Origin of the sequence: Gemella morbillorum (genome assembly GCF_900476045.1) — a bacterium.
GTDB lineage: Bacteria > Bacillota > Bacilli > Staphylococcales > Gemellaceae > Gemella > Gemella morbillorum.
In genome coordinates this window covers 346,028-576,713 of record NZ_LS483440.1, presented here as the reverse complement: position 1 = coordinate 576,713, position 230,686 = coordinate 346,028, and the positions used below count along the sequence as shown (strand labels likewise).

Genomic DNA, 230,686 nt, shown 5'->3' with positions numbered 1-230,686 from the left:
TTCTTTATTAAAGCGCTCTTCTTCATGCTTTTCACGACCAAATACTCGAATAACTGAAATACCTGTTAAAAGTTCGCGAGTTACAAGATTAACCCTATCAACTAATTTTTGCATTATTTTAAATTTTGGCATTACTAAAAATGTAATTATTCCTAGTAGTAGCCCTAACAAACCAACACCTACTGCTATAATCCAAGTCATACCAGTATCAGTTTGAGTAACTTTGTAAATTCCCCAAAGTGCCATCATTGGAGCATAAAATGCGATAAATAAAAACATATTTAAAGCATTTTGTATTTGTTGAATATCATTTGTACTGCGGGTAATTAACGATGCAGTTGAAAATTTATCAATATCTTGTTTAGAAAATGACAACACCTTATTATAAAGTTTTTCTCGTAAATTAAATGCTACTTTAGCAGATATACGGCTTGAAATAAAGTTTGAAATAATACTTCCAAGCCCAGAAATGAACGTCATAAAAATCATCATTAACCCAACTTCTTTTAGATAATTAGTTCTAATTTCATTAGTATCTATTCCTACTTGTTTATATTCTTCTTTTACAAAACTTATTCCACCTTGTTTTGTCATCATATCAGCTGAATTTCCTAATTCACTAATAACTTTTTTCCTTTGATCAGTTAATGTATCTTTTGAAACTACCCCAGCCTGTACACCTTGCGCTATTTGATTTAAATCTGTATTATTTGATTTTGCTCCAAGAACAACAGTCATTGTTTCTTTAAAGATATTATTTAATTTCATACGAGTTTCATCAGAAACATTATTTAAAATATAGGTATTCCCATCTTTTGTATAATTTTCTGTAACTTGTTTTATTTCATCGTCTGACATAAACAGTTCCAGAGTATTTAGTGATTTTTCACTAATTTTGCTAGGTACAGCATCTTCAATACCACTTTGTTGAATACCTGTATCTACTATATTACTAGTATATGTTGGGAGTGCTAATTCTGCAACAACACGCACTCCTAAAACTACTACTAGACTTAGTATTGCAATTTTAAAGCCTTTTAAATACTTTAGTAATTTCACTCTATTCTTCCTCCTTTTCCTCTACTTCTTCTTTTAATACTTGATTCATTTTAATTAGAGTTATATTAAATGCTTCTTTTTCCTTATCATCAAACTTACTCCAAAGTTTCTTTATCCATTCTTCATAGTTTCTATGATGTTCCTCTACATACTCAACACCTTTTGGAGCTAATGTTAGAAATTTTTTACGCTTATCTTTCTTATCTACAGTTTGTTTAATAAAATCATTATTTACTAACTCTGTAACTAAAGCAGTGACTCTAGGTTTGGTTACACATAATTCTTCACCTAGTTCTTGCATAGTTACTTTATTTTTTTCTGAAATCAGCATCATAGCCTGAAAACCTGCTTTTCTAAAAGGAACATCACTTTTTTTATGTACTCTCTTCATTATTAATCTGAGTTCTTCTAGCTTATCAATCGCATCTAAATACGTTATACCTTCAGCATTCATTTTCTCACCTCCAAAAAAAATAGTTCACAACATTAACTTTTTAGTTAACCATGTGAACTATTATAAATGATTTGTTATTAATAGTCAAGCATATTTTTCTCAATAATTTAAAAATATCCCCTTAGAAAAAATAAATAATCAGTATAAATATTTTCTTAATTTATACTGATTATTATCTTCTTATTTACTTATTATCCATGCTTGAGCAAGGTTATTTTTAATATCATTTGATGTAAATCCGTTGTAACTTGCAAGTTTCACATCATTATCATCTGGATCGTTAAGATAAAATTTTTCATCTTCATATCCACGAATTACTTTATAGGTAACTCTCTCACCAAATAATCCTGATTTTAATCTAACTAGAACTGGCTTATTATTTTTTAACGCCTGCTCTATGTTTTCTATAAGTTTATCATTTTCTATTCTTTCTACTTTTACATTATACTTATCTGCAAAACCAGAAACTATAGTTGGTTGTGTTCCTTGATTTTTTATATAGTATTTATTACCAGCCCAACTTGCAATATCTTCTACACTAGCACCATCGATTCCTAAGTAATTTGCTATCATTGCAAGTGAGATAATAGCATCTCCATTATCCTCAATTGTTTTCTTACCATCTAATCCATAAGAAATATTTTTATAAGAATCTTGTTTAGTATAATACATAGGAATTGATAAACCTTTTTGAGGTAGATTTAATAACTGTTCTTTACGTTTAGCATTGTAATTATCAATATTTATAAGATAGTATAAATAACCCTCTACACCTGATTTTAATGCTTCAATATACTGTTTATTAGCAAGATTATTATTTAGTATATCTACATCTACTCTATCACCAATATTAGCAGATACTACTCTTACTTGAGGAAGTTTATCTTTAAGTTGGTCAAAATTCCCCTGTTTCTCTGACGAAGATACTTTTGAAATATAATGCTCTGATAAATTTTTTTCAATACTTCTAGCTATAATAGCAGATTCAGCTGTACCGTAGTATACCTTTACTCCAAAAATGTCTTTTTGATTAGTGTTATTAATATCAAAATCCACTAAAATATCTACTTTATTCTCAGTTGCTAATTTTTTTACATCATCTTTTGTTGGATATACATCATCATTATCTCGTGTTAAAATTACCTTAATACCGTCACTTGAAAGTTGTTTTTGAAGTTCCTTAGCAATTTTCAAATTATATGTTTTTGGCATTATTCCTTTGTAATCAGCTGTCTCATCATTTTTTATAATTGGATTGAGTAGTACTGTATATGCAGCTAGTTTTTCTTTATTTTGATCTTCTGGACTTTTCTGTCCACTTCCTAATATACTCCATCCTGGTATCCAACCAACATAACTATCTTTTGTTTTTACTTCATACCAAGTATCAGTTTTACTAAGCTGCTCAACATTTTCTCCAGCTGTTATTTTTTTCAACACTGGATATGATGAATCTGGACCTGTTCTTAACTCTATTTCTTTTGAAATTGTTATATTGTTTTCAGCATTAGCTGTTGGATTAATCTTTTCAGAAACGTAATACATCATTGCTGCTAAAACAAATAATACTAACATTCCTGATATTAACCATAATATTGTATTATTACTTCTTTTTCTTTTTATTCTCATATTTTAATTTCCTAATGATAATTTTTCATAAATAATAGTTACTGGTCCATCATTAATGATATTAACTTCCATCATCGTCTGAAATATTCCAGTTTCTACTTTTATTCCTTCTTCTCTCAAATATTCATTAAATTTATTATATAATTCATTTGCTTCTTCTGCACTAGCAGCATTGGTAAAACTTGGGCGCTTCCCTTTTTTTGTATCAGCATAAAGAGTAAATTGAGATACTGATAAAATACTTCCGTTAACATCTTTTAATCCAAGATTTAGCTTTTCATTTTCATCTTCAAAAAGTCGTGCTTCTACAATTTTTTTAGCTAAATACTTTGCATCTGCTTCCGTTGATTCTTTGTGAACTCCAACAAGAAGACAATAGCCTTTATCTATTTCTCCGACTATTTTTCCATCTACACTTACACTAGCTTTTTTTACTTTTTGTAATATTACTTTCATATTTCACCTATTTAATTATTCTTTCTACACTATAAACGTCTTGAATCTGGCGAAGTTTTTTAATCATAAAGTCACACTCACTAACATTTTTAACATAAATACTAATCGTAATTACACATGTTTTATCAGATTTTGATTCTGAATTTAGTTTTTTGATTTCAACTCGACTTTCACTTAATGTCAGAAGAACATTTTGTAATAATAAATCCCTATCAAAAGCATGTAATTGAAGAGTGACGCTATAACGACGAGCATTCAAACTTTCCACCCATTCTACGTCTAGTAGTCTTTCCTTGTCTTCCTCACTCAAATTAGGACAACTATGTCTGTGAACAGTAACACCTCGTCCTTTTGTGATAAACCCTACTATTTCATCACCAGGAATTGGTTGACAACATTTCGATAATCTTACCAAAATATTATCTACACCTTTTACATAAACCCCTGTTTCCGTGACAATTTTTTTATTATCTTCTTCTCCACTCACTAATTTTTCAAGTTTTGCCTGTGCTTGTTTTTCTTTTCTTATTTTCTCAGTTAGTCTTGCAAAAACTTTATTAGCAGATATCCCACCATATCCAATAGCAACATACATTTCTTCCAAATTAGTAAATTTGTACTTATTCAAAGCAATTTCAATATTTTCTTCTGTCATAACTTCATCAATATCAAAATTGTTAGCTTTAATTTCATCTTTAAGGAGAATTTCCCCCTTAACAAGATTTTCTCCTCTTTCCGCCTTTTTAAAGAATGATTTTATTTTTGATTTAGTTTGTGAGGCTGTTGCAATCTCTAACCACGAGCGTTTAGGCCCAGTTGAATTTTTACTTGTACGGATATCGCAAATCTCACCAGTTGATAATACATAGTCAAATGGCTCAATCTTATCGTTTACTGTTGCCCCAATCATCTTATTACCAACCTCTGAGTGAATAGCATACGCAAAATCAACTATACAAGAACCCTTAGGTAATTCTATAATATCACTATTTGGTGTAAATACATAAATTTTATCACTAAGTAAATCTACTTTTAATGATTCCATAAAACTCTCAGCTGTTGCTTCTGTTTCATCATTTTCCGCAATTTTTTGGAACCAATTCAATTTCTCATAGAAATTATTATTTTTATTAACTTTTTTACCTTCTTTATAAGCCCAATGAGCAGCAATCCCTTTTTCTGCAATTTCGTGCATTTCATATGTTCTGATTTGCACTTCTAATGTTTGACCATCTGGAGCAATTACCGTTGTATGAAGTGATTGATACATATTAGGTTTTGGCATTGCTATATAATCTTTTATACGTCCTGGAATAGGTACCCAAAGATTATTAACAAGCCCAAGCGTTGCATAACAATCAGCTACGCTATTTACAAGAACACGAACCGCCAAAAGATCATAAATTTGATCAAATGTTTTATTCTGTTTAACCATTTTTTTATAAATACTATAAATATGCTTTGGTCTTCCGGTAACTTGTGCTTTAATATTATTTTCTCCTAATAAGGATGTGATACTATCACAGGCATCCTTTATACTTTCTTCCCTTTCGCTACGTTTTTGTTTCATCATTCCTACAATAGAAAAATATTGAGAAGGATGTAAATATCGCAATGATGTATCTTCCAATTCCCATTTTATAGAACTAATCCCTAATCTGTGAGCTAGTGGCGCATAGATTTCTAATGTTTCGCTAGAAATTTCACGCTGTTTTTCTTCACGCATATACTTCATAGTTCTCATATTATGTAGTCTATCAGCAAGTTTAACAAAAATAACACGTAGATCTTTCGCTATTGAAACAAAAAGTTTTCGGTGATTCTCTGCTTGAGATTGTTTTTTTGAACGGAATTTTACTTTATCTAGTTTAGTAACACCGTCTACAATAACAGCTATGTCTTCACCAAAAGTTTGTTGAATATCCTCAAAAGTATATTTGGTATCTTCTACCACATCATGCAAAAATCCTGCACAAATTGTAGCATAATCAAGTTTTAACTCTGTCAAAATTCCTGCGACTTGAATTGGGTGTAGGATATAAGGTTCCCCTGATTTTCTAAATTGTCCTTCATGTGCATCTTTTGCAAATTCATATGATTTTCTAATTATTTCGATTTGCTCTTCTGATAGGTATTTTCTAGCCATATCTTCTACATTTTTGTAGTCATAAGGGTATTCAAGATTCACAGAAATTCCTCCTTTAATATTTTTTATCTATCCTTTTATAATACCACAAAAAGAAAAAAATTTCTTGTAATTTAATTAGATTTTATCTAGTATTCAAATAAAAATCTTAGTTTAGCATAAGTCCCTGATTTCAAGTATTTCTTCACTTTCTAATTTGGAAAAAAAAGACTTCAAAGCGATAACTTTGAAGTCTTTAACTATATTTAATTAGTGTGCATCTTGTGATAAATCAACTTTATCTAGTGGTATAACTTTTGTTTTATATCTGATTTTGTGATATAGGTAGAAGAATAGGAAAATTGGAACTCCCATGTACGTAGTTAACATACCACTCCAGTTAACAATACCTTTTGTAATAAGTTGAGTATCTTGACCGATAATTACAATAATACAAAGTACTAATGCGATAATTGGTCCAACCGGGAACCATTTTGCACGATATTTAAGATCTTTTAAATCTTTCCCTTGTGCAATATACGCTCTTCTAAATCTATAATGGCTAAGCGCTATACCAAGCCATGCGATAAATCCTGTTAATCCACTAGCTGCTACAATATATGTATAAGCATTTTCACTTGTAAGTTGTACTAAGAAAATTAAGAATACAACTGCTGATGTAGCTAATAATGACATTACTGGTGTTCCATATTTTGTTACACGTCCGAAGATAGGGTATGCAAGTTTTTCTTTACTCATCGCGTAAAGCATTCTTGTAGAAGCATACATACCCGAGTTACCAGCTGATAAAATTGATGTCAAGATAACTGCATTCATTACACTAGCTGCAAATGCAAAACCTGCATTTTTGAATACAATAGTGAATGGTGATTTAGCAATTTCTTCTGCACTTGCTGCTCCTAATAAATCTGGTGAAGTATAAGGAATTAATAATCCAATTACTAAAATTGCAAGAACATAGAAGATTAAAATACGCCAGAAAACTTGTTTAACAGCTTTAGGAATACTTTTTTCTGGATTTTCACTTTCTCCAGCAGTAATACCGATAAGTTCTGTCCCTTGGAAAGAATACCCTGCAATTAGGAATACACCTAATGTTGCAAGAATTTGGCTAGATAATGAACTATCTTCTCCAACGAATGGAGCATCACCAATAGTTAAGTTTTTAAAACCAATATACTCTCCACCTAAAATACCAAAAATAGTCAAACATCCTACTACTAAGAAAATAATAACTACTACTACTTTAATAAGAGCAAACCAATACTCACTTTCACCATAAACTTTAACACTTAGAGCATTTAAAGCAATAATAATGACTAAGAATAATAAACTCCAAGCCCAGTGAGGTAGAACACGCATCGGTTCCCAATAGCTAATTGCAAGAGCAGATAACTCAACGTCTGCTGCTACTGTAATTACCCAGTTAAACCAATAATTCCATCCTAAAGCAAATCCAAGCGATGGATCTACATAACGACCTGCATATGTACTAAAAGAACCCGATGTCGGTAAGTACGTAGCCATTTCACCTAAAGATGTCATTAAAAAATATACCATAAGTCCGATACATAGATATGCGACAATCGCACCTCCAGGCCCCGCACTTTGAATTGCTTGACCACTCGTCATAAACAGTCCACTACCGATACAACCTCCGATAGCAATCATACTAATATGGCGTGATCGCAGATTTCTTTTTACTTCTGTTGCATTGTTGTTACTTTCGTTTGTCATAATAAAAACCTCCTAAATAAAATAAAAAAAGTATAACATCTACTATTATTCTGTATAGCGAGTCATACCCTGACATGCTCATCCAAAATAAGTTATTAGTAGCGCAACATAGCCTCGCGACTATGACAGTCCTATACTTATTCAATATAGTCCCAACAATATTAACGTAGGATTAATATTATTTCGGCGACGTTTCCTTTTGGATAGTTTCTTCAAGCCCTACACTTTCAACCATCTTACTCATAAAAATCGCAACCTCTACCTCACTTATTTTGTGAGGTAATTATTTAAATATGAATAAAGTATAATACACTTTTTATATTATGTCAATAAAAAAATTAAATTTTTTAAAATTTTTTTTATTGTCCTTATAGTTTTAATCTAAGGAGCAATAACTACAACTAACTTTACTAAAATCTATCCATTAATCTAAATTATTTTTTAAACATGGTAAATCAAAAAACAACCAGAACAATTATTTCCTATCTAATTACCATTACATAGGGACCTTGTTTTGATTGTTTTAAATCTAATTTCTATATTTTTAGTATAAAAACATCATAAAATCCTAATTATCCGCATAAACGCTGGAAGTATTCCACCTTATTAAGGATAAAAACAATCAAATCACTACATATTTAGCTCAAATATCTTGTTCCACAAATCAAGACAACACAGATATCACAGTTCAGTTTGATACTTGAAAAGAATAGAGAAATCGTAAAGTAATTTGTTTATAACTATAAAGGTTTATATTTTCTTACAATTAAGATATAAGCCTTTTTTGACACTTTATAATTTATATGATATACTATGACTACAAACACTAAAATAGTCACAGAGTATTTAGGAGGGAATTATGGCTACTGCTTTTACTGATGAAGAAAAAAAAGTAATTAAAAAGAAATTGCATACAGTTGCAAAAGAATGTCTTCAAAGATATGGTGTTAAGAAAACAACAGTTGACCAAATGGTAGTAATGGCAAATATTTCCAAAGGTTCTTTTTACAATTTTTATTCTTCAAAAGAAATGTTATTTTTCACAGTCTTAGAAGAATATCAAATAGACACTATGAATCGTTTGATAGAACAATTAGAACAGGAAAATCTGAGAAATACAAATCAGTTTGTACAATTACTATATGATTTTTATCAGGATTTTCGCTATTCGTTTATGTATACCATATTCAAAAATAATGAAATGGAATTACTTATAAGAAAATTGCCAAAAGAGGTGATAACAACTCATCATCTTTTAGATGATAGAATGGTTGAAAAAATCATGTCTCATATAAATATTCAAGAAAACATAACGGTAGAAATCGTATCTGCATTATTTAGAACTATCGCTATGAGTATATTGCACATTGATGAAATCGGAGAAAAACAATTTGATATCGTATTGAAATTACTAATACAAGGAATCGTTGGACAAATTACTAAGGAGAATGATGATGGAAGAAGCGATCAAAACCGTAAATCTTTATAAAAAATATGGAACAATAAATGTTGTTGATAACTTGAATCTATCAATAAAATATGGTGAGATAGTAGGATTTTTAGGTCTAAATGGTGCAGGGAAAACAACTACTATGCGAATGATGTTAGGGTTGATAAAACCCACATCAGGAGAATGTTATATTCAAGGAGAAAAGTTAGACCTACATAATTTAGAGGTTTGGAATAAAATAGGTTATATTATCGAAACACCTTATTCTTATTCAGACTTAACGGTGAGAGAAAACTTAGAAATTGTTAGTACATTAAGAGGAGTTACAAATAAAAATAATATTGATTGGGTAATTGAAAAATTAAAGCTAAATCAATATGAACATAAACAAGTAAAACACCTTTCTTTAGGAAATACCACTCGTTTAGGAATTGCAAAAGCTGTTATTCATAAACCTAAAATCCTAATTCTTGATGAACCTACAAATGGATTAGACCCTTTGGGAGTTATCGAAGTTAGAGAATTGTTAAAGGAATTAACAAATGATCTCGGCATAACTATTCTTATCTCAAGTCATAAATTGGAAGAAATATCTAAAATCGCCACCAGAATAGTAATTATACATGAAGGCAAGCTAATAAAAGAAGTTGAGAGTAAAGAATTAGATAAGTACTTAGAAAAGAAATTATTAGTAAGTGGCTCTAACAACAGAGCTATGAAGGAAATATTATCAAATAATGGTTATCAAGTAAATTTTAAATTAGACTTAGAAAAAAATATCCCTTTCTTAGAACTGATTGATAAAAAATCTGTAGAATCACCGGAAGAAATTGCTACACTACTGGTTAATGAGGGGTATCCACCTAAATTTCTGGTGGTTGAAAAAGAAGATTTAGAGGATTATTTCTTTAGAATACTTAGTAATTACAAAATAGAAGTATAGGAGGAGTACGGAATGAATAAATTGAGCACCTGTATTCTAATTGAATGGAGAAAGTTGATAAAATCAAAACTTTCCGTGATAACAATCTGTTCTATATGTTTTGTTCCTTTTATTGTCGGGCTGTTTACAGCTATGATGAAATATCCAGAGTATTTCAAAAATCTTGGTTTGATTTCAGCAAAAATAGAAATGATAAGGATAACAGATTGGTCATCATACTTTATATCCTTATCACAAGTAATTTCTGTTGGAGGTTTACTCATCTTCGGATTTATAACATCTTGGATTTTTGGTAGAGAATATTCTGATAAAACAATGATAGATTTATTAATACTTCCAATAAAAAGAGAAACTGTTGTATTATCCAAGTTTATAGTTATTGCTTTATGGAGTTATGTTATATCAATTTTTGCTCTTTTGTTAGGATTATTAGCTGGTAAATTGATTGGACTTGCTGGTTGGGACTCTATAATTGTTTCCAAAGGTATACTCACTTTTAGTTATTGTACTACCCTTACTATCCTACTCTCTACTCCGGTTGCATTTTTTGCTTGCTTAGGTCGTGGATATTTATCACCATTGGCATTTATTGTTTTTACAATTCTTTTTTCTCAGCTTGGTTCAGCTCTTAATCTGGGTGAATATATTCCGTGGTCTATTCCTGCACTTGCAAGTGGTATTACAGGAAAAGTGGCATTTAATTTAGGAAGCATAATTAGCTTATTTGGGGTAAGTGTTTTAGGGCTAATTTCAACAATAGCTTGGTGGAGGTATACTGATTACAACTAAAAGGAAATTATTAAAATGTTCATAACAGAATGGGATTTGTGTCCTGTATATAAGTAAACTCGAATAAAACTACGAAAAGATATTGAATTAAAAAATTTTCCTCTTTATTGTCCTAAGTGTAAATTAGAAACTTTGGTCAATATAAAAGAAATAAAAATAATCATATTTAAAGAACCGGAGCAAAGAAGCAAAGCCGATAATGTAAGATATAAAATCTTATATTGTCGGTTCCTTTTTTATAGAAAAATTGCTATGAAAAAATATATTGTAAGCCCGTTTTTCACAGCGATTATTTACAAGTGTGGCACCTCATATATATGACGCTTCCATGGTTTTTCACCTTTTCCAATAATATAAATTAACACTACAATACATAAACAGAAATCAATCTGTTTATATGCATTTTTTATCCAAAAAGTTTTTGACTAACAATACAACAAATCCCTCTTTTACATCGCGACTAAAAGTAAAAAGAGGAAAAAAAGTAAAACTCACTTCCTTTCAATCCAGAGAAAGGAAGTGAGAACATCATCTTTTTAAACAACGATAGAAAATCAATCTGACTATATCTACAAGCAAGTTATGGAAGAAATGAAACGTTTTGAGAAAGAACAGCAAGCAAAACATTTAGAACTTAGGAGAAATAAATTTACTACCCTTTTACCACTTTTGACAATCAATTCATAACAGATTATACAAAGAAACGTGAAGTATCTTCCTAAAGAAAAACACCAGAAAGCTTATATAACAAAGCTTTACGAGTATTTAAGAATATTCAAAATGATAATGGAAAATTTGTAATATTTTTAACTATAAATATTTAGCAAATATTAAAATCTCTCTACTAATGTACCTTCTCTATATTCTTCTAAAAGGAGCTTCAATACTTCTATCTGTTTTTTAATTTTAACACCATTATCTGTATCAGAAACTCTTTTTCTATCAAGTCTATCTACAACACGTCTTGTTGATACTATGTCAGTTTCATTTTTTAAAGCTTGTTTTTTACTTTGGAAAATATCATGGCTCATTATTTGAAGTCCATAAGAATTATATGTCAATGTATATCCACCGTGACCTGTTGTTTTATGATAAGCTCTTGACATCCCACCATCTATAACTATGGTTCGTCCACCTGCTTTTACCGGATTTTCTCCCTTAGAAGCTTTAACTGGTGTATGTCCATTAATAATATGCCCATCTGATGATAAGCCGAATTCTTTAAGAAGTTTTATGCAAAACTCTTCATTATCTCGTAGTTGATAGTATGCATTTTTTAGTTCTTCGTGCGTAGTTTTATCTTCTATAAAGTATCTTTCAAATGTTGTCATGTCTCTTTTCCCAAACAATGGAGAATATTCTCCTTGCCAAAGATAGAAGAATAATCCATTATCTTGTCGGATATTACTATAGAAAATACTACGTATTTTTTTATCAAAAAAGTCTAGCATGGCTTTTCCTGAATATTTATTTCCTTCATAAATAAACTCTTGGAAATTTCCCATATCATCTACCGGCATACAACCATGTATAAGTAAATTACCATTATAACAAGTATACATTGCACCTTTGTTAATAAATAGCTCTATATGTTTTTTTAATTTATCACTTGTAATAAATAATTCTCGAAGTTTTGTCATAACTTTTTCTTCTTCTTTTGTTAGCTTGTATGGATTTTTTGTGTCAACAGTAGGAAAATCACAAGAAGTCAACAGATAAACCTTCCCTCTTATTGTTACTGTCTTCTTCTCAAAATCTATTTTATCTAGTAATGCGCGACTACTAAGATTAAATTCTGGATATTTATCAATAATTTGTTTTTCTATTTTAAACTGGATTATTGCCATCGCTTTGTGCATACGAGCTATCTGCATAATTTCATGTTCACTATATTTTAATTTATCATCTTTAGATAGTTTTGGTAAAAACTCTTTACATGAATCATCCTTATAAATCGTTTCACTTAAATTTAATAATGAACGTAAAGAAATTCCATACCTATCTTCAACTATATCTAAATTATCGTATCTAGCACAAATACGAATTACATTAGCTAATGAAATCCTATCGCCAAGATAAGCTCCTATCCACAACATATCATGATTTCCCCATTGAATATCAACAGAGTGGTATTCAAGTAATCTATCCATGATTTTATCAGGATATGGTCCTCGATCATAAACATCTCCAACAATATGCAGATGATCGATAATAAGTTTATGAATACTCAATGATAATTCAATTATAAACTTATCTCCTGCCCCAAGTTCAATAATATTCTCCAGTATTTTTTCATAATAATCTTCTTTATCTCGATTTTGCATTTTATATAAAAGTTCTTCAATTATATAATCAAAATTTTTAGGTAATAACTTACGTACTTTTGAACGAGTATATTTTCGTGCTGCAATTTGTGTAACTTCTAATAATCTTAATAGCAGAATTTTTTGATATTCTTTGTATTCTTGATTACCTAGTTCTTTTTTTAGAAGATTTAATTTTTCCTCTGGATAGTAAATAATTGTTGCTAGTAAATTCAGCTCTTTTTTAGGTAATCTATTACCAAATACTTCTTTTAGCTTTTCTTTTATCACTCCAGAGCCATTTCGTAATATATGATCAAAAGCCTCATATTCTCCATGTATATCACTTAAAAAATGTTCTGTCCCCTTAGGTAAAGAAAGTATTGCCTCAAGATTTATAATCTCTTTAGTTGTTTCATCAATATTTCTAAAATTTTGTGATAATAATTCTAAATGTTCCCTAGATATCATCATAATGTCTCCTTGAAATCGTTTTATATTTATTAAATTATAACATATTTATGCAGTAATTTCAAAGTAATAGTATACATTAATACCTGTAAAACATTGTATTAATTCGCAAAATAAAAACCGAGGTTATTATGACCTCGGTTTCTTCTTATTTTAATTTACCTACAAAATCTTCCATTTCACGCATTTCATCTAATGTATCAGCTACAAGAACATACATTACATTCCCCTGAAGTTCTGAAAATGCCTCTGGCATTCTTAAAACTGCTTTTAATTTTTCTTGATATTTATGTCTAATTTCTTCTTCTGTATGTGCATAGTCTTTGTAATCACGACGAGTCGAAGCTAATCCATATTTTGAATCTAAATTCAATTCTACATCCTTACCTACTACAACCTCTGCATAAAGTTTAAAGAAATCTGCTGAGTGCGAATAATTATAAACATCTAGTGCAAATGCACCTGCTGGACGGTTATTGTACTCAATTGCAATATAATCATCCTCTGTTTTGAAAAATTCAATATGGAAAAAACGTTCCTTCATTCCAAATGCTTTTACCGCTGCTTTCCCATATTCAACAAGTTTTGGATCTAAATCTTTATCTATGTAATAAACCCAATCAAGTGTATTATTATTTAATAATTCCAATGGTGTATGATAATATACTATACTAGTTGAAAATACAATATTTCCTTTTGAATCAATTAATCCATCAAATGTTACAATGTCGGAATTATCAACAAACGGTTCTAAGAAATATGCTGTCTTTCTATCCCAATCTTTTTTGAAATTTTCAACATCATTTTTATCCTTTAGTTTAAAAGTTTTAGCTGCTCCTACCCCATTATCTGGTTTAGCTATTAATGGTAACTTTAATTTTTTTACACCTTTTTCTATGTCAGCTTCTTTTTTAACTAAAAATCCTGGAACTACTGGAACACCAGCTTTTTCAAAGTATTTTTTCATCTCTGATTTGTGTTTTGTTTTTTTCAAATCACGTTCCTTAAGTCCGAAAACATTAAATTGCGTACGAAGTGCTGCATCTAACTCCATCCAATACTCATTTTGAGATTCAATACGTTCTATACGCCCATGTTTATGGAATAAAAACGCTACTGCACGTTTTACTTCCTCTATATCCTCAAGACTATTCACGCGAAAATACTCAGTTAAAGCTTCTTTTAATCGATCATCTAATTGATCATAAGGTTCTTCTCCAATACCAAGTACATTAATTCCTTGTTTTTTTAATTCTATCGAAAATTTTTGGAAGTTATGTGGATAATACGGTGATATAACTATGTAATTCATAAATTTTTTCCTCTTTTCTTTTTTATTCTTAATTATAAATTTAATTTTTCTAGGAAGTATGGCATTTGAATTCGCCACCAAGGCCAGTCATGAGCAACATCCTCACCCCAAACATCAAACCATGCTGGAATATTTTTTTCTTCAAACGCTTTTTTCAAATTAAAGAATGATGGCAAGCCATCATGTTCCCATGGTCCAAGTCCAGTACAAACAATTATATCTGCCTTCCTATAATGATCAATAAACCAACCATCATTTTGCGTCCAAATATTGTCACTTGGAGAATTGCGATAAATCAGTTCGTCATTCCCATACTCTCCAACGAAAAATCTTGCGTCATATACTCCACTTAAAGCAATAACTTTGTCAAAGACATCCGGATGTTGTAGGAAAATATTAAATGAATGGTACCCTCCCATACTACAACCAGTTGCCATCATCGGTCCAAACCAACCTGTTTTATGCTTAATAAAAGGAATAGCTTCTTCTATTACGTATTTTTCATATTGAGTATGTGCTAACGCACGATCATGCCCGCTTTTCCAATCACAAAGCCATGACTCACTATCTATACTTGACAATGTGAAAAATTGAACACTTCCCTCGTTTATAAACGCTTCACAAGCATCAATCATACCAAAATCATAATATTCATTGTGCGTTCCTCCTGATGATGGAAAGACAACTATTGGTAATCCTGAATGCCCATAACGATTTAATACCATCTCTCGTCCTAAGTTTCCACTATAATGACTTAAATTTTCTATATTCAACACTCTTTCCTCCTATAACTCTTGTTTACCATTCTTCACTAATAAATCTTAGACAATCTGGCAGGTATTTCGCCCAATATTCTTCACTATGCTCTGCATCGGCGACAACATTTAGTTTAATTTCTTTTGTTGTTAGTCCCGCTTCTATTAATTGGCGATAATAATCTAGGCTTGTACTTATGTATGATTGTTTTATGTTTCCATAAGTAAGTTGTCTATCAGTATCATCCCCTTCATTAGTCCCTACCTGTATATAAACACGTTGATTTTCTAATTTATGTTTAGCTATATATCGATCAAACTCTACTTGATTCAACCAATTTGCTGATGAAAATATTCCTAATGCCCCAATTTTATCTTTGTGTTCCAATCCAATATATTGAGAAATATTAGCACCTAAAGAGCTTCCTATCATTGCTGTATACTCACGCTCTGGTTTTGTACGATATGTACTGTCAACAAACGGTTTTACTACGTTAATAAAAAAATCTGTATATTCACTTCCAAGTCCGCCTAAAGTAAGACCAAATGATAGTAATGGAGTATTAGAAAATCTCCATGGAGCATATTCATTCATACGCCCATCATTATCATTATCAATTCCTACAATAATCATTCTTGGCATATCAGGGTTTCTTTTTATTGCTGGAATAACTTTCCAAGAATGTCCACTATACGATTCTCCACTATAAAAAACATTTTGACCATCATTCATATATACTACTGGATAACTACGATGTTCATCTTCTTTATATCCTTTTGGCAAAAGTACCCTTATTCTTCTATTTTTTCCTGTATAAGGAACTTTTAATTCATGTTCTCTCATTTCTAAATAAAAGTACGCTTCTTTTTTCATTTACAATTTCCTTTTTTACTTATATTTTAATAGTAACTATTTTACAATAATCTAAAATTAAAAGCAATTAATTGAATATCATTTCTTTGGATTTTTCTGAAAATTCATTCAAAATATTTGTTTTATCATTCCAACCTGTTTATAAAAGGAGATCAACTTAAAGTCAATCCCCTTTGTTCTATTTAAAATTCACTATAGACATATTCCTGAATATTAGAAAAGTCTGTCATAAATGAGTAAATAATAATTATCATTATAACTACATAGAAAAATATCACCCATAATATAAGTTTTTGCTTATCACTAATTTTCTTTTGCAAATTTATAAAGATCTCTTTCAAAATCAATCCATCCTCTCCATCCTAAATGCATCACGTCATACATAAAGTATGATTCATATTCTTTATTAGAATAATCCATTACTTCTATATTATATTTTTTAGCAATATCTTTTAGCTTAGTATAAACAACCGATCTTGTCTCTCTCGTTATTCCGCTATAGTCACTCCACTTACCATGAGGAGGAAAAATCGCAATTTTTAAATTTACTCCTAAATCTTTTGCTATTGATAAAAATATATCTAAGTCTTTATATTCTGGTGAGTCATCATAGCGTGTATTCTTTGAAATGTTTTTTAGGCTATCATACTTATTTTTAATATATTTCTCATAATATGCATTATCAATTCCATACTTATTATTATTTGTTTTAGTCTTGGCTTCTTTTGTGAACTGCTCTTTTATATCTTCCCAATTATAATCCGGTGTTTTTTCTCCCTCTAAAGGATAACTTTCCTTTAAATTTTTTTCATAAAAGCTATGTTTATTTTTAAAGGAATAAATATAATTATCAAATTTCAAAAGTTCACCCGTTATAAAACTCCCTTTATTATCTAGAAAATATTTTTTATAGCTTTTAAATTTTTTGTGCATTTCTTTATTAGTTTCTGATAATTCAATAATCCTATTAATAAATTTCTCTTTTGTTTCTTGACTAATTTTTTCATTTACCATCGTCCTGTAAACATGTTCTTCCGATATTCTTGATAAAAACGCATCTTTTAAAATTCCATTTTTATTATCAAACCATTGAATAGATTCTATCATCACAATTTTATTATTCTTTACATCATTGCCAATTGAGCCTAACGTAGCGGCGTGGATTATATTTTGAAAATGACCTCCTCCAATTTGCATAATATTAAAATCATTGTAGTTGAAAATTTTCTTAGGATGATAACCTTCATTAATCGTTGCTGTTAATTCCGATGACCCCAATAGTACTAATGTGTTTGATGTTATATTTTGCGTTAGTATATCATAGCTTTTATATTTTTCATATGATGTATTATAGCGAATACTGTTATCTTTTACTTTGTAATAATCATCTATTTTTTTTATATATGTTTCATTTAATATCAAAAGGGTTATCAACACCAAAACTATCGATATTATAAATGCTTTTAGCTTTACCATATTACCCTAACCTATTTTCTATATATGAAATAACTTTGTTTGGTGTATCTATTTCTTCGTATGTTACTTCAGTTGGTGCAATACTTAGTCCAAAGTTTTCCTCTATTCTAACTAACATTTCTACAAAGGCTAATGAGTCCATTAATCCTTCTTCTTTTAAGTTTATATCTAAATCTTCTCTTACTACTTCATCTTCACAAATTTCTTCTAACATTTCTAGTATTTGTTCTTTTATCATCGTTCGTTCTCCTTAGTTTTTATTATCTTTTTAATATTGTTGTTATTATCTTATATGGTTCCCCTGAAAAAATATATAATCCTATCATTATTAAGTTTATTGTAATAAACCAGCTTACTATTTTATACCATGTTTTATTTTTATTAGTTTTATAAAACTTGCTCTTTTTTTGATAGTATTCAAATCCTGCCATTAATACACCATGATAGAATCCATATATTATATAGCTTATCGTTAATCCATGCCAGAATCCCATAAGCAACATATTTAACATATAAGCATACATCGCGGTTGTTAATCGCTTTTTAAACCTTTTTTTCTTTGTTGCTTCCATGAAAACTCTCGAAAAGACAAAGTCTCTTAACCATGTTGATAAGCTTATGTGCCATCTGTTCCAAAAGTCTTTTATGTCTATACTTAAAAATGGCTTGTTGAAGTTCATCGGGGTACTTATTCCTAATATATTACTACTCCCTACCGCCATTAAACTGTATCCCGCAAAGTCAAAGAATAGATAAAATGTGTATAAGTACATGTATTTTAGTGAGTATGTTATTGTTCCGGTATTTGTCAATAAGCTTAGGTGGTGATATATATAGGTTGATAGTACTAGTTTATATAGCAATCCTAATACTAATCGATAGACACCTACTCCTGCTAACTCTAGATATTGTGCCTTAGTTTGCTGTTCCCTTATATCAGCGATAAAGCGTCTACTTCTATCTATTGGTCCTGAGCTAACCGTAGGGAAGAATAGTAGAAATTGTAGATAGTCTTTTAGACTTATTTTTTCTTTTATTAGTCCGTCTGATATTTCTAGCATTATTTGGATTGTTTTGAAAGACATATATGATATTCCTATAAACGCCAGTAGGTGCCAATGAGTTATGGCGAATATTTTATTTATAATTAGTGGTACAATCGATAGGATTACTAGTAGTTTTGTTTTTTTATTAGTACTCCTCTGGGCTATTAGGACTAATAGATATTGAAATATTATAAAGCCTATAAGATAGCTTAGCATTTTTATATTTTTCCCGTATATTACTGCTGTAAATGCTAGTGATAGTCCTAATATATAGTATTCTATGTTTTTTCCAAGATATTTTAAAATAAAGCCTATAAGTAAAGCAAGAAATAGGAAAAAGAAGAATTGATTTCCTTCATAGTAGTTCATGTTAAACTTGCTCCTTTAGTTTTTTCTTGTCTATTTTTCCGTTGTTGTTTAGCGGCATTTCTTCTAAGAAGATTATTTTTTTCGGTATCATGTATTCTGGGACTAGTTGTTTTAGTTTGTTTTTTATATCTTTTACTTCTGCAAAGCGTTGTTCTACTTCTTTATTATAGACTACAAAGGTTACCAGTGATTTTATTTTCCCATTCTCATAGCTTGGTACGGTCGCTGCTACCCGGATATTTTTGTTTTTTAATAGGTTATTGTCTATGTCTTCTAGTTCTATTCTATGCCCGTGAAGTTTTACCTGAAAGTCTATACGTCCTTCGCAAAATAGCATATCATCTTCGATATATCCTAGGTCCCCTGTTAGATAACTTCGCTCTTCTTTTTCTTCTACTTTTCCCAACCCAAATTTTTCTTGTGTTATTTCTTCATTTTTGTAGTAACCTTTGGCTACTGTATTTCCGATTATTATTATTTCCCCACGGCCTGTTTCATCTTTATCTACTAGATCAACTTTACTTCCCCATTTTACTTTTCCTACTGGTAGGTTATTGGCATATTTTTTATTTACTTCTTCTGTAATTTCTACCCATGTGACCATTACTGTTGATTCTGTTGGTCCATAAGTATTTATCACTTGTGTGTTTGGGAAGTTTTTATGGATTTTTTCTACTGTGCTTGAGAACAGTTTTTCTCCGCAAAAAACAAATTGTTTTACATGTGGTAGTAAATTTTTGTTAAAATTTTTATCTATAAAGCACATCTCTATAAATGATGGTGTCGATATCCATATAGTGGCTTCTGATCTTTGTAGTTCTTCAAACATTAGTGCGAAGTTTTCTTGGTGTTGTTTATCTATTTGAACTAATGTAGCTCCCATATATATACTTGGCCATAATGACATTACTGATAGGTCAAAAGAGAATGGCGGATGTCCTAAAAATACTTGATCTTCTTTGTTTGTGTAATATTCTGTATACCAATGCAGGAAATTATTTATATTATTGTAGGTAATACATACCCCTTTTGGCTTACCTGTACTCCCTGAAGTAAATATTATATAAAATGTATCTTCTCCTTGAACTTGGCATTCCTTATCTATTTGCTTATCTGTTGTTTGGATTATATCATAGGCTGTTTTTACATCTATTGTTTCACAACCTAGTTCTATCTCTTCTGTGATTAGTACGACTTTTGATTTTGTTGTTTCAATTATTTCTTCTACTCTTTCTTTTGGTGTGTTTATATCTACTGGACAAAATGCTCGGCCGCTTTTTACACACGCTAAAAAGTAGATTGGCATTAGCGGATGTTTATGCCCATAAACAACGATAGGACTCTTGTCTTCTTTTAGTTTTTCTTCTAAATGATATGCAAGCTTTTCTGCATATTCTATTAGATTTTTATATGTTAGTTTCCCATCTGGATATTTGTTGTTTATATAAGCTATCTTGGTACTTTTTTTATATTTGTTTATTTTTTCAAAAAAAGTTTCTCTCACTTTACCACTTCCACTCTATTTTTATTTTCATATTACTATTATAATACAAATTTTAGCAAAAGTGATTAAAACATAATTAAAAAAATAAAATTATAAAAAAATCACCTATGTGTATTTTTATAATTACACATAAGCGATTCTTTCCGACTATTCACTCAATATCTTAGCCTTTAAATCTTTTCCTTTTAAGGTTATTTTTTTCTTATATTCTAACCTTGTGTCAATATTAGCAGAATAATTAAATAATGTATCTTTTTCAGCCTCATATTGTCCATTTACTTCGTAGTTTGTTAAAGAATAATTAAAAGAATATATTTCTTCTAATAGTTTTAAGATATTATGAAGATTTTTTTCTACCAATATATCTAATTCCTTACTCGTATATGCTTTGTAATCATCCGCTCCATGAATTCCACCTTTTTTAGTTGTTCGTATATACATAACATCGGCATTGTTATCTACAAAGTCACTTCCAAGTATTAAATCTTTATTCCCCAAACCACGTAAACGATACGCATTAATATCTTTTCCAATACGCGCTATCTCTCTATAAAAAATACCAAGGATATCTTCTGTTTTTTTATTAAAGAGCAGTTCGCAAGCTAAAGAGTAAGTTAGTATTTGTGATATAAACCCTAATTCAAGAGATTCTAATGAAAAATCAGTTTGGCTACTCTTATAATCTATTACAACTATATTTTTCCCAAGTGTATCTACTCTATCAATAAACCCTACAAATTTAATATTAGGTATGTTGTAAGTGGAACCTAATTGTTTTTCTATTACCTTACCACTTTCTAATTCTTTACAAGTGATTTTCTCCTTATTTATTGTAAGTTCAAATGGTTTTTCTAAAAACGTTGGACTATATTTTGTTAATGAGCAATACTTTATTTCCACAGCAATTGCTAATTCTATTCGGCGTAACATCGTTTGAAGTATGTAGTTGTGCGTACTTAATAATTCTATTAACCTCAATGTTTCAACTATATCTTTGTTGCTATTATCAAAAACAACTTTGTGGATTAACTTTCTTACTTCAAACTTATTAACAATGTCATTATCATATTCCTCAGAAACCAATAATTTTTCTCCGCTAGCTTTGATAAATCTAATTGTACGCTCGTCTGCCATAACAGCATGGAAAAATCTTCCTATAACAAGGTTATCAATATCAATAGTTTGTTCTTCTTTTATATCTAGTACCCTTTTTATAAAGAATAAATATGGATTTTTTTCATAATCTGCTATTTTTGAAATACTAAATTTAGAAAAGTAACTTTCTCTTTCTTGAAGAAATTTTTTAATACTTTTATTTGATAATTCAAATCTATAATCGCGTATAATTTTATCCAAATAGTTTTTCACCAGAGTATTTTTATCAAAATATACTCTATCGCTTAATTCACCACGAACTTCATACATTTGATTATCATTTTTTTCGTTATCAAACTTATATCCTTCTAAAAATACCATCAGCAACTCTGCCAATTTTTCTGTTTCTTTTGTAGCATTATCTTTTACTTCCATAAAACGACGATAAGCTTTTGAAAATATATAATTATATTCTTTTTGTGTTAGTAATTTATCTATATTTTCCTTGTAATAATCGTAGAAAGATAAATTGAACTCCAACATTTTTGAAACACCTATTTCTTCTAAATTTGGAAACAAATTTTTTACTACACTTAAATATGGAGAGGAAAAGTTTTCTTTAAAACTTTTATCTAATAAACTATAACTAATATATGTTTTTTCTCTTGCCCTAGTTAAAGCTGTGTAAGCAACAAACTCTTCGTCTATAAGAGCCGCTTCAGTTGTAGGTGATATGAATAAGTTCTTCTCAAAGAAATCTTCTTTATCTTTATCATCTAATAGTCCATGTTTTTTTGATACTGGTAGTACATCTTTGTTAAATCCTATAACAAACACTACCTTTTTATTCTCAACTTTTGCCAAATCCATAGATGACATTATTATTGCTTCGTTAATTTCTGGAATTGATCTGTAGTTTATAGTTTTTAGTCCCATAATTGCCAATTCTACAAATTTTTCATACTCAATTTTTTCATCACCAAATTTGTCCATGATATCATTTAGCAATTCTAAAGTTTTTTTATAGACTTGACGGTCAATACTGTCTATCTTCAATTCCTCTATACTCTCATATTCACCATCTTCTTTATCTAAATACATTTGAATATTACAATAATTAAATAATTCTTCTATTTTTTTAATATAACGCTTAGTTTGAGTATTTTTGAACTTAGAGACCGTTTCTATTTTTTCTAGTAATTCCAATAAAATACCTCTGCAAAGTTCAAAAATAAAACTATCAATATCAGCACTCTTGGAAATAAGCTCTGCCTTTTCCAAACTTTTTTTGCTATATATTAAATTTGTATTTAATATATTTTCTAGTTTATCAATAGAAACCACCTTAACTCCAGCAAACAATGCTTTTAAAGTAATTTTGTTATTTCCAATATTTACTAATTTGGGTGATAGTGATATTACTTCTTCTAATTGCCCATTAGATGTTTGAGAAAAAGTTTCCTTAATTTCTTTAGTTGTTAGATTTACATTATTTCCTGTTAGAAGATAACTTACCACTTTTCTACGATAAATATTTTCAAAATCTGTCAATCTAGTTTTTAAAATATTTAAAAGTCCCGCTTTAAAGTCTAAGTTTTCAAAATTCAATACTAAATCTAAAAATTTTATTAATCTATGATTACTTACATTTAAGTTTTTATCAAGGTACACATCTAAATTATAATCTCTAAAAATAGTCATGTAATTTTCATATGTATTATCTCGATAGAGAATTGCTATATCTGTATTTTCTATGCCTTTTTCTAATCTCAGTTTCAAAATTTGACGTGCAACTTCTTTTACTTCTAACTCTTTGTTTTTTGCACAAATAAGCTTAATACTATCATCTAGCTCAAACTTGTCTTTAAAATTCTTATAGTATTTAGTTGCTAATACTCTATTAGCTTTACCTTCAAAACGAGTTTTATGCTTTTGGTATAGTTCATATGTTGTTACTAATGCTTCTTGTACTTGCATTTTTATTGGAACTACTTGCTCTTTATTTTCAGTAAATGCTATAATATCTAATTCCACATCTTTATTACGGCGTAATATTTCATTTATACTGGCCATCATTTCATGAGATTTTCTGAAAATATCAAGTTTATACTTATCATCTTTATAGACATCAACTAAATAAAATGGTTTATATTTTATTTTATCTAATTCGTAACCAGCAACTAACTGAGCTAAATCTACATTGAAATACCTATTAGCATCAGCAATAACACTAAGAACTACTTTTTGGGATTTTAAAATCAATTTTTCTATGTAATTATATTCTTGAGCTGTAAAATTATAATATGCATCTATATAAAATATATAATCACTAAGGTCTACATATTGCGAATAAAGTAAAAGTTCATTAATATAATCTTGCTTATCATATGTTGAAGTAGCTTTTAATAATTTTGTATACTCTACATAAAACTCTAATATTGCCTCTAATTTTTCACGACGCACTTGTTCTAAGTTAGAATTTTTTTCTAAATACTCTTCTAGACTATTAACACTGATCTGATAATCCTTTAATTCTGTAATAATCTCCTCAACTACTTCTATAAAATTACTGTCATTTAAAATACGTTTTACTAGAAAATTATCACTATTTTTCAAATTTTGTGCTGCTTTGTAAAAGTAAAATGGTTTTATATCTTCCCCCAACTTTTTCAAGTCATCTAAACCTAAAAGTTGACCTAGCTTTTTCGTCAAACTTGAAAAATTCATGACATCTATATTGAAGGTTCCTCTAAACTTTTCACAAAGTATTGTTTCAAAGTTAAAACTGTTTTGTTCCGGGGTAAGAATTATTATCTTATTTTCATGTCTATTTTTTTCAATATCTTCTAGCATAAAGTGCGTTTTCCCAAAACCACTTGGAGCTATTAATAATTCTAAACTCATAACTACCTCCTTCAAAAATTATCTTTATGTTAGCCTGACTCAAGCTACTATACATTCTATACTCCAGAAATCTTTACTTTAGCATAGTTATTTTTTGAGTAGACTTCTAATTTCGGTCTTATTCTTTCTTTTAATTCACTAACATGTGAAATTATACCTATATTTCTACCATAAGATTGTAACTCTATCAATGTTGTTATCGCAGTATCTAAGGTTTCTGCGTCAAGAGAACCAAATCCTTCATCAATAAATATGGTTTCAAGAGAAATCCCACCACTTTCATTTTGAATAACTTCTGCTAATCCTAGTGCTAATGATAGTGATGCAAGGAATATTTCACCACCCGAAAGTGAGCTTACCATACGTGAACTATTTAAATAAACATCATAGATTTCTATGTCTAAGCCCTGAAGTCCGCCACCTTTAGCTCTTTCTATCTTTCTTTCAAATCTATATCGTTCATCTGTCATCTGTAATAATCTCTTAGTTCCTGCTTCTAATATAAGATCTAAGTAATAACCTTGAACATATGTTTCCAGCGACTTTTTACTTTCTGTTTTCCCACTAATTACATTACTTAAGGCGAAAACTTCACGTGCTGTACTTATGTTTTTTTCTAAAATTGTGAATTCTTTTGATAGTTTTTCTAAAAGATTAGTATTAGTTTTAAACTTAGTCTTTAAAATAGCAACTTTTTCAGCACAATCCATCATTTTTTGTTCTTTTGTCGATAATTCTTGTGCATAATCTTCTAAATTTGGTCGTTCTTTATTATGTAATTCTTCTTCTAAACGCTGAATATTATCTAAAATTATTTTTAGTCTATCTTCATAAACTTGAATTTCATTTTTATAGCTCTCAATATCATCTAATTTTTCCAAATCATCTTTAGCTATTTTCAAACTATTATAGTATAATTTTAATTTAGAGTCTTTGAATTTTTCTATTATATTTTCTATAGTTTTTTCAACTTCTAATATATTTTTATTATTATTTTTTAACTCTATTGCCAATTCTTTTTCTTTTAACATCAAGTTAGTTTTTACCTTTTGATAAAGTTCTTGCTTTTCATCATAACTTAATACTATTTGTTTTTGTTTCTCATAATATTGTTCAAACTCGTCTAAAGAAATATCAATATTTGCCATATATTGTTGTTTTTTAGCTTGAGCTATCCCAAGTTTTTCTTTATACTCTGATTCAAATGATATTAGCGAGTTCAATTTTTCTAACTTTTCAGCAAGTTCATTTCTGCAATTTGAGACCTTTTCTATTTTTTCAAAAGTAATTTTTCTCTCATTATCTTCATTCTTTTTCTCCACTACAAATTGTTCAAGTTCCTCTTTTGCGGAAAAATTAATTTCTATTTTTTTACTTGCTAACTCCTCTTGTAGGATACTTAAATCTTCTTTTTCTTTTACGACAAGTGTTTCTAAACGAATTATGTTTTTAATAATATCATCTAATTCATTTTTAGCATCTTCATTTTCTGTTTTTATTACTTGTTTTACATCTGGAAGTTTTTTAATCTTTTGTTGACAAAGCGGACAACAATCACCTTCATGTAGATGAACTAAAAAAGTATTTAATATTTCTTGCTGTTTATTTTTTTCTAATTCTAGAATTTTTTGTTCTAGTTCTTTTTGTCTACTATTGGCTAGACTTAGTTCAGTTTGCTTTTCTTTCAAATCTGCAGCTTTACTTTTTATAGTATTCTCTAAATTTCGAAAATCTTCTAATTTTTCTACTTCTGTCTCTTTTTTCAAAATATCAAGTTTTAATTTGCCTATGCTATTTTCTAAAATATTAAGCTCTTCTTTATATTCTTCTAAATTTACATTATAGTCAGTTACTTCTTTTTCTAATTGTTCTATTGCGCCTTTTGTATCTTCTATATTCTTTAACTTTTCACTATACAATGCGATATCTTTTTCTGCTTGATAGAAAAATTCTATATTTTCATAAAAATAGTTGTAACGAGCTATCTCTTCTCGAATATCGTTGATACTATAATTTTGAGTTAATATTTCTTCGCCTAATTTTTTATTTTCTTGAATTTTTTCACCTAATATATTTTGTTCTTTAGATAAGGTTTCTTTATTTTTAATCAATTGCTCTTTCTTATCTAAGTAGTTATCATAGTCTAGTAATTTATCTTTATTTTTTCCCAGTTCCTCTAACTTTTTAACAATATTTTTTAAATGAGTTATCCTTTGTGCATCTTCTAATAATTTTTTATGTGAATCGTTATTTTCTTCTAAATTACTAAACTTATCATTTAACTTATCTAACTCACTATATTCAATTTTCAATTTTGTTAGCTCATCTTCTAAATATTTTTGATGTTTTTCTAATTCATTAACTTCATTCTTTTGAAAAACTAGCTGTTTTTCTACTTCCTCAAAATCACTTTCTTTTAAAAATTCGATTTTTGGAAAATCTTTTTCAAAATTAAACTGCTCAAATTTTGTAACTAACTCACGTTCTTTTAACTTATAGTTGCTATCTAAAGTTTTAGCATAATTTTGCAACTTATCCACAAATTTTTGATAAAAATGTGTATTAAATAACGAACGTAAAACTTCTTTTTTTTCGTTAGAATTTGATAATAAAAACTCTTTAAACTTACCTTGTGGCAAAATTATAATTTGACAAAATTGTTTATCATCTAATCCAATAATTTGCTCTACTTTTTCTTTTACATCATTTTCCTTTGTTGCAAGAATAGTCTCTACACCCGCATTTATTTCCATTAAAGATACTTTTCCTGATGTAATATTTTTGTTTCCTGTCTTTAAATATGCTAACGTTCTTTCTATTCGATAATGTTTTCCTTGTAATTCAAAATCAAAAATCACAATTGTTCTGTCTTTATCATCTGCTGTTTTGGTTCTAAGAGATGCTATATCTTTACCACTAGTTGTTTTATTATATAATGCATAGACAAAAGCATCAAATAAAGTAGATTTACCAGAGCCTGTCTTACCTGTTATTAAAAACATAGGCTCGTTTACTATTTCATTCCATTGTATGACCTCGTGCTTATACGGTCCAAACTCTCTAAGTTCAAGCCTAATTGGTTTCATCTTGCTCCACCTCTCCTATTATTTGTTCTAATACCTCTCTTTGTGTACTTGTTAAAGTATCTAATACCTGTTCTTCATAAAAACTTTCTATAAGTTCTAATGGATTTTTTTTAAGCATTTCCTTATTTACAGAATTCTTCGAACTATCTAATCTTTTCGCCTTTGATTTAAGCAACAATGTATTTGGATAAAATTCTTTTATGCGTGGCATAGGGTCTGTAACACCCTCTAACTTACCTAATTCCATGCTGAAATAGTCATTCTCTGTATCAAATTTTTCTCGATATTCTTTAGAAAAAATTTCATCATAATCCGCAACAATATTATGCATTTTTCTTTTTTGCTTAATTGGAATAAATCTATCATCAAAGTTTTCTTTTGTTAATTCTATTAGACGCACACCTTTTTGTTGGTTGCTTTCTGAAAATGAGTAAGCAAGCGGGCTACCACTATATTTAATACGTTCTTCATTTAAAGCATTCGGATTATGTAAATGTCCTAGCGCTACATAATCAAACTTTTCAAAGACATTCACCCCAACATTTTCTACAGTCCCTATAGAAATTTCTCGCTCTGAATCTGTCGGGTCAGCTCCAGCCACAAAAGTATGTGCTACCAAAATATTAATTCTGCTTTCATCTATATTCTTATAAATCTCATCAATAACTCTTTTTGTCGCAGTATGATGTGTAGTCAGTTTGTCATCTTCAAAATAAACTTTTGCTTCATAAGGTTCGAAATATGGTAATAGATAGATATCAGCATCTTTATATTGAAACTTATGAAATACATCTTCCAACTGTGTTGCTAGATAAAAGTTATGTTTACTAAACCACGCTTGTCCAACAGCTAAACGTTCACGGCTATCATGATTTCCACTAATTGCAAATATAGGTAAATCACATTCAATATTAATTTTTATCAACAGTTCCTGCAATAATGTTGTAGCTTCTCTACTAGGAACACTTCTATCATATAAATCACCTGCTATTATTATAAAATCCAAATCTTGTTCTTTTATTTCTTCGATTAGATTATTAAGCACAAACTCCTGATCATCTAATAAATCTACTTGCTGTAATTTTCTACCTATGTGCCAATCAGCCGTGTGTATAAATTTCACCCTACTACCTCCAAAATTTCTGTCTACTATATTATATCAAAAATAGTAATATAAAAAAATAAGCCGAGGATATTTTCTCGACTTGTTTTTTGTTATTTTCCAAATAATCTTTGAATATCATTCCATGTTACAGCAAGCATAAGTGCTACCATTAATAATCCAAACGCAATAGTTAAATAATATTGAGCTTTTTTATTAATTGGACGTTTAAAAATTGCTTCATATATTACGAAGATAATTCTACCACCATCTAGCACTGGAATAGGAATTAGGTTCATAAGTCCTAGGTTTACACTTAAAATACCTGTCCAACGAAGCACTGTCACTAATCCACTTTTAGCTGCGTTACTAGACATTTCATAAATTGCAACTGGGCCACCAAGTTGATCTAAGCTAAATCCACCTGTAAATAGCGATGCAAACAGATTTATTATTGCAGTAAAAATCATAGTTCCGTAAAATAATGTTTGTTGCAATCCATACTTAATTGAACCTAGGAAATCTTTCTTAGTTTCTTCAAATTTTCCTATACCTAGCTTATATGTTTTTGTTTCTTTACCTTTTGATTTTACTATTTCTTCTTTTGGAGTAACTTTAACTTCTTTAATTGCCCCATCTCGTTCTACCTTAAGGGTTAGCTCCGCTCCATTTGACTCAGTAACTTTTTGAACTAATCCCGTCCATGTATCTACTGAAGAACCATTTACTTCTGTTATCTTATCACCTTTTTGCAGACCTGCAACTTGTGCTGGTGAGTCTGCTGTTACAAGACCAAGTTTAGCTTCATTATTTTGAACAGGAACTCCTGTATAAATAGCTAATCCAACAAAGATAACTGCAGCTAAAATAAAGTTCATTAAAGGACCTGCAAATAATGTCCAGAACTTTTTCCCCCATGAATGTGATGAAAACATTCTTTCTACTGGTGCTACTTGTTCTTCCATTCCTCCAAAAACAACACAAGCATCTTTTCTTACTTCATAACGTTCTAATTCATCTCCAACAAAACCTTCTATAAACATATCATACGTTAAGTCAAATTCATTTAGTTCTACTGGTAAAAGATCCATATTGTTAGTTTTGTCTAAAACTATTTTTTCTACCTTATCATTTTCATCTAACTTAAGGTTAACTTTCATCCCTTTTTTCAAATCATATACCGATACATCATTATTAAAATCAAAGACATTATCGGGCATTTTTACATATCCACCAACAGGTAATAAACGAATCGTAAAGTTTGTTTCACCTATTTTTTTATGGAAAATCTTTGGTCCCATACCAATAGCAAATTCTTGAGCAAGAATTCCTGATTTTTTCGCAACTATAAAATGACCAAATTCATGAATAGTTACTACTACAAAAAATATTAATATAAATGCTATTATTCCCTGCATCTAATACTCCTCTCTAATTACAATAGGTTTAATAATAAAATTAAACATGGTGCTGATAATATTACAGAATCAAATCTGTCAAAAATCCCTCCATGTCCTGGAAGTAGATTACTACTATCTTTTACTCCATATTCACGTTTATATGCAGATTCAATCAAATCTCCAAATTGACCAATGACACTTACTACTAACGTGATTCCAATAGCTACTGCTAAATTAGTAAAAATACTCGTTGTAAAGTAAAAAACTAAGGCTATTACTATTGATGATAAACTACCTATTACTGATCCTTCAATTGATTTGTTCGGACTAATTTTTGGAGATAATTTATTTTTCCCAAATCTCATGCCACCAATATATGCAAAACTATCAGTAAACCAGATAGTAAGTAGTAAATATCCTATATGTGCTAAACTTAAATCTCTCAGCATATATAATGAATAAAATCCAACAAATATATATACTGTTACGAAAATAATAGAACCTATTTCTACAAGTTTTATTCTATGTCCAGTAACTACAACTACTCCTAACATACCGATTACTAATAAATATACTATACCATACTGTGATAAACCTAAAATTTCTTCACGTAAGTATAATAATGCTCCTGCTAACGATGATAGACCTAAGACAACTATGTTAGTTTCCTTAAAAGTCATTCTGACTATCTCATACATCGCCATTACACCAAGCGCAAATGTTGTGTATTTAAAATAATCTCCACCTACATAAAGCAAAGGTAAAAATACTATTAGTGCAGCTATCGCTGTTATTACTCTAGTTTTCATTTAAACCTCCAAACCTTCTATCTCTACTCTGATATTCTAAAAGAGCTTTGTAAAACTCCTCCTCTACAAAATCCGGCCATGCCACTTTTGTAAATATAAATTCACTATAAGCAATTTGCCAAAGTAAAAAGTTAGAAATTCTTTGCTCTCCTGATGTTCTTATTAAAAGATCTGGATCTGGAGTATCTTTTGTAAACAGATTATCACTAATCAATTGTTCATCTATTTCTTCTACTTTATACTCATTATTAGTGGCTCCCTGCGCGATTCTTTTAACTGCAGTTACTATCTCATCTTTTGAACCATAATTAAGTGCAAAAATCAATTTAAGACCTGTATTATTTTTAGTTTGTTCGATAGCATCCTCTACAGCTTTTCTTGTATTTTCTGGTAGTTTCTTCACTACCCCTATAACTTCTACTTTAACATTATTTTCCATAAGTTCTGGCATAAAACTCGTAAACATTTTCTCAGGTAAATCCATCAAATAGCTTACTTCTTCCTTAGGTCGTGCCCAATTTTCTGTTGAAAAAGCGTATAGTGTTAAATATTGTATTCCTAATTTTGATGCATATTTAGTAATTTTTTTTACTGTTTGCATCCCTTCGTAATGCCCTTTAACTCTTGGCATATTTCTTTTTTTAGCCCAACGTCCATTACCATCCATTATTATCGCAACATGCGTCGGTATTTTTTCTAATTTCTTTTCTTCAATTTTTTCTTCAAGTCTATTTTTCTTAAAAAAGTTAAACATAATACCTCCTAAGCAATACACTTAATTATATCATATTTACTTTATAGTTGTACAATAAATTTTATTTTTATCTATTTAATAGATTTTCTTCATTAAATTAATAGACTGTCTTTAATTACAAAAAATTATTGTATCTCAGAAATTTTTTGAATACCTCTGCAAAGGTCTTGTCGATGCTAAATATCTCTATTTTTTAAAAAAAATCTAAAAAAATTTAATTTTTGTATTGCATTGTCAGAAAATTTATGCTAGAATATAGTCATTCATTAATTGATGCGATGAAAAGTAGAATTTTATAGAAAACTTTTAGAGAGTTCTTGGCTGGTGAAAAAGAACAGTTGGTTATAAAACGAATGGACTTGGAGCATTTAGTATTTTTACTACGGGTCTGCCCGTTATAGCAAAAGTTATGTTAGTAACTTACTGAGGTATAATAAGCAATTATTATATAAATAAAGGTGGTAACACGGTTAGACGTCCTTTAGCGCAAGCTAGAGTACGTCTTTTTTTCATATAAAGAAAGGAGCATATTATGATTAATCTAAATGGTGTGGGAAAAACTTTTCACCAAAAAGGACGAGAAATAGTTGCCTTAAAACCCACAACTCTTCATATTAACCAAGGTGAAATCTTTGGTATCGTTGGATATTCTGGTGCTGGTAAAAGTACCTTATTAAGATGTATCAACTTACTTGAAACACCATCTTGTGGTGAAGTCATCGTTGACGGTCAAATAGTCAATAAGCTTAATAGAACTGATTTACGTCTTTATCGTCAAAAAATAGGAATGATTTTCCAACAATTTAATTTACTTAGTTCTAAAACTGTTGCTGAAAATATTGCCTTTAACCTAAAAGCTGGTGATGTTGATTCAAAGGAAATACCTAAGCGAATTGATGAACTGTTAGAACTTGTAGGCCTTACCGACAAAAAAAATGTCTATCCTAATCAACTATCTGGTGGACAAAAACAACGTGTAGGTATTGCTAAAGCATTGGCTAATAATCCTAAAGTTCTACTTTGCGATGAAGCAACAAGTGCATTAGACCCTATCACTACAAAACAAATTTTAACGTTATTAAAAGAAATAAATAAAAAACTTGGATTGACTATTATCTTAGTTACCCATGAAATGGAAGTTATTAAACAGATTTGTGATAATGTAGCTGTTATGGAAAATGGTCAAATTATCGAACAAAATTCTGCGTATGAAATCTTCTCAAATCCTACAACAAAACTAATGAAAGAATTTATTTCTAATCTTCATAGTGATGATGATTTTGAAGAAAGTTTAATTGTAAGAGGTAAGGAAGAAACAATTATTAAAGTTATCTTCAAAGGAGATGCTGCTAAAGAACCACTTATTCAAACATTAGCTAATAAATATAATGTTACTACTAATATTCTAGCTGGTCGTATCGAGTATATTCAAAATAAGCAACTAGGTAGCTTAACTTTTTCTATCGATGGTGAAGTGGAAAAATGTGCGGATTTCATCAATTATTTAGTTGATAACGTAGAAGATGTGGAGGTGAGAGTCTATGGAAAATAATCTTAGTCTAGCTGAACAATGGAAAGCTCTTCAACCGGAACTTTTAAAAGCATTCGGTGATTCGCTTTATATGATTGGCGTATCTATTGTTATTACTGTTATTGTTGGGTTATTTCTTGGGATTGTTTTATTCTTAACAAGTAACAGATTACTGTTTAAAAATGTTTTTATTTATAAAACTGTTGATTTTATAGTTAATACTATTAGATCTATTCCATTTATCATTTTACTGGTATTCTTAATACCACTTACTTTACTATTAATTGGAAAATCAACCGGGCCTACTGGTGCAATAGTTCCACTTACTGTGGCTGCCATTCCACTATTTACTCGTCTTGTTGATACATCACTTAATGAAATTGACTACGGGGTTATTGAATCTGCGGTTGCTTCTGGCGCATCCCTTCCTCTTATTGTAAAAGAAGTTTTGATACCTGAAGCAATGTTTGGAATTATTCAATCTATTACATTAACACTAATTAACCTTATTGCGTTTTCTGCAATGGCTGGTGTTGTTGGTGGTGGCGGTATAGGAGACCTTGCCATTAGATATGGTTACTACCGCTTTGATAACTTTACAATGTGGATTACAGTTATTTTATTAATTATCTTAGTCCAAATTACTCAATATATAGGAAATTCTATTTCAAAACAATTTAAAAAAAATTAATCTAAAGGAGATTTTATACTATGACTAAACTAAAAAAAATATTAACGATTGCATTTACTACATTATTAGCAATTACACTTACTGCATGTGGAGCCTCTAGCTCAAATTCTAACTCTGGTGAGAAAAAAGAAATTAAAATTGGTGCTACATCTGGACCGTATGCTGATATGGTTAATAAAGGTCTTAAACCTTTACTTGAGAAAAAAGGTTACAAAGTTACTGTTACTGAGTTTTCTGATTACATCCAACCTAACAAAGCTTTAAACAATGGTGAAATAGATGCTAACCTATTCCAACACAAAATTTATATGAAAAAATTTGCTGAAACTAATAAAATGGATTTAACAGCGCTTGTGCAAGTACCTACTGCTCCAATGGGATTATATTCTGATAAAGTTAAAGACTTAAAAGATTTACCAAATGGGGCTGAAGTAACTTTACCAAATGATCCATCTAACGCAGCTCGTGCTTATGCTTTATTGGCTGCTGCTAATGTAATCAAAATTAAACCTGATACAGATGTATTAAAAATAACAAAAAATGATGTTATTGAAAATCCAAAAAATCTTAAATTTACAGAATTAGAAGCTGGACAACTTGCACGTTCATTAAGTAGTACTACATTAGCTGCTGTTCCTGGTAACTTTGCTCTTGCTGCTAAATTTGATTTAACTAAAGCATTAATCTTAGAAAAAATGAATGACAACAATCGTAACAATGTAGTAGTTACAACAGCTAATAAAGATAAACAATTTGCTAAAGATTTAATAGAAATTGTTAATTCAAAAGAGTTTGATGAAATTATTGATAAAGAATTCAAAGGTTTTGATAAACCTTCAAAATAATACTTAGGACGTGATTAAATATGAAAATTGAACTATCTAAAACAATTAAAAATATTCCAGAAAATGTTTTTTACCCGATTTTCAAATTAATCTCTGACGAAAGTTCAAATGGTAATCCATTATTAAATGCGGGTATCGGAGTTCCTGACTCTGATACCCCTGAACTTTTATTAGAAACTTTAGAAAAATCTATAAGAAAACCTGAAAATATGAGATATGGAGCATTTGATGGTAAAAATGAGCTATTAGAAGAAATTTCTCATTGGTTAAAGAAAACATATAATATAGATGCTAATCCTAAAGACGAGATTGCTCTAGTCTTTGGTACTAAAGCTGGTTTATCTAGTCTACCTTCTATAATACTAAATCCGGGTGATACTACTCTTCTACCTGTGCCTAGTTATCCAGACTATATACAAGGAATTGCTCTTGCTGGAGCTAATATAGAAGAAATAATATTAAAAGAAGAAAACAGTTATCTAGTAGATTATTCTTCTATTTCTTCTGAATTGGCTGAAAAAGCTAAATTAATATTTCTAAATTATCCATCTAATCCTATTGGAGCTGTGGCAACTAAAGAATTTTATGAAGAAACGGTTCAATGGGCTGAAAAAAATAATATCATTGTTATTCAAGATCATGCTTACTCAGATTTCTATTATAAAGACGGTGTTTCACCTTGTTTTATGCAAACAGCAGGAGCTAAAGAAGTCGGAGTTGAATTCTTCTCTTTTTCTAAAAATTTCTCAATTTCTGGACTACGTATAGGCTTTGCGGTTGGTAATAAAGAAATTATAAAAGCTCTTCGTGAATATAATACTATATTCCATGCGAATATTTATGGCGCTGTCCAAGATACCGTAATTACAGCTCTTCGAAATCATAGTGAGTTAACGAGACATATCAAAAATACATATAGAACTCGTATAGAAAAAATTACTAGAAAATTAGACAAATTAGGTTATTCTTTTTATAAACCAGAAGGTGGAATTTTTATTTGGCTAAAAGTTAAAGAAGGTTTTAATAGTCAAGATTTCTTTGAATTACTTCTAAAAAAATATCGTATCGTAACTATGCCGGGACATGTATTTGGTAGTGGTGGTAACAACTACATACGTTTAAGTTTAAGTCTTTCTAATAATCAGATTGATACATTAATAAAAAAACTTGAACAACTTAATAAAGATTTATAAAAAAGAACAAGTCATCATTCATTTGAAAGATGACTTGTTTCTTTTATAATTTTGGTATTTGAATTTTCTTACCAGCTGTTATACTATTATTTTCTAAATTATTTGCTTCTTTTATTTTATTAACACCATTTTGTGCATTTGCTTCTCCATAAGCAGCTGAAGCTATACTAAATAGTGAATCTCCAGATTTAACAATATAATCTTGTCCCACTGTCGGATTTTTACTTGTAGCAGTATTAGCATTATTTTGATTATTACTACTATTAGTATTATCATTATTTTGGTTCTGTTCTGAATCTTTTTCATTAGAACTCTTTTCTTCCTTAGCTTTAGGAAGGTTGTCATTTGTTACCTTTGTTTCTTCTGGTACTTTTGCCGCCTGCTCAGTTGTTTGCGTTGTTGCATGTTTAGACTTTCCACCTAGTGCATTACTTAAGCTAGTTATCCCAACAAGAATTAATGGAGCTAAAACCACAAATATAACAACAAGAATTATATTCTTTAAATTATTTTTTTCCATTTTTACCCTCCACAGATTATTTTACTTCTTCAAAATAATCGTGGTAATATCCGCCTACTTTTCCACTATTATCTTTAATAAATATATATTCTTCTGTTTCATTAACTACTTCATATACTTTACCAACTGTTAACATATCGCTAACTTTAAATTTTTCTGCGTCAGTATGTTTAACTATTACTTTTTTAGACATTATATATCCTCCTTCTGCTCTACATTTTTATTTTATTATATTATAACTATTTTTTCAATTATTTAAATACCTAATATATTATTTTCATAACAAAATATAAGCTTTATTTATTATATTTTCTTTCTTTTTATACTTGAAACAAATACAAAAATAATTAATGATAACATCAAAGAAATTACCACAGGTTCAATTACTTTTATTACATAGATATTTTTAAAAACTATATAACTCGTTAACCCTACTAAAATCGATGATATTGCTCCATATTTTTCTGCACCTTTCCAATATAATCCTAATAAGATAGGCCATAAAAATGTTGATTCTAAACCACCAAAAGCAAATAAATTAACATTTACTATTAGACTAGGTGGTCTCATACTAATAAACATTATTAAAATTATTACAAGTATATTGATACTATAGACAAATATTGGAATTTTTCTTCCTACTATTTTCTCTTTTATTACTTTAGTACTAAAAAGTACATCTTTTATCAAAGCTGAAGATATTAATAAAAACTGAGCATTTACAGTAGTTATTATCGCTGCCATTGGTGCAGCTAGGACTAAAGCAGCTAAATACCACGGTAAAACCTTAAGTGTAATAATTGGAATAACAGAATCATAATCTTTAATATCAGGAAATACTCCTCGCGCCATAACTCCAATCAAGTGAACTCCAAACATAACTATGAAGATTACAATACTTCCAATAATTATCGATTGTTTCAAACTTCTTTTGTTTTTATAAAGCATCGAATTAATAGCTATTTGAGGAATACCGATAACTCCAACACCAACTAAAACCCAAAATGATGATACATAGCTCGGTGTTAAGCTTCCATTCGCTCCAAAAGGAGTTAAGATTTTCTCATTTATATTCAATAAATTATTAGTAATATTTTCTATTCCACCACCATAACTAATTACTGAATACAGTAATATAATAGTAGAGAAAATCATAATTAACCCTTGAATCATATCTGTAATTAGAATATTTTTTAATCCACCAAAAACTACACAAAAAATAATTATAATTGAGATTATTACAATTCCTGTTTTATAATTAATTCCCATAAAAGCTGCAAGGAGTTTTGCTCCGCCAACCCACTGAGCTGACATAGCAGCAATTAAAAAGACAATCATTGCCAATGTTGACAAGTAAGCAACCACCTTAGATTTATATCTATTTTTTAAATATTCACTAATAGTTATTGCATTTATTTTTTGAGCTGCGGCTTTAAATTTTTTAGCGAGTACAAGCAAAACAAAATACCCAGTAACAACCTGAATGACTGCAAGAAGAACCCATCCATAACCTAATTTATATGCCACACCAGGACCACCTAAAAATGTAGAAGCAGAGCCATATGTAGACATTAAAGTTATGGCTAATACTATTCCACTAACACTTCTATCAGCTAAATAATATTTTTCAAAAAATCCACCATGATGATTCTTAGCAGCTCTATTTAAAACTAAAGGTAATAGAATTATGCTAAAAAAGATAACTCCAAATAACATAATAATTTTATAATCTACATCATATTTCATTATTTTTTCTCCTCTTTTATCTCTTTATTAAATAATAGATTTGTAAAAATAACTACTAAAATTATTATTAATATACTTACTACTACAGAACTGTAGAAAAACCATTCAGGCAAACCCAGTATATATTTATAATCTTTTACAGCAACATCTTTATATTTAATATAGGCAAAGTAGTACCAAAGTACAAAATGTATAACCGCTAAGCCTACTGCGACAACTCCCTCTTTTTCTTTTAACTTATCCATTTATTTTCCCCTGTAATACTTTTTATTATGTTATATATTTTTTTATAATATACCTTCATAAAATCAACAACTATACTTCCTAACAGTAACCCAGCAATAACATCACTCAAAAAGTGTGCGCCTAGTACTACTCTAGATATCGGTACAGCTATTATTGCAAATGTAGCTAACATCGATAAAATTTCTTTCTTATTGATTATAAACAATAATGACAAGAAAAATACAACGATTATCGTTGAGTGTCCACTCGGAAAACTATAGCCACTAAATACTTCTGGTAATGGTCTTACCCTTTGGACTGTATATTTAATGATAAATAAAATTAATCCACCAAAACCTGCACTAAAAAATATAAATATTGCTTTTTTTACTTCTTTTATCCAGAACAAAAATGCAGACAATAACACCATAATTAAAAGTAATATCTTATCATTAAAAATTGTAGATATAATTTTAGCTGTTTGACCTAATATTTTTATTTGTAGTAAGTTTGATGTTATCACATCAAACTCATTAGTTGGATAGTATACAGCTACAAACATTAGCAATAAGAATAGTATTATTTTCAAGTAAGTAAAAATTTTAATGTTCCTCATTTTACATTTTACCTCCTACTATCTTTAAAATCTTCTTATAAAAGTCATCTACACTATTTATAACTTTCTTTTCTTCTTTATATCTTTTCATCGCATCTTTATATTGAGCTAGATCGTTATAAAAATCATCTATCTCACTTACTTTTAATGATGCAAATTCTTCTTCTGACACTACTTTAGCAAAGCTATTTTTTTCAAAGAAACGAGCATTTTCTATTTGATCTCCTCTACTTTGATTAGTACCTAATGGAACCAATATAGCCGGCTTTTCTAAAGCTAAATATTCATATAAAGCATTTGCTCCAGCACGCGAAATAGTAAAATCTACTATTTGAAATACATCAAATAATTCCTGTGCTAAAAACTCGTACTGACAATATCCTTCTGCTTTTATATCCTTATTTAATAAATTTTTCCCTACTAAATGAACAATTTGATATTTTTTTGTTAGTTCTTCTATATTATTCCATATATAATCATTTAATATCTTAGAACCTAATGAACCTCCCATTACTAAAATAACGGGTTTTTCACTATTAAAATTACAGAACTTATAACCTGCTTCTTTATCACCATTATAAATATCATCTCGTACAATAGCTCCAATTAAGCTTGCTTTGCCTTTCGGTAAATACTTTAAAGTATCTTCAAAAGTCGTAAAAATATGATTACTAAACTTAATATTAATCTTATTGGCAAGTCCTGGAGTTAAATCTGATTCATGAAGTACAACTGGAATTTTTAAAATTCTAGCTGCTAAACAAACAGGTACACTAACAAATCCACCTTTTGAAAAAACAAACTCTGGTTTTTCCTTTTTTAAAATAAAAATGGAATCTATTATCCCTTTTAAAACTTTAAATGGGTCTATAAAGTTTTCCCATGAGAAATATCTTCTTAATTTTCCAGAACTAATTTCATGGTACTCTACACCTGAAATTTTTTCTATCATTTCCTTCTCTATCCCTTTTTTGCTACCAATATATGAGATTTGATAGCCATTCTTTTTAAATTCTGGAATAAGTGCTACATTAACTGACACATGCCCTGCAGAACCTCCTCCAGTAAAAAGGATTTTATTCACTATTACTTTCTCTCTTTCATCTTTTTCTCTAATTTTTCTTCAACATTTTTTGGAACAAATTTTGATAAATCTGCACCAAATCCAGAAACACCTTTTACTATACTAGAACTTATAAATGAATATTGTTTATTAGCCATCATATAAAAAGTTTCTATATCATCATCTAATGCTTTGTTCATAAATGTTAGCTGCATCTCATACTCAAAATCCGAGACTGCCCTAAGCCCTCTTACTATAACACTCGAACCTACTTTTTTTGCATAATTTACTAATAATCCTGAAAAAGAATCCACTCTTACATTATCTAAACCTTTTATCGTTTCATGTATCATGCTTTCTCTTTCTTCTAATGTAAATAAATATTTTTTATCAGGATTAACTAAAATTGCTACAATAACTTCATCAAATAATTGAGCACTTCTAGTTATTATATCAATATGCCCATAAGTTATTGGATCAAAACTTCCTGGTACAATTGCAATTTTTTTCTTCATTACTATTTCTCCACATATTCAAAGATTACTATATCAGTAATCCCATATTCTTTTTCTTTTACTATTTCTAAGTTTACCGATTCAATAGAGATATTTTCATCTTTACTTTTTTCACATACTATTAAACAATGTTTATTACAGACATTATTCTCTAATATAGATTTTAAAGCAAGATTAACTAATCCTTTATCATACGGTGGATCTAAAAAAATCAAATCAAATTTTTCTTCTTTTTTTCCTAAGATTTTTAATGCACGTTTATAGTCGTTTCTATAAACATCATAATTAGTCTTTGGAATACGGCACTTTTCTATATTTGAATGTATCGTTTTTATTGCGCTACTACTGCCGTCAATAAACACTGCATGCTCTGCACCCCTACTCAAGCTTTCTATTCCCAGAGCACCTGTTCCTCCAAAAAGATCAAGGATGCGTCCGTCACAATGTAACATATTGAATAGATTTTCTTTTATTTTATCTGTTGTTGGACGTGTGTTCATCCCATCAACCGAATTTAATTTGATAGATTTATATTTACCAGCTATAACTCTCATTATTCCTCACTCTAATATAATAATTATCAAGTTTTATAGTCATATATGTCTTGTTAAGATATACCCAATAAATAAGGGAGATTTTGCCTTTAGCTTGTCTCCCCTAAATTATATATTTCTAACTCTATGAAATTTCATGTTGTTTGGACATTTTTTCTAGATTTTCGAAACTTAAATGTAAGTTAGACATTTCCGAAATTTCTATTTTCTTTACAAATTTCTTTTTCTTTAAGTCTTCTATTATGCTATCCATTCGATTTTCATCAACATATATACACGCATAACGTCCCCTTTTAGAATAAGAAATAAAATTTCCATACTTTTCTAATTTACTTAAATCTTTAAAACTTTTGAAATAGACATATATTCCTCGACGTTCTTTTTCAAATAATTCCATATTATCTCCTAGAAATGAGCTGTCGCGTCTACACGGCCTTTCTCATCTATTTTTATAACTTTAACTTTTAACGTATCTCCAATTTTAACAACATCTTCTACTTTATTTACACGTTCAGCTGATAGTTTAGAAATATGAACTAATGCATCTACTCCTGGGAATAATTCTACGAAAGCTCCAAATTTTTCAATGCGTTTGACTTCTGCCAAATAAACTTCTCCAACTTCTGCCTCACGAGTTATATTTTCAATAATTTCGATAGCTTTATTAATTCCATCTATTTCAGGAGATGAAATAAATACTTCCCCTGTTTGTTCAATATCAATTTTAACTCCAGTTTTTTCAATAATTTCATTAATAACTTTACCACCAGAACCGATAACATCTTTGATTTTCTCTGGTTTAATTCTAATAATTTTAATCTTAGGTGCGAAAGTAGAAACTTCCTCACGTGGCTCAGAAATAATATTATTCATATGATCTAAGATTTGTAATCTTCCTACACGCGCCTGTTCTAATGATTCTTTTAAAATCTGTTCGCTTAACCCTTCAATTTTTATATCCATTTGAAGTGCTGTTATACCTTCTGATGTACCAGCTACTTTAAAGTCCATATCTCCTAGGTGGTCTTCCATACCTTGTATATCAGTTAAAATAGTATAGTGTTCATCTTTTTTTACAAGACCCATAGCTATTCCTGCTACTTGTGCTTTAATTGGTACACCTGCTGCCATAAGTGCCATAGATCCTGAACAAATAGTTGCTTGAGAACTTGAACCATTTGATTCCAAGATTTCCGATACAATACGAATAGTATATGGGAAATCTTCTTTTGAAGGGATAACTTGCGCTAATGCACGTTCTCCTAATGCACCATGTCCTATCTCACGACGTCCTGGTGCACGACTAAATCCTACTTCACCTACAGAAAATGCTGGAAAGTTATAATGTAGCATAAATCTCTTATTTTCTTCTTGAGTTAAATCATCAATAATTTGCTCATCAGATAAGTTACCTAATGTTACTACACCTAGTGATTGAGTTTGCCCACGAGTGAATAACGCTGACCCATGAGTTCTTGGAAGCACATCAATACGTGATGCTAATGGACGAATTTCTGTTAATGCACGACCATCTGGACGAACTTTATCTTCTGTAATCTCACGACGAACTTCATCTTTCACAATTTTATCCAATGATAATTTTACTTCTTTAACAATATCTAATTCATCTTCATCTGTTACACGTTCATCAAAGACTGCAAGTACTCTTTCCTTAACAACAGATATTGCTTCATCACGCTCTTGTTTATCTTTAATGGCAATTGCAGATTTCATTTCTGTTAATGATAAGTCCAATACTTCATTATAAATATTTTCGTCAATAACTTTTAACTCTACTTCCATTTTTTCTTGACCGATTTCATCAACTATTTGTTGTTGGAAAGCTATTAAACGCTTAATCTCTTCATGACCAAACATAATTGCATTTAGCATTACTTCTTCTGAAACTTCTTCTGCTCCTGCTTCAACCATATTAATCGCATCTTTTGTACCAGCAACTTTAAGGTCTATTTTTGAGTTTTCGAATTGTTCTACATTTGGATTAATTACATATTCTCCATCAACATATCCAACAGTAACACCTGCGATAGGGCCTTTAAATGGAATATTAGAAACAGATAAAGCTAATGAGCTACCTAACATAGCTGCCATAACTGGATCACAATCATATTCTACTGATAATACTGTTGAAATAACTTGAACTTCATTTCTAAAACCATCTTCAAACAATGGTCTTATCGGTCTATCTATTAAACGAGCTGCTAATGTAGCTTCTGTTCCTGGACGCCCTTCACGACGCAAGAATCCTCCAGGTATTTTTCCAACTGCATACATTTTTTCCTCATAATTAACTGTTAATGGAAAGAAATCTACATCTTTTGCTTCTTTTGATGCTACCGCTGTAGTTAAAACAACAGTATCTCCGTATTTTACAACAACTGCCGCATTGGCTTGACGAGCCATTTCTCCTAATTCAACAGTTAATTCTTTTCCAGCCCACTGTGTTGTATATATTTTTTTATCTTGAAACATTTTTATTTCCTTTCAACGCTTTTATTTCTATTTCTTTATATAAATCGACTACTTTATTATATCATGAATACTTTTATTTAGAAAGAAAAAAAGAGAAGTGAGTCACTAAAAATCAATTTTTCTGAATCACTTCTCTTCTTTATTAAGGTTTAATATATTTAACTAACACTATTTAGAATATTAAGTTAGTTGTATCTGATATAACTTGTATAAAATAAGTATTATCAGTATAAAAATAATAAATAATATAAAATATATTTTTTGTTTATTAGACATTCTATATATTTCCTTGAATTTTTTTTTCTAGAATATTTCTTGCGTGTTCACATACTCTCGTAAAGTGCTGAATTAAGTCCATATAGACTACTCCTGCTGAAATTTCACAATCTCCATCTTTCATACGATCGGTATGCTTCTTACGCGCTGTTTTTTCTAACGCATATATATTCTCACAAGCTGCTAATGCTGCTCCTGCTATTGCAATGTTATTTTCCTCTAATGATTTAATCGTTTTTAGAATAATGTCATTACATAATTCATACATCTCTTGAACTTCTGCTTTTGCATCATCAGAGAATTTTAATTTTTTCTTAATTTGATAATTTACCGAAGTAACAATATCACGTGCGTGATCTCCAATTCTTTCAATATCACGTGTTCCATCTAATAAAATTGACGCTGCTTGCCCTTCTTTTGGACTTAATTTTTCTCTAAACAATAGAGTTAAATAATCTGTCATTTGCTCATCAAAGTTATTAATTGCTTCTTCGTATGTCTCACCTTTTTCATTCAAAGATTCGTCTCGAGTCATGAAATACTCTACAGAATTACGTAAACTTTTTTTAGATAAAATAAGCATCTCAATAAATTCTTTTTGTACTTGACCCAGTGCGACCGCTGGTGCACTAGAAATAAGCGATTTGTCTAGGTATTGTGTACTGTATTTGATTTGCTCATCTTCCCCTGGAATCAACCTAGTTACAACAATTACTAATAACCAAATGAATGGGAATTGTAATACTGTATTAAGAATATTAAATGTACCATGTGCTGTTGCAATTGTCATCTTTGGATTTAGACCAAATGTAGTTTCTAAATAAGAAACAAATGCCGTATATGGCACTAGAGCTATTAAACATATAATAGTTCCAATCACATTAAACAATACGTGAGATGCTGCTACACGTTTTGCCGCAATATTACTTCCTACCATCGCTAATGCTGCTGTTGTAATAGCAGTACCGATATTATCTCCAAATAATACTGGCAACGCTCCATTAAGGTTTAAAGCTGCATCAGCATATAAGTTTTGTAAAATCGCAATTGTAGCTGCCGATGATTGGATAAGAACTGTTAATAATGTTCCAACTCCAACTCCGACCCAAGCACTATCATCAATATGCACAAGAATATTTTGGAACCACGTCATATCTCTCATAGGCCCCATGGCTGTTGACATCATTTTTAAAGCATAGAAAATCCCACCAAATCCAAAAATTACACGCCCTATATTGTTTATTAATTTGGCACGAGTAAAGAATAAAAACGCTGCTCCTACAAAAATTAATGGTAGTGAGTATTTTGAAATATTAAAACCAATAATAAATGATGTTAATGTTGTTCCAATATTAGAACCCATAACTATAGCAATTGCTTGTTTAGTTTTTAATAATCCTGCTCCTACTAAACTTATTGTGATAACTATTGTTCCAGTACTCGATTGAATCAGTATTGTAACAATAATTCCGGCTAGAACTGCCATCAGAGGTTTAGATGTATATTTATCTAAAACATATCTCATCTTATCTCCAGCTATTAATTGAAGCCCGTCTCCCATATATTTAATACTAAATAGGAATAACCCCAGACCTCCTAAAAAAGAAAATAAAATTTCTTGCCAAAGTGCTGACACTTTTTTGTCCTCCTAATATATGTTAAGTACATCATTAAATGCACAAATAGATTTTACCACATAAATTTTAAAAGTACAACTAAAATTTTAAAGGCAATAGTTAAAATATTATTATAAAAAATGATTCCAGTTATAATAATTTTAATTATCAAAACTTAATTATTTTAATAAAAAAGATACCTACAATAAATGTAAGTATCTTTTATTATTTTATGCTTGTGGATATACAGAAACTTTTTTACGGCTACGTCCGTATCTTTCGAAACGTACAACACCATCAACTAGTGAAAATAGTGTATCATCTCCACCTTTTCCTACGTTAGTTCCTGGCCAAATTTTAGTTCCACGTTGTCTGTAAAGTATAGAACCTGCAGTTACGTACTGACCATCAGCTCTTTTAGCACCTAAACGTTTTGATTCAGAGTCACGTCCGTTTTTAGTAGAACCTACCCCTTTTTTAGATGCGAAGAATTGTAAATTTAATTTTAACATCATCTCTAGTTCACCTCTCTTATTTCGATAGTTATATAATCTGAATAATTTTCTTCTATAGTTTTTAATGCAACCATCATTGCACTTAACAAAAGTTGTTCCTTCTCAGTAGATTTTAATGATCTATATGTTAAATGGCCTGTTTCATCTTCACTCGCTGAAATATCAAACTGAACATCTTCATCTAACTCATCTACTGCATTTATTAAACCAAAAACTACTGCTGATACTCCTGCACAAACTATATCAGAACCATGTTCTGCATAGTCTGCGTGTCCATCAACTATAACTTGTTTAATAATTTCAACTTCTTTTTTTATTTCAACCTTTATCATAATTAAGCGTTAATTTTTTCAACTACTAATTTAGTAAATGGTTGACGGTGACCTAATTTACGGTGATTGTTTTTCTTAGGTTTGTATTTGAATACTGTGATTTTTTTACCTTTACCTTGAGCAACTACTTTAGCTGTTACTGTCGCACCAGCTACTAAAGGAGCACCAACTTTAGTAGTTTCTCCACCTACTAATACTACTTCGTCAAAAGTAACTGTAGAATCAACTTCAGCTGCTAATTTTTCAACTAAGATTGTTTGTCCTTCTTCAACACGTAGTTGTTTCCCACCTGTTTTAATTACTGCGTACATATCTGCACCTCCTTAAATATTTTTTACTAAGACTCGCCATATAAGGTGGATTGCTCACTTTGTTACCTTACACGTGCGGTTGTAGTAGCTATTTTAGGAGCTACTCAACATTACAATTCTAACATATATAACTATACTCGTCAACTATTTATTTAAACTTTTTATTGATTTTTCTCCTTCCTCTATTCTTAAGTAAAGAAAAGAATCTTGAATTTCTTCAAGATTCCTATACTAATTATTTTCTTTTTTTCTTATTACTAGAAACAAGTGTTACTTTGTTTGGATCAAATGATTGTTTTTTTTGTTTTTCAGGTTTGTACGGTGGATAAATTTTATATCCTAAGTACGTTTGGAATATTAAGAATACTCCCCCTACAATATAATACACGGCTACCGCTCCTGCAACCCAGAATGAGAATACAGCAATCATTACTGGACTCAGCCATTGCATCATTTGCATTTGACCTTGAAGTTGCTCTTGACCTGGTTGTGTAACTTGTGGTGTCATTCTCATTGCTAAACGCGTTTGAATTGCATACACTATAAATGCAATTACAGGTAGTATGTATGATCTAGTCCCTAGACTAAACACTCCTAAGAATGTTGAATCAATGATTCCTGCCGAATATAACGGGTTAGATAATGTGAAGAATAATCCTGTTAAGAATGGCATTTGAATTAGTAATGGTAAACATCCACCAACAGTTAGCGGCATTGCATTATATTTTTTCATAATTGCCATTTGTTCTCTTTGAAGCTCCATAAGTTCAGCTCTTGCCTGCGTTTTTTCTTCATTAGAGATTGCACGAGCTTCTTTCTCACGAGCAGCCTTTTGTTTTGCTTGAACTACTTCTAATTCTGGACGAGCTAGCGCCTGTCCACGACGTGCTTCATTTTGAGATTTATAGTTTTTCAACATAAATGGTAGAATTATAATACGTATAATTAAAGTAATTATAACAATTGACCATCCCCAACTCCCAACATAGTCATGGATTTTACTTAAAGATATATCCATTGGTTTTACAAATGTTTCATAGAATGTTCCACTTCTATCTTGCGCCGAACATCCAGATAAAACAAACATACCTGCAAAACCTAATAAAAGTGCAGATAATTTTTTCAATTTAGTACTCCTTTAAAAATATTTTATAATAAAAAATTAAAAATAAGGTAAGATTCTCACCTTACACAATTTTATTTACCTTGTAAATTATATCAGATTAAAAAGAGGTAGTCAAACCTTTTAGCAACTACCTCTTTAATTATTTTATTATTTTTCTTTTTTAGGTAAGAAAGCATTTAATAGAACACCACTTATTGCTGCTAATGCCATCGCAGGTAATTCAAAATGAATACTTTCAAATTTTAACATTGCTCCACCTACTCCAAGAACAATGATTACTGATGAAATTACTAAGTTTCTATTAATACTTAAATCTACTTTTTCATCTACTAACATTCTAAGTCCGCTCGAAGCTATAATACCAAATAATAATATTGATACTCCTCCCATAACCGGTGATGGAATAGTAGAAATTAAAGCAGAAAATTTACCTACAAAACTTAATATAAGTGCAAATACTGCTGCTCCTCCTAAAACAAACACAGAAAACACACGAGTAATAGCAAGAACTCCAATATTTTCACCATAAGTTGTACTTGGAGGTCCACCTAATAATGATGCAAACATCATTGCCGTTCCATCTGCTAAAATTGAACGATGTAACCCTGGATCTTTCAGAACATTACGTCCTATTACTTCTGATAATACCATTTGGTGTCCAATATGCTCATTGATAGTTACAATAGCAATAGGAACCATTGCAAGGGCAGCTATATTCCATTCTGGTGTGTAAGTTACAAATGGTACTGTAAATTTAGGTAAGCTAAACCATGGAGCATCTATAACAGGTTGGAAATTTACTAGACCTGCTATAACCGCTACTATATATCCAAATACAATTCCTAATAATACTGGTATTTGTTTAGCAAATCCTCTTAAAGCTACCGCACAAATAATTGTAATTAGTAGTGTAATAAGTGCTACTGAAAAGTATTTCAAATCATAGACTTTTGCGCCATCAACAGTTTTGTTCATAGCCATATCAATTGCTGTTGGTGCAAGACCTAATCCAATAACAATAATAATTGGCCCTACTACAACTGGTGGTAAAAGTTTTAATAACCAGTTAACACCGAATTTATAGATAAACATTGCTACTACACCGTAAACTAAGCTGGCTAAGAAAGCACCAAGCATAGCTGTCTCTACATTATGTGTAGTTGATAAAACTATAATTGGGTTAATAAATGCGAATGATGATCCTAAATATGCTGGAATTTTTCCGCGTGTTATTAATAAATACGTTAATGTCCCAATACCTGATGTTGTCAGTGCTGTACTAGCTGGTAATCCTGTTAAAATCGGTACTAGAACTGTTGCCCCAAACATTGCGAATAAATGTTGCAAACTTAGTGTAATCCAAAGCCCGATACTCGGCTTCTCATGAACATCTAAGACTGGTTTTACTCTTGACTCTTGTGTCATCTTTTTTCTCCTTAATATTATATTATTAATTAGATTGATAAAAGTCTATCCTCTTTTATTCAAACTTTCATAATTATACCATAAGGCTAGTTATAATAAAAGTATTTTTTTACAGAATAATAAAAAAGATAAATTAGCATCAAAATATAAATTTGACTGCAAATCTATCTTTAATTATCTTCTATTCTACATCTATTCCAACAATAACAACTTCTTCTACTGGTTTATCTTGAGCTCCAGTTTCCACTGCTGCAATTTTTTCTAAAGTTTCTGCACCTTCTAATAATTGACCAAAAACTGTATGACGATGATCTAAATGAGGTGTTCCACCTACTTCAGCATATCCTTTAATAGCTTCTTCTGGCCAACCACCTTGTTCTAATGCATCCAAAGTTCTTGCATCTAGGTGATTATTTTGAACAATAAAGAATTGGCTACCATTTGTATTTGGACCTGCATTTGCCATACTTAAAGCTCCATAAAAGTGGAAGTAATCCATTGAAAATTCATCTTCAAAACTATTACCCCAGATTGATTCTCCTCCCATACCAGTTCCTGTTGGGTCTCCTCCTTGAATCATAAAATCTTTTATAACACGGTGGAATATTATTCCATTATAATATCCGTTTTTAGCGTGTGTTACAAAATTTTCTACTGCTTTAGGAATATCTTTTTCGAAAAGCTTAAATGCCATATCTCCATGCGTTGTTTTAATAGTTACTTTGATTTCTCCATCAAGTATTTCTTTTGTTAATTGTGGTAACATATATTTCCTCCAAGGCAAGAGGAAGAAGACTCCTCTTCCTCTTTATTTTTCTTTTATTATGCGTTTTTTTCAATTAATCTTTCGTTAATCTCTTTTAAAATATTTTCTTTGAATTCAACAAAGCTTTCTTCTTTTTGATCATGAGAACCAAATGTTCTAACATTAACTCCTTTATTTTCTACTTCTTTATCCCCTATTACTAGAGTATAAGGTATTTTCTTGTTAGCTGCTTCACGAATTTTATATCCAAGTTTTTCATCTCTATCATCGATAGCTACTTTTACACCAGCTTTTTTAAGTTCTTGCATGATTTCTTTAGAATAATCATAGTGGTAATCATTATTTACAGGAATAATTCGCACTTGGTTTGGAGCTAACCATGTCGGAAGGTCTCCTTTGTATTCTTCTAATAAGAAGGCAACCATACGTTCCATTGTTGACACAATACCACGGTGAATTACTACTGGACGATGTGCTTTACCATCTTCTCCAATGTATTCTAATTCGAAACGTTCTGGTAATAAGAAATCTAGTTGAATTGTTGATAATGTTTCTTGTTTTCCTATTGCAGTTTCTACTTGAACATCAAGTTTTGGTCCGTAGAAAGCAGCTTCTCCTTCTGCTTCAACATAATCAAGACCTAACTCATCTGCAGTTTCTTTTAACATTTGCTGTGCATTATTCCACATCACATCATCATCAAAATATTTTTCTGTATTTTCTGGATCTCTATAAGATAAACGATAGCTAAAGTTAGTAATTCCTAAATCTTTGTATGCTTCTTCTATTAATCCTACTGTTAATTTGAACTCATCTTTAAGTTGATCTGGACGAACAAAAATATGTGCATCGTTAAGAGTCATTCCACGAACACGTTGAAGCCCACTTACTGCCCCACTTGATTCATAACGGTGCATCATACCAAGTTCAGCAATACGAATAGGTAATTCACGGTAAGAGTGACGCTCATTTTTGTAAACCATCATATGGTGTGGACAATTCATAGGACGAAGAACCATTGTTTCATGATCCATTTCCATTGGTGGAAACATGTCTTCTTGATAGTGTTCCCAGTGCCCACTAGTAATATATAAATCTTTAGAACCTAAAACTGGTGTATAAACGTGGTCGTATCCAAGTTCTACTTCTTTATCGACGATATATCTTTCGATTGTACGGCGGATAGTAGCACCATTTGGTAACCAAAGTGGTAGACCTGCTCCTACTTTTTGACTTGTTGTAAAGATTCCTAATTCTTTACCTAGTTTTCTATGGTCACGTTCACGAGCTTCTTGCAACCTTACTAAGTGCTGTTCTAAATGTTCTTTAGTGAAATAAGCTGTTCCATAAATACGTTGTAACATTTTATTATCGCTATTTCCACGCCAATAAGCTCCTGCTACTGATAAAAGTTTGAATTCTTTAATTTTAGAAGTAGAAGCTACATGTCCTCCACGACAAAGATCAACAAAATCACCTTGAGTGTAAACAGTAATTACTTCATCTTCTGGAAGGTCATTAATTAATTCAACTTTATATGGGTCTGCTGCGAAAATTTCTAATGCTTCAGTACGACTAACCTCACGTCCTTCAATAGCAACATTTTCACTAATTATTTTTTTCATTTCTTTTTCAATATTTTTAAAGTCTTCTTCACTTATTTTGTATTCTGAATCAAAGTCATAGTAGAATCCACCGTCAATTGCTGGCCCAACACCAAAATGAATATCTTTCCCATATAATCTTCTCAGTGCTTGTGCAAGCAAGTGTGCTGAAGAGTGGCGAAGTACATATAATGAATCTTGGTCTTCATCATCAGCAACAATAAGTTTTAAGTGCCCATCTTTTGTAATTGGTTTGTTCAACTCGATATAGTCTTCATCTAATTTCGCTGAAATAACTTTTTTCTTAAGACTGATACTAATACTCTCTGCAATTTCTAACGCTGTTTTATTATCATATTCTCTAACATTTCCATCAGGAAAAACTAATTTTGCCATTATAAAAATCTCCTTTTATTTACATGAATACTTAGCTTTACATATATTTGTTACACAAAATAAAAAGCCCTTCTCTAGCCTATGCTAAAGAAGGGACGAATAATTTCGTGGTACCACCCAAGTTCGAAGTAAATACTTCCTCATAATGCAATTAAAGCTTGCTAACTTCATACTATAAACAAGGTAGTAACATATAACGCTTATAGGTATTTTCAGCACCATACCCTCTCTAAAATAAGTTAGCCATATATCGTATCCTAAGTACATATGTATTTTTATTCATTAATGTAATTCTAGCACAAAGATACTTCAATTTCAAGAGGAAATTTAGAAATAAATTTTCTTTATTCTAACTATTCAAACTATCTAATATTTTACTTATTCCTTCTCCAATAACTTCTTATACCACTAAAAGTTATTAAGACAATCAGTAACATAAATATATAGTTTTTGATACTAAAGTATTTGGCTGCTTCTGTTTTTACTATCTCTAGATTTTTATCAATATCGTTATCTTTTTTTACAGCCATATTAATTGCTTCAAATTTATCCAAATCACTTTTGCTAATTTTTGTGTTTTTTACTGCAACATAGTAAAGATACTTATGATTATTTAAAGGCGTTATATCTTTTACCCCAGTATCAGAAATATCTAAACTTGCTAAATGATCAACAGTTTTCAAAGCACTAATATCTTTTAAACCTAGATTTTCATTTAGCATCAAACGATATAAATATTTTTTCCCAGCTAATACTGAAATATCCTCAAGATTATTTTTATATAGTAATAATTCTTCAAGATTATCTAAATTTTTCAATGGGCTTATATCACGTATATCATTTCTATCCAAATAAAGTGTACGCAAAGTCTTTAATTCGGCTAATGGGCTTAAATCTTTTATAGCATTTTTTTCAGCAATAAGACTTTCTAGTTTAACTGCACTTTTTAAAAAAGAAATATTGTCAAAGCCAATTCCAGATATATTTAGACTGCGAATATTATCAAGCTTTAAGTTGTTAGGTATATAATCTTTTAATACACCGTTCATCGAAATGTCTAATGATTCAACATTTAGATTATTCATAAAATCTAAGTTATTCATTAAGTTTTTACGAAGAACTAATTGTCTTAACTTCGTAAGCTTTCCTAAACTTTCTGGATTTTTTATTTTATTATTAGTTAAGTTTAAATCTTCCAATTCTGTTAATTTTTCTAATGGCTTTAAGTCCTCTATAAAATTATTAGAAAGATTTAAACTTTTCAGGTTAGTTGCATGTTCTAGCCCTTGAAGCGAGAAAATATTCATCCATGGTAATGACAAACTAGTAAACTGCTTCATCATCCCAACCGTAATGTCTTTTCCTTTATACTTCTTATCTATATGAAATTTATAATACTCTAGCAATGCTTCTTTTAAGTTCAAGTCTTCAAAGTTTATTTTCTCACCACTTTCAGCCTCTGAATAATTCCTTTCACCAAAAGGTACATAAACATCATTCGCCAACACTATTTGTGGTACTGTAAAACTTAAAGTAAGAACCGCTAAAGTGCTATATAGTACTTTTTTCATCTTTTTCCTCTTTTAATTTTTTATACTCTTTTATTTTATTTCTAACAATTACTAAACCATAAGCTGCAAGTGGAATTAGAAATACAAAATATGGGAAAATATATCTACTCTTCGCTTCCCAAATTATATTAAATAATGTTCCACCTATAAAAGCAATAGGTATAATAGCAAAAAATTCATTTTTTCGTTTATACATAACAACCGCAAAAACAAATGTAAATAAATAAACAAATACTTGAAATACTTTCATTATAAATTCTAAAACAGTGTGTGTGTGATTAAAGTAAATCTGCTTAACAAAAAAGTCTCTAATCTTTTCAAGTGTTGTTTCATTACTAAAGTTTCGCTGTGGTGCTGTTACTAATAAACTTTGAAACGTAGGCTCTATAAATTGGTTTTCATATTTCCTTTGATAAAAATCTAAAGCATATTTTGGATTATCACGAAAAACATTTAACCTCTGCTTCATTGAGGTTTTAGAAATTTCAATAATGCGTTTTGTATCATACTCCTCTTCGGGCATAATATCATAATTAAACCTATTCCACCAACCAGCCTCACGTTCACCTTCTTGCATTCCCATAGCTATCCAAGTAATTTTGGGAACTCCTTCAGCGATTTCTTTTTGGCTTTTCACTTCATAATAATTTGTAATAATACTCTTTGACGCACTCATTAAAAATACACAACTTAAGATAAATGCAATTATCTTCCAATCCTTATTACGAATAAAATAAATTACAGCTACTGCAAAAATTGCCAACAAGTGTATTGAATTATTACCAATTAGAAGTATTGCTAAGTTGATACTTAAGGAGCTTATTACAAGCTGATACCAATGTTTTTCTTTTGTATACTTTATAAAATAATAATATGCAACAAGCGTTAAAAACATTCCAGGTAATAAGCCATAAACAAAAGCTACATAAAAAATAAGTGGAAAACATAACGCACCTAATATGACAACAATATAATTGGTATCTTCATCCTCAAAAAGTATATTCGCAATTTTATACAACATAAAAATTATAAAACTTATAGAAAAACTTTGCATTATATAAAGAATAAATGTTGCTCTTCCAAATAAAGATAATATTATTTGAAAAATAAATACCGTTGTAATTTGATGTGAATAGATATATAAATAATTATCTCCTTTATCAAGTCCACTATAATTTTCACGAATAAAGTTATTAGCTTGATCAATTACGTGAAACGGGTCAAACTGAACATAATCCCGGCGTAATATTGCAAACAAAATACTTATAATAAAAGTATATATCATAACAAGAAGTACAAGTCGTTTTACACTTATAATCTTTTTCAAATACTTCACTAATATTAAGATAACTATACTAAATATTATTAAAAAAATAATATTTAGTATAGCATTGTCCTGTTTATAATATAATGTTTCTTGATAATCGCTAGGAAATATTGCAGTTTTTGTAAGTACCAATAAAGTATTTAAACCCATTAGTACAAAAAATATAATAGCTACTATTTTTACTAAAAAATTAGATAACTTAGTAAATATTTCCTTATTCATAGATTATTTCTCACTTTTTTCTTCGTTCAAGAATTTTTCAACAATAAATCTTGGACGTTCTTTAGACTCTAAGTAGATTTTACCTACATATTCTCCAACAATTCCAAGAGAAATCATAATCATTCCTCCAATAAACCACATTGAAATCATCATACTTGACCATCCAGGTCTAGCAAAACCTGCAAAGTAACTATACAATGTATAGAAGAATACTATTGCAGCAATAAAAATCATCAATGCTCCACCAACTGTAATGAATCTAATTAGTTTCACAGATAAAGATGTAATTCCTTCAAAAGCAAAAGCTAACATTTTTGATAGTGGATATTTACTTTCTCCAGCAAATCTCTCTGCTCTTTCATATGTTACGATATCATTTGGATATCCAATCATAGGAACAATTCCACGTAAAAATAGGTTTACTTCTTTAAACTCTGCTAAACCGTCTAAAGCACGTTTACTCATTAAACGATAGTCAGCATGGTTAAAAACAGTATTAGCACCTAGTTTTTCCATAACGCGATAAAATGCTTCTGCAGTGAAGCGTTTAAAGAATGTATCAGTCGTACGAGCTGAACGAACTCCATAAACTATATCGCAACCTGCTAGATATTTTTTCATCATCTCATCCATCGCGTTAATATCATCTTGTAAATCTGCATCCATTGAGATACTTACATCACAATGATCTTTAACAGTCATAAGCCCCGCTAAAAGAGCATTTTGGTGCCCACGGTTTCTACTTAAATTAATACCGCTGAATAATGGATTTTTTTCATGAAGTTCTTCAATCATTTGCCATGTTTTATCTTTAGAACCGTCATTTACTAATACTACACGGCTGTCCTTAGAAATTAAATCTTCATCCATCATATTATTCATTTTAATTTCTAATCTTTTTGCAGTTTCAAACAATACCTCTTCTTCGTTATAACAAGGTATTACTACATATAACTTTTTCATTATAAATCTCCTATTTTTATTTTCTACTTATTGCTTTATTAAGTCTATTCAATAACGCAATATTTTCTTTAGTTTCTTTTATTGGTAGAATATATATTTCTTCTACTTTTTCTTCGTCAAACTCTCTTAGAATATTATATAAATTTTTATTAGATTGTTCAACACTTTTCTCATTATCTGCCAAATATTTTACAGATATATTTAGATTCTCAAACAAATGCTCATTACTTTTATAAGTTATAAAACCTGTTTTTTTATTTTTAGTTTTTAAAAATTCTAAAGCTTTTTCTAAAGAATCTTCATAATATAACAGCTCTGCTTCTGGTGAATAATGACGATATTTCATTCCAGGTGCTATAGGAGTTTGCGTGTCAACCATTACTTCATCATTGTATTTAACACTACCTAGACCTAAGATTCCTTCAATATCCTCTTTAGTTATCTCTCCTGGTCTTGCGATAACCAAAGGCGTTCTCGTACAATCTATTACTGTACTTTCCAAACCAATATCCGATTGTTCATCTTCAATTATAACATCAATCTTGCCATTAAGGTCATGATAAACATGCTCAAATTTTGTCGGAGATGGTTTCCCACTAGTATTCGCACTAGGTGCGGCTAATAAAACTTTAGTCTCCTTTAAAATCTGGCGTGCCGTCTTATTAGATGGCATTCTTACCGCAAGTGTTGATAGTCCTGCACTAACTTTCTTCGAGATACCATTGTTTTCTTTAGCATTCAAAATTAGTGTCATTGGTCCTGGCCAAAAGTTTTCTATTAACTTGTCTACACGTTCATCTTGATAATCAACTATATCATTAAGCTGATTCATTTCATAAAAATGAACTATTAATGGATTGTCGCTTGGTCGACCTTTTGCTTCGTATATTTTACAAACAGCTTCATCACTCATTGCATCTGCGCTTAACCCATAGACTGTTTCTGTTGGAATAGCAATAAGTTTATTATCTTTGTAGTAAGTAATTAATTTATTATATATTTCTTCTTTATTATTACTTTTAGAAATATTTATTATCTCAGTTTCCATATAATCTCCTTATTACATTATCACTATAAATATTGTAGTCAGAATAATTAACATATAACTTAAATAATCTAACTTATTATATTTTAGTTCTTTATATCTGCTTCTTATAGTTGTTGTACTATATCCTCTTACTTCCATTGCAGTCGCAAGTTCATCCGCTCTTTTTAATGTTCCGATAAACAATGGAATCAAAATTGGAATGAATTTCTTAGTTTTTTGAATTAAAGTTCCTTCATTAAAATCTGAACCACGTGATACCTGGGCATTTATTATTCTATTAGTTTCTTCTAAAATAGTAGGAATAAATCTAAGAGAAATAGACAATACAAGTGCAAATGTAGAAATTGGAATTCCTATTTTCCTCAAAAATCCTAGGCTCTTTTCTATAGCGTGAGTAATATCACTCGGTGAAGTAGTCCCCATGAATACAACCATCATCATAACTACAAGTACAAACCGAACTGTGATAAGTGCTATACCATAAAAAGCTCCACTATAGATTTTAAAAGCATAAAATTCTAAAATAATATTCCCACTTTTATTAAAAATAAGATGAACTAATGAAGTAAATATTATTAATAATAGAATAGCTTTAACACTGTCAATTAGAAAGGCGATGTTTGTTTTAGATAATATAATCGCTAATACTAAAAATAAAGATAAGATTAATAACTCACCCACGCTATGCGCAATAAAAACATCAATAAAATAACAAATTACAAAAAATAATTTCACTCGAGGATCTAAATTATGAATAATAGTATTTAACGGTATATACTTACTTATCAACGAACTATTCATTTTCCTTTTTCCTCTTTATCATATTTTTTAAACTATTCGTCAATTCTCTATATTCCCTAGGAAATAATCCTATATCAATATTTTGCTCTTTCAACTGATAATAAAATTTCAAAATTTCGGGAAGTTCTAGTGAATTATCTTTTAATAACTCTTTATTAGAAAACAACTCCTCTGGCAATCCAGAAAATGCTATTTCTCCAGAATTTATGACATGGACAATATCTGCATACTTTAAGACATAATCCATATTGTGAGTCACAAGAACTATAGTCATTTTTTTCTCTTTTTGCAGAGTTTTGACCATATCCATTATTTCCTCACGACTTCTGTAATCAAGAGCTATAGTTGGTTCATCTAAAATCAATACCTTAGGTTCAAGAGCCAGTACGCCACAAAGAGCTACTTTTCTCATTTCCCCACCAGATAATTCAAATGGAGATTTTTCCAAATAACTTTCATCTAATCCAACAAGAGATATTAATTCTTTAGCTCTTTCTATGGCTTTTTCTTCGCTTATTCCATAATTTAATGGAGCAAATATAATATCTTTCAACACAGTCGTTTCAAAAAGTTGCTGTTCTGAAAATTGAAAAAGAACAGATACACTTTTTCGAAGTTCTCTCAACTTCTTCGCTAATACGCGACGTTCTTTTTTATTCTTAGGCGCTACTATTACCATTTCATCTACATTAACCTCTCCACTTGTCGGAATCAATAGACCATTAAAATGCTCTATTAATGTAGACTTCCCGCTCCCTGTTTTTCCTACTATAACAGTATAGCGACCTCTTTCTATGCTTAAATTAATATTATTTAATACTTCTTTTTCATAAGGAGTTTTTTCGTTGTAAATATAGCTAACATCTTTTAAATTAATTTGCATATTTTTTCAACTACACTCCTCTCATCTTCTTCTATTTCAAATGTTTTTATATCTAAATAAGCATTTAATTCATTCTTTATTTTCTCTAAAAAAGGTATCTCTAAATGGTATTTTTTCAGTATATTAATATCATTATATAAAAAATTATAACTTCCATTATAGACGATTATTCCTTTTTCCAAAATTATAATATTATCTGAATAAATACTTTCTTCTGCATCATGAGTTATAGATATAATTGTAAGTTTTTGTTCTCTATTTATTTTTTTTATATATCCTAATATAGATTTTCTAGCAACAGGATCTAGCATACTTGTCGCTTCATCTAAAATTAAAACCTCTGGACGCAAAGCTAGTGCTGATGCAATAGCCACTCGTTGTTTTTGGCCTCCTGAAAGTGAAGTTGGTTCGAATTTTCTATAATCTTTCATATCTACTATATCTAATACTTCACATATAATCTGCTCCATTTTTTCACGAGGGAGATTTTTATTTTCTAATCCAAATGCTATATCTTCTTCAACAGTAGCTCCTACAAACTGATTATCTGGATTTTGAAAAACAACTGCAATCTTCTGACGAATATCATTATATGTTTCTTTTGTATATTCTTTATTCTCAAAAAGAATTTTTCCTTTAGTTGCCAAATTTTGCCCATAAAGCAGTTTCATCAGTGTAGACTTTCCACTACCATTTTCTCCAAGAATTGTTAACCAACTACCTCTTGGTACTTCAAAACTTATATCTGCTAATGTCATATTTTTAGAATTATTATACTTGAAAAATACATTGTCAAACTTTATCATTATCTATACTCATTTCTTTAAAACATCATTTCATTATACCAAATTTCAGTATGTTTCTCAAACTTAAACTTTTATAGTTACTCAAGCAATAACTTAGTGTTCTCCAAGATTGTTATTTCAAAAATCCATACATATATTTTTACTAGTTCTATATATTTTCGTATCTAGCCAATCCTTCTTTTATAAACTTATTGATTTCTTCGTTATTATAAATAACTTCTTTTAAATACAATCCAGCTGCATCTGCTTTTGGCCCAGCATATTTTCGTTCTTTTTTATCTAAAATCTCTTTTACATATTCCGCTTCATATTTCCCAGCTGCTACATCTTGAATAGTACCAATTATAATACGCACCATATTATATAAGAATCCATTTCCACAAACATCAAAGTTAATAACACGTGGGTTGGTTTTATCATAATACATATTAAAATAATAAATTTCTCTAATCTTATCTTCAACACTAGAATTTTTTGAACAAAATGAAGAAAAATCATGTTCTCCTATAAAATAATTCAAAGCCTTTTGAGCTTTTTCAAAGTTAAAATTATATTTATGTTGTCCTACATAATTCAGTAAGAACGGATCTACATTTTGACCTATATATAATTTATAATGGTAAGTCTTTCTTGTACTATTATATCTAACATGAAAATCCTCATTACTTGTTGTAACACCAAAAATTCTAATGTCTGCTGGCAAATTAGCATTTAATACTTTCTTCCACGCTTCATTTGGGATATTCAATTCTGTGTCGAAATGAAGTACTTGTCCATAAGCATGCACCCCACTATCAGTCCGACCACTCATATATACTCTTATATCTTTTTTGTTTATCTTTTTTAATGCTTTCTCTATTTCTTCTTGAACAGTGTTGTTATTTGGCTGGATTTGAAATCCATGATAATCACTTCCATCATATCTACATAGTAAAACTACTCTCACTCTTATCTCCTCAAAATTTATTTTATAAATATAGCTTTTCACAAACAATTAATAAGCTTTAGCCTCATCTTCAGTCATCCAGAAATGAATTCCACCAGTAGAATCATACCAGCGATCTTCATTAAAATTTTCGGCATATACCCATTCACCCAACTTATAGCAAAAATTTTCTGCTACCGTTGACCATGCTTCATCAAAAAACTTTGTCCCCTCAAAATTTTTTATTTCTAAAACCTTAGCCTTGTCGCATCTGCAACAATTCATTGTAGACGACACTCTTCTAGCATCGCTAGGTATCAACAGTTTTATAATTAGGTTGTCTAAACCTTTTTTATATGCGACAAAAGCCCCTTGTTCAGGGCAATGAATACGAAAATTTTCTGTCTTATCATCAAATATTATATTATCTAAAATAGCATTTTCTAAAACTGCTGCATATAATTTAGCACCTCTTATATCTGCATAAGTCAAATTTACTCGTCTCAGAGAAGCACGCTCTAAATTAGCATTTTTTAAGTTGGCATTTTGCAAATTACAATCATCTAAAAGAACATTAACAAGTTGGCTACTATAAAAATTTACATTTGATAAATTAGCATTAATAAAATTAGAATGTGAAAAATTCATGTCACTTAAATCATAATTTTCTAAATTCATATTTTCTAAAATCAAATTTGTAAAATCTTTTTCTCCTTGTTTTAACTTGTTTTTAAATTGTTCAAAAGAAATTTTTTCCATAAAAACACCTCATTTATATTATATCATAGAGAGAAAAAATAAAAAGTAAAGTCCAAAAATTAAACTTTACTTTCAATATTTAATTTAATTCAAAAGAAAAAAGTAGGTTCTTTATACTACTTTTATAAATTTTTTACATAATAATTAATAAACTTCTTTTCCTTTTTTCTCATGAAAATATTTAATCCCTGCTTCGATCTATATTTTCATTCGACTACATAATACAGCCTACTAACATATATAATACTTACTATTATAACTTTCTTGCATCGATAGAGAATTGCCCATAGTCATCAAATTTACGGTTCGATGGTAGAAACTTGCAAGCCATATCCCTGCCTTTATATGTGCTATATTATTTAATTAATATAATACCAGTTATCCTTTAATATTTCAAGTATTTTTTATTATAATTAACAAAAAAATATAGTTATACCATTTTTATTCCTCTCTAAAAGTTATTATATCAATTATAAATCATGATAACAGATATTTCCTTCTATTTTATTTTTATAACTTATTTTTTTATTTTCTTGTAATAACTTTTATAATAAAATGTCACAACAAAGAAACCTAAACATATCGCTGCCATAGTATCAGTAGGATAATGGACCCCTAGATATATTCTTGAAGTTGCAATTATCAATATTCCTAAAATTGATATAAGTAAAATAAGATATTTACTTGTCTTTTGAAATACATTAATAGCTATTAAACCTAACGTTAGGTACATTATTGTTGCAGATGTGCTATGACCACTTGGAAAGCTCAAACCACTAACTTCTGTTAATCGATGAATTTCTGGTCGTTGCCTTTCAAATATATTTTTTATAAAAGACATTATTATTCCACATGTTGACATTGTTAGTATCAAAAACAACGCTTCTCTTTTATACTTTAAAAAATACAAAATTACTGTTATCACAACTACTAGTATTGTACTCTGCCATGTATCGGCTATATCAGTTATAGACTTGTAAAAAATAGTTAATTCGCTACTCTCAAAACCTTGAATAAAATTAATTATTCTCAAATCAAAATTTTTTAAAAAGCTATCATAACCTATTGCGATAATTAAAAATATAAAAATTGATACTAACATTATAAAATTATACTTCTTTTCCTCCATGTCATCTCCTTAAATAAAATTAGGATAACTAGATTTCTTTGTTATTCTATCTAGTTATCCTTTGTTTTAGTCTAAAGTTTTTAATTTCCCTTTAAAATCTTCTATACTTGAGTAACCTTTTCCTCGCATTACTTCTTCTAATTCAGCTGATAAACGCTCGAAAACTCCAACTCCTTCTTGATGAAGAATTGTACCTACTTGTACCAAATCTGCTCCGCACAGTATATGCTCAAAAACATCACGTCCATTAGTAACCCCACCAGTTCCAATAATTTTAATATCTTTATTAAGACGTTGTCTAAAGGCACGCACATTTGCCAATGCAGTTGGTTTAATATATTCTCCACCAATACCACCAAAGCCACCTTTTGGTTTGATAACAACCTCTTCCTTGTCTAAATCAATGTATAATCCATTACCTATACTATTAACACTATTTACATAAGTTAGTGGAAACTTATTTAAAATCTCTGCCATTGCATCAAAATGGGCGATATCAAAATACGGTGGAAGTTTTACTCCTAGTGGTTTCGTAAAGAACGAGAAAACCTCGGCTAACAACTTCTCTGTTAAATCAAAATCATAGGCAATCTGAGGCTTACCAGGAACATTTGGACATGATAGATTAAACTCAGTTACTCCTTCGTAATCGCTTTCTTGGATTTTTTTCAACAGTCCAATATTTTCTTCATAACTCATACCTGTTACTGATAGAAATTGTAGCTTGGCGCCTTGTTTTTGGCGTTCTAATACATAATCTAAATAATAATCAAATCCATTATTAGGAAGCCCCATCGAATTAATACTTCCTAATTTTGTATCATAATAACGCGGTTCAGGATTCCCTGCACGGTAATCTCTTGTTGCAGTCTTTGTAACAAAAGCTCCTGCTGCACTTCCAGCAAGTTCATTAAGTTCCTGAACACTCATACAATGAACACCAGATGCATTCATTAAACAATTTTCTAATTCTATTCCTAAAAATGTTGTTTTTAACATTTTTCTCCCTCCACAAAGCTTTTTATATAGTTTATCATAAATATTCATTAGTTACTATTGATAAGAAGAACCAAACTATAAATCAAATATACCGTTTATTAATATTAATTATTTATTTTTGAATATAAGTCTAATGAGACAAATTCTCCATTAGAAAGTTCATGTTCTACTAATACCCCTTCTTTGAAAAAATTCAGACGTTTCGGCACAGCTGAACTTTTGGCATTTTCTGTTTGAACTAGTATCGTAAGTTTATGCAAATTTAACTCAGTAAATGCGTATTCTGTTAAATATTCTACACTTCTTGTAATTATTCCTAATCCTTCATACTCTCCACTTAACCAGTAGCCAACCTCGGCACGAACATTGATTTTTATTTCATGAAGATCAACCATTCCCGCTACTTCATCATCAACCAAAATCATTAAAACAAACATCTTTTTATCTAACATTTGATGCAAGATATCTTTAATAACTTTTTTCTCTTCTTCTGCACTTTTTAAGTTATGAACCCAGGGTAAGTATTCGCCTAATCGCTCTCGTTCGTTGTCAATTATGTTATACATTTCCTCTGCATACTTTGTTTCTGGAAGAATCAATTTACATTCTCTTCCATCTCCTAACTGGAATTTTTCAAATAAAAACATTACTTCACCCCTATTCTTTAAAATTCTCCTCAATAACTTCTGCTAAAAGTTTGTAAGAATGATATTGAGCCTCTTCATCGTAAATATAAGAATTAACTATAAGTTCTTCAAACTTAACTCTTTTTTGTAAATCTTTAATTTGTTTTACAACCGTCTCTTTACTACCTATAAAAGATACCTTTGTCATTTTCTCCACTATTTCCTTTTCATGACTAATCAAATCATCTATTTCAAAAGCAATCGGTCCAAAATGAGGGACTTTATTTGTGGCGATAAATTCTCTCCACACCGCTTCTTCAGATTGAAGTGGGGGCATAAGTCCTTTCTGATTACTTGTAACAATATTTAAAAATGATTGTATCATTGTCGTTGATAATCTTTTAGCTTCTTCATCTGTGTCAGCTAGTATTGCATTCACTCCTAGTATTACATAAGGCTTGTCAAGGATAGCTGATGGTTGAAAATAACGATTATATATTGCTATAGCATTTTCCATCATCGTTGGCGCAAAATGAGCAGCAAATGAATAAGGTAACCCTAACTTAGCAGCAAGATACGCACTATCGGTGCTTGATCCAAGAATATAAAATGGTAAATACAGACCATGAGCAGGATAGGCTTGAACATAATTCGAACCTTTAAAGTATCCTGATAATTCTGCTAAATCTCGCTCAAAATCAGTTTTCAAATCTTTAGTTCTACGTAAAGCCATCGCTGTTGGTACATCTGTACCTGGAGCACGTCCAAGTCCTAAATCTACTCTATTAGGATACAATGTTTCTAACGTTCCATATTGTTCAGCAATCAAATATGGACTATGATTAGGCAACATTACACCACCAGAACCAACTCTAATTTTTTTAGTATTTGCTAGTGTATGCTGAATTAAAAGTTGGGTTGCACTACTTGCAATACTTCTCATATTATGATGCTCAGCAATCCAATACCGAGTATATCCTAAGTCTTCAACTCTTTTTGCAAGACGTACCATAGCATCCATAGCATCTTTAAAACTTTCTCCATGCCTTAATGGCACAAGATTCAATACAGAAACTTTCATAGTTATCTCCTAATTTATATTTTACATATTATCTTTTATACTCTTGACTATATATACTAACAAAACAATTTACTCATTAAGTTAAAATTCAATTTTCTATAAAATACGTAGTTTTTCTTCTTTAACGCTTAATGTAGTCTCCTAAAATTGTTTCAATATATGTTGGTATTGAATCAATTAATTCATTCCCTCTTATATATTTTCTTATAATAGAACCGTCATTTTTTGATAAATCCAAAACTTCAAAGTTTTCATTAACAAATTTATTAAATTTCATTTTAACAATAAAATCTTCAAAACTTAAAAACTTTTTTAACCAAATAGCTGCTTTATCATTTTGATACGCTTTTAACATAGGAGTCTCTTCTCCCCTATAAAATTGTTTTAAATCATACAATAAACAATCTATTCTATCCTTATATATTTGATATCTATATGTATTTATTGTAGGTAGCTTATGCTTCGGCCAAATAAAATGATAATCTATATTACTACGAATATTTTCATAATCTTTTATCCAAAAATCAAAGTTATAATTTCTTATTTTAGCAAGCTGCTTTCTACCGCAAATAACATCTGCTGATAATAATATTTCTTCTTTTCCAACATAATCTATTAAATAATATTTTTTAGAAACTAATCCAAATTTTTCCGCTAGCTCTTGATATAATTCTATATCACATGCATCTGCATCTAGACATAATTCTGTAAATATTACCTCTATAAATTCTGAATTACATTTCAATAACTCATTATAAAAATCACTTTTATAAAAACTTTCACATCTTTTAATATTCTCTTTATATACCTTCATTACTTTTCCTCCTTACTTTTTAAGTTTTGGAGCTTCTTTTATTGTATTATAAATATTAAATCTCTATTCCCTTCTCTGCTAAGTTATTTATACATTCCATATAATAACTATCATTATGTTCTTTATAAATTGGTGAATTAATTTTTACTTCTTTCAGGTCTGTATAGGGTTTACAAACTTTTCCTCGATAGTTTTTATCAAACCATTCCTCACTCACATTATATCCTCTAGCTATCATTTCATCCATTATTAGTTTATGATATTTATATAACAAAAATGGTTCATAATCAAATACATAATTGACTGTTGCATGTCTTTTTGCCCAACCATTCCCTCTTAATGCACAGCATTCACGATGTTGTCCTAAAAGTTGTTGTCTAGGTAGTTTGCGAATTAAATCTTCATGCCATAATCTCATTAATTTTCTCCTATAATAAAAGTTGATTCCTGTAAATACTTATTAGAATATTTTCCCAATAATACTCTTATTTCTTTTAAAATCTCGTTTTGTGTTGTTTTTCCATCTCTATACTCTTCTAACTTTGCAAAGAACTTATATTTTTCCTCTGATGTTGCATTCTTTTTGAAATATCCCCAAACGTGATGAAAAGCATTTGTCACTTGACCTTTATCTTCTGGTAACTTTATCGCTTGTTCAATATATCTTTCTACTACTCTTGTATTAACATCTTCTTGTTTTAAATATTGTCTAATCTCTAAATATATCTGATTCGATTTACTTAACACCAAATATTTATTTTTCGCCCAAAGTTTCTGACAAAGAATGCGTTCCTTCTTTTTATCCATAATAAATTACATTCCTTACTTAATAATATTATTTTCTACGATCATATCTTAAATCTCTAGCTTTAATGAATTACCATCTACATAAACAGCCTCTGATTCAATGATTTTTATTTTTTCATCTTCAGAGAACCCTATAGTTTCTCCATGTTTTAATGTTACATCATAAGCCAAAACATAATTTAAAATATTTATAAACAAATTATATACTTCTCTATTTGACATAACCGTTTCTAATATTTCTATCTCAGACTTATCAAACTCTTGCATACCGTAAGAATAAACGCTTGTTCTTTCATTATTGTATATAATACCAATATATATCCAAAGCTGTATTGGTAGCATATCACTCAGTAATAACTCTGAAAAAGCAACATAAAGCTCTTTAGGAAGTAATAATGTAGCTGATCCTTGATAAATACCTATAGCATCTTCAGAAGTACGCAATATAGAAGAATTAATTTTTGTTAATAATGAATATTTCTCTACTGGCGGTATATCGCTAGATAAAATTGAAACTATTACATGATTTGTATGTTCTTTTGTTTCATTTTCTACATTCTCCCATAAATATGAATAACTATACATTGATTCAAATTCTGAATTAGGTATTGGAGCTGGCATCATCGACAAGGCAACAAGTTCATCTCCTACTTTGAAGGTAGCTAGTTCATCATCACCCTCGATATCCGTAACATCAAGTTCCCAATATACTCTTAAATCCTCTATTACCTTATCTAAAACATAACTTTTATTATTTTTGAACATCGGCATTGACAAAACAACATTATTTTCATTTAAAGCTTCCATTAGTTTTTCTCCTTTTTTAAAATTATTTCTTACTATATTTTCTTCTCCATATAGTTTTAATTAATTTACTTTTTTACTTTTCTTGTTGGTAATTCTGCTAACATTGTCATAAATAAACCTGTTAAGTATTCTTTATCATCTACCTCAGTAATTAACAGCATTTCCTTTGCTCCTGGATAGGGTAAATCATATTCTATATTTGATACATAATCTAAGGCTGATTTCACTGGTTTTACAAGTAGTCTGTCATCATATATCCCACCGACAATCTTATCATTGTAATATAAAATATATTCTCCCATCATCGCTCTATATTTAATATTTTCTAAATCATCTAGCTGTTCTAATATGAAATTTAAATATTCTTTACTTGATGCCATATAAATCCTCCATTTTTGACTATATCCTATCTCTCACTCATATACTTTCCTATTTCAGCCTCTGTTAATTTTCTTACTTCTGTATTTGGATATTCTTTATATTCTTGAACAGAAAACAATGGCTGTAATGAGTTGCATTTCTTAAATAATTGTAATTCATTATTATCCGCAAATATTTTATAAGACAGTCTTCCATTTGAACTTTCTATCTCATAAATTCCACAACATTTTTTCAATGTAAAGTCTGCTGTACGCAAATAAAGCTTCGCAGTATCTAATGATTTAAACGGAAAATTCCATCTTTGCAATCCCCTAATTGAATCTTTCTCAATACAAATACATCTTCCACAGCTCCCACATATGTATTGTGTATGATTTTTAAGACATTCTACTGGATTTAATAACGGAGTCACTCTACTTTTATCTGAATAACACTCTTCGCACATTTGTTTTTCTCCTTTCTGTACTTTTTTATAAAAATTGATATCAGAATTTCCAAAATACATTATTCATAATAAATTTATTAAATACTTAATAATACCTTAAATCCATTTTACTATATTTTTCTAATCATATAAATATTTACTTTAAATTTTAATCACTTTTATTTCCTTTAGTTTAAAAAATAGCGTCCCTTATTTCATCAAATAAAGGATACTATTTTGTAATTATTGCGTTATATTAAATTTAACTTTATTAGTTTCATTAGATTTCTTAGAATTTATATGTAGTAAGTTTTGTAAATTCTCCATATCTATAGTGACTTTTCCACTATCATCAACTTGTATTGCGATATATTGTTTAGCCGTTGGATGATAATCCATCCCTTGTAGATCTACATAACGATCTGCTTTATACTCTAAAGCAGCTAGATTATAAATAGCTCTACTATTTAAAACTTCACCAATTTTATTTTCTGAACGTGCCGTGTTAACAACCGAAGCTAATGGTTCAAAAAAACTTTCATAATTCGGAAGATAACTAGCTTTTACAAAATATTGATAGTTATCAATATGTGGAGTCGTTATATATAGATAAACTGTATTCCCTTCAACTTTATAATCGTTTAAATCATACGCTCCGGCCTTCCCATAAGCATTAGTGTTTACCTTAAATGACATCGCACCATATACATTCATTTTATATGTTGTCTCTTGGAACGTAAATTCTTCATTTGGAGTAAAGTTATACTCTTTTGCCACATCTGCAATAAATTGTTTCCAAACATTTTCAAATAACTCTTTTTGGTTATTATAACCCGCTGCTTTTACTAAGTCATCAATATTTTGCTGATTAACAAAAACAGCATCTATTACTTTTAATGCAGATTTTACTTTTTCATCAGAAATACTTTTCTTTTTATTTTCTAACTTAGCTTGAGCCTTTTCCACTCTTGTCAGCCTAGTTGTGAAACTTTTACCAGAATTTTGTTCTGTGTATGTACGATCTAATTTTACTGGTTCCACTTTTGCATTCCAATCAAAATCTTTTCCTGGCCCTTGTATCACTTCTTTTTTAGGTTCATCTTTTGAATTATTTGTCGTTGTTGAAGTTGTAGAACATCCAGACAAAGCTGAAACTAAAACCACCGTTCCTAATATTTTTAATAATGTTTTTCTCATATATTATCCTCTCTTTCCTTTTATAAAATAATTAATACCTCTATTATATCCTATAATACAATTTATAATATTAATCGTTCTATTTTCGCCCTTTAAATAAAACTCCCAATCCTTGTCCTAAAAAACTTATCATCCCATATATTAAAGCATATATCAACGCACTTTCATTTAAATATATTGTAATAACTGGTATCCAAAGTAATCCTATAATTAAAGACAGCCCCCAATTAAATCCACGTGTCTTGCTATGTATAAAAGAAAGAATCAAGATAATTAAGGGGAATATTACTAATAATGTAAGAAATGCACCCCCAGCATCTCTACAAAGCAAAGGTGTAGCGACATAAAAAGCTATTATTACAATAATATAAACATAATATTTTCTTATAAACTCTTTCATGATATATTCCCCCTATCAATAAGAATAATATTCATACTTATATATTTTTTATATAAAGAGTTTTTCCACTCTCTACGAATTAAAACACTAACGGAATATCTCCATATAACCAAATTCTAAAAATACCTATAATCGCTAAATGGATTGGATAATAGTAATAGAAAAACCATTTTGAACCTATGCTTTGACCCCTTGTCCCATCATATTTCAATAATAATGGTATAGCCAATAAAGTTGCAAACTGTAATATTCCATAGAATATATCAATAAATATTATATAAATGGCTGCATAAACACTTATCCAAATTACATAATCTATAACTTGTTGTTTTTTATTCTCTCTATGTTGATACAAGAAAAATGGCATCATTAACGCTATTGATGACCAATCTGCCACAAAAGTTAATAAACAGAAAATAATAATCGTTAAAATTTTCACTGTATTATTTATCTTTTCATTTCTAAATACAGCTATCAATAATACTGCCATAGCTAGTGGAAATAAAACACTTGTTTTGTTAAAAATGCTACCTACCATTAGATTAAAAGGAATTCCTAGCCCAAAACAAAAAGCAAAGTGACTAGCTACTGCAAAACTCATCAATCTTAGAAAATATTTTTTAATATTTTTTGTATAATAACAACCTTCTGCTATAAAGTACCACATTATAGGTGCTGTTAGTCTGCCAATTATATGCATAGCCACTGGTACTACTTCTCTTACCAAACCTGGATATAATAACCATGCAAAATGATCTATTGTCATCGCTATAATAGCAATATACTTCAGTTGTGTTGCATTAAATTTTAAATTCCTCAAAACTTGTCCTCCATTTGTATAGATTATTACAAATAATTAAGTATAATCTATATATTCTATTTTTTATAGTTTGATTATTTTCTTAAATTTCAATATTAAGACAATCTTTTATCGCTCTAATAGTTTTTTCATAATTATCTAAAAAGAAAGTATCTACATCGCTATCAAGAATTAAAAGTTGATCTTTAAATCCATCTCGTTCAAGCAAATAAATAAGGTGATTTGTAAAGTCATCACGAATATCTTGACTTGCCATACTCATATCACGAAAGCCATCATTAACATATGCTGATTTTGGTGGAATTAGAATAATAAGATCCCATTTTTCTTTTGAAATAGCAACCTTATATGATAGCTTAAGTGCCTGATACTCTTCTTCTGAAATAATATCTTTAAGATAATAATCTACATAAGCCATAGTCACCGTAGCATTAGTGTCTACAAAAACAATACCTGTATGGCTACCACTATCAATGACATTTGAAGTCTGTTCGTTCTGATTAGCAAAAAGACGAATATAATCATTAGTATCTAGTTCATCATCACGAACATTATAAAATTCTTGATAAAAACGTGCATACTCAAGCGATATAGGTGCATTAAAAACACGACCAAGATCTTTTATTAATGTTGTTTTCCCGCCTGAAGCCGAACCTACTACCAAAACTTTTTTCGTAAAATGACGACGAAAGGGCTTTGTAATATAACGCCAATAAATTAACGGGTTTTTTCTAATTTCTGTGCTAGATACTGGAACTACAGTTAAATCAATCATTTTAATTGCCACTTCTTTTTGTTTAATATCACAAAGAGAATTGTCACAATCCCTCATATCGATATATTCGTCAGAAAAAACTTCTTCAAAATAACTAAGCAATGGTTTTTGATGATTTTCATCCCCCACATAAAATGTCATCTTTTCAAATTGGTAATCTGTATTCTCTTTAATAAGCTTATGAAGAGTTTCTAGCCAAGTCTTCCATCCGTTCGGATATGCTTGCATACCTTCTTCATCAAGTTTATCCACTACAACTAATTCATCATCATGAAAAACTTCTCGAACATAACGGAAACGTCGATTAAGATGCAGACCATCACGAGTCCCACGATCTTCTTTCGTATTTGTTCCTGACACAATAATCAAAACTGCATCATTTTCTCGTTTTGCTTTTGTTATAAAATCTACATGACCTGTGTGCATTGGTGCAAAAGCCCCAAATACTACTGCTAATTTTTTTATATTTAATAACTTATGCTTCATATCCCCTATTCCTCTTAATGTACTTTTAATAATCCATCCTAATTTTATCTTTAGTAGTTTATAGTAATTACAGCCTATCACTTATTTACTAATATAATAATTGTATCAAATATTTAAAATAATACAACAGATAGCCCTATAATACCCGTTATTAATTTTTTCTATAATTTTATTAAGTTAATATTGATTCCATTATCCTCAATACATATACTAAATATATTAGATTTAAAAATGAAAAAATATTTTTCCTACTAATAACATCATTTTTCTGAAAAAAAATATATTTATTTTAAAAAGTGATATAACTAATTTTTCATGAAATACAAAAAAATATTGGAATTCTTTTATTTTAAAATATATTATTAGTTTTATTATTTATGAAATATTATATATAACATTTCGATAACATTTTACTATCACTACATCTTATAAATAGTAAAATTATTTAATAAAGTATTTGCTTTTATTATGATTAGAACGTATAATTAGAGCTGTAATAATAAGATTTTCGATTAAAATAATGAAAGGATAACTTAATGAAAAAATTTAATTTTGAAAAAAATAGAAAAGAAATATTTTCAATAAGAAAACTAAACGTAGGAGTGATACCTTTAGCTATCATGAGTTTAGCAGTTTTTGGAGTTGCTACTTCATCTCAGGAATTAAAAGCATCAAACAATCAAACAGCAGAAAATAATAAAGTAGAATCTATTACTCAAGCTATAGATAATAAAAACGGGCTAGAAAATAGTCTAGAACCTAAAAAAAGATCTAAAAGAGCATTAGTAGATAGCACTGTTATTGCTGATTTCAATGCTACTGTTACTTTAAGAAATGATGCAACAGTTATAAATGCAGGTGATACAAAAAATCTATCTGCACAAGAAGTAGCATTCGAAAAAATTGATATGACATTTAAAATAAAACAAGATGGAACCCTAAAAGCTGGGGATACTATACGTATTCCAGTAACTTTAACAAATAATGCATATGGAGCATATTATGCTAACCTAAGTTCTGGAACATCAGAACCTATTCAAGGGGTGGGAACAATCAAGTTTGATTCTTCAAATCCAAATAATCTAGCCTATGTTATAACTTTAAACTCTGATTTTGCTAATATACCTGCAAATACAGAAAAAACAGTTACTGTTACACAAAGAGCTGCTAATGGTTCTAAATTCACAGCTAAATCAAGTAAAAAAGATATTGTATTAGATATAAATGGGAAAGTATTTACTTTTAAACCGGTAGCCAGAGAATTTCCAAAAGCTGAAGCTATCTTTTCTGTTTATAATTCAGCTTCAACAGATCGTGCAAACTCAATAAAAATAGGTACTTCAGTTGGGGCTGCAAATTACTATAATAATATGCTGTCAAGCAACGGTCAAAATCCAGGAAATAATACTAAGATTCCTGATGGAGATATAATTTCTATACATCATGTTAAACCTGCGGCAGGTTCTACTATTATAGGAATTAAACCTGATAACAAAAGATATACATCTACCCTAGCTATTAGTGAAGATGGAAAGTATCTTGTTAACAAAGATACACCAACATCTATAACAATTGACTCTGATCCAGATAATAAAGTAATAGAAATGCCAGCAAATTCAAGTAATGAAGATATCCTTAAAGCATTACAAAAAGCTGGTAAAAACTCTTCAGTAGTTATTAACAATGGAGATGGGACATATACTTTAGGTATAAATCTAGGAAAAATGAAAGGTGAAGGAATCACTACTTATCATGATCTTAGACCAACAGATGATTATGCAGAATTCGGTGATACTTATCAAGAAATCGATAGAACGCCAGAAGTAAATAAACAAGTTAGTAAAATTTTAAAAGATATGAGTGTTATTCAAGGGACAGGTCATTCGACACGCATAACATTCGCAGATTCATCTATTAAAAATTCAATAGAAGGATCTAAGAGCTATAGTTACAGCGTAGATGGTAATGGAGTTGGTACTCAATTAAAAACAGAAGATATTAAAGCGACAACAACTCCTTCGAACGCACGTGCAGTTGGACAAACAAAAATAACTGTACATTATGTAGATACTGAAGGTAAAGAAATCGAAACACAAGATTATAAATATGGATATCCTGCAGGATTAGCTACTACACCGAAATCTCCAAATTACGATGTGAAGCCTAAGAATATAGATAACTATACTCTTGTAACAGAACCTACAACAGTTCCTGGAGTAGCTGGGACTCAACTGACTATGAATAAATCTATAGAATTTACAGGAGAAGATCAAAATGTTTATTATGTTTATAAATTAAAAGAAGGTACTGCTAAAGTTAAATATATTGATGATACAACTAACCAAGTATTAGAAGTTAAGGATGATTTAAAAGGTAAGTATAATACAAAATCTACATACACAATAGATGATACTGTGAAAAAATATACAGATAAAAATTATGAGTTTGTATCTAGTACTTATCCAACGGATGGAGTGACTTTTGGAAAAGAAGAACAAGTGTTTGAAGTTCATTTAAAACACAAAACAGAAAAAGCACCAGAAAGTAAAAAAGTAAAACAAACAATAAACTATGTGTACAAAGATAACAACCCAGCAGAGCCAGCATTTCCAACAGTAGAAAGAGAACTAGAGTTTACAAGAGAAAATACAAAAGACCTAGTAACAAATGTTGTGACAAATGGACAATGGACACCAGCAAACGGAACAAGCTTTGGAGAAGTAGTATCACCAACAAAACCAGGATACACAGCAGACAAAGCAAAAGTAGAAGCAGTGAACAATGTAACTGAAGATACTGCAGATATAGTAGAAACAGTAGTATATAGCCCAGAAACTCAAAAACTGACATATACAGTAATTGATGATACAACAAATACAACACTAGAAGACAAAAAAAATCTAGCAAGTGGGGATTCAAACTCTGAAGTAAAACCAGAAACTCAAACAACTTATGATCAAATCGTAGCTGGGTATGAAGCAAAAGGTTATGAAGTAGTAACAAAAGAAGCCTTACCAGAGAAATTTGATACAGATATTACAGTAGACCAAAATGTAACAATTCATTTAAAACACAAAACAGAAGCAATCAAAGAAGAGAAAAAAGTAAGTTTAACTGTGCGTTATCACGGAGCTGGCGATAAAACACCACCAAATCATGTGGAAGAAGCAGTATGGACTCGTACGGTTACTAAAGATAAAGTAACAGGTGAAATTATAGATAATGGTACTTGGGTTTCAGATAAATCTAAGTACGCAGAGGTTACATCTCCTATAATTGAAGGATATACAGCAGATATTTTAGTTGTAGCAGCAGAAACAGTAACTCAAGATAATATTGTTAAGGATGTTAATTATACTGCTAAACCTCAAAAACCAAGTAATCCAGAAACACCAGGAAATCCAGAAACACCAGGAAATCCAGAAACACCAGGAAATCCAGATCCTAAAACTCCAAATAAAGACGATAAAAAGAAAATTTTACCTTCTACAGGACTAAATAATACTAATAACCTAACAGTATTAGGATTGTTATCTATTATTGCTACGTTTGGAATAAGAATTATTAAGAAAAAACACTAATAATTTTTAATAACTAGATAAAATCCGGAACATAGAAATCTGTTCCGGATTTTATTTTATATACTAAAAGAAAACTATATTAACCTTCATAAAAATAAAAAACTTAATGATTTAAAATTACACATATTGATTATATATTAAAATACTGGGTAGCTAGCCCCTCCAGAGTCTATCTCTCATATTTCAATATTAGATAAAAATTATACAGGTTATTTATTTAATCTTTTAAAACTTACCACCAGTCCCTCCATGGGTACGTCCAGACGATGAAGTATGTGTGCTACTACCTCCACCACTCGAGCTACTTGTCTATTTTGGTTTTGCAGTTTTATTAACTGTGCTATAAAGAAACTGATCTTCTAATCTTGTTACATTTAAACTATTTTCTTTAATGTAGCTATTTGCTGCCAAAGCAGGTCTAACAGTTTCAAGCTGATTTTCCATTCCCTTCACGATAAATCTAGCTATAAACATGCCTAATCCTATTACTATAGGAATCCAAAATATACTAACAGGTTCTTTCGGAAGATTACCTTTATCATAAGGTTTATCTGTTTTAGCTTGAGTTAAGAATTTATCACTCAAATCTGCATAAATATTAAATGCTTCATAATAATTATTGTGTTTTAACTCAGGTAAAAAATTACGCGACATATAATTCAATCCTGCATCTTATTTCACTAATACTATGTGTATAATAGTTTAGATTTATACTTTTTCTATATTTTATATACTATGCTCTCTTAGTTTGCCTATCCCACAGCAGTCATAATCTTACCAATATAGTAAATTCCCCACACTATTGCACCTATAATAAACAACAGCACCATTGAAGATGAACCAACCGAAAGTAATTCCCTCTTTTTATATGTATCTTTCTTATAAGATAAAATTATAACAACTATTTTTAATACAACACTACTTATTCCTATATGCACACCATATCTAAAAACAAATCCTAATAACCAAAATCCAATTTCTGCTCCAGCAATACCAAATACAAAACCGAAGAAAAAGCCTGCATAAATAAATATATCTAGTCCTATTGAACTTCTTAATATTAATTTTGCTAATTTTTCTCTTTCATCAATGTAATATCTCATAATCTAAATTTTCCTTATTAAATATATTTACTACTTATTTCTAACTAAACTCATATTTTGTTAATAAACACATTCATCCCTGATATTCCTTCATTTTTAAACTCTATTCCAGAATTTAAAAAGCTAAATTATCTAATCCGCACCAAAACATTTTATATACTACTATTATAGCAATTTCCCCCTTTTTTTTAAACATTACTAAAAAAATATACATATCTTATACAGATAGTTTTTTAAATTATAAGTTTTTTGAATTTTTGTAAATATTAAAGTAAATATAAAATTATAAATAATTAGATTATTTATAATTTTTTTACTAAATTCTTTTGTCTTAAGGTCTTATATAATGATATAATAATAGTGTATTAATTTTATTTAGAAAAGAGCGCTATCTATGGGATTTTTTATAATAACTTTATCTTTTTGCTTTATTGTATTACTATTATTTTTACTTACAATTTATATCTACTTTAGGCTTCTAGTAGCTGTACTAGAGAAAAATGATGTTCCCCAATGGATATATAAGTTTGGGCAAGGATTTAGAGGAAGATTTGCTATTGGAAAATTAGATGATATTACAGACTCTACTGCATTAAAAGAAGCCACTTTATTCATTTTAAATTTCTTTTTGGCTAATATATTTCTTTTAATTATAATATATTATAAAACTCACAACTTCCCAGTAACATTGTATACATGTTTAAAAGCAGAATTTGCTATTGTTATTGCTGTCATAATATTTACCTACACCAGCAGACTTATTCTACTCTTGCTAAATATAAAAAAGAAACCAGCCTACAGATATTCTTCATCAAACGCTGTAATCGGTTCAATCTTTTTTACCTCGTTTGCCTTTACTCTTTGTATATCAATAACAGGTTTTCCTGAAAAACCTATCGAAATCCAATTAGATAAGACTAATGTGATTATTGGTAAAACAAAGGCGTCTGAACTTTTAGATGCTGGCTTCACCTTTACTAAAAAAACACCTGAAAGTGAAATTATAAATAAGCGCAATGATCACTTTTACTACGGTGAGCTTGTAGAGATAGTTCGCGATGAAAAATCCTATGGTTTTATGAGTATTACCCCTACGTGGAAAGATGTTGATAAGCTTAAGAATTGCACCATAACATATTATAAAATTCCGGCAGATAGTACAGTTCTATCTACTGTTAAATTTAATCATAAAGACCTAGCTCCATTTACTATCGATGATTTTAGAACAAAAAATTTAACAGATATTTTTTCACTAAACCCTGTAGATTACAAAGAAGTAAAGCACGATACAGATTTCCTACTTAAGTTACAGACAGCTGACTACACACTATGGCAAAGATATATCATTCAAGCTAACTTCACAGCAGATGCTTCTCCATTCTATTATAGTGTACGAGCTCAACATACGATATGGGAGTAAGCTTTATCAAGCATACTCCCATATTTCTCCCACTGTATTTTAATACATACTAACTAATCAAACCATAAATAAATATCATGGTGTACAAATATCACCAAATTTAACATCTCCTATTTCTTGATAACTCAAACCTTAATTTTAACCATCTATAGAAATATCTAATATTTCATCATATAAACCCTCAATTTCAATATCCAAAAGATGATCTGCATCAAGCTCATGTTCTGTATAGGTTAAAACACTTAGATTCCCAAATCTTCTAATTATCGGTTTACCTAGCTTTTCCTCAATACTATGAACATCTTCATCAGGATAACAATATTTAAAAGTTTCCGATTTCACACAGGCATCTATTATTTTAGTTAAATTTTCAGAATATAAATCAAGTAATTTACCTGAAAAAACTAATTCTTCTTCAGTAAAATTTTCTTCATTAATGTGAAATTTAAATCCATCTACCTCACATTCATAAAAAGATGAATATTGATTTTTATTAAAAATAAAATCTCCCTTTTTTAATATAAAATCCATTATTTTTTCTCCTTTATTAAATATAAATTAAAGCTAATACTCCATATAAAATCAATACTATTCCTATAGTAATATTTAAAACCTTATATCCAACCTCACCAAATTTTTCGAAAACAAACCTTTTAAGGTTTTCCCCTGAATCTGCAGTACTATATTTATTTATTCCTGCAAAATCAAAAATTGCCGCCAATGTATAAAGTAAGCCCACTATTATAAATACATATTGATAATTTTGCTTTAAAAGATTTATTATTTGATCAATATTCAACCTATCATTCATGCTTATTCCTCTTAAAATTCTTTAGTTACATCATACCAACCCTCAACATTAATTTCTTCATCATTCATGTATGTTTCGAAATAAGAATATACTACATCTGCATCTAGGAAAAAGGCACGATAATGTCTAAAATCAGCTTTATCTTTATACTTTCTACATTCTACTAAGTAAATACCTTCTATTTCATCTATGTTATCTAATGGAATTTGTAAAACTTTCTGTAAAAAATTTAAAGCATCCTCTTCAAAATACTCTATTTCTGAGTGTATCTGAACGTAATTTGGATTTTTTTCTGAAGTATCATAAAGACATAGCCATTCTTCACTATCTTCTGTAAATATATTATCAACTATATACTTTATTTCCTCTAAATCTGCTTTTTTCTCACTAATATATTGTGTATCAATTTTTTTCATATGCTTACCATCCTACCTTATTATATATTTTTTATTCATTTTTAATGTGTTTATACTTATTTATTTTTATTACACCCTATTTTTTTAAAAAAAAGTTTATCGATATCTAAAACACTTATCTTTTTAATTTTTAAATCTATAAGTGTATGATTTCTTTTAAAGATTATTTCTGTATTCAACAGTATTCTTTAAAAATTATGCCTAATACAATCAACTAAGAAGCAACCATATTCAGGATATAGTTCTAACTTAATTATAGGTTTATAATTCTCATTTTGAATTTTATTAGACATTGTTATTAATTTTTCTAAATCTTCTTCATAACTTTTAATATAATCTTGCTTCTCTTCTTCACAAGAAAAATCATCATCCATTTTCGTTTCTTCTATATTTTGAAGTATTTCATCTTTATACTTACTTACACATTCATAAAATTTCTCATATTTATTTTTAAGCCAAAGTGTGTAATAGTAATGTTCCCAGTCAGCAAAGTAATAATCAAGAATTACTTTCTCACACTCTTCCAAAAATAAGTCGTATTCTCCTAGAACATAATAAGCTTCAAAAACTTGATAATCTGCAATATCATCAGTAGTTAAATAATACTTCTCATCTTGCCCTACTTCAACTTTTTTTAAATAATAGATTGCTTCTTCCTTATTGCCTAAATATACTTCACAATAAGCAATACATAACAACAAGCGCATTCTATCTGGATACTCTGATAATAGTTTTTCAAAAATAACTTTTGCCTTTTGATATTCTTTCATTTCAAATAAACATACTGCATATCCAAATTATATTTCATAATCCTTAGTTATTTTTAGCGCTTTTTCAAAATACATTAGACTATTATCTAAATCTTCAATTGTTTTATTACGTTCATAATTTGAAAAACTAGTTAGTGCTAAGCCTTTATATGTTTCAATAAAGGGAGAATTAAGCTTGTCGGCTTTTAACAAATATTCATCTTGTTTTTTATCAGCTTCATAATAGAATCCTAGATTAGTATAAATTCTTGCTTTATCAACATCATTAATTACTTCATTATATTTTAAAACAAAATCTTCTAATAATTTAATTGCGTCTTTTTCATGTCTTAATTCTAATTCTACAGAAGCTAAAATACAAACAACATCTACACTAGATGGATATTCACAAAAAAGGTCTTTTAAATATGTTCTGAAGTTTTTTAAAACATGTTCTGTTTGACTATAATTTTTAAACATATTTTCTTTATGTTTATTTTCATATTCACTTTTTAATACATTCCAAAATTCTTTTATTAATTTTTTCATAAATACCGCCATCCCAAGCTCATTACGAACTACAAAAAACTACTTTATTAATTTCTACAGGGTTCTTTTAACTCTCCCAGTCTATACTTTCTACTTCTAAACCATCATTGAATTTCACGCATAAAATTTGATCACTTTCTTCTGGGTTAATCATAAAATCAACACTAATAAAGTTCTCCCCAGCCCATAGCGAAATTAATTCTACTTTCATTTGTTTTACAAATTCACAAATTTCATCTGATATATCTAATTCCAATTCTTCTTCATGAAAAACAATATACTGATCATCCTCTTTTAAATAACATTTTAAAGCTTCTTTAGCTTTCTCAAAATAGTTTTCACTATTGCGTAAAAATTCAGCAAATGTATCAAGAACTCCTACTTTAAATTCATAACCACTATCATACCATAGTGTCGTCATAATTCCATTATACTCTTCTTCCCATAATACACGAACATCATCAAGTTTCTCCTCAAATTGTTCGTCTACACCTTCTTCCGTATTTATCTCTCCAAAAAACTCGTGATTAATTTTACTAATTTTAATTTTCCTCCAACACTTTTAATCTTCTAATTAAAGTAAAATATTTTTAATTCTTCGTTACTCTACCTTATCTATGACTCTTTAATAAATTGTAACCAATACATTCCCATCTTCTTCTAACACTTGTTTATAAAAATCTTTCATATCTTGAAAATAATCCATTATTTCTTCTTTTATTTCGTCAGTTTCTTCTTCATAACCCCAGATATTTGGATATAATTCCGCTTCTTTACATTCTTCCATACTAAAAGTTTCTAAAGCTTTTTCTATATCAAAATTGTCAAGAGCAAAAACTATATTTTTAATTCTTGATTTTTCTATATAACTAATATATTCCTCTATACCATCAATAGGGAATACTCCAACAACTGCTTCGCTAAGAGCATTATTTTCTATAGGTTCGCTGCAACTTACTCCTGTAAGTACAAAATGAAGAGCATCCCACATCTTATCGATATCAAGAAGTATCTCAGCTTCATCATTCCAATCTTCAACTTCCTCAAAAATATCATCTACTTCTGCATAAAAAGATTTAAGTTCTTGTAAATTCGTATCACTTAAATATTGATAATTTGCTATTATTCCCATTTTAATCTCCTCCTTAAATTATTACCTCTTTAATTTTTGACTTATTTAGATAATCTAATGAATTATTTTCTTCAACTTTTATAAACATGTTTATTAATAGAGAATACTTAATGTGCTATTTCTATCTTTAATTATTTTTACAATACTAATAGTTAATATAGTATCAATCAGTATATTCTATTTTCACATTAATAAATTCTAATTGTATATTAATCACAATAGATTTATTTAATACTTTTAATTCATCTGTTCTTTATATAATGGATACCTTCATCTTGAATTAAAAATAAAACTAAAAGTTAACTTAATATATATTTATCAAATGAAATTAGCATTTTTAGTCTATTCTTATATTGTACCATATAAACAATTTCCCATTTATAAAGCGTTCCAAATAAAACAAAATGCAAAAATACATCCCCAAGAATTTTTTGTTTCTGTTTGTACTATTAACATTCCATAAATGGCAAAGAATGTAGTAATTAACTCAATAATTCCCCAAAAATCTGTATGTATTGGATGAAAAAGCAGACAAATTAATGCACAAGTGATAGCTCCATAGTTCGCAAAGATACTTTTTGAATGATAACGTTTGTTGATTTTATCAGATATAACCGCATAATTAAATCCTTCAAAAAATCCCCAAACTAATACAATCATCCCCATTCCAAAAATATTTGTTGGAAATCCACTAGAAAGTACATCATCAGTAAGCATAATCTTCAACGGATGATAACCACGAAAATTCCCTGAAGCAAAAATATAAATGACTAATGGAGAAAAGCAAAGAATAGTACCTAGTATAGATTTAAAAATGTTTTTCATTTTTAACCCATACTCAGAAAAACTTTCTTTTCTTAAAATCATTACAATAACTATTCCTAACCCCGCTACTCCAAACTGTACCCCTGCATTTAATAATAATCTTGATATTACATTAATACTATTATTTGTAAGAAAACCTTTCATTTGATTACCATAAACTGCATACATCCCAAAAACCATGAAAGTTATAATTCCAATAATCGTAAGATCCCACTCTAGTTTTTTCTGTTCTAGTGTAAGTTGTTTTTTTCTCATTATCTATTACCTCATATGCCTATTATATATTATTAATTTTACTACTTTAATTATACCATAACAGTATATAATTTTCTTGAAGAAGTCAAAAACTAACTTTTATATACATAAAAAAGTTGATTTTAAAAATTAAAACAAGCTTTCCTCTACTAATAACAGTAGCATAGAAAACTTGTTTATATTTTACTAATTTACTTTACTATTGAATATACACGAAACCTTTCTTAATAACAATCTCTCTTTAATAACATAATTATATTTACTTATAATCTGTTCCCCGTTCTTTGTATCTACGTTCTAGCAAACATATGAAAATAACCACTACTGACACAAGCACTAAAACAATACGATAATCCATTCCATATTTCACGGGGGCCTTAAATTGGACTTTGCCATCAACAACTTGCGTTTGTTTCTGATTAATTATGTCTCTAATCCTATCTATACTAATTTTATTTGAATTTGATAACAACTCATTCACCACATTTTTATCATTAATTTCAAACACCATATTCTTCACGAGCTGATTATTACCCAAATCATCAAAATAATAATATTTTCCATCTTTAGTCCAAACTGAACCAATTGTATGTAGACCAATATCTTTTATTTTTTCCCAACCATATTTTTTATCAAAATATACCACTTGTTAAGTATAATTCTACAATAAATTTCTTTTTTTGAAAGAATACTCTTTATTCTCATGTAACCGGTGTCGTACATCTTCTCCATACTTTTTATAATATTCAATAACTTTTCTAATAATACTCCTTTTTAAAATTTAAATTATGTATTCTATCATAAAAATACCAACACCCTAAAGTTGAAACTTTTAGTCTAACTTTAAGATGTCAGTTCAAAATGTATACTATTTTTTATTCAATTTCTTTATTGATTTACAATACTTGTTTCATAAATTTTAATTTATTTGTTCTAAAGCTTGATTTATATCAGCTACGATATCACGAATATCCTCTATACCTACAGACATTCTAATAAGATCTGGTGATACTCCAGCAGCCAATAACTCTTCATCATTCATCTGTCTATGTGTAGTAGACGCAGGATGAAGTACGCAAGTTCTTGTATCAGCCACATGAGTAACTATTGAAGCTAGTTTTAAAGAATCCATAAACTTAACTGCAGCTTCTCTTCCACCTACAACACCAAACGATATAACTCCACAAGATCCGTTTGGTAAGTACTTTTCTGCCAATTCATGCTGACTATCATTTTCTAGTCCTGAAAAGGAAATCCAAGATACTTTAGGATGACTCTCTAGGTGTTTAGCAAGCTCCAAAGCATTTTCAAAATGTCTTTCCATTCGTAAATGTAATGTTTCTAATCCAACGCCAAGATAAAATGAATTCTGTGGAGAAGGTATAGATCCTAAATCGCGCATCAGATTCGTTGTCATCTTTGTAATATATGCTGCTTTCCCAAAACTTTCAGTATAGACAATTCCATGATACGTTTCATCGGGAGTCGTTAATCCTGGGAATTTTTCACTATATTTTACCCAATCAAAGTTTCCTGAATCTACTACTACACCACCAACTGCATTTGCTGAACCATTCATATATTTTGAAGTTGAATGTGTAACAATATCAGCACCCCACTCAAAAGGTCTACAGAATATAGGAGTAGGGAAAGTATTATCAACTATTAATGGCACTCCATGTTTATGAGCTACATTTGCAAATTTTTCTATATCTAAGATATTTAGCGAAGGGTTAGATAATGTCTCACCAAAAACTAATTTTGTATTAGGTTGAAATTTCTCTTCTAATTCTTCTACTGAAATATCTGGTTCCACAAAAGTAGATTCAATACCCATATCTTTCATAGTCTTAGCTATTAAGTTATATGTTCCACCATAGATAGCAGAAGAGGCTATAACATGATCCCCTGCCTTAGCTATATTTAATATAGCATAAAAGTTAGCTGCTTGTCCTGATGATGTTAATATAGCTGCTACTCCACCTTCAAGCTGGCATATTTTGTTTGCTACTGCATCATTTGTAGGATTAGCCAGTCTTGTATAAAAGTAACCAGAATCCTTTAGGTCAAATAAATCACCCATTTTTTGTGATGATTCATATTTATAAGTTGTAGATTGCACTATTGGAACCACTCTTGGTTCACCATTTTTTGGCTCATATCCACCTTGTACACATATTGTATTTGTATTATAATTTGTCATTGATATTACTCCTTTTTTTAATTAATATATTTTTATTTAATAAACTTTTTATTCAAATTGAGTCAAAGGTTCATTACCTTTTATTGCTCCCACTATAAATCCGAGTGTTGCAGGAAGAATCCATGCAAATCCAAGATTACTTAGAGGAAGTATATCAATAAAAGTTTTGATAACAGCTACATTTAAAACTGATAAAATTGCTTCTAAAATACTTACTACTAATGTAAATATAAGTGCATATCTAAAACTTTGCTTATTAGGTATATATTTACGAAAAATACCTAAAATCATTAAGACTATTAAACTTGGATATACTCCTTTATAAATTGGTGTGGCAAAGTATACAATTTTTTCAACACCAAGAATAGCAATTGTAGCCCCCAGAGCTGCAAAAACAAATGCCGCTAACTTATGCGGTATCTTTCCTTTTGAAAAATCATGGAAAAAGTTAGCTATAGATGTGATTTGTCCAATTGCAGTCGTTATACAGGCCAAAACTACAGCAATTGAGAAAAATAACATTCCTCCCTTGCCAAGAACTCTTTCAGCTATACCTAATAATAACTGACTTCTTTCCACATTTTCTGGATAATAACTACTCACTGACGCACCAAGGTATATTAGACCTACATAAATGACCGCCAACAAGATTAAAGCAATTATACCACAATATGCAGTAAGTTTATTTCTTTCTCCACTAGTACGATAACCTCTTCGAATAATATCTCCTATAAAAACAGTTCCTATAAGATAACTTACTATTAAATCTCCAGTTTGATACCCTTCTAACAATGAGTGAGTAAAAACTCCACTTTTTTGTGGAACTACCGGATGCCCTATTGGAGTAAGAATCCCTTTAATAATAATTCCTAATAGGACAACTACCAAAACAGGTGTTAAAAACTTTCCAACACTATTTACCATTTTATTTACATCTAATGAAAAATATAACGCTATGGCAAAATACCCTAGTATAAATACTATAATAGGTGTATTAGGTAAAAGAGCTTTAAATCCTAGCTCATACGCAACCGCACCTGTACGAGGTACAGATATATTCCCCGCAAATATCATTATAAATAATAGTAGAAATTTTGCAAAGTTTTTATGTATATCTCCAGTCATAGACTCAAGAGAACCACCATTTTTTGAAATTACATATAACCCCACAACTGGCATTAAAACTGCAGACACACAAAATCCTATTGATGCTAAAGACCATTGATTACCTGAAAGAAATCCTAATAATGGTGGAAATATCAAGTTTCCTGCACCAAAGTATGCACCAAATAGAGCTAACCCTACTATAAATATATCTTTCCTTTGTTTTTTCATCCCCTTCTCCTTTGTATATAATATATTGTTGAAAAAAATCTAGACTTAAAGAAATACTCAAAACCTTATACTATGAGATAAAAAAAATGCTCCCATCCATAAAGGACGAGAGCAAACTCACGCGTTACCACCTTAATTTATCTTTTTATCACTAAAAAGACCTTTTTGAGTACTATCTCATACTCATAATGCTATAACGGGCATCCCCGTCACTATCTTAATCTAAGTATATCGATCTCAATGTGAAGACTCCAAGGCCATATTCAAAAGTTTCTTTCTCATTTCTCTCACCAATTGAAATGTCTCTGTATTGATTAAATAACTTTCTACTCTTCTTTTCAACGTCTTGATATACATTATAAAAAGGAACATCTCTTTTGTCAATACAAAAACAAAAAATTTATAAAAATTTTCTAATTTTTTATGTTTTTTACTGTATAATACCATCATAAACACTATATACTTTATAAGAAAAACTCCATTATGTCTCACAAAACAATACGATATAACATTTATATTGTAATCCAAACATGATATAATAACGTTTTTAATAAATTAACAAACAAATAGTGTATTTTATTGACTTAAAATTGTCAAATTCATATATAAATGGAAAAAAGATAATTGATACTATAGAGTCCTGCAATCTTTCAGGAACAGCAATAACAGGCGACTTATTATGTCAAAAAAAGATTCAAAAGAATAGCAAAAATTATGTAATTTATGTTTAAGATAAAAAAAAATATTTGAGCCCTTAAATACCGGTTATATTGACTAAAGAGTCAGTTATATTAGGAAATATGTGGTAAATACCTATTTTTATACAGCCGTTTTTTTCAACCATATTTATTATAATATTAATTTTCGTAAACCTAGAAAAACTAGCATACCTTATATAATTGAATATTAAACACTAAATTATTTCTATTCCTCCCTAGGTATAATAAACGCATTTTCAGCTTTGTTTAAACCAATTTTAGGATAGTAGCCCATCGCACTTGGAGCAGAAAGTAATATAATTGCAACCTTCTCTCCTAATATTTTTCTACTCATATTAATAAGGTTTTTTCCTATACCTTGTTTTTGATATTCTTTATCTATTGCTAAATCAGACAAATAGCAGGCATAAGAAAAGTCTGTCATTCCACGTAAGATACCAACTAATTTATCATTATCCCATGCCGTTAATACAAAATTAGAGTTATTTAACATTAATTCCAATCTTTTCAAATCACTTGTAGGTCTTCCTATTCCTGATTTAATTAAAACCTGCTTATATTCTTCTACTGTTACTTTTTTATTACTAAAATATTCAATCATATCTTATCATACCTCAATAAATTCCAATTTATTTCATAAACTATTTCACTATGTCATCCATTTTATTTTCTAGATTTTTTGTAAATAGACAATTCCTTTATTGCAATATCCAAAGAACATCGTACTCTATTCTTTTCTTTATTTTCCTTTACAGAACTAACCAATACTATTCTGTATTGGGGAATTTTTAATATGTAGGTTGCATACCAAAAAGGCTGAGGTCTAGGAATCTTAATATCCAGCTCTCCTTTTTTAATATGTACCTTTCTATCATTCCAATTTAGTTCAGCGTAATCTTCGTAAAGGTCAATATATGCTTCTTGATCCTCATGACTCCAAATTTTCTTCGCAATCCATGTAGGAAATAACATAAATATAGGAATCAAGGCAAATATCAAGTAAACAGCATGTATTGGATGTTCTCTGAAGTATATAGGTCCATATTCTGGCCCTTTATCTATACCAGAAATTGTTAAAAATCCGAAAAAAGCCAATAACCCAGCTGCTACTCCAAATATAACCAAAATATATAAGACACCTGGTGAATATTTATTATGTCTAAACTTTATTCTTTTCATTTTTAAAATTCCTCTTTATAAGTCTAAATTGCTCTTTTTAAGAGAATAAAATATAAGATTTTGTATTATCTTTATTTCTCCTATCTCTGCATAATCTCTAAGTAATTTTTAAGCTAACTCTAGATTTAAAACTTCTCTAATAATTTCGTCTTCGTCTATTGCTGATATTTTAATGTAGTCAAATCCATCTTTTTTAACAGCATCAAAAGAAATTTCTTCTCCATTGATTGTTTCCAAATGGTCATTATCATCAAATTCAAAATCTTCTTTTTCCTCATCATAATCTATACTATAACCTAAATCAATTTCTATTTTAGAATTGGGAATATCTAATTTTACAAGTAGACGATTATCAACCGTCTCTAAATCAAATTTATCACAAAATAGTGAGTTGTATCCATATTTTAATTGATCATAAAGTAAAATTTCTTTTCCTGTTTGAATACATTTCGCTACAACCTTACAAGGTTTTATAGTTGAAGTTTTTTCATCAAAAATTTCAGTAATCATAGCATCAGAATCCAATTCACCAAAGTAATAGATTTCAAAGAACTCATTATATTTGTCTGTCTTTTTCTACTTCATTAACTATCCTAATAGACGAAAAATCCTCTTCTACTTCAACAATTTTATAATTACTTTCTTTAAAATAAGTTGGTATTTTCATATGAAAACTCCTTAAGTCATACGCAAATATTTTATACTTATATTATATATAATTCTATTTTAATAAGTCAAAAAACAACTAGAGAGGCAGCCTAAACAATTGTATTTTAATCGATGTTTTTTCTATGGATACTTCTTAGTAAGTACAACTTTTGATAATAATAAAACACACCACATGTAGTGAAACTTTCCTTTACTTTTGCCATAACGATAACCTCAATCTATTTTTATTTGTTGATCTTTTCAACAATTATATTTTATCATATTCAGTGGACAAATACTGTCTACTTATAAATTATTTTAAAAATAATTTAATATTTATCTAATATATTAGATAAATCAATTACACTGAGTTACTTATCTTAGTTTCCTTAAAATTTGTTCTTCAATTAAATAACATAGTAATTACTAAAAGTATGTAATTATTTTTCATAGAATAATTGTTTGACTTTTCAGTTATTCTATTATATGATTTTTCATTATAATAAAACTAAAATTAATATAATGATTTTCTTTATGAAATCAAAAAAAAGACGACAGTCTTCACTATCGTCTTTTATATCTATTATGTATTTTTTATAACTATAACCTAGAGGAATTATATCTAAATCAATCCTGCATCTTTTAGGATCTCTTCAATATATGTTCCTTTGATTTTTTTCAATACACGTTTACTAATTGCTTTGGCAAAGAAAGGTAGTTTAACTTCTTCAAGTTTTTTACCATCCATTAGGCGATTAGTTGATTTAGTCATGACACGTAAATCATATGCAGAATTAAATACTTCAGGTACACCTCTATCAACATCTAGTAATGTGTATACTGCTTCCATAGCTGTACGAACAGAATATTCTGTAGTGAAGACAGTATCACGAGGTGTTTCAGAGAAGTTACCTATAAATGCTAAGTTTTTAGATCCTTCCGGGATAACTAATGGTCTATCACCATCGTGTCTTGGCATAAAGTAACTTGTTATATAAGGCATATAACATGGAACTGTGCTACAACCTTTGCTTGCAAATTCGTGAATAAATTGTTCAGGAACCCCAATATGGTAAAGCCATTCTTCTGCGATTTCAATACCTGTACAAGCTTCTATTGGTTTTTTTATATAGTTACCTGAAATATTTGAATATAATCCATAAATCCAAACTACTAATTCATCTTTTGATTGAGATTTAAAGTGAGGTTGACGGTTAAGTGTAAAGCTCATCATCCAATTTGAGTCTCGTGCTGTTACTATACCACCAGTTACTACTTTACCTGCATAAGGATCACGTTTACAAATTTTTTCTATATATTCTGCGATTCGTTTGTCTGTTACAGTCGTCGTAGCCGAAACAAACCAACTTTGATCTGGAAGATTTTCACAAAATACTTCTGGACGTCCAAAACGTTCATCTTGTTTAGCTAAGTTTTTCCAAAGTTGCCAAGCTCCACCAAGTTCTTTGCTGACTGGAGCTGAAGTATCATTGTTACCATATGTTGTAGATGCAGTGATACTACCATTTGTAACAAATACTAGGTCATCTTCAGTTAATTCTCTAACAACAGGTTCTCCGTTTACTTCTAAGATCAGATGCTTAGCTACTAGATCTTTTCCTTGTTTTTCAACTTTAATATCTTTAACTACAGTATTGTACTCAAAAGTTACACCATGACTTTCTAAGTATTTAACTAATGGTAGAACTAATGATTCATATTGGTTATATTTAGTGAATTTAAGTGCTGATAAATCAGGAAGTCCTTTAATATGATGAATAAATCTCAACATATATCGACGCATTTCAGCAACTGAATGCCATTTTTCAAAAGCAAACATTGTTACCCAATAAGTCCAAAAATTAGACTCAAAAAATTCACTACTAAAGAAATCTGTTATTTTCATACCTTGAAGTTCTGATTCAGAAGTCAAATATAGTTTTACTAATTCCTGACTTGATTTATCAGATAATGCAAAAAGTCCATCATTAGGAATTTGTTGTCCACGGTTTTCAATAACACGACATTTTGAAAAGTTAGGATCTTCTTTATTTAACCAGTAGAACTCATCTAAAACAGATGCATCCTCTACCTCTAATGAAGGAATAGATCTGAAAAGATCCCAAAGACATTCAAAGTGATCTTCCATTTCACGACCACCACGAATAATAAATCCACGAGTTGGATTCATAATACCATCTAAGCTACCTCCTGCGATAGGTAGTTCTTCAAGAATATGGATTCTTTCTCCTTTCATTTGTCCATCACGAACTAAAAAGGCTGCTGCCGCAAGAGAAGCTAGTCCAGAACCTACTAAATAAGCCGATTTTTTATCAACTCCTGCTGGTTTTTTTGGTTTAGCAAATGCTTCATAATTTCCGTTTGAATAATACATAAAAACTCCTCCTAAAAAAAGTGTATACTAATATCACTATTAATATACACCTTCCATATCCATAATACAATTTACAATTTTTTACTTTTGCCTAACTATTTTACAAATTCAATTAATTGTAAAAGAGCTTAAACTTTATTTAAAGAAGAGAAATTATCTCACCCAGCATAACTCTTTCAATTCTTTCAACTAGTTCTTCAACACTTTCTGGCATTTGCTTTTCTATCCAATCTAACCCTACTCCAACCAAAGCATATGTATAAAAAGAATAAGAAAACTCTACTTGTTTAGCTTCTTCTTTTGTTACTTCGATTTTTTTGAACACCTGATTACTTAGAAATAGTTCAATCTCCTGTCTTAGTACTTTTTCTAAAAATTCTTTTCCAAAAGAGCGATAGGTATTTAAAACAAAAACATGATTTTCTGAGATATATTGAAAAATTGATGTTAGAGCATCTTGCCATTTATCATAGATTTTACCTCTTTCAATTGGAGTCACTACCTCTTTAAGATAAATCCACTCTACCAAATGATAGATATCTTTAAAATTATTATAAAATGTTTGACGACTAACATCACAAGCTTGAGTTAAATCATTAATTGTTATTTTTGATAATGATTTCTTTTCCGCTATTTCTTTTAAAGTTGATGCCAGTACTCTTTTTATTACTATTGTCATACCTAATCACTCCCTTTCATTTATTCTCTAAATCTTATATTATTATTTTCTCATAAAGTACACTATTTTCTCAACCAATAAAATGCTTCTTTTAATTTTTCCGTACCATTTTCTAAAATTATCTTCCCATGAGAGAAAACAATTTTATCAGGTTTCCAGCTTTCAATCTTAGAATAGCTATCTTTAGCTTGTTTTTTAAAGATAAATGATGATCGTAAATCTCTTGACGTTCGAAACTTAGGATACTTATTATCTCCAAACTTAAATACAAGTTTATATAATAACGGTAATTTATTCACTTCTATACTCTCTATTAAGTCCGTTAATATTAAGGTTGAACTCTTTTCATGAAAAAATACCATCTCTTCCATGGCTATACTTCCTTTAAATGGAGTAAAAAGTATCTCCTCTGACCAAGAAGTTTTTGAAATATTATCTAGTGATACAAAATTTTCTCCTTCATCAGTTTTAAGTTTACTGCTTACTCCTTTTGCTAACCAAACTTTTGCATCTGGATAATATTTATACCAATCCAATACATAACTATAGTGGTATTTATTAGGAGCAACTATATGTTCGATTTCTCCTAGTTCTTTTATTTTTTCATCTAATTCTTTATTAAAAGCTATTGGTGAATGAATCCATAATTTATTATTATCTAATTTAACTACTGTCATCCTTGTTGTAAAAGGAACTTTGAAGAGTTTAAAACTCATATGTATTTCATTTCCGTCGACGATCCAGATATTCTCTCCAATTTGTTTTAATTTATTAATAGGAGAATATAACTTCAACATTCCTTCCATAACATTCACCTTCTTTCAATTAAAATACTTCTATTTTTCTTCTAAAATCTTTGCTATTTTTTCAAATGTATTTGAATTCCTAATTGTTATTTTTTTATAGAAATCTTGCTTTATTAATTTTTTATGGTACGTAGTTTTTAAATATTCCGACTCATCATATTTACCCCAAAATACTGCATGTCTTCCTACATACACTACTTCATTATGAAATATAGATTTATCTATAAAGTCAAGGATATTTGATTTATCAAAATTATATGAAAAGAACAGTACATCTTTTCTTGCCAAGTCTTCCTTCCACCAATCTGGTAATCCCACTTTTTCTTCTAAATATTCCTCTTTTGTGATTAAAGAAAAAGGTATTGAAAAATCATAATTAGTTTCTAACAAATCTCTTATTTTTGAGCTACATATTTCATGATTTTCTAAACTACTAAAGAACAAATTTCCGCTGTTAATATATGAACTAACATTTTCAAAACCTATGCTTAACAATTGTTCTTTTAGTTCACTCATTGATACCTTATTCTTACCACCTACATTTATACCACGTAATAAAAGTACATATTTCAACTATCTAACCTCCTTAAATACTAATCTTAAAGGTACTTACCTATTATTTTTCTTTAAAAAACTGTAAGTTACTAAAATTCTATCAATACCTTTTTAATTTCATGCCACAAGTAGATTTTAGTTATTGTTCTTTAAAAATGGATAAACCAACTCTACCCACTCCTGAGGTAAGTATGTTGATAAATATCCATGATTATAATCCTTTGCTTCGTACAAAATAGTATTTGGATGAACCTGTTGAAATAATCTTGCCGATTCTTTAACACAGTTCAATTCTTTTTCACCATAAATATAAAGAACCTTTGCCTTACTTTTAGAAATCGTACTTTTTAACCTGTAATGCTGCATATATGTTTTACATATTCTTATTAACGTTTTAACAGACATTCTTGGCATATCCTTCATATAATAACTTTTTAGTTCACTAGGATATGCTATTTTTGGATACATTTTATCCATTAAACTTAGCTGAATTTTACAAGCAAATTTACTGAACATCAGTTTACCAAATAAAGATACAAGTAAAATACTTATTCTAGCTAACTTTGGTTGAGGGATACAAATACTTCCATCTATTATTGCTTTCTCAACTATTTCACTATCTTGTGATAGTATTTCCATAACAATTTGACCACCAAGTGAAACTCCTCCAATAGCAAACACCTTTCCGTTACAATTCTTTTTAATATAATCTAGAATTTCTAGTGCGGAATTTTCAGTAGAAACATAATCTACCTGATTTTCTTCACCATGTCCATCAAGAGTTGGTAAAATTACATGGTATTCTTCTGAAAGGATACGTGCTTGCTGAAGATAATTCCACCATGAATTTCCTCCTCCATGTATTAAAATAATATCAGGTGAATTCTTATCACCAAATTCATGAAATTTCATACTCAAACTCCTCTACTTTGTATTTATATTCGTTCAGAAGTTGTTTTGAATAATTTTTTTCTTTCCTCGAGTCTCTAACTTCTTTCCGAAGGATAGCTGCAACTTTTAACTTGTTGGAATAATTATTGCTAGATTCATCTGCGAAAAAGTCTTTTTAGACAGGATAAATCAATTGCTCTAATTCCGCTTTTGAAAGATATCCTTGGTTGAAGAGTTTTCTAAGTAAGCCTTCATCAACTTTGATTGAATAATAGTTAGTCACAAATGCATAAAATCTCTCAAAGCTATCAAAGAAATAAGATAATAACCATTCACCACCGTCTTGATTTTGGTAGGTATTTTGATGCACACGTCCGTCATACCAGATAAAGAAGGTTGTTTCATCTTTTTGATCCTCTGAATAAAGTTTTTGATATTTTTCATCCAGCCCTTTATAAAATCCATCTATGATATCTTGATTCCACTCTTCTGCAGCAAACTGGCTTAGACTATTTTCATGATCAAAACCTTTTATAAGAACCAGTTTCTCAGCCAAAATTACATCCAAAGAATCCCCAGAACCATTATCAATAAGGTAACGGTCTCCATAGTTTTCCTCTATCTTAACTACTAATCGAAGCCACTCCTTGTTTGGATCTGTTCGATACTCATCAATTACAACCAAAGCATCTAAACGAGTTTTTATATTATCCCAATCAATCTTTATCATCTTCTAAACCTCCATGTTAAAAGTTAAAATTTATCAACCTCAAAATCTCTATTACAAGTCGATACACAATCAGACGGCTACACTTAGAAATATTCCTCACATCGTACATATACAAATACATCTACATTTAATCTAGTCTCCTAAAGTATGCTCTAAAACATTATAGTTTAATACAAAGTGTAGCTATATAGTCATTTCCATAGCGTGATAATCTGTGTCTTTCGTCACACGATTCATAAAAATCTATCATAGCAAGACCATTTTTAAGCTGTCCTCGAATCTGAGTTTCTAAGGTATGGCTAAATTCATATCCATATTCTGGATTTATAGTTATCTTGCCTTCCTCTTCAAGCTCTTTCGAATTAAAAGGTATTGAGAATTTTAAAAGTAATTCTTCATCGGGTTTGTCCCATACAATGTCAGCATCATACATGTATATCCAAGGATTCATAAATCCGACCATTAACAATCCACCCTTTTTCAATACTCGAGAGGCTTCTTTATATATATTTTCTAAATCTTCTACATATACATTTGAAACTGGATTAAAAATAATGTCAAATATTTCATTTTCAAATGGAAATGGTTTTGTCATATCGCCTTGAACTGTGTTGATTTTTAAGCCTTCCCTTTTAGCAACCATTTCATCTCTTTGCAATTGTGATTTAGAAAAATCCATTATAGTTACATCATAGCCTTTTATAGCAAAAACTGGGCCCTGCTGTCCACCACCACAAGCTAAACCTAGTATCTTTTTTCCGGTTGCTTTTTCAAACCATTCTTTTGGAACTTTTTTCCCAACAGTTAATGCAACAGAAATTGGATTATTTCTAACTTCTTCTAATTCTTCATGTGTCAATGGCTCAGTATAATCATTTTTTACATTATTCCATCTATCTTCATTTAGTTTTATATAATTGTTCATCTTATAATCTCCTCATAATTTTATATTATTTCGATTTAAGTTGAATATGTTGTCATTACATTTTCCTCGCTTCTACAAATCAAATTTGTCTTTGTTTAAAAATAAATCTCATTATATAATTCCATAAACTCTTTAGAAAAGTTCGTGATATTCATAAAATCTTCTTCTACTTTTCTAATTAATCAACTTGTTCAAAAAGTGTTACTGCTTCAACATGCGGTACCAGAAAATATCCATATTATAGAACGAAAAGGATAGGCTTATGTATAAAATTATACTATAAAATGAACATTTTTTATACTTACAATTTTATTTAGCTTCTTTATATCAACTGTTTAGCAAATATATAGCTTTGAATATTAAAAAAGAGAACCAAAATTGTTCTCTCCAGTATATAACTTTTCATTAATCCACTATATTTGATAAGATTCATAAGAAAAAGTTTAACAACCTTAATCCTAGTCACCTATTGGTTGTACCTGTGTTTGTGCTAGCAGGTCCCCCAGATGCCTTTTATCTTTCCTAAAAATCGTCATCGCCATTAACAAAACTGCGAATAGAGTGGATAAAAAGGATAAGATAATAGATATCAAATCAAAATTACTATAGACACCATGAATGGTACCCATATGACCTAATTGCCATGGTAAAAATTTGATAGTGTTTCTAATTAAGCTAGCCTTCACTGTTTTTTTCTGGTAGATCAGTTGGAGGCCAGCTTTTGACTTCCCAAAACTCCCATTTTTTTCATAATCCAAAAATGTGAAATAAAGCATGATTGGTAGAACAGTGATAAAGAATGTAAGGCTTTGTGCTTGAATTTCTGTTTGCATTGGAATGCCATTAAAAAAAATGTAGTAATAAGATATTGCACATAGAAACAGAAGAACTAAATAAGTTAAAATTAAAAGATAATCAAATAGAAATTCAATCATTCTTTTTCTTAACGAAATAGGATTGAATGCTAAAATTTTCATCATCGTTTCCCCCTTTCTTCTCCCTACTATAACAAGATTCTATGAATAAATTAATCATATAAAACATGTAGATACTATCGTTAAAAGTATCAGACAGATGTTTATTTACGATACTCCTCTACTTTATATTTATATTCATTAATCAGTTATTTTGAATAATTTTTTTCACTCTTCGAGTCTCTAGCTTCTTTCCAGAGGATAGCTGCAACTTTTAACATCAAAACTACGCACTCAGCGGTTCGCTGTTACCGCATCACTATCGCTCTGCGACAGCTATCGCATAAAGTATTCGTAATTAATGACTTCGGTCTACTCCCTTGTCATTAAAACGACTGCTTCAACATGATATGTCCCTGGGAACATATCTACTGGTTGAACAGCTCCTAGTTTATAACCAAGGTGCCTCATGATTTCCATATCTCTTGCTAGGGTTGCTGGATTACAGCTAACATAGACTACTTTTTCTATATCCATAGCTGCAAGATCTCTCAAGAAGCTTTCTTCGCACCCTTTACGTGGTGGATCGACAATAACTGCATCTAATTTTATATTTTGTGAGATTAGCTTTTTAATTATATCCTCACTTTTTCCTAATAAGAATTCTGCATTAGTTATATTATTATTTTTCGCATTTTCTCGTGCATCTAGTACTGCTGCTTCTACTATTTCTATACCATAAACTTTTTTCACTTTTTGTGCAGCGAATAAACTTATCGTTCCAATACCACAATATGCATCAATTATCGTATCATCTTCTTTTAGTTCGGCTAATTCCAGTGCCTTACTATAAAGAACTTCTGTTTGGATTGGATTTACTTGGTAGAACGAGCGTAGCGAAATTTTAAATTCAATATTGTTTAATACATCTACTATATAATCTCGTCCAAATAATTTTTCAGTTTTGTCTCCGAAGATAACATTAGTCTTTTTATCATTAATGTTCAACATCACGCTAACTATTCTATTGTCTAAGCTCGTAATTTTTTCTACAAACTCATTCAGCTTTGCAAATCTCTCTTTGGCAATTATCCCTACCATAATTTCACTTTTGCTAGAATTTGTTCTAAACATTATATGGCGAATTGCACCTTTGTGACCCTCTTCATCATATACTGATAAATCTAATTCAATTATCAAACTACGAATATCATTCATCAGTTTATTGTGTTCATCATATTGAATAAAACATTTTTCAATATTAATCACATCATGACTACGCGGTTTGTAATAACCCATTCGTACTTCATTATCCACTTTTTGAACTGGAATAACTGATTTATTACGGTAGTGATATCCATTCTTCATTCCCAAAGTTGGTAATACTTCGACACTATCTGCACCTAAGGTTTTGTTCATAATATTTTGAACTTTTTTCGTTTTAAAGCGCAGTTGTTCTTCATAATCCATATGTACTAAATTAGCTCCTGATGTTTTTGGCACTCCTTCAACGCGCTTATCAGAAACTTCTATTATATTTAACACCTTACCATAGCCAAGATTCTTTTTTAATTTTATTATTTTGAATTCAATAAATTCCCCCTCTATCACATCTTCAATAAAAATAGGGAAATTATCTACTTTTATTACTCCAAGACCATCATGAGTATAATCAATGACGCGTCCTGTTAATACATCATTTTTTTGCATATTAGTCCTCTCTAATTCATTCAAGATAGCAACCTTATAATCTATCTTTTACTATTAAAAAATTTATCTAATTTCTAATTTTTATGAAAAAAGAACAGTAATAGGAAACTTTATCTCCTACACTGTTCTCCTATTAATTATATATTTACTATATCAAAATTGCATAATAAATATTTATTCAATTACATACTTACACCAATTACTTTTATACCATTAACAAATTCAAGGTTTTTAATTTGTTTTGTTAATTTTTCAATATTAGTATGCTCGGCATCTATTTCTAACGAAATAATTATAGTAGCTCGAGCATTAATTGGTACTGTTTGGTGGATAGTAAGTACACTACATTTTTCATCATTGACTATTCGTAATATTTTACCTAAAATTCCTGGAATATCATCAACGTCTATTGATAATGACAAAATAGACTGTCTTTGAATATCTTGAATCGGGAAAATTGTATCTTTATACTTATAAAAAGCACTTCTACTTAAATCAAATCTCTTTGATGCTTCCAAAATAGATAGTTTAGGGTTTTCTTCAAGAGCTTTTTTCATAATCAATGTTTTTTTTACTGCTTCAGGTAACACATCTTCTCTGATTATATAATATACTTTTTCTTTATCCATAGTTTTGCCCCTATTCTACAAATTCAAACTCACCTTTTAGAATCTTAACTGTATCACCATTTTTACATCCACGTTCACGTAATGCATCATCCACTCCCATAGAGCGCATTTGTTGTGCGAATCTTCTTACAGATGCATCACGGTTAAAGTCCGTCATTAAGAATGCACGTTCAATACCTGGGCCACTTACTACATAAGCAGCTGTATCATCTCTTGTAATCTTGAATGTTTCATCTTTTGGTTTATGTTTATAAAGAACTCTATTTTCCATACTTTCTTCTTCAGTGTCAAGTTCATATAGCATATTAGGATCTGTAGAATCTAATATATCGCTTATTTTATAAAGTAGGTTATCTACATTTGTTCTAGTAAATGCTGAAATTTCTACGATATCAACTTCTTCACCATCAGCTGCTAATTTAGCTTTAAATTCTTCTAGATTTTCTTGCGCTGCTGGAATATCCATTTTATTAGCGACTACAATTTGCGGACGTTCTAATAAACGCATATTATACTCACCTAGTTCTTGATTAATAATTTTATAATCTTCGTATGGATCACGTCCATCAGTCGCTGACATATCTACTACATGAACTATTACTTTAGTTCTTTCTATATGACGTAAAAACTGATGCCCTAAACCTACACCTTGGCTAGCTCCTTCGATAAGTCCTGGAAGGTCAGCCATAACAAAACTACGATGGTCTTTCGTTTCAACTACACCTAAATTAGGAGCTAATGTTGTAAAATGATAATCTGCAATTTTTGGTTTAGCTTTTGAAGTGATTGATAGCAATGTTGATTTCCCTACTGATGGGAATCCTACTAAACCTACATCAGCCATAAGTTTAAGTTCAAGAGTAAGATTGCGTTCTTCTCCTGGTTCACCATTTTCTGCAATTTCTGGAGCTGGATTTGATGGTGTTGCAAAACGACAATTACCACGTCCTCCGCGTCCACCACGTGCTACAATTACTTCTTGTTCATGTTCTACAAGGTCTGCAAGTACCTCTCCTGTGTCAGTATCACGAATAACAGTTCCTGGTGGTACTTTTAGATATAAATCTTTTGATTTACGTCCATGCATTCCTTTACTCATTCCGTTTTCCCCATTTGGTGCAACGAATTTTTTCTGATAGCGATAGTCCATAAATGTTCTAAGTCCTTCATCAACTATAAATACAACATTCGCACCACGGCCGCCGTCTCCTCCCGCAGGTCCACCTTTAGGAACATACTTTTCACGTCTAAACGCTACTAGACCATTCCCACCGTCACCTGAACGGACAAATATTTTTACCTCATCTAAAAACATACTATTCTCCTATATCTCTTTTACTATTAATTTCTATTAAAAACTATTCTTAATCACTCTTTACAAGTATACATATCCCATTTATTATATCATAATTTTTTATGGAAAAATACTATTAAATAGTTTCAAAAAAAAAAAAAAAATAACGGTTGCCTAGCAACCGCAATGTACTCCACAGGCAGGACTCGAACCTGCGACCCTCTGATTAACAGTCAGATGCTACTACCAACTGAGCTACTGTGGAAAAATATCTAAAATAAAAAAATGGAGCGGGTGATGAGAATCGAACTCACAACATCAGTTTGGAAGACTGAGGTTTTACCACTAAACTACACCCGCATTTGAAATTTTATTTAATTGTTATCTTGTTATGTTTAATATTATATTACAACTCTAATGCTTTGTCAATATTTTTTTCATTTTCTTTCAGATTTTTTTGTAGTGTTACAATAGATGTGAGACAAAAATAAAAAAAGAAGAGTAAATTCCTGTATAATGAAGTACAACAAATCAAAAAAAGAATTTACTCCCATGTACCCAAAAACAGAAAGATAATTTAGCTGTTAAGTTCTCTAAATATGTGAATTTTTAACAAACCGTATGCAAACCGTATGCAAAACAAAACAAAAAGCCTTAAACGTTTATACTTTAAGGCTTTTCAAACTTTATTATTTAGTTTCTCTGTGTAAAGTCACTTTTTTTAATCTTGGACAGTATTTTTTAAGTTCAATACGGTCTGGATTATTTCTTTTGTTCTTTTTAGTAATGTAGTTTCTATCACCACATTCAGTACAAGCTAATGTTACATTTACGCGCATTAATATAACCTCCTATAAAATTTAATCTTAACAACTTTTTCATACAACAAAATATATTTTAACATAACTTACTTAATATTTCCAGTATAAAATGTTAATTTTCATAATTTTTTTTAGAAAATCATATCAAATGCTTTTTACTCCCCAAAAACTTTATAATAATCTTGTTTGAATTTTTCAATACCGATATCAGTAAGTGGATGTTTGATCATTTGTTTTATTACACTATAAGGAACTGTTGCTATATCGCAGCCCATTTTTGCACATTCAGCTACGTGAATAGGATTTCTTACACTTGCAGCGATAATTTCGGCATCAATATCATTGTTAGAGAATATTTCTACAATTTCTTCAATTAAAATTAATCCATTATGTGAAATATCGTCTAAACGCCCTAAGAATGGTGAAATATAAGTAGCACCAGCACGAGCAGCAAGTAAAGCTTGGTTTGCGCTAAAGATAAGTGTTACGTTCGTTTTAATCCCTTCTTGTTTTAAAATCTTAACAGCACGTAATCCATCTTCTGTCATAGGAATTTTTACAACCATGTTTGGATGAATTTTAGCAATTTCTCTAGCTTCTTCTACCATATCTTTCCAGCAAGTAGTCGTTGCTTTTACTTCACCACTTATTGGTCCATCAACTATTTCTGTGATTTCTTTAATAACTTCTTTAAAATCACGACCTTCTTTTGCTATAAGTGATGGATTAGTTGTTACCCCGCAAATCACCCCAAGGTCATTGGCTAACTTAATATCATCCACATTAGCAGTATCTATAAAAAATTTCATTATATAATCCCCTCTCGATTTTTTATCTTTATTTTATCATAACACATCATAAAAACGATTTCAATTTTTTATTTACTTACAGAAAATATTTCTTTTTTAGCTATCGTCATATTTGTTTTTTCAAAAAATATATGATAGAATAACACTATATTTTAGGAGGTAAATGATGAAGAAATTTTTAGAAAAAGTACCTTATTTAATTTTTTCTTTCTTTTTATTTATAATACTCCCTCTATGTTCTTATTTTATATCTAATAAATCAGGAATGATAATTTTACTTCTTATATTTATGTATCCTATTGTTAGTTTTGTAATATCATTTCTATATGCATATAATAAAAAGGACTTTAGTTACTTATTTTCGTTTATTATAGGTTTCTTCTATTTAATATCTTGTTTAATTATTTTAAACTTTGATATTCTTATCTATGGACTTGGTTATGTGTTCTTTAGTTTGTGTGGGCAAGGTATTGGTTTTTTAGCTAATGAACTCCGTAAAAATAAAAAAAGTACTAAATAGGGTTTAAAAAATCGGACTGATGAAAATTCATCTAGTCCGATTTTTATTATATTTCATATCCTAATAACATTCCGCCTTCTTCTCCGTAGAAACTACAGATTCCAGAAGTAGGTACCGCGATAAATTCTACATTTGTGAATTTTTCTTTTAATTTTTCTTCTATTTTTTCACAAATATTTGTATTATTTCTATGAGTAATTACAGCTCTTCCACCTTTGTATCCAGCTTTAATCATTTCGTCTACTACAGTAGAAACGGCTTTTTTCTCTCCACGAACTTTGTGTAGTAAATGTAATGTGCCTTCACTACTTGCTTCTCCTACCATACGCATATTTAGTAATCCTACTAGCGCAGCAGCTAGTTTATTTAATCGACCATTTTTCACTAGATTATCTACTTTTTCTAATACGAAAATAAGTTTTGAATTTTCCTGATATTTTGTCATTGCTGCAACTACTTCTTCAAAAGATAACCCTTCTTTAATTAGTTCATTTATTTTAAGAAGAAATAGATCATTTTGCCCACCAGCTGAAAGAGTATTAATAATATGTATATTAACATTATGATTTTCTTCTTTTAACATTTTTTCAGCTATAACCGCACTATTATAACTTCCAGACATTCCACCAGTCAAAGTTAAAACTATTACATTCTCTGCACCTCTATAAGCTGATAAGTAAGCCTCCGGGCTAGGACACGCTGATCTAGCTGGTTCTGAACTAGCGTACATTTCGTCCATCATTTTATCAATATCTAAATCTAAATTGTCTACAAAAACTTTATCCTCTATTTGAAGAGAAAACGGTACTCTTTCATAAGCAACATTTTCAGCTTTATTAGGGATTTCTCTGAAATCACACGCAGTATCTACAACTACTTTCCACTCCATTTTTTATTCTCCTCTTTTTTACCTATTATTATATTATTTTAACTCGTCTGCTAATTCCAATGTTTGCTCATATAACTTCACAGTTGCACATGCTGACTTTATAACAATAGGTATCTCATCAGTATCTTCACCGTTCATACAAGCTACAAAATTATTATACATTATTTCTGATTTATCATTTTCAGTAAGTATGGTCAGTGTTTTGCTTATTTCTTGAATTGAGAAAACATTTTTCAAATAAGTAATAACTATTAATCTTGCCAATTGACATCGACTATATTTTTTCTTTATAGGTTTATCCACATAATGATTTTTAACATAATTGTTAATCATAGCTGATGTTAACCCTTTGTCATTTTTTAGCATGACTGGACTATGTAATTTATTTACGTACTCTAGTACTTGGTCTAAATATAAATCTATTTCGGGTAGTTCTGACCATTTTGGATATTCTCTCACCAAATTTCCTCCACCTCTTTATCTAGTTTTTACAATTACATTATATTGTTTTTTAAACTAATAGTCAAGAAAAATAAAACTTTTCCACAAGATTTCTCTTATGAAAAAGTTTTTTATTATGCTAATTGTTTTTTTATATTTTTCTTCATATACATATAATATACTAGAACTCCCAGTGCATATGTCCCTAAACCTATTATCCACCCTATCCAAAGACCATCTATGCCTATACCTTTCTTAAACACTAAAAAGTACGCTACTGGAATACCTACTAAATAATAACCGATAAACATCGCTACGCATATAGGTACAACTTTTTTATAGCCACGAAGAACTCCTGCTAAAGCTGATGCAAAAGAATCACAAATTGCAAAACCTATCGCATATAATAATAAATGTGCTGTTAGTGCTATAACGCCTAAATCTTTACTATATAAATATGGAATATTAGCATCGAATATCCAAACAATCAGTCCTGCTAAAAATGCAAAAATCATTCCCATTATTACTCCAAGAATTGTATAACGGCGTGCCATTTTATAATTTTTTGCCCCTACATGATAGGCTACTATTATCGTAACAGTATTTGCTATACTCCCTGGTAAACTATATAAAAAACCTGAGAAATTCAATGCTGCCTGATGCGAGGCTATAATTGTTGTATCAAAACGTGATACCATTAGAGATAAAGTAGAAAATACTACAGTTTCTAGCGCTGTGGCTATAGCTATCGGTACTCCTAGCTTAAATATTTCTCCCCAATGTGAGAATTTAATTCCTTCTTTTTCAAAAATCTTATACTTATTAATTTTTGGGTGCTTTAGTATTAAAAATAAAGCTATGAAGAACAACACCGTATAAGTCAACGATACCGCCATACCATTACCTGCTCCACCAAGCTCTGGCATCCCTAATTTACCAAAGATGAAACCATAAGCTAATAAAACATTCACAGGTACAGAAATTACCATCATTATCATCGATAATCCAGTAAGTCCAAGGCTGTCCATAAAAGCTCTAAGTACAACATATAAAAATATCGGTAAAACTCCTATACTTTCGTAAAATAAGTATTTTTTTGTAACCCTAGCTATGTTTTCATCCATGCCTAACCCATTAACTATGGGCTCTGCTAAAGTATTTAATCCTATAATAAGCATGATACTAATAAAAACTGCAATATATAAAAACTGACGAACTTTCGTTGGGATTTCTTGTTCTCGCCCTTTCCCCATCAATTGTGACACAATCGGAACTATTCCAAGAACTATAGAATTTAGGGTATACATTACAGGATTCCAAATATTAACACCCATGCTAACTCCTGCAAGGTCAGTAGGACTGTAATGACCAGCCATAAATGTTCCTATCATCGATGATGAATAAGATATTATTTGATATATTAGAACTGGCAATAACAATTTAATAAAAATTTTAGACTGTTCTTTTATATTCTCACCTTGATACATAGTTCCTCCTTATTTTATTTACACTTTTATATCATTGTATATCTAGTTATAATTAATTTTCCACAAAAAAAATCCAAAAGTAAATACTTTTAGATATCATCGATTTATACTAATATGCAACTGAGACTTGAATAGATTAGAAAACCGTTAGTTTAATCGACAACTCAACCTCAACAAAAACTTACACCCACAATGACATTACTTAATGCTGCTTCCTTCCGGACCTGACATGGTTCATAAGTATTGCGTCGTAAGATGCCTCAGTCTCAACATTACGTGTTAAACTCGACATTCCCTAGTCTACCCGCATCTCAGTATTCAGCCTTGCTAAAGCGGATTGCAAGTACAGGGCACCGCTAACTCCCCACCTAGCATTTCTTAATTATAGCAAATAAAAAATTAAAAATCAAGAGCTTTACAAAAAAGGTTATAGCTATAAAATATATCTCCTTAGTTACTTTTATCAATCTCTCACTATTTACTCTAATGTATTAATTTATCCAGGTCGTCTATATTTAAAATACAGTCTTCCTCATTAATGACTAAACAAGGTATTCCTATTTGCATACTCCCTTGAATACCTTCAAATGATTTATATGTATCTCTAACATATAAAAATTGTTTCAAATTTTTTAGAGAAGATAATATTTCCACCTCTTCATAGCCTATTTCCAATTCTGCTAGTTTTTCTTTAAATGGCGCTGTATCCGGACAACTCTGTGCATAATATAAAATATTTTTCATAAATCATCTATCCTTCCTTCTGGTTTTAATAGTAAATCTACTTTATATTTTAACACAAAATAAAAATAAGCTCTATATTTTAAATGTCGATTTGAACAAAAAAGTTAGATTAAAAATCTAACTTTTTAGAATTCAAATATTATAGAACTTATTTTTTCCTTTGTATCTTAACTCTTTTTATCGAATCAGAAAATACTGACGCTAAAAGTATCCCCATCGCAATAGCTCCTGCTTGGAGTATAGTTTCTATACCTACTTTAAATGCTACATTGTAGTTTTTTGTAACTAAATTTTGCATAGTATTGTACATACCATACCCTGGCACTAATGGAATCATTCCAGTATAAATAAAGATTGTTGCTGGCATACGAAGTATCTTAGAAATATTTGTCGAAAGAATCCCAACGCATAAAGCACCAAAAAAACTTCCAACTACTACATCTGTTAGTAAATTAACCAATACATATACTAACCATCCTGCTGCTCCAATCATTGAACAGCTCAACAATGATTTTTTAGGAGCATTAAAAAATATTGCAAATGCAAATGTTACAACGAAACCTGCAATAAATTGTATATAAATATTATATTCCATAACCTACTCCTTTATACTACCTTTAATCCCATAATTACCCCTAAGGCAATTGCTGTTGATATAAAAATTGCTGATTGCAGACCTATTATCCCAGATAAATAATCCCCAGCCATAAAATCACGAACCGAATTAGTTACTTGGACTCCGGGAACAAGAGGCATAAGGCTTACTATGATTATACTTACTGGATTATGAATAAATAAAAATTTAGTAAGAATCATCACTAATACCGTAGAGATAAAGGCTCCTAAAAAATTAGTTAAAAAAGATATTATTTTATATCTTCCAATGAACAATAAAAATGCTACTTCTACTGCCATAACTAAAAAGGCTACTATACTATCTTTAAACGTCCCACCAAACATAATTGCAAAAAATGGTGCTGATATAGTCAATGCAGACAATACTGCTAAATTAGAATACCTAGTTTTATTTTTTATATCTTTCATTTTTCTAAAGGCATAATCTAGAGAACATCCGCCCATAACCATTTTTCTCGATAAGTCATTTAATAATGAAATTTTTTCAAGATTTCTATCTCCTAAAACTACTCTTCTCATAGCATTATAGGTCGTATCATCATATACAAACGATACAATTACAAAATTATAGGTAACTAAAATGTTGGGAGCTTTTATATTATCAAATGATTTATAAATTCTATTTACAGTATCTTCTACCCTATAGACTTCTGCACCATAAAACAGCATACTTTTAGCGATTTTCACACTAAAATTCAAAAGTTTTTTTGCATCTTGTTCACTTTGCAATAACTGAATCATCCTTTACCTCCTTTTCCGTTCAAATATACCTTTTATTTTTTAACTTATAACTTCTTCTATTTTTTTAGCCTTAGCTTGTAATTCAAGCACTTTCTCACTTTTTTCTTCTTTAGCTTTTTCCAACTGAGATAAGATATAATTTACTTTATCTAACTCTTGTTTTTGTTTTTTTATAAATAAATCATTTTTTTCTTTTGATAAAAATTTGCCAAAATTCTTTTCATCTTCTGTTAAAGACATCTGCCCATCAGTTGCGACTATAATCTCGTAAATATGCCCATCTTCTTCTATAATGTTTTCTGCAGTAATAGTATAGCCTAAATCTTGTAATTTTTCACGGACAAATCTCTCTCCTAGATTTGGCTGTAATATTAAATTTGGTCTATTAATTAGTTTATCTTTTCCTTTTTCTAAAATATCAGCAATTAGCTTTCCACCCATACCACAAATAGTAATTACTTCTATATTGTCAGCAAGTTCAATCGCGTCTAATCCAGCGGCTTTTCTACATTCAATAACTGCTGATAAACCCTCTTCATTTACATTTTTTATAGAAACCTTATGAGGCCCTTCCACTATTTCCCCGGCAATAGCAAAGTTAATCTTGTTTTCTTTCGCTAGATAAATTGGCAAATAGGCATGATCACTTCCTATATCAGCCAAGCGCTTATCTTCTACATAGCTCGCTACTAATTTCAATCTTTTATTTATTGCTAGCATTTTCATCCTCCTATCTTCTATAATTACTAATCCAAAAAGTCTTTACTAAAACTTGTCGTAATTATTGTTTTTTTCTTTTTAGAATCAAATTCTTCAAAATTTGTAATAATAGTATCTCCAAATTCACTTTTTAATTTTTTTGATAATTTTCTTAATTTTTCTTCTCCTTTATAATCCTTAGAATCAAAAATATCAAGTTGGACTTTTAGTTCTTTCTCTTTTTTTATATCATTTAACGACACTCCTAAAAGTCTAACACCTTTAGAAAAATCATAATGTTCTAACAATAATTCCCATGCATATGTGAAAATTTTGTCAGGTTGATTAATATATTCTGGAATCTTCTTCGATCTTGTTATACTTTTAAAATCGCTAAATTTTATCATAATGGATATATTATTTCCAACATAATCCCTTGTTTGTGCACGATTGCTAACTTTTTTACTTAATTTTTTAATTTCACTAGAAATATCATCTTCTTCAATAAGATCTTGAACAAATGTTTTAGAATTACCAATAGATTTTCTTTCTACAGTATATTTTAATTCTCTATTATCTTCTCCATTAGCTCGTTGTTTAAGTCTTAATCCTTGAATTCCCAAAACACTGTGTAGTATAACTTCATTAGCTTTAGCCATATCTCCTATAGTATTAATCCCAAGTTTTTTTAGCTTTTTAGTTGCAGCTTTCCCACATCCATGCATTTCACCCACATCTAAACCCCAAAGGAGCTTTTTATAATTATTTTTGTTAATAATCGTAAATCCGAGAGGCTTTTTAAAGTCTGAACCCATTTTCGCAAAAAATTTATTAAACGAGACCCCAACACTTGAAGGCATGCCTAATTGTTTATAAATCCTTCTTTGGATAGTTGCTATTGCTTTTACAGGTTCTGGAAAATCACTTAAATCAATATATGCTTCGTCAACGGAAATAACTTCTACTTTTTCTGTATATTGGCGAACTAAATCAAAAATTCTCTTTGATTCTTCTTGATATTTTACCATATCAGGCTTAAGTATTTTTATATTCGGACACAGTTTCCTTGCATCTCCAACACGCATAATTGACTTTACACCTTTATCTCTAGCTTCATAATTGGCTGTAACAATAATTCCATGACGTGTTTTGATTTCTCCAGCAATAGCTAAAGGTTTCCCTTTTAATTCTGGATCATATTTTTCTTCTACACTAGCATAAAAACAATTCATATCTATATGCGCTATTACCTTTGACATCAATCCACCCCCTATTTTTATAATATATTAAGAGCAGGATATTTATATAGCAACTTGCACTACACTATACTCCCGCTCTTATATTTAGTAATTTTAAATCAGTGTAAAATTAACAATTATAATAGGTTTTCTCTTCGTATTATCATATAATAAACTTGATAACATACTTCTAACTTCAGCTTTTATAGCTGCACACTCTCTGATACTCTTAATAGGATTATTCTCTATATACTCTATTATTTTCTCTTCAGCTTCTTTTATAAGCTCCATACTCTTCTTAACATATACAAAACCTTTTGTTTGAATGCATGGACGACCCACCAGAATTTTTTCTTTCCTACTTATAGCATATGAGGCTACAAAAATCCCATCATTTGATAACAGTTTTCTATCTTTAAGAACACTATCTTCAACATCGCCAATTCCACGACCATCTACTAATATATTACCTACTGTAACGTTATTAGGTATTACTTTTGCTCTATTTCCACTAATTTCTAGTGTAGTACCTTTTGCTAGAATATGAATATTGTTAGCCGCTACTCCTGTTTCTGCTGCAATTTCAGCATGTTTACGTAGATTTCTGAATTCTCCTTGAACTGGAACAAAGAACTTCGGCATAAGCATATTTAACATCATCTTCAATTCTTCGCGAGTAGCATGGCTCGCAGCGTGAAGACGTTTTGATGCTGTTACTACATGTGCACCAAGTTTAACAAGAAGATTCAATGTTTGGAACAACATTACTTCCATGTTAGGCGATGGTGTCGCTGCAATCATAATAGTGTCCCCTGATTCTATTTGAATACCTTTAATATTCTTCTCAGCAATGTTCTTCATAGCCTCGATTGGTTCTCCTTGATCACCTGAAGATAGAATACAAATTTCATTTTGTGGATAATTACCAAGCTCATCTACTGTAATTAAGTTTTCATCTTCTATTGCCAAGTAATTCATATTTCTCGCAGTATTAATAGAGTCTTCTATCGCTTCTCCTAGTAATAGAAGTTTTCTGTTTTGTCCTAATGCCGCACGAACTATATGTGAAATTGTTAAGAAATTTGAAGCGTAACAAGTTACGATTATGCGTTTATTCGCTTGATAAAATGCATTATCAATTTGCTCAGCTGCTTCATTTTCAGGTACATTATATCCTTTCATATTAGCGTTGCTAGAGTCACTAAGTAAAGCTAATACACCTTTTTTCCCTAATGTACTAATTTTTACAATATCAGATTTATATTCTTTACTTACAGATTGGTCAAACTTAAATTCCCCAGTATAAACAATATTACCTTGTGATGTTTCTATACAAATACCAAGTGAATCAGGCATAGAGTATGTTGTTTTGAAAAAAGTAATACTCGCACTATTAAAATCATATTTATTATTTTCTTTTACATAGTAAAACTTAATACGACGTTTAATTCCTAAATGTTTTAAATGATTTTTTAATAAATCAATAGTTAATTTAGACCCATAAACTGGACATTTAAGTTTATCTATTATATATGGTACAGCCCCCATAGAACTTACGTGCCCATTTGATAGGAATATCCCTTTTACTTTTTGTTTATTACGAACTAAATAACTAATATCTGGAATTACTGCATCAATCCCTATCATCTCTGTTTCAGGGAACATAAGACCTGCATCAAGCACAAAGATTTCATCAGCTATTTCTATCATATACATATTTTTAGCTACTTCATCCACTCCTCCTAGAGGTGTAATGCAAATTTTAGGAATTAGTTTTTTAACTTTGTTTTCTTTTAAACTTACTTCCTTTTGTATGCTACTTTGATTTTTTTCTATTTTTATATTCTTTTTATTTATGGGTTTATTATTTCTCTTTTGGTGAGTTTTTTGCTTATTATTGCTGTTTTTACTTACTTGGACATTCTTTGCAATACTAATATTATTATTACTCATTATTTCCTCCTTGTTTAATCATACTTTTTACCGGTTCAAAATCTCTTCTATGGATTGGGGTAATACCGTATGCCTTTAACCCTTCCAAATGCTTTTTCGTTCCATAACCTGCATTATTTTCAAAATCATAGTATGGATATTTCTTTGCATATTCTTTCATTAATCTATCACGGTAAACTTTTGCTATAACTGAAGCTGCTGCGATAGAAACACTCTTTTCATCACCTTTTACCATACTAAAGTTAGGTATTGGATAGTTTTCAAAAGGCATTGCATCAATTAATAAAAAATCTGGTCTTACTTTTAATTGTTCTACTGCACGTTGCATCGCAATACGTGCGGCATTATAAATATTATATCTTTCAATTTCTTCATTACTCACTTCGCAAATAGCGTATGCAAGTGCTTCTTCTTTTATTTTTTCAAAAAGTTCTTCACGCTTTTTCTCTGATAATTTTTTTGAATCATTTAATCCTTCGAAATAACTACCTTGTTTTAAAATTACCGCTGCAGCAACAACTGGCCCTGCTAATGGTCCACGCCCTACTTCATCAATACCACAGATGTATTTACATCCTTTATTATAACATTTATTTTCATAAAATGATTTTTTTTCGTACTCTTTTTTATAAAAAAGTTTTTTTTCTTGTTTTTTATCAAAACTTGCCAACAATTTTTGAACACCACTTCTCTCATCATTTCGTAACTGTTCTAAAATTTTTTCATTTGGATTATCTTGTGATAAAATTTCTTTTACTTCATTAATTTTCATCACTAACCTCTTCATTTATCATATCATTATAGTTATCTAATGTAATTAGCCCAAACTTTTGTGTTCTAAAATCTTGAATAAGAAGTTTTATTGTTGAATCATAATCATAATCCCCACCAATTTTTTTGAAACGTTTATCTGCAATTTTTTCCATTATAAAGACATTCTCATCATCAGCAGTAACATCTATTTTATACAGATTTTTCATATTTTCTAAATAACTTTGTTTTAATAATTCTATTAAATACAAACTTACATCATCAAGCGGTGTAATATCATCTTTTATAGAACCAATTAGACTTAATTTCTTACCAATTTCTTGATTATCGAACTTCGGCATAAGAATACCTGGAGTATCTAAAAGTTCTATATCTTTATTAAGTTTTAACCACTGTTGTTTTTTTGTAACACCTGGTTTATTGGCGGTATTTGCTACATTTTTCTTAATTAATTTGTTTATAAAAGTAGACTTTCCAACGTTAGGAACTCCTATAACCATTGAACGAATAGCTCGTGGTTTAATTCCTTTAGCCACTTGTCTTGCAATTTTTTCTGCAAGCTCTTCTTTTGCTTTGTCAATAACTTTATTTAAATTATTACTGTTTTTAGCATCTGTATAAACTACCGTATAACCTTTTTTCTCAAAATAATTCTTCCATTTAGCTGTTTCTGTTCGATCACATAAGTCTATTTTATTAAAAATAATTATCTTCTTTTTATCTTTTACTACTTCATCTAAATACATATTATGAGAAGATAATGGGCAACGAGCATCTACTAATTCAAAAACTATATCTACTAATTTTAATTTTTCTTTTACTTCTCTTGTTGCTTTCGCCATATGCCCAGGAAACCATTGAATTACCATGAAATTTTATCTCCTTTAAATTTACTTTATTTGTTTTTTTTATTAACAATTCTTCAATACTTTTTTAACAGTCCTTTATATTTTACCATATTTTAGTCATTTTTTTTACATAATATGATAGTTTTATGAAATAAAATCATTACTTATTTCTTAAATTTCTTATAGATGATTATAACTACCTCTTATAGAAAACATAATATCTATAGTATAAATTCACACTAATTACAGTAAAAAAGAGAAGTTAAAAACTTCTCTTTTTTACTAACGTTTATCAATTTTTTTAACTACCGTATCTCCTAAAATTTGAATAGCAAAAACGATAACTAGAATTAACACTGTAGCAACAAATGTTAGTGTACTATTATTACGTTGGAACCCATCTAAATAAGCAAGGTTTCCTAAACCACCAGCACCGATAACACCAGCCATCGCTGTTGCACCTACTAAGGCAATAGCTGTAACTGTCAGACCAGAAACAATAGCTGGTAAACTCTCTGGAATTAATACTTTAGTTATAATAGTGATTCTTTTTGCACCCATTGCACGAGCAGCTTCTATAACACCCTTATCAACCTCACGAAGACCTATTTCTACAAGTCGAGCATAGAAAGGTGCTGCTGAAATAATAAGCGCAGGAATAGCAGCTTGAACCCCAATAATAGTACCAATCAAAGCTTTTGTAAAAGGAATTAATAATACTATTAAAATAATAAACGGAATTGCCCTAAAGATATTTACTATCGCCGTTACAACAGTGTAAAATCCTCTACCAAAAATACCTTTACTATTTGAAGTAATATAAAGTAATAATCCTAAAAATAATCCAAGTAAAAATACTGCAATCAATGACTCAAATGTCATAATTAATGTTTCTATTGTTTTTTCTTGAACTTTATCCCAATTAACTCTTGAAAACTCAAACATTATAACACCTCCGTTAAAATTCCTAGCTCATTTAATCTAGTTATTACTTTCTCTACATTTTCGTTACTTCCTATTAGTTGAACAAATAAAGTTCCTATATTAGCATTTGCTGTTTTATCTATATGACCATTGATAATATTAAAATCAAAATCAATTTCTTTTATCAGCATACTAAGAATAGGTTTTTTAGACGTATTATTATCAAACGTAAATTTGATTATTATACCGTCTGTAAATACTTTTTTCCACTCTTCAATATTTTCGCGTTCTTCTATCTCTGAAGCAAATGATGTTTGACTTAAGAATTTTTTAGTAACTTCTTGTGTCGGATGATAGAATACTTCTGATACTAATCCATCTTCAGCTATAGTTCCTCCGTCGATTACTGCTACTTTAGTGCAAATAGTTTTTATAACATTCATTTCATGAGTAATAAGAACTACGGTAATATTAGTTTTTTTATGAATTTCTTTAATAAGATTTAGAACTTCTGCAGTGGTTTCTGGATCAAGTGCACTCGTTGCTTCATCACAAAGTAGTATCGATGGGCGCCCTGCTAATGCGCGTGCAATACCAACTCTTTGTTTTTGCCCACCAGATAATTGAGAAGGATAAGCATTAAGTCTATCTTCAAGTCCTACCAGTTTCGCAAGTTCTTCTACTCTTGCTTTTATTTCTTGTTTTGATTTTCCTAAAATTTCTAATGGGAAAGCTATATTTTCTGCAACTGTTCTACTCCACAAAAGATTAAAGTGTTGGAAAATCATTCCTATTTTTTGGCGTTTCAGACGACGTTGTTCCTCTGTAATTTTATTAAAATCATCACCATCAATAATTACTTCTCCATCTGTTGCAACTTCCAATCCATTTAGAAGGCGGACTAGCGTACTCTTACCTGCACCAGAATAACCAATTATTCCGTAAATATCCCCTTCCTCCACTTTAAGATTAATATTTTTCAATGCATGAACTTTATTATCATATATCTTGTTTACATTTTTTAATTCAATCATGCGCTTCTCCTTTCAATAATTTTCTATTATTTCTAAATAAAAACGCCCTTACTCCTCAACGGAATAAGGGCGTTTTACGCGGTACCACCTTATATTTTACTTACAACTACTGACATAGCTTATCCTATAACGTGGATTCCCGAACAAAGTTTACAATTAATGTTTACCTTATTAACCACTCGAACCATTTTCCTAAATGTCATAATATGTCTTCACAGCAAACGACACTCTCTTTGATTATTTAATCTAGTACTTATACGAGTATTGGTTTTATATTAAACTTAGCTATTAGTATAGCATCATATTTTTTTACTGTCAAGAATTAACTTAAATATTCTTTTAACACCTATTTAAACTAATCTTGGTTATCTACTTTATACTATTTTCTCTTAAGTATTCCCCTACTAAGCGAGCCATATCATCTAGAAGATCATCTAGTTCCTCCCAGTTTTTTACGGTTGCTCCACTTGCTAAAGGATGCCCACCTCCTGCATATTTTTCTGCAAGAGTATTAATAACAGGACCTTTTGAACGAATTCTTACACGCACTTTGTTTCCTTCATCAATTGCAAAGCACCATGCGTAAAGTCCTTCAAGACTTCGTAGTAGATTTACTCCAGTAGAAACTTCTCCTGGATCAACTCCATACTTATCCATATCTTCTTTCGTGATTTTCAAATAAGCTACACCATCTTGATATACATCATATTTTTCAAAAATAAATGCTCTAAAACGCATAAGATTTTCACTAATAATCTCCATTTTATCCAAGAGTTCACTCATGTTAAAGTCATATTTTATAAGTTCAGATGCCACTCTCAATGTTTCATTAGATGTATTCGGGAATAAAAATCTACCTGTATCTCCAACTATACCTAAATAAAGTAATTTTGCCGCTTCATCATTTAGTTTAATATCATATTTTTTATTTAGATATGTATAAAAATTATAAATAAGCTCACTACAAGACGAAACCTCAGCATTAACTAAATTAATATCTCCATAATTATCCAAAGGTGGATGATGATCTATTTTTATTAAAAAGTTATTTTTTGTAAATAGTTTCCCATCTATTCTAGGAAAGTTAGCTGTATCCGTTATTATTACCAAAGCATCTTTATAGTCATCTTCTACAACTTCACTATTTTCAAACAGAAAACACAGTGACGGTGAATCTTTTCCTACTGTAATAACTTCTTTTTCAGGAAAGTTAGTTTTTATAAGTTGGTACATCGCACCTTGTGATCCATAAGCATCTGGATCTGGTCTTTCATGACGATGAATAATTATTTTTTTACTTTCTTTTATTTTTCGAAAAATTTCTTCATATAGATTTTCATAAGTTTCTAACATTTAGCTTCTTCTTTCTACTAGTTTCTTTGGAATACTTGACAAGTTACCATGGCCTTAGCTACTAATTCAGTTTTATCAAATACTTCTACATCAAATTTGGCAGTTTTTCTACCTATATCCAAAATATTAACTTTTGTTGTCACTGTACGATCTAACGGAACTGATTTCAAGAAATACAATGAAACATTTTGCATAAGAACTTCACTTCTATTATAGTTGTAACTTGTTATATGAATTGATTCATCGATAATACTTAATAGTGCTGAGCTAGAGAAAGTACCGAACTGATCTAGCATTTGAGGAATAATTTTAACTTGCAGCCCATCAGCTCTTGGTACAATACCTTTACGCATAATTTCATCAAAAGTATCGTTGTTATGTCCTTCTTGGAATCTATTACTAGTTAATAATGAATTAATTACTAATTTTCTAGTTACTACTCCTAGTAATGTGTTTTTTGCATCAATTACAGGCATAAGTTCAAATCCTTCTAATAGCATAGTATTTGCTACAGAAGAAATAGGGGTATCTAATGTTGTTGTAGAAACCTTACGTTCCATAACTTCCTTAATTAATGCATCTTTATCTTTCAAGAATACATCACGAGCAGTAATAATACCAACTAATTTTCCATATTCATTGACAACTGGATATCGTGTATGTCCTACTTTCAATTGAAGATCATACCAATCTTTTACTGTATTATTAAGATTTATTGTATATAAATTCTCTACTTTTATATAAATACTTTCTACTGTTATAATGTCACGTTTAATAATTTGATCATTTGTTACCCTATTAATTAAATGCGTTACAGAAAAAGTATCGTGTGGTGTAATAATTAATGGAAGATTTTTACTATCTGCTAATGATTTTATATTATCATTTGGAATATATCCTCCTGTTACTAAAATAGCACAGCCTTTTTCCAATGACATTTCAATAATTTTTGGACGATTACCTATTATTAATAATGTCCCTTTTCTTATATGTTTTCCTACTTGTTCAGAATCCATAGCTCCAATCGCAAAATCTTGAACTATTTCATGAATTCCACCACGTCCTGCTATTAATTGTCCACTAACTATATTTACTATCTCAGAATAAGATAATTTTTCAACATTATCACGTTCTTTTTTCTGAATACGCACTGTTCCAACACGCTCTATTGATGATACAAATCCTCTATTTTCTGATTCTTTAATGGCTCTATATGCTGTTCCTTCACTAACTTTCAATTCTTTTGCCACTTGACGAACTGAAATTTTGCTTCCTATCGGTAAACTTTTTATATACTCTAATATTTTCTGATGTTTCGATTTCACAATTTTTCCTCCTTTTTTATTATAATACAAACTTTTATTTTATAACACTTTACTACTATAAATAATTATATACTTTTTAAGGCTCTATTTCAAGCATAAAAACGACGAAATTTAAGTTGTATTGCTTACATTTCATCGTTTTAAAGAGTTTTATTTTTAGAAGAATAATTTATATTAGTAGTATAAACATTATTCCCACTTTATATTATTACAGCAATGTTTTTACTTTTCTTCTATAACACCTTTATAGATTTTTTAAAAATTATATTACTACTTTCTACCAGCTGGTAGTTTTTTAGCATACCCTTCTTTAGTCTCTTGTTTAGCTCGAGCAATTACTAGTGAATCTGCTGGAACATTTTTAGTAACAGTAGAACCTGCTGCTATAACTGCACCATCTCCTATTTCAAGTGGAGCTATTAAATTTGAATTACATCCTATAAAAGTATTACTACCTATTGTAGTTTTATATTTATTTTTACCATCATAATTTACAGTAATTGTACCACAACCTATATTTGTGTTAGCTCCGACAGTAGTATCTCCAAGATAGCTTAAATGGGCTGTTTTAGAGCCTTCTCCATATACTGTATTTTTCAACTCTACAAAGTTTCCTACTCTAACATTTTCACCAAGCTCACAATTATTTCTAATATGAGAATATGGTCCTACACTTGTTTTATCACCAATTTTTGAATCTCTAATAGTTGAAGATAAAACTTTCACACCATTACCTATAACTGCATTTTCTAAATATGAATTAGGCTTTATTTGACAATCTTCTCCTATAATTGTATTCGATTTAAGTGTCACATTCGGGTAAATAGTAGTGTCTCGTCCAATAATAACATTAGGCGCTATATAAGTATTAGCAGGATCTACCAGCGTAACCCCCGCTAACATATGCCTTGTATTGATTCTATTACGCATTACATTTTCTGCATAAGAAAGTGCCACTCTATCATTAACTCCAAATGTTTCGTCAAAGTCATCACATAAATAAGTTTCGATAATTTCTTTTTGTTCACGAACTAAAGCAAGTACATCTGGCAAATAATATTCCCCTTGCTTATTATCATTTTTTACCTTTTCAAGCATTTCAAATAGTAGTTTGTTATCGAAACAGTATATCCCTGAATTAATCTCTTTTATCTGTTTTTCTTTATCAGTTGCATCTTTTTCTTCAACAATTTTCACTAATTTTCCGTTAACATCTCGAATGATTCTTCCATAAGCAAACGGATCATCAGCAATAGCAGTTAGAACCGTTGCCTTTGCATTACTATTTTCATGATGATCTAACATACTATTTATTGTTTCAGGACGAATAAGTGGAGTATCTCCATACATGACTATAGTTGTTCCTTCTTTATCAGCAAGCTCACTTTTTGCCATTTTTACCGCATGTGCTGTTCCTAACTGTTCAGCTTGAAGAACAAACTTAGTTCTATCGCCTAATACTTCTTTAACACGTTCAGCTCCATGCCCAACTACTGTAATTACTTCTTGCATCTCTAAATCACTCAAACTATCCAAAACAAGTTCTACCATAGTTCTATCACAAACTTTATGCAATACTTTATATAATTTTGATTGCATTCTTGTACCTTTTCCAGCTGCAAGTATTACCGCATATCTGTTATTGCTCATTAATTTTATCCTCTTTCTCTACTTGTCTTAATTTTTCTATTACATTTCCTAACTTAACATCAAAAGTTCCCTTAAATTCATCAATATTATCAATTTTTGATAAATATAAATAATCATCTTCGTGTTCTCTTGGTGAATCATAACATTGCGTTATTATTACCTTTCCTACTACAGTCACGTCAAATTCATTCATAAGACTTTCCATCCCAGTAAGCACTCCACCACCACGCATAAAGTCATCTACTAACAAGACTTTCGAGTGGCTTTCTAAACTCCTTTTAGATAAAATCATAGTTTCTATTTTTTTTGTTGATCCTGAAACATAGTTTATCGCAACTGTCGTTCCTTCTGTTACCTTATTGTCACGTCTTATAGTGATAACCGGTTTATTTAAAATAGATGCTATCGCATAAGCAACTGGAATACCTTTTGTAGCAACAGTAACTACCGCATCAATTTCTTTATTTTTGTAAATAGTCGCTATAACACGCCCTAATTTATTCATAAGACTAGGATTTCCTATTATATCAGACATAAAGATATAGCCACCAGCAAGCAGGCGACTTCCATCATTGATTTTATCTATAAACTCATTAAGAATAACCTTAGCATCTTCTTCTACTAATGTTGGTGTAAAAATAACTCCTCCACTAACACCAGCAAGCGTTCTAACTTCACCAATATTTTCTTCTTTAAACCCATTTTTTATAATATGGATATCTTCACTGATTGAAGATTTTGCTTGGTTAAACTTTGAAACAAAATATGTCAAAGGTATTAGCTTATTTGGATTATTTAATAAATACTCCGTCATTACTACTATTCTTTCGCTTCTCTTTAATTTCATCTTCTGCTCCTTGTAAAACATATTTCACACGAACTACGATATAATTCTATAAAATTTAGATTTTCAGTATTAATTCGTATATTATACCTATATAATACCATTATCGTTCGGATTAGTAAAGAGAAACTCCTTTTTTCTATACTAAAATCAGTTGTTTCGTCCTTGATTTTCGCAAAAAACTTACTTTTATAAAAAACAAATAAAGAAACTCTTCTAAATTATTCTTCTAGAGACTCAGCATAGTTCCCCCAAACCTCTAGGTATTCTGCTGTTTCCCCAGACTCTCTTCTCCCAAAAAAGACAGTGAAAATTTTACCAAACCACCCTGGATAACCCTGTATCCTTATAATTTGCGTCCTATTATCCCCTAAGTCTAAAACTTTGCATATAAGTATAGATTTCAATGGTTTGTGCTCAGCGTGTATTTCCACAGTCATATTTTCTTCATCTATACTATATAATTCACAATCCATTACTACCCCTTCCTTAGAAGTTATATTATATTTTCTTCCAATTTCAAAAAAATCAGTATCCATTGAATAGGAAATTCCACTGTTTGTAGATAGATCCGGCAACCATTTATTCATCTCTTTTAATGCTTGCCAAGCAGATTCTGAACTAACATTTAATATTTTATCCCTTTGATACATTTTCATTATATTTCATCTCCATCCTTTTTATTTAGTGTATATAATTCATATTATTGCCTCAAATTTATTATACAAACCACACTAAAATTTAGCAATATTAATTACGTCTGTATTTGCAATCAAAACAATTTTTCTCTATTACTTTACTTTCATCTGAATTTCTTGTAACAACTATACTATAATTAAAGCAAAACCTTGACTTATATTCCTTTATATAGTAATATTCATTTATAAATAAAGAATAAGGAGTTTATTTTTTTATGAGAAAATATTTTGGAACAGATGGTATTCGTGGCGTCGCTGGCGAATCACTTACCTCTGATTTAAGCTTTAAAGTAGGAAAAGCCCTTGGTAAACTACTTACTGAAAAAAAAGAGCGCCCAAAAGTAATAATTGGTAGAGATACTAGAATTTCTTGTGACATGATTGAATACGCCCTAACAGCAGGACTAACAAGTGTTGGTGTAAATGTTATGACTGTAGGAGTTATCCCTACACCAGCTATAGCATATTTAACTAAAACTATTGAAACTGATAGCGGAATTATGATTTCTGCTTCACATAACCCATATCAAGATAATGGAATTAAAATTTTTGGTCCAGATGGATTTAAACTTACTGATGAACAAGAATTAGAAATTGAAACTCTGATTGACAATTCAAACGAAATAGCGAATGCTAGCTACGATAGAATTGGTAAATTATATTCAGGTAGCGAACTTAGTCAAAAATATATCCACCATATAAAGCAATCTATTTCAGGTGACCTTTCTAACCTTAATATTGCACTTGACTGTGCTAACGGTGCTACAACGGGGGTTGCTCCATTCTTATTTGGAGATTTGGAAGCTGATATTGAAACGATTGGGTGTACGCCTAATGGTATTAATATCAATGAAAATGTTGGATCTACGAAAATTAATACCCTTGCTAACTTTGTAAAAGAAAACAACGTTGACGTTGGCTTTGCTTTTGACGGGGATGGTGACCGCGTATTAGCAGTAGACGCTAACGGAAATGTTGTCAATGGGGATAAGATTATGTTTATCCTTGCTAAACACCTTAAAGAAAAAGGTGAACTTAATAACAATATGGTTGTTTCAACAGTAATGAGTAATATTGGCTTCTATAAAGCTATAGAAGAAAATGGTCTGCAATCTGTAAAAACTGCGGTTGGAGACAGATATGTTGTTGAAGAAATGAGAAACAATAACTACTCTCTAGGTGGAGAGCAATCAGGTCACATCATCTTGATGAACTACGCTACTACTGGAGATGGAATACTAACAGCTGTTAAACTAGCTGATATTCTAAAGACTTCTGGAAAAACTTTAGAAGAACTTGCTAATGAAGTAAATATTTACCCACAAAAACTAGTTAATATAAAAGTACTAGATAAAAAATTAGCAATGGAAGATCAAGACATTCTTGAAGAATGCGCTAAAGTAGAAAAAGAACTTGAAGGTAATGGTCGTATTTTATTACGTGCCTCAGGTACTGAAAATCTAATTCGTGTTATGGTCGAAGCTAGCAGTGATGAACTTACAGATAAATACTGTGAACAAGTCGCACAAATAGTTCGTGAAAAATACGAAGTCAAATAGTTATTGAAAAAATTTTAATATATACATAAAAACAAATATAACGAGATACGGATATTTCGCTATATTTGTTTTTATAATTCTCATATACTTTAAATTAAAATATTTAATTATCTTTTTTATTATCAGTTTTTTTATCTTTTGAAATGATATTTTTCACTTAATTTTTTTTGTATATTATATACATTATCTTGTATATTTCTATCTTCATTATTATCTTAATAATTTCCTAATATCAAAGATATATTTAAATATAAAGTTTTCTTTTTCGAAAGAAATTACTCTTAAACAGTAAACTAATACACCTCCTATATTTACTGTAATATAGGCACTATTTATATTTTTATTATAAGTAAAATAGTAACTATTCTCAAAATATTAATTTTTTTATGTAAAAATTTAATTATCAATATTTTTTTAAAAAAAATTAATATATTTAGAAATAATTTTGATTTTTCTCTTGTTTTTTGTATATACTTCTGATATACTTATAAGTGAAGTAATGTTATATTACTTCATATGTTCTTTTATTATAAGTCTCCCTAGCTTATAATAAAGACTTTTCATATTTACTCCCTTATTTCTACCTTACAATATTTTTTGTAAGGTAGGTTTTTTTATTTTAACCACTTTTCCCCTCTACTATTACTTGCATTTTTATTATAATATACACTTTGCTTCAAGATATTTTTTTGCTTATACGCAACATTCCTCTTGACTTTTATTGTTTCCTAAGGTAAACTTTAGTGTAGATAGAAAAGAATGGACGTGGGTCATATGATTAATATAACTAATCTAAGTGTTCGATATAAAGATACACTTGCTATTGATAATATAAATTTACAAATAGATAAGCCATCTATCATAGGTATTATTGGTCCTAATGGTGCTGGTAAGTCAACCCTAATAAAAGCTATTTTGAATATTATTCCTTTTGAAGGTACAGCAGAAGTTGATAACAAAATATCAAAAAATGCACTGAATAATATTGCATATGTAGAACAAAAAATAAACATTGATTATAATTTTCCTATTAAAGTTAGGGAATGTGTGTCACTTGGCGTTTACCCAAAAATAAAATTATTTCACAAATTAAAAAAAGAACATTGGAAAAAAGTTGATGATGCTCTTAAGTTGGTTGGATTAGAAGAATTTTCACATAGACAAATCAGTGAATTGTCAGGTGGACAATTTCAACGTGTTCTTATCGCTCGTTGCTTAGTACAAGAAGCTAAGTACATCTTTTTAGATGAACCTTTTGTTGGAATAGATTCTGTTAGTGAGGAAATCATTATGGATACATTGAGAAAACTAAAAGAAAAAGGACACACTATTTTGATAGTACACCATGATCTTCGTAAAGTTCACATGTATTTTGATAATGTTCTGCTTATCAATAAAGAACTAATTGCCTATGGAGAGACAAAAGAAACCTTCACAAGAGAAAATTTAACAAAAGCTTATGGCACAGATTTATTCTTCCTAGGGGGTGGTACTAATGATTAAAGAATTCATTGATGGGCTTTATAACTTTCATTTTTTACAAAATGCACTTATTACCGCAATTATCATTGGTATTGTCGCTGGTGCGGTAGGATGTTTTATCGTCCTTCGCGGAATGAGTTTAATGGGAGATGCTATTTCCCATGCTGTCTTACCAGGGGTTGCAGTTTCTTACATACTTGGTATTGACTTCTTTATCGGAGCTATAGCTTTTGGTTTACTTGCTTCGATTATTATTACCTTTATCAAAGGAAACTCAATTATCAAAAGTGATACTGCCATTGGAATAACTTTCAGTTCTTTCTTGGCACTTGGGGTTATTCTTATAGGTGTTGCAAACAGTTCTACCGACTTATTCCACATATTATTTGGTAATATTCTAGCTGTACAAGATATTGATATGTATATTACAATCGGAGTTGGAGTTTTTGTCTTACTTGTCATTAAACTATTTTTTAAAGAATTACTTCTTACTTCGTTTGATGAGTTATTGGCTAAAGCTATGGGAATGAAAGTTAACTTTTATCATTATTTACTTATGATACTTTTAACATTAGTTTCCGTTACAGCTATGCAAAGTGTTGGTACTATTTTAATAGTGGCTATGTTAATCACACCAGCTGCAACAGCGTATTTATATGCTAACAGCCTTAAAACAATGATATTCTTATCATCTACTATTGGAGCAGTTTGCTCAGTATTAGGTTTGTTTATTGGATACTCATTTAATATCGCTGCTGGTTCTAGCATTGTTTTAACACTTGCAACAGTATTTGCTATAAGTTTCTTTATAGCGCCTAAGCAAAAATTTATAAAACATAAAAAAAATAACTAAGTTCATAAATATACAACTTACTTTATGTTAAATTAAAGATTAAAATGATACTTAGTAGTCATTTTAAAAATTAAAGTAATATTCCCTAAAATTATTTTACAAAATAAAATTACCTAAATATAAAATACTTCTGAAATAATTAATAATTTTAGGGGAAATTATTATAATCTTTTCATCCGATAATAAGTATCATTACGAAATATCTTATACATGAAGTAAGCTATAATGAAAAAAATTATTAAATAAGGAGGCCTATAATATGAAAAAATTAGGTTTTAAGAAATTAGGATTTTTATCACTAATTTTTATGTTAGCTGTTGGACTATTCGCTTGTTCTAATGCTAATAAAAATTCAAATACAAGCGAAAAACTTAAAGTTGTGGCGACTAACTCTATTATCGCCGACATCACTAAAAACATTGCAGGTGATAAAATTGATTTACACAGTATAGTACCTGTTGGACAAGATCCACATGAGTACGAACCACTACCTGATGATGTTAAAAAGACTTCACAAGCTGACCTTATATTTTATAATGGTATTAACTTAGAAACTGGTGGAAATGCTTGGTTCACTAAATTAGTACAGAATGCTAAAAAAGAAGAAAATAAAGATTATTATGCCGTAAGTGATGGAGTTGATGTTATTTATCTTGAAGGGCAAAATGAAAAAGGTAAAGAAGATCCACATGCATGGCTAAATCTTGAAAATGGTATGATTTATGCAAAAAATATTGCTAAACAACTTAGTGCGAAAGATCCAAAAAATAAAGACTTCTATGAAGCTAATCTAAAAAAATATCTAGAAAAACTAGAAGCATTAGATAAAGAAGCTAAACAAAAATTCAACAATATTCCAAAAGAGAAAAAAATGATTGTAACTAGTGAAGGATGCTTCAAATACTTCTCTAAAGCTTACAACGTACCTTCTGCATATATTTGGGAAATTAATACAGAAGAAGAAGGAACTCCTGATCAAATTAAAGCATTAGTTGAAAAACTACGTAAAACAAAAGTGCCTTCTCTATTCGTTGAAAGCAGTGTTGATGAACGTCCAATGCAAACAGTATCAAAAGATACTAATATTCCAATCTTTGAAAAAATCTTCACAGATTCTATAGCAGAACCAGGTCAAAATGGTGACAGCTACTACAATATGATGAAATGGAATTTAGACAAGATTGCTGAAGGGCTTTCTAAATAATTAACTTCCCCAGAAAAAATTCTCCTACAAAATAACTTTAAGTTTTGTAGGAGATTTTTTTAATCTAGTATTATCTTTTTAGCATCAATCATTCTTATTTTTTTATAATAATATCTTATAAACAATTCATATATTAAAATAAATAAAACTAAACTTATTAATAGTGATAAATAATCAAAATTATATACTACCTGACTATCTAATTCTTTCGACAACTTAATTAATAACACTTTTATTAATACATATTGATAGACTGTTCCTATAATAAAACCTATCAGTACCACTATTCTATATTTAGACAATACTATTTGAGAACATTCACTAACAGAATACCCCATTATATTTAGGATAGAAATATTTTTCTTATTATTACTAACTATAACCTCAAGAGTTATCAGGAGAATAGATAATGACAAAATTACACCTATTACTGTCATAATCATTCGTATTATAGTATCAACAAAATCTCTCATTCCTAATGACATTTGAATCATTGAAGAAAATGACATTGCAGCAAAAATAATAAAGAATATTAGTGTTTTATTACTATACAAAATTGTCGACTCTAATTCTTTTATAAATTTTTCTTGTATCTTTAGTTTTCTTTTCTTAATAATTTTATTTTTCAACTCTAGTTGTTTTAGTAAAACTGTTGTTGGTACATTTAATTTTAATAAAACATACATCATTGATAATATTAAGAATAGCAATGTCGGAAGTAATACTAAATATATTAACGGCTGTAGATGGAAATCTATTGTTAGATTTGTAAGTATATTATCCTTGTTTCTACTCTCATAAAACTTTGGCATCAATAAATACGAACTACCAAAACCTAAAAAAGTTCCTAAGAAAATCAGTAAGCTAAACACTGAGAAATTTTTTGATATAAACATATTACTGTATCCTAAAGCTTTTAAAATCCCTATCTTATGTTTTGACTGGTCTATATGCTGTTTTATATAAAAAAGTAGCATTATTGCTGAACTAATTGAAAGTATTACTCCAGTAACAATTACAACAAACTTCGAAACTATGAGCTGTGTATCATAGAATTTTTTTGAATTAAATTTAGAGTAGTTATATCTAAGTCTTTTAAATCTAAATAAAAATTAAAAAATAATGTCGTAACAAATACCGCACAAAAACTTATTATTACTACTGCTATAGCTTTCTTTAAATCTTTAACTTCAACTATCATAAATTACCATCCTATCTCAGCCACAGTTTTTGGAGTACTATTTTCTTCTATCGATGATACCTTACCACTTTTTACATGAACTATTTTATTGGCAATTTGTGCAATATTTTCATTGTGAGTAACCATTATCATAGTAAATTTTGATTCATTTCTTAATTTAAAGATATACTCCAATATACCTCTTCCTGTTTCTTCATCCAATGCTCCTGTAGGTTCATCCAAAAACAATACTTTTGGTTTCTTAGCTAATGCTCGAGCAATAGAAACTCGTTGCTGTTCTCCTCCTGATAATTCATTAGGATATTTTTCAACCTTATCCTCTAAACCAAGTTCTTTTAATATTTCAGAACAGTCACTATTATTTGCTAAATTAGCACCAACTCTAACATTCTGGAAAACAGTTAAATTATTTAATAAATAATATTGTTGAAAAACAAATCCTATATTCTTTCTGCGAAACTCTGTTAATTGAGTTTCTGTATAATTACTTATGTTTTCTCCATTGTATAAAACTTCTCCTGAATCTGACTTTTCTAAACCTGATAAAATATTTAATAATGTGGATTTCCCTGATCCAGATGCTCCTAATATAACTACAAAATCATTTTCATCTACACTTAGATTAATTCCTCTTAAAACATCTTGACCAGCAAATTCTTTCCTAATATCTTTTGCTAAAATCATTTAATTATTCTCCTTCAAAAAACTCTTTACTAAACTTCTAGCTATCTCTGTCGTTGCTTCTATTACCTCAATCTCAGTAAAACTATATATTCCTGTAACACTTAACGTTGCAATCCCATGACTATAAGTAAATAAATGTGTATAAAATTTTTCAGCACTTTTTATAGATATCTTATATTCATTCACTATTGACTCTATAACTTTTTTATACTCATAATCATACATAGGGAGAAAATCTTTAAAATCTTCAATCTCTACACTTTTATTCATAAATAGCCATTCAAATAATTTTGGTTCATTTTTAGAGAATAATATATATTCAATTCCAAGCCTTTTAAATGGACTTTCATCTTTTAAAGAAATTTTAACCTTGTGTAAAAATTCATTTCTAGCTAATTGATTGACTTCTCTTATCAAATTTTCCATATTACCAAACAAACTAAATATTACTTTCGTAGAAGCATTTAATTCTCTTGCAATAGTTCGTGCACTTATTTCCTTTATCCCATTAATTCTTATAAAGTCAAGTGTAACCTCTAAAATTTCTTCTTTAGTAAATTTAAACTTAGGTGCCATTGTATTCCCTCCAATAAGAAACAGGTGTTTCTTATTAGGATTATAGCATCTAAAATTTTGTTTGTCAAGAATAATCATATTATTATTGCGCTTTCAAATTTTATGTTATACAATAGTAGTAAGTAATGATATAAGGAGTTATCTATGAATATAATTAAAAATTTACCTACACCAATTGCTGGCCTTGCGCTTGGCTCTGTTGCTCTTGGCAATATGTTCCAAATATATAGTTCTACATTACAGACAATTTTTAGCTTATTATCTTTAATAATTATTATCCTATTAACAATAAAGTTCTTTCTATATAGCGATAAACTAAAAGAAGAAATGAAAAATCCTGTTTTAGCAACAGTGCTTGCGACTTATCCAATGAGTATTATGTTATTAAGTTCTTTTTTCAAAAAATATATAGGGTTGTATAGTTTACCTACTTGGATTATTGGTATATGTCTTGATATTTGTGTTGTTAGCTATGCTACTTATAATTTTATTATCAAAGACAAACATATTAAAAATATTTATCCAACATGGTTTATTACCTTTGTTGGACCTGCTGTAGTTACAGTTACAGCAATAAGTTATAACATAGAAATATTAGGTAAGCTGTTCTTTTATTTTTCATTTATTAATTACCTAATACTTATTCCATTCGTCTTGTATAGAGTTTATGTATATAAGCACTATAAGGATGGGGACTTCCCTACAATAACAGTATTTTCTGCTCCTGGCGGACTATTATTAGCTAGTTATATGATTGGTATTACTAATAAAAATTCGATTATTTTGAATATATTAATACCATTAACAATATTATTTTTTATTTTTGTACTTATGCAATTACCATTTTTACTAAATAGAAAGTTCTACCCTAGTTTCTCTGCCTTTACTTTCCCTTTAGTAATATGTGCTATAGCTTTTCAAAAAACCGGAATTTATTATCAACTAGGTGATTTTTCTATTCTAAAAATTTTAATTCATCTTAGCGAATTATTAGCGATAATTATTGTAATTTACATATGGTACGGCTTCATTAAAAATTTATCATATAAATAATTAAACTACTTTTTATAAAATATTTAAGGAGATGATTTATATGAGTAGAAAAAAATATGCTATCATTATATTATTATTTACTATCCTTGTAATTACTTTTTGTATATACATAGATAATACTAAATTTGAACATACGGGAATTATACTAATGCACTGTCTATCCTCTTTTATCTGCTTTTTTACATCTTATCTACTTATATATAAAAAAAGCTATAATATTCTTGCTGGTATGACTGAAGAGGAATATAACAGAATAGAAAAAATACCTAAAGAAAAACAAAAAATGGAAAAAATCTCTAAAAGAGTTGGTTATATATTTGTTTTTATAGGTATTCTATTATTGTTTTCCATTTATTTTATATGATTGAAAAAGACACAGTTTAAATTTAACTGTGTCTTTTTTCTTTGAATTATAAATTATAATTTTTCTCTACTCTATAACCTCTTCGAAGTTTTTTATCATATCTTTTAACTCTAATTCAAGAATATAACTTATTCCTTTTTCCTGCATTGTTACTCCATACAATGTATCCATAGCTTCCATAGTACCGCGACGGTGTGTTATAACTAAAAATTGATTATCTTCTGAATAGAGTTTTAAAAACTTCGCAAAACGATTAACATTCTCTTCATCAAGTGCCGCTTCCACCTCATCAAGAACAACAAATGGTGGATTTTTCACTTGAAGAATCGCAAATAATAAACTTATTGCAGTAAGTGATTTCTCCCCACCCGATAGCAGTGAAAGATTTTGAAGTTTTTTCCCTGGTGGTGAAGCCTCAATAACAATGCCAGTATTTAAAATATCATTTGGTGTTTCAAGCGTCATATCCGCATAACCACCTTTAAATAATTTTATAAATATTTTATTGAAGTTCTCAGCTACTTGAACAAATGTCTCTAAGAATCTTTCTTTTACCTCTTTATCAATTTCTGCAATTGTTTCTTCTAGCTTAGCTTTAGCCTCTACTAGGTCTGTAATCTGTTCATTGTAGAAATCATAACGTTCTTTTACTTCATTAAACTCTTCAATAGCATTAAGGTTAACATTTCCTAACTCCATTATAGCTCGACGCAATCTAATTACATCTGATTTATATGAAGGTACTTCTGGGATTAATTCTTCAGTTAATTTGTGAGCAACACTTTCATAGGTCACACTATAATTAGTAACTAAGTTTTCTAAATACTCATCAATCTTAACTTCAATCTTCGTTTGAGCAACCGTTAATTTTTCACATTCTGCAATCTTCAAGCGTAATTTTTCATTACTATGTTGTTGTGATGTAGTAATTTCTTTTTCACGTTTAAAAAGACCAGTTTTTTCGGCATCTAAATCTGATAAAAGATTTTTCAAAACATCTAGCCTTTGACTACATTGACTAATTACCCTTGTATTATTTTCAAGAATATTCTTTTCATCTTCTGCACTAAGATTTTCTATATTTTTAGAAGCTTCTAACCTTTCTATTTGAATACATACATCATCAATATCGCTTTGATAATTTCCAATGCTTTCCGTTATATGTTTTAGAGTTTCTTCTAGCTTAGATTCTTCTATTTTTAGCTCTGCTATTTTCTCAACAAATAACTCTTCTGCGCTCTGTGCACTTTGTTTTTTAGCAGTTTCTTCTTCTATTTTCTTATTCAAAATAGTTAATTCTTCACGAATTTTTTTAAGTCCATCTGTAAGTTCTGATATATTTTCTAAATTATTGTCTTCTGTTCTATATACCTCTAATTTCTTCTCATTAGATGTGATATAAGCGGTTATATCAGTAAGTTCTGCATTTTTATGGTTTATTGCCAGTTCAAGTTCTTTTATATATAGAGTATTTTGTTCTTTAGCATTTTTCAACTCTACAATATTTTCTACAGACTCTTTTCTTTTGGCTTCCAACTTAGTTTTTTCAGTCTCTAGCTTAGATACTTTATCATTTATTTTTCCAAGGTTATCCTCAAGATTATCTAGCTCTGCCTTATGTTTAATTGAAGAATTAGTATTTTTATTAATCGCTCCTCCAGTAATAGAACCCCCGCTATTTATAACCTGACCATCAAGAGTAATAATACGATTTCTAAAGTTTATTCTACGTGCAATACGATTGGCATTGTCCATATTATCAACTATAATCGTAAGTCCTAACAGATGTGAAATAATATTTTTATATGTTGCATTGACCTCTATTAGATTTTCTGCAATATTAATAAAACCTTCTTCTTTTACTAAAACACTATAAATATCACTGGCAATAGCTTTTGCTTTAATATTATTTAGTGGTAAAAACGTTACACGACCTTTATTAGATTTTTTCAAATATTCAATACATTTTTTTGCAGTAACTTCACTATCAACTACAATATTTTGTTGAGCTTGACCTAAGGCTATATCTAATGCAGTCGCATATTCATTACCAAAGTTTATTATATTAGCAACACTATTATGAACTCCACCGATAGTTTCCTTATTAGATAAAATCTCTTTAACACCTATATTATAAAAACTCAAATTATTAATTTGATCTTCTAGGAATTTTTTACGATTTTCTAAATTACTTTTGAAATTATAACCTGTACGTAGTTGCTCATCTATATTTTTTTCTTTAGATACTAATAAAACATCTTCTTCTAATAAAGCATTTAAGCTATTTTCCAATACTGTTAACTTAGAACTCAACTCTTCTTTTTCTTTTGTAGCTTTATCTAACTCAACAAGTTTAGTATTATATATTGATTTTTGACGCTCAATATTTTCTAACAACTCTTTATAGTTCTCATCTGCACTTTCTATATTTTTCTTAGCATATTCGATACTATTTTCTAATCTTGTTTCTTCTGTAATTAATCCATAATACTCATCTCTTAGCTTGTCTATAGAGGCTTCAATTTTTTCTAAGTTATACTCTCCACCTTCTTCTAAGTCCGCTATTTCCTTTGTTAGAGATTTTATCTTAGCTCTATTAATACTATCTAACTCTTGACGTTCTATAAGCTTTTTAGTAAGATTTTCTTTTCTTTCTAACAAATATTTTAAATCTTCAGCTAACTTTTCGCTACGCAGATTCCTATTATTCTTACGTTCTTCTATTACATTAAGTTCTGATTGTAAACCTTCTTTTTTCTTAATCAGCTCTAATTCTTCATCGTGATACTTAAGGTATGTTCTATCAAGAGTAACTAAACTGTTCTTTATTTCTTCTAAATTTTTTATAAGTTCTTCCTGTTTAATTTCAAGAGCAGTCTTTTCCTGTTCTTTTATCCTTTTATCAGCTAATAAAACTTCTAATTTTTTTTGATACTCTGCTATATTATAAATATTAATAAGAATATCTTTTTCTTCTAGTCCTTTTGACCATTCCAAGTATTTTTCCGTTTTACTCTTTTGCTCTTCCAAAACTTCATAACGTGTTGAAATTTCTGAAAATATATCATTAAGACGAAGCAAATTATCATTTGTTTTTTCCAATTTTGAATTAGTTTCTTTTTTCTTATTTTTATATTTCAATACACCAGAAGCTTCTTCAATAATGGCGCGACGATCTACAGGTTTAGAAGAAATGATATCTTCTACCTTACCTTGAGTAATAATACTATAACTTTCTTTATTAATACCAAAATCAAGGTACATATTCGTAACATCTTTTAATCTTGCTTTTTTGTTATCAATAAAATATTCGTTATCACCATTTCGATAAAGACGACGTTTAATTTCACATGACTCTTCTCCATTACTAAAAGTAACTGCTACTTCAGCAAAATTTTTTCTTTTCACATCTTCAGTCCCTGAAAAGATAACATCTTTCATACTACTACCACGAAGGTTTTTTGCAGACTGCTCCCCTAAAACCCAACGAATAGCATCAATTATATTACTTTTCCCCGATCCATTCGGTCCAACAACACCAATTAAATTATTTTTAAATTCAAAAGTTGTTTTTTTCTGAAAAGATTTAAAGCCTGTTACTTCGACTTTTACTAATTTCATCTTATTCTCCTTTAAAATTTTCTTCTGATTACTTTAGATACCATCATATCCTAGTTTATCTAAAGCTTGTTTAGCTGATAATTGTTCAGATTCTTTTTTTGTTGCTGCTGTACCGCTACCATATTGTTTTCCATCAATTTCAACAGCACTAATGAAAGTTTTTGAGTGTGAAGGCCCAATTGAATCTAGCACCTTATACTCTATCTCACCTAATTTGATTTTGAATACATACTCCTGAAGAATAGTTTTATAATCAACGAAGCTACTGTATTCATAGTCTTCGACTTCTGTAAATAAGGTATTATTTAAAAATATTTTTACTGTTTCTAAATTTGTTTCTAAGTACAAAGCTCCCGTGAAAGATTCAAAAATATCAGCAAGTAACGCAGCTCGTGAACGACCACCCATTTTTTCTTCTCCACGCCCTAAATAAATACATTTATCTAGATTAAGTTGTAGTGCATATTTTACCAATGTCTTTTCGCAAACTATAGAAGCACGTAGTTTTGTTAGTTCCCCTTCAGCTAACTTTGGAAACTTTTTAAATAAAAATTCACTTGTTGTAAGCTCAACAACAGCATCACCTAAAAACTCTAATCGTTCATAATTCAAATGTTTAGCTATTTTTTTCTCATTTGTGTATGATGAGTGTGAAAAAGCCATTTTAAAATTCTCACCAAATTTCAAATTAAATCCATATTCATTATTTAGTTTATTTAGTAGTTTTTCTATATATGTTCTTTCCATAATGATTCTCCTTTCTTTTTATTTTTAATATTTTCTCGGAAATGATTCTAGCAGCATACTTTTATAAAAATCAATTTTATCAAGGACAATCAGTTTACTAGATATCTAAAAAGACCTTATAGAGTATTGTTAGATATCTAATAACCCACTGTGATTAAGTAACAATATTTAAAATTTTACTATCATTAATCTAGTAAAAACTCTGAGAATACTTCATTCCCATAAAATAACCCTTTTCTTGTTAAGCGCAGCTTGTTATCATCTATTTTTAAATAACCTATCTTTAAGTTTTTATCAATTACTTCCCTGAAGATTTTTTCTGCTCTTTTTCCGTACTTTTCTTCAAAACTATTTAAATCTACACCCTTTAAAAGACGTAATCCTAAAAACATTTCCTCTTCAATTTTTTCTTTATCTGTTACCGTATGTTTTTCACGTCTAGCATGCCCTTTTTCAAGCATACTATCAATATAAAATTTTAATGCTCCTTGATTAGCATAACGTACTCCATCAATATATCCGTGAGCACCTGCTCCAAGTCCATAATATTCTATATTTTCCCAGTAACTACTATTATGAACACTTTCATGCCCTGGCCTTGCAAAATTACTAATCTCATATTGAGTATAACCATTTGCCGTTAAGAAGTTTATTACTTCGTCATACATTTTCTCTTCTGTTTCATTTGAAGGTAAGGTAACTTTTTTATCTCGTACTTGATTATATAATTTTGTTTTTTGTTCTAATATCAATGAATAACACGAAACATGGCTAATATCGTAGCCTACAACCTTTTTCATACTATCAAATAAATCTTCCATAGTTTGTTTCGGCAATGAAAACATTAAGTCTACATTAATATCTTTAATTCCATACTTTTTACAATTAGTAATAGCCATATCTACATCTCCTGCAACATGACCACGTCCTAATATCTTAAGAAGTTCATCATTAAAAGTTTGAACGCCCATACTTATCCTGTCAACTCCGTACTCTTTTACCAAAGCAACCCGAGAATCAACAAGATCCTCAGGGTTTGCTTCAAAAGTAAATTCACGAAGTTGTTGTGGAATTTTTTTTCTAAGCGCTGATAATAGACGATGAAGTTGTTCATCATTTAAAGCACTTGGTGTCCCACCACCTATATAGATAGTTTCTATATTTTGTACCTTCTCCATACTATTTATTTCATCAATCAAACAATCAATATACTTATCTACTGGTTGTCTTTGGATATAAAATTTGTTGAAATCACAGTATGAACAAATATATTTACAAAATGGAATATGAATATATACTCCGCGAATTTCACCTTTCATTATTCGTCATCCATTTTTAGAACAGCCATAAAGGCATCTTGAGGGACTTCTACGCTACCTACAGCTTTCATTCTCTCTTTACCTTTTTTCTGTTTCTCTAATAGCTTACGTTTCCTACTAATGTCTCCACCGTAACATTTGGCAAGAACGTTTTTACGCATCGCTTTGATAGTTTCACGAGAGATAATTTTATTCCCAATAGCTGCTTGAATTGGAATTTCAAACTGTTGTTTTGGAATAAGTTTTTTAAGTTTTTCAACGATAACTTTTCCTCGTTGATATGCAAACTCACGGTGAACGATAAAACTTAATGCATCGACTTGCTCTCCATTTAATAAGATATCCATCTTAACAAGATTACTATCTTTATAGCCAGTTAATTCATAATCAAATGATGCATATCCTTTTGTATTAGATTTAAGTTGATCGAAGAAATCAAAGACAATTTCTGATAAAGGTATATCATAAGTAATGTTTACCCTTGTATCATCGATATATTCCATATTTAAGAAAATACCACGTTTCTTCTGACAAAGCTCCATAACAGCACCCACATAATCGTTTGGTACCATAATACTTGCTTTAACAAAAGGCTCTGTAATCCTATTGATTTTTTGTGGATCTGGCATCTCTGATGGATTAGATACATCTACCATTGTACCATCTGTCTTTTCAACTTTATAAATAACCGATGGTGCTGTTGCGATAATATCGATATTAAACTCACGCTCAATACGCTCTTGAATAATCTCCATATGCAACATTCCTAAGAATCCGCATCTAAATCCAAATCCAAGTGCTTGAGAAGTCTCTGCTTCATATTGTAATGCAGAGTCATTAAGTTCTAATTTTTCTAATGCTTCACGTAAATCGTTGTATTTTGATGAGTCAATTGGATATAATCCACAGAATACCATAGGGTTAAGTTTTCTATATCCAGGTAACGCTTCTTTTGCTGGATTATTTGCTAGTGTTATTGTATCCCCCACTCGAGTTTCACTTACATTTTTAATAGATGCACAAATAAATCCTACATCTCCTACAGTAAGTTCATCTACAATTTTTTCTTTTGGAGTGTGGATACCTACTTCAGTAACCTCAAATACTCCACCTGTTGCCATCATTTTAATCTTATCTCCAGCTTTTACAGTACCGTTCTTAATACGAACAGAAACAATAACACCACGATAAGCATCGTATAATGAATCGAAAATTAATGCTTGAAGCGGTTCCCCGGCATCACCTGATGGTGTAGGAATATACTCAACAATTTGCTCAAGTATTTCATCAATACCAATACCCGCTTTAGCAGATGCAAGAACTATATCATCAGTTGGAAGTCCAATTACATCTTCAATCTCAGTTTTAACTTTTTCTGGATCTGCTGCCGGCAGGTCAATCTTATTAATAATTGGAATAATTTCTAAGTTATTATCCAATGCTAAGTAAACATTAGCTAATGTTTGTGCTTCAATACCTTGTGCTGCATCTACTACTAAAATTGCTCCTTCACATGCCGCAAGTGAACGCGAAACTTCATAAGTAAAGTCGACGTGTCCTGGTGTGTCGATTAGGTGAAGGATATATTCCTCACCATTTTTTGCTGTATATTTTAGTTGTACAGCATTAAGTTTAATCGTAATTCCTCTTTCACGTTCTATATCCATAGAGTCAAGCAATTGTGCTTTCATTTCACGTTGCTCAAGAGCTCCTGTTTTTTCTAAAATTCTATCTGCAAGTGTTGACTTACCATGGTCGATGTGCGCAATGATAGAAAAATTTCTTATTTTCTTTTGCCTTTCATTTCTTTTATTCATTTAATTCTTCCTTTACAAATCTTGTTTTTCAATAAAATCTTTAGATGTATAGTATGAAAAACCATCTCTTATAAGTTTTTCAATTAACTTTTGTTTCAATGCATATCCTTCATAACGACGACTATAAGAATGATAAGCTCTTCTAAAATGCTCTTCTAATATATCATCTTCATTCTCTTCCTCATAATCTTCGAAAAATATGTCAAACACCTTTCTTATTATATCAGATGTGAAGCCATTTGTATAAAGTTTTTGCGTGATTTTTTGAACTTTTTTATTTTTTGATTCTCGTCTAACATTAAACTCACGCTCAATTATCTTATAAAGCATCTCTATCATAGCTTCTCTCGTGCATATTTTAGCTATATATTTGTCTATTATATCGTTGTCTAAGTCTTTTTCTTGCAGTTTTCTTTTTATCCAATATGGACCTTTATTATTTAAATTAAAATAATCCATTACAGCTGCTTCGATGTAATGCTCATCATTAAGATATCCAATCTCAATCAATTTTTTAATTACTTCATTAATAACATTTGGTGCAATTTCTTTTTTTGTAAGATAGTCGATTATATCTTGTGTTGTGCGCAATCCGTACTGCAGGTAATGTACAGCTTTACTATACGCACTCTCAATACTTTCATGTGAAATAATTTCTTTAAGTTGGTCATTAGTTAAATCAATTTTCTTTATTAGCCCGTATTTTATAATCGTATCTTCAGAGGCATAAAAACACTTCCCATTTTCTAATTCGATTTTATACTTTACTTTTAGCTTTGTAATATTAGTAATTTTCACCCTATCACCTACTTTCTACATTTCTTTTGAAATACTCTTACCCTCAATTTTATCAAAAAATAGCTAAAAAAGAAAACACAATAATTAAAAATTCCCAAGCAAACTAATTTACTTGAGAATTTTTATTATATTAAAATTTACCTAGATTTATTAAATCATATTTATTAGGAATAACTTCTTTATTGTCCCAGTGTTCAACGATTTTTCCATCTTCCAGTCTGAATATGTCAAAGTGGGCAAAATCTTGCTCACCTACAAATACTTTAGAATAAGCAACTACACAATTTCCTTGTCCCATAACTTTAAAAACAAAATCATATATTACATTATTATCTTTTAAATATTTTTTATAAGCGTCCCTACCTTGCGAAATTTCTTGATTATGCTGAATTAGATTTTCAGCTATATAATCATCGAACTTCTCAAACTCTTTATTTTGAAGTACATCAACTAAGTATCTACGAACAATTTTTTTGTTTTCTTCTGTTTTATCTTCATCTATAATTTCAAAATTACCATAAATAGGATCAAAATCACCTATTTCACTTGGATAATAATCAATAACATCCCAATGTTCTACAATTTTCCCCTCATCGTCAGAACGGAATATATCCGCCGTTATCCACTGAGCAGCCCCATCATTTAAAAATTGATGAACGTGAACAAATACAAAATTCCCATCTTCTATAGTACGTACAATATTCATTTTTCTTTTTGGGTGTCGTTTAAAGAAATCTACAAAAAATTTTTAAAATCCTTCTTTTTCATCCGGAACTCCTGTACTATGTTGAGTATATGTGGCCCCCATATAATTTTCCTGAACTTCTTTTATTGCTCCATCTTCAAGTCCTCTTATATATAAATTCTTAGCATTTTCTAATTGTTTTGACATAATTTAATTTCTCTTTCTTTTTTCTAGGTATTATTTCTTTATTAAACCTTCTTTTTGTAAATATGCTTTTGCTACTTCATAAGCACTCTTACCTTCAACATCTACAGCATAATTCATCTTAGTCATCTCCTCAGTTGTTATTTTACCAGCAAGTTTTCCTAGAATTTTTTCCAATTGAGGATATTTCTTCAGTGTTTCTTCTCTAAGTAATGGAGCCCCTTGATAAGGTGGGAATAATTTTTTATCATCTTCTAATACTTTTAATTTGTTAGTAATTAATTTGCTATCAGTAGAAAATACTTCGATGATATTAACATCTCCATTTGCTATAGCTTGATATCTTAAAGCTGGTTCCATAGTTTTAATATTTAAGTTTAGTCCATAGAGTTTTTTTAGTCCTAGTACACCATCTTCTCTATCATTAAATTCTAGTGAGAATCCTGCTGTTAATGAAGATTCTACTCTCTTAAGGTCTGATATTTTTTGTATATTGTTATCTTTAGCATATTTTTCAGAAACAGCAAGAGCATATGTATCTTGAAACTTACTTGGTTCTAAATATACTAATCTATCTTGAGTTAAAATTTTCTCTTTAGCAATCTCATATACTTCTTTTGGGTCATTAGAAATATTAGTCACCGGTTCTTTTAATAATGTTGTTGTAACAGTTCCTGTAAATTCTGGATAAATATCGATACTTCCACCTTTTAAAGCTTCATATAAAAAGCTAGTTTTCCCAAAATTAGGTTTCACTTCAACATTTATATCTGTTTCATTCTCAATTAAAATCTTATACATATTAATTAAAATCTCTGGCTCAGCACCTAACTTTCCTGCAATCACAAGTTTATCATTAGATGTTTTTGCTAGAGGTGTAAAACTTAAAGTAACAGCTATTATCGCTGCAGATAAAGTTACAACAATTGTTTTTGGCTTTTTATTTTGTAAAAATTTAATCAAGGCACCAAAAATAATTGCAAGTACTGCAGAAGAAATTGCTCCAATCAATATAAGTGCAGAATTATTTCTATCGATTCCTAGTAATATAAATGAACCAAGTCCGCCCGCACCTATAAGTGCTGCAAGCGTCGCTGTTCCGATAATCATAATACTTGCTGTTCTTACTCCCCCCATTAAGATTGGCATCGATAAAGCAAGTTGATATTTTTTTAATTTCTCCCACTTCGTCATACCAAATGCTGTTGCCGCTTCTTCTAAAGAAGAATCTATCTCTGACAGTCCTGTTAATGTACTTTGCAATATCGGAAATAGTGCATAGATAACTAACGCTACTACAGCTGGCACTGTTCCTATTCCCATAAATGGAATAAATAAACCTAAAAGTGCAAGCGATGGTATAGTTTGAAAAACTCCTGTAATTTGTAAAAACCATTCACTAACCTTTTTATTATTCGATAAAACTATTCCAAGAGGTACAGCAAGAATAATCGCAATAAGTAACGATAGTAATGAAATTTGAAGGTGTTGAAAAAGAGCTATTCCCCAGTCACCTTTACGTTCAACAAATGTATCTATTATATTCATTAATTACACCCCTTTACTTTGAAAAATTCACGAACAAAATCATTAGCCGGATTATCTTGCATCTCTTTTGGTGTGGCAATTTGAACAACTTTACCATCTTGCAAAATACAAATTCTATCAGCAAGTTTTAAAGCTTCATCCATATCGTGAGTAACAAAAACTGTTGTCATTTTATATTCATTATGCAAAGTTTTTATTAAATCTTGTAATTGAACTTTACTAATAGGATCTAATGCAGAAAATGGTTCATCCATCAGTAAAATTTTAGGATTAGCAATTATCGCACGCAATATTCCTACACGCTGTTTTTCTCCTCCTGATAGTTCCTTTGGAAGTCGATTCATATAATGTTTAGGATCTAGCCCCACTTTTTTCAATAAATCCTCTGTTTTTTCTTTAATTTCTTTTTTATCAAAATTTTTCATTTCTGGAATTAATGCAATATTTTCTGAAACCGTAAGATTCGGAAATAATGCAATTTGTTGGAGAACATACCCAGTTTTAAGTCTTAATTCTCTTAAATCATAGTCTTTTAATCTCTTATCTTCAAAATAAATATCTCCATCAGTTTGCTCTATTAACCTATTTATTAATTTTAAAGTTGTTGTTTTCCCACTACCACTTGGTCCTACAAGGACAAAAAATTCTCCTTCTTGTATTTCAAAGCTTAAACCATCAAGTATTAAACCATTTGTGGAGCAGCATAGTGATACATTTTTATAGTTTATCATGATTAATCATTTCCCTTCATTAATTGTTCCATATTTTCTTTAAAGTAACTGTTGAAAATTGTAAATAATTCTGTAAATTGTTTCTGTTGCTCTTCTGTTAATTTGCTCATTGCTTCAACTTCCACTTCCTCCAATGGATCGAGTATTTTCGCTGCATAAGTACGACCTTCTTCCGTTAGTTTTACTTTCTTAGCTCTTCTATCTTCTATATTTTCTTCAAAAAATATATATCCTTTTTTCTCAAATGATTTTATTGTCGCATTAACGACTTGCTTTGTAGAGTAGGTATGTTCACAAATTTTATTTTGAATAATACCATTTGGATTATAATATAACCACATCAAAATTAAGAGAGATTTCCCTTGTAATCCATTTTTCCTCGCATAACATTCATAAAGTGAGTTATTTTCATCTTTTCTTCTAGTAAACATTTTCGCATTTTCCAATGTGTTAATCATTAACAACTACCACCTTTCCAAAACTTTCATTGTTTTCTAAATAATCATGAGCTTTAACAATCTCAGCTAAGTTAAATATTTTTTCTGGTTTAATTTCTACTTTATGTTCTTTTATATATGTAAACATTTCGTTAAGTTTATCTTCATTAACTCCACCTGAATAAAAAGCTGTAAGATAAATATTATTTTTTAGTTCCATTGTAGGGTCAAATTCTTCCAAATACCAACTTTCTCCTAGCAAACCAGTATTACAAATTATTCCGAATTCATTCAAATGACTAATTAAGTCTTTGATTACCGCAGGTCCCACTAATTCAAGAATTTTATCAAAACTCTGATTAGTATCTAATATATCATCCTTGTCTAAAATTACTTCATCATAGCCATAAGATTTTAGCTTGGTTATTTTATTTTCCTTTCTCGTACTACCTGTTAAATATATACTAGGATATTTAGCTTTTAATAACTTTGCAAATGCTTCACCTACGCCACTAGTAGCGCCGCGAACTAATACTTTATCATCTTTATTTATATTTAGATTCTTCAACGAACCAAATGCCGTGTAGTAGGTTTTAGGTATTGCTGCAAAATCACTCCAAGAAAGATTAGAGTTTACCTTATAAATTTGATTGTTAGGAAGCAACACATACTACGCATAAGAACCATCATAAGCTCGCCCCATCTCTCCCATTATAGAAACAACCTTGCTTCCCACAGGAAGATTCTTTTCATCAGTAGACTCCTCAATAATTCCAACACATTCTATTCCCAAAATTCTAGGAAAAACTACATCAGGAGAATATCCTTTTCTAGTGAATATTTCTGAACGATTTATCCCAAAACCTTTTACCTTAACTAATGACCAACCTTCTTTTAATTCTGGTTTATCTACTTCTACAATTTTTAATACATTTGAGGCTCCTTTTTCAAAAACTTTAATAGCCTTCATAATTTCCACCACCATTACATTAGTAAAATCATTTTACTATATATTAACATTATATTCAGAATTAGTCAATAATTTTTACTAATATTTTTTTAAAATTTGTATATATAAGAGCTGAATATTTACCTAAATTTATTAACTAAAATATAAAAGGCCTCTGACATTCAACATATAAATGTGTGAATGCCAAAAGCCTTTATAATTTTTATTTATTTAAATTGATTTTATTTTTCTGCAATTAGCGCAACATACCCACCTTTATCGTAACCTTCGATTGGTTCTTCTACGCTATCGTTTGTATAAATTGGATGAGCAACTAGTGTTTGCATAAAACGAATATTTTTCATCATAAGCTCGTCTCTTACAATATTTAACTTCTCTAGTGGAGAGTGAAATATTCCTGACTTCACTAGCTCAATAGGATATGGAAGTGCTGGTGCAAGTCTTGAAAAAAGTTTTTCATCATAACCATCAGCATAATTTGCAAAGCTATATAATATTCCATATGCACTTTCTACTGGAACATCTAAAAGAATAAGATGTCCCCCTTTTTTCAATGCATTATAGCAATTTTTATATGCTTTGCCCAGGTCGGCGATATAAGTTGAACAACCATTCAGATAGATAATATCATATTCTTCATCTTTTAGTTGAGTAGTTTCAGCATCGCCTATTTCCACCTTAACACCTCTCTTTTCAGCAATTTCTGCCATATCAGTAGAGGGCTCCAAACCATGTTCTACATTTATCCCATATTCGCTTTTTAAAGCTGACTCAAATAGTCCACTTCCGCAACCAACTGATAAAATTTTATCTTTTTTTAACGGATTAAGACAAGCATGAAGTAATTTCAGCTCACTTTCGAATACTTTATTATTAGTTAAAAACCACTGATCATATTTATCAGCATATCCATCAAACATTTTTGTATTAATTTCCATAAGATACTCCTTGTATAACTTTTTAGATTATCCTATATAAACTCTATCCCAAAATCGTAATTCATAACCACTAGCTTCTTCAAATATTTTAATCAATTCTTTTTTGTTATAATCTGAAATATCTCGATAAGCCTCATTTATATAATCTATCCATCCCCTATAGAAAGTTTTGTATTTCTCAGTAGTATAATCTGCTACAAAACTATAATATATATTTTGAGATTTATTCATTCGAGCTGCAGCTATAGTAAATATGTAATCATAACTCAACATACAGTTCATAAGTACAATCATTAATTTATAGTTATCCTTGTCATGAGAAAAACTCATTATATAATTGACGTACTCTTCTGTTTCAGGAAATACTTCTGTCTCTGATGCCGTAATATTATCTGAATCTAAAGATTCCGATCTAGTCTGAAGCTCCGTATCATTTGAAAACTCTATAAGAGAACGAATAACTTCTCTCTCTTTATAAGTCTTAGCTTTACTCATAGCAATTTTGCATAGTTTTACATAATTTTCCAAATATATACTATCCTGCTGTAAATATCTTTCGAAAGCTTCACTCGACAAATCCCCCTTAATTAGCTCCTGAACAAAAGGTGTATTAAAACCCATCTCCCACAATGGAGAAATTTTTGGTTTAATTTCATCAATAAACAAGTTCTACTCCTCCCCAAAATCAAGAATTAACAGACAGCTATACTTTTGCTGTCTAGTATTATAGTAACACAAAATATTCACAAAGTAAATAACGTTTTCATTTTGTAATTATATAAATATTTTTTTAGCAAGTAACACTTACACAAAGTAAAAAGCTCATCAGAAGATGAGCTTTACCATAGAATATATTGTAAACCAAAAACTTTTAATGCTTTTACAGAAAAAATTAAATTTTACTAAAATATCTTACTGAAAAAATCATAGAATTCGTTACTGTTATTATATATTTGAGAAATATTGTAGTAATTTATAATATAACTTGCATTAGAAACTGCTAAAGTATTACTTCGCTAACTTTTCTGCTCTTTCTAATGATGCATCTATATTTTCACAAATATTTTCAGCACCTATTTTTTCGACAAAACCAGCTTTTTCCATAGCGTGATAAGGTTGTTCATTAACATGAGATAAAATAAGTGTTAAATTTCGTTTTTTACAAGTTTCTAATATTTCTTCTAATGCCTCTACCCCCGAAATATCCATTACTGGGACATTACGCATTCTAAGAATTAAAACATTCTTTCCTTCTTCATGTTTAAAACTAGTAAAAACGTTAGCAGCGCCGAAGAAAAGTGCTCCAAAAACTTCATATACTATAGTATTTTTAGGAACATACTTCAAATCAACATCCTCTGATAATTTTTCGTCTTCTGAAGACCCTATATATGTCCATTGTCGAACTTCTGCTATATCTGACATTCTTTTTAAGAAAAGGAAAGCTGCTAGTACCATACCAAATTCTATAGCTATTACTAAATCAAAGAATAATGTTAATAAGAAAGTAATAATTAAAACTGCTATATCACTTTTTGGGGCAGTTTTTATTATGCGTACAAAAGTACGCCACCCACTCATATTATAACCAACTATTATTAAAATAGCTGCTAGACAACTCATCGGTATATAAGATGCATATGGCATTAAAAATAATAAAATCAACAATAATGTTAGTGCATGTACCATCCCAGCAACAGGTGTTCTTCCACCATTTTTTACATTCGCTGCCGTTCTTGCTATAGCCCCGGTTGCAGGGATTCCACCAAAAAGCGCAGATAAAATATTCCCAACACCTTGACCTACTAGTTCGGCATTGGATTTATGTTTACTTCCTATCATACCATCAGAAACTACTGCAGAAAGTAAAGACTCTATAGCTGCTAACATCGCAATTGTGAAAGCTGGTAATATCATTTCACGAACTAACGAGAATGACAATACAGGCATAGAAAAGCTTGGAAGTCCTGCTTTAATAGTATATAAATCCCCAATAGTTTTGACTGGTAGTTTAAATATTGCTACTAATAGCGTTGTAACTATAATTGCTACTAAAGAACCAGGTATTTTTTTTGATACTTTTGGCCAAAAAATTTGAATTAATAATGCCAAAATACCAATTGCCAAAGTTATGTAATTAATACTACCTAAATTGTGACTATATGCTACTAATTTAGTTAAAAATTCTGCAGGAACAGCTCCCATATTAAGACCTAAAAAATCTTTAATCTGACCTACTACTATCCCTATAGCAATACCTAATGTAAAACCAATAGTTATAGTTTTCGGAATAAATTTTATTAAATCACCAAAGTGGAATAATCCCATTAAAATTAACATAACTCCTGCTAACAAAGTAGCAATAATAAGTCCTGGAATACCGTGCTCTGCTATAATTCCATAGATAATAACAACAAAAGCGGCTGTTGGTCCCCCTATCTGAACCCTACTTCCTCCTAAAAATGAAATAAAAAAACCTGCAATAATCGCAGTATAAAGCCCTTGTTCTGGATTAACACCTGATGCTATCGCCAAAGCAATCGATAAAGGTAATGCTATAATAGCTACTATTAATCCAGCGATAATATCTTTTATAAATTGCTCTCTTGTATAGTTTTTCATAACGCTAAAAAACTTGGGCTTAATATATTTAAACGAACTCATTTTCTCCTCCTGATTTTTTGAGAATTAACAATACTAATAGTTTAGCATAGAAAAAACAAAAACTCTAGTTATATCAGAAATACTTAGTAAATAAATTATAATTAATTATTCTATACGACTATTCATTATAAAAAAAGAAAGGCTCGCAAATTGACGAGCCCCGATTTATTATGAAAAAAATATTATTGAGTTCTATATATTTATTATATACATGATACTTTATACAAAGTTAAAGCTATAATTAAATTTTACTTAAACTTTCTAGTTATTATATTTTAAAAAGTTCTTTATATCTTTTTCTACTTTCGTTAATAAGTCTGAATTCTGACTATCGTACCAAACTCCATTCATCTTATTTCTGAACCATGTAAGTTGACGTTTTGCATATCGCCTTGAATTTTGAGAAATGGCATTGATAGTATTTTCCTTAGAAACTAAACCTTCAAAATAGGGTATCATTTCTTTATAACCTATTGCTCCAAGTGGTTGTAAGTCTTTACCATACTCTGCAATTATTTCTTTAACCTCTCGTTCAAAACCTTGTTCAAACATTAGTTCAACGCGTTTATTAATTCTTTTATAAAGAATTTCACGGTCTGTATTTAAAACTATTAAATATGGATTATACTTCTCAAGAATAGTATCTCCATTATTATTAGTTGTCACCGATTTATTTTCATTTACTACATAATTATAAGCATTAATAACTCGGCGATGATTATCTAAATCAATACTATTATAAGTATCTGGATAGTTTCTCTTTAAATAGTCTCTCGCCATATCTACATCAACATCATAAGTCTTTTCTTTCAAATCAGTAAACTCATAATTATTAAGCACTGCATTCATATAAAAACCCGTTCCACCAATTAGCAATGGTATTTTCCCTCGTTTATGAATATCATCAATCAAGCTACGCGCCATTTTTTGAAAGTCATAAACCGAACAAGTAACTGTTGGCTCTAATTCATCAATTAAATAATGGACTACTCCATCCATTTCTTCTTTGGTTACTTTGGCAGAACCTATATCAAATTTTTTATAAATTTGAACACTATCTATTGAAATAATTTCACAATTAAACTTTTTTGCTAGTTCAATGCTTAACGCCGTCTTCCCCACAGCTGTTGGTCCAACTATTGCTATTAAAGGTATCTTTTCCATTTTACCTCCTACACTATACGTTTAAACATTTTTTCTAAATCTTTTTTCTCCATTTTTGTTATAATTGGTCGCCCATGCGGACATGTAAATGGATTTTTGCATTTGTAAAGATCACTAATTACTTTGTTCATCTCTACTTCACTTAAAATTTGATTAGCTTTTATTGACATTTTACAGCTAGCCATCGCTATTGCATCGTTTCGTAGTTCATTAAAAGTAATTTTATTGTTATTTAAAACTTTCTCAACAATAATTTTAATCATTTCTTCTTCGTCTTCTTCTATCCAACCTGGAAATTCTCGGACGACATAAGAATTATCGCCAAATTCTTCAAAGTCAATGCCTAGTTCTGTAAATTTCTCAAAATTATTTCTAATTTCTGCTGCTTCTTCTATTGAAAAATCAAACGTCATCGGTATAAGCATTTGTTTTTTATAGTTCTTTCTATCTATAAAATCTCGTTGAAGCTTCTCATAATTATAACGTTCTGCTGCCGCATGTTGATCTATAAGATAAAGTTTATTATCAGCCTCTGATAAAATATATGTTTTAAATATTTGAGCAAGAACTTTTAAATCTGGTAAAGTCTTGACTTCCATACTTTCATCCTGAATAATTTTTAAATTTTTTATTTCATCAAAGTGGCTATTATCTTTTACTATTGTATTAGAGATTTCCTCTTTAGTCGCCTCTCCAATTTCTTCTCTCTTTGAGAAATTCATAAAGTTTTCAATTTCTTTTTTCGTTGGTTTATCACCATACTTATTATAATTTTCACGTGGACGTGCTGTATAACTTAAATCTGGTAAGCTACTCTCCATACCACTAATTTCTGTTTGTTGTCGTCTTATATGGCTTTCATTATTTGAATTTAGTTCTTCCTGTAACTTGTGAATATCATTATCTTCTCCAAAAACAAGGTCATCTTCTTTTACAAAATTAGCCTCATTTTGTCCTTTATTAAAAAGAGATGTATTATTTTCTTCAGTCTGCATTCCAAATTTATTGTCAAGTTCATCTAAAAAATTAAATTTCTCTATATTTGCTTTTTCTTTTTTAGGTAGTACATTATTCATCCCTTGAGGAATATATGTATAATTAGCTAACCTTTCCGAAATTACTCCTTTTATAAGTGAAATTAACTCTGCTTCTTTTGATAATCTTACTTCTTGCTTTGTCGGATGAACATTAACATCTAACAAGATTGGATCCATATCGATATTAATTACACAAAGAGGATAGCGATTTTTCATAAGTAATGTTCCATAGGCATCTATAATAGAATTCTGAATTATATAATTTCGAATATAACGACCGTTTATAAAAATATTAATATAGTTTTTACTAGCACGTGTTTCATCTGGCACAGAAATATAACCATAAACTTTATAATCATCGTTATTACCAGAAAAACTAATCATATTTCGAGCAACACTCATATTATATATTTTCGATAATATTTTATGAACATCACCATCACCATAAGTTTTAAATGTTATTTTATCATCTACATGCAACTCAAATGAGACATTAGGATAAGATAAAGCAAATTTGTAAATAACATTTGTTATATTAGCCTGTTCTGTATGTGCATTACGCAAGTATTTTAGACGTGCTGGTGTATTATAAAATAAATTTTCTACGCTAAGGTCTGTTCCTTTTATCGGAGCGTAATACTCCTCGCTAGTGACTTTTCCCGCTTCTAGTACCAGCATCTTTCCTTGAGCTTCGCCAGCACAACTCTTAATAGTCACACGACTAACAGAGGAAATACTTGCCAAGGCTTCACCACGAAAACCAAGTGTTTTTATATGAAATAAATCATAATCCTCTCTTATCTTACTTGTCGCATGTCTTAAAAAAGCGCGTTCGAGATCGTCATTTGATATCCCACTTCCATTATCTATAATCCTAATTTGTTCTATCCCGAATTCTTTTATTATAATTTTTATATTTGTACTACCCGCATCAAGCGAATTTTCTACTAATTCTTTAACAACAGAAGCTGGTCGTTCTACCACTTCTCCTGCTGCTATCTTATTAGATAATTCTGCAGATAATATATTTATTTTCCCCATTTAACTACCTCCCTTCATTGAGTTTTTGTTGTAGTTCATAAAGAAGATTAAATGCTTCTATTGGTGTTGTTTCTAAGAAATTCAAACCTGTTAATTTTTCTTTAATAAATTCAAATTTTTCATCATTATTATCAAAATCTAGTTGAAGCTTTTTGTAATTTCCATTAGTTTTTTCTTTTACCTTATTTTTAAGTTCTTTTTGAAGTTTTTCGTCGTACTCTAATCGTAGCTTTTCTTCTAATTCTTTTTGTAATTTCTTCTCTAAATGTTGTACTAATTGCATTGGGTTAGCTTCATCTTTTGCCGCCTGAGTTTCCCCAGTATTTCCAATATTTTCATAATATCCTTTTCCGATTAAATCACCTGAGCCTATATTACCACTTTCTAGTTCTTTTAAAATATTATTTGCCACTACTATTACTTCTTCAGGAAGATGTGCAAGTTGAGCAACATGAATACCATAACTCTTCTCTATAGGTCCATCATTAATCTTATAAAGGAATATTAATTTACCGTGGTCTTCCTTAGCAGACACATGAATATTTTTAATTCCATTCATTCTGTTTTCTAATTTCGTCAGTTCATGATAATGCGTTGAAAATAATGTTTTGCATTTAATTTTTTCGTTAATATACTCCAAAATAGATTGTGCAAGTGCAATACCATCATAAGTAGATGTTCCGCGCCCAATTTCATCAAAAATAAGTAATGAGTTTGCAGTAGATTCAACAAGAGCATTTTTCGCCTCAATCATTTCTACCATAAACGTTGATTTTCCTCCAGCAAGGTCATCGCTCGCCCCAATACGAGTAAATATCTTATCAAAAATCGGGAGATTAGCTGATGTTGCTGGAACAAATGATCCGATTTGGGCAAGTATAACTATAAGTGCAAGCTGACGCATATAAGTAGATTTCCCAGACATATTCGGTCCTGTTATTAATAGAATATTATTATCTTTATCTACCTTGCAATCATTACTAATATACCCATCATCACTTACATTACGCTCTACTATCGGATGTCTACCTTCAATAATATCAATTATATTATTATTATTAAATTTTGGTTTTGTATAACTATATTCTTCTGCTACATCTGATAATGAAACAAATACATCAATATCACTAAGAATATTAGCAACTCGCTGTAATCTCGGAATAAAGCTATGTATTTTCATCTTAACTTCTTGGAATAACAGCAATTCTAACTCTTCAATTTTCGCTTTAGAATTAACGATATGTTCTTCTACTTCTTTTAATTCTTCTGAAATAAATCTCTCACAGTTAGATAAAGTTTGTTTCCTATGATAACCAAGTTCTGTTGGATCTATAGTTTTCAAGCCTACTTTAGAAATTTCTATGAAATAACCGAAAATTTTGTTGTAACCTACCTTTAGGTTTTTAACACCTGTTCTATTTTTTTCACGTTCTTCTATTTCTAGTAAAATTCTATTACCATTTTTACTAGCATTTTTATAACTATCTAATTCTGAGTTGAAACCTAATTTAATTACATTTCCTTCTTTAACAGTTTGTCCAGCTTCTTCGTTAATAGTAACTTCTAGATATTCATGTAAATCTTCTAATTCATCAATATTATTCGCAATTTCTATTAATTTTTTCGAATTAAAACTTAGTAATATATTTTTTATACTTGGAATTTTTTCTAACGTTTTTTTCAAATTCAGTAACTCTTTAGGGCTTACTATATTATATGAAACCTTTGTTGATATGCGTTCAAGGTCATAAACCTCTTTTAGATTTGTTTTAACATCTGCTTTTTCAAAATAATGTTTAACAAAATCTCCAACAATTTCTTGTCGATGTTCTATCTCCTTTAGATTTAAAAGTGGATTTTCTAGCCATTTTTTTAGCTTTCTAGCACCTGCAGCTGTCGAAGTTTTATCAATAATACTCAATAAAGAACCTTTTTTCCCACCATTCGCCATATTTTGTGTTACTTCTAAGTTCTTTAGTGAATAATTTGTCATATAAACAAACTTATCTTTAAAATATACTTCAAAGTTTTTTAGACTGTTAACATCTTTATTTTGTGTTTTTTCAATATAATCTAACAAGATATTGCAGCAAATACGAAGATTACTGTCACTTAGATTAGATGTTTTCTCTTTTTCTATATTTTCATCTACTTCTACTTCTGTAATGTATGCACTAACCTTTAGTTCTTGGTCTTTAATAGTAATTATTTCTTTAATATTATTTCTCAAAATTTCATCTTGCAAATCATCCATTGTTTTCAAAATTGTGCAACGGCTATCCCCTGTCATAATATCACAAAATGCAAAATAAATATTGCCATCTTTTTTATATGCACTAGCTAAAAAGTTATTTTCATCATAGTTTTTATAGTTCATGTATGTTCCTGGCGTAATTACTTGAACTACTTTTCTTTCAACAATCTTTCCTTGACCAGGTTCCGAAACTTGCTCACAGATAGCTACTTTATAGCCATTATTGACAAGCACATCTATATAATTAGCTGCAGCGTGAAATGGTACTCCACACATTGGAACTTTTTCTGCACCACCATCACGTGCTGTCAAAGTTATTTCCAAAATTTTTGATGCACGAGTTGCATCTTCAAAGAACAGTTCATAAAAATCACCAAGTCGATAAAATAAAAACATATCTTGATAATCTTTTTTTATTTTTAAATACTGCTCAATCATCGGCGTATATTTCATTTAAAAATTTCCTTCCTTACAAATTTTTCCTAATATCATTTCTATAACATTATAATTTTATCATAATATTGAAGAAAATAGTAGCCTCATATATGTTGTTCATCAGCAAACTTATCTTCGATTAAAGTGAAAAATACAGCTATATCAGATATCTTTAATTTAAGTTGCTTATATTACTCTGTTATTGTATAATTACTTCAAAGGAGTTGAATTATGTTAAATTTTATAAAAAATAAAACTAATTTATCAATAATGATTTTTTATTTTATATTTGCGATTACTAGCCTTACATTAATAATGCTAGCACAATATAATAATAATCAAACACCAAAATTATTTATTAAACAATTCATCTTTTATCTATTAGGATTTTTTGTAATATATATATTTCAAAAAATTCCAGTCGACTATATAGAAAGATTCTCTATATTTTTCTATTTGCTTGGTTTAACTTTATTGATAGGTATATTTCTAGTTCCACCTTCTATGGCACCTATTGTTAATGGGGCGCGTAGCTGGTACAACTTTGGATTGTTTACTTTACAACCATCAGAATTTGCTAAAGTATCTACAGTAGCTATGGTCAGTTTATTAATAAAAGAAAAAAGTTTTAGAGAAAACACCGATTCTATTAAACTCTTAAAATTACTGTTAATTATCGCGATTCCTTTCATTTTGGTTCTTCGTGAAAATGACTTAGGTAATGGATTATTCTTTATTTTTCTATTTTTAGGATTAGTATTTCTAGTCAGTACCCATAAAAAAACTTTATTAAATATATATTCAGTTGTTCTTGTTGGTATAGGAATAATTATTTTAGGTGCACTATATTTCCCAAGAGTTCTTGGTTTAGTAGGACTTAAAGGATATCAATTAAAGAGAATATTATCTTGGTTAAATCCTGAAGCGTATAAACTAGATTATTCGTATCAGATTACTCAGGTACTTTCCGAAATAAAACGAGGCGGCTTAACAGGAACTTTTGCTAAAAATAAGAATTATATTGATGAGCAATTCAATGATTTTATCTTTTCTATTTTGGCAAAGAATTTTGGATTTATCGGTACCTTCTTTTTCTTAATATTCTTCTTTATTTTCATACTAAGATTGTTTAGTATAGTAAAAAAATGTGAACAAGGTAATTATAGCTACTACTTTATTTTATTAGCAATGTGTAGTTTTTGTTTTTCATTTTTCATCAATATCTTCTCTACTCTTAGCATAATCCCTGTAATTGGAATTAGTATGCCATTTGTAAGCTATGGGGGAAGTTCCCTTATTGCTAATAGTATTCTATTTGGAATAATTGTTAAAATAAACGCTACTATTCACGAAGAATACTTAGAAGATGAATATTATGAGAATTATGAGGAGGAACCATATATTGATGACGACTATCAAGAAAGTAATTATCAATATGAAGAGCCCTACGACAATCAAAAGGAATATCGTCGTAGTAGAAAATTTAAAAATAGATAATAGTAAAAAATCGAGATAAGTTAATACTTATCTCGATTTCTTATTTCATATAGTTTACTTTATGATAACCTATTTTTCTTATTTTCTTACATCTTCAATAAATTTATCATCTATTGTTTCAATTAATTTTCCTAAAATAGCTTTTGCTGCATAGTAATCACGAATATCAAAAATCGCATTGTGTGTATGAATGTACCTTGCACAAATCCCAATTACAGTAGTTGGTACACCATTTAATGCTTGATGAATTTCCCCAGCATCTGTTCCTCCAGGTGATGTAAAGTACTGATATTTTATACCATTTTCTTCTGCCAGTCTAACTAGTTTCTCACGCATATTTGGACGAAGAACCATTGTTCTATCAACTAAACGTATTAAAAACCCTTCGCCTAAACGTCCGTTGCTTGTCGCTGATCCGTCCATATCATTGGCTGGACTACAATCAACTACAAAGCATACATCCGGTTTAATCATATTAGCTGCTATTTTAGCTCCACGAAGCCCTACTTCTTCTTGAACTGTTGCACAAACTACCAAATTAACATCTAAATCTTTATCTGCAAATTGTTCAAAAATTTCTGTAATAATTACACATCCATATCTATTATCAACAGCTTTTGATATAATTCTATTTTCTGTAAGTTGTTCAAAAGTTGTTTTCGGCGTAACAAATGCTCCTTCATGAATCCCCATTTTTAAAACTTCTTCGCGATTTTCTGCACCTACATCAATCGTCATATCACTAATTTTTACATTTTGAGCAATTCCTGCTGTGAAATGTTTTGGAATAGAGCCTATTACTCCAGTAAACTTCTTACCAGCATACGATGTTACAGTATAAGTCTGAGCTAATAAAACATCTTCACGGAAACCGCCTAATGTTTCAAATTTTAAAAATCCATTTGGTAAAATCTTTGTAACTACAAATCCTACTTCATCCATATGAGCTGCAATCATGACAGTCTTAGCATTTTCTTTTTTTGATTTTTTGATTGCGTAGATTCCACCTAAATTGTCAAATTTGATTTCATCCGCATACTTAGACAAATTTTTTTCTAAGTATTTTGAAACTTCACTCTCAAAACCAGATGTCCCATCTAACATTGTCAGTTCTTTGAATCTTTCTATTGATTTATTCATCGCTTATACCTCTTTTATATATTCTATAGTATCTGTTTCTTTATCAAAACGTACTTCGTAGTCTTTTTCCTCATCACTAAAATAAAACATTAAATATTGGTTTTCTATTAGATTTAACACATAACTATCTGCTACTGTATATCCCTCCGCAATTAGACTATTACGGCATCTATCAATGTGATCGACATCCAATTCATATTCTTCTGTTTTTTTATAAATGTAATACATTGTTCCAGCTACTGCTAATGGTAATAAAAGTTTTCTTAATTTCATATTTTGCCTCTTTATCTAAATTCATCACATAAGTTTTTAAACATTTCTTCTTCAAATTCCAAGTTCTGATGAGCTAATGGTTTAGATTGATTATAATTTTTTAGTGTTGTTTCATATTTTAGTTTATTATTATTTTTATATATAACCCCTGTTACTAAATCATTATATTCCTCTAAAATTCTATATGCTTCTAGTTTATTTGTATTATCATACCCTTCGATATCATCAAGATTTGTTAAATTCTCTTTATACCATTCAGGAGTATTGTAGTAATTATATGTTTTACATGGACTAAATACATTAACCAACGCGAACCCATCATGCTTAACAGCTTCTTCAAAAATAGCCATCATTCCTTTAATATCTCCAGTAAATGCCTGAGCTAAAAATGTTACTTCACAAGATAAAGCTACTTTTAAAGCCGATAATGGTTTTTCCATCACACCTTCAAGTGTAGTTGTCGTCACTAATCCTTCTGCTGATTTAGGTGACATTTGCCCTTTTGTTAAAGCATAAAGCTGATTATCCATAACAATATAAGTCATATTTACATTACGTTTCATAGCGTGAACGGCGTGTCCAATACCTATAGCATATCCATCGCCATCTCCACCCATTGCAAAAACTGTTAAATCTTGATTGGCTAGTTTTATTCCTTGGGCTACTGGTAAGCTACGTCCATGAAGTCCTTGAACTCCATAAGCTTTAGTATATCCACTTATTTTCCCAGAACAACCAATTCCTGCAGAAATTACAACATTTTCTGGTCTTATTCCAAGATTTACTACTGCCCTTTGAATCCCAGCTAAAACAGAAAAGTCTCCACAGCCAGCGCACCAATCCGGTTTTTCATTATTTTTATAATCTTTCATTGTTACTTTCATATTATCTCTCCTCCTCTAATAGTTGCTCTATAAGTTCGTGAGTATAATATATATCACCATTATATTTCAATAAACTAGAAATTTTATCTGAATTATGATACTTACTTGAAATTACTGTTCGTAATTGTTTATTAGAATTATGCTCGACAATATAGACTTTTCTATATTTATCAAAAGTATCTTTAACCTTCTGAGCAACCGGATAAATTTGGCGTAAATGCATAGTATCAATGTTCATTCCTTTTTCTTTCAGCTCTTTGGCTGCTTTATTTAATACTCCATAAGTCGAGTTAATACCAACTAAAAGAATATCTTTTTCTACATTATATTCATTTAAAACAAATGGATTTTCAATAAATGCTGTTTCAATTTTTTCAGAACGTTTATTTTTCTGTTTTACTGTATTTTTCTTAACTTCAGAAGGTAACCCTACTACTGAATGTTCATAACTATTAGCATTATGAATTCCACCCTTTTGTCCTGGGATAGTACGTTCAGATACAAGTGAATCAAGTCCATAACGTTTGAAATAAATTATGTCTTCTTCTGTAATTTCTTCTTGTTTTAGAAGTTTACCACGATTAATTTCTACTTTGCTAAAATCAAAATCGGAAACAGTTTGTTTATTCATACCTAGTTGCAAGTCCATCAATACAATAACTGGTGTTTGATATTTTTCTGCCATATTAAATGCATCAATCATAGTATAAAAACAATCTTCTACAGTAGTTGGCGCTAAAACAATTCGCGAAGCATCACCAGTTCCTCCATAAACAGCATGGAAAATATCAGATTGTTCAACTTTTGTTGGTAGACCTGATGACGGACCTCCTCTTTGAACATCTACAATAACAACTGGTTGTTCAGACATAACTGCCATACCTAAAAATTCAGTCATAAGAGAAATCCCCGGACCAGACGTTGCTGTCATAGCACGTACACCGGCAAAATTTGCCCCAATAGCAACTCCAAGAGCCGCAATCTCATCTTCGGTTTGAATATATGCTCCATTTACAGTTGGTAATTTTTCAAATAAATATTCCATAATTTCTGTGGCTGGTGTTATTGGATATCCTGCATAAAGACGACACCCTGCTACTAGTGCACCTAGGCCTGCTGCATGGTTTCCTATTAGCCACATATTATTTTGTTCTTTTTTCTCCAATTCTTTAAGATAATACTTATCTCCTAAGTTATGCTCTACCATAAAGCTTTGCATTATCTCATATCCTTTGTTAAATGCTTGGATATTTGTAGCAACTATTTCTTCACCTTTTGATGAAAATTTCACTTCAATCATATTATAAAAAATATCTTTATTGATATTTAATAGTGCAGAACAAATTCCCAACGTTATAATATTTTTAACAATTGGCGCTGAAATTTCTTTTGCAAGATCTGTGATTGGGAAAACTGCTACTAATCCAGTAACTTCCTCTGAAATTTCTGGCTTTATCTTTTCATCAACAATAATAATACTATTCTCATCTAATTCATCAATATAACTATCTAAAGTTGCTTGATCAAAAGCAATAAGAATATCTGTCTTATAATCAATAACATCTATCTTTTCTTCTGAAATACAGATTTTACTAGTACTATGGCCACCTTTTATTCTACTCGCAAAATCCCTAGTAGAATACATATGGTAACCTAGCGAGTTTAGAACTGTCGAAAAAACTTCAGTTGTTGCCTCAAGTCCTTCTCCTTGTTCTCCACCTATTTTCCATCCTAATTTATCTATCATATCAATCTCCTTTAATCTCTTTCAAGAGAAATTTTTTAGTGACTACTTAATACTTTATTTTACCATATTTCATGCTATTTTACCATTTAAACAGCAGCTTACTTTTTAATCAAAAAAAATAAATATCCCTACAAAAAAGAATTTTCGTAGAAATATTTATTAATTTCATTTTTATTTAAACATCCCTAATAATATTTTGTCACTTAGGCGAGGAAATAATTGACTTAATTTAACCCCCAATACCAACTTAAGTGGTAAATTAACTTCACGTTTTCTCTTTTCTATACCTTTTATAATTTTTTTTGCAACAAATTTTGGTGTTAATGGTTTATCGCCCATTGCTTTTAAGTAACTTTTATCTTCATCAGCTATATTAAAGAAATTTGTTGCAACTGGTCCAGGATTCACAGTCATAATATGAACATTATCTTTTTTTACTTCTAAACGCAGTGCATTAAAATAACCGATAAGTGCGAATTTTGTTGCTGAATAGACAGATGTTTTTGGCGTTGCTATTTTTCCTGCTAATGATGCTATTGTTACGATTGATCCTGATTTATTTTCACGCATTCTTTTAGCTATTTCTGTCGTTAATTGAATAGTTCCAATAACATTAGTATCAAACATTTTTACTACTTCATAATCAGTAAATTCGCTAAAATCTTTCATAATTCCATAGCCTGCAGCATTTATTAAAATATCTACATCATCTATTTTTTCTAACAATCCTTCAACTTGGTCTTGTGCCCCTATATCTACAGAGTAGCTTTTAGCTTTTACTGAATCATAAGTATGGCACTTTTTCACTACCTTTTCCAACGCTTCTTTTCTACGAGCTACTAAAATTAATTCTACATTTCCCTTTTGAGCAAACTGATATGCTAATTCACGTCCTAACCCACTAGATGCTCCCGTTATTAAAATCTTTTTTTTTAGTGTTTCCATAATAAACCTCTCCAATTTATTTAATTTTAGTTTTTCTCAAGTATATTATCTTTTTATATAGTTATGTTAAATTATACTGTATTTCTCTACAAGCAATTTACTAACAAAATTATTAGCTCAATTATTATATATTTTTTGAGTATATAAAATTTGTATTTTCAGAAAACAGCATCTCTTAAGTTATTATAATATTTTTTTCTTAAATTTTCTTTAAATTTTGTAATCAATATCTGTAATTATGATACTATGTAACTATAATGATGTCAATGAATTAAAAGACTCGATTCAAATATTAATTTTCGAATCGAATCTGGACTTTATTTTTTCTTAATTGGATGTCTTAAGACAGTTTTTAATTTTTCAGGCGAGGTTTTTCGAACATCAGAAATATAAACTTCATGATGAAATCTTTCGTCCGTAATGTCTAACTCATACCCTTGTTCAATCATATACTCATGCATTGCCTCTACTGTTATCGGTTCATCATTGTACGACCCAATGTGCATACATTGTACACATAAACCTTCATCATAAGTAAAAAACTCTACTTTTGAAAAATCCTCTTTCTTCTTACGAGTCGTTTCTTCAATAGCCCATTCAAAAACTTCTTTAGTAACAAAGTCAGGCATACGTATTAAAGAAATAAAGTGGAAATTCTGTTTATTAGCATAGTCTACTCCTTTATAATTCCTTCTTGCCACCAAAAACCTTCTAGTGGAGGAACAACAAAATCAAAATAACCATCAATTTGGTAATCACCTTTTTTACTCATTTTAATTGCATAAGCAATAGGATATAAAAGACTTATAGACTGTTTATATTCACTATTTTCTGCATTAGGATCTCCTACTCCTCTTACAGCAATAAAATTTGCTTTTTCTACATTTATTATACTAGGTTTAGCCTTCGGTTTATATAACTCTTTATATTCTTTTTTAAAATCAAACACCATATTATTTCTCCAATATAAAAATTATTCTATCAGCATTTTCATAATCCTTATTATCTAGTTCAAAGTCACAAAAATATTTATTAATTTTAAAACCTATTTCCTTAGCTGCTGAACTGATATCTTCTATTTCATATGTACGTTGTGTATGAAACTGTTCAAGGCGACGATAAAGTCCATTTTTCTGTTTAATAAAAAATGTCAATTCACTTTCTACTTCCAGTTCCTGCTCAGTTCCATAAGCAAACCAAAGATAACTAATTTCATCAGTTTCGTAAGCAAACACTTGATTATCTATCATATTCTTCATTTTTTTAGGGGTATGAATGTCAAAAATAAATTTCCCACCCGATTTCAATGAACAATAAACTTCTTTTAAACCATCTTTAAAACTTGTAAAATCGGGTAAATAATTAAAGACATCAAATGCACTAAGAATAAAATCAAATTCATACCCTAAATTAGATATTTCTAATAGGTCCATAGCAAAAAAATTATTATCGGGTGATTTCGAACTCGCTATAGAGAGCATTTGTTCGCTATTATCAACCGCAAATACCTGACCATATTTTTTCAGATAAGGAATCATCGTTCCACTACCGCAACCTAAATCAAGAATTAGAAGATCCTTTTTATCTCCTAATTCTTGAGCTATTATATTAGCATAAGTATCGTAATCAACATCCATTAATTTATCATAAACAATACTTAAATTTTCGTACATATTATACCTCTTTAAGTGGATATTTCCCGAATAATGCATCTAATTCGTAATATTCTCTATCATCACGCGTCATAATATTTACGATGACATCACCTAAATCCATAAGAATCCATTTTGCTTCTCTTTGTCCTTCAGTGCTGTGTATTTCCGCACCGCTTTCTAATACTTTTTCGCGTACTTCCTCTGCGATTGCCTCTACTTGTCTACTAGTTGGAGCATGACAGATTACTGAATAATCATATAAAACTCCTGCACTTGTTAAGTCATACACGACAATATCATAACCATGTTTGTCGTCACAAGCATCTACGACAACTTTTAATAATTCTTCTATTTGCATTTTTTTCCTCTTTCTTATTTTTTTATTACATGGAACATAACAACGTATAATACGTCATCATCTGGATATCTTTCTGCCAATTTAGCAATTAGTTCATCCAATGTTACTCCATAATGTTTTGCATAACGCTCTGTTAAAGTATCTCTAGTTACAGGTTTTACTAAGTCTACTTCTAATGTAGCAAACACTGTATCTGGATCTTCATAAGTTGTTGCTTCTAATAAATCACCTTTTTTAAAGTGAGCTTCACTCTTATTACGAATTGTTATAGTTTTTTCATCTGATAAAATTTTTTCTTTATTCTTTTCTTTGAATCCAACACGATAATTTTTAATATTATAGTAATTATAACATTCTAATAATGATGGATAAATTCTTTCATCATTATCAATTAAATATACTAATGTATATTTCGCAGAAAGTCTCACAGCCTCATCTAAATCATATTGTGCTACTTCTGTTACTTCTTGTAGGTGTGGATGTTTCCTTTGAGGATCAATATAATCTGCAATAAAAATAATTTTTTCTAAAAGCGTCATGTGCTTTCTACCAAAAGTATGATTTGCTACTGCAAGTTTAACCTCTTCATCTGCTATACCAAACGCCTCTTCAATATAGGCACTTCCTACTGGCCCATGAAGAACCTCAACAGGATAATCCAATAACTTCACATCTAAGTTATGAAGTATTACATATTTTTTCATAAGTACTTCATCCATAGGTTTGCATACGTCATGAACTAACGCCGCAAGAGCCGCATGTTCGACATTTGCACCATGTATTTCCGCAAGATTTTTTGCCACTTCCACTACCCTAAGCGTATGCTCATATCTTTTTTGTGGTAATATCTCTTTTACTTTATTTTGAATTTCTTGAAATTCCATATAAACCCAACTCCTCTATATATGCCTTACATTCATCTGTAACCATATAATTTATACTTTTATTATTTTTTATATTATCCCTTATTAAACTCGAACTAATTTCAATAATAGGTGAAATCATAATTTCATAGCTAATAGTTTTATAAAACTCATCACTCGCTATTATCTCTTCTAAACTCTCTCCATTTCTCGCTGTAAAAATAAATGTTACAAGCTTCGATAGTTCCTCTATATTATACCATTTTTTTAAATCTTTCGCTCTATCTGTTCCAACAATGAAATAAATTTTTTCATCTGGATAAATTTCTTTAAAATATTTTAGAGTACTATAGGTATAGCTGACATCATCTTTTTTCATTATTTCATAATCACTTACGATAAATTTATTGTTATTTTTTGTGCTAATGTATGTCATTTTTAACCTATCTTCATCACTAGCTTCTAATTCCCGATTTTTAAGAGGTGTAACATGTGATGGAATAAAAATTACTTTTTCTACATCGTAGTTTTCTATAACATTTTGCGCTGTAATCAAATGACCAATATGAATTGGATCAAAGCTTCCTCCATATAGGGCTATTGCCATATTATTTCACCAACTCTATTTTGCGATATTTTTCTTTTGAGCTTTGCTTATACAATACAATAGTATGCCCAATTACTTGAACTAGTTCTGATGAAGTGCGTTCTGACAAAATTTTTGCAACTTCGTCTTTATCTTCTTCACAATTTTGAAGGATACTTACTTTTAACAATTCACGTTTTTCCAATGCATCTCGAATACCTTGAACCATCTCACTGTTAACCCCTGATTTTCCCACTTGAAAAATAGGTGTTAAATGATGTGCCAACGCTCTTAATTGTCTTTTTTGTTTTCCTTTTAACATCTTGTCCTCTTTTCTTTAATTATTATTTTTTATATAATCGATTCTCTCACAAACACTTCGATTTCTTCCGGAACATAAATATCTATTTCACAACCACTATCACTGTTAACAGTTATCCAGCCAAGTCCAGAAATAACAATATCTATCTTCCTATCATCAATCTTGAAATTTTTCTTAACTTGGTTTTTAAAAATAGATATATTATCTTCGAATGGTGGTTTCAACAATGTTCCTAAATGTTTTTCAAAAAGCGCATCTGCATTACTTAGTTTTGTTCTATGAATATCAACTAAATTAGATGCATATAGAGTAAAGCTTTGACGTTCACCTTTTACAAAATCAACCCTCGCCATACCACCAAAGAATAAACTTTGTTCAGCATTAAGCTGAAATACACGTGCCTTAATTTCTTTTTTCGGCATAACTAATTTCAAACTTTTGGCATCTAAATAATGGGCAATATCATAATCTAAGATTATACCCGGCGTATCATAAATGCTTGTTGCTCTGTCTAAAGGAATCTCAATCATTCCTAAAGTTGTTCCTGGAAAATGAGAAGTCGTAATGACGTTCTTATCTCCTGTAGTAAGCTCTATTAATTTGTTAATAAAAGTAGACTTACCAACATTAGTTGCGCCAATAATATAGACGTCTTTTCCATTACGTAATTCATCAATACGCGCTGCTACTTCCTCAATTCCATGATTTTTAATAGCACTTATTAATAAGATATCTTTAACTTTGATACCTTTTGCCTTCAACATTTTAAACAACCATTGCTTAATTTTGTTTTGTTTAACAGATTTTGGTAATAAATCAAGCTTATTAGCAACTAATACAATATCTTTATTATTACCAACAATATCTATAACGTCTTCTATCCAACTTCCCGAAAAATCAAAGATATCAACGACCTTAACTATAAGTCCATCTTTTTTAGATAAAGTTTTTATAAGTTTATAAAAATCTTCTGCTCCAAGCTCTACATCAGAAACTTCATTATAATTTTTTAAACGAAAACATCTTTTGCAAACTAGATTATTTTCTTCCACACTTTTTTCAACTACACTTTTTGGTAGATAACCCTGCTTATTTGGGTTTTCACTTTGTATTTCTGCCCCGCAGCCTATACAATAAATTTTATTATCCAATATGTCCTCCATCTTTCTCTTTTTTTAATTTCAATTTATAATTAACTTTCTTCATTTTTGGAAATAGTTTTCTACGAGTTAAATTTTGTATTATAATTCCTTCGAAAAATCTATTAATTCGTGTTTTAAAAGCATCGGTTTTTGAAATCGGCTTTACCAACACACTCATAACTCCAAGACTTTTTGCACCAAATACATCGGTTAAAACTTGGTCTCCTAAAATAATTGCTTCTTCAGGTTTTCTGTTTAACTTGCTAAGTGCCCTTTTAAAACCATGTGTTAACGGCTTTTTAGCATCTGCAACATATTGAAGATTCAATTGTTTACAAAATTCTTCTACACGTTCTTCATTATTATTTGACACAACGATAATATCAAAACCAGCTCGTTTCATTTTCTTTAACCAACGATTAAGCTCCTTTGTATCTTTTTTGCTATCCCATGAAATAAGAGTATTATCTAAATCTGAAATAATAACCTTCTTATTGTGCATATTCATATATTCAACATCTATAAACTCATACTTTTCTACAAAATCATCTGGTGAAAAATACTTCTTTAATAACATAACTTACCTACTTAAAAATAGCTTACAACACTGTAGCTATTTTTTCTCCCATCTTGATTTCTCTGTTTTCTAAATTTTCTTCAAGAAGAATGTTATCTTTCTCAAATAATAATACAACTGTAGAACCAAACTCAAAATATCCTAACTCTTCTCCTTTTTTCACATAGATATTATCATAAGTCGGTACTATTGAATTTACATTTTGTGCCCCCACAGGTATTAGTGTATAGTTAATTTTTCCTGTTAGCTTATACACTTGACGATAATTGTAGCTCAAAATATTATCCCCTAATTCTAATCCTAAATTATTAACTGGATAAGAATATTTCCCAAGACTATATGCATCTTTTATTTGTGAATTCATTGGAAAATGAATACGATGATAATTTTTAGGACTCAAGTAAATAATAATATATGTACCCTCTTTGTATTTGTCAGCTAAGTCGCTATCACCAACTAATGTTTGAACATTATACGTTTGACCTTTTACTACAAAGGTTCTATCTTCCTTAATAGTTCCTACTTCCGAAATAACACCGTCAGTTGGGCTTACAAGACTATCCTCACCTTGGTCTATTGGTCGTGCTCCTGGGCGCAATTTTCTTATAAAAAAGTCATTTAGGTTTTTAAAATCATCTATCTCATCTAAAATTTCATCAGTGTTTATATTATAAATTTTTGCGAAAGGCTGAATCATCAATCTACTCAAATTAGATTTTGTTAATTTTTTTAAAGCTTTTGAACTTAAATTTCCATTTGTTAATTCAACACAAAGTTGAAACATTTTTTTCTTTAACATAGCCATCTCCTTACTAAATATCATGTTATATTGTACTATAAAAAGCCTTTAAATACAAATATTCGACAATAACTAGCTAAATAAAATTATACACTATTAAACTCTATTTACTATAAGGATTGCCACTATTTTATCAATAATAAACTTTATTCAATCAAAAATATAGACCTAAAAGACCTATATTATCTATATATTATTATTAAAATTTATTATTTCAATTATAAATTTTTAAAACTATCTTCTCTAACTAGAAAAAATGTTATCCGTTATCATATGCTATTTAAAAACTTTCCGACTAAATATTTTTAAAAAAATTTATTATAAATTGTTGATTTTTCCTATATAAATATTGTATAATTAGAATATAAAAATTAACAAGGGAGTGAACGACATGACTCTAAATAATAAAGTAAAAGAAAATATTATTTTAACGACTGTCCAAAACGTTTGAACTAAGGGCTATTCTCTGACAAGTGTTCAGGATATTATTAAAAAAGCTAAAGCCCCTAAAGGAAGCGTTTATTATTATTTTCCAAAAGGAAAAGATGAAATTTACATTGAGGCATTGGATAAAATAAATTGCAATGTAAAAAAAGAATTCAGAACAATTTCTCCAAAATTAGGGACTTTAGAGGAATATTTAACTGCTGTTTTTGATCTTTTTATATCTAAAGGAAGAGCGTGTAAACATAGTGGATTTTCGTTAACTTTATTAGCTATGGAGACTTCAGAACTTTCACCGATTATCGCTGAAAAATGCAGCGATATATTAGAAAATTGGCGTTTACTTCTTGCAGATGGATTATTTGATAGGAATTTACCAGAGGAAGTGTGCAACCCTGTTAGTGAATGGTTGTTTACTAGTATCCAAGGGGCAATTTCTGCGCATAGAATCCATAAAGATGAAGCATTTTTATATAATATAAAGGCATCTATAAGATTTATCTCTACAGCAACACCTGAAACTTTAAGAGAAATTTTTTCTAGAAGTGACGGAGATGAAATTGTCGCATAAATAATTTAAACGGATTAAGAATGTTAATCATTTTTAATCCGTTTTTTATTAAATAGTATTTATCATTTGCATAGTCAATGAATTTATTTTTTGACTAAAAAATTTTTTTATTGATGGGTCTATATCCAATCTCTCTAATGCTAACTCAAAGTCTTCCAACCAATATTTCGCTTCTTTTATAGATATTGGTAACTTCATATGCTTTCTTCTTAAATCTGGTGTAGCAAAAATAGAATGGCCTGGTTCCCCTAAAAATAACCTAAAAAATTTTTTTTGCTCTATTTTTATCCTATCAAAACCATCTGAAAATAATATATTTATTCTATCATCATTAGGTATTATATCATCATACATATAACTTACCAAAAGATCAATATTCTCTTCACCAATTTGTTCATATAGATTCATAACTACCTCCACATTTTTTACATACTTTTTTCACCGCTTTTACTTATTTATATTAAACACTAATATCATCTTTTTTTCAATTAATATGCAAAAATATAATCCGAATAGTATGTATAATAATACTAGTCGAATTATATTTTTATATCTTATTTCAATAATTTTTTAAATGATTCTGTTTTATCAGTTCTTTCCCATGTGAAATCTTCATCTTCACGACCAAAATGCCCATAAGCTGCTGTCTTTTTGAAAATTGGTTTTCTTAGATCAAGTGTTTCTATTATTCCGTTTGGAGTTAATTTGAATTCTTTTTTAATTGTTTTAACAATTTCTCCTTCATCTACTTTTGAAGTTCCAAATGTTTCTATAAAAATAGATACCGGATGGGCTACTCCAATAGCATAAGCAAGTTGAACTTCTACTTTATCACAGATTCCACTAGCTACGATATTTTTCGCAATATAGCGCGCCATATATGCACCCGAACGGTCAACCTTTGTTGCATCTTTACCACTAAATGCTCCTCCACCATGACGTGAAAATCCTCCATAAGTATCGACAATAATTTTACGGCCTGTAAGTCCAGCATCTCCCACCGGTCCACCAATTACAAAACGACCTGTCGGATTGATAAAATATTTAGTGTTTTCATCTAGTAATTCTTTATCTAAACATGGTGCAATAACATATTTTTTAATATCTGCATGGATTTGCTCTTGAGAAACATCTGCATCATGTTGAGTTGATACGACAATAGTGTCTATACGTTTTACTTTATGATTTATATCATATTCAACAGTTACTTGCACTTTACCATCTGGCCCTAAATAATTCAATGTACCATCTTTTCTTACTGTTGCAAGTTGTTTTGCAAGTTTATGACTTAAATAAATTGGTAATGGCATATAAGACGATGTTTCGTTTGTAGCAAAACCAAACATTAAACCTTGGTCTCCTGCACCTACTTCATTTTCTTCTTTTTCTTGTTTTGTTTCTAATGAAGTATCTACTCCTAGTGCAATATCTGGAGACTGTTTATCTAACCCTACCAATACCGAAATATGATCTCCAGAATATCCTTTATTTGGATCATTATACCCAATCTCATTAATTGTATCACGAACTATTTTTTGAAAATCTACATTTGCTGTTGTCGAAACCTCTCCAATCAAAACAGCAAGTCCTGTATTTACACATGTTTCACATGCTACTCGCCCGTATGGATCTTGTCTCAAGATTTCATCTAGTATTGCATCAGATACTTGGTCTGCAATTTTATCTGGATGCCCTTCTGTTACTGATTCTGATGTAAATAAATATGTTTTAGCCATTTTTTTCTCCTAACTCTTATCTGTTTTGTCTGATATTAATACAAAACTATCACTCTTATCCTTAATTTTTTTAACATAAAAAATTAAAGACCTCATCATGTTAGATAAGGTCTTTTTATATACCTCATCGTTCAAAGTAAACTTTGCTAAGGAAAGCACCTTAATCAAATGACTAGGTTGCTGGAGATCATCGGGCCTTATCCCTCACTCACTCTTGATAAGTATTTATATTTCTTTTATCAGTATAGTAAATTCTAATACAGTTCCATTCTTTTGTCAACCAAAAAGAATTATAATAAACGTATTAATTCTAAATATTATTTAGAACTAATACTCTACATTATACAAACTACGCTCTTTTAATATATTTTCTTTTATTTCTTCTGCTAATTCTTCATCAATTGTATCTATTGTTAAAACACTATTAATACCTTTTATCTTTATATTTGCTAAATTTAATTTTGATAATATAGGTCCTTTTTCTAAAGTCACATCTTGTATAGTATTATATGGCAAAAATTCCTTCACCTTAAAAAACACACCTCTAACTAAAGTTATACCCTCTTTGTCAAAACTATATGAATAATTCTCATATTTTAGAGGTACTATTTTCCAAATACATATTCCTCCTACTATAAAAATTAAACCGATAATAATAGAAAATAAAAGATACTCTAATTGCTTTTCTAAAACAAAAAACCTAAAGCTCACAATCCCTAATACTGTTAAAATAGCCATTATAGTTCTAAGTAAGTAATCTAGCTTATAATAAAATTTAGCTTTTTCTGGTAATATATATCGCTCTTTTTTAAATATTATTTGCATAAACAGTCTCCTTTTCTAAGAAATCTTTTTCTAACTTAAGATGATATTGTTTATCATAATATCGTAAATTTATATCAGAGTTATTCCCTATTGAATTAATCTTTAGATGAACAAGATTTAGACGATTTAAGAAATAATGAGTTTGCTTGTTTATTGTTCCAACCTTCTTAACTTTAATAAACTCTGTGACAATTTCCAATCCACTCATATATGTATATTTAAAATTATTGTTATCATAAGCTATTTCATTATTTTTTAACTTATATATTTTTGTTAAAAGACTATAGAAAAGTAAGACAAGATAAAGTACTAAAGCTATCTCTATTTTTTTCATTTCCAAAACTGGAATTTTCACCATATAAAGAAAGAAAAATATAATTAGAGGAAGAAACGCACAATTTATAACACTCCAACGATACATTACAAATCTTGCACGTTTTGGGATTTTCTCCCCTTTTAAACTATTATAATACCCTAAATCTAAACTTAAGTTTTCTTCAATAAATCTTTGTGCCTCTTTTTTTGGAACTAATGGCATAAGATCTATTGTTGTCTTTTGTTCACTCAAATCCTCTGATACTGTTTTCGTTAAAGTTTCCACTGATAACTTTACTAAGCCAAAGAATCTATAGCGTAACGGCTCTTTTATTTTAATACTTTGTAATCTTTCTATATCAATCACTAAAGATTTTTTATTCAATAAGCCATACTTACAAAGAAGATTATTATCTTTTCTTAGTAATGTGAAATTATAGAATTTAGTTACGGTAAATATAATTGAGCCAATTATAACAAGTACTATAAAAACAAGAGTTATTGTAATTAATAACTTAACATCACCTGCTGCACTTTTCGCTCCTTTTTCTAGATATTTATCTACTATATCGCTACTATCAAAAATATACTTAACAACATCCTTAATTTTATCATAAAAAGCAAAAAGTAGACCTAATGCCGCTAAAAATCTCACTCGTAGTAATCCATAAAAAATCAAATCTTTTATACTCAGCGATAGAATTTTCACTTCTTCTTTTTCCTCTATTATTAATCCCAATTCTTCATGCTGTCCAATATCTTGATTATTTATATTAGTTTTATTAACATTTTTCACTTTATTGAGTTTATGAATTAATGCTAAAGCTATATCTTTTTTTAGTGGTCTTATTCTAATCTTATCTGCTACCAAATTAATATCTAATGAAACAAGATTAAAAACTTGATATAAAATATTAGAACTCGTATCTAATGATTGAATATTTTCCAAATTGATATTCTTTATTTTTTTATTGAAAATACCTTCACGATATATTATAACATTATCTGCTACTTCATAAGTCGTTGCCAAATAATTTAACACACCCCATAATATTAAAATTAAACAGATTCCAGCAAGAATTAAATACCTTGGTAATCCATCTTCTCGCAAGAGTAGTATTACAAAAATCCAGAAGAGTTTTAAAACAGAGATAATAAAATCTAAAATTCCTAAAGGATGTACCCGACTTTTTTTTATATTATTCATCTTTGTACCTCCTATATTCTAAATTATCTTTTAATATTTCTTTCAAAATATATTCTAACTCTGTTATATCATCTTTCTCTGCATAAATTTTTAAAAATTCTGATCCACAATTTATCCTTAGCACATAAATATTTGCTAATTTCAACAAAGGATTCTGCACTATTCTATAGTTAAGAACATTATGTACTGGTGCTGTCTTTTCTTCTTTAAAATATGCATAGCACATTGCCTGTCCCACTCTTATATGTCGATTCGTTATTTCATAAAAAGTATTATCTTTATAATTTTTTTGGACTAACATACCAATAAGAGTATTTAAAAATAAACCTCCTATCAATACCCCTGCTATAAGATAGATACTCCAACCTGCTATACTATCAATATTTAAAAGCATTAATAATGCATAAATGCTTCCAATCAAAATTAAACCGAGCCATAAAACATTAAAAAATTTGTAATATATAAACCATTTTCCTACGTGCTTTTTCACAATTTTACTTAACCCTTTACTTATTTTTATTTCTATAATTGTTAATTTCCTATTAAATTAAAATGACGCTCGCGTCCTATTGTCGTATCATCTCCATGTCCTGGATAAACTATTTTTTCTTCATCTAGTTTAAACAAAACATTATGTAGTGAATTTTTCAAAGCATTAAAGTCAGAACCATAAAGATCATAACGTCCAAATCCACTTCTAAACAATGCATCTCCTACGATAATGAATTTTCCAAAATCAAAAGATACTCCACCTGGAGAATGACCTGGAGTTGGTAAAACTGTAAAACTCATGCCTGCAAGTTCGTATTTTTTATTTTCCTCAAATTCAAACTCTGCCGCTTCTGTCATAGGCGCTCTTCTTAATCTAAACATTGTTGAACCATTAAAATCAGGATTACTTAGCCAATCTCTTTCATAAGGTGAAATATACACTGGAACTTTATAATATTTTCTACATTCATCCAGTGACATAATATGATCGAAATGAGCATGTGTTAAAAGAATTGCTTCAATCTTAACTCCTAGTTCTTCTACAGCTTTTTGTATCTTTTCAAAGCCTTCTCCTGGGTCTATTATAAGTCCGCGATCATTTTTATATACTATATAGCAATTTTCTTCTACCATATCCATTACTATTCTTCTTATTTCTGCTTTTGCCATTATATAAATATTCCTCCATAAGTAATATTATTTATATTTTATCTCATTATAAATTTAATAACAAGTCTTGATTTAAATTGTTTTTATAAATCATAATATAATATTCTAAAACCCTCGTTCTAAAATTCTTGTCTTTGTCAACTCTATCTCCATCGGATAAGACTTGACCTTTAGTATTATTTTTTTTATACTTGTATGGTATATTTATTAATATAACATTCTAAGGAGAATACAATGAAATTAAATCTGGCAGCTAAGTTTTCATTACTTAGCATATCTATACTTTTGATGTCCCACTTAGCAATTTCTCCTGTTATCCCAAGTCTTTATAATTTTTATAATGAACAAAATTCTAATATTGGGCTAGCATCTGTAGAGTCACTTGCAACTATACCCGCTATGATGATTACAATTTTCGTTTTACTTAGCAATGTAGTCATAAAATTTTTAGGGAAAAAGAATACTGTTTTACTGGGACTTATTATAATATTTATTTTTGGATTAGTTCCTGTCTTTACATCTAATTTCAAATTAGTCTTAATTAGCAGATTGTTTCTTGGCGCAGGAATTGGACTTTTTAATTCATTATCAATTAGCTTAATCAGCGACTTTTTTGATGATAGTACTCGTGGTACTATGATTGGTCTTCGTACTGCATTTTTAAATATTGGTAAAGCATTAACAACATTTATTTCAGGGTATCTAGTAATATTAGGTGTGCAATATACCTTTTTAGTTTATGCCTTAGCACTACCTATATTTATATTATTTTTATTTTTTGTTCCAAACTCTGAAAATATCTATAATAAAAAAGTAAGTGGTAAATTTCATAAAGAAACTATTTATTTAACAATGCTTACCTTTTTTATCGGTGTTTCTTATATGGGGGCTACAATTAAGATTCCTACATTGTTGATTGAAAAATATTTCTATCATTCTGCTACAGTAACGAACTTATTAACTGTCCTTGCAATTAGTGGTATCTTCTCTGGTTTATTATTCGGATTTTTAGTAAAAAGAGCTAAAAACCTTACATTAACTATTATGCTGAGCTTTATGACTTTGGGTAGTATGATATTTTCATTTTCTAATAATATAGTTTTATTTATTTTAGGAGCTATTCTTATCGGAATTAGTTTTGTTGGGGCTATGTCATTCAACTTCTTTTACATTTCTAATAAGCTGGAAAATAAATTTATTAACTTTAGTACAAGTATTATGTTAGTTGGTGGTAATATTGGTGTCATTTTAACACCTATTATTCTTACTAAACTACCTGAAGCTCTACATTTAGAAAAATTTATAACTCCATTTTATATAACTACACTTGCTATGCTAATATGTACTGTTATTAGTTACTTTAGTTTAAAAGATAATAACAACTAAAAAGAATATTCCTGAAATTCAGGAATATTCTTTTTTCTTAGCTATTTAATAAATCTTTGTATTTTTCTAAAAAATTCTTCAATTCAGAATCTGGTATTTGTCTAGCTAGTACTAAACTTCTTAAATAAACGTTATCTAACCTACAAGTAGCAAAAACTGCCATATTATCATCTCCAGAAATTTTAGTATCAGATAGCCAATTTTTCGAACTTGCTTTAAACTTATTTATAAATATTTGTTTATCTTCTGAATTGTTAGGAAGTTGATATAATTCTGTATTTTCATTAACAACGCTAACACCTGTCACTTCATAATAATATTTTCTTTCCGGTGTTTCAATAACAATAACTCTATGTGTATCGAAATAATCTTTTTTACCAAACCAATTTATATTATTAAAGACTCTAGTATCTAGTGTTATTCGTTTTTCTTCTATACCACCTCGAGCATGCCCAAAAATCCATTTAATATCTTTTTCTGCGAAAGATGCATTGTTTTCATAATCCATAAACACTGCACCGATAAGATTTGATGGCTTATTATAAATATCTGTTACTAAGTATTTACTATTATTTGTAGTCTGTAAAATTGGTTCTTTTAATGAATCTTCACCATCTCCCGGAACATACATATAAGCAATTACATCGCTATTAATATCTCTTAGCTCCTTGAATTTTTTTTCTAAATATTCTTTTTCTGCTTTATCCGGCTTATAACCTTCATCTTTTGTTTCTTGTTGGTCTATTTTTTGTATTTCTTGAATAGGTTGTATATCCTCTCCTGCCTTAAAGTATGAGTATACTCCAAAAGAAATACCTATCACTAATATCGTTAATAATACATATTTTATTATTCTGTTTAATAATCTCTTCTTATTTTCTTCTTTCATAATATTCTAATTCCTTTTCACAAATCACTTTCTGTTTTCATTTATATCCAAACTTATTAGATTTTAGTATATCATTTTTTGTATAAAATTTAAAACTATAACTTATATAAACTACACTAATAAATATATTAACATGAAATCAAAAGGATTTTATCCTACTTTTAATAGAATTAAATCCTTTTGATACATTTGTTTAACTTGTGATTTACAAATAATTTTTATTACCAATTTTTCATAATGTCTAAACTTTATTAAACACTACGTATGTTAACAAAATCTGTTGGTGGCACATTATCTTTGCCTAAATCTGGTTGTCCAGCGGTAATTAAAATATAATCACCTTCTTTTGCTAACCCTGATTCTTTTGAATATTGTGCAGCATTTTCTAACATCTCTTCCATTGTTAAAGTTTTTGGCTCTATAAATGCTGTAATACCTCTTGTCAATGCTAATTTACGTGCTTTTTCTTTTGTTGGTACAACTGCAAGTACTGGTACTTTCGGTCTATATCTTGCTATAAACTTAGCTGTGCTTCCTGATTTAGTGTAAGTTACAATATTGTTAACATCAACAGCATCTAGCAAGTGTTTTGTAGATAATGAAATCGCATGCGCAATATCCATTTTATGTTTTCTGTATTCAGTATCTTCTTCATTGACAACATCTTGTTTTTCAATATATTTTATAATTCTATCTACTGTTTCAAGAACTTCTTTAGGATAACTACCTGTCGCTGTTTCTTCTATAAGCATAATAGCATCTACTCCATCAATAATAGCATTAGCTACATCTGACACTTCTGCACGTGTCGGTCTTGGATTATATATCATCGAATGTAACATTTGTGTTGTTAAAATAACATCTTTAGTAGAATCATTAGCTTTTCTTATTATTTCTTTTTGTATACTTGGAAGATTTTGATAAGGCATTTCCATACCTAACTCATCACGATTAATCATAATAGAATCTGCAAAGCTAATTATTTCATCAATATTATCATAAGCTTCTTTACAGTCTATCTTCACAATTAAACCGATATCCTTTTTCCCGCGACTTGTAAGTATATCTTTAACTTTACGAATTTCATCGATATTACTTACAAATGGACAAGCAATAAAATCTACATCGTGCTTACATGCAAAGTCTACGCTCTCTTCCTCTATTTTTATAAGTTTATACTTGCTTTGTGCATATATATGATCTAAATCATATATAATAGCTGTATTTTTATTTAGCTTTTCTCTTAGTTGCTTTATTTTTTCTATTCTTGAAACATTTTCTTCTTCTTCACCATAATAAGTATCTATTAAAACTACATCTGCTCCACCATCTACAATTTTTTCTAAAATACTATCTGTACTGTTACCTAGTGTTGCTATAACTTTTGATTTTCTAGTCATAAATTTCTACCTCCTCTTAACGACAATTTCTTCAAACCAATTATAACACATTAAATTACTCTTGACTAGATTTTACTCTAATTTTTGAGTATTGGCTTTGCTACCTGATTATAATTAATTTTTTTAAAATGCTGTATTTAGTTGTTATATAGCTATAATATGCTTTTCATTAAATAAAGTATAAAAATAATTATAATATACTAAATTTTATAGCTAATAATTTAATACATTAAATTATTATTTCCTTTTTTTCTTTTCCTACTCCATTCTCTAAATAATCAAGAAATTCCCCAAATAAATTCTCCATTTCTGAATAACTATTTAATTGGTTCAATTCTTTTTTAACTTTAGAACCACCTTTAATTCCCTTCATATAATATGCCGCATGTTTTCTCATTTCATGAACAGCAACTTTCTCTGGTTTTATTTCCATAAGTCGTCTTAAATGTAATAAACAAACATCTATTTTTTCCCTTGGGCTAGGTTCATCACTCAACTCACCTGTCTCCAAATATTTAACTGTGCGATATAACATCCAAGGATTCCCCAAAGCTGCACGCCCAATCATAACAGCGTCACAATTTGTATCATCCAACATTTTTTTTGCTAATTCAGGTGTGGTAACATCTCCGTTCCCAATTACTGGAATTTTCAATTCTTTTTTTACATCACGAATAACATCCCAATTAGCTTTACCACTGTACATTTGTACCTTTGTACGTCCATGAATAGCTATTGCACTAGCCCCTGCTCGCTCTGCATTTCTTGCATTGTCCATAATATAAATATGCTCATCATCCCAACCCATACGCATTTTTACAGTTACAGGTTTAGATACCGCATCTACCAATCTAGCAATTACCTCATAAACCTTATCTGGATCTAAAAGCAACTTACTTCCTGCATCTACTTTTGTTATTTTAGGTACTGGACAACCCATATTTAAATCTATAATATCAGCCTCTGTATTTTTATCTACATATTTTGCTGCTTCTACTAAAGTGTCTATTTCTCCACCAAATATTTGAAGACTAAGCGGACGTTCTCTCGGGTCTATATATAACATATTCATAGTTTTTTGATTATTAAACAAAATGGCTTTATCACTAACCATCTCCGCACAAACCAAGCCCGCTCCAAACTCTTTTGCTGTTAGTCGAAAAGCGGCATTACAAACTCCTGCCATAGGTGCTAAAACAACTTTATTTGGTATTTCTACTTCTCTTATTTTAAACATTCTCTATCCTTTCTTCTATATCTTTTCTAAATAGACTTCAATAGGAGCATCGATATTTTCTAACGATTTTTTTATACTTTTTCCATCTATCTTCACATCACCATACAACTCATAAATAGGTTGTAAAACAAAGTTTCTATCATGAAGATACTTATGAGGAACTGTTAATCTTTCATCATTAAACTTTTGTCCTTTATACTCTATAATATCAATATCTATCGTTCTATTTCCCCAATGTTTCAGGCGAACACGTCCTAGATCTAGTTCTATTTCTTGAATTATATCCAATAATTCATGTGCTTTTAAATTACAATCAACTTCAATACACATATTTAAAAAATTTTGATTTGCTACCCCACCCCAAGCTGGAGTTTGATAAATCTTACTTTGCTTAGTTATTTTAATACCCCTTTGAGATATTTCTTCTAGCGCTTTCCTTAAATATTGCTCTCGGGGTTCTATATTTGTTCCAAGTCCTAAAATAATCATTATAAACTCTCGTACTCCTTGCGCGTTATAAGTAACTTCACGCCACATTCTTTAAAGTGATATTTTATAGGAGCAGCAGGTTTATTAATTGCTAGCTTTATTTCTTTTACTTCTGGAAAAGTATTAAAAATATTTTTTACTACTTCTCCTGCTAGGCGTTCCAACAAATTAAAAGTATTCTCTGTAGAAGTTTTATAAATAACATCTGCTATATCTGCATAACTCACACTATCTACCATTTCATCACTTACTATTGCTCTACTATAGTCGACTAAACATTCTATGTCAAAAATAAACTTTTGTCCTAATTTTTTTTCTTCAGCAAACAATCCATGATTAGAAAAAACTTCAAGACCATCTATAAATAACTTTGTTTCCATGTCTAAACTCCTTAATAGTTATTTTGCTTAACTATAAAATTTTATCATATTTCTAATCTTTTCTCTAATAATTATACTTAAAATAGTTATTTCCCATAAAAAATCAACTCCAATAAATATGAAGTTGATTTTTATTACGTATTTTTTATTTAAATTTTTAAATTATTTAGTTCCTTTTGAAACCACCTTGAATTTATATTTTAATAACTAATGCTTTGATATATCTAAACACAGCTTCCCTACATAAACAGTATATTATAATTTAAAAAGAATTAATATAATTAAATAACATATTATTATAAATTAAAATAATATTTTTATTCTAACTCATTCAACATATTCTTTATTAGTTATTACGTTTTTTTCTTACTAAGAAGAAGGCAACTATAACACCTAATGTAACAAATACTAATGAGCTAGATGAAGTTAATCCTGTTTTAGGTAATATAGTTTTTTCATCTTTACTTCGATTAGTTTTTTCTTTATTAGAATTATCTGATTCACCTGATAATTCAGGTAATGTTGGTTTAACTTCTGGAGTTGTAGATTGTTTTGGTTTACTAAAGTCTATTTGAACAACTACAGGATCATGATCCGATGCTCTTCCATGTTCTTCCATAAATGATGCATTAATATGAACAGGAGAAAATACTACTTTATCTTTAATATTTTTAGAAACTAAAATATTATCTAAACTTTGATTACTTCCACGATAGAAGTATGAATATCTATCTCCCGCATCATGTTCAGCCATTAAGTTTACGAGCTCATTCCCTACTATTGTTTTCACACTATCAGAAAATTCAAAATCATTGAAATCTCCAGTAAGTACAAATTTTAAATTAGGATTTTGGCGTAATCCTTCTTTAATGAAAGCATTCAAAATTTTTGCTTCTTCTATACGTTTTGCTTTAGTATTTTCCACTGATGGTTGATTAGAACCGTAAATTGCATCATCTCCTATTTTAGATTTTAAGTGATTAGCTATAACTACTATTCTTTCACCTTTAAATTCAAATTCAGCAGCTAATGATTTTCTTACTTTATCAAAATGAACATTTGTTGGATCAATTCTTGCTGGATTTTTCTCTAAATGTCCATTTACAAAACGTGCCGCTTCTTCGCTTCCGCCTTTATCTTTTCCAACTAAAGTTACTCTCTTTGGATTATATAAATATGCTACCCTAATATTTGCACCTGGTTTCCCACCATCTTTTCCGTCAACTGGAGCTATTTCAGTATATTTATATTCTGGCCCTCCTAGCTGTTTGATTCTTTGTGCTAGTTTTTCTCCACTCTTAACTCCATCTACAGTTCCGTCATTAACTCCACCATTATTATCTTGAACTTCTATTAAAGTAATAATATCTGGACTATGAACTTCTTTTATGAATGAATTTGCTATCTTATCAACTTTTTCTTCAGGTGTTTCATCATGCCCATTATTATTGGCAGAAAAGTTTTCAATATTATAAGAAGCTATTGTCAACTTATCTTCTGATGGATAGATTTTAGATACCTCTCGTTTTAAGCCTCCATCTTGTAAATTCGGCACATTATTTGGATCAATTTTATATGTTTTATTTCTATAAGTAACTACCCCTGAAATATTTTCAGTAAAGTAATCTTTTGCTTTCGCTACAAATTTATTTCCTACTATAATTGGTAATGTTTCTGTGTTTTGAACTCCAGATCGAAGATTTACACCACCAATATTATTTAATTTTTGGCCTTTATAATCACCTGGTAATACATAGATATCTCCTTTGTATTGGGGCCCTACTACACTTGGTTTATTCACTTCTACAAGCATACCTTCTAAACTTTCCCAATAATCCAAAGCTTCAGTCTCTGGGTTATATTTTGTAGGGGTATTATCTACTATATCTTTAGGCATCTTCCCTGAAATATTAATAGGTTTGGGTAAATCTGTTGTACCTAATTTTGTAATTGTTACATTAGTGATTTGTGTAACTGTCAAACTTCCTGCTGGAGTTTTAAAAGTTTGTCCTTCTTTAACAGAATATTCTTCCATATATCCTTCTTTAACAATACCTTGTACTTTTAATAAGTCCCCTACTTCAACGTTATCTTTCGATGCAACATAGATTGCATCAGATGTTCTTGGATTGTTATCAGATACTTTATCTTGGACATAAAAACCAGTTTTATCCTTTTTAGTAACAATGACATTATTTATTATTACTTTATTTCCAACTAAAGGACTTAGATGACTTTCACCTTGTATCTCTCCTATATTTTTTACCTCTTTTGGTATTTCGGTATTTTCATTTGGAATTGAAGGTGCAACAACTTCTGTTTTTACTTCTGCAGCTAATACTTTATTCGCTTCAGGTAGTACATAAGTTCCTCCTAATACCGCAGTTGCTAATAATATTGATAATTTATATTTCTTCACAATATGGACTCCTTGCATACAATTTTATGTTAACTATTTTACTATTATTTTTATTAATAAGCAACACCAAATATCTACCTTTATATAAAAAATCTCTAATATAGCTTTAACTACATTAGAGATATTAGGAAATCTAAATTACTTTTTTATAAAATTACTGACCTAAAACAAAAACGTCTCCATCTTGTTTTTCTTCTTTTTTAACAGATCTACTTAAAAATGAAACTTTATTTGCTATGATTGAAAGTTGATAGTGATTCACCCCATTTTTATCTTTATAAACATTATTGTTAAGGCTACCCACTATATTTAGTAAACTCCCCTTGTCGCAATATTTTGCAGTATTTTCTGCTAACTTACCAAATGCAGTAAACTCTAAAAACTCTGTATCGTAGTCTCCATCTTTATTTTTAAATTCCGACTGGACTGCCAACGTCGCTTTTATATAATTTACTCCCCCTTCACTAACTCGTAGCTCAGGTTTTTTAACTAATCTCCCAATTAAAATTACTTGATTTAACATATTTTCCTCCCTAAAAGTAATTTAGATTTTATAACAAACTACACTAATTACTCTACTTATTAACTAAAGTAACAAATAATTCTCCATCAGTTAAAAATTCAGCATTAATAAAGTTATCTCCATCAAAATGAAGAACTTTTCCAGGCTCTACAATATGGACTTCATCATCATTTAAATGTACTTGTACTTTACCTTTTACTACTGAAAAAAGTACCAGTGCTTCTGGGTGATTGTGTTTAGCTATTAAATCACCCTTTTTACCTACTTTTTTAACTAGTTTAAATCTATCATGATTTTTTAATAACCCTGCTTCTTCGAAAATTGTTCCTACTTTCATTTTTATTCCTCCTTTATACTATATTAATATTTATTATATTTAATTTCATTATACTCCTTTTCTGCTTAGAAAACAAATGAAATTTATAACGTTAAAATTTTCTATCATAAGTTACTATTCTAAATTTTATGAGTAATACCTTCATTATAAAATACCTCAAAAATAAACTAATTTTTGAGGTATTTCTCTCTAGTATTCTATGACCTTTGATTAATGCGCAACTTTCTTAGTAAGAAGGAATAAGTGGTGTGATTTCTCACTTCGATTTTCACGTTCACTTACAGGGCTCCCTTTACCAATCGGTGCTGTATTTGATTTAAAAACATTTCCTACTGCCTTAAAAGCGTTACTTATCGCCGCACCTACTGCCTTAACTTTTTCAGAAACAAAACTTCCAAATTTTGCCACTTCTTGTAATGGTGTTTTATTCATACGCTTAAATCCTTCCGCATAATAATAAGCTTTCTCCCTTACTTGCGGAGACATTTTATGAGCATCTCTATACACACCTCTTATAAATTCGTTATTAACTTCTCTATTAAAATAACCTTTTCTATCATATCCTATATCATGAGCTCGACATAAAGCATCTAATGCATCTACTGGTTTTGGACCATTAACAATATCTCCATGCTTTGGTCCACAATAATGCCCATGCAGTTGATTTAGCTTAGCTCCTGTTCTTGTTTTTATAACATATCTTGCAATTGCTACAGTTGATAATTTTGATATTTCTTGTGGTGTAGCAATCTTTGTCTTAGCATTAACTGCTTTATTCGTAACATATTTTTTTGATATGTTAGTAAGTTTAAGATTTTTCTGGGGTACAACTGATTTTTTAGTTAAATTAATTTTATTTGTTTTTCTTAAACTATTAACTTTTGAAGTTCCTTTTGTAGCTGTTTTATTTTTTATACTGACAGCTTTATTCGATAATTTTCTATTCTTATTTTTTGAAATTACTTTTACTGAATTATTTTTCTTTGTACTCTGAATAGCACTCGTACTCGCTTTTTTATTTATAGAAACTTGTTTCCCTTTTGAATTTCTATTTGTTTGCCCTTTTTGTGAAACGTTCCCTTTTAAATTAGAAGTTTTTCTTCCTAAGCTTGCACTAGCCCCTTTTGAACTTGAAGTTTTTCTTCCTAAGCTTGCACTAGTCCCTTTTGAATTTGAAGTTTTTCTTCCTAAGCTTGCACTAGCCCCTTTTGAACTTGAAGTTTTTCCTCCTAAGCTTGCACTAGCCCCTTTTGAACTTGAAGTTTTTCCTCCTAAGCTTGCACTAGTCCCTTTTGAACTTGAAGTTTTTCCTCCTAAGCTTACACTAGCCCCTTTTGAATTTGAAGTTTTTCCTCCTAAGCTTGCACTAGCCCCTTTTGAACTTGAACTTCTGCTTCCTGAGTGTGTACTGCTTCCTTTTGAACTTGAACTTCTACTTCCTGAGTGTGCACTACTTCCTTTTGAACTTGAGCTTCTGCCTCCTGAGTGTGTACTGCTTCCTTTTGAACTTGAACTTCTACTTCCTGAGTGTGCACTACTTCCTTTTGAACTTGAGCTTCTGCCTCCTGAATGCGAACTACCACCCTTCGAACTTGAACCTCGTCCTCCTGAACTTGCACTACTTCCTTTTGAGCTCGAACTACTTTTTGCAAAAGCTTCATGTTTTACATCTGTTATTGCAGCTGCTCCACAAAGAATAGTAGTCAATGCGAATATTGTTAACCCTTTTTTCATACTGTTATCTCCTTTTTAATATGTAGATTTAAGAAAACTATTTTTTTAAATAGTTTACTTTAAAAGATACTATATCATAATAATATTTTCTTTTCAATAAAAAATATATCTCAATAAATTTAATTTTAAAAGATATTAATATGTTTTTAAATAGCAATTGTCTCTAAATAATTGTATATTTTTCAAAAATACGGCAATTAAATTTTTATATATTTAAGATAATAAATAATTAATCATTTAAATCTACATAACTTTGTCACCTTACTAAAAAATAATATTTATATATTCTGTACATTATATATCTTTTTTTATTTTTATCATTATTAATAAATTTCTTATTAAAAATATAAAAAAACTTAATGTATAATATCATTAAGCTTCTTTAAAATCAGAATAAGTATATATCCCTTTTTCTTTATATTCTATCGCAAATCTAACTATTTCTTTCCCTAATAAACCTACTTCAATAGGACTATATTTTTTAAATTTCCCATGTAGTATAGGCTTAAGCATAGGAGAAATTTTAATAAAGAACTCTTCCATAATGCGGGTATCAATTCTTTTAGAAATTAATAATGACGGTCTGTATATTCTCAAAATTCCTAAATTCATTTCTTGTAATCTTTCTTCTAACTCCCCTTTTAAAGAAGTGTAAAAGCTTTTAGACCTACTATTTGCTCCAATCGCTGATACTACATTAAAACTCCTAATTTTTCCTTCACAAATCTTCGCGAAGTTGATTGTATAATCTAAATCTATTTTTCGTTGATTTTCCTTAGTCTTCGCTATTTTTATTGTTGTTCCTAAGGAAGCAAATATATCAGCGTTATTTAAAATATTTGTCTCAAACTCTAAATTTTCAAAATCAACAACTATCTTTTCTAATTTCTCGTTATCCACTAGTTTAGTAACGGAACTACGTCCCAGTATATAAACCTTTTTGTAAAACTCTTTTTTTAAAACCTCTTCTAAAATTTCACGACCAACAGCACCAGTTGCACCAATAATTACTGCTACATTTCCCATATTTCACCTCTGAATACTAGAAAAATAATGAAATAAATGCTAAAATCGGTAGTCCCCCTTGTTTTAAAATAATTTTTTTATCACTAGTTAGACCCCCGTATATAGCTACTAATATAATATAAACTAACAACATTCCAATAATTTCTTTTTGATTGCTTGCTATAAATGTTCCATATACCAAAGCAACACCTAATAAACCATTATATACACCTTGATTTTTAAATAATACATTGAGATTTTTTCTTTTTAATTCTTCTTGTGGAATATTGAACACACGGCTTGTACTTTCTGATTCTGTTGCAAATGTCTCTAAATACATTATATAAAAAAACAATAACGCAACCAATACTACTAAAATTGTTGATACTATACTCATTTTTTCACCTCTTGTTATTTAAAATTTTTGTTAAATTTATTTAATAGTTGAACTAGATTTTGTAAATCTTCGGTAGTGAATTCTTCTCCTATTATATCCCTAACATTAGTTTCTTTTTCGCAACGACCTATCTCATCAAGGGCCTTCTGTGAAAGTTCAATAAAAATTTCTCTATTATTAAGCTCGTTACGACGTTTTATAACATAACCCTCTTGCTCTAGTACTTTTACGTGTCTAGTTATTGCTGCTACATCTATTTCTAAACTTTGAGCTAACTGTTTTGAGGTAGTAAAAGAAACTTCATGTAAATACTTTATTATTTGAAATCTTGTTAAACTAATACCTATTTTTTCTCAAATAGATCTATTAATTTTTTATCTAGAATTTTCAAATTATATAATAATTCAATACAATCTCTAACTTCCATACTGTACTCCTTCATAAAAATACACAATTGACCAATCAATAATTGATTAATCAATTATACTCTTTAAAGCTTCACTTGTCAAAAATCCTTTTTGTAAGAACTTTTCTTACGTCAGTTGTAGGGAATTTTCTAAAAGATAAAAACTTTGTAAAATAGCATTTACAGACGCTTTTCATTTATATATAATAAGGTTTATAAGTTACATACTTTATAAAATAAAGTAAAAAATTTATTCAAGAAGATTGACGTCATTCCTTCTAACAAAAAATTTAATATACTAAATTATTGAAGTGAAGGAGAAATTTATATGTTTTCATTTTTAAAAGCTTCAGCACCAAAACCGAGAATCGACAGTTCTCGTACTGATGCTGAGTATAAAAGACTTCGATGGCAAGTATTCTCAGGAGTATTCATTGGATACGCTGCGTACTATCTAATTAGAAAAAACTTCTCGCTTGCTATCCCTTATTTAATTGATCAATACGGTTACACTAAAGCTGATTTAGGTAAAGTTTCACTTGCCCTATCTCTTGCTTATGGTTTCAGTAAATTTATTATGGGTAACGTTTCAGACAGAAGTAATCCTAAGTACTTTATTACTATTGGATTAGTTGCTTCTGCTGCTGTTAGCTTAATTTTTGGCCTAGTACCTGCAGTGCTTTCTTCATTAACATTTATGATTGTTCTTTCAGCACTTAATGGTTGGTTCCAAGGTATGGGATATCCTCCTGGAGCAAAAACTATGACTAACTGGTTCTCTACTTCAGAACGTGGAGCTTGGTGGAGCTGGTGGAACGTTTCTCACAACCTTGGTGGTGGATTAATCGGGCCTCTTGCATTATTAGGACTTTCTCTTTTTGGTGCATGGCAATCACTATTCTACTTACCAGCAATAATCGCTATTATCTTAGCAATTATTATGTTCTACTTAATGAAAGATACTCCAGAGTCTGAAGGTTTACCGCCAGTTGATGAATGGAGAGGAGAAAAAATCGTAGAAAAAGTTGAATCTGCTCACACTTTATCTGCAAAAGATATTTTCTTTAAATACATTATTAATAACAAATACTTATGGGCTATCGCAGTTGCTAACGTATTCGTATACTTCGTACGTTACGGTATTATCGACTGGGCTCCTACTTACCTAAAAGAAGTAAAACACTTCTCTGTTGATAAACAAAGCTGGGCTTACTTCTTATATGAATATGCTGGTATCTTCGGAATGTTAGCAAGTGGATACTTAAGTGATAAAGTATTCAAAGGGCACCGTGCTCCTCCAATGTTATTATTCTTAACAGGAGTACTTATTGCAGTGTTCGTTTACTGGAAAAACCCTCCAGGTAACCCACTTGTAGATAACATTTGTCTAGTAGCTATTGGATTCTTAATCTATGGACCTGTTATGATGATTGGTCTTCAAGCTGCTGACCTTGTTCCTCGTGTTGCTACAGGAACAGCTACTGGTCTTACTGGTTTATTCGGTTACCTACTTGGATCAGCAAGTGCTGGTTATGTTATGGGTAAACTTGTTGATGTATTGGGATGGGACGGAGGTTTCTACGCATTAATAGCTTCTTGTGTATTAGCATTCGTATTCATTGCTTTAACATTATTCAAGAAAACATCAAAACAATTAGAAGATTAATAAAAAATGGATCTCTATCAAATTATCTGATAGAGATCCTCTTATTTTTATAACATTAAATTAGATTTTAAATACTCAACTAACTCACTTCGTTTTTTAGTATTTGTTTTTTCCATAAGTCGCTTTTTATATGTGTCAACTGTTTTTACACTTAAAAACAATTTTTCTCCAATATCAGTTAAAGTATACCCTTCAACTATATATTTTCCGACTTCTTTTTCTCGTTCACTAAGTTCTATTTCTTTATCTGCTTTATATAATTCATAAAAAATTGTAGCATACTTTTCATTCAAGTAAATTTCATTTTTTTCCATTACTACGTCAATAGCTTTTAAAATTTCCTCATGTGCTGTACTTTTTGTTACATAACCTGAAGCTCCCATTTTAAAAGCTTTTTTTATATATGATTTATCTTCATGCATACTTAGTATAATAACTTTAGCATCTAAATCTTTCTCTTTTATAATCTCCAATATATCATAACCACTTCCATCAGGTAATGAAATATCACAAATAAATAAATTATATTCAGTAGTGCTAATTCTTTCTAAAAATTCACCTTTACTCCCACAATCATCAATTAAACTAAATTTTTTATTGTCTTCTAACAAAACTCTAATCCCCATTTTTATCAATTTATGATCATCAATCAATAGTATTTTCATTAGACTTCTCCTCTATTGTCTCTGTTTTAAACTTACACATTAATATTGTAGAGTACTTTTTATTATTAAGCACCTTGAATTCTCCAGAAAAATCCAATATTCTCTCTTGGATACCAAATATTCCTAATCGACCTTCTCTTTTGGCTGATTCTACACGTTCTTTTGTTAATCCTATACCATTATCTGCTATACTCAAAATAATATAATCTGAATTACCATAAAGCTTAATTATTACTTCTGTAGCTCCAGAATGTCGTTTTATATTAGATAATGACTCTTGAATTATTCGGTAAAGAGTAATATCGAAATTATCATTTTTACCCCCTTCATAATTACTATAAAAATCAACTGAGATACCATATAAATTTTTATAATCTTCGATATATTTACTTATTACCTCTTCTAAGCTTAACTCTGCACTAGGTGGTCTTAAATTAACTGCTATATTTCTAATATTTGTTAAGCTATTTTCGATTTCTGATTGAATTAGTAATAATCTATCTTTTTTCACTTTATCAGTTTCTTTTTCTACTAAATTACTTAATAAAAATAACAAACTCGCGAGTGATTGACTTACTTCGTCATGTAATTCTCTAGAAAGCATTTTTCTTTCTTCTTCTTGAATCCTAAAAACCTTATTTAATAAATAGTTATTTAACTTTTTATTCTTTTTATTACTTTCTACCATTTCATTTATAGAACTAACTAATACATGGAAATCCTGACTATAATTATCTTTATCTATATTTTTCTTATAATCACCTTCTCTAATTATTTCATCTGTTACAGAAGTTAGATCTTTTACTGGTCGTTCAATTAATTTTGAAATATAGTAAGCAACAATTAGCAACATTACAAAAACAACAATATTTAAAACAAGAATTCTTATAAATTGCATATATGTTTTCACATAAATATCTTTAGTATAAAAACCTATTCTTATATAACCAATATTAACATCATCGACAGAAGAAATGTATTCTAATATCTCTCCTTTTGAACTACCATAACTCTTATAATTATTTAATTGTCCTTCATTAAACGTCAAAAGTTTTTCTGGAACATCTTTTAAAGTTTTACCTATAATATTTTTATCATTATCATAAATAATAATATAAGACACTTCCTTATTCGATGAAGCACTATGTATCTTTTGATATATTTCATAAGTATTTTCAGTTTTTATATCGTCTGATATATCACCAGCTAGCTGATAGTAAGTTTGAGTAATTCTATCTTTCAAAGCACTTTCCAATATGCTTTTATTATTAACATATGTATATACTGAGATTATACTTAAATATATTGTATAGATTATCGCAAAGAATATAATAATCTTATTTCTTATTTTCAACTTAGCCATTTACTTAATCCTCACTTATTAAATCTGGATAATCCCTAGCTTTTGTTTCTTCATACTTTTCTATCTGAAGCTGTGATAAGACGTTTTTTATAGAATCATCTTTATCTATAGATAATAATATCTGTTTGATTTTTTCTTTATCCTCATAGTTTTTATGAGTTACTACAGGTCCTGTGGCGACTTCCGGAAACGTCTTAATAATTTTTATATTATTCTCTATTCCAGAAAAATTACTACTCATATACTGCAAAGCCCAGTCATCAACTATTGCAGCCGATACTCTTCCATTTATAACTTGATTTATAGATTCTTCATGACTATGTGTAAAATAACTATTACTAAAAAATTTATTTGCTGTTGTTCCATTTTTCTTTAGATAATCATTAAATACTAAATATCCTGAATAACTATAAGTATCTACAAAAGCAAAACTATTATTTTTCAATTCTTCTATTGTATTTATATTTGAATCATTCTTGGTAATTATTATTGGATGATAATATGCCTTACCTCTATTCGGCCTTGCTAAAAGTTCTAACGATTCTTTATCTTCATATAATGAATATGCACCGGTAGATAAAAATGCCACATCTATTTGATTATTTTTTAGTAATAAATTAATATCACTGTAGCTTTTTTTCTGTATCAACTTTACCTTTTTATTCAATTTTTCACCAATATAATTAGCTAATTCTTTTTCTAAAATATAACTTTTATTATCACCAGCAACAGAGATTAAACCAATTCTCAATGTATCATCATCTTTTCCATTATCATCAACATTTTCTGAAACTTTTGAGAAATCAATATAATCTTCCTGATTACTTTTAAACATAAAAGGCAGTGTTACTAATAATGCTATAGATAATATAATAACTACTAGCCCTATTACTACTTTTTTCATTTATTAAAACCAACCTTTACTTATAATTCATTTAAACTGTATATATTAATAAACACTCATCTGAAAAGCATTTTTATCCAATATTAAGACTCAAACAGCTATACTAATAGTATAACACTATTAGACAATAAGAAAAAGAGGAACACTTGCTCAATAATATTAAACAGTATTCTCTTTCTATATATTATATATATTTACTAGCTTCTCTTATACTTAGCGAAGCCATATTATTTTTGTATTTTTCAATGAAATCTTTTACCCATTGGGGATTAGTTTTCGAATAGTCTCTTAAAGCCCACCCTATAGCTTTATTAATAAAAAATTCAGTATAATTTAAGTTATTAACTAATATTTTTTCTAAAAGATCAGTATCTGTCTTTTCTTTTCGTAAAAGTTGATGATCTATAGCAACACGTCTTAGCCAAATATTATCATCAACACTCCATTTTAAAATTTCCTTTTTTAAAGTTTCATCACGATAAATTAAGCTTCCAATAATTCTATCCAGTACATCAACTGTATCCCACCATGATTTCTTTATAACTAATTTTTTTAATTTTTCAAAATCAGTAATTTCTAAAAATTTCTGCAAACTCTTTAAGTAATGTGCTGCAACGTATTGACATTCCCTTTTTTCATGTTGCCAACAATACTCAACAAAATCCCAATCTATTTTCTTTTCTTTTTTTGCATCTTTAAAATATGGTTTGCAAATCTCATCTCGAATAGGGGCTTGAATACCAAAAAAAGGAAATTTATTTTTCATATACCTAGACATATCGAGAGCACGCGCAGTATCTGCACGTGCCTCTAGTTCTTTTATTATATTAAACAATTCCATAATTAGCGTTTATTCTCTAAACTTGCTTTAATAAATCCAGCAAATAATGGATGTGCTTTTTCTGGACGAGATTTGAATTCTGGGTGGAATTGACCAGCAACAAACCATGGGTGTTCAGGTAATTCTACTATTTCTACTAATCTTCCATCTGGACTAACACCTGATAGAACTAATCCTTTATTAGTTAATCTTTCACGGTAGAAATTATTGAATTCATATCTATGACGGTGTCTTTCAGTTATGTTGATTTCGCCATATTCTTTATGTGCTTGTGAACCTTCTGTTAATGTACAAGGATAGCTTCCAAGACGTAAAGTTCCTCCCATTTCTACAACATTTTCTTGGTCAGGAAGTAAGTTAATAATTGGGTATGGTGTATTTGGATCTAATTCTGAAGAGTGAGCCCCAGTTAATCCACAAACATTTCTTGCAAACTCTACAGCTGCAAGTTGCATACCTAAACAGATTCCAAAGAATGGTATTTTATTTTCACGAGCATATTTAATAGTTGTGATTTTTCCTTCAACACCTCGATCTCCAAATCCACCAGGAACTAAAATTCCATCAGCTTCTTTTAAATACTCATGAACATTTTCTTCAGTAATATCTTCTGATTGAATCCAATCGATTTTAACTTTAGAATTGTGTTTATACCCTGCATGTTTTAATGATTCAACTACAGAAATATAAGCATCATGAAGCTCTACATACTTACCAACTAATGCAATTTTTACATTTTCTTTTAAGTTATCTACTCTATCTACTAATGCTAACCACTCTGTCATATCTGCTTCTGGTGCTGAAAGTCCAAAATGTTTTAAAACAATATCATCAATTTTTTGTGCTTTTAGATTTACTGGTAACTCATATAAATTACTTACATCACGACTTTCAATAACATTTTGTTTTGGAATATCACAAAATAGAGAAATTTTTGCACGCAATTCATCTGTTAATGCAAGTTCATTACGAACAACAATAATATCTGGTTGAATACCTAATCCACGTAGTTCTTTTACAGATTGTTGTGTAGGTTTAGTTTTCATCTCTCCAGCTGCTTTAATGTATGGTAATAATGTACAGTGAATATAACATACATTTTCACGCCCTAAATCACTTCTAATTTGGCGAATAGCTTCTAAGAATGGTAACGACTCAATATCACCTGTAGTTCCACCGATTTCTGTAATTACAACATCCGCGTCACTAGATTCCCCAGCTAAAAGTACACGTGATTTAATTTCATTTGTTACGTGAGGTATTACTTGTACTGTACCTCCCAAGTAATCTCCACGACGTTCTTTTTCTATAATTGAAGAATAAACACGCCCTGCTGTTACATTTGAGTATTGACCTAAGTTCACGTCGATAAATCTTTCATAGTGTCCTAAGTCTAAATCTGTTTCTGCCCCATCTTCTGTAACAAAAACCTCCCCATGTTGATATGGGCTCATAGTTCCTGGATCTACATTTAAATATGGATCAAATTTTTGTAATGTTACTTTTAATCCTCTATTTTTTAATACTCTTCCTACTGATGCAGCTACAATACCCTTACCTAATGATGATACTACCCCACCTGTTACAAAAATATATTTCGTCATGTCAATCTCCTTCTTAAAAAATATAAAACCCCCTACGAAAATCCGCAGGGGGTGGTTTCTTCTTTCACTCTCGTAGAGTGCCCGTATATTATACTAGCATAATTTTATATTTTTATCAACTAAAATATTCTTTAGCTAATACATTTTTAGAAAAGTTTAAAGGCGTTAAATGGGTAATATCTAAGACTAACTTTTCCAATCATTGCTTCTTTTTTTACAAATCCAAAAACACGACTATCCGTACTATGTTGTCTGTTATCTCCTAAAACAAAGTATGTTCCTTCTGGAACTGTTTTTGATTTTGTACTACTTAAATACTCTATATTGAAATCTGGAGTTAATGGCGAATTACCTGATGCTTTAGCTTCTTGAATTTTTTTCGTTAAATATGGCTCTTCTACTACTTGACCATTAACGTATAATACATCATTTTTATACTCTATTGTATCACCTGGAACTCCTATAATACGCTTAATATAATCATCTGTTTCATTAGCATGAAATACTACTTCATCTCCACGCTCGAAAGTTTTACTGAATTTATTTACAAATACTCTATCATTGTCAGCAAATGTATAATCCATTGAGTGTCCTTTTACTGTAAAAGGAGCTATAACATATGTGCTTAATACTAAATAGATAGCTATTGATGCAACAATAACAACTATCCATTCAAAAATATCTTTTAAAAATTTCACGTTAAAATCCCTCGTTATTATTTTATTATTTATGATGTTTAATTCTATCATATATTAAAATAAAAAGCAAAAAAGATATACAAATACAATTTACCTTTATACTTATTATTTTATCTTTAGTTACATATTATAATTTTCTTACATTAAGCATAGTTAAAAAACTTTCTATTCAATAAAATGCTCATTATATATACTGTGTATATCTGCTCTTTTTCTAAAAATTGTAAATGTCAAACAGATATATTGCTTTTATATTTAGGTATGCTATAATCATATGTACGGGAGTCTGTAAACAGTCTGAGAGGAAATATTTAATTTCGACCGAACCTGATCTGGGTAATGCCAGCGTAGGTATATAATCTTAAAGACCTAACTTAGACCCCCTTAAAATTGTAAGGAGGTTTTTTATTTTGATAAATTGCAGTATTGCATTGCAAATTCTTCCATTAAGTGATAATACACCAGGGAGAATAAAAACTATAGATAATGTTATTTATTATCTACAAAAAAAACATTCTAATGTTGTGGTCACCCCCTTTGAAACTGTAATTGAAGGTGAATTCAATGAACTTATGACTACTCTTAAAGAATGTTTAGAGCTAGCGGGTGAAGGCTCTAACAATATATTCGCTAATGTGAAAATTAATTATGGAGATGTATTAACTATAGATGAAAAAATTAGCAAATTTAACTAATAAATATGCCGCTACTATCTCGATGGCTATTTTACTTATTATTTGGCAAGGAGCTGGGTATTTGAATCTACTCCCAAAATATATTATTCCAACTCCAATCGAGATAGCAAAAGCATTCGTTAAAAATTATCAATTATTAATTTTTCACAGCAAAATCACCCTGCTTGAAGCTATTATAGGCCTATCTTTAGGCATAATCATAGCTTGGATTCTTGCTTTAATTATGGATAGTATCCCTTTATTTAATAAAGCTGTCTATCCTTTATTGGTTTTAACACAAACTATTCCTACCATTGCCATTGCACCTATTTTGGTTTTATGGCTTGGTTATGGATTAACTCCTAAAATTGTCTTAATAGTTATTACGACCACCTTCCCAATTGTCGTTAGTATTTTAGATGGCTTTAGAAACTGTGATAAGGACATGATAACCTTACTAAAACTTATGAAGGCTAGTAAATTCCAAATTCTTTGGCATGTGAAAATACCTACAAGTCTTAGTTATTTTTATGCCGGACTACGCGTAAGTGTTTCATACGCATTTATCGCAGCAGTCGTAGCTGAATGGCTTGGAGGATTTGAAGGCCTTGGAGTTTATATGATTAAAGCGAAAAAATTATTTGAATATGATACTATGTTTGCGATAATTATTCTAGTATCTGTTATTAGTTTGCTAAGTATAGAATTAGTTAAACTAAGTGAAAAAAAATTTATTAAATGGAAATATATAGGAGACAACCATGAAAAAGATAATAATTAGCTTATTTGCAGCTATTCTTGCAATATCACTTACAGCATGTAGCACAGCAAATAAAAATACAGAAGAAAAAAAATTAAAAAAAGTAGACTTTATTTTAGATTGGGCTATTAATACCAACCATACAGGACTTTACGTAGCTAAAGAAAAAGGGTATTTCGCTGAAGAAGGTATTGATCTTGACATTAAACCAGCTCCAGAAGATAGTACATCAGACCTTATTATAAATAATAAAGCGCCATTTGGAATTTACTACCAAGATTCTATGGCTAATAAACTGTCTAAAGGTGCTGGCATAACTGCAGTAGCAGCTATTATTGAACATAACACATCAGGTATTATTTCTTTGAAAAAAAATAATATCAAAGAACCTAAAGATTTAATAGGCAAAAAGTACGGAACATGGAATGATCCAGTTGAGCTTGCTATGGTAAAATCTTTAATCACAAAACAAGGTGGCGATGCAGGTAAACTTAATCTTGCTCCTAACACAGATGCTAACTCGATTACACCTTTAGAAAATGGGCTTTTCGATGCTGCTTGGATTTACTACGCATGGGATGGTAAACTTGCAGAGAGTATGAATCTAGATATTAATTATTTCTATCTAAAAGATTTCAATAAAGATCTTGATTACTACTCACCAGTAATTATTGCCAACAATGATTATTTAAAAGAAAACAAAGAAGAAGCTAAAAAAGTGCTTCGAGCAATCAAGAAAGGATATGTCTACGCTATAGAACATCCAGAAGAAGCTGCTGATATTTTAATTAAAAATGCTCCAGAATTAAAAGATAAACGTAATTTTATAATTGAATCACAAAAATACTTATCAAAACAATATGCAACAAATAAAGACCATTGGGGTGAATTTGATGCTAATAGATGGAATGCATTTTATCGTTGGATTAACGATAATAATATCGTTGAAAAACCTTTAGCAGACAATACTGGATTTAGCAACGACTACATAAAATAATGAGCGTTTTATCAATAAAAAACTTATCTTTCAATTATCCAAACAACTACATACTTAAAGATATAAATACTCATGTCGATAAAGGAGAAATAGTTTCTATACTTGGTGGAAGTGGTGTTGGAAAAACTACACTTTTTAACGTTATCGCTGGAATTAATAACCTTCAAACTGGTGAAATAACTATCCAAGGGGATAAAAACTTTAAAGGAAAAGTTAGCTATATGCTTCAAAAAGACCTACTTTTAGAACATAAGACAGTTATACAAAATATAATACTTCCACTTCTTATTAAAAAAGTAGGAAAAAAAGAAGCAGAAGAAGAAGCTATCAAAAATTTAAAGTTATTTAATTTATATGAATATAAAGACAAATATCCTGGCGAACTAAGTGGTGGAATGCGTCAAAGGGTTGCACTTCTTAGAACTTATATGTTCAAAGAAGAACTCTTCCTTCTTGATGAGCCATTTAGTGCTCTAGATGCAATTACTAAAATTTCATTACACTCTTGGTATTTAGAAATTAGCAAAAAATTAGAATTAACAACACTACTTATTACACATGATATAGATGAAGCTATAGAATTAAGTGACAGAATATATATTATCAAAAATAAACCCGGTGAAATAGTATCTGAGATTAAAATTGTTCTTGATAATGAGAACATAGAAGAAAATAAATTGAAATATAAAAAAGAGATATTGAATATTCTAGGTTTATAACAAAGAACAGAGTCGATAATTATCGATTCTGTTTTTTTGTTTGTACATTTAATAAGGTATTCAAACATGTAAACCTTTCTTTTATTATATTTTATATATGCTATAATAAATTTACAGATAAAGAAAGGAAATAATATTATGAAGAAATTTATAGGCATACTAATCGCATTATTAACTACAACAACACTTACGGCTTGCCAGTCAAATACCACACAAAATAAAGAGACAACATCAACTAAAACTGAATCAACTTCTACATCAGACGCTTCTAATAAACAAAAATCTGAAACAAATAAAGAGACAAACAAAGAAACAGAAAATACACAAATAATTGGTTCTGATGAATATGGTTATGTTAAAGTTCCTAAAAACTGGTTCCATTTCAAAGATGTAAAAGGTGGAAATGATATTCAGTATAGTGATGGATCTACATATAATATTGTTACATTAAACATATTCCGTCCAAGTCAACTTGGAATATCTGAAATAGAATATGCATCTATCGATCCTATCTATGTAGCAAATTCTGTACTATCTGGCCAAAAAAACACTTCAGCATTCCAAAAGGTTTGGGGTGCTAAATCAAAAATTGGCGAATATGACGCTTATGTTGTTAATTCTATAACAACAAGTGGAAAGTACTTTGTTACATGGGTTTTCAGAGCGAATGATGGAAAAATACACTATGCATCTCTTGAAGGTACTGAAGCCACTGTAGTAGAATTACTTCCAATGATTGAAAAGAGTTGGACACTAAAAAAATAAATAATTATTCTTTTCGCCTAGACTCATAACATTCTAATATATATTAACAATACCAAGAGAAAATTAAATCTATCTTCTCTTGGTATTTTCTTTACTTAAAATAGTTCTTTCAACTCTTATAAAATTTTGAGCAAACTACTTATAAATACTATATTTTTTATTCAAAAAATAAATTAATACTGCAGGTAATATTGTTAGTATAGCTGTTGTACTACCAAAAACTTCTAATGCCAAAAATATTGGAGTTATAACTGTTTTTGTTGCTGACGAAAAAACTAAACAATAACCTAGTGCTGCAGTAAATGTAATTGGTAATCCTATATATACTGCTAATACTGCTCCTAAGCTCGCTCCTATCGCAAATAACGGTGTCACTTCACCACCACTAAATCCTATAGCTGTGCAAAGAGCGGTTAATATAATTTTCAATATAAAATCATAACTAACTACCAAGCCATTTTCTAGTGAAAGTTCAATTAAATTTGTTCCTAACGAACTATAACGAAAACTTGCTAATACACTTATTAGTATAAATATAGTTAGTAATATCCAACGCCATTTTTCATTATTGCAGACGATTTTTTTAAAAAATTTCTGACAAAGGACAAAAACTACTCCAACAAAAATAAAACAAATACTTACAAGTAATGTTTTTATAAGTAATATGTAGTCAATTTTTTCAACCTTCACTAAGACAAAAAACTTTTCTAACCCTAAAAAATTAGAAGCTTCGGCAGAGAAAAAACTAGCAATTAAATATATAATGAATTCTATTACAGTATTCAAATTAATTTTTACTTTTTTAAATGTAATTTCTAAAACAAAAAATAACGCTGCTAATGGTGTCTGAAATAGTGCAGCAAATCCACTAATCATTCCTAAGCGTATTAAAAAAGTACATTGTTTTTTACTGAATTCAACACTTCCTAGATTTTTCCCAATTGCTCCCCCTAACTGAACAGCAACACCTTCACGACCTACGCTAGCTCCAAACCCGTGTGCTAACAACGTATTTAAGGTTAATAAAATAGGAAAGTACCAACTAATTTTTTTCTTATCTTTTATTGCTTCTTCTATAAAATACTTCATACTAATACTAGTAGTTTTGGCATACTTATTACTGTATTTTGTAAATAACAAAATTAATGGTGTAAAATAAATTAAATAATTCCAATAGTCTTTTATTTTAGAAATAATGAATAATAACACTTGCCCAAAGTACGAACAGCATATCGATGCTAGTAAAACCACTATTACGCTTCTTATATAAAAATTATTAACCATGTACCCTCCTTTCTAGGATAAAAGAACAACATTTATTCGTATATTACTTACGATTAAATGTTGCTTCCTTTATTATTTTTCCTTTTTAAAAGTAAACTTCATTCTTTTTGGTTGATCAAAACTAAACCCTTCTCCCATAATATCATGCACTTCTGTTATAGTTAAAAAAGCATTTTGATCTATTGCATAAATTAATGATTTTAGTTTACTAATTTCCGTTCTTGACACAACACAATAACCTATATTCATATCTTTACGTGAGTAACTTCCCTGACCTTTTAAAAATGTTAAACCACGATTCATGTCTTCTGACACCCTGTGGGTAATTTCTTCAATTTTAGGTGACATTATCATCACAGCTTTTCCTGGGATACCACCTTCAATTAGATAATCTATGATTTTTGTACAAATATAAATATAAATTAGCGTATATAAGATTGCTGGAAAACTTTTTAATACCATAAAAGATAGTAGTAATATAAATCCATCTAAAACTTGAATTATCCTTCCTATAGAAAAACCAAAATATATATTGATTATTTTTGCAATAATGTCTACTCCTCCAGTTGTTCCACCAAAAACAAAAACAATTCCAAGCCCTATCCCTGCGATAATTCCACCAAAAACAGATGCAAGAAGACGATCTCCACCTATATCAATAACAACATGGTATGTTTCAAAAATTTTAATCCAAAATGTTAGCATTAATATACCGTAAATTGTGTAAATCATAGTTTTTTTATCTAACATCTTATATCCAAGTATAAGTAATGGGATATTAACTAATAATGTACCCATAGATACAGGTAACCCAAAAGCATATAATAGAAATAATGCTATCCCTGTACCGCCACCTTCTGCTAATTGATTAGGAACATTAAAATGTAATAATGCAAATGAGTAAATTGCACAGCCTAAAGATATAAAAAATAATTCTTTAGCTATTTTTTTTATACCTTGTTTTTTAAATTTTTCGTTCATGATACCCTCCCATAATTAATTACAAATTTATTATAACAGCTTCTAGTCTGTTAAACAATATATAACTGAGCAAATAACAAAGTTTACTATACTTTTTTAAAAATTATCTTTCTCATTTCTTTAGACATTCTTTCTATTTTGTAATATAATTAGGAGTATCAATATTGGAGGATAACTTTAATGAATAAAAATTTTATACCAAATTATCTTACCCTTTGTAATATTTTCTGTGGTTTTTTATCAATATTAACTACAGCACATGGGTATTATGTCTGGGGCACTGTCTTTATTTTTTTAGCTATGCTTGCTGACAGATACGATGGTATTGTTGCAAGAAAACTTGGTGTTGTTTCTGAAATTGGTCACGATTTAGATTCTTTATGTGATGTTGTTAGTTTTGGAGTCGCACCTGCTATACTTATTTTTGAAAAAGTTTTATTTTATGATAATCCAAGTGCTACTGTAACAGTTGTAGTTGCACTATTGTGCGGTATCTATGTTTGTTGTGGAGCCTATCGTCTTGCTAGGTTCAACGTTACTAAAATGAAAAATGGTTACTACCAAGGTGTCCCAATAACAACTTGTGGTACAATACTAGCAATTATTGCACTTTTCAAATTACCTAGTATAGTTATGCTAATATTATTGATAGTATGCTCTTACTTAATGGTAAGTAATATTAAAATTAAAAAAATGTAATTTAATGACTAAAAGCACGGTGTTATCGTGCTTTTTTATCTATATATAATTATAAACAACTAGCTATCATCTCTGCCAATCCATCCGGATTCTCCCACGCCATAGAATGCCCTGCCTCTTTTACAACTTTTACAATAATTCCATGTTTAGGTAGTTCTTCATAATCTGGACTTGGTAAAGTTTTTTCTCCAAAAATAAAGTATTTTGGAACATCAAAACTATAAAACATATCACGCCATGAATTTTCTCGCACAACAACTGCATCACGCGAAATTTGGTACGCTGCTTCTGGTAACCAATTACGTAAAGTTGCCGCCCACATAGTATTTCTACCACTTTCGCATAATTCTATTAAACTTTTTATCCTTTCTTTATAATTATCTTCTGTATATTGTGCTACTGCCCAACTACTACGCCCTTTTTTCGCAGGATCTAAATTAGGTTCTGTCAAAATAAGTTTTTCTACTTTCTCCTGACATAATGAACACAACTCAATGGAAGTAGCTCCCCCAAGACTATGACCAAAAAGAACTATTTTATCTAAATTTAAATCTTCTAAAAACTCATTTAAATACTTAGCGTGATTTTTAACCTCATAAACAAAATCTAAAGGTTTATCACTATAACCCGCCCCAAGTAAATCAATTAATATTCTTCTATGATCTGCAAATTGCTTTTTCATCGCTATTTCTACATAGTCAAATGATCCCGCACAGCCTAATCCATGAATAAAAACAATAGGTGTTTTTTCTCCTGAAAAATCATTATACCTAATCTTATAATTTTGCCCTCTAAGTTGATATTCTTCCATAAAATGTCTTGCCTCCCATTCAATTTAATTCAATTCTATTATATCATTTATTAAGCATTTCATCATTTTAAAAAAGGTTATTTCTTTTTTTTTTTTCATTTTTGTTATATAATTTTATAAGTAATTTTGAACTTGAGTAAAAATTAGTAAAGGAGAAATTTTTAATGATATTTACTGAAATTAGTAATGAGGAATTAGAGAAATTTCAACAAAATAACAATGAACGTTATTTTTTCCCTCAATCAGCTGAATATAGTAAAATGGCAAACAGCAATGGTTTGAAAACTACAATACTTGCTGTTAAAGAAGATAATAAAATACTCGCCTATGGTTTATTTATTTATTTTCAGTACAAAAAATACTTTTATAAAGTAACAGCTCAACATGGGCCAATTATGGATTATTCAAACATTGAATTGGTAAACTTTTATTTTAAAGAATTAAAAAAATACTTCGCTAAAAATGTCAGAGTCTTATGTGTTCGTGTCAATCCATTTCTTAATGAGAAGTTTTACAATGATATAGAGTTTGTAGGCGAAAACGACCTAGCGATAAATACAAATAATACGTTACTAGAGCTTGATTATCATCCCCTTAATGATGATTTATTTACCAATCCAACACTAGCATCACGTTGCGTATATTCTAAATATCTAGATGAAGATATAACAGAAAATAATCTACTAAAGAATGTTTCTCAAATTGCACGTTATACAATTAATAGAATCGCCAAAGAAGGTGTTCTTGTACGTGAAATTGATATTTTCAATACAGAAGATGCGAAGATTTTTGATGAAATTAATCGTGATACAGAAAGCAGAATTGACTTCGTAATTCGTGACAATGATTATTTTAAATCTCTAAAAAACAATATAGGTGATAAACTTCATCTATTAGTTTCTTATATTGACTGTGATTTATTCGTAGAAACTACAACAACCACAATTACTAATCTAGAAAAAGAACGTGATGAACTTAACGAAAAGCTTGAACAAGGTAAAGTTAATGCCAAAAAAGCAACTAATCGTCTTCGTGAATACGATGAAAATATTGCTATTTGGTATAAAAAAATTGATAAAATAAAAGAATTAAAAGAAGAACACGGCAATATCATTAATTTATCATGTGCAAGTTTTATTGAATCTGGACAAGATATAATTTACTTCACCAGCGGTGCCATGCAAAAATTCCATCGTTATGAGGGACCATATGCAGTATTGTTCCATATGATGAAATATGCAATTAATAATGGTTTTAAATATTTCAACTTCTTTGGTACATCACAAGGTTTCAACGATGAAAATTCTAGCGATTACGGAGTTCTTCAGTTTAAGCGTAATTTCAATGGTAATATTGAGTACTTTATGGATAATTATGAAGTACGTAATGCCATCGGAAAAATTTGGAAAATATAATTTTAATAAGCTAGGCTTGAAATATTTTCGAGCCTAGCTTTTAGTTTTTAATACTTTATTTTTATATTTTCTATTACCTACATAAAAAAGAAGTTGACAAAAGTCAACTTCTTTTTTGTTTTTTATTCATCTGCTTTTTTAGCCGCTTTTTTTGCTTGCGTTTTTTTTACTTTTTCTTTTTTTTGTGGTTTACCATTTTCTGGATACATAACCTTATCAACTAATCCGTAAGCACAAGCTTCCTCCGCTGATAAGTAATTGTCACGTTCTGTATCTCGTTCAATAGCTTTTATTGTTTGACCTGTTCTATCAGCTAAAATTTTGTTTAATTTTTCTCGCGTTCTCAAAATATGTTTAGCTGCTATTTCGATTTCTGTTGCTTGTCCTTGTGCTCCTCCTAATGGTTGGTGAATCATCACCTCAGCATTTGGAAGTGCATATCTTTTTCCAATAGTTCCAGCTGCAAGTAAGAAAGCTCCCATACTCGCTGCCATTCCCATACAAATTGTTACAACATCACATTTAATATGTTGCATTGTATCATAGATTGCAAAACCTGCCGTTACACTACCACCTGGTGAATTAATATAGAAATAAATATCTTTTTCACTATCTTGTGCTTCTAAAAATAATAATTGACTTGTTATAGAGTTTGCTACTTGATCATTTACATCAGATCCTAATATTATAATTCTATCTTTTAAAAGTCTTGAATAAATATCATAGGCTCTTTCTCCTTGAGAAGTCTGCTCTATTACTGTAGGAATCAAATTCATGTTTCTTACCTCCTAATTTTCATTTCACTTGATATTATATATCAAAAATGGTCAATAAGCAAATGTTTGGAATAGCTATTATAATTTTATGTTAAACAACTATAAATTAAGATAATAGTATTTATTTTTTAATCACATAAAAAAAGATTTAAAGAAAGATTATCCATTAAAAATTTAATTTTAATAAAAATATCTTTTATACTTTAAATCCTTTTATACTTTTTATAGACTATACGAATGCTCTTTAAAATTACCTACTATTGTATTAACTGCTGTAACCGTAATAAAAGCCTCAGGACAGTTTTTTGATACTAGTTTTTTCAATAAATACATTTCATTTTGCTGAATCACAACGACAATCATACGTTTTTTTTCATGGCTATAACCACCTTCTACATCCATAATTGTTGAGCCACGATGTAGGGTATTATTTATAAGTTCAACCATTCTTTCTGGACAATTACAAATAATTGTACATTGAATATAAGCTGAGAAAAACTTCTGAACGCCTTTCATAGTTTGATTACGCACAAAGCTCATAACAAGTGCATACATAACATATTTTATATCAAAGAAAATCCATACTATTGTATAAATTAATATATCTTGAACTAGAAAAACGGTCGGTAAGTTAAACTTCATCTTTTTCGAGATAAATTTACCTGTAATATCCGTTCCCCCTGTTGAGGCTCCTCCTACTAAAAGACAACACATTGCAAGACCTGATATTATTCCACAAAATATCGCTGCAACTAAAGAATCCCCTAGATAAACAGGTTTTATAATCTTTGGAAGATTATTTATAAGAAGTGATGATACACTGATAACAAATATAGTTAATAAAACAAATTTTCTACTTATATATCTATACCCAATATAAAATAGAGGTACATTCAATAAAAATTGAGCTGTCCCTATTTTTATTCCTATTACCTTATTTAAAACTAAACTTAGCCCTAGTGCTCCCCCTGCTCCTATATTATTGATAGGAAGTAATAGACCTGCATAAATGGAAAACAAGATAGTTCCGATTATTAGAAGAAAAATATTCTTAAATTCTTTATGCACTTCTGTTGTGTATATAGCATCTGACAATTTCATGTATTTGTATCCTTTTTAATATTATCTACTTATTATTTTAATACAAAATAGAAATATTTCAAGGAATATGAAAATGTTAATTTATAATTTAATTTATCCTTGTTTTGTGTTAAAATTTAAGTAATGATTTTTTATATTTAATTAATTTTTATTAGTCTTTATTTTAAAAATGATTACTACTTAGTAAAGGAGTTATGTATGATTAAACTTTATAATACATTGACAAAACAAAAAGAAATTTTAAAAACAATTGAAGAAAATAAAGTAAGAATGTATGTATGCGGTCCTACCGTTTATAATTACATTCATATCGGGAATGCCCGTCCTATAATTGTGTTTGACGTTGTCCGTAAATATTTAGAACATAGTGGTTATGAAGTAGATTTTATTTCTAACTTTACAGATGTTGACGATAAAATTATCAAAGCAAGTAATGAAGAAGGTATTTCAACTTCTGAACTTACTGATAAATATATTGCAGCCTTTTTCAAAGATTATGATGCACTTGGTTGCAAACGTGCAACTAAAAACCCTCGCGTAACTGAATACATGCAAGAAATTATTGATTTCATCGCCAAACTTATTGAAGAAGGTTTCGCATATGAATCTAACGGTGATGTTTATTTCAGAACTCGTAAAAAAGAAGATTATGGCAAACTTAGCAAACAATCTATTGATGATTTAATTAGTGGAGCACGCATAGAAGTTGGTGAATATAAAGAAGATCCTCTTGATTTCGCCCTTTGGAAAAAAGCAAAGCCTGGTGAAGTAAAATGGGCTAGTCCATTTGGTGAAGGGCGTCCTGGTTGGCATATCGAATGCTCTGTTATGGCTAAAGAAACTCTTGGAGATACTATTGATATTCATGCTGGTGGCCAAGACTTAACTTTCCCACATCACGAAAATGAAATCGCACAATCTGAATGTCACAATCACGCTCCGTTTAGTAATTACTGGATGCACAATGCATTTATTAATATTGATAATATTAAGATGAGTAAAAGCCTTGGCAATTTCCGCCTTGTTAAAGACATAATCTCTGAAATTGATCCAATGGTTCTACGTTTATTTATGCTAACTGTTCACTACAGAACACCAATCAACTACACATTAGAAAATATTGAATTAGCTAAAACTAACTTCGAAAAACTAAAAACTTCATACCAAAATTTAGAATTTAGATTAAATAATGAAATGACTGTTGAAAAATTAGATGATGAAGTTGTTGCTTTAGTCTCTAGCGAACTTGAAAAATTTGAAGAGTATATGCAAGATGATTTCAACACAGCTAACGCACTATCATCTTGGTACGAAGTTGTCAGAATAACTAATTCATACACAGCCCAAAATGAAGTTAATAAAGAAACCCTTGAACTTCTGAAAGCTGCTTTTGATACATATAGCTCTATTCTAGGAATTAATGTTAAAGACGATAACTCTTTAGAAGATAGTCACATAGAAAAACTAATTGAAGAACGTGAAAATGCACGAAAAAATCGTGATTTTGCTCTAGCTGACAAAATACGTGATGATCTTAAAGAACAAGGAATTATCCTTGAAGATACAAAACAAGGAGTAAGATGGAAAAAAATATAACTTTTAAATTTACTGAAAAAAACTTCTCATCCCCTGAACAAATGCAAGCATTAGCACTTGCATATATCGGAGATAGTATCTACGATATTATGAGTAGAGAGTACGTTATGAAAAATCATCTTGGTAAAATTAATGATCTTCATCGCACAGTTTCAACACTAGTTTCTGCACGTGCTCAAGCTAGTTTTATGAAAGATATTCTGGAAAATAATATTTTAACAGATATTGAGGAAAGCATATATATTCGCGGGAAAAACCAAAAAAATAATTCTAAAGCAAAAAATGCCAGTATTATGGAATATAAGCTTGCAACTGGTTTAGAAGCTGTTTTTGGTTACCTATATTTAGAAAAAAACTTTGAAAGATTGGAGGAAATGTTTAATTACATCATAAATCTATATGAAGAAAAACAATAAATACTACAAAGAATTACGTTCTAAAAATAAAGAAGAAAAGAATAATCAAAATATAGAAGTAGACGCCGACAAAGAAGTTATCGCTGGTCGAAACGCAATTTTGGAAGCAATAAAATCTGGGCGTGAAATAAATAAAATTCTTTTCCAAGAAGGAATTGAAAAAGGACGTCTTAAAGCTATTTTCTCTATTGCAAATGAGAAAAAAATCGTCTGTCAGGAAGTACCAAAAAGAAAACTTGACAATTCTACAACAGAACGCCATCAAGGAGTTATAGCCTTCGTCGCTCCTTACAATTATTTTGAATTGGATGAAGTTTTAAATAAAATAGAAATCAATAAAAATACTACATTGTTACTATTAGACCATATTGAAGATCCACATAATCTTGGAGCAATTATTAGATCTGCAGAAGCTAGTGGGGTTAAAGGTGTAATTATTCCAAAACGTCGCGCAGCCGTAGTTAGTCAAACCGCTGTTAAAGCGTCAGCCGGAGCAATAGAACATATGCCTGTCATCCGTGTTTCTAGCCTCATTGATGCAATTAAAAAATTAAAAGAAAAAGGATTTTGGATTGCAGGTACTACCCTTACAGAACGTTCAGAAGACTATACTAAAATTGCAAAAGATGTACCTCTAGTTATTGTTGTTGGTAATGAAGGTGAAGGAATGAGTAAAGTTGTAACTAATGAATGTGACTTCTTATATCATCTTCCTATGTTAGGAAAAGTTCAAAGTCTGAATGTGTCTGTAGCAGCTGGAATTGTAATGTATGAAAGAATTAAATTCAATGATTAAAATTTTAAATAACGAAAAAGATTTAAAATCAGGTTTCGCTCTTCGTAAAGAAGTTTTTGTAAAAGAGCAAAATGTTCCGCTTGAAATAGAAATTGATGAAAAAGATTATCTTAGTAGTACTGTTCATATCGGTTACTACGATAATGAAAAACTTGTTGGTGTCGCTCGTATTACCGATTTAGATACAAATGTTATTCATATTGGGCGCGTAGCAATAGCTAAATCGCATCGAAATCTAGGATTAGGAGCTGAACTTATTTCTTCTTGTGAAAGTGTTATAACATTAATTACAAGTAAATCTACTGTACCTGCTCCTTTCACTATAGAACTTAGCTCTCAACTTCATGCTGAAAAGTTTTATAAGAAGCTGGGTTATACGCGTGCTAACAACACCGTCTACCTAGAAGCTGGAATACAACACATTGATATGGAAAAAACAATCACATAGGAGGTGTTTATATGAAAAAACAATATTTATTTATCGATGGTTATAATCTCCTTTTTCGTATGAAAGAATATGGGCTTATAAAAAGTTCTACTTTCCCTGCTGAACGAGATATGCTTATTGATATTTTGCGCGAATACGCAGGAGGAAATAATTATATTGTTTATTGTATTTTTGATGCTTACTTAACAAGATCAAAAGAATATATAAAAGAAGAGCCTCCTATTACTATTGTTTATACAAAAACTGGAGAAAAAGCTGATCAATGGATTGAAAAGAAAACAAAAGAACTTAGAATTGAACATTTTATTGATATTATTGTTGTAAGTGATGATAATGATGAACGAGATATGGCGCTTGGTTATGGAGCAATACTTCGTGATTGCCATAGATTCATTAAAGAATTAAAAGAAAGAAAACAAACTGTTTCAAAACTAACTAAAAATCATAATTCCAGAAATTTAAAAAATCGTCATATAAGAATGAGTGAAGAAACTCAGAAAAAACTGAAAAAATTTCTAGAAAATGGTGAATTTTAAACCTATCTTTAATCTCTAAAAATAGACTAAAGATAGGTTTTCTCCTTATAAAAAATAAACTAACTATTGTAGTTTTCGACTATAATAGTTAGTTTATTTTGTTATTTATCTCATTGTTACAAATTCCTCTGAACCTGTTGGGTGGATTGCTACCGTATTATCAAAATCACGTTTTGTTGCCCCCATTTTAATAGCAACAGCAAAACCTTGAATCATTTCATCAACACCATACCCAATTCCATGAAGCCCAATTACTTTTTCTTCTTTTCCTAAAGTAATAAGCTTCATAACGCTTGGCTGACGGTTAGATGTTACTGCAGAGTACATAGGAGTAAATGTAGATTTATAAACCTTAATATTTTCTTCTCCAAACTCTTTTATTGCCTCTTCTTCTGTATATCCAATTGATCCAATTGCTGGATGTGAGAATACTACAGTTGCAACATTAGTATAATCTAAATGTTCATCTACTTTACCGTTAAATAATCTTTCTGACAATCTACGACCTGCTGCTACAGCTACTGGTGTTAATGCAAGACGCCCAGTAACATCTCCTACTGCATAAATACCTTTTACATTTGTATTTTGATATTTATCAGTTGGAATATAACCACGTGAATCCACTTCTACGCCCGCTGCTTCAAGGTTTAATTCACTTGATAATGGGCTTCTTCCTATTGCCCATACCAACATATCGACTGTAGTTTCACGACCATCTTCAAGAACTAATGTTAAACTATCATCTTCATTTTTAATCACTTTTTTAGGGATTGCTTGTGTGTGGAGTTTTGGTCCTTCTTTTTCCATAACCTCTACCAAAGTATTAACAATATCACGATCAAATGTTCTAAGTGGTCGATCACGTCGAACAAACAAGTGTGTATCTACTCCTAATCCATTAAATACTCCTGCAAGCTCAACAGCTATATATCCCGCACCAACTACTGCTATACGGTTTGGAAGTTTTTTCAAAGCGAATACTTCATTTGATGTAATACCATACTCCGCTCCCTCAATATTAGGAATTGTTGGTTTCCCACCTGTTGCTATTAGTATATGATCTGCACTATATTGTTCACCATTTACTTCAACAGTGTTTTTATTAATAAACTTAGCGTAGCCTTTTACTACATCTATCTTATTGTTACTAAGTCCTCGTTCATATGCACCATGAATACGGTCAATATACGCCGAACGATTCCCTATTAATTTTGAAAAATCAAATTCAACATTATCAAAACTAAAACCATAATCAGCTGCATAAAGTTTTAAACTCTCTGATATTTGTGAAGCATGCCACATAACTTTTTTAGGTACACATCCTACATTGACACATGTCCCACCTAATTCATTTCCTTCTATTAGTAATCCTTTTGCGCCATACATTGCCGCACGATTTATAGAAGCGATACCACCGCTTCCTCCTCCTATTGCTATATAGTCATAATGTTTAACCATATTTTTCACCTCTTTTGTTTAATATGTCTCTTTATACTCTCTATAAACTATTACATTTATATTTAATATGCAATAGCATTTTATTCATAATAATTTTATAAAGTAGAAGATTAGAAACGTGTCCAATCTTTATACGATTATTATGCATTATTCAGTGTATTAATTCAATAAATCTGCTTAATTATAAAATTAAAATCAGAGCACATCCATACTCTGATTTTAATTTATATTATATATTTATCTTAAATAGTAAAGTGGCCCTAATATATTTCTTATATTCTCTGCTGACTCTAACTCTAAATTAAGTGCATCCTCCACTGTTTTTATTTTATTATTTTCTATCATATCCTCTAATTTTCCAGAAGATAACGTCCATTTAAAAACAGGTGTTATTTTCAAGTTTGTTGTTGGAACTATATTATAAAGATCTTTTTCTTCTATTCTCTGTCCTGAGAAAATTTCTTTCGTCCCATTTCCTGTATTAACCTTAACATTTTTATCAGCAACGAAATATGATAAACTATAACCCGCTCTCGGTACTACTATTATTTTATTATTTTTAGTAGCGTCCCCAATGCTATTAAATTCATCAACTGCTAATATATTTTCCGTTTCTTTTGATAGAGTAATACTTCCCACCGGTGTTTTTTCAAATTCAACATTAAATAATTTTCTATACACAGCCGTAAATTCTAAATCTTTACCCTTTTCTGTTACTACTGCTCCTAATTCATTTGTCTGAAGTAATACATTTTTTGAAACACGATGTTTAGTAGAACCCTCTTCTGCAACTAAGTAATCCCTATTCGCTTGCCATCCTAAAAATTCTCTTGAAGTTTCTCCTGTCGCAGTAGGTAAATTAATCATACTATCAATCCTAGAATTAGCAAGAACTTCCTGACCATCAGATAAAAATTTATCAATCCCTTTTCCTACAAATTTAACAGTTACCCATTCTTCCTCTATTTTTTTAAAATAGATTTCAAGAACAATATCATTTGTTAAATATTCTTCTTCATTTACTATTTTTTTACTTATTCTGAAAAACGTTTGATATCCTGTATTAGGCTTTATTTTTCCCCTAAGTTGTGTTAATAATTCACCAATTTTTTTAGTTTGTGCCCACTCTATATCTTTATCTTTAATAGAATCATCTACTTTTCCAAAGCGCTTGTTATATTCATCTTGGCGAACACTAACAATATTAGTATTTTCTTTGTAATTTGCTTTGATTATTACACTCTCATCAACAACTTCGTCATTTAATTTTTCTACATCTTTAATTTTTTTATTGTCTTTTTTACTGTAAATTGTATAGTTTTCTACATGATATTTAGGCTTATCAAAAAAGCTTTCATCTACACCTGACAATTTATCTCCAGTTGATAATGTCACTTCTTTTTTATTTTCACCATTATCTAATATTATTTTTGTCTTGAATTTAGCATTTATCTCTGTATCATCTGTAATTTTTGATTTAAGTACTGTTTTAAGCTCCTTATTATTCATGTAATATCCAATAAACTCATAGTCATTATTACTATCAAATTTTTCTTTTAGAGCATTCTCTTTTAAAAATTCGCCTAAACTAGTATCTTTCTTAACATCATATGTAGTATTTTCTTTACTATATTCTGTTGAGTATACTATTTTCACATTTTTCCAATACTCTTTGTTTTTACTAAGACTTACTTCTATCTTTTTAGCTGTATATCCTACCTCTAATTTATTTGGCTCTTTCTGCTCTCCATCAACAAATATCTCTTCATTTGTATATGAATAATATTTATCAGGACGATAATATTGTTCTAGTTCATAAGGATAAACAAGAACTTTATTATCTTTTGCTTCATTCCCCAAACTTATGATTCTATTGACTACCTCTTTATTCCCCTCTTTTATAACTAAATTTAATGTCTTTTTAGTATAATATTCCTTACTAGTCGGTGAATGTTTCAGATTTTCTATATTTCCCTTATCATCAATATCAAAACTCATAACATTCATTATTATAGTATTATTAGGTTTCAAAAGTTTTTTTAATAACTTCTTATCTACTATTTTTCCATCTCCACTATTAACTATTGGAACCCTAAAAAGCTCATTTGGTATATTATTATCATCCAATGAATAGAATATTAAATAATTATAAGAATTTTTCTTGTAGCTAAGTAACTCTGCATTATAATCAATTTCATTTATATTTTCTGAGTACATACTATTTTTTATTTCAGGAGGAGTGTATCTACTACTTTTAGAGAAAATATCAAAGTCAAAAATATTTGGCTTCATAATACTGTCTAAAACAGTTGTATTATAATCTGTAAAGTAATCTGCTTTTATAATATGGTTATCCGAAAGTGATAGAAAACCACAACACATTAAGCATCCTACCAAAAATTTTTTATAACGCATTTTTCTCCTCCTTTCTTTTTATCTCTATTTCTATCATAGTTTACTTATAATCCATTCTGCAATCAAATTATACTAAAACTTGCTAAAATTAAACTTAATTATCGTATATTTTCTACAAAAAATTGACCTATAAGGAAAAACTTTTTTAAAATTTTTGCTTATAAGCCAATCTCCTTTTTATTATTAATGTTAACTAAATCTCACCGATATTTTCTAACATTATTTGATCATTAGATATACTAACTTCATCATATTCGTAGTCATCTGCAAAATCATACGAATATTCCTTATAAAGGAACATCTCATTAGAGTAATCTAAAAACTCCTCATCTGGAGTAGAAAATTCTATCTCATTATATCCTTCATCTGCATAATCTGATAAAATTTCGTTTTCATAGTCTATTTCTGTATTGAAGTCCTGGGAATATTCATCGTCTTGCGCGAACCTGGGATCCGGGGACTCCAAACTAGATAAGTTCATTGTATACATAAAAATCTCCTTTAAATTCTTTTTATTAATTATACAAAAAAGTACATTATTTTACAAGAGAAAACTATAAGCTTTTTAAAATAATTTTTCTCAATTCATCTAACGCTCTAGTACACGTTCTTGTACGTATTAATTCTCTATCTCCAGTAAATAGACATTCTACCACATCTACTTTTCCTTTACTATATAATCCAATGTACACTAGTCCTACAGGTTTACTGCTACCATCTCTATTTGGCCCTGCTATACCTGTTGTCGCTACCGCAAAATCACTATTTAAACGGCGTGCTACACCTTCAGCCATCTCACGGGCCGTTTGCTCACTTACTGCACCAAACCTCTTTAGTGTTTGTTCTTTAACACCTAAGGCATTAATCTTCGAGTCATTAGAATAACAAACAATTCCCTCTAACAACGAATTTGAGATACCACTCTTTTCTACTAACATTGATGTCAATAATCCACCTGTTAAAGACTCTGCAATTGATAATGTTAAATTATTTTCAATAAGTAGGTTCGCAACAACACTATGTAATTCAGTTTGACTACTAGATATATCTTCATCACCAATTAAATAAATATATTCTCCTACAAGCTCTTCTATTTCTTTTAGTTGTTGCACTATTAATTCTTCCGCTTCTTCAAAAGTACTTGCACTGGCTGTGATTCGTAGTAATACCTCACCAGTTTTTGCATATAATGCCAATGTAGGATTAGTTTGATTATCTAAAATATGTTTAATTTTAGTTTCTAATAATGATTCTCCTATGCCATAAAATCTTACATATTTAGAGACAAATTTGTTGGTACTTAATTTTTGTAAATATGGGCGAACACTTTTTTCAAACATATCTTTCATTTCGCGTGGTGGTCCTGGCATTAAAATAATCCTTCTATTATCTTCTTCTATTATTATACCTGGAGCTGTCCCACAAAAGTTTTCTAATACAATTGCTCCTTCAGGAATCATTGCTTGTTTTTTATTATTGTCTGTTATTATATTGCGACTTGAACGAGTTAATCTCTCTAATATTTTAACCCAAGAATATTCGTGGAAATAAAAATCGCGCCCAAAATATTGTCCTGCACATTCTTTTGTAATATCATCATCAGTTGGCCCAAGTCCACCAGTAATAATAACAGTATCATTTTCTGAAAATGCCGCATCTAAAGTTTGTAACAAACGTTCACTATTATCCCCTATTGTCGTTTGACGATAAACACTTATACCTAATGCAGCAAGTTCTTTTGATAAATAAGCTGTATTTGTATTAACTATATCCCCAAGTAATAATTCTGTCCCCACTGATATCAATTCGACTCTCATAACAATCTCCTCACATACTTAAAATAGATATATTTTTGTTATTACCTAACTATTATTCTACATCAAAGTATAAAAAAAATAAAGACCACAACTCTGTGATCTTTATCAAATTTTTATTACTTGTTCTGCATTCTTCTACCTTTTTTGTCGAAGAATTTTTTATCTGTACTACGACGTTCGTTACGAGGTTTTCTATCGCGACTATCTCTTCTTTTTCTGTCATTTGAGCGCCCACTTCTACGAGATTTTTCTTGTTTGCGAGGAAGAGGTTTTTCAAATGATAATTCGACATCTACTTCTTTTTTATCATTAATCAATTTGCTTAAAAGCACCGTAATAATTTTTTCAGCATTAGCTTCTGCCATTAATTTATTTGCTAAACTATTAAATTCCACATGATTATTATCTAGTTCTGAAACTACTTCTTCAAACATTCTGTTGTAGCGCGCTTTTTTTACTTCTTCACTAGTATAAGGTCGCAACATTTTCATTCTTTCGCCACGAGAAGCTTCTATATCTTTTAAATATGGCATTTCTATTGGATTTAAGAATGTCACAGCTACTCCTGATTTCCCCGCACGTCCTGTACGACCAATTCTATGTGTATAACTCTCTGTATCTTGAGGGATATCAAAATTATAAACGTGAGTCACATCACTAATGTCTATTCCCCTAGCTGCAACATCAGTCGCAACTAATATTTGCAATGAGTTATTTTTAAACTTACGAAGAATTTCTAAACGTTTTGACTGCGTTATATCTCCATGTAAGCCCTCAGCCAAATATCCTTTTGCGATTAATGCACTAGATAACTCATCAACACGACGCTTAGTACGCCCAAAAACTATCGCCAAATTAGGATTTTGCACATCTAAAAATCCTATTAATGTTTCTAATTTTTCATTCTCTCTTGCTATTGTTGCAAACTCAGTGATATCCGGATTAAGATCCTCATCACTCATCGTTTTAACTAGTTTATAATCTTTCATAAAGTCTTTTGAAAGTTCCATAATAGTTTTCGGCATTGTTGCTGAGAACAGTAGTGTTTGATGACGAGATGTTATTTTTGATAAAATAAATCTAACATCTTCGATGAATCCCATATTTAGCATTTCGTCTGCTTCATCTAATACTAAATGAGTTAATGTTTCTAATCTTATAGTTTTTCTATTAATATGGTCTATTACTCTACCAGGAGTTCCTACTATTATTTGAGGACGTTTTTTCAAATCTTGTATTTGTCTTTCAATACTTGTCCCACCAAAGATTATACTAACCTTAAGTCCTTTGACACGTGACATTAAACGAAGTTGCTCTCCTACCTGTTGAGCTAATTCTCTCGTTGGTGCCAAAATCAATGATTGTAGTTCCTCTGTTTTTCTTACTGTATCTACTATTGGTATCCCAAATGCTCCTGTTTTTCCTGAACCTGTTTGGGCTTGGGCTAATATATCAATTCCTGATAGTACATATGGAATTGTTTCTGTTTGGATACCAGTAGGAGATACAAAGTTCATGTTAGTTAGCGATTCTACTATCTTGCTGCTAACTCCTAATTCTTCAAATGTTGTCATTTGGTTCTCCTTCTATCTAGTTGTTTTACCATTTTTTCTGTAACCAAACAATTATAACATATTTATTTCTTCAAGTACATTATAAACACATCAAATAAGAAGAATAATTAGCAATATTAAAAACAACTACTAATTATCCTTCTTAAGTTTTACATATTATTTTCTGTTAACTGATTTATTTCTCTTGAGATATCAATAATGCCTTTAGCAGAATTTTTAAGATCATTTGTGTATATTAACAACATGTAATCTTGGTTACCAAAGATAATAGCTGTATCGTGCATATTAGCATCTATTCCACCGTATTTACTAGCAATTTTTTTATTTGGAATCCCTTGTTTTATCCATTCGTTATCACTAGACGCTTCTAGGTATTTTATTAAATCTTGATATTTATCTCTTTCATTATATAATTTTGTCCATACTGCTTCCATCATTTTTGGAGTTATTCTATTTTTCTCAGCCTCTGTCGGAGGTAAAGTTATACCTAATGTTGCAAAATACTTAACAAGGACATCTGTCGCAGTCGCAGTATTTCCTATTAACATCTTAGTTGCAGTGTTATCTGAATATTGAATCATATTTTGAATAACATAATCAAGTTTGTAACTATCTTTCTTCTCTTGATTAGTTATTTCTCCAGCTCCCTCTTCTAAATATTTAGGATCGTATTTAATATCATCATCTTTGCGTATTTCTCCTGCATTTATTCGATCATATATTTTCATCGCATAGACTACCTTAATAGTACTTGCTGCTGCAAAATAACGTTCATCATCTTCTGAAAACCTATATCCCGTCGAAAAGTTTTTATAAACTATTCCTATCTCATTATTTGCTTTATATTGAGATATAATATTCTTCATCGCCTTATTTAACTCAATTGTGTCTAACTTTTTCTTCTCTTCTGGTTTTTGTTCTTTATTCTGGTTATTTTCTGCCTGCTGTGTTGTTTCTTGATTTTTCGCATCTTTTTTCGCTTTTAAATATCCACCTGCTGAAAAAACTCCATAAATAATTAAAACCACTGCTAGTGATTCAATAAAAAACTTTAATATTCTTTTCATTAATCTTTTCAACTTCTTATTCACATCCTTCTAAAGCCCATTTACATATTTAGTTTACTACACATCTTCCAATTCATCAATATATTTAGCATTAATAATATATAACTTTATAAATTGAAAACAGAAAAGAGCAAATTTCTCTTTTCTGTTTAATTTATCTAAAGTTTTGTTTTTAAATAAAAATCTTGTTCAGAAATTTTCTTAAATCCAATTTTTTCATACATATATTTTGGAGTATCATTAGCATCAGCAACTAATAAAACATTTTTTTTCTGTTCATTTTTTACAGCAAAATTAATCAGATGCATAGCAACTCCTTTTCGCCTGTATTCATGTGATACATATAGATTGTCTATTTCGAAAAAGTCAGCCTTTACGATAATATTCGCTGTCCCAATAATTTTATCTCCATCTTTGGCTATTAATTGTTTTATATTATCAGATCTAATATCTTCATAAAGAAGATCTTGATTATGTTCTGCCCACTCCTCATCACTAGATTCCAAGTCTATTTTATATTGGAACTCCAAATAATTATTCAGATCTTTTTTTGTTAAATAACTTATATCATAACCGCTATCTTCTTGTTCTACAAAATTATCAGTATCTAAATAATACAAATCTAAGTTTATCTCTGTATAATTCTCTTTTTTTAAGTGTTTTTTCAACTTTTTAGAGAGTGCTATATTCTCTTGAGAGGCCAAATGAATAAAATTTACACCTTTATCTCTAAAAAAATTTCTACACGCAGAAATGTAGTAATCTAATTCTTCTATTGTCTCTGGTGTTTTTTTCATAAGTAGGTAATTTCCACTAAAATACAGTTTTGATTTTAATGTTCGGTATACTACATACTTATCTGTTTCTATTGCCACACGAGCTCTCGAATGAATATCTTTAAAACTGTAATTCAATATACCTACCTCCTTTTTTATGATTTAAATTTTAGTGACTATGTCCGTGAGGTCCATGATGGTGTTCAAAGTGTTGAATTATCTCTAACACTCTCTTACTAGATGTTAAGTCATAGACATTTCTTAGCGTCTCCAAATATGTAGGTTCGTCATGAAGAACATTAAAGTAAGTTACAACCTCTTCTTCAACAAAATCAATGTAATCTTCTTCCTCAGATAATGCATTCAACACTGCACCTAAAAGAATAGGATCATCTTTAATTAATGAATGCTCATTGTATAGTTCATAAATTTTGTCATACTCATACAATGCTTTTAGTGCATTTATTGTAATAAACAATGTTTCTTCTGAAAGACCTAGAGTTGTTAAAATATTTTGCATCATAACGCGAATTTTATCATACTCTTGGTCATCTTTATAAAGAGAAATAAGATGTAAGTAGGCACTCATAGCCACTCCTTGAAGCTCTAAATATTTCTCAAGATAATTTTTTGCTTCCTCACCTTTTGACATATGCCCTAGGTGTAAATAAGCTTCCGTAAAATCAGCATCTAGTGCAATAGTTTTTAATAAATGCATTTTCGATTTTTCTAAATTTTGTATTTGATTATACGCAAAGGCTAATGAGAACAATATACCAGCATCTTCATAACCTTTACCATGTTGATTATAAAATTCAATAGCATCATCAAAACGTCCTAAAGCAAATAAATTGTCAAAAGCTATTTTGAAGTTTTCTAGCGTCTGTTCTTCATGGAAAATTCTTTCACTTAAATCTTTTGCCTTTTCTTCTTGACCTATTGTTAAATAAATTGCAACAAGTTCCTTATCGATAGCGCGAATTGCTTCATCGAAATCTGTTCCGCGACGAGCTTGAAGAAATTTTTCTTCCGCAATCTCATACAATCCATCTTCCATATAGATTAGCCCTTCTTGGTATAAAATAGATGGTGTTTTAGGGGCGTTATACAGTACAACTAAGGCATCATCTTTTCTATCTAAATATTGTAAATTATGTACATACCCTTCTATTGCATCATCATCTTCTTTATTTTGTTCATAAATTATTTTAGACAGCTCCAAGCACTCTTCAAATAATCCATTGTCAAATAAGATAGAACGAAAATTTTCCTGTTGTTCTCTATCTAAGACACTAAAGTCTATCTCTTTTAATTCTTCTAAAAATTGTTCAATATCCATTTAATTTTCTCTCCTTGCTAGCTTATCCATAACGAATACTAATTCTTCTTTTACATTGTCATTTCCTAAATTTTCTATATTAAGCAATGCTTTTTCTAAATAACGTTGACTTATCTCTAAAGTTTCATTCAAAATACTTCCAGTATTTTTTATAAATTTAATTATATTTTGTTTTTCTTCTAAACTAGAATCTTTCGAAAAATTCTTAAACAAAGCTGAGTTATGTTCTCTTGCGATAATTGCTGGTAAAGTTATATTTCCGTTTATTAAATCTTGACCTATTTCTTTACCTAAAGTTTCACTTCCTCCAGCAAAATCTAAATAATCATCAATTATCTGATAGCTCATACCTAAATAATAACCAAAAGCATAACTACGTTGAATATTTTCATTAGATGCACAAGAAACTATACTACCTGCACTTGTGGCAAAAGCAATAAGAATAGCTGTTTTCCTTTTTATCTTCTTCAAGTAATCTATTCTTCTTGTTCTTATATTATATAACCCTTCTTCTTGAATAATTTCTCCTATACAAAGCTCTTTCAAAGTATTAGATAAATACATATGCAGTCTTTCATCCTTAAATTCTGCAATCTCTCTTAGCACTGTTGCAAATAGATAATCACCTACGTAAAGAGCATATTCTTCTCCATAAGCCCTACTCATAGTTGTCTGTCCACGACGAGTTTTCGCTTTATCAATAATATCATCATGTATAAGACTAGCTGTATGAATAATCTCAACTATACTTGCTATTCTTATAATATTTTTTTTATTTTTTTCAAAATCACCTAGATTTGCACATATCAAAAGTAATAATACACGTACTCGCTTACCACCATTTAAAAAATATTCCTTAATTATTGTATTTAGTTTCTTATCATCACTGCGAGTGATTTCGAAAATATCTTCTAGTACCTCTTGTACTAAAGTATCATATTGTTTTAACATTTTTTTCACCATCACAAACTTGTAAGAGCTTGGCTATCTTTTTCATCAAAAGTTAAGTTATAAAAATCAAACCATTGACTTATAATAGTTCTATTAAAAGAGTTTATATCCATAGTTAATTTTGTCAATCCTAGGTAGCCTGTTTTCATCACATCTGTTAATAATATTAATTTATCCAAATCATACTTTAACAAACTATAATAGACAAAGCTATAATAATCACCAAAAAGAAGATTTTTAGTAGGTATCTTTTGCTCTACTCTACAATGATGCTCATAAACAGAGCTGAGCGCATAAAAAATTGCCAAATTATACTTCTCATTGTTTAAATTATACTTTTCAATAAAGTATTTTATATTCAATTTTTCTATTAACTCTTTATTATAAGTATATCTTTCCATAGCATATCCTTTGCAAATTGTCTGTTACAATTATACCACATTATGAAAATTTATAAAATCTTCTCACCTTGCTTTCACATAAATTATTTAAAAGAAAAATGAAGTTAATTAATTTTTACTACTTAATTAACCTCATTTTATAAATAATTTTATAGATAACTTATTGTTTCTTGTTGTTCCTGTTGTTCTGGAAACTCTGCTGTTGGTTCTTTTCTAACAAATAACATAATTGCGACGATAAAATGCAGTAAGTACACAGGTAATAATATTCCCATAGTAGTTACCCCTACAGCAATCGCTACTAATAAGAAAAATATTCCCGATAAAATACGTTTACGCATTAGTAATGTTGCTAAAATAGCTAATATTGCCAAAATAATATAAATAACAGCATAGACTTTAAGTGCTACTACGATTAAATTAATAAATTGTTCTGGCGAATAAATCGCTACTTGCGGATCTCTAGCAAGAATTTCTTTTACTTGATTAATTAACTCTGGATTATTTTTTACTAAATCCAATTGGAAAAACGCGCCATAAGTTAAATATCCAGTTAAAATTACTAACAATACGTTAGCAACCCATGCTAAAACTTTTTCCACAGTTCTATTAAATGGTCTCATAATAAATCCTCCTAATTTTATAATAAAGACAAGATAAAATTTATCTTGTCACTATTATATCATAAGTTTGTCTTTTTTTATAAATTTTTAATTAATCTCGTACTATTCCTTCGCTAGCTACTTCTTCTCATCTAGCGTAAAACGCGTTTCTATACTGAAAATTCCATCTTTAGGAGCATACGCTTTTATTACTTCTTTATGTTTTTCAGCAATTACTTGAGCCATAGATAAACCAATACCGTATCCTTTAACGTGGCTATTTCTTGATTCATCTAAACGATAAAATCTATCGAATACTTTTCGTAAATCTCCTTTTTTTACATTAGCTTTATTTGAAATTTTCATAGTTGCATAGCGGCGATTTTTTTTAAGACTAATATTTATATCACTATTTTGCGGTGCATATTTTATCGCATTTTCCAATAAAATATCCATTAGTTGAATTATTGCTTGTTGATCTCCGTTATAATAAAGATTACTGTCAATATCTGTAGCAATGAATTTCTTTTGGAAATTAGCTAATTCATTAAAATCATTTATGCGAGATTTTAACGTACTTGTCAAGTCGAACTTCACTCTTTCTACTGTATCTTTTTCTTCCATTCTACTAAAAGCAACTAAGCTATTAACAAGACTAGTTAGACGTTCTACTTGATTTTGGATATTTTTTGTCCACTTCGAATTACCATGTTCAAGTTCTAATACATCGGTATTGGAACTAATAATAGCTAATGGTGTTTTTAATTCATGACTAGCATCCGTAATAAATTGTTTTTGCTTTACATAACTCTGTTGGATTGGCGCTATTACTTTTTTTGATACCATTACAATAATTATAAGTACAGATAAGATAACTATAGAAGATATGATTATTGTATTTCTAACAAATGAATAATAAGACTCTAAGTCTCTTTGACAATTTAAAAACAATATAACATTTCCAGTCTTAGTTTCTGTTTTTAAATATCGATAACTTCCTATAAAACCACTCTCTTGTCCATTAGTATATATTTTATCAATATAACTTTGCAAATCTTTCTGCGACGAAATCAAAGCATCATCTCGATAAGATTTTTCGATCTTCCCTTCAGAATTTACTTTCGCTACAGAAAAACCTGTTGAATCAGTAGCACTAGATGTATTTTTAGTTATCACTAAATCATTTTCTGCACCTTCTTTGAACAGGGCAACTAATGTTTGTGATTTTGCCGTTTCATGTAGTGTTTCATCTATTCGTTGCTCCAACTTACAATAGTTAATAAAATTTAGAGTTACTGCCATTAAGGTTATAACTACTGCAACACTAACTACTGCCGAAGCAACAAATTTTCTTCTAAGACTCTTGAACATCGACTATCTCCAATGTATATCCAACATTTCTAGTTGCTTTAATTTGAATATTAGCATCTAATGCTTTCAGTTTTTTTCTTAAGTAAGAAATGTTAACCCAAACTACATTAATCTCTGAATCACTGTCATAACCCCAAATTCTTTCTAGGAATTGTTCTGTTTGAATAACATTCCCTGGATTACGCATTAGCATTTCCATCATTTGATATTCTTTATTTGATAGTCTTACTTTATCTTTATCAGTAGACAACTCAAAAGTATATTTACTCAAACTAACATTTCCTAATTCAAGAACATTACTCGTAAATGTTGCCTGTCTTCTTGTCATAGATCTTACACGTGCTAGTAATTCTTTAATAACAAATGGTTTTGTTAAATAATCGTCAGCCCCGCTGTCAAGACCATATACTTTATCTTCTACTTCTGATTTCGCCGTTAATAGTAGTACAGGTGTATTTTTTTTATTTTCTCTCAATTTTTTAACTACTGTTACTCCATCCATCTTCGGCATCATAACATCCAATATAGCTCCATCATAGTCATCAAGCATCAGATAATCTAATGCATCCTGACCATTATCAACTGTATCTACCGAATAATTATTATGCTTTAGCATCGCCTCTAGCGCATCAGCTAAGTCTCTTTCATCTTCTGCTAGTAATAGTCTCATTTCTCAACACTCCTTGCTTTAGTTCATTTCATCATTAATTATATAAAAAGTAACTAAAATCTAGTTTAAACATAGACTTTAGCTACTTTTATTTTTGACATTATCTAATTTATATTGCTTATAAAAATTTTAAAAGTTGGTTTATTATTTAGATACTGCTTTATATTATTTTCTACCTATTAATAACCCGCTTTGTATATAGTCTTTCATTCCCTTACCATAACCCCATTTTTCAGCATATTCTTCTGTAACATCTGAATTAATAATCTGGAATTTTGTAAAGCCTGCTTTTTTTATAATATCAACCATCTCTTCTTCCAGAAGAGCCCCAGCCACTCAAGTACAATATAGTTTTTCAGAATTTTTCCACTTTTCTGGTAAGCTTTGTTTTAAAATTATATCAGAAATAACAAACATACCATCATCTTTTAATATACGATAGATTTCATTGTAAACTTGTTGTTTATCTGGTTCAAGGTTAATAACACAGTTACTAATAACTCTATCCACCGATTTGTCCTCTAAAGGAATATCGATTAGTTCACCCTTAATAAATTCTATATTATCAAAGTTCTTGCTTTCTACTACTTTACGAGCTTTTTCCAACATAGAATCTAATCTATCTAAACCATAAAGCATTCCGACTTTTGGATTTTTCATCTTTGTAACGAAAATATCCATACCTGCACCACAACCTAAATCAATTAGAGTTTGTCCTTCTTTAATTTTTAAGTGGTTAATTGGATTCCCACAAGAAAGCCCCATATTAATCTCATCAGAAAATTCGTTGATAATATCTTCATCATAACCTAATGACATACTAAGTGCTTTAGAGTCTACTTTTGTTTTCTTTTTATTTTTTGATATGTCATCATAAAATTTCCCTACAGAAACTCTTATTTTAATATTATTTTGTGACATCCTACTCTCTCCTTTCATAACTTTTCTAAAAATTTAGTTGCTTGAATTTTACAACTCAAGCAACTAAGTTCATATTTATTTTATCATAGATTAATAATTTTTACTAAAATTATAGTTTTACAATTTCTCTATATCTAAATGTTGGATTTGGTCTTCCTGGAATTAAAGCATTTAATTTTTCTTCTTTGTACCCAACTTCTTTAAATACTCTATCAATTTCTTCTTTAATAATTGCAGTAAGGTTATCTGGGTGTACTTCTACACGAGCATTTACAGTTAAGAATACTCCATCCTCTCCATCATTTAATTTTCTTAATGCGGCTGTTTCTTTTTTCCCTACAATATTTCCAACTAAACCAATATTTTCCCCTTGTAATAAGAATTTAACGTGCCCTACGTTTAAGTTTTCAGAATCAAATCTTTGAGCTAAGTTAGCTAAAAATGCAGTAGCAAGTTCTTCAAAATTTTGTTCTTTTTCTACACTATAAGTTCCATTTAACCAACCGAATAATGCTTCACCATCTGCATAAGTATCATAGTCAACTTCTACAATTTTGCGACCAACTTCTTTTTCACTAGTGATAATTTGGTTAAACCATTCATCTAGACCTTCTCCAGTTTTCACACTAGTAGTTAGTACATTTTCATTGTTAAATTCTTTCTTAGTAGCTTCTACTAATTCCGCTAATTCTTTTTCAGATAATAATTCAACTTTATTGATTAAGATTACATCAGCTTCTTCAAATTGTTTATAAATAATATAATCTCCAGGATTTGAATGATCTTTAAGAACCGCTTTTAATCTTGTTGGATCAGCTAATACTGTAAGTTGTTTTAGATTTAAGCTGTCACTGTATTTTTCTTTTACTGGTTGCATAATTGTCGCTGAAAGGTCAGTACAGCTACCTACCGGCTCAGCAAAAATTATATCACTATTATTTTGTTCTTGAAGATGTTTAATAGCATCTGCAAAACCGTTAAAGTTACAGCAGAAGCAGCTTCCACTTACTTCTTCTACAATATCGTCATTAGTTTCTAAAAATGATGTATCTACAAGCTCGCTAGCTTGGTCATTCGTAATTAATCCAACTTTTTTCCCTTGTTTGTTTAATCTTTTTGCCATTTCAAAAAGCAAGCTAGTTTTCCCTGCTCCTAAAAATCCACCGACTAATACTAAATCTGTTTTCTTTGCCATAACAAATTCTCCTTATTCTTTTAAATTATATTATTTAGTTAATTCTTTTTGTTTTTTCATAGCTGGTTCTAATACTAATGTAAAGAAATATCCAGCAAGTATTCCACCTACAATAGGTGCAAGTATATAAACCCAGAAGAAACCTCCACTACTATCTGGGAATGCTGCTTCATCCCAACCAAACATCCACGCAACTAGACGTGGTGCAAAGTCACGCGTTGGATTCATTCCAGCTTGTGTAATTGATGCTAATAGACATAATAATGAACCTACTGTTAACCCGATTAAAATAGGTGCAGTATTATCATTAGGTCTTCCAACATTAGCACCTTCAGTAAATAAGAAAATAATAAGTACTAATAAAAACGTTCCTAACGCTTCGACTGCTATAGCAAGCGGCATAGATAAACTATATCCTCCAGGTTGGTTGTAATATTCACCAAACATTTTTGCTGTTGTAACAGATTCGAAAGTTCCTCTTACAATATTTTTTTTCGCTTCATATTGAGCTATTGAAGAACCATAAACTCCATAAACCGTTAACCCTCCTAAAAAGGCTCCGATAAACTGTCCTAAAATATAAGTAGGAAGTCTTTTAGCTGACATTCTGCCAGTTAAGACCATAGCAACACTAACCGCTGGATTAAAATGAGCATTACTTAAGTTACGAGTCATATAAATACCAAATGTTACTGCAAAGGCCCAAAGCATACCGATTTGGAATAAACTTTGATGCGCATCGTAAAGCACAGCTGCTGCAACTGCACCAGTACCAAATAGCACTAGAATGTATGAACCAATTAACTCCCCTAAAAAATCATTTTTTAAAGAATAATCTTTCATTAAATTGTTTCTCCTTTTCATAAAATTTATATAGCAGCATTATAGCATAAAAGATATAATATTTGAATAATTATTTTTAGAGATTTATACCATCTTCAAGCTATTTTCTAACTTTATTTTTATATTTATTATATTCTAAAATATAACTATTAAATAATAAAATTTTTATATTTATTATTCAATAAACTTTGACGGCTATTTTTTAAAAAATAATCATCTTTCCAAAAATAAATATCCTCTCATTTAATTTTTTCTGCTACAAAATAAAAAGTAATTCTAGACCTGCTAAAATTACTTTTTATGAGAAATTATATTAAAGCTTTATACTCTTCTTCTGTAAGATAACTAGAAATAGCTCCTGTTTTTGTAGTTGTAAGACTTGCGTAGTTTGTTGCAAATACTGCCATCTCTGCTAGTTCTTCTGTTGATATATCATCAATATTTTTTTGATTTAATAACTTAGATAAGAATGAGCCTGCAAAAGCATCTCCTGCTCCAGTTGTATCTACTGCTTTTATGTCAGGAGTTGTTGTTACTACTTTTTTATCTTTGTAGTAAACTTCTGCCCCATGCTCACCTTTAGTATAAAGAACAACTTTTAAGTGTTTAAAATCTTTTTCTAAAGCAACATTAATATCTGTTGTCCCCGTTAAAAACTCAAGCTCATTATCCGCTACTTTAATAACATCTACATATGGTAGAAATTCTTTTATAGTTTCTAAATAAATTTTGTGGTCATCCCAAAGATTAAATCGTAAGTTCACATCAAACGATATTAAAATCCCTGCTTCTTTTGCTTTTTTTAAAAGAAGGTGATGACTTTCTTTTGATTCTTCCTGAATAGCGATACTTGCAAAGTGAATAGCCTCAATCTCTGATAAATCTACTTTTTCTACATCTTCTTTACTAATTCTAAGTGCTGATGAACCTTTAAAGTAAAAACTAAATGAACGATCTCCAGTTTCATCTAAAGAAACAAATGCTAATGGTGTAAAACTGTCTCCTTTTCGTGACACATATTTACAATCTACATCTTCTTTTTTCAAAGTATTTTCTAGGAAATCTCCAAAACCATCTTGTCCTAATGAAGTAAGCAAATAACTTTTATGTCCTAATTTTTGTGTAACACAAGCTACATTAGCAACACATCCTCCTGCTTCTTTTTTAAATGATTTTACTGTGTCAATTGTTCCAACACCTTCTCCGATAAAATCTATTAGCATTTCTCCTATACATAAAACTGCCATTTTAGTTCTCCTCTCTTACTTTAATTACTCCTAATTTTTTCGCAACAAACTTATTCGCTGAAATTTTAACACTGTGATTATTTGGGTAAAATCTATTAGAAATAACAAAACTACCATCGTTCGCAAATAGTTCTACTGATGAACTATCAAAAACTATTTCAACATTTTCTAAATCTAATTTGTACTTTCTATTGTCTCTACCATAACCAGTTGTGCCATAATCAACTTTAAGTTCACCTTCTAAATAGCTTAGTCTGAAATCATCTACAATGATTTCAAAACTTTCACCATCTTCTTGTTTATAGTACCACGTTTTTTCATTAAATTCACTTGTTTTTATCTCTTCTCCAAGTAATGATTGAACGGACTTATGAAGTGTTTGGCATAACTTCCCATCACGATAATTTACAACACGTGGGATAGTTAAACAATTTTGGTAACCGAAGTTCGTAGTTGGGTTTGTATAGCAACTATCTGGCACTGCCATCCAACCGATTAGCACACGTTCACCATCTTCATCAATAAAAGTTTGAGCCGCATAAAAATCATGACCATAGTCTAATAGACTATAATTATTTATCTTTTCTACATTCTCTATTCCTTCTTTAACAACCGAATACACTATTTGATACATATTTTGGAAATTAGCGTACATTCTTGATATACCTTGTGGAGAGAATATAAATATTTCTTTACCATCTACTTCAAAATAATCTGGACATTCCCACATAAAACCTAGATTTTTTTCAGAGTAGATTGTTTTATAGTGATTGAGCGTGTCTTTATCATACACGACTAGACAACCATAATCATTCTTATCACGAGCACCTAAAACTAAGTAACTCTTTCCATTTTTTTCAAATACTTTTGGATCTCTAACATGATTTGACATATTAGGATACTCATCTGTTGTTAATAGACATTTCTTCTCAGTAAAGTTGATTCCATCCTCTGTTGAGAATGTTATGGTATTATGACCACGCCCAGCATGAACGTAGTCATAATCTCCTTTATGTTTCACATTTCCTGTATAGTAGAAAACTAATTTCCCGTTTTCTACATTGGCGCTTCCTGAGTAAACACCATGCGTTTCTTCCGCAATTGTTGGTGATACGAAAACACCTTTGTCTTCATAGTTTACTAAATCACTGCTAGTATAATAATACCAATGTTTTAAACCACCGTTTACTTCGTATGAATATTGATGAAAAATATGATATTTCCCATTAAAGTAAGCTAAACCATTTGGATCATTTAACCAACCATGTCTAGGTTCTAAATGAAGATTTTGTTTCCAGTTATTAGCTAGCATTAACTAACTCCTTCTTAGTTTTGAAGAAGTATGCTGTTACTGAGAATGCTACGATGAATGATAGTACTAAACCAATCGCAAATGTTGACCAGTGGTTCGCAGGAATTGATATAAATCCTGGAATACCTGCCGCACCTAATGCTGATGCAAATACTTTGTTAAGACCAATCCATGCACTTCCGACCGCACTTCCTGCAATTGCTCCGTAAAATGGATATTTAAGTCTTAAGTTAACCCCAAACATTGCAGGTTCTGTAATACCTAGTAATGCAGAAATACCTGATGCTGAAGAAATTGATTTCATTTTTGTATTTTTAGAGAATACTAATACTGCAAGAACAGCTGCACCTTGAGCTACGTTTGACATAGATGCTATTGGGAAAATAAATGTAAGACCTGTTGCTGCAAGTAATTGAGTTTCGATAGCTGCGAAGCTTTGGTGAAGACCAGTAATAACGATTGGTGCATATAATAGACCAAAAATACCAGCTCCTACAAATCCACCATTAGTGTATAACCACTGTAATCCTTCTCCAAGAAGAGTACCAGCTTCACGAAGTACAGGTCCCATCCAAGCGAATGTTACAAATCCTGTTACAAATAACGATACTAATGGTGTAGTTAAGTTATCTAACCATGATGGAGTAACGCGACGTAAAAATTTTTCAATAGTCGCAAGAACCCAAGCCGCTGCTAAAATCGGTAAAACAGTACCTTGGTACCCTACTTTAGCAATTTTAAATCCAAATACATCCCAGTATCCAAGAGATGTTACTCGTTGCAGACCATCTACAGCTTGACCACTTTGATTAACGATGTCCAAAGCAGGTGCTAACAATTGGTTAGTAGCTGGATCTAATTTACCAAATACATAGAAGTTCATTACATCTGGGTGAACCATTAACATTGCAAGAGCTGCCCCAAGATATGGATTACCACCAAAACGTTTAGTAGCAGAGAATCCAATTAATACTGGTAAGAATACGAACGGTGCATTGGCAAACACGTTAACCATATCAGCTAAGCCAGCGATACTTGGATTCGCCTCAATAACTGATTTTCCAGTATAGAATAAATCTTTTGCTGTAAGAACGTTGTTGATACCCATTAATAGCCCTCCAGCAACGATTGCCGGAATAATTGGTACGAAGATATCACTTAGCATTTTTACAAAACGTTGAAGTGGATTTCCTTTTGGTCTCTTAGTCTCATCTTTTGTAGAAGACTCATCTGAAGCTTCCCCTTTATATACTTCGTTATAAGCTGCATATACTTGCTGAACAAGTCCACTTCCAAAGATTAATTGAAGTTGTCCGTTATTAAAAAATACTCCTTTAACTCCTTCAATATCTTCTAATTTATCTTTGTCATATTTATTCTCATCGTTTAATTCCAAACGAAGACGCGTAGCACAGTGGACAACACTACGAATATTATCGACACCACCGCTGTGTTCCACAACTTCATTAACAACTTTTTTTAAATCCATTACTTTGTTTCTCCTTTAAATTTAATTTTTTATAAAAACACCTTTAATTTTAAAATAATAAAAATATAAGTGGTAACGTTACTTTTTTATATTTTACATTACTTTAAATAGTTTGTCAACAGAAAAAAGTAACGTTACCTTGTTTTTATATTAATTTTTTGATTATAGTATTTATTTTTGCTATAATCTTTTTGATTATATTAATTCTTGGCGATATTTTCTGTAGAAAGGAGTAAACAATGGATATTTCTATCAGAAATCTTTTTAAAGCAATTTGGAGTAATATTTATAAACACATTTTCACTTATATTTTTATTGCAACGATATTACAGTTAGCTATGCTTGCCGGACTTTGGTTTGTTGGTCGTGTTTTCCAATTTTCTCTTAGTTTAGCTGGCGAAACCAATCTTGACAAAAATAATATAGCTAGCATTCTAGGAAATCCATACAGTTTAATAATTTTACTCCTACTCATTTTAATCGTAGCATTCCTTATGTTTATAGAATTTTCTACCTTGACATTTACTATCTATGGTCAATTAACAGAAAATAGTTATTCTCTTAGAACTATTATTTCTAACGCTTGGGAAAAAATGCGTAGCTTGGTTGGATTTCAAATATTGTTTTTTATTGGCTACTTTATTTTAACAATTCCTGCAGCAAACTTCGGAGTTAAATCAATAGTTACTAAAAATTTATATATTCCCAAATTTGTTACTGGTGAAATAACGAAAACTAACACTGGCTTTATAATTTGGAGCTTAGTTGTTGTTCTTTTTGCCTATATAAATTTAAGACTTATATTTACTTTACCCCTTACCGCTGTAGGCGATACAAAAATAGGTGCTAGTATTAAAACAAGTTGGAAATTTACACAAAAAGGAAAATTCAAATTTTTACTAACATTAGGCTTATTCGAACTTATTTATAGTGTTATCGTTATAACAATTATACTTGCTACAACTGCAATTTTTCTTTATATTGATCCTACTGGAAATAATTTAATAATTCAAACTTTATTTTTCACTATCGTTAGTTCTATAATCTTTTTCTTTGGTATTATATCAAAAATAACGGTCATTACTGCCCTTATTACCGTACTTATTGATAAAAAAATAATATTTGAAAAAATACTAAATCCTCCTATGAAAAATAAGAAAAAGGCTAAACGTTCACTTGCATTATCTCTAGCATTAGTACTTAGTATTACTTTTTATAATGGTTCAATTATTTATACAAATGGAATTAATAAAGATATAAAGACTATATCTCATAGAGGTTATACTTCCAAAGGAGTTGAAAACTCTATCGAATCACTCGAAGCTGCAGCTAATGCCGGTGTTGATTATGTTGAGGTAGATATTCTTTTGACTAAAGACAATAAATTTATTGTTATGCATGACTACAATCTCAAACGTCTTGCTGGAATCAATAGACGCGTGCAAGATATGAACTATAATGAAGTTGTAGGTCTCCCTATTAAACAAGGAGGTCATAGAAGCAAAATCCCATCATTTGAAGAATTTGTAACACGTGCAAAGCAGCTTAATATAAAGCTTCTTATTGAATTAAAACCTCATGGGGGAGAACCAAGTGATTATATTGAGATTTTTATTAATAAAATAAAAGAGCTAGGCATTGAAAAAGAATACAAATATATGTCGCTTAATCTTAAAATAATAGAAGAATTAGAAACTAAGTTCCCAGAACTTAATACTGGTTATGTAATTCCTCTACAACTTGGGAAATTTTCTAATAATAAAGTTGATTTCTACGTTATTGAAGATTTTTCTTATCGCGACTCATTAGTAGAGCAAGCTCGCACACAAAATAAAGAAGTTTATGTATGGACTATTAACGACTTAACTCTCATTAGAAGGTATCTTCAAAGTCCTGCAGCTGCAATTATTACTGATGAACCAGAAGTAGTAAAAGAAGAAAAACAAGAACTCCAAAATAATAACACCTATCTGGATAGAGTCATGAGACTTATTGATACAAAAAACTAAAAAATCAACCCTAGCTAAATGTAATTTATAGCTAGGGTTATTTGTTAATCTACAACCTTAATAATTAATTCTATAGTTCCATGGATATTTGGGGATGATTCTAAATAATACCTTTAGTCTCAACTCCACCTACTATCACTTATTATGCTATTTTAAAATTAATAGCTCCATTTGCTTTTATCGTTTGATTTTTATATTTTGCTGAAATTTTATATGTAGCCGTTGAATTTCTTAACTCCTCTGGAACAACAAACTCTAAAACAATTTTGTTAGAATCTTCACTGATTACTTTCAAAGTAACATCTTTCCAAGAGTTACCATCATGGAATCTAAAGCTTAAATCACTCACTTTTAGATTTTTCCCATTAACTGTCACCAATAGTTTTCCATCTACTTTTGATATTACAGCTTTATCTCCAGTATAACTTGTGACTTCTGATACTTTTTCTTCTGGTGCTGGTGACTCTG

227 protein-coding genes, 2 tRNA genes, 1 other RNA gene, 2 pseudogenes, 4 riboswitches and 2 other annotated features (2 of these 238 cut by a window edge) are annotated in these 230,686 nt (G+C 29.7%); of the genes and pseudogenes, 35 read left to right on the top strand and 197 right to left on the bottom strand.

Annotated elements, in window-relative coordinates:
* The 6 genes from DQN46_RS02765 to DQN46_RS02740 all read right to left on the bottom strand — a co-directional run.
* Positions 1-1,059: the 5' portion of an ABC transporter ATP-binding protein gene (locus DQN46_RS02765; protein WP_111742930.1), read on the bottom strand. 1,092 nt of this gene lie to the left of the window's left edge; only the first 1,059 of its 2,151 coding nucleotides appear in the window; its start codon is at positions 1,057-1,059; the stop codon falls past the left edge of the window.
* Position 1,060: 1 nt separating this feature from the next.
* Positions 1,061-1,513: a MarR family winged helix-turn-helix transcriptional regulator gene (locus DQN46_RS02760; protein ID WP_004632387.1), complete on the bottom strand. Its 453-nt coding sequence runs from the start codon at positions 1,511-1,513 to the stop codon at positions 1,061-1,063.
* 180 nt (positions 1,514-1,693) lie between these two features.
* Positions 1,694-3,142: an N-acetylmuramoyl-L-alanine amidase gene (locus DQN46_RS02755; protein WP_111742929.1), complete on the bottom strand. Its 1,449-nt coding sequence runs from the start codon at positions 3,140-3,142 to the stop codon at positions 1,694-1,696.
* A gap of 3 nt (positions 3,143-3,145) precedes the next feature.
* Positions 3,146-3,598 (bottom strand): D-aminoacyl-tRNA deacylase, encoded by a 453-nt coding sequence (dtd, locus tag DQN46_RS02750; RefSeq protein WP_004632390.1) that lies wholly within the window; start codon positions 3,596-3,598, stop codon positions 3,146-3,148.
* 7 nt (positions 3,599-3,605) lie between these two features.
* Entirely contained in the window at positions 3,606-5,786 is a 2,181-nt protein-coding gene (locus DQN46_RS02745) for a RelA/SpoT family protein (RefSeq protein ID WP_111742928.1), read from the bottom strand.
* Positions 5,787-5,993: 207 nt separating this feature from the next.
* Complete coding sequence (locus DQN46_RS02740) at positions 5,994-7,481, bottom strand: amino acid permease (RefSeq protein WP_004632396.1); 1,488 nt, start codon at positions 7,479-7,481, stop codon at positions 5,994-5,996.
* A gap of 91 nt (positions 7,482-7,572) precedes the next feature.
* Positions 7,573-7,750, bottom strand: a riboswitch (Lysine riboswitch).
* 590 nt (positions 7,751-8,340) lie between these two features.
* Here DQN46_RS02740 and DQN46_RS02735 point away from each other — a divergent pair.
* The 4 genes from DQN46_RS02735 (at position 8,341) to DQN46_RS08935 (ending at position 10,984) form a co-directional block, all read left to right on the top strand.
* Complete coding sequence (locus tag DQN46_RS02735; protein WP_111742927.1) at positions 8,341-8,970, top strand: TetR/AcrR family transcriptional regulator; 630 nt, start codon at positions 8,341-8,343, stop codon at positions 8,968-8,970.
* Entirely contained in the window at positions 8,936-9,874 is a 939-nt protein-coding gene (locus tag DQN46_RS02730) for an ABC transporter ATP-binding protein (protein WP_197712526.1), read from the top strand. Before DQN46_RS02735 ends, DQN46_RS02730 begins: the two co-directional genes overlap by 35 nt.
* A 12-nt stretch (positions 9,875-9,886) precedes the next feature.
* Positions 9,887-10,663 carry an ABC transporter permease gene (locus DQN46_RS02725; protein ID WP_111742925.1) on the top strand — a complete coding sequence of 259 codons (777 nt, stop codon included), beginning with the start codon at positions 9,887-9,889 and terminating at the stop codon, positions 10,661-10,663.
* 63 nt (positions 10,664-10,726) lie between these two features.
* The gene (locus DQN46_RS08935; RefSeq protein ID WP_455331818.1) at positions 10,727-10,984 is read left to right on the top strand and encodes a cysteine-rich KTR domain-containing protein; all 258 of its coding nucleotides are present in this window, start codon (positions 10,727-10,729) and stop codon (positions 10,982-10,984) included.
* 509 nt (positions 10,985-11,493) lie between these two features.
* Here DQN46_RS08935 and DQN46_RS02715 read toward each other — a convergent pair.
* From DQN46_RS02715 to DQN46_RS02650, 14 genes are all read right to left on the bottom strand, one after another.
* Positions 11,494-13,440, bottom strand: coding sequence for a fructose-1,6-bisphosphatase (locus DQN46_RS02715; protein ID WP_111742924.1), 1,947 nt, complete (start codon positions 13,438-13,440; stop codon positions 11,494-11,496).
* A gap of 145 nt (positions 13,441-13,585) precedes the next feature.
* Positions 13,586-14,749, bottom strand: a complete 1,164-nt coding sequence (locus tag DQN46_RS02710; protein ID WP_111742923.1) for an ATP-grasp domain-containing protein — start codon at positions 14,747-14,749, stop codon at positions 13,586-13,588.
* A 32-nt stretch (positions 14,750-14,781) separates the two neighbouring features.
* Positions 14,782-15,525, bottom strand: a complete 744-nt coding sequence (locus DQN46_RS02705) for an esterase family protein (protein ID WP_224207436.1) — start codon at positions 15,523-15,525, stop codon at positions 14,782-14,784.
* A gap of 22 nt (positions 15,526-15,547) precedes the next feature.
* Positions 15,548-16,378 (bottom strand): alpha/beta hydrolase, encoded by an 831-nt coding sequence (locus DQN46_RS02700; RefSeq protein WP_111742922.1) that lies wholly within the window; start codon positions 16,376-16,378, stop codon positions 15,548-15,550.
* A gap of 303 nt (positions 16,379-16,681) precedes the next feature.
* A complete protein-coding gene (dltD, locus tag DQN46_RS02695; RefSeq protein ID WP_111742921.1) occupies positions 16,682-17,854 on the bottom strand; it encodes a D-alanyl-lipoteichoic acid biosynthesis protein DltD in 1,173 nt (390 codons plus the stop codon).
* Position 17,855: 1 nt separating this feature from the next.
* Positions 17,856-18,092 (bottom strand): D-alanine--poly(phosphoribitol) ligase subunit DltC, encoded by a 237-nt coding sequence (gene dltC / locus DQN46_RS02690; RefSeq protein WP_111742920.1) that lies wholly within the window; start codon positions 18,090-18,092, stop codon positions 17,856-17,858.
* 22 nt (positions 18,093-18,114) lie between these two features.
* Entirely contained in the window at positions 18,115-19,269 is a 1,155-nt protein-coding gene (gene dltB / locus DQN46_RS02685) for a D-alanyl-lipoteichoic acid biosynthesis protein DltB (protein ID WP_111742919.1), read from the bottom strand.
* 1 nt (position 19,270) lies between these two features.
* Complete coding sequence (gene dltA / locus DQN46_RS02680; protein ID WP_111742918.1) at positions 19,271-20,773, bottom strand: D-alanine--poly(phosphoribitol) ligase subunit DltA; 1,503 nt, start codon at positions 20,771-20,773, stop codon at positions 19,271-19,273.
* Between the two features lie 147 nt (positions 20,774-20,920).
* A complete protein-coding gene (locus tag DQN46_RS02675) occupies positions 20,921-24,772 on the bottom strand; it encodes a PD-(D/E)XK nuclease family protein (protein ID WP_111742917.1) in 3,852 nt (1,283 codons plus the stop codon).
* A 56-nt stretch (positions 24,773-24,828) separates the two neighbouring features.
* Positions 24,829-27,858, bottom strand: a complete 3,030-nt coding sequence (locus tag DQN46_RS02670; protein WP_111742916.1) for an AAA family ATPase — start codon at positions 27,856-27,858, stop codon at positions 24,829-24,831.
* Positions 27,845-28,981 (bottom strand): exonuclease SbcCD subunit D, encoded by a 1,137-nt coding sequence (locus DQN46_RS02665; RefSeq protein WP_004632418.1) that lies wholly within the window; start codon positions 28,979-28,981, stop codon positions 27,845-27,847. The genes DQN46_RS02670 and DQN46_RS02665 overlap by 14 nt, the downstream gene beginning before the upstream one ends.
* Positions 28,982-29,073: 92 nt before the next feature.
* Entirely contained in the window at positions 29,074-30,378 is a 1,305-nt protein-coding gene (gene rseP, locus DQN46_RS02660; protein ID WP_004632420.1) for an RIP metalloprotease RseP, read from the bottom strand.
* A gap of 17 nt (positions 30,379-30,395) precedes the next feature.
* The gene (locus tag DQN46_RS02655) at positions 30,396-31,169 is read right to left on the bottom strand and encodes a phosphatidate cytidylyltransferase (RefSeq protein WP_004632421.1); all 774 of its coding nucleotides are present in this window, start codon (positions 31,167-31,169) and stop codon (positions 30,396-30,398) included.
* Positions 31,159-31,923: an undecaprenyl pyrophosphate synthase gene (locus tag DQN46_RS02650; protein WP_111742915.1), complete on the bottom strand. Its 765-nt coding sequence runs from the start codon at positions 31,921-31,923 to the stop codon at positions 31,159-31,161. The genes DQN46_RS02655 and DQN46_RS02650 overlap by 11 nt, the downstream gene beginning before the upstream one ends.
* Before the next feature lie 532 nt (positions 31,924-32,455).
* Between DQN46_RS02650 and DQN46_RS02645 the strand changes: the two genes are divergently transcribed.
* The 4 genes from DQN46_RS02645 to DQN46_RS02630 are packed head-to-tail and all read left to right on the top strand — an operon-like array spanning position 32,456 to position 36,183.
* Positions 32,456-33,475: a methionine ABC transporter ATP-binding protein gene (locus DQN46_RS02645; protein WP_004632424.1), complete on the top strand. Its 1,020-nt coding sequence runs from the start codon at positions 32,456-32,458 to the stop codon at positions 33,473-33,475.
* Positions 33,465-34,145 carry a methionine ABC transporter permease gene (locus DQN46_RS02640; protein WP_111742914.1) on the top strand — a complete coding sequence of 227 codons (681 nt, stop codon included), beginning with the start codon at positions 33,465-33,467 and terminating at the stop codon, positions 34,143-34,145. Before DQN46_RS02645 ends, DQN46_RS02640 begins: the two co-directional genes overlap by 11 nt.
* 20 nt (positions 34,146-34,165) lie before the next feature.
* Positions 34,166-34,990, top strand: coding sequence for a MetQ/NlpA family ABC transporter substrate-binding protein (locus tag DQN46_RS02635; RefSeq protein WP_111742913.1), 825 nt, complete (start codon positions 34,166-34,168; stop codon positions 34,988-34,990).
* Positions 34,991-35,010: 20 nt separating this feature from the next.
* Positions 35,011-36,183: an aminotransferase class I/II-fold pyridoxal phosphate-dependent enzyme gene (locus DQN46_RS02630; RefSeq protein ID WP_111742912.1), complete on the top strand. Its 1,173-nt coding sequence runs from the start codon at positions 35,011-35,013 to the stop codon at positions 36,181-36,183.
* 43 nt (positions 36,184-36,226) lie between these two features.
* Here the strand turns inward: DQN46_RS02630 and DQN46_RS02625 are convergent, their stop codons facing one another.
* The 41 genes from DQN46_RS02625 to DQN46_RS02430 form a co-directional block, all read right to left on the bottom strand.
* Positions 36,227-36,703: a LysM peptidoglycan-binding domain-containing protein gene (locus DQN46_RS02625; RefSeq protein WP_111742911.1), complete on the bottom strand. Its 477-nt coding sequence runs from the start codon at positions 36,701-36,703 to the stop codon at positions 36,227-36,229.
* A gap of 16 nt (positions 36,704-36,719) precedes the next feature.
* Entirely contained in the window at positions 36,720-36,896 is a 177-nt protein-coding gene (locus tag DQN46_RS08545) for a DUF6501 family protein (protein ID WP_004632434.1), read from the bottom strand.
* Between the two features lie 110 nt (positions 36,897-37,006).
* Positions 37,007-38,449, bottom strand: a complete 1,443-nt coding sequence (gene panF / locus DQN46_RS02620; protein WP_111742910.1) for a sodium/pantothenate symporter — start codon at positions 38,447-38,449, stop codon at positions 37,007-37,009.
* On the bottom strand, positions 38,449-38,694 hold the full coding sequence (locus tag DQN46_RS02615) for a DUF997 family protein (RefSeq protein WP_004632439.1): 246 nt from the start codon (positions 38,692-38,694) through the stop codon (positions 38,449-38,451). Before DQN46_RS02615 ends, panF begins: the two co-directional genes overlap by 1 nt.
* A complete protein-coding gene (locus DQN46_RS02610; protein WP_111742909.1) occupies positions 38,682-39,290 on the bottom strand; it encodes a phosphatase PAP2 family protein in 609 nt (202 codons plus the stop codon). The genes DQN46_RS02615 and DQN46_RS02610 overlap by 13 nt, the downstream gene beginning before the upstream one ends.
* Position 39,291: 1 nt before the next feature.
* Positions 39,292-40,374, bottom strand: coding sequence for an undecaprenyldiphospho-muramoylpentapeptide beta-N-acetylglucosaminyltransferase (locus DQN46_RS02605; protein ID WP_111742908.1), 1,083 nt, complete (start codon positions 40,372-40,374; stop codon positions 39,292-39,294).
* A gap of 2 nt (positions 40,375-40,376) precedes the next feature.
* Positions 40,377-40,868 (bottom strand): pantetheine-phosphate adenylyltransferase, encoded by a 492-nt coding sequence (gene coaD, locus DQN46_RS02600; RefSeq protein ID WP_004632444.1) that lies wholly within the window; start codon positions 40,866-40,868, stop codon positions 40,377-40,379.
* Between the two features lie 2 nt (positions 40,869-40,870).
* Positions 40,871-41,422 (bottom strand): 16S rRNA (guanine(966)-N(2))-methyltransferase RsmD, encoded by a 552-nt coding sequence (gene rsmD / locus DQN46_RS02595; protein WP_004632447.1) that lies wholly within the window; start codon positions 41,420-41,422, stop codon positions 40,871-40,873.
* A 124-nt stretch (positions 41,423-41,546) separates the two neighbouring features.
* Positions 41,547-41,819, bottom strand: a complete 273-nt coding sequence (locus DQN46_RS02590) for a DUF2129 domain-containing protein (protein ID WP_004632449.1) — start codon at positions 41,817-41,819, stop codon at positions 41,547-41,549.
* 8 nt (positions 41,820-41,827) lie between these two features.
* A complete protein-coding gene (gene pnp, locus DQN46_RS02585) occupies positions 41,828-43,915 on the bottom strand; it encodes a polyribonucleotide nucleotidyltransferase (RefSeq protein WP_111742907.1) in 2,088 nt (695 codons plus the stop codon).
* 277 nt (positions 43,916-44,192) lie between these two features.
* The gene (locus tag DQN46_RS02580; RefSeq protein ID WP_111742906.1) at positions 44,193-45,827 is read right to left on the bottom strand and encodes a Na/Pi cotransporter family protein; all 1,635 of its coding nucleotides are present in this window, start codon (positions 45,825-45,827) and stop codon (positions 44,193-44,195) included.
* Positions 45,828-46,037: 210 nt separating this feature from the next.
* Complete coding sequence (rpmA, locus tag DQN46_RS02575) at positions 46,038-46,319, bottom strand: 50S ribosomal protein L27 (protein WP_031552190.1); 282 nt, start codon at positions 46,317-46,319, stop codon at positions 46,038-46,040.
* 5 nt (positions 46,320-46,324) lie between these two features.
* A complete protein-coding gene (locus DQN46_RS02570) occupies positions 46,325-46,654 on the bottom strand; it encodes a ribosomal-processing cysteine protease Prp (RefSeq protein WP_111742905.1) in 330 nt (109 codons plus the stop codon).
* 2 nt (positions 46,655-46,656) lie between these two features.
* Positions 46,657-46,965, bottom strand: a complete 309-nt coding sequence (rplU, locus tag DQN46_RS02565; RefSeq protein WP_003144981.1) for a 50S ribosomal protein L21 — start codon at positions 46,963-46,965, stop codon at positions 46,657-46,659.
* Positions 46,966-46,984: 19 nt separating this feature from the next.
* Positions 46,985-47,056 (bottom strand) — a sequence feature (ribosomal protein L21 leader region).
* Between the two features lie 144 nt (positions 47,057-47,200).
* Positions 47,201-48,091 carry a YidC/Oxa1 family membrane protein insertase gene (locus DQN46_RS02560; protein ID WP_224207435.1) on the bottom strand — a complete coding sequence of 297 codons (891 nt, stop codon included), beginning with the start codon at positions 48,089-48,091 and terminating at the stop codon, positions 47,201-47,203.
* Positions 48,092-48,238: 147 nt separating this feature from the next.
* The gene (locus DQN46_RS02555; protein WP_004632462.1) at positions 48,239-49,516 is read right to left on the bottom strand and encodes a solute carrier family 23 protein; all 1,278 of its coding nucleotides are present in this window, start codon (positions 49,514-49,516) and stop codon (positions 48,239-48,241) included.
* Between the two features lie 181 nt (positions 49,517-49,697).
* A complete protein-coding gene (locus DQN46_RS02550; protein WP_111742904.1) occupies positions 49,698-50,282 on the bottom strand; it encodes a peptidylprolyl isomerase in 585 nt (194 codons plus the stop codon).
* 56 nt (positions 50,283-50,338) lie between these two features.
* Positions 50,339-52,282 (bottom strand): threonine--tRNA ligase, encoded by a 1,944-nt coding sequence (gene thrS, locus DQN46_RS02545; protein WP_111742903.1) that lies wholly within the window; start codon positions 52,280-52,282, stop codon positions 50,339-50,341.
* A 374-nt stretch (positions 52,283-52,656) separates the two neighbouring features.
* On the bottom strand, positions 52,657-53,853 hold the full coding sequence (locus DQN46_RS02540) for a leucine-rich repeat domain-containing protein (RefSeq protein ID WP_111742902.1): 1,197 nt from the start codon (positions 53,851-53,853) through the stop codon (positions 52,657-52,659).
* On the bottom strand, positions 53,834-55,402 hold the full coding sequence (locus tag DQN46_RS02535) for a hypothetical protein (RefSeq protein ID WP_111742901.1): 1,569 nt from the start codon (positions 55,400-55,402) through the stop codon (positions 53,834-53,836). The genes DQN46_RS02540 and DQN46_RS02535 overlap by 20 nt, the downstream gene beginning before the upstream one ends.
* Before the next feature lie 3 nt (positions 55,403-55,405).
* On the bottom strand, positions 55,406-56,365 hold the full coding sequence (locus tag DQN46_RS02530; protein ID WP_004632470.1) for a glycosyltransferase family 2 protein: 960 nt from the start codon (positions 56,363-56,365) through the stop codon (positions 55,406-55,408).
* A 16-nt stretch (positions 56,366-56,381) separates the two neighbouring features.
* Positions 56,382-57,413, bottom strand: a complete 1,032-nt coding sequence (locus DQN46_RS02525; RefSeq protein ID WP_111742900.1) for an L-threonylcarbamoyladenylate synthase — start codon at positions 57,411-57,413, stop codon at positions 56,382-56,384.
* A 12-nt stretch (positions 57,414-57,425) separates the two neighbouring features.
* Positions 57,426-58,214 (bottom strand): energy-coupling factor transporter transmembrane component T family protein, encoded by a 789-nt coding sequence (locus DQN46_RS02520; RefSeq protein ID WP_111742899.1) that lies wholly within the window; start codon positions 58,212-58,214, stop codon positions 57,426-57,428.
* The gene (locus DQN46_RS02515; RefSeq protein ID WP_111742898.1) at positions 58,207-59,097 is read right to left on the bottom strand and encodes an energy-coupling factor transporter ATPase; all 891 of its coding nucleotides are present in this window, start codon (positions 59,095-59,097) and stop codon (positions 58,207-58,209) included. Before DQN46_RS02515 ends, DQN46_RS02520 begins: the two co-directional genes overlap by 8 nt.
* Positions 59,082-59,903 carry an energy-coupling factor transporter ATPase gene (locus DQN46_RS02510; protein ID WP_111742897.1) on the bottom strand — a complete coding sequence of 274 codons (822 nt, stop codon included), beginning with the start codon at positions 59,901-59,903 and terminating at the stop codon, positions 59,082-59,084. The genes DQN46_RS02515 and DQN46_RS02510 overlap by 16 nt, the downstream gene beginning before the upstream one ends.
* A gap of 148 nt (positions 59,904-60,051) precedes the next feature.
* Entirely contained in the window at positions 60,052-60,849 is a 798-nt protein-coding gene (gene truA, locus DQN46_RS02505; protein ID WP_111742896.1) for a tRNA pseudouridine(38-40) synthase TruA, read from the bottom strand.
* A gap of 48 nt (positions 60,850-60,897) precedes the next feature.
* Positions 60,898-61,587 (bottom strand): pentapeptide repeat-containing protein, encoded by a 690-nt coding sequence (locus tag DQN46_RS02500; RefSeq protein WP_111742895.1) that lies wholly within the window; start codon positions 61,585-61,587, stop codon positions 60,898-60,900.
* A 267-nt stretch (positions 61,588-61,854) separates the two neighbouring features.
* Positions 61,855-61,956: riboswitch (purine riboswitch) on the bottom strand.
* A 148-nt stretch (positions 61,957-62,104) separates the two neighbouring features.
* Positions 62,105-62,716, bottom strand: a complete 612-nt coding sequence (locus tag DQN46_RS02495) for a phosphatase PAP2 family protein (protein WP_004632484.1) — start codon at positions 62,714-62,716, stop codon at positions 62,105-62,107.
* 66 nt (positions 62,717-62,782) lie between these two features.
* A complete protein-coding gene (locus DQN46_RS02490; RefSeq protein WP_111742894.1) occupies positions 62,783-63,715 on the bottom strand; it encodes a dihydroorotate oxidase in 933 nt (310 codons plus the stop codon).
* A 104-nt stretch (positions 63,716-63,819) separates the two neighbouring features.
* On the bottom strand, positions 63,820-64,362 hold the full coding sequence (locus DQN46_RS02485; RefSeq protein WP_004632488.1) for a GNAT family N-acetyltransferase: 543 nt from the start codon (positions 64,360-64,362) through the stop codon (positions 63,820-63,822).
* A gap of 10 nt (positions 64,363-64,372) precedes the next feature.
* On the bottom strand, positions 64,373-65,422 hold the full coding sequence (locus tag DQN46_RS02480; RefSeq protein WP_111742893.1) for an LLM class flavin-dependent oxidoreductase: 1,050 nt from the start codon (positions 65,420-65,422) through the stop codon (positions 64,373-64,375).
* 121 nt (positions 65,423-65,543) lie between these two features.
* Positions 65,544-66,236 (bottom strand): DUF6994 family protein, encoded by a 693-nt coding sequence (locus tag DQN46_RS02475; protein ID WP_111742892.1) that lies wholly within the window; start codon positions 66,234-66,236, stop codon positions 65,544-65,546.
* 55 nt (positions 66,237-66,291) lie between these two features.
* A complete protein-coding gene (locus DQN46_RS02470; protein WP_111742891.1) occupies positions 66,292-66,654 on the bottom strand; it encodes a TIGR02328 family protein in 363 nt (120 codons plus the stop codon).
* Positions 66,654-67,043, bottom strand: a complete 390-nt coding sequence (locus DQN46_RS02465; protein ID WP_111742890.1) for a YbgA family protein — start codon at positions 67,041-67,043, stop codon at positions 66,654-66,656. Before DQN46_RS02465 ends, DQN46_RS02470 begins: the two co-directional genes overlap by 1 nt.
* A gap of 48 nt (positions 67,044-67,091) precedes the next feature.
* A complete protein-coding gene (locus tag DQN46_RS02460; RefSeq protein WP_111742889.1) occupies positions 67,092-67,850 on the bottom strand; it encodes a DUF4261 domain-containing protein in 759 nt (252 codons plus the stop codon).
* Between the two features lie 65 nt (positions 67,851-67,915).
* Entirely contained in the window at positions 67,916-68,230 is a 315-nt protein-coding gene (locus DQN46_RS02455) for a TfoX/Sxy family protein (RefSeq protein WP_111742888.1), read from the bottom strand.
* A 26-nt stretch (positions 68,231-68,256) separates the two neighbouring features.
* Entirely contained in the window at positions 68,257-68,676 is a 420-nt protein-coding gene (locus tag DQN46_RS02450) for a hypothetical protein (protein ID WP_111742887.1), read from the bottom strand.
* A gap of 222 nt (positions 68,677-68,898) precedes the next feature.
* Positions 68,899-69,852 (bottom strand): hypothetical protein, encoded by a 954-nt coding sequence (locus DQN46_RS02445; RefSeq protein ID WP_111742886.1) that lies wholly within the window; start codon positions 69,850-69,852, stop codon positions 68,899-68,901.
* A gap of 79 nt (positions 69,853-69,931) precedes the next feature.
* The gene (locus DQN46_RS02440) at positions 69,932-70,252 is read right to left on the bottom strand and encodes a hypothetical protein (protein ID WP_111742885.1); all 321 of its coding nucleotides are present in this window, start codon (positions 70,250-70,252) and stop codon (positions 69,932-69,934) included.
* 79 nt (positions 70,253-70,331) lie between these two features.
* Positions 70,332-71,072 (bottom strand): TraX family protein, encoded by a 741-nt coding sequence (locus DQN46_RS02435; protein ID WP_111742884.1) that lies wholly within the window; start codon positions 71,070-71,072, stop codon positions 70,332-70,334.
* An 82-nt stretch (positions 71,073-71,154) separates the two neighbouring features.
* The gene (locus tag DQN46_RS02430) at positions 71,155-72,333 is read right to left on the bottom strand and encodes an AAA family ATPase (protein ID WP_111742883.1); all 1,179 of its coding nucleotides are present in this window, start codon (positions 72,331-72,333) and stop codon (positions 71,155-71,157) included.
* A 536-nt stretch (positions 72,334-72,869) separates the two neighbouring features.
* Here DQN46_RS02430 and DQN46_RS02425 point away from each other — a divergent pair.
* A complete protein-coding gene (locus DQN46_RS02425) occupies positions 72,870-75,914 on the top strand; it encodes a mucin-binding protein (RefSeq protein WP_111742882.1) in 3,045 nt (1,014 codons plus the stop codon).
* A gap of 309 nt (positions 75,915-76,223) precedes the next feature.
* Here the strand turns inward: DQN46_RS02425 and DQN46_RS02420 are convergent, their stop codons facing one another.
* Entirely contained in the window at positions 76,224-76,568 is a 345-nt protein-coding gene (locus DQN46_RS02420) for a hypothetical protein (protein ID WP_111742881.1), read from the bottom strand.
* Between the two features lie 98 nt (positions 76,569-76,666).
* Entirely contained in the window at positions 76,667-77,017 is a 351-nt protein-coding gene (locus tag DQN46_RS02415; RefSeq protein WP_004632515.1) for a hypothetical protein, read from the bottom strand.
* A gap of 394 nt (positions 77,018-77,411) precedes the next feature.
* Between DQN46_RS02415 and DQN46_RS02410 the strand changes: the two genes are divergently transcribed.
* A complete protein-coding gene (locus DQN46_RS02410; protein ID WP_111742880.1) occupies positions 77,412-78,437 on the top strand; it encodes a hypothetical protein in 1,026 nt (341 codons plus the stop codon).
* Positions 78,438-78,575: 138 nt separating this feature from the next.
* Here the strand turns inward: DQN46_RS02410 and DQN46_RS02405 are convergent, their stop codons facing one another.
* The 29 genes from DQN46_RS02405 to fsa all read right to left on the bottom strand — a co-directional run bounded on the left by DQN46_RS02405 (position 78,576) and on the right by fsa (position 102,416).
* On the bottom strand, positions 78,576-78,968 hold the full coding sequence (locus tag DQN46_RS02405) for a hypothetical protein (protein WP_111742879.1): 393 nt from the start codon (positions 78,966-78,968) through the stop codon (positions 78,576-78,578).
* Between the two features lie 16 nt (positions 78,969-78,984).
* Positions 78,985-79,248, bottom strand: coding sequence for a hypothetical protein (locus DQN46_RS02400; RefSeq protein WP_004632519.1), 264 nt, complete (start codon positions 79,246-79,248; stop codon positions 78,985-78,987).
* A gap of 11 nt (positions 79,249-79,259) precedes the next feature.
* Positions 79,260-79,664: a hypothetical protein gene (locus tag DQN46_RS02395; protein WP_004632521.1), complete on the bottom strand. Its 405-nt coding sequence runs from the start codon at positions 79,662-79,664 to the stop codon at positions 79,260-79,262.
* A 188-nt stretch (positions 79,665-79,852) separates the two neighbouring features.
* Positions 79,853-80,434 (bottom strand): tetratricopeptide repeat protein, encoded by a 582-nt coding sequence (locus DQN46_RS08625; protein WP_197712525.1) that lies wholly within the window; start codon positions 80,432-80,434, stop codon positions 79,853-79,855.
* Positions 80,435-80,461: 27 nt separating this feature from the next.
* A complete protein-coding gene (locus DQN46_RS08620; protein ID WP_197712524.1) occupies positions 80,462-80,962 on the bottom strand; it encodes a hypothetical protein in 501 nt (166 codons plus the stop codon).
* 67 nt (positions 80,963-81,029) lie between these two features.
* Entirely contained in the window at positions 81,030-81,383 is a 354-nt protein-coding gene (locus DQN46_RS02385; RefSeq protein ID WP_224207434.1) for a DUF2004 domain-containing protein, read from the bottom strand.
* A 204-nt stretch (positions 81,384-81,587) separates the two neighbouring features.
* The gene (locus DQN46_RS02380; protein ID WP_111742877.1) at positions 81,588-82,094 is read right to left on the bottom strand and encodes a YfbM family protein; all 507 of its coding nucleotides are present in this window, start codon (positions 82,092-82,094) and stop codon (positions 81,588-81,590) included.
* Between the two features lie 378 nt (positions 82,095-82,472).
* Complete coding sequence (locus DQN46_RS02375) at positions 82,473-83,174, bottom strand: hypothetical protein (RefSeq protein WP_004632528.1); 702 nt, start codon at positions 83,172-83,174, stop codon at positions 82,473-82,475.
* 259 nt (positions 83,175-83,433) lie between these two features.
* On the bottom strand, positions 83,434-83,820 hold the full coding sequence (locus DQN46_RS02370; RefSeq protein ID WP_111742876.1) for a hypothetical protein: 387 nt from the start codon (positions 83,818-83,820) through the stop codon (positions 83,434-83,436).
* A 273-nt stretch (positions 83,821-84,093) separates the two neighbouring features.
* Positions 84,094-85,377, bottom strand: coding sequence for an O-acetylhomoserine aminocarboxypropyltransferase/cysteine synthase family protein (locus DQN46_RS02365; RefSeq protein WP_004632533.1), 1,284 nt, complete (start codon positions 85,375-85,377; stop codon positions 84,094-84,096).
* A 48-nt stretch (positions 85,378-85,425) separates the two neighbouring features.
* Entirely contained in the window at positions 85,426-86,712 is a 1,287-nt protein-coding gene (gene brnQ / locus DQN46_RS02360) for a branched-chain amino acid transport system II carrier protein (protein WP_111742875.1), read from the bottom strand.
* Between the two features lie 98 nt (positions 86,713-86,810).
* Positions 86,811-87,063: a binding site (T-box leader), on the bottom strand.
* Between the two features lie 573 nt (positions 87,064-87,636).
* Positions 87,637-88,032 (bottom strand): GNAT family N-acetyltransferase, encoded by a 396-nt coding sequence (locus DQN46_RS02350; RefSeq protein ID WP_111742874.1) that lies wholly within the window; start codon positions 88,030-88,032, stop codon positions 87,637-87,639.
* A 62-nt stretch (positions 88,033-88,094) separates the two neighbouring features.
* Positions 88,095-88,610: a hypothetical protein gene (locus DQN46_RS02345; RefSeq protein WP_111742873.1), complete on the bottom strand. Its 516-nt coding sequence runs from the start codon at positions 88,608-88,610 to the stop codon at positions 88,095-88,097.
* 108 nt (positions 88,611-88,718) lie between these two features.
* Positions 88,719-89,120 carry a hypothetical protein gene (locus DQN46_RS02340; RefSeq protein ID WP_197712523.1) on the bottom strand — a complete coding sequence of 134 codons (402 nt, stop codon included), beginning with the start codon at positions 89,118-89,120 and terminating at the stop codon, positions 88,719-88,721.
* A 760-nt stretch (positions 89,121-89,880) separates the two neighbouring features.
* A complete protein-coding gene (locus DQN46_RS02335; RefSeq protein WP_111742872.1) occupies positions 89,881-91,653 on the bottom strand; it encodes an oleate hydratase in 1,773 nt (590 codons plus the stop codon).
* Positions 91,654-91,792: 139 nt separating this feature from the next.
* A complete protein-coding gene (locus DQN46_RS02330; RefSeq protein WP_004632545.1) occupies positions 91,793-92,332 on the bottom strand; it encodes a TetR/AcrR family transcriptional regulator in 540 nt (179 codons plus the stop codon).
* A gap of 62 nt (positions 92,333-92,394) precedes the next feature.
* Complete coding sequence (locus DQN46_RS02325) at positions 92,395-93,138, bottom strand: DUF4336 domain-containing protein (RefSeq protein ID WP_111742871.1); 744 nt, start codon at positions 93,136-93,138, stop codon at positions 92,395-92,397.
* Positions 93,139-93,168: 30 nt separating this feature from the next.
* On the bottom strand, positions 93,169-93,711 hold the full coding sequence (locus DQN46_RS02320; RefSeq protein WP_004632549.1) for a DUF1697 domain-containing protein: 543 nt from the start codon (positions 93,709-93,711) through the stop codon (positions 93,169-93,171).
* A gap of 117 nt (positions 93,712-93,828) precedes the next feature.
* Complete coding sequence (locus DQN46_RS02315; protein ID WP_004632551.1) at positions 93,829-94,605, bottom strand: alpha/beta fold hydrolase; 777 nt, start codon at positions 94,603-94,605, stop codon at positions 93,829-93,831.
* A 154-nt stretch (positions 94,606-94,759) separates the two neighbouring features.
* The gene (locus tag DQN46_RS02310) at positions 94,760-95,314 is read right to left on the bottom strand and encodes a hypothetical protein (protein WP_004632552.1); all 555 of its coding nucleotides are present in this window, start codon (positions 95,312-95,314) and stop codon (positions 94,760-94,762) included.
* 160 nt (positions 95,315-95,474) lie between these two features.
* A complete protein-coding gene (locus DQN46_RS02305; RefSeq protein WP_111742870.1) occupies positions 95,475-96,239 on the bottom strand; it encodes a class I SAM-dependent methyltransferase in 765 nt (254 codons plus the stop codon).
* 458 nt (positions 96,240-96,697) lie between these two features.
* Positions 96,698-97,216, bottom strand: a complete 519-nt coding sequence (locus DQN46_RS02300; protein ID WP_197712522.1) for an RDD family protein — start codon at positions 97,214-97,216, stop codon at positions 96,698-96,700.
* Between the two features lie 309 nt (positions 97,217-97,525).
* Complete coding sequence (gene rlmD / locus DQN46_RS02295; RefSeq protein WP_111742868.1) at positions 97,526-98,863, bottom strand: 23S rRNA (uracil(1939)-C(5))-methyltransferase RlmD; 1,338 nt, start codon at positions 98,861-98,863, stop codon at positions 97,526-97,528.
* A 182-nt stretch (positions 98,864-99,045) separates the two neighbouring features.
* Entirely contained in the window at positions 99,046-99,492 is a 447-nt protein-coding gene (locus DQN46_RS02290; RefSeq protein ID WP_111742867.1) for an ACT domain-containing protein, read from the bottom strand.
* Positions 99,493-99,502: 10 nt separating this feature from the next.
* Positions 99,503-100,807: a GTPase ObgE gene (gene obgE, locus DQN46_RS02285; RefSeq protein ID WP_111742866.1), complete on the bottom strand. Its 1,305-nt coding sequence runs from the start codon at positions 100,805-100,807 to the stop codon at positions 99,503-99,505.
* A 170-nt stretch (positions 100,808-100,977) separates the two neighbouring features.
* Positions 100,978-101,051 (bottom strand) — tRNA-Asn (locus tag DQN46_RS02280).
* A gap of 21 nt (positions 101,052-101,072) precedes the next feature.
* A tRNA-Gly gene (locus DQN46_RS02275) sits at positions 101,073-101,146 on the bottom strand.
* 329 nt (positions 101,147-101,475) lie between these two features.
* Positions 101,476-101,625, bottom strand: a complete 150-nt coding sequence (gene rpmG, locus DQN46_RS02270) for a 50S ribosomal protein L33 (RefSeq protein WP_003145675.1) — start codon at positions 101,623-101,625, stop codon at positions 101,476-101,478.
* 137 nt (positions 101,626-101,762) lie between these two features.
* Positions 101,763-102,416, bottom strand: a complete 654-nt coding sequence (gene fsa, locus DQN46_RS02265; RefSeq protein ID WP_111742865.1) for a fructose-6-phosphate aldolase — start codon at positions 102,414-102,416, stop codon at positions 101,763-101,765.
* A gap of 166 nt (positions 102,417-102,582) precedes the next feature.
* Here fsa and DQN46_RS02260 point away from each other — a divergent pair, with 166 nt between their 5' ends.
* Positions 102,583-102,936, top strand: a complete 354-nt coding sequence (locus DQN46_RS02260) for a hypothetical protein (protein ID WP_004632884.1) — start codon at positions 102,583-102,585, stop codon at positions 102,934-102,936.
* 46 nt (positions 102,937-102,982) lie between these two features.
* Here the strand turns inward: DQN46_RS02260 and DQN46_RS02255 are convergent, their stop codons facing one another.
* The 19 genes from DQN46_RS02255 to DQN46_RS02165 all read right to left on the bottom strand — a co-directional run bounded on the left by DQN46_RS02255 (position 102,983) and on the right by DQN46_RS02165 (position 121,166).
* Positions 102,983-103,825, bottom strand: coding sequence for a DegV family protein (locus tag DQN46_RS02255; RefSeq protein ID WP_111742864.1), 843 nt, complete (start codon positions 103,823-103,825; stop codon positions 102,983-102,985).
* A 33-nt stretch (positions 103,826-103,858) separates the two neighbouring features.
* A complete protein-coding gene (locus DQN46_RS02250) occupies positions 103,859-104,284 on the bottom strand; it encodes a DUF1836 domain-containing protein (protein ID WP_224207433.1) in 426 nt (141 codons plus the stop codon).
* A 116-nt stretch (positions 104,285-104,400) separates the two neighbouring features.
* A complete protein-coding gene (locus DQN46_RS02245; protein WP_111742862.1) occupies positions 104,401-105,753 on the bottom strand; it encodes an MATE family efflux transporter in 1,353 nt (450 codons plus the stop codon).
* A gap of 112 nt (positions 105,754-105,865) precedes the next feature.
* An RNA gene (gene ffs / locus DQN46_RS02240) (signal recognition particle sRNA large type) lies at positions 105,866-106,130 on the bottom strand.
* Between the two features lie 106 nt (positions 106,131-106,236).
* Entirely contained in the window at positions 106,237-106,497 is a 261-nt protein-coding gene (locus tag DQN46_RS02235) for a hypothetical protein (protein ID WP_004632892.1), read from the bottom strand.
* Between the two features lie 148 nt (positions 106,498-106,645).
* Entirely contained in the window at positions 106,646-107,092 is a 447-nt protein-coding gene (locus DQN46_RS02230; protein WP_004632894.1) for a threonine/serine exporter family protein, read from the bottom strand.
* A gap of 11 nt (positions 107,093-107,103) precedes the next feature.
* Positions 107,104-107,874 (bottom strand): threonine/serine exporter family protein, encoded by a 771-nt coding sequence (locus DQN46_RS02225; protein ID WP_111742861.1) that lies wholly within the window; start codon positions 107,872-107,874, stop codon positions 107,104-107,106.
* 39 nt (positions 107,875-107,913) lie between these two features.
* Complete coding sequence (locus DQN46_RS02220) at positions 107,914-108,594, bottom strand: tRNA (adenine(22)-N(1))-methyltransferase (protein WP_111742860.1); 681 nt, start codon at positions 108,592-108,594, stop codon at positions 107,914-107,916.
* A gap of 26 nt (positions 108,595-108,620) precedes the next feature.
* On the bottom strand, positions 108,621-109,832 hold the full coding sequence (locus DQN46_RS02215; protein WP_111742859.1) for a DNA polymerase IV: 1,212 nt from the start codon (positions 109,830-109,832) through the stop codon (positions 108,621-108,623).
* 93 nt (positions 109,833-109,925) lie between these two features.
* On the bottom strand, positions 109,926-111,764 hold the full coding sequence (locus DQN46_RS02210; RefSeq protein ID WP_111742858.1) for a ribonuclease J: 1,839 nt from the start codon (positions 111,762-111,764) through the stop codon (positions 109,926-109,928).
* The gene (locus tag DQN46_RS02205) at positions 111,757-112,536 is read right to left on the bottom strand and encodes a ribonuclease HII (RefSeq protein ID WP_111742857.1); all 780 of its coding nucleotides are present in this window, start codon (positions 112,534-112,536) and stop codon (positions 111,757-111,759) included. Before DQN46_RS02205 ends, DQN46_RS02210 begins: the two co-directional genes overlap by 8 nt.
* A complete protein-coding gene (ylqF, locus tag DQN46_RS02200; RefSeq protein ID WP_111742856.1) occupies positions 112,526-113,404 on the bottom strand; it encodes a ribosome biogenesis GTPase YlqF in 879 nt (292 codons plus the stop codon). Before ylqF ends, DQN46_RS02205 begins: the two co-directional genes overlap by 11 nt.
* Before the next feature lie 261 nt (positions 113,405-113,665).
* Entirely contained in the window at positions 113,666-114,328 is a 663-nt protein-coding gene (locus tag DQN46_RS02195) for a methionine ABC transporter permease (RefSeq protein ID WP_004632908.1), read from the bottom strand.
* A complete protein-coding gene (locus DQN46_RS02190) occupies positions 114,328-115,341 on the bottom strand; it encodes a methionine ABC transporter ATP-binding protein (protein WP_004632909.1) in 1,014 nt (337 codons plus the stop codon). The genes DQN46_RS02195 and DQN46_RS02190 overlap by 1 nt, the downstream gene beginning before the upstream one ends.
* A gap of 369 nt (positions 115,342-115,710) precedes the next feature.
* Positions 115,711-116,694 (bottom strand): DHH family phosphoesterase, encoded by a 984-nt coding sequence (locus DQN46_RS02185; RefSeq protein ID WP_111742855.1) that lies wholly within the window; start codon positions 116,692-116,694, stop codon positions 115,711-115,713.
* A gap of 17 nt (positions 116,695-116,711) precedes the next feature.
* Positions 116,712-118,019 (bottom strand): DRTGG domain-containing protein, encoded by a 1,308-nt coding sequence (locus DQN46_RS02180; protein WP_004632914.1) that lies wholly within the window; start codon positions 118,017-118,019, stop codon positions 116,712-116,714.
* Between the two features lie 270 nt (positions 118,020-118,289).
* Positions 118,290-119,669 (bottom strand): bifunctional UDP-N-acetylglucosamine diphosphorylase/glucosamine-1-phosphate N-acetyltransferase GlmU, encoded by a 1,380-nt coding sequence (glmU, locus tag DQN46_RS02175; RefSeq protein WP_111742854.1) that lies wholly within the window; start codon positions 119,667-119,669, stop codon positions 118,290-118,292.
* Positions 119,659-120,516, bottom strand: coding sequence for a pur operon repressor (purR, locus tag DQN46_RS02170; protein WP_111742853.1), 858 nt, complete (start codon positions 120,514-120,516; stop codon positions 119,659-119,661). Before purR ends, glmU begins: the two co-directional genes overlap by 11 nt.
* Before the next feature lie 218 nt (positions 120,517-120,734).
* On the bottom strand, positions 120,735-121,166 hold the full coding sequence (locus DQN46_RS02165) for a hypothetical protein (RefSeq protein ID WP_197712520.1): 432 nt from the start codon (positions 121,164-121,166) through the stop codon (positions 120,735-120,737).
* Between the two features lie 260 nt (positions 121,167-121,426).
* On the opposite strand from DQN46_RS02165, the gene glmM reads away from it, so the two are divergent.
* From glmM to DQN46_RS02145, 4 genes are all read left to right on the top strand, one after another.
* Positions 121,427-122,770 carry a phosphoglucosamine mutase gene (glmM, locus tag DQN46_RS02160; RefSeq protein WP_111742852.1) on the top strand — a complete coding sequence of 448 codons (1,344 nt, stop codon included), beginning with the start codon at positions 121,427-121,429 and terminating at the stop codon, positions 122,768-122,770.
* Positions 122,771-123,544: 774 nt separating this feature from the next.
* On the top strand, positions 123,545-124,273 hold the full coding sequence (locus DQN46_RS02155; protein WP_111742851.1) for a metal ABC transporter ATP-binding protein: 729 nt from the start codon (positions 123,545-123,547) through the stop codon (positions 124,271-124,273).
* Positions 124,266-125,105, top strand: a complete 840-nt coding sequence (locus DQN46_RS02150; RefSeq protein ID WP_004632925.1) for a metal ABC transporter permease — start codon at positions 124,266-124,268, stop codon at positions 125,103-125,105. Before DQN46_RS02155 ends, DQN46_RS02150 begins: the two co-directional genes overlap by 8 nt.
* A 307-nt stretch (positions 125,106-125,412) precedes the next feature.
* Positions 125,413-126,309: a metal ABC transporter substrate-binding protein gene (locus tag DQN46_RS02145; protein WP_269460546.1), complete on the top strand. Its 897-nt coding sequence runs from the start codon at positions 125,413-125,415 to the stop codon at positions 126,307-126,309.
* Between the two features lie 59 nt (positions 126,310-126,368).
* Here the strand turns inward: DQN46_RS02145 and DQN46_RS02140 are convergent, their stop codons facing one another.
* From DQN46_RS02140 to DQN46_RS02130, 4 genes are read right to left on the bottom strand one after another with little or no spacing between them, the layout of a single operon-like run.
* Positions 126,369-127,286, bottom strand: a complete 918-nt coding sequence (locus DQN46_RS02140) for an FtsX-like permease family protein (protein ID WP_224207432.1) — start codon at positions 127,284-127,286, stop codon at positions 126,369-126,371.
* A gap of 56 nt (positions 127,287-127,342) precedes the next feature.
* Positions 127,343-127,510 (bottom strand): hypothetical protein, encoded by a 168-nt coding sequence (locus DQN46_RS08715; RefSeq protein WP_224207431.1) that lies wholly within the window; start codon positions 127,508-127,510, stop codon positions 127,343-127,345.
* A gap of 3 nt (positions 127,511-127,513) precedes the next feature.
* Entirely contained in the window at positions 127,514-128,194 is a 681-nt protein-coding gene (locus tag DQN46_RS02135; protein ID WP_004632932.1) for an ABC transporter ATP-binding protein, read from the bottom strand.
* Positions 128,195-128,770 carry a TetR/AcrR family transcriptional regulator gene (locus DQN46_RS02130; RefSeq protein WP_111742849.1) on the bottom strand — a complete coding sequence of 192 codons (576 nt, stop codon included), beginning with the start codon at positions 128,768-128,770 and terminating at the stop codon, positions 128,195-128,197.
* Positions 128,771-128,914: 144 nt separating this feature from the next.
* On the opposite strand from DQN46_RS02130, the gene DQN46_RS02125 reads away from it, so the two are divergent.
* Both DQN46_RS02125 and DQN46_RS02120 read left to right on the top strand, forming a co-directional pair.
* On the top strand, positions 128,915-129,823 hold the full coding sequence (locus tag DQN46_RS02125; RefSeq protein WP_111742848.1) for a TDT family transporter: 909 nt from the start codon (positions 128,915-128,917) through the stop codon (positions 129,821-129,823).
* 40 nt (positions 129,824-129,863) lie between these two features.
* Positions 129,864-130,187 carry a DUF3784 domain-containing protein gene (locus tag DQN46_RS02120; RefSeq protein ID WP_111742847.1) on the top strand — a complete coding sequence of 108 codons (324 nt, stop codon included), beginning with the start codon at positions 129,864-129,866 and terminating at the stop codon, positions 130,185-130,187.
* Positions 130,188-130,253: 66 nt separating this feature from the next.
* On the opposite strand, the gene smc is transcribed toward DQN46_RS02120, so the two are convergent.
* The 18 genes from smc to mutS all read right to left on the bottom strand — a co-directional run bounded on the left by smc (position 130,254) and on the right by mutS (position 152,615).
* Complete coding sequence (smc, locus tag DQN46_RS02115; protein WP_111742846.1) at positions 130,254-133,808, bottom strand: chromosome segregation protein SMC; 3,555 nt, start codon at positions 133,806-133,808, stop codon at positions 130,254-130,256.
* Positions 133,809-133,841: 33 nt separating this feature from the next.
* Positions 133,842-134,555, bottom strand: coding sequence for a ribonuclease III (gene rnc / locus DQN46_RS02110; RefSeq protein ID WP_004632941.1), 714 nt, complete (start codon positions 134,553-134,555; stop codon positions 133,842-133,844).
* A 185-nt stretch (positions 134,556-134,740) separates the two neighbouring features.
* Positions 134,741-135,874 carry a radical SAM family heme chaperone HemW gene (gene hemW, locus DQN46_RS02105; protein WP_111742845.1) on the bottom strand — a complete coding sequence of 378 codons (1,134 nt, stop codon included), beginning with the start codon at positions 135,872-135,874 and terminating at the stop codon, positions 134,741-134,743.
* On the bottom strand, positions 135,874-137,691 hold the full coding sequence (gene lepA, locus DQN46_RS02100) for a translation elongation factor 4 (protein WP_111742844.1): 1,818 nt from the start codon (positions 137,689-137,691) through the stop codon (positions 135,874-135,876). The genes hemW and lepA overlap by 1 nt, the downstream gene beginning before the upstream one ends.
* Positions 137,692-137,703: 12 nt before the next feature.
* Positions 137,704-138,489 carry a RecX family transcriptional regulator gene (locus DQN46_RS02095; protein ID WP_111742843.1) on the bottom strand — a complete coding sequence of 262 codons (786 nt, stop codon included), beginning with the start codon at positions 138,487-138,489 and terminating at the stop codon, positions 137,704-137,706.
* 130 nt (positions 138,490-138,619) lie between these two features.
* Positions 138,620-139,195 (bottom strand): nuclear transport factor 2 family protein, encoded by a 576-nt coding sequence (locus DQN46_RS02090; protein ID WP_197712519.1) that lies wholly within the window; start codon positions 139,193-139,195, stop codon positions 138,620-138,622.
* 42 nt (positions 139,196-139,237) lie between these two features.
* Complete coding sequence (locus tag DQN46_RS08615; RefSeq protein ID WP_197712518.1) at positions 139,238-139,381, bottom strand: hypothetical protein; 144 nt, start codon at positions 139,379-139,381, stop codon at positions 139,238-139,240.
* A 30-nt stretch (positions 139,382-139,411) separates the two neighbouring features.
* Positions 139,412-140,926, bottom strand: a complete 1,515-nt coding sequence (locus DQN46_RS02085; protein ID WP_111742842.1) for an ABC transporter permease/substrate-binding protein — start codon at positions 140,924-140,926, stop codon at positions 139,412-139,414.
* Positions 140,926-141,657, bottom strand: coding sequence for an ABC transporter ATP-binding protein (locus DQN46_RS02080; protein ID WP_111742841.1), 732 nt, complete (start codon positions 141,655-141,657; stop codon positions 140,926-140,928). Before DQN46_RS02080 ends, DQN46_RS02085 begins: the two co-directional genes overlap by 1 nt.
* 2 nt (positions 141,658-141,659) lie before the next feature.
* Complete coding sequence (locus DQN46_RS02075; protein ID WP_111742840.1) at positions 141,660-142,115, bottom strand: MarR family winged helix-turn-helix transcriptional regulator; 456 nt, start codon at positions 142,113-142,115, stop codon at positions 141,660-141,662.
* Complete coding sequence (locus DQN46_RS02070) at positions 142,108-142,761, bottom strand: zinc-binding dehydrogenase (RefSeq protein ID WP_197712517.1); 654 nt, start codon at positions 142,759-142,761, stop codon at positions 142,108-142,110. The genes DQN46_RS02075 and DQN46_RS02070 overlap by 8 nt, the downstream gene beginning before the upstream one ends.
* Positions 142,762-142,764: 3 nt before the next feature.
* Positions 142,765-143,064 (bottom strand): alcohol dehydrogenase catalytic domain-containing protein, encoded by a 300-nt coding sequence (locus tag DQN46_RS08610; RefSeq protein WP_197712516.1) that lies wholly within the window; start codon positions 143,062-143,064, stop codon positions 142,765-142,767.
* A gap of 221 nt (positions 143,065-143,285) precedes the next feature.
* The gene (locus DQN46_RS02065; protein WP_111742839.1) at positions 143,286-144,002 is read right to left on the bottom strand and encodes a class I SAM-dependent methyltransferase; all 717 of its coding nucleotides are present in this window, start codon (positions 144,000-144,002) and stop codon (positions 143,286-143,288) included.
* Positions 144,003-144,029: 27 nt separating this feature from the next.
* A complete protein-coding gene (locus DQN46_RS02060) occupies positions 144,030-144,668 on the bottom strand; it encodes a thiaminase II/PqqC family protein (RefSeq protein WP_111742838.1) in 639 nt (212 codons plus the stop codon).
* A gap of 342 nt (positions 144,669-145,010) precedes the next feature.
* The gene (locus DQN46_RS02055; RefSeq protein ID WP_111742837.1) at positions 145,011-146,666 is read right to left on the bottom strand and encodes a SulP family inorganic anion transporter; all 1,656 of its coding nucleotides are present in this window, start codon (positions 146,664-146,666) and stop codon (positions 145,011-145,013) included.
* A 261-nt stretch (positions 146,667-146,927) separates the two neighbouring features.
* Complete coding sequence (miaA, locus tag DQN46_RS02050) at positions 146,928-147,830, bottom strand: tRNA (adenosine(37)-N6)-dimethylallyltransferase MiaA (protein ID WP_111742836.1); 903 nt, start codon at positions 147,828-147,830, stop codon at positions 146,928-146,930.
* An 8-nt stretch (positions 147,831-147,838) separates the two neighbouring features.
* On the bottom strand, positions 147,839-149,908 hold the full coding sequence (mutL, locus tag DQN46_RS02045) for a DNA mismatch repair endonuclease MutL (protein WP_111742835.1): 2,070 nt from the start codon (positions 149,906-149,908) through the stop codon (positions 147,839-147,841).
* A gap of 4 nt (positions 149,909-149,912) precedes the next feature.
* The gene (mutS, locus tag DQN46_RS02040; protein WP_111742834.1) at positions 149,913-152,615 is read right to left on the bottom strand and encodes a DNA mismatch repair protein MutS; all 2,703 of its coding nucleotides are present in this window, start codon (positions 152,613-152,615) and stop codon (positions 149,913-149,915) included.
* Between the two features lie 213 nt (positions 152,616-152,828).
* Between mutS and DQN46_RS02035 the strand changes: the two genes are divergently transcribed.
* Positions 152,829-154,094, top strand: a complete 1,266-nt coding sequence (locus tag DQN46_RS02035) for an FtsW/RodA/SpoVE family cell cycle protein (protein ID WP_111742833.1) — start codon at positions 152,829-152,831, stop codon at positions 154,092-154,094.
* A gap of 78 nt (positions 154,095-154,172) precedes the next feature.
* Here DQN46_RS02035 and DQN46_RS02030 read toward each other — a convergent pair whose 3' ends face one another.
* The 14 genes and pseudogenes from DQN46_RS02030 to DQN46_RS01965 form a co-directional block, all read right to left on the bottom strand.
* Positions 154,173-155,234: a M42 family metallopeptidase gene (locus tag DQN46_RS02030; protein WP_111742832.1), complete on the bottom strand. Its 1,062-nt coding sequence runs from the start codon at positions 155,232-155,234 to the stop codon at positions 154,173-154,175.
* 3 nt (positions 155,235-155,237) lie between these two features.
* Positions 155,238-155,507 carry a hypothetical protein gene (locus DQN46_RS02025; RefSeq protein ID WP_111742831.1) on the bottom strand — a complete coding sequence of 90 codons (270 nt, stop codon included), beginning with the start codon at positions 155,505-155,507 and terminating at the stop codon, positions 155,238-155,240.
* An 11-nt stretch (positions 155,508-155,518) separates the two neighbouring features.
* Positions 155,519-156,391 carry a 2-oxoacid:ferredoxin oxidoreductase subunit beta gene (locus tag DQN46_RS02020; RefSeq protein WP_111742830.1) on the bottom strand — a complete coding sequence of 291 codons (873 nt, stop codon included), beginning with the start codon at positions 156,389-156,391 and terminating at the stop codon, positions 155,519-155,521.
* A gap of 1 nt (position 156,392) precedes the next feature.
* Complete coding sequence (locus DQN46_RS02015) at positions 156,393-158,138, bottom strand: 2-oxoacid:acceptor oxidoreductase subunit alpha (RefSeq protein WP_111742829.1); 1,746 nt, start codon at positions 158,136-158,138, stop codon at positions 156,393-156,395.
* A gap of 171 nt (positions 158,139-158,309) precedes the next feature.
* Positions 158,310-159,083, bottom strand: coding sequence for an SDR family NAD(P)-dependent oxidoreductase (locus DQN46_RS02010; protein ID WP_111742828.1), 774 nt, complete (start codon positions 159,081-159,083; stop codon positions 158,310-158,312).
* Positions 159,084-159,400: 317 nt separating this feature from the next.
* Positions 159,401-160,035 (bottom strand): annotated as a pseudogene (locus DQN46_RS08880) (GyrI-like domain-containing protein).
* Position 160,036: 1 nt separating this feature from the next.
* Positions 160,037-160,756 (bottom strand): class I SAM-dependent DNA methyltransferase, encoded by a 720-nt coding sequence (locus tag DQN46_RS02000; RefSeq protein ID WP_111742827.1) that lies wholly within the window; start codon positions 160,754-160,756, stop codon positions 160,037-160,039.
* A gap of 1 nt (position 160,757) precedes the next feature.
* A complete protein-coding gene (gene rsfS, locus DQN46_RS01995) occupies positions 160,758-161,096 on the bottom strand; it encodes a ribosome silencing factor (RefSeq protein ID WP_111742826.1) in 339 nt (112 codons plus the stop codon).
* A gap of 14 nt (positions 161,097-161,110) precedes the next feature.
* Positions 161,111-161,980, bottom strand: coding sequence for a bis(5'-nucleosyl)-tetraphosphatase (symmetrical) YqeK (gene yqeK / locus DQN46_RS01990; protein WP_111742825.1), 870 nt, complete (start codon positions 161,978-161,980; stop codon positions 161,111-161,113).
* Complete coding sequence (nadD, locus tag DQN46_RS01985) at positions 161,955-162,566, bottom strand: nicotinate-nucleotide adenylyltransferase (protein WP_111742824.1); 612 nt, start codon at positions 162,564-162,566, stop codon at positions 161,955-161,957. The genes yqeK and nadD overlap by 26 nt, the downstream gene beginning before the upstream one ends.
* Before the next feature lies 1 nt (position 162,567).
* The gene (yhbY, locus tag DQN46_RS01980) at positions 162,568-162,867 is read right to left on the bottom strand and encodes a ribosome assembly RNA-binding protein YhbY (RefSeq protein ID WP_111742823.1); all 300 of its coding nucleotides are present in this window, start codon (positions 162,865-162,867) and stop codon (positions 162,568-162,570) included.
* A 29-nt stretch (positions 162,868-162,896) separates the two neighbouring features.
* Positions 162,897-164,018: a ribosome biogenesis GTPase YqeH gene (yqeH, locus tag DQN46_RS01975; RefSeq protein ID WP_111742822.1), complete on the bottom strand. Its 1,122-nt coding sequence runs from the start codon at positions 164,016-164,018 to the stop codon at positions 162,897-162,899.
* On the bottom strand, positions 164,011-164,586 hold the full coding sequence (locus DQN46_RS01970; RefSeq protein WP_111742821.1) for a YqeG family HAD IIIA-type phosphatase: 576 nt from the start codon (positions 164,584-164,586) through the stop codon (positions 164,011-164,013). Before DQN46_RS01970 ends, yqeH begins: the two co-directional genes overlap by 8 nt.
* A 22-nt stretch (positions 164,587-164,608) precedes the next feature.
* Positions 164,609-165,385, bottom strand: coding sequence for a phosphatidylserine decarboxylase (locus DQN46_RS01965; RefSeq protein WP_111742820.1), 777 nt, complete (start codon positions 165,383-165,385; stop codon positions 164,609-164,611).
* A 466-nt stretch (positions 165,386-165,851) separates the two neighbouring features.
* On the opposite strand from DQN46_RS01965, the pseudogene DQN46_RS08910 reads away from it, so the two are divergent.
* Together DQN46_RS08910 and DQN46_RS01955 are read left to right on the top strand one after the other, a co-directional pair.
* Positions 165,852-165,899, top strand: a pseudogene (locus tag DQN46_RS08910) (hypothetical protein); the annotation flags it as partial.
* A gap of 51 nt (positions 165,900-165,950) precedes the next feature.
* The gene (locus tag DQN46_RS01955; RefSeq protein WP_004632994.1) at positions 165,951-166,400 is read left to right on the top strand and encodes an LmrA/YxaF family transcription factor; all 450 of its coding nucleotides are present in this window, start codon (positions 165,951-165,953) and stop codon (positions 166,398-166,400) included.
* A gap of 48 nt (positions 166,401-166,448) precedes the next feature.
* On the opposite strand, the gene DQN46_RS01950 is transcribed toward DQN46_RS01955, so the two are convergent.
* The 6 genes from DQN46_RS01950 to DQN46_RS01925 all read right to left on the bottom strand — a co-directional run bounded on the left by DQN46_RS01950 (position 166,449) and on the right by DQN46_RS01925 (position 171,644).
* Positions 166,449-166,808 carry a truncated hemoglobin gene (locus DQN46_RS01950; protein ID WP_111742819.1) on the bottom strand — a complete coding sequence of 120 codons (360 nt, stop codon included), beginning with the start codon at positions 166,806-166,808 and terminating at the stop codon, positions 166,449-166,451.
* 146 nt (positions 166,809-166,954) lie between these two features.
* Positions 166,955-168,136, bottom strand: a complete 1,182-nt coding sequence (metK, locus tag DQN46_RS01945) for a methionine adenosyltransferase (protein WP_111742818.1) — start codon at positions 168,134-168,136, stop codon at positions 166,955-166,957.
* A gap of 121 nt (positions 168,137-168,257) precedes the next feature.
* A riboswitch (SAM riboswitch) is annotated at positions 168,258-168,360 on the bottom strand.
* 103 nt (positions 168,361-168,463) lie between these two features.
* A complete protein-coding gene (locus DQN46_RS01940) occupies positions 168,464-168,961 on the bottom strand; it encodes a PH domain-containing protein (RefSeq protein ID WP_111742817.1) in 498 nt (165 codons plus the stop codon).
* Entirely contained in the window at positions 168,945-170,483 is a 1,539-nt protein-coding gene (locus tag DQN46_RS01935; RefSeq protein WP_111742816.1) for a PH domain-containing protein, read from the bottom strand. The genes DQN46_RS01940 and DQN46_RS01935 overlap by 17 nt, the downstream gene beginning before the upstream one ends.
* Positions 170,476-170,877, bottom strand: coding sequence for a YdbT family protein (locus DQN46_RS01930; protein WP_170120625.1), 402 nt, complete (start codon positions 170,875-170,877; stop codon positions 170,476-170,478). The genes DQN46_RS01935 and DQN46_RS01930 overlap by 8 nt, the downstream gene beginning before the upstream one ends.
* Before the next feature lie 137 nt (positions 170,878-171,014).
* Entirely contained in the window at positions 171,015-171,644 is a 630-nt protein-coding gene (locus tag DQN46_RS01925) for an MBL fold metallo-hydrolase (RefSeq protein WP_004633009.1), read from the bottom strand.
* A 234-nt stretch (positions 171,645-171,878) separates the two neighbouring features.
* On the opposite strand from DQN46_RS01925, the gene DQN46_RS01920 reads away from it, so the two are divergent.
* On the top strand, positions 171,879-173,030 hold the full coding sequence (locus tag DQN46_RS01920) for an MFS transporter (RefSeq protein WP_111742814.1): 1,152 nt from the start codon (positions 171,879-171,881) through the stop codon (positions 173,028-173,030).
* Between the two features lie 37 nt (positions 173,031-173,067).
* Here DQN46_RS01920 and srtB read toward each other — a convergent pair whose 3' ends face one another.
* The 12 genes from srtB to DQN46_RS01860 all read right to left on the bottom strand — a co-directional run bounded on the left by srtB (position 173,068) and on the right by DQN46_RS01860 (position 184,157).
* The gene (gene srtB, locus DQN46_RS01915) at positions 173,068-173,919 is read right to left on the bottom strand and encodes a class B sortase, LPKTxAVK-specific (protein WP_111742813.1); all 852 of its coding nucleotides are present in this window, start codon (positions 173,917-173,919) and stop codon (positions 173,068-173,070) included.
* 251 nt (positions 173,920-174,170) lie between these two features.
* Positions 174,171-175,319 carry a pyruvate kinase gene (locus tag DQN46_RS01910; protein WP_111742812.1) on the bottom strand — a complete coding sequence of 383 codons (1,149 nt, stop codon included), beginning with the start codon at positions 175,317-175,319 and terminating at the stop codon, positions 174,171-174,173.
* A gap of 229 nt (positions 175,320-175,548) precedes the next feature.
* Positions 175,549-176,556 carry a tRNA dihydrouridine synthase DusB gene (dusB, locus tag DQN46_RS01905; protein WP_111742811.1) on the bottom strand — a complete coding sequence of 336 codons (1,008 nt, stop codon included), beginning with the start codon at positions 176,554-176,556 and terminating at the stop codon, positions 175,549-175,551.
* Positions 176,557-176,571: 15 nt separating this feature from the next.
* The gene (folK, locus tag DQN46_RS01900) at positions 176,572-177,045 is read right to left on the bottom strand and encodes a 2-amino-4-hydroxy-6-hydroxymethyldihydropteridine diphosphokinase (RefSeq protein WP_004633020.1); all 474 of its coding nucleotides are present in this window, start codon (positions 177,043-177,045) and stop codon (positions 176,572-176,574) included.
* Entirely contained in the window at positions 177,045-177,425 is a 381-nt protein-coding gene (gene folB, locus DQN46_RS01895; protein WP_111742810.1) for a dihydroneopterin aldolase, read from the bottom strand. Before folB ends, folK begins: the two co-directional genes overlap by 1 nt.
* Positions 177,426-177,771: 346 nt before the next feature.
* A complete protein-coding gene (locus tag DQN46_RS01890) occupies positions 177,772-179,844 on the bottom strand; it encodes an endonuclease/exonuclease/phosphatase family protein (RefSeq protein ID WP_111742809.1) in 2,073 nt (690 codons plus the stop codon).
* A 154-nt stretch (positions 179,845-179,998) separates the two neighbouring features.
* Positions 179,999-180,367, bottom strand: coding sequence for a single-stranded DNA-binding protein (locus DQN46_RS01885; protein ID WP_004633026.1), 369 nt, complete (start codon positions 180,365-180,367; stop codon positions 179,999-180,001).
* 52 nt (positions 180,368-180,419) lie between these two features.
* The gene (locus DQN46_RS01880) at positions 180,420-180,704 is read right to left on the bottom strand and encodes a cupin domain-containing protein (protein ID WP_111742808.1); all 285 of its coding nucleotides are present in this window, start codon (positions 180,702-180,704) and stop codon (positions 180,420-180,422) included.
* 210 nt (positions 180,705-180,914) lie between these two features.
* Positions 180,915-182,438 carry a phospholipase A2 family protein gene (locus tag DQN46_RS01875; RefSeq protein WP_111742807.1) on the bottom strand — a complete coding sequence of 508 codons (1,524 nt, stop codon included), beginning with the start codon at positions 182,436-182,438 and terminating at the stop codon, positions 180,915-180,917.
* A 372-nt stretch (positions 182,439-182,810) separates the two neighbouring features.
* Positions 182,811-183,464, bottom strand: coding sequence for an NAD(P)H-binding protein (locus tag DQN46_RS01870; protein WP_004633032.1), 654 nt, complete (start codon positions 183,462-183,464; stop codon positions 182,811-182,813).
* 16 nt (positions 183,465-183,480) lie between these two features.
* Positions 183,481-183,840 carry a DUF1304 domain-containing protein gene (locus DQN46_RS01865; protein ID WP_111742806.1) on the bottom strand — a complete coding sequence of 120 codons (360 nt, stop codon included), beginning with the start codon at positions 183,838-183,840 and terminating at the stop codon, positions 183,481-183,483.
* Between the two features lie 14 nt (positions 183,841-183,854).
* Complete coding sequence (locus tag DQN46_RS01860; RefSeq protein ID WP_231941214.1) at positions 183,855-184,157, bottom strand: MarR family winged helix-turn-helix transcriptional regulator; 303 nt, start codon at positions 184,155-184,157, stop codon at positions 183,855-183,857.
* 417 nt (positions 184,158-184,574) lie between these two features.
* Here DQN46_RS01860 and pgtP point away from each other — a divergent pair, with 417 nt between their 5' ends.
* Positions 184,575-185,912 (top strand): phosphoglycerate transporter protein PgtP, encoded by a 1,338-nt coding sequence (gene pgtP, locus DQN46_RS01855; protein WP_004633037.1) that lies wholly within the window; start codon positions 184,575-184,577, stop codon positions 185,910-185,912.
* Between the two features lie 47 nt (positions 185,913-185,959).
* Here the strand turns inward: pgtP and DQN46_RS01850 are convergent, their stop codons facing one another.
* The 6 genes from DQN46_RS01850 to lepB all read right to left on the bottom strand — a co-directional run bounded on the left by DQN46_RS01850 (position 185,960) and on the right by lepB (position 191,987).
* The gene (locus DQN46_RS01850; protein ID WP_004633039.1) at positions 185,960-186,577 is read right to left on the bottom strand and encodes a response regulator transcription factor; all 618 of its coding nucleotides are present in this window, start codon (positions 186,575-186,577) and stop codon (positions 185,960-185,962) included.
* A complete protein-coding gene (locus tag DQN46_RS01845) occupies positions 186,558-187,940 on the bottom strand; it encodes a sensor histidine kinase (RefSeq protein ID WP_111742805.1) in 1,383 nt (460 codons plus the stop codon). Before DQN46_RS01845 ends, DQN46_RS01850 begins: the two co-directional genes overlap by 20 nt.
* A 4-nt stretch (positions 187,941-187,944) precedes the next feature.
* Positions 187,945-188,844, bottom strand: coding sequence for a phosphate/phosphite/phosphonate ABC transporter substrate-binding protein (gene phnD / locus DQN46_RS01840; RefSeq protein WP_111742804.1), 900 nt, complete (start codon positions 188,842-188,844; stop codon positions 187,945-187,947).
* A 184-nt stretch (positions 188,845-189,028) separates the two neighbouring features.
* On the bottom strand, positions 189,029-189,685 hold the full coding sequence (locus DQN46_RS01835; protein ID WP_111742803.1) for a DNA alkylation repair protein: 657 nt from the start codon (positions 189,683-189,685) through the stop codon (positions 189,029-189,031).
* Between the two features lie 2 nt (positions 189,686-189,687).
* Positions 189,688-191,289: a CTP synthase gene (locus DQN46_RS01830; protein ID WP_111742802.1), complete on the bottom strand. Its 1,602-nt coding sequence runs from the start codon at positions 191,287-191,289 to the stop codon at positions 189,688-189,690.
* A gap of 146 nt (positions 191,290-191,435) precedes the next feature.
* Entirely contained in the window at positions 191,436-191,987 is a 552-nt protein-coding gene (lepB, locus tag DQN46_RS01825) for a signal peptidase I (protein ID WP_004633049.1), read from the bottom strand.
* 268 nt (positions 191,988-192,255) lie between these two features.
* A riboswitch (TPP riboswitch) is annotated at positions 192,256-192,357 on the top strand.
* Positions 192,358-192,397: 40 nt separating this feature from the next.
* Here lepB and DQN46_RS01820 point away from each other — a divergent pair.
* The 5 genes from DQN46_RS01820 to DQN46_RS01800 all read left to right on the top strand — a co-directional run bounded on the left by DQN46_RS01820 (position 192,398) and on the right by DQN46_RS01800 (position 195,902).
* The gene (locus tag DQN46_RS01820) at positions 192,398-192,682 is read left to right on the top strand and encodes a thiamine-binding protein (protein WP_004633052.1); all 285 of its coding nucleotides are present in this window, start codon (positions 192,398-192,400) and stop codon (positions 192,680-192,682) included.
* A complete protein-coding gene (locus tag DQN46_RS01815) occupies positions 192,657-193,442 on the top strand; it encodes an ABC transporter permease (protein ID WP_111742801.1) in 786 nt (261 codons plus the stop codon). The genes DQN46_RS01820 and DQN46_RS01815 overlap by 26 nt, the downstream gene beginning before the upstream one ends.
* Entirely contained in the window at positions 193,423-194,418 is a 996-nt protein-coding gene (locus DQN46_RS01810) for an ABC transporter substrate-binding protein (protein ID WP_111742800.1), read from the top strand. Before DQN46_RS01815 ends, DQN46_RS01810 begins: the two co-directional genes overlap by 20 nt.
* On the top strand, positions 194,418-195,137 hold the full coding sequence (locus DQN46_RS01805) for an ATP-binding cassette domain-containing protein (protein WP_111742799.1): 720 nt from the start codon (positions 194,418-194,420) through the stop codon (positions 195,135-195,137). The genes DQN46_RS01810 and DQN46_RS01805 overlap by 1 nt, the downstream gene beginning before the upstream one ends.
* A gap of 138 nt (positions 195,138-195,275) precedes the next feature.
* Entirely contained in the window at positions 195,276-195,902 is a 627-nt protein-coding gene (locus DQN46_RS01800) for a hypothetical protein (RefSeq protein ID WP_111742798.1), read from the top strand.
* A 135-nt stretch (positions 195,903-196,037) separates the two neighbouring features.
* On the opposite strand, the gene DQN46_RS01795 is transcribed toward DQN46_RS01800, so the two are convergent.
* Together DQN46_RS01795 and DQN46_RS01790 are read right to left on the bottom strand one after the other, a co-directional pair.
* Positions 196,038-197,186 (bottom strand): chloride channel protein, encoded by a 1,149-nt coding sequence (locus DQN46_RS01795; RefSeq protein ID WP_111742797.1) that lies wholly within the window; start codon positions 197,184-197,186, stop codon positions 196,038-196,040.
* 72 nt (positions 197,187-197,258) lie between these two features.
* Positions 197,259-198,167, bottom strand: coding sequence for a YitT family protein (locus DQN46_RS01790; RefSeq protein ID WP_111742796.1), 909 nt, complete (start codon positions 198,165-198,167; stop codon positions 197,259-197,261).
* Positions 198,168-198,347: 180 nt separating this feature from the next.
* Here DQN46_RS01790 and pssA point away from each other — a divergent pair, with 180 nt between their 5' ends.
* A complete protein-coding gene (gene pssA, locus DQN46_RS01785) occupies positions 198,348-198,866 on the top strand; it encodes a CDP-diacylglycerol--serine O-phosphatidyltransferase (protein WP_004633065.1) in 519 nt (172 codons plus the stop codon).
* 49 nt (positions 198,867-198,915) lie between these two features.
* On the opposite strand, the gene DQN46_RS01780 is transcribed toward pssA, so the two are convergent.
* Complete coding sequence (locus DQN46_RS01780) at positions 198,916-199,677, bottom strand: alpha/beta fold hydrolase (RefSeq protein ID WP_111742795.1); 762 nt, start codon at positions 199,675-199,677, stop codon at positions 198,916-198,918.
* Positions 199,678-199,841: 164 nt separating this feature from the next.
* On the opposite strand from DQN46_RS01780, the gene DQN46_RS01775 reads away from it, so the two are divergent.
* Positions 199,842-201,092: a peptidoglycan bridge formation glycyltransferase FemA/FemB family protein gene (locus DQN46_RS01775; RefSeq protein ID WP_111742794.1), complete on the top strand. Its 1,251-nt coding sequence runs from the start codon at positions 199,842-199,844 to the stop codon at positions 201,090-201,092.
* A gap of 122 nt (positions 201,093-201,214) precedes the next feature.
* On the opposite strand, the gene clpP is transcribed toward DQN46_RS01775, so the two are convergent.
* Complete coding sequence (gene clpP, locus DQN46_RS01770; RefSeq protein WP_111742793.1) at positions 201,215-201,868, bottom strand: ATP-dependent Clp endopeptidase proteolytic subunit ClpP; 654 nt, start codon at positions 201,866-201,868, stop codon at positions 201,215-201,217.
* A gap of 222 nt (positions 201,869-202,090) precedes the next feature.
* Positions 202,091-202,969: a YitT family protein gene (locus DQN46_RS01765; protein ID WP_111742792.1), complete on the bottom strand. Its 879-nt coding sequence runs from the start codon at positions 202,967-202,969 to the stop codon at positions 202,091-202,093.
* Positions 202,970-203,167: 198 nt separating this feature from the next.
* Between DQN46_RS01765 and cysS the strand changes: the two genes are divergently transcribed.
* Genes cysS through DQN46_RS01740 form a run of 5 tightly spaced genes read left to right on the top strand, consistent with a single transcriptional unit; the run spans position 203,168 to position 206,761 of the window.
* On the top strand, positions 203,168-204,565 hold the full coding sequence (gene cysS, locus DQN46_RS01760; RefSeq protein ID WP_111742791.1) for a cysteine--tRNA ligase: 1,398 nt from the start codon (positions 203,168-203,170) through the stop codon (positions 204,563-204,565).
* Positions 204,550-204,981, top strand: a complete 432-nt coding sequence (locus DQN46_RS01755) for a Mini-ribonuclease 3 (RefSeq protein ID WP_111742790.1) — start codon at positions 204,550-204,552, stop codon at positions 204,979-204,981. Before cysS ends, DQN46_RS01755 begins: the two co-directional genes overlap by 16 nt.
* The gene (rlmB, locus tag DQN46_RS01750) at positions 204,965-205,777 is read left to right on the top strand and encodes a 23S rRNA (guanosine(2251)-2'-O)-methyltransferase RlmB (protein ID WP_111742789.1); all 813 of its coding nucleotides are present in this window, start codon (positions 204,965-204,967) and stop codon (positions 205,775-205,777) included. The genes DQN46_RS01755 and rlmB overlap by 17 nt, the downstream gene beginning before the upstream one ends.
* Positions 205,752-206,225, top strand: a complete 474-nt coding sequence (locus DQN46_RS01745) for a GNAT family N-acetyltransferase (RefSeq protein WP_111742788.1) — start codon at positions 205,752-205,754, stop codon at positions 206,223-206,225. Before rlmB ends, DQN46_RS01745 begins: the two co-directional genes overlap by 26 nt.
* Before the next feature lie 11 nt (positions 206,226-206,236).
* Entirely contained in the window at positions 206,237-206,761 is a 525-nt protein-coding gene (locus DQN46_RS01740) for an NYN domain-containing protein (RefSeq protein ID WP_004633082.1), read from the top strand.
* A 105-nt stretch (positions 206,762-206,866) separates the two neighbouring features.
* Here DQN46_RS01740 and gorA read toward each other — a convergent pair whose 3' ends face one another.
* The 20 genes from gorA to DQN46_RS01640 all read right to left on the bottom strand — a co-directional run bounded on the left by gorA (position 206,867) and on the right by DQN46_RS01640 (position 228,209).
* A complete protein-coding gene (gene gorA / locus DQN46_RS01735; protein WP_111742787.1) occupies positions 206,867-208,219 on the bottom strand; it encodes a glutathione-disulfide reductase in 1,353 nt (450 codons plus the stop codon).
* A 237-nt stretch (positions 208,220-208,456) separates the two neighbouring features.
* On the bottom strand, positions 208,457-210,634 hold the full coding sequence (locus DQN46_RS01730; RefSeq protein WP_111742786.1) for a hypothetical protein: 2,178 nt from the start codon (positions 210,632-210,634) through the stop codon (positions 208,457-208,459).
* A gap of 193 nt (positions 210,635-210,827) precedes the next feature.
* On the bottom strand, positions 210,828-211,124 hold the full coding sequence (locus DQN46_RS01725; RefSeq protein WP_004633090.1) for a hypothetical protein: 297 nt from the start codon (positions 211,122-211,124) through the stop codon (positions 210,828-210,830).
* 64 nt (positions 211,125-211,188) lie between these two features.
* On the bottom strand, positions 211,189-212,451 hold the full coding sequence (locus DQN46_RS01720) for a competence/damage-inducible protein A (protein WP_111742785.1): 1,263 nt from the start codon (positions 212,449-212,451) through the stop codon (positions 211,189-211,191).
* A 116-nt stretch (positions 212,452-212,567) separates the two neighbouring features.
* On the bottom strand, positions 212,568-214,025 hold the full coding sequence (locus tag DQN46_RS01715) for a DEAD/DEAH box helicase (protein ID WP_111742784.1): 1,458 nt from the start codon (positions 214,023-214,025) through the stop codon (positions 212,568-212,570).
* 149 nt (positions 214,026-214,174) lie between these two features.
* Entirely contained in the window at positions 214,175-215,092 is a 918-nt protein-coding gene (locus DQN46_RS01710) for a serine hydrolase (RefSeq protein WP_111742783.1), read from the bottom strand.
* A gap of 158 nt (positions 215,093-215,250) precedes the next feature.
* On the bottom strand, positions 215,251-216,006 hold the full coding sequence (locus tag DQN46_RS01705; protein ID WP_111742782.1) for a GNAT family N-acetyltransferase: 756 nt from the start codon (positions 216,004-216,006) through the stop codon (positions 215,251-215,253).
* A 31-nt stretch (positions 216,007-216,037) separates the two neighbouring features.
* Positions 216,038-217,207, bottom strand: a complete 1,170-nt coding sequence (locus tag DQN46_RS01700; RefSeq protein ID WP_111742781.1) for a tetratricopeptide repeat protein — start codon at positions 217,205-217,207, stop codon at positions 216,038-216,040.
* On the bottom strand, positions 217,208-218,158 hold the full coding sequence (locus DQN46_RS01695; protein ID WP_170120624.1) for a polyprenyl synthetase family protein: 951 nt from the start codon (positions 218,156-218,158) through the stop codon (positions 217,208-217,210).
* An 11-nt stretch (positions 218,159-218,169) separates the two neighbouring features.
* A complete protein-coding gene (locus DQN46_RS01690) occupies positions 218,170-218,559 on the bottom strand; it encodes a hypothetical protein (RefSeq protein WP_111742779.1) in 390 nt (129 codons plus the stop codon).
* Positions 218,560-218,708: 149 nt separating this feature from the next.
* Complete coding sequence (locus DQN46_RS01685) at positions 218,709-219,182, bottom strand: DUF4064 domain-containing protein (RefSeq protein WP_111742778.1); 474 nt, start codon at positions 219,180-219,182, stop codon at positions 218,709-218,711.
* Positions 219,183-219,299: 117 nt separating this feature from the next.
* The gene (locus DQN46_RS01680; protein ID WP_111742777.1) at positions 219,300-220,532 is read right to left on the bottom strand and encodes a sensor histidine kinase; all 1,233 of its coding nucleotides are present in this window, start codon (positions 220,530-220,532) and stop codon (positions 219,300-219,302) included.
* A complete protein-coding gene (locus DQN46_RS01675; RefSeq protein WP_004633111.1) occupies positions 220,516-221,202 on the bottom strand; it encodes a response regulator transcription factor in 687 nt (228 codons plus the stop codon). The genes DQN46_RS01680 and DQN46_RS01675 overlap by 17 nt, the downstream gene beginning before the upstream one ends.
* A gap of 165 nt (positions 221,203-221,367) precedes the next feature.
* Complete coding sequence (locus DQN46_RS01670; RefSeq protein ID WP_040461731.1) at positions 221,368-221,511, bottom strand: hypothetical protein; 144 nt, start codon at positions 221,509-221,511, stop codon at positions 221,368-221,370.
* A 27-nt stretch (positions 221,512-221,538) separates the two neighbouring features.
* Positions 221,539-222,123 carry a methyltransferase domain-containing protein gene (locus tag DQN46_RS01665; protein WP_111742776.1) on the bottom strand — a complete coding sequence of 195 codons (585 nt, stop codon included), beginning with the start codon at positions 222,121-222,123 and terminating at the stop codon, positions 221,539-221,541.
* A 109-nt stretch (positions 222,124-222,232) separates the two neighbouring features.
* Entirely contained in the window at positions 222,233-223,318 is a 1,086-nt protein-coding gene (locus DQN46_RS01660) for a GTP-binding protein (protein ID WP_111742775.1), read from the bottom strand.
* A 30-nt stretch (positions 223,319-223,348) separates the two neighbouring features.
* Positions 223,349-224,161 carry an MIP/aquaporin family protein gene (locus DQN46_RS01655; protein WP_111742774.1) on the bottom strand — a complete coding sequence of 271 codons (813 nt, stop codon included), beginning with the start codon at positions 224,159-224,161 and terminating at the stop codon, positions 223,349-223,351.
* A 308-nt stretch (positions 224,162-224,469) separates the two neighbouring features.
* A complete protein-coding gene (locus DQN46_RS01650) occupies positions 224,470-225,408 on the bottom strand; it encodes a carbohydrate kinase family protein (protein ID WP_111742773.1) in 939 nt (312 codons plus the stop codon).
* Between the two features lies 1 nt (position 225,409).
* Positions 225,410-226,720 carry a glycoside hydrolase family 32 protein gene (locus tag DQN46_RS01645; protein ID WP_111742772.1) on the bottom strand — a complete coding sequence of 437 codons (1,311 nt, stop codon included), beginning with the start codon at positions 226,718-226,720 and terminating at the stop codon, positions 225,410-225,412.
* Positions 226,710-228,209, bottom strand: coding sequence for a sucrose-specific PTS transporter subunit IIBC (locus DQN46_RS01640; protein WP_111742771.1), 1,500 nt, complete (start codon positions 228,207-228,209; stop codon positions 226,710-226,712). The genes DQN46_RS01645 and DQN46_RS01640 overlap by 11 nt, the downstream gene beginning before the upstream one ends.
* Positions 228,210-228,448: 239 nt before the next feature.
* Between DQN46_RS01640 and DQN46_RS01635 the strand changes: the two genes are divergently transcribed.
* A complete protein-coding gene (locus tag DQN46_RS01635; RefSeq protein ID WP_111742770.1) occupies positions 228,449-230,218 on the top strand; it encodes a glycerophosphoryl diester phosphodiesterase membrane domain-containing protein in 1,770 nt (589 codons plus the stop codon).
* A 142-nt stretch (positions 230,219-230,360) separates the two neighbouring features.
* Here DQN46_RS01635 and DQN46_RS01630 read toward each other — a convergent pair whose 3' ends face one another.
* Positions 230,361-230,686, bottom strand: partial view of a MucBP domain-containing protein gene (locus DQN46_RS01630; protein ID WP_111742769.1) — the 3' portion only. It continues 2,638 nt past the right edge of the window; only the last 326 of its 2,964 coding nucleotides appear in the window; the start codon falls outside the window, past its right edge — the gene reads right to left on this strand; its stop codon occupies positions 230,361-230,363.

Excerpts from the sequence above, each read along its gene's own strand:
- DQN46_RS02300 (WP_197712522.1), bottom strand. The coding sequence starts at position 97,216 with ATGAAAATTTTAGCATTCAATCCTATTTCGTTAAGAAAAAGAATGATT.
- DQN46_RS02190 (WP_004632909.1), bottom strand. The coding sequence starts at position 115,341 with ATGATTGAATTAAAAAATGTAAACAAGATATATGATAATAAAGTTCAT.
- DQN46_RS01740 (WP_004633082.1), top strand. The coding sequence starts at position 206,237 with ATGAAAAAACAATATTTATTTATCGATGGTTATAATCTCCTTTTTCGT.
- DQN46_RS02635 (WP_111742913.1), top strand. The coding sequence starts at position 34,166 with ATGACTAAACTAAAAAAAATATTAACGATTGCATTTACTACATTATTA.
- miaA (WP_111742836.1), bottom strand. The coding sequence starts at position 147,830 with ATGGAAAAGATACCTTTAATAGCAATAGTTGGACCAACAGCTGTGGGG.
- DQN46_RS02525 (WP_111742900.1), bottom strand. The coding sequence starts at position 57,413 with ATGGAAACTGAGATAATAAATATTTCTAAAAGTAATAATAAAGAAGAA.
- DQN46_RS01685 (WP_111742778.1), bottom strand. The coding sequence starts at position 219,182 with ATGAGACCATTTAATAGAACTGTGGAAAAAGTTTTAGCATGGGTTGCT.
- DQN46_RS02215 (WP_111742859.1), bottom strand. The coding sequence starts at position 109,832 with ATGTCAAAGGTAATAGCGCATATAGATATGAATTGTTTTTATGCTAGT.
- DQN46_RS02405 (WP_111742879.1), bottom strand. The coding sequence starts at position 78,968 with ATGGATTTTATATTAAAAAAGGGAGATTTTATTTTTAATAAAAATCAA.
- DQN46_RS02330 (WP_004632545.1), bottom strand. The coding sequence starts at position 92,332 with ATGACAATAGTAATAAAAAGAGTACTGGCATCAACTTTAAAAGAAATA.
- DQN46_RS02645 (WP_004632424.1), top strand. The coding sequence starts at position 32,456 with ATGATTAATCTAAATGGTGTGGGAAAAACTTTTCACCAAAAAGGACGA.
- DQN46_RS01765 (WP_111742792.1), bottom strand. The coding sequence starts at position 202,969 with ATGAAATTGTCAGATGCTATATACACAACAGAAGTGCATAAAGAATTT.
- DQN46_RS02520 (WP_111742899.1), bottom strand. The coding sequence starts at position 58,214 with ATGAATAGTTCGTTGATAAGTAAGTATATACCGTTAAATACTATTATT.
- nadD (WP_111742824.1), bottom strand. The coding sequence starts at position 162,566 with ATGGCAATAGCCCTATATGGAGGAAGCTTTGATCCAATTCATATTGGT.
- DQN46_RS02155 (WP_111742851.1), top strand. The coding sequence starts at position 123,545 with ATGATTAATATAACTAATCTAAGTGTTCGATATAAAGATACACTTGCT.
- DQN46_RS01680 (WP_111742777.1), bottom strand. The coding sequence starts at position 220,532 with ATGTTCAAGAGTCTTAGAAGAAAATTTGTTGCTTCGGCAGTAGTTAGT.
- DQN46_RS02450 (WP_111742887.1), bottom strand. The coding sequence starts at position 68,676 with ATGTGCGAAGAGTGTTATTCAGATAAAAGTAGAGTGACTCCGTTATTA.
- DQN46_RS02730 (WP_197712526.1), top strand. The coding sequence starts at position 8,936 with ATGGAAGAAGCGATCAAAACCGTAAATCTTTATAAAAAATATGGAACA.
- DQN46_RS01805 (WP_111742799.1), top strand. The coding sequence starts at position 194,418 with ATGAGCGTTTTATCAATAAAAAACTTATCTTTCAATTATCCAAACAAC.
- DQN46_RS02475 (WP_111742892.1), bottom strand. The coding sequence starts at position 66,236 with ATGAAGGTATATAAAGAGAATATTAAAAGATGTGAAAGTTTTTATAAA.
- DQN46_RS02590 (WP_004632449.1), bottom strand. The coding sequence starts at position 41,819 with ATGGAATTATTTGAAAAAGAACGTCGAGGAATATATGTCTATTTCAAA.
- folK (WP_004633020.1), bottom strand. The coding sequence starts at position 177,045 with ATGATTATTTTAGGACTTGGAACAAATATAGAACCCCGAGAGCAATAT.
- rpmG (WP_003145675.1), bottom strand. The coding sequence starts at position 101,625 with ATGCGCGTAAATGTAACATTAGCTTGTACTGAATGTGGTGATAGAAAC.
- DQN46_RS02340 (WP_197712523.1), bottom strand. The coding sequence starts at position 89,120 with ATGATTACTGAAATTTTTGATGAAAAAACTTCAACTATAAAACCTTGT.
- dltB (WP_111742919.1), bottom strand. The coding sequence starts at position 19,269 with ATGAACTACTATGAAGGAAATCAATTCTTCTTTTTCCTATTTCTTGCT.
- clpP (WP_111742793.1), bottom strand. The coding sequence starts at position 201,868 with ATGAATTTGATTCCTACAGTAATAGAGCAGACTTCTCAAGGAGAAAGA.
- brnQ (WP_111742875.1), bottom strand. The coding sequence starts at position 86,712 with ATGAAAAAACAAAGGAAAGATATATTTATAGTAGGGTTAGCTCTATTT.
- DQN46_RS01650 (WP_111742773.1), bottom strand. The coding sequence starts at position 225,408 with ATGGCAGTTTTATGTATAGGAGAAATGCTAATAGATTTTATCGGAGAA.
- DQN46_RS08610 (WP_197712516.1), bottom strand. The coding sequence starts at position 143,064 with ATGAAGGCTATTAAAGTTTTTGAAAAAGGAGCCTCAAATGTATTAAAA.
- DQN46_RS02625 (WP_111742911.1), bottom strand. The coding sequence starts at position 36,703 with ATGGAAAAAAATAATTTAAAGAATATAATTCTTGTTGTTATATTTGTG.
- DQN46_RS02205 (WP_111742857.1), bottom strand. The coding sequence starts at position 112,536 with ATGAAAATTAATGAAGTAAAAGAAATTTTATCACAAGATAATCCAAAT.
- dusB (WP_111742811.1), bottom strand. The coding sequence starts at position 176,556 with ATGTTTAAAATAAGAGAAGTAGAAATACCAAATAAAGTTGTTTTAGCA.
- ylqF (WP_111742856.1), bottom strand. The coding sequence starts at position 113,404 with ATGGTAATTCAATGGTTTCCTGGGCATATGGCGAAAGCAACAAGAGAA.
- DQN46_RS02395 (WP_004632521.1), bottom strand. The coding sequence starts at position 79,664 with ATGAAAAAAATTGATACACAATATATTAGTGAGAAAAAAGCAGATTTA.
- DQN46_RS01965 (WP_111742820.1), bottom strand. The coding sequence starts at position 165,385 with ATGTTAAAGAAAAAAATGTTTCAACTTTGTGTTGAATTAACAAATGGA.
- DQN46_RS02740 (WP_004632396.1), bottom strand. The coding sequence starts at position 7,481 with ATGACAAACGAAAGTAACAACAATGCAACAGAAGTAAAAAGAAATCTG.
- DQN46_RS02020 (WP_111742830.1), bottom strand. The coding sequence starts at position 156,391 with ATGAAAGTAACAATGAAAGATTATAAAAATAATGAAAAACCGGATTGG.
- rnc (WP_004632941.1), bottom strand. The coding sequence starts at position 134,555 with ATGGAAAGAACATATATAGAAAAACTACTAAATAAACTAAATAATGAA.
- DQN46_RS02145 (WP_269460546.1), top strand. The coding sequence starts at position 125,413 with ATGTTAGCTGTTGGACTATTCGCTTGTTCTAATGCTAATAAAAATTCA.
- rpmA (WP_031552190.1), bottom strand. The coding sequence starts at position 46,319 with ATGTTAAAATTAAATTTACAATTCTTCGCATCTAAAAAAGGGGTAGGT.
- DQN46_RS02425 (WP_111742882.1), top strand. The coding sequence starts at position 72,870 with ATGAAAAAATTTAATTTTGAAAAAAATAGAAAAGAAATATTTTCAATA.
- DQN46_RS02500 (WP_111742895.1), bottom strand. The coding sequence starts at position 61,587 with ATGGAAAAAATTTCTTTTGAACAATTTAAAAACAAGTTAAAACAAGGA.
- DQN46_RS02245 (WP_111742862.1), bottom strand. The coding sequence starts at position 105,753 with ATGTATCAAGGTGAGAATATAAAAGAACAGTCTAAAATTTTTATTAAA.
- DQN46_RS01665 (WP_111742776.1), bottom strand. The coding sequence starts at position 222,123 with ATGTCACAAAATAATATTAAAATAAGAGTTTCTGTAGGGAAATTTTAT.
- mutS (WP_111742834.1), bottom strand. The coding sequence starts at position 152,615 with ATGAAATATACGCCGATGATTGAGCAGTATTTAAAAATAAAAAAAGAT.
- DQN46_RS01815 (WP_111742801.1), top strand. The coding sequence starts at position 192,657 with ATGAAAAAATTAGCAAATTTAACTAATAAATATGCCGCTACTATCTCG.
- DQN46_RS02470 (WP_111742891.1), bottom strand. The coding sequence starts at position 66,654 with ATGAGATTATGGCATGAAGATTTAATTCGCAAACTACCTAGACAACAA.
- DQN46_RS01830 (WP_111742802.1), bottom strand. The coding sequence starts at position 191,289 with ATGACGAAATATATTTTTGTAACAGGTGGGGTAGTATCATCATTAGGT.
- DQN46_RS08715 (WP_224207431.1), bottom strand. The coding sequence starts at position 127,510 with ATGATAGTTGAAGTTAAAGATTTAAAGAAAGCTATAGCAGTAGTAATA.
- DQN46_RS02120 (WP_111742847.1), top strand. The coding sequence starts at position 129,864 with ATGAGTAGAAAAAAATATGCTATCATTATATTATTATTTACTATCCTT.
- DQN46_RS02165 (WP_197712520.1), bottom strand. The coding sequence starts at position 121,166 with ATGTATCAAAGGGATAAAATATTAAATGTTAGTTCAGAATCTGCTTGG.
- DQN46_RS02365 (WP_004632533.1), bottom strand. The coding sequence starts at position 85,377 with ATGACAAATTATAATACAAATACAATATGTGTACAAGGTGGATATGAG.
- DQN46_RS01780 (WP_111742795.1), bottom strand. The coding sequence starts at position 199,677 with ATGGAAGAATATCAACTTAGAGGGCAAAATTATAAGATTAGGTATAAT.
- DQN46_RS01925 (WP_004633009.1), bottom strand. The coding sequence starts at position 171,644 with ATGGCAAAAGCAGAAATAAGAAGAATAGTAATGGATATGGTAGAAGAA.
- DQN46_RS02615 (WP_004632439.1), bottom strand. The coding sequence starts at position 38,694 with ATGGATAAGTTAAAAGAAAAAGAGGGAGTTGTCGCAGTAGGCTTAGCG.
- purR (WP_111742853.1), bottom strand. The coding sequence starts at position 120,516 with ATGAAATTAAAGAGAAGCGAAAGAATAGTAGTAATGACGGAGTATTTA.
- fsa (WP_111742865.1), bottom strand. The coding sequence starts at position 102,416 with ATGAAATTTTTTATAGATACTGCTAATGTGGATGATATTAAGTTAGCC.
- DQN46_RS02135 (WP_004632932.1), bottom strand. The coding sequence starts at position 128,194 with ATGATTTTAGCAAAAGATATTAGGAAAGAATTTGCTGGTCAAGATGTT.
- DQN46_RS01845 (WP_111742805.1), bottom strand. The coding sequence starts at position 187,940 with ATGGCTAAGTTGAAAATAAGAAATAAGATTATTATATTCTTTGCGATA.
- DQN46_RS08545 (WP_004632434.1), bottom strand. The coding sequence starts at position 36,896 with ATGTCTAAAAAAGTAATAGTTAAACATACTGACGCAGAAAAATTTAAA.
- DQN46_RS02570 (WP_111742905.1), bottom strand. The coding sequence starts at position 46,654 with ATGATAAAGGTTGAAATAAAAAAAGAAGTTGAAATTATTAAACAAGTT.
- rlmB (WP_111742789.1), top strand. The coding sequence starts at position 204,965 with ATGAAGAAAAACAATAAATACTACAAAGAATTACGTTCTAAAAATAAA.
- DQN46_RS02220 (WP_111742860.1), bottom strand. The coding sequence starts at position 108,594 with ATGCTAGCAATAAATAAAAGATTGAAATTAGTAGCGAGCTATGTAGAA.
- DQN46_RS02515 (WP_111742898.1), bottom strand. The coding sequence starts at position 59,097 with ATGCAAATTAATTTAAAAGATGTTAGCTATATTTACAACGAAAAAACT.
- DQN46_RS02530 (WP_004632470.1), bottom strand. The coding sequence starts at position 56,365 with ATGAAAAAGTTATATGTAGTAATACCTTGTTATAACGAAGAAGAGGTA.
- DQN46_RS01935 (WP_111742816.1), bottom strand. The coding sequence starts at position 170,483 with ATGAATAATATAAAAAAAAGTCGGGTACATCCTTTAGGAATTTTAGAT.
- DQN46_RS02420 (WP_111742881.1), bottom strand. The coding sequence starts at position 76,568 with ATGTCGCGTAATTTTTTACCTGAGTTAAAACACAATAATTATTATGAA.
- rseP (WP_004632420.1), bottom strand. The coding sequence starts at position 30,378 with ATGCAGGGAATAATAGCATTTATATTAATATTTTTTGTAGTAGTAACT.
- DQN46_RS02655 (WP_004632421.1), bottom strand. The coding sequence starts at position 31,169 with ATGAAAACTAGAGTAATAACAGCGATAGCTGCACTAATAGTATTTTTA.
- pgtP (WP_004633037.1), top strand. The coding sequence starts at position 184,575 with ATGTTTTCATTTTTAAAAGCTTCAGCACCAAAACCGAGAATCGACAGT.
- hemW (WP_111742845.1), bottom strand. The coding sequence starts at position 135,874 with ATGAAAGGTGAAATTCGCGGAGTATATATTCATATTCCATTTTGTAAA.
- DQN46_RS01690 (WP_111742779.1), bottom strand. The coding sequence starts at position 218,559 with ATGGAAAGATATACTTATAATAAAGAGTTAATAGAAAAATTGAATATA.
- glmM (WP_111742852.1), top strand. The coding sequence starts at position 121,427 with ATGAGAAAATATTTTGGAACAGATGGTATTCGTGGCGTCGCTGGCGAA.
- rlmD (WP_111742868.1), bottom strand. The coding sequence starts at position 98,863 with ATGCAAAAAAATGATGTATTAACAGGACGCGTCATTGATTATACTCAT.
- DQN46_RS01970 (WP_111742821.1), bottom strand. The coding sequence starts at position 164,586 with ATGTTATTAAAGAAGTATTTTTCACCAGATGATTTTGTAGAAAAGTAT.
- DQN46_RS01795 (WP_111742797.1), bottom strand. The coding sequence starts at position 197,186 with ATGGTTAATAATTTTTATATAAGAAGCGTAATAGTGGTTTTACTAGCA.
- DQN46_RS02090 (WP_197712519.1), bottom strand. The coding sequence starts at position 139,195 with ATGAATATTGTACGTACTATAGAAGATGGGAATTTTGTATTTGTTCAC.
- DQN46_RS02345 (WP_111742873.1), bottom strand. The coding sequence starts at position 88,610 with ATGAAAAGAATAAAGTTTAGACATAATAAATATTCACCAGGTGTCTTA.
- DQN46_RS01810 (WP_111742800.1), top strand. The coding sequence starts at position 193,423 with ATGAAAAAGATAATAATTAGCTTATTTGCAGCTATTCTTGCAATATCA.
- DQN46_RS02030 (WP_111742832.1), bottom strand. The coding sequence starts at position 155,234 with ATGAATAAATCAATAGAAAGATTCAAAGAACTGACAATGTTAGATGGG.
- DQN46_RS02075 (WP_111742840.1), bottom strand. The coding sequence starts at position 142,115 with ATGATTAACACATTGGAAAATGCGAAAATGTTTACTAGAAGAAAAGAT.
- DQN46_RS02230 (WP_004632894.1), bottom strand. The coding sequence starts at position 107,092 with ATGGAATATAATATTTATATACAATTTATTGCAGGTTTCGTTGTAACA.
- DQN46_RS02225 (WP_111742861.1), bottom strand. The coding sequence starts at position 107,874 with ATGATTCAGTTATTGCAAAGTGAACAAGATGCAAAAAAACTTTTGAAT.
- metK (WP_111742818.1), bottom strand. The coding sequence starts at position 168,136 with ATGGCTAAAACATATTTATTTACATCAGAATCAGTAACAGAAGGGCAT.
- DQN46_RS02510 (WP_111742897.1), bottom strand. The coding sequence starts at position 59,903 with ATGATAAAGTTTGACAATGTATTTTTCAAGTATAATAATTCTAAAAAT.
- yqeK (WP_111742825.1), bottom strand. The coding sequence starts at position 161,980 with ATGGAATTTCAAGAAATTCAAAATAAAGTAAAAGAGATATTACCACAA.
- DQN46_RS01655 (WP_111742774.1), bottom strand. The coding sequence starts at position 224,161 with ATGAAAGATTATTCTTTAAAAAATGATTTTTTAGGGGAGTTAATTGGT.
- DQN46_RS01920 (WP_111742814.1), top strand. The coding sequence starts at position 171,879 with ATGAAATTAAATCTGGCAGCTAAGTTTTCATTACTTAGCATATCTATA.
- DQN46_RS02035 (WP_111742833.1), top strand. The coding sequence starts at position 152,829 with ATGTTAAATTTTATAAAAAATAAAACTAATTTATCAATAATGATTTTT.
- phnD (WP_111742804.1), bottom strand. The coding sequence starts at position 188,844 with ATGAAAAAAGTAGTAATAGGGCTAGTAGTTATTATATTATCTATAGCA.
- DQN46_RS01835 (WP_111742803.1), bottom strand. The coding sequence starts at position 189,685 with ATGGAATTGTTTAATATAATAAAAGAACTAGAGGCACGTGCAGATACT.
- DQN46_RS01885 (WP_004633026.1), bottom strand. The coding sequence starts at position 180,367 with ATGTTAAATCAAGTAATTTTAATTGGGAGATTAGTTAAAAAACCTGAG.
- DQN46_RS02550 (WP_111742904.1), bottom strand. The coding sequence starts at position 50,282 with ATGTTACCACAATTAACAAAAGAAATACTTGATGGAGAAATCAAAGTA.
- DQN46_RS02400 (WP_004632519.1), bottom strand. The coding sequence starts at position 79,248 with ATGAATGATAGGTTGAATATTGATCAAATAATAAATCTTTTAAAGCAA.
- DQN46_RS02440 (WP_111742885.1), bottom strand. The coding sequence starts at position 70,252 with ATGAAAGAGTTTATAAGAAAATATTATGTTTATATTATTGTAATAATA.
- DQN46_RS02485 (WP_004632488.1), bottom strand. The coding sequence starts at position 64,362 with ATGTTTTTATTTGAAAAATTCCAGTTAGGAGATGGAAGAGAATGTAAA.
- DQN46_RS01700 (WP_111742781.1), bottom strand. The coding sequence starts at position 217,207 with ATGGATATTGAACAATTTTTAGAAGAATTAAAAGAGATAGACTTTAGT.
- DQN46_RS01745 (WP_111742788.1), top strand. The coding sequence starts at position 205,752 with ATGAAAGAATTAAATTCAATGATTAAAATTTTAAATAACGAAAAAGAT.
- DQN46_RS02310 (WP_004632552.1), bottom strand. The coding sequence starts at position 95,314 with ATGATAAAGATTGATTGGGATAATATAAAAACTCGTTTAGATGCTTTG.
- DQN46_RS02445 (WP_111742886.1), bottom strand. The coding sequence starts at position 69,852 with ATGAGAAAAACATTATTAAAAATATTAGGAACGGTGGTTTTAGTTTCA.
- DQN46_RS02080 (WP_111742841.1), bottom strand. The coding sequence starts at position 141,657 with ATGATAAACTATAAAAATGTATCACTATGCTGCTCCACAAATGGTTTA.
- DQN46_RS02490 (WP_111742894.1), bottom strand. The coding sequence starts at position 63,715 with ATGTTAAAAACAACATTTTTAGGAATAGAATTAGAAAATTGTTTAATG.
- DQN46_RS01940 (WP_111742817.1), bottom strand. The coding sequence starts at position 168,961 with ATGCAAATAATATTTAAAAAAGAGCGATATATATTACCAGAAAAAGCT.
- DQN46_RS02140 (WP_224207432.1), bottom strand. The coding sequence starts at position 127,286 with ATGCTACTTTTTTATATAAAACAGCATATAGACCAGTCAAAACATAAG.
- DQN46_RS02375 (WP_004632528.1), bottom strand. The coding sequence starts at position 83,174 with ATGAGAAAAAAACAACTTACACTAGAACAGAAAAAACTAGAGTGGGAT.
- DQN46_RS02185 (WP_111742855.1), bottom strand. The coding sequence starts at position 116,694 with ATGTTAGAAACTTATGAAAATCTATATGAAGAAATTTTTCGAAAAATA.
- dltC (WP_111742920.1), bottom strand. The coding sequence starts at position 18,092 with ATGATAAAAGAACAAATACTAGAAATGTTAGAAGAAATTTGTGAAGAT.
- DQN46_RS01800 (WP_111742798.1), top strand. The coding sequence starts at position 195,276 with ATGAAGAAATTTATAGGCATACTAATCGCATTATTAACTACAACAACA.
- thrS (WP_111742903.1), bottom strand. The coding sequence starts at position 52,282 with ATGGCAAAATTAGTTTTTCCTGATGGAAATGTTAGAGAATATGATAAT.
- DQN46_RS02350 (WP_111742874.1), bottom strand. The coding sequence starts at position 88,032 with ATGATTGAATATTTTAGTAATAAAAAAGTAACAGTAGAAGAATATAAG.
- DQN46_RS08615 (WP_197712518.1), bottom strand. The coding sequence starts at position 139,381 with ATGTCAAAACAATTAGAAAATGCTAAGAATTTATATATAAGAGGACTT.
- DQN46_RS01865 (WP_111742806.1), bottom strand. The coding sequence starts at position 183,840 with ATGAGTATAGTATCAACAATTTTAGTAGTATTGGTTGCGTTATTGTTT.
- DQN46_RS02630 (WP_111742912.1), top strand. The coding sequence starts at position 35,011 with ATGAAAATTGAACTATCTAAAACAATTAAAAATATTCCAGAAAATGTT.
- DQN46_RS02315 (WP_004632551.1), bottom strand. The coding sequence starts at position 94,605 with ATGAAATTTCATGAATTTGGTGATAAGAATTCACCTGATATTATTTTA.
- DQN46_RS02710 (WP_111742923.1), bottom strand. The coding sequence starts at position 14,749 with ATGAATTACATAGTTATATCACCGTATTATCCACATAACTTCCAAAAA.
- DQN46_RS02255 (WP_111742864.1), bottom strand. The coding sequence starts at position 103,825 with ATGGAGTGGAAAGTAGTTGTAGATACTGCGTGTGATTTCAGAGAAATC.
- DQN46_RS02640 (WP_111742914.1), top strand. The coding sequence starts at position 33,465 with ATGGAAAATAATCTTAGTCTAGCTGAACAATGGAAAGCTCTTCAACCG.
- DQN46_RS02670 (WP_111742916.1), bottom strand. The coding sequence starts at position 27,858 with ATGAAACCAATTAGGCTTGAACTTAGAGAGTTTGGACCGTATAAGCAC.
- DQN46_RS01755 (WP_111742790.1), top strand. The coding sequence starts at position 204,550 with ATGGAAAAAAATATAACTTTTAAATTTACTGAAAAAAACTTCTCATCC.
- DQN46_RS02380 (WP_111742877.1), bottom strand. The coding sequence starts at position 82,094 with ATGGGAATAATAGCAAATTATCAATATTTAAGTGATACGAATTTACAA.
- DQN46_RS02455 (WP_111742888.1), bottom strand. The coding sequence starts at position 68,230 with ATGGCATCAAGTAAAGAATATTTAAATTTCATATTAGAACAGCTAGAT.
- DQN46_RS02760 (WP_004632387.1), bottom strand. The coding sequence starts at position 1,513 with ATGAATGCTGAAGGTATAACGTATTTAGATGCGATTGATAAGCTAGAA.
- DQN46_RS02000 (WP_111742827.1), bottom strand. The coding sequence starts at position 160,756 with ATGTACGAAAATTTAAGTATTGTTTATGATAAATTAATGGATGTTGAT.
- DQN46_RS01875 (WP_111742807.1), bottom strand. The coding sequence starts at position 182,438 with ATGAAAAAAGGGTTAACAATATTCGCATTGACTACTATTCTTTGTGGA.
- DQN46_RS01930 (WP_170120625.1), bottom strand. The coding sequence starts at position 170,877 with ATGCTTTTAAATATTGATAGTATAGCAGGTTGGAGTATCTATCTTATA.
- DQN46_RS02025 (WP_111742831.1), bottom strand. The coding sequence starts at position 155,507 with ATGAAATTAAGAAAACTTTTATTACCATTAGCAGTAGCTGGAACAATG.
- folB (WP_111742810.1), bottom strand. The coding sequence starts at position 177,425 with ATGGAAACAAAGTTATTTATAGATGGTCTTGAAGTTTTTTCTAATCAT.
- DQN46_RS02535 (WP_111742901.1), bottom strand. The coding sequence starts at position 55,402 with ATGAATAAGGAAATATTTACTAAGTTATCTAATTTTTTAGTAAAAATA.
- DQN46_RS02125 (WP_111742848.1), top strand. The coding sequence starts at position 128,915 with ATGAATATAATTAAAAATTTACCTACACCAATTGCTGGCCTTGCGCTT.
- yhbY (WP_111742823.1), bottom strand. The coding sequence starts at position 162,867 with ATGTTAAAAGGAAAACAAAAAAGACAATTAAGAGCGTTGGCACATCAT.
- DQN46_RS02540 (WP_111742902.1), bottom strand. The coding sequence starts at position 53,853 with ATGAAAAAAGTACTATATAGCACTTTAGCGGTTCTTACTTTAAGTTTT.
- DQN46_RS02415 (WP_004632515.1), bottom strand. The coding sequence starts at position 77,017 with ATGAGATATTACATTGATGAAAGAGAAAAATTAGCAAAATTAATATTA.
- srtB (WP_111742813.1), bottom strand. The coding sequence starts at position 173,919 with ATGAAAGAAGAAAATAAGAAGAGATTATTAAACAGAATAATAAAATAT.
- DQN46_RS01910 (WP_111742812.1), bottom strand. The coding sequence starts at position 175,319 with ATGACTAGAAAATCAAAAGTTATAGCAACACTAGGTAACAGTACAGAT.
- DQN46_RS01670 (WP_040461731.1), bottom strand. The coding sequence starts at position 221,511 with ATGGTTGATATTATAAAAAAAGCAGGCTTTACAAAATTCCAGATTATT.
- DQN46_RS02460 (WP_111742889.1), bottom strand. The coding sequence starts at position 67,850 with ATGGAAGCTTTAAATGAAAATAATGTTGTTTTGTCAATGCCGATGTTC.
- DQN46_RS02465 (WP_111742890.1), bottom strand. The coding sequence starts at position 67,043 with ATGGATAAAAAGAAGGAACGCATTCTTTGTCAGAAACTTTGGGCGAAA.
- DQN46_RS02610 (WP_111742909.1), bottom strand. The coding sequence starts at position 39,290 with ATGAGGAACATTAAAATTTTTACTTACTTGAAAATAATACTATTCTTA.
- DQN46_RS02065 (WP_111742839.1), bottom strand. The coding sequence starts at position 144,002 with ATGGAAATTAATACAAAAATGTTTGATGGATATGCTGATAAATATGAT.
- DQN46_RS02015 (WP_111742829.1), bottom strand. The coding sequence starts at position 158,138 with ATGATAGATAAATTAGGATGGAAAATAGGTGGAGAACAAGGAGAAGGA.
- DQN46_RS02305 (WP_111742870.1), bottom strand. The coding sequence starts at position 96,239 with ATGAACAATTATATAAAACTAAATGAAGATAGATGGAATAATGTAAAA.
- DQN46_RS01850 (WP_004633039.1), bottom strand. The coding sequence starts at position 186,577 with ATGAAAATACTATTGATTGATGATCATAAATTGATAAAAATGGGGATT.
- DQN46_RS02480 (WP_111742893.1), bottom strand. The coding sequence starts at position 65,422 with ATGAAAGTTTCTGTATTGAATCTTGTGCCATTAAGGCATGGAGAAAGT.
- DQN46_RS02385 (WP_224207434.1), bottom strand. The coding sequence starts at position 81,383 with ATGACGACACTATGGTATGATAGTGGTTATGAATTTAAAGTAGGAGTT.
- DQN46_RS02650 (WP_111742915.1), bottom strand. The coding sequence starts at position 31,923 with ATGTTTAACTTTTTTAAGAAAAATAGACTTGAAGAAAAAATTGAAGAA.
- DQN46_RS02495 (WP_004632484.1), bottom strand. The coding sequence starts at position 62,716 with ATGGAGGAAAAGAAGTATAATTTTATAATGTTAGTATCAATTTTTATA.
- lepA (WP_111742844.1), bottom strand. The coding sequence starts at position 137,691 with ATGAATAAAAGAAATGAAAGGCAAAAGAAAATAAGAAATTTTTCTATC.
- DQN46_RS02290 (WP_111742867.1), bottom strand. The coding sequence starts at position 99,492 with ATGGATAAAGAAAAAGTATATTATATAATCAGAGAAGATGTGTTACCT.
- DQN46_RS01715 (WP_111742784.1), bottom strand. The coding sequence starts at position 214,025 with ATGACAACATTTGAAGAATTAGGAGTTAGCAGCAAGATAGTAGAATCG.
- DQN46_RS08620 (WP_197712524.1), bottom strand. The coding sequence starts at position 80,962 with ATGAAAAAATTAATAAAAGAATTTTGGAATGTATTAAAAAGTGAATAT.
- DQN46_RS01725 (WP_004633090.1), bottom strand. The coding sequence starts at position 211,124 with ATGTATACAATGAACTTATCTAGTTTGGAGTCCCCGGATCCCAGGTTC.
- DQN46_RS01775 (WP_111742794.1), top strand. The coding sequence starts at position 199,842 with ATGATATTTACTGAAATTAGTAATGAGGAATTAGAGAAATTTCAACAA.
- DQN46_RS02715 (WP_111742924.1), bottom strand. The coding sequence starts at position 13,440 with ATGATGATATCTAGGGAACATTTAGAATTATTATCACAAAATTTTAGA.
- cysS (WP_111742791.1), top strand. The coding sequence starts at position 203,168 with ATGATTAAACTTTATAATACATTGACAAAACAAAAAGAAATTTTAAAA.
- DQN46_RS02210 (WP_111742858.1), bottom strand. The coding sequence starts at position 111,764 with ATGAGTAATAATAATATTAGTATTGCAAAGAATGTCCAAGTAAGTAAA.
- DQN46_RS01645 (WP_111742772.1), bottom strand. The coding sequence starts at position 226,720 with ATGCTAGCTAATAACTGGAAACAAAATCTTCATTTAGAACCTAGACAT.
- DQN46_RS02725 (WP_111742925.1), top strand. The coding sequence starts at position 9,887 with ATGAATAAATTGAGCACCTGTATTCTAATTGAATGGAGAAAGTTGATA.
- DQN46_RS01720 (WP_111742785.1), bottom strand. The coding sequence starts at position 212,451 with ATGAGAGTCGAATTGATATCAGTGGGGACAGAATTATTACTTGGGGAT.
- DQN46_RS02085 (WP_111742842.1), bottom strand. The coding sequence starts at position 140,926 with ATGAATATAATAGATACATTTGTTGAACGTAAAGGTGACTGGGGAATA.
- DQN46_RS01695 (WP_170120624.1), bottom strand. The coding sequence starts at position 218,158 with ATGTTAAAACAATATGATACTTTAGTACAAGAGGTACTAGAAGATATT.
- DQN46_RS02675 (WP_111742917.1), bottom strand. The coding sequence starts at position 24,772 with ATGAGTTTAGAATTATTAATAGCTCCAAGTGGTTTTGGGAAAACGCAC.
- glmU (WP_111742854.1), bottom strand. The coding sequence starts at position 119,669 with ATGAGCAATAACAGATATGCGGTAATACTTGCAGCTGGAAAAGGTACA.
- DQN46_RS02235 (WP_004632892.1), bottom strand. The coding sequence starts at position 106,497 with ATGAAAAATATTTTATATTATGCACAGAGTTGTCCGGATACAGCGCCA.
- DQN46_RS01675 (WP_004633111.1), bottom strand. The coding sequence starts at position 221,202 with ATGAGACTATTACTAGCAGAAGATGAAAGAGACTTAGCTGATGCGCTA.
- DQN46_RS02195 (WP_004632908.1), bottom strand. The coding sequence starts at position 114,328 with ATGTTTGAGTTTTCAAGAGTTAATTGGGATAAAGTTCAAGAAAAAACA.
- smc (WP_111742846.1), bottom strand. The coding sequence starts at position 133,808 with ATGAAATTAGTAAAAGTCGAAGTAACAGGCTTTAAATCTTTTCAGAAA.
- coaD (WP_004632444.1), bottom strand. The coding sequence starts at position 40,868 with ATGAAGAAAAAAATTGCAATTGTACCAGGAAGTTTTGATCCAATAACT.
- DQN46_RS01730 (WP_111742786.1), bottom strand. The coding sequence starts at position 210,634 with ATGCGTTATAAAAAATTTTTGGTAGGATGCTTAATGTGTTGTGGTTTT.
- DQN46_RS02130 (WP_111742849.1), bottom strand. The coding sequence starts at position 128,770 with ATGGCACCTAAGTTTAAATTTACTAAAGAAGAAATTTTAGAGGTTACA.
- DQN46_RS02010 (WP_111742828.1), bottom strand. The coding sequence starts at position 159,083 with ATGGAAACACTAAAAAAAAAGATTTTAATAACGGGAGCATCTAGTGGG.
- DQN46_RS02700 (WP_111742922.1), bottom strand. The coding sequence starts at position 16,378 with ATGAAAAAAGAAGCGTACTTTTATTTAGAAATGAGAGAACATGAATTA.
- rsfS (WP_111742826.1), bottom strand. The coding sequence starts at position 161,096 with ATGCAAATAGAAGAATTATTAAAAGTTGTCGTAGATGCTTGTGACGAC.
- DQN46_RS01635 (WP_111742770.1), top strand. The coding sequence starts at position 228,449 with ATGGATATTTCTATCAGAAATCTTTTTAAAGCAATTTGGAGTAATATT.
- DQN46_RS01950 (WP_111742819.1), bottom strand. The coding sequence starts at position 166,808 with ATGAATCTATATGAACAAATTGGTGAAGAGAATATTGATCTTTTGGTA.
- DQN46_RS08625 (WP_197712525.1), bottom strand. The coding sequence starts at position 80,434 with ATGAAAGAATATCAAAAGGCAAAAGTTATTTTTGAAAAACTATTATCA.
- DQN46_RS02260 (WP_004632884.1), top strand. The coding sequence starts at position 102,583 with ATGAAGAAATTTTTAGAAAAAGTACCTTATTTAATTTTTTCTTTCTTT.
- DQN46_RS02150 (WP_004632925.1), top strand. The coding sequence starts at position 124,266 with ATGATTAAAGAATTCATTGATGGGCTTTATAACTTTCATTTTTTACAA.
- DQN46_RS01640 (WP_111742771.1), bottom strand. The coding sequence starts at position 228,209 with ATGGATTTAAAAAAAGTTGTTAATGAAGTTGTGGAACACAGCGGTGGT.
- DQN46_RS02430 (WP_111742883.1), bottom strand. The coding sequence starts at position 72,333 with ATGAAGCATAAGTTATTAAATATAAAAAAATTAGCAGTAGTATTTGGG.
- DQN46_RS01870 (WP_004633032.1), bottom strand. The coding sequence starts at position 183,464 with ATGGGAAATGTAGCAGTAATTATTGGTGCAACTGGTGCTGTTGGTCGT.
- DQN46_RS02325 (WP_111742871.1), bottom strand. The coding sequence starts at position 93,138 with ATGGAAGGAATGTTGAAGTTATATTCTCCTATTAATAAATTAAAACAA.
- gorA (WP_111742787.1), bottom strand. The coding sequence starts at position 208,219 with ATGGTTAAACATTATGACTATATAGCAATAGGAGGAGGAAGCGGTGGT.
- DQN46_RS01880 (WP_111742808.1), bottom strand. The coding sequence starts at position 180,704 with ATGAAAGTAGGAACAATTTTCGAAGAAGCAGGGTTATTAAAAAATCAT.
- DQN46_RS02755 (WP_111742929.1), bottom strand. The coding sequence starts at position 3,142 with ATGAGAATAAAAAGAAAAAGAAGTAATAATACAATATTATGGTTAATA.
- DQN46_RS01710 (WP_111742783.1), bottom strand. The coding sequence starts at position 215,092 with ATGAAAAGAATATTAAAGTTTTTTATTGAATCACTAGCAGTGGTTTTA.
- obgE (WP_111742866.1), bottom strand. The coding sequence starts at position 100,807 with ATGTTTTTAGATGAGGTAAAAATATTTGTCCGTTCAGGTGACGGTGGG.
- DQN46_RS01790 (WP_111742796.1), bottom strand. The coding sequence starts at position 198,167 with ATGAACGAAAAATTTAAAAAACAAGGTATAAAAAAAATAGCTAAAGAA.
- rsmD (WP_004632447.1), bottom strand. The coding sequence starts at position 41,422 with ATGAGAGTTATAGCTGGTAAATATAAATCTATCAAATTAAATTCGGTT.
- DQN46_RS01660 (WP_111742775.1), bottom strand. The coding sequence starts at position 223,318 with ATGGCAAAGAAAACAGATTTAGTATTAGTCGGTGGATTTTTAGGAGCA.
- DQN46_RS02410 (WP_111742880.1), top strand. The coding sequence starts at position 77,412 with ATGGGATTTTTTATAATAACTTTATCTTTTTGCTTTATTGTATTACTA.
- pssA (WP_004633065.1), top strand. The coding sequence starts at position 198,348 with ATGAATAAAAATTTTATACCAAATTATCTTACCCTTTGTAATATTTTC.
- DQN46_RS02555 (WP_004632462.1), bottom strand. The coding sequence starts at position 49,516 with ATGACACAAGAGTCAAGAGTAAAACCAGTCTTAGATGTTCATGAGAAG.
- dtd (WP_004632390.1), bottom strand. The coding sequence starts at position 3,598 with ATGAAAGTAATATTACAAAAAGTAAAAAAAGCTAGTGTAAGTGTAGAT.
- DQN46_RS02335 (WP_111742872.1), bottom strand. The coding sequence starts at position 91,653 with ATGTATTATTCAAACGGAAATTATGAAGCATTTGCTAAACCAAAAAAA.
- panF (WP_111742910.1), bottom strand. The coding sequence starts at position 38,449 with ATGAAATATGATGTAGATTATAAAATTATTATGTTATTTGGAGTTATC.
- pnp (WP_111742907.1), bottom strand. The coding sequence starts at position 43,915 with ATGTTTCAAGATAAAAAAATATATACAACACAGTGGGCTGGAAAAGAA.
- mutL (WP_111742835.1), bottom strand. The coding sequence starts at position 149,908 with ATGGGGAAAATAAATATATTATCTGCAGAATTATCTAATAAGATAGCA.
- rplU (WP_003144981.1), bottom strand. The coding sequence starts at position 46,965 with ATGTACGCAGTAATTAAAACAGGTGGGAAACAACTACGTGTTGAAGAA.
- DQN46_RS02055 (WP_111742837.1), bottom strand. The coding sequence starts at position 146,666 with ATGAGTTCGTTTAAATATATTAAGCCCAAGTTTTTTAGCGTTATGAAA.
- dltD (WP_111742921.1), bottom strand. The coding sequence starts at position 17,854 with ATGGTAAAGCTAAAAGCATTTATAATATCGATAGTTTTGGTGTTGATA.
- DQN46_RS02735 (WP_111742927.1), top strand. The coding sequence starts at position 8,341 with ATGGCTACTGCTTTTACTGATGAAGAAAAAAAAGTAATTAAAAAGAAA.